Origin of the sequence: Confluentibacter citreus (assembly GCF_002807055.1) — a bacterium.
Classification (GTDB): Bacteria; Bacteroidota; Bacteroidia; order Flavobacteriales; family Flavobacteriaceae; genus Confluentibacter; species Confluentibacter citreus.
This window is the reverse complement of record NZ_NIXN01000009.1, coordinates 1-221,546: the sequence shown is the minus strand read 5'-3', so window position 1 is coordinate 221,546 and position 221,546 is coordinate 1. Positions and strand designations below refer to the sequence as shown.

Genomic DNA, 221,546 nt, shown 5'->3' with positions numbered 1-221,546 from the left:
TCACCATAGGCGACACCGTTCGAGTTGACGGCCTTCCCAAAGCCCCAGTCGTCTATGACATTGGAAAACGAAAGCTCCCCCTCGTTCCTGAACGCATAGTTCTGAAGCTTATTTGAGGGTATAACATCTAAAAGCTGGTTGATGCCCATATCGCGAATTGAATCTTGTTCAGTATCAAGAAAACTACCAAAATCTTGATTGGCTATTTCCCTTTTGATACCGTTGGTCACAAAGATGTCCTTGAGCCCATCGTTGTCAAAGTCGGCAATCAGTGGTGCCCAGCTCCAATCGGTCTTGGAAATGCCCGAAAACTGTGCCACATCGCTAAAGGAGCCATTGCCGTTGTTAAGGTTAAGGATGTTGGACATATAGGCATAATGGAATCCTGAATTTACCATATTCCAAAAACCATTGGTATCCATACTTGGCATGTTTTGTTTCCCTCTAAGGTGGTCTTCAGCGGACATATCCAGAACAAGCAGGTCGGGCAAAAGATCGTTGTTGACATCGGCATAATCCGAACCCATGCTACTAAAAGATGTATGCTTCATCCTTTCTTTAACTTGATTTGTAAAGGTGCCGTTCTTATTGTTGATGTAGAGCATATCAGGGGTAATAAAATCGTTGGCAACGAACACGTCCAGCCAACCATCGTTGTTGTAATCGCCTATGGAGGCACTCAAGCTAAACTCTTTGTTAATGATACCGCTTTCCAAGGTAACATCGGTGAACTTCGTGCCATCGTTCCTGTAGAGGTGATCCGATGTTTGGGGTATCAGATTATTGTCTCTCCTTATATTTTGAAGATTATCCGAATTTAAAAAATCATATCTATGGTTAATAAGGAACATGTCCAGGTCGCCATCATTGTCATAGTCAAAAAAGTAGGATTGGATCGAGAAACCATCATCGTCCAGTCCCCATTTTTGGGCCTCTTCCCTAAATGTCCCATCCTTTTGGTTGACGAATAACTTGTTCCGCCTAAGATTATTACTCTCAAGAGAAGCAGACTTACATACATAGATATCCATCCATCCATCGTTGTTGATGTCTATCATATTGACCCCCGTGGTCCAGCCCCCCATGTCCCCAACACCTGCCTTCTCGGTAACGTCCTCAAACTCAAAATCACCTTTGTTCAGGTACAGCTTGTTGGACTGCTGGTTGGAGGTAAGATAGATGTCCTGGAGCCCATCGTTGTTAATATCACCTATCGCAACGCCCCCTCCATTATAGGCATAATAATATTTCAAAACATTAAAATCGGCAGTCTCCTCTACGGTATTGTTGAAATCGATGTTTGTCAGTTCACTGTCCATCAAGGAGAAAAGCGTATTGGCCGTGGTCTCCTTCTTCTTTCTGACACTATCATCTTTGCAGGAATACGAGAGAATCAAAAGACATGCAAAAATTTGTATTTTGGATATGTTCATATTAGTTCTAGGTTCAGTACAACCGTCTTATAAATATCTTATTGATAGGTGGTGTGGTTGGTTTCCAAATGTAAAAAAAATGGAATGGTTACACAAAATATTTTACGAAACTTAATTTCACTAATGCTATTTATAGTTTCTAATAAAATATTATGACATTCTACTAAAATACTAATTTTTAGAACTTAAAAGAATTGAATAATTAATAAAAAAAACCGAACTTCGTTTTTCTTAAAATTTACTTAAAAATGAAAAAAATCATTTTCTATCTATTCGCAATCAGCTTTTTATTAGCAATCGCATCTTGCCAAAACACTTTCGGTCAAAACGATTGGGAAAACCCAGAAATGTTCCAACAAAATAGAGAAAAAGCACGTGCTACTTTTTATGCTTATTCAACATTAGACAAAGCCTTACTTGACAATCCAGAAGATGAAAACTTTATTAAATGCTTAAACGGGAAATGGAAATTTAACTTCACTGACCATTCGGACAAAGGCATCCCTGACTTCCAGAATGTTGGTTTTGATGATAGTACATGGGATGAAATTCCTGTTCCTGGAAATTGGGAAATGTATGGCTATGGATATCCTCATTATACTAATGTTGTCTATCCTTTTGAGAAGAATCCACCATTTATAAAAGATTCCCAAAACTCAGTAGGTTCTTATATCACTCATTTCGAGGTTGACGAAAACTGGTTAAACCGGGAAGTTTATATTCAATTAGGATCTGTAAAATCGGGGTATTACCTATGGATAAATGGAAACAAAGTGGGGTATAATCAGGACTCTAAGCTCCCTGCGGAATTCAATATCACACCTTATTTAAAAAAGGGCACTAATAAATTGGCGGTAAAAGTCTTTAAATTTACCGATGGCAGTTATTTGGAAGATCAAGATTTTTGGAGATTATCGGGCATTCAGCGTGATGTTTACCTATTTGCAAGACCAAAAACCCATATAAGTGATTTTTTTGCCAAAGCACTATTGGATGCCAATTATGAAAATGGTGAATTTGCTTTAGAAGCGGAAATTAAAAACACATCGTCTAAAAAAATATCCGATTTAAAACTGCAATACCAGATTCTGGATGCTGAAGGAAAACACGTTCTATCAAACGAAAATACATTCAGCATTAAAGATTCAACTGTAAACAAATTAAGCTTTTCTGGGAAAATCCCTAAAGTGAATACATGGTCTGCTGAAAATCCATATTTATATACGTTAGTATTAAACCTAGCTGACGGCAAAGGAAAGACCATTGAAGCCACTTCCATAAAAATAGGGTTTAGAACCACCGAGATTAAGGGTGGTCAGTTATTGGTAAATGGCAAACCTATTTTTCTAAAAGGCGTTAACCGCCATGAGCATGACCCAGATCATGGGCATGTTATTGACGAGGAAGACATGCTGGCAGATATAAAAATGATGAAACTGAACAACATTAACGCCGTTCGCACAAGCCACTATCCCAATGATCCACTTTGGTATAAACTTTGCGACCAATATGGTTTGTATATATATGATGAAGCCAATGTAGAATCGCACGGCATGGGTTATAATCCAAAACAGACGTTGGCAAATAAGCCAGAATGGAAGGCAGCCCATGTGGAGCGGATTATAAACATGGTTGAACGAGATAAAAACCATCCATCCATAATTGTATGGAGCATGGGCAATGAAGCTGGAACCGGACCAAATTTTTTAGAGGCTTATAAAGCCATTCATGCTCGTGATACAAACCGCCCCGTACACTATGAACGTGCTGAAAAAGAAACAGACATTACAGAACGTCACACCGATATTATAGGAAATATGTACGCCTCAATTGACTGGATAACGAAAAGTTGGGTTGGAAGCGATGCGGAACGTCCATTTATATGGTGCGAATACTCCCATGCTATGGGTAATAGCTCTGGTAACTTTAAGGAATATTGGGATTTGGTTCGTGGCAACAGACAAATACAAGGTGGTTTTATTTGGGATTGGATGGATCAAGGGCTTACGAAATACGCAGAAGATGGCACGAAGTTCTGGGCTTATGGAGGACATTTTGAACCAGAAGGCGTTTACACGGATGGCAATTTCTGTTTTAATGGTTTAGTAAACGCAGACCTAACACCACACCCAGGTTTGTTTGAAGTGAAAAAAGTCTATCAAAACATCCATTTTAAAGATTTAAAAATTTCTGATGGAACAATTACCATTTTGAATGAACAGTTTTTCGCGAATTTAGATACTTATTTGGTTCGTTGGGACTTAATGGAAGATGGCAAAGCCATTCAAACAGGCACCTTTAAACCAATAGATGTTTCGCCTCAAACCGAAAAGACATTTAGTCTTGACATAAAAAATTTCAATCCTGAAAAAGGTCGGGAGTATTTTTTAAATATATACGCATTGCAAGATGAAGACACTAAAATGATTCCTTTGGGACATGAAGTTGCTTCAGAGCAGTTAACTTTAGCAACTTTTGAAAAAATCGCGGTTAAACCGGTGGAGTCAAACACCGTAAGTATTAAAGATGGCCCTGATAATATTATAATTACTGGTAATAATTTCTCTGCTACTGTTTCCAAGAAAACAGGAGCCATTACCTCCTACAAATTAAATACCACCGAATTGATTAATGACCCATTGGTTCCTACGTTTTGGCGTGCCCCAACGGATAATGATTTTGGTAATAGAATGCAAATACGATGTGAAGTCTGGAAAGAGGCCATCAATAACGCCACTTTAGAAAGCATAAATCACAATATAGTTTCCCCATCTGAATTAACCGTTAACACGAAATTAAAATTGCCAACGGTGGAAGGCACCATAAATATGATTTACAACATTAATGGCAATGGTGACATTAAAGTGGATTATACTTTTAAATACAATGCGGACTTGCCAGAAATCCCACGTATCGGTGTGGTGTTTAGAATGCCCAAAGAATTTGACAATCTAGAGTATTATGGCCGAGGTCCTTGGGAAAACTACATAGACAGGAACACGGCTGCCTTTGTGGGTCTCTATCAATCTAAAGTGGCTGATCAATACTATGTTTATGGCAGGCCACAAGAAAACGGACATAAAACGGATACAAGATGGCTTAGCCTGACCAATCCATCTGGATTGGGTTTTAAGATTGAAGCAAATGGTAAACCCATTGAATTTAACACTTTGCATAACAGTACCGCGGATTTTGATGAAGGAAAGGTAAAGACTTTGAGAACTCCAATTGATATTAAGGAAAGGGATTTTGTTGAGGTTCATATAGACCATAAAATGATGGGCGTTGGTGGCGATGATAGTTGGGGAGCTAAACCACATAAACCTTATATATTCTATACAGATAAAGCTTATAATTATAGTTTTACTATACGGCCTGAATTATAATAACGATAACTTTATTTGTTAGAATTAAAATATTCAAATTAGTTTATTGCTTCCTATAATTAACTTACAATGAAGATGTAGTCAAAAAACCACGTAATCCTAATCCCTAATTAAAGGCATCGTAGTACAACGAAGTAAGCCACCTTGTTTACCAATTTCTGCATAAGGGACTTCTTCAACAACAAAGCCTTCTTTGCGAAGCCACGTATTTAATCTGGTAAAGTTTTTTTCAGAAATAATAACGTCTTCAGAAACGGAGAAAATATTACTGTTCATGTTATACATTTCGTCTTGGGTAATTTCAAATATGTTTTCTTTTCCAAAAAAATCAACCAACCATTGGTATTCGCGTTCTATTAAAAAACCCGCTTTATAGATAATAGCTTTTCCTTTTCCTATGGGTTGAAAACAGCAATCTAAATGCAAGGCATTTTCCCTAGGATTTGTATTCGATTTTTGCAGCTCGAAAGCCTTTACCGTTTTTTCTGGAAATAATTCCTGTATGGCAATTACGGCATCCATATTGGTTCTTGCTGTAATGAAATCGGCATAGTCTTCTCCAGAATATGTCCCCATGAAAATATAATCGTCACACAGTATGACATCACCGCCTTCTACATGGCATTCTTTTGGCAAAACAATTCTGTTACTTCTATCTACTTGATTCCAAACATAACGTATGGCTTCAATTTCACGTCCTCTATTGGGCAAAATATTGGCCCTTATTATTTTATTTTCAATAACAAAAGCGATGTCTCGTGAAAATATTTGGTTACAGTCTTCAATAATATTGGGTCTATAAACCTGTACACCATGTTTTTTTAAAACTGTTTCAACGGCATCCATTTCAAGAATCATATCTTCTTCTTTTGGATAGGTTCCAGCCAACACACTTTCAATACTTTTGGGGTCGTAACAATCCTCAACTTTTGGCACAGGGCCATTGCTTTTGGCAGTTCCTAAAATGACTGACCGTAATCTTGACGTTTCGTTTTTTACATTAAGTTCTAGCATGACGTAAATATAAAAAAGCCCCACAAGTAAACTTATGAAGCTTTGGTAATTTATTTTAATGATGTGTTATCTATTTTCTAATGGAACAAATGATCTTAGTGTTGCTCCAGTATACACTTGTCTTGGTCTGCCTATTGGCTCTTTGTTTAAACGCATTTCGCGCCATTGAGCTATCCAGCCCGGCAAACGACCTAAAGCAAACATAACCGTAAACATATCGGTTGGAATGCCCATACCTCTATAAATAATCCCTGAATAGAAATCTACATTAGGATATAATTTTCTATCTACAAAATATGAATCCTCCAATGCTTCTTTCTCAAGACCTTTCGCGATGTCTAAAATGGGATCTTCAATTCCTAGATTACCCAATACTTCATCTGCTGCCTTTTTAATGATTTTAGCTCGGGGGTCGAAATTTTTATAAACACGGTGACCAAAACCCATTAATCTGAACGGATCATCTTTGTCTTTTGCTTTAGCCATGTACTTTTTAGTATCACCACCATCATTTTTAATAGCCTCCAGCATTTCCAACACGGCTTGGTTAGCACCACCATGAAGCGGTCCCCAAAGTGCAGATATTCCGGCAGATAATGATGCAAATAATCCTGCATGGGAAGAACCAACGATTCTAACCGTTGATGTAGAACAGTTTTGTTCGTGATCTGCATGTAGAATTAAAAGCTTATCCAAAGCATCCACCAAAATTTTGTTTTGGATATAATTGCCATTAGGTTGTCTGAACATCATTTTTAAGATATTTTCAACGTATCCTAAGGAATCGTCACCATAATCTAAGGGTAATCCCAGTTTTTTACGGTAGGTCCATGCTACTAACACAGGAAATTTACCCATAATTTTAACAATGGCCCTATACATATCAGCCTCAGAATTCACATTAACCGAGGTTGGATTAAATGCTGTTAAGGCACTGGTTAACGAAGATATGACGCCCATTGGATGAGCCGTTTTTGGAAAAGCGTCCACTATTTTTTTTACATCTTCATCCACAACAGCTTGAGCTTTAATATCGTTATGGAATTTATCATTTTGCTCTTTTGTAGGCAATTCTCCAAAAATCAAAAGATAGGCAACTTCTAAAAAGTCGGCTTTCTCAGCTAATTCTTCTATCGAGTAACCTCTGTATCTTAAAATGCCCTTTTCACCATCTAAAAAAGTAATTCCGCTTTCGCAAGAACCTGTGTTCTTAAATCCAGGATCTATAGTAATCACACCTTCTGATTCGCTTCTGAAATTAGAAATATCTATCGCTAATTCATTCTCTGTTCCTTCTATAACTGGAAGGTCTATTTTTTTTCCGTTGACTTCTATGCTAGCAGTATGTGCCATGTTATATTGTTAATGTTTAATATTTATTTTGATTTGCTAATTTACAAAATATCTCAGGATTAATAAAGCTTATCTACACTAGGATTGATCAATTATTATATTATTATTAATGATGAATAAAAAAAGGCGATTATTAAAAAATAATCGCCTTTTTGATACTATTTATAAGTAATATTACTTAATTTTAAATGCTTTTTCTTGAGGAAAATAAGCAGTTTCACCTAATTCTTCCTCAATTCGAAGTAATTGGTTGTATTTTGCCATACGGTCACTTCTTGAAGCAGAACCTGTTTTAATTTGACCACAATTTAAAGCTACCGCTAAATCTGCAATCGTATTATCTTCAGTTTCTCCAGAACGGTGAGACATAACAGAAGTATAGCCCGCGTTTTTAGCCATATTCACTGCTGCAATTGTTTCTGTCAATGAGCCAATTTGGTTTACCTTAACAAGTATAGAATTGGCAATGCCTTCTTCAATACCACGTGATAAACGTTGTACATTCGTTACAAACAAATCATCCCCTACTAATTGTACTTTTTTACCAATTTTATCAGTTAATAATTTCCATCCTTCCCAATCGTTTTCGTCCATACCATCTTCAATTGAGATGATTGGATATTTTGCTGTTAATTCAGCCAAATATTCAGCCTGTTCCGCAGATGTTCTTACTTTACCTTTATCTCCTTCGAATTTAGTGTAATCGTATTTTCCATTTACATAGAATTCTGCTGAAGCACAATCTAATGCAATCATAATATCACCACCAAACGTATATCCTGCTTTCTCAACTGCTAATTTAATAGAATCTAAAGCATCTTCAGTTCCACCAGCTAAGTTAGGAGCAAAACCTCCTTCATCACCAACCGCAGTACTTAAACCTCTATCGTGTAATACTTTTTTAAGATTGTGGAAAATCTCAGTACCCATTTGCATAGCATGTGTAAAGCTTTTAGCTTTTACAGGCATAATCATAAATTCTTGAAATGCGATAGGCGCATCACTATGGGAACCACCATTGATGATATTCATCATTGGCACAGGAAGCGTGTTTGCAGACACGCCACCCACATATCTATACAATGGCATGTTTAACTCTGCTGCTGCTGCTTTAGCAACGGCTAGAGAAACACCCAAAATAGCGTTAGCTCCTAATTTTGATTTATTTGGAGTTCCATCTAAATCAATCATGATTTTATCAATCAAATTTTGTTCGAAAACTGATACTCCCAATAATTCTTGAGCAATAATTGAGTTTACATTATCAACCGCTTTTAAAACACCCTTACCCATATAAGCCTTTCCTCCGTCACGTAGCTCTACGGCTTCATGCTCTCCTGTTGACGCTCCTGAAGGCACTGCTGCTCTTCCTAAAACATCATTTTCTGTAACTACATCAACCTCTACAGTTGGGTTTCCTCTTGAATCAAGGATTTGTCTTGCGTGTATATTTATTATTGCACTCATAATTGGTTATTTTTAAACTTTTTTAATATGTCAAATTTACGGTTAAATCCCCTGAAATTAATGATGTTTTCAAAGAATTTATTAAAAATATGCCTACAACGTTTTAGTAACTCTAATACTAATTGTATACATATTTAGAGATTTATTTTTTTATATTTTCCATGAATTGATCAAACAAATAAGAAGCATCGTGTGGTCCCGGACTTGCTTCTGGATGGTATTGCACCGAAAAGCAATTTTTGGATTTCATAGCTAAGCCAGCAACTGTATGATCATTTAAATGCACGTGGGTTACCTCTAAATCCGGATGAGCTTCTGCTTCCTCTCTATTAACAGCAAAACCATGGTTTTGGGACGTTATTTCACCTTTACCAGTTCTTAGGTTTTTAACAGGATGATTAATGCCTCTATGTCCATGATGCATTTTATAGGTTGAGACTCCATTTGCCAAGGCTATAATTTGGTGACCTAAACATATCCCAAACAAAGGCAAGTCGCGTTTGATTATTTCTTTCGCCAAGGTTTGAGCATCTATTAAAGGTTCTGGATCTCCAGGGCCGTTAGATAGAAAATAACCATCTGGTTTAAATGCTTCTAAATCTTCAAATTTCGCATTGTATGGAAACACTTTTATATAGGCATCTCTTTTTGCGATGTTTCGAAGTATGTTTTTCTTAATACCAATATCTAATGCCGCCACTTTGTAGGTTGCATTTATATTACCAAAATAATAAGGTTCTTTAGTTGATACTTTTGAAGCCAACTCTAAACCATTCATATCTGGAACATCGGCCAATTGTTTCTTTAATCCTTCGATATTATCTACGTCAGTAGAAATAACAGCATTCATGGCACCATTATCCCGAATGTAACTTACCAAGGCTCTCGTATCTACATCAGATATAGCTAACAGGTTATTTTTATCTAAAAATGATTCTAATGAACCATCCGAATCTATTCTTGAATATTCGTAACTAAAATTTTTGCAAATAAGCCCCGCTATTTTTATGGAATCTGACTCAATTTCTTCATCATTTACTCCATAATTTCCAATGTGTGCATTGGTAGTAACCATTAATTGCCCATAATAAGATGGATCGGTAAAAATTTCCTGATACCCAGTCATGCCCGTATTGAAACACACTTCTCCAAATGCGGATCCTTGTTTATTTCCAACTGCTTTACCGTAAAAAATAGTACCATCTGCGAGAAGAATGATGGCTTTTTGTCGTTTTTGATATTTCATCTGTTAGCCTCTGTTTTTTTAAAATTTTCATACGTTACCACCAAACAATATTTGTTTATGTGCATTATATTATAAGTTTTGGGTGGTTTCATTCCTAAAAAAGTTTTACAAAATTGCATAAAAAAAAGGATAAACTAAAATAGTTTATCCTTTATATTTTAAATGTTTTTAACATCTATTCCTCTTCTTCTTTTGATGCTTTAGTGTCAACAACTGGAGCAGCAGCAGGTTTAGCACCACCTCTTCTACTTCTTCTAGTTGTTTTCTTTTCTGGCTTACCAGCGTTATAGATTTCGTTGTAATCTACAAGCTCAATCATAGCCATATCTGCATTATCACCTAAACGATTACCAAGTTTAATAATTCTTGTATAACCTCCTGGTCTATCACCAACTTTAGCAGCAACATCTCTAAATAATTCTGCTACAGCTTCTTTTTGTCTCAATCTACTAAAAACAATACGTCTATTGTGCGTAGTATCTTCTTTAGATTTAGTAATCATTGGCTCAACAAACAGCTTTAAAGCTTTTGCTTTTGCAACCGTTGTGTTTATACGTTTGTGCTCAATTAAAGAACAAGCCATATTAGCCAACATTGATTTTCTGTGAGCAGTTTGTCTGCCTAAGTGGTTTATTTTTTTTCCGTGTCTCATGACATTTGTTTTATCATCTTGCTACCAAACTCGACTGTCGAGGAGCAAAATATGATTAATTAATCTTTATCTAATTTGTATTTACTTAAATCCATTCCGAAGTTTAAACCTTTAATATGAACAAGTTCTTCAAGTTCTGTTAAAGATTTTTTACCAAAGTTTCTGAATTTCATTAAGTCGTTTTTATTGAAAGATACTAAATCTCCCAAAGTATCAACTTCTGCTGCTTTTAAACAGTTAAGAGCACGAACAGATAAATCCATATCGATTAACTTCGTTTTAAGCAACTGTCTCATGTGAAGAGATTCTTCATCATAAGTTTCAGTTTGTGCAATTTCATCAGCTTCTAATGTAATACGCTCATCAGAGAATAACATAAAGTGGTGAATTAATGTTTTAGCAGCTTCCGTTAAAGCATCTTGAGGTGTTATAGAACCATCTGTAATGATTTCAAAAACCAGTTTTTCGTAATCGGTTTTTTGTTCAACACGATAGTTTTCAATACTATACTTTACATTTTTTATTGGTGTATAGATAGAATCCGTAAAGATAGTACCAATTGGTGCAGCAGCTTTTTTGTTTTCTTCCGCAGGTACGTAACCTCTACCTTTTTCTATAGTGATTTCCATGTTAAAGTTCACCTTAGGATCTAAATTACAGATTACTAATTCTGTATTCAATACTTGAAATCCTGAAATAAATTTTTGGAAATCTCCTGCTAATATTTGTTCTTGACCAGAAATTGATATAGAAATAGATTCGTTATCAATATCTTCAATTTGTCTTTTAAAACGAACTTGTTTTAGGTTTAATATGATTTCTGTAACATCTTCAACTACTCCTGAAATTGCTGAAAACTCATGATCTACACCTTCAATTCTAACTGATGTAATGGCGAATCCTTCTAAAGAAGAAAGTAAAACTCTTCTTAATGCGTTACCTACCGTTAATCCATATCCAGGTTCTAAAGGGCGAAATTCGAATTTGCCTTCAAAATCTGTTGAATCAATCATGATTACTTTATCGGGCTTCTGAAAATTAAATACTGCCATGTTTTTCTTCGTTTTAATTGTTATTTAGTTGCGCGGATTATAAGTTTGAAGAAGTACAAATAAACCCTTTGGCTAAATACCAATGTTATTAATTTATTATTTAGAATATAATTCGACGATGAATTGTTCGTTTATGTTTTCTGGAATTTGAATTCTTGCAGGAACAGAAACATAAGTTCCTTGCTTAGTGTCGTTATTCCAAGTAATCCATTCGTATACTTGACTTGAGTTAGATAAAGATTTATCGATGGCCTCAAGTGATTTTGATTTTTCTCTTACAGCAACAACATCTCCTGCATGTAATTGGTAAGAAGGTATATTTACCAATTCACCATTTACGGTAATGTGTCTGTGAGATACCAATTGTCTTGCACCACTTCTAGAAGGAGCTATTCCCATTCTAAAAACCACATTGTCCAATCTAGATTCACAAAGTTGTAATAAAACTTCACCTGTGATACCTTGAGCTGCTCTAGCTTTTTTAAACATATTTCTGAATTGACGCTCTAATACACCATACGTATATTTAGCTTTTTGCTTTTCTTGCAATTGAATTGCATATTCAGATTTTTTTCCACGACGCTTGTTTGCACCGTGTTGACCTGGAGGATAATTTCTTTTTTCAAAAGATTTATCTTCTCCAAAAATAGCTTCACCAAATTTACGTGCTATTTTAGTTTTAGGACCAGTATATCTTGCCATTTTAAATTGTTTTTTAAGAGTGATTATGAATTAAGGTCTTAATCTTATCCTTCGATAATCGTTGATCTCTTGTTGATACTTGTTTTTATTTTTTCAGTTTGCAAATTTACATATAAAATTAATATCAACTGCATTAAAACAATTGATATTAATTTTATTTATGGTATTGAATATAAACTATACTCTTCTACGTTTTGGAGGTCTACAACCATTGTGTGGTAACGGAGTAACATCAATAATTTCTGTCACTTCAATACCTGCATTGTGGATAGAACGAATAGCAGACTCTCTACCGTTTCCTGGACCTTTAACGTATACTTTTACTTTCTTTAAACCAGCTTCTTGCGCTACTGCTGCTGCATCTTCTGCCGCTAATTGTGCTGCGTAAGGCGTGTTTTTTTTAGATCCTTTAAATCCCATTTTACCAGCAGAAGACCATGCGATAACGTCTCCTTTTTTGTTGGTAAGTGAAATAATGATGTTATTGAATGATGCATTAACATGTGCTTCACCAACAGAATCAACAATAACTTTACGTTTTTTTGTACTTGCTTTTGCCATATTTTCTAGTTTTCAGTTGTTAGTTGATAGTCGCTAGAATCCTAAACCTTTATAATTTCAAACAGATTCCTTCCAACGTCTAATACTAAAGACTAAATATTAATTAATTATTTAGTTGCTTTTTTCTTGTTAGCAACTGTTTTTCTTCTTCCTTTTCTTGTTCTGGAATTGTTTTTTGTACGTTGACCTCTTAAAGGAAGACCCGATCTATGACGGATTCCTCTATAACATCCAATATCCATTAAACGCTTGATGTTTAATTGAGTTTCAGAACGTAATTCACCTTCAATAGTAAAGGCAGATACCGCGTCACGAATGTTTCCAATCTGATCGTCATTCCAATCTTGGACTTTCGTACTCTCGTCTACTTTAGCTGTTGCTAAAATCTCTTGGGCTCTACTTTTACCTATTCCGTAGATATAAGTTAAAGCGATAACTCCTCTTTTGTTTTTTGGTATGTCTACACCTGCAATTCTTGCCATAATTACCCTTGTCTTTGTTTGAATCTAGGATTCTTTTTGTTTATTACGTAAAGTCTACCTTTTCTGCGCACTATTTTACAATCGGCGCTTCTTTTTTTAACTGATGCTCTTACTTTCATCGCTGATATTTATTTTTTTTAACTCTCAGATGCAACTTTTGGTTTCATCGTATCTGTATATTATTAGTACCTGTAAGTTATACGAGCCTTAGATAAATCGTAAGGGCTCATTTCTAATTTCACTTTGTCTCCTGGCAATAATTTAATGTAATGCATACGCATCTTACCAGAAATATGCGCAGTCACTATGTGACCATTTTCTAATTCAACACGGAACATCGCATTTGATAATGCTTCTATAATAGTTCCATCTTGCTCAATTGCTGATTGTTTTGCCATAGTAAAATTAAGCTAATGCTTTTCTGTTTTTACCTGTTTTCATCAAGCCATCATAGTGTCTATTTAACAAATAAGAATTTACTTGTTGCATAGTATCTATTGCTACACCAACCAAAATAATCAATGAAGTACCTCCAAAAAATAACGCCCATCCTTGTTGAACTCCCATAAGCTTAACTATAAATGCTGGAAAAACAGCTAAAAATGCTAAGAAAATGGAACCTGGCAAGGTTATCTGAGACATAATTTTATCAAGATATTCTGAAGTTTCAGTACCTGGTCGAATTCCAGGAATAAAACCACCACTACGTTTTAAATCGTCTGCCATTTTATTTGTTGGAACCGTAATTGCTGTATAAAAATATGTAAATATTATAATCAGAATAGCAAATGTAATGTTGTAAGCTAATCCAAACATATCGGAATAGTTAGTTTGTAACCAACCTCCAACAGCGCTTTCCTTAAGAAACGATGATCCTCCAATCAATCCAGGCACAAACATAATGGCCTGTGCGAATATGATAGGCATAACTCCAGAGGCATTCAATTTTAATGGAATATATTGTCTTGAGCCTGCCATAACATTTTTCTCATAACTTCCAGTAGCTGTTCTTCTAGCGTACTGAACTGCTATCCTTCTAACAGCCATTACAAGCATGATTGCGGCTAATATGACAGCAAACCAAATAACAAGTTCTATTAGTACCATCATTAAACCACCGTTCCCACCACCTTCTAGTCTAGAAGCATAGTTTTGGATAAATGATGCTGGCATTGTTGCAATGATACCCACCATAATCAATAGAGAAATACCGTTACCAATACCTTTATCAGTAATTTTTTCCCCCAGCCACATTGCAAAAATACATCCTGTTACCAAAATGGTCACTGATGAAAAATAAAATGAAAAGCCTGTACCTAATAAAAAAGCACTTTGAGGAATTCCCAATGCTGGTAAACTAGCTAAATAACCTGGTGCTTGTAACAAACAGATACCAATCGTTAACCAACGGGTAATTTGATTTATCTTCTTTTGACCACTAGCGCCTTCTTTTTGTAGTTTCTGTAAATATGGTATTGCTATTCCCATTAACTGTACCACAATAGAAGCAGAAATGTAAGGCATAATACCTAATGCAAATATCGAAGCATTTGCAAAAGCACCACCTGTAAAGGCATTAAGCAACCCTAATAAACCACCATCTGTACTATCTGCTAGCCCTCCTAATTGAGCAGCATCAATACCTGGTAGAACTACTTGAGCTCCAAAACGGTAGACTAATAACAGACCAAGGGTAACCATGATTCTGTTTCTTAGTTCTTCTATTTTCCAAACATTCTTTATTGATTCTATAAATTTCATACGTGTAGTTAAATCTTATAAAGTTACGGCTTCTCCTCCTGCAGCTTCAATAGCAGCTTTTGCTGAAGCAGTAAATTTATGAGCAGAGACTTTTAATTTAGCTTTCAACTCTCCCCTTCCTAATACTTTAACTAGATCATTTTTTCCAGCTAATCTGTTAGAGAACAAAACGTCAAAATCTACAGTATCTTTAATCTTTTTATCATCAACCAATTGTTGCAAGGTATCTAAATTGATTCCTTGGTACTCAACACGGTTAATATTTGTAAAACCAAATTTAGGCACACGTCTTTGAAGTGGCATTTGTCCACCTTCAAAACCTACTTTCTTAGCGTAACCAGAACGGGATTTAGCTCCTTTGTGACCTTTTGTTGCAGTACCACCTTTTCCAGAACCTTGTCCTCTACCTATTCTTTTACCTTGATTTTTAACTGAACCTTCTGCAGGTTTTAAATTACTTAAATCCATTTTCAGTATTTATTATTATTTAATTTCTTCAACAGAAACTAAGTGATTTAATTTGTTTACCATACCAAGTACACTTGGTGAGGCTTCATGCTCTACAACTTGACCAATTTTTCTAAGACCTAAAGATTCTAATATTCTTTTTTGTCTTAGCGGACGATTGATTGCACTTTTTACCTTTGTTACTCTAATTTTTGCCATCTTAATCGTTATTAACCGTTAAAAACTTTTTCAAGTGAAATACCTCTATCTCTAGCTATAACGCTAGCATCTCTTAATTGTAGTAAAGCATCAAAAGTTGCTTTCACCACATTGTGAGGGTTTGAAGAACCTTGGGATTTTGATAATACATCATGAACTCCAACTGCTTCAAGAACTGTTCTTACAGCTCCACCAGCAATTACACCGGTACCAGCAGCAGCAGGAATAATATTAACTCTTGCTCCACCAAATTTACCTTTTTGCTCATGCGGTAATGATTTCCCTTTTAAAGGAATTCTAACAAGATTTTTCTTAGCATCTTCAACAGCTTTTGCAATAGCACTAGCTACGTCTTTAGACTTTCCTAAACCTTGACCTACAACACCAGCCTCATCACCAACCACAACGATTGCTGAAAAACCAAATGCTCTACCTCCTTTAGTTACTTTCGTAACTCTTTGTACACCAACTAAACGATCTTTAAGATCTAATCCACCTGGTTTTACTAACTCTGCGCTTTTGTATTTACGATACATAATTTCTTAGAATTTAAGTCCTGCTTCTCTAGCTCCATCAGCTAACGATTTTACTCTACCATGATATAAATAGCCACCTCTATCGAAAGAAATAGTTTCTATACCTGCCTTTAAAGCTTTTTCAGCAAGAGCTTTACCTACTAATGCAGCTGCTTCTGTTTTATTAACTTTAACTGTATTAATATCTTTATCTCTTGAAGATGCAGCACTGATAGTTTTACCAGATACATCATCTACTATTTGAGCATAAATCTCATTATTACTTCTAAAAACAGATAATCTTGGTCTAGCCTCTGTACCAGAAACTATTTTACGAATCCTGTTTTTAATTCTTATTCTTCTTTTGTGTTTTGTTAATGCCATAACTAAATTATTAAGCTGATTTACCTGCTTTTCTTCTCAATACCTCGCCTACAAACTTAATTCCTTTTCCTTTGTATGGTTCTGGTCTTCTAAAATCACGGATTTTTCCAGCTACTTGACCAACAAGTTGTTTATCAAACGATGTTAGTTTTATTATTGGATTTTTTCCTTTTTCTGAAACTGTTTCAACAACAACTTCTGGAGCTATTTCTAGAACAATATTATGGGAAAAGCCTAAGGCCAAATCCAATTTTTGTCCTTGGTTTGATGCTCTATAACCTACACCAACCAATTCTAATTGTTTAGTCCATCCTTGAGAAACACCATTAATCATATTAAGCATTAACGATCTATATAAACCATGCTTTGCTTTTTGATCTTTTGTATCAGAAGAACGTGTTACTAAAACATTACCATCTTCAACTTTAATATCTACAGAATCGTATTTTTGGGTTAATTCTCCCAATTTTCCTTTTACTGTAACTATTCCGTCTTTTATATCAACTGTAACGCCTTGAGGAATTACTACTGGGTTATTACCTATTCTTGACATGTCTTATCTTTTTAGTAAACGTAACATATTACTTCACCACCTACGTTTTCTTGTTTTGCTTGCTTACCTGTCATTACTCCATGAGAAGTAGAAACAATGGCAATACCAAGACCATTAAGAATTCTAGGTAGTTCTTTTGAACTAGCATATTTACGTAAACCTGGTTTACTTATTCTTTCAATCTTTTTAATTACAGGCTCTTTGGTTTCTTTATTGTACTTAAGTGCAATTTTGATAGTGCCTTGTACAGTTGAGTCATCAAACTTGTAACTTAAAATATATCCTTGTTCGAATAATATTTTTGTGATGTCTTTTTTCAAGTTAGATGCAGGTATCTCAACCACTCTGTGGTTGGCACGGATCGCATTTCTAACTCTTGTAAGATAATCCGCTATTGGATCTGTATACATATTTATTAATTTGCGGTATTGGTTTTCAAAAAAACATTTTTTTGAACCTTACACCAGTTAAAACTCTTTTTACCAGCTGGCTTTAGTTACACCAGGTATTAAACCTTGGTTAGCCATTTCTCTAAATGTTACACGAGAAAGACCAAATGTCCTCATGTATCCTCTAGGTCTACCTGTTAATTTACAACGGTTATGTTGACGGATAGGAGATGCATTTTTTGGTAACTTTTGTAATGCTTCATAATCTCCAGCTTCTTTTAAAGCTTTACGTTTAGCTGCATATTTAGCTACTGTTTTAGATCTCTTTACCTCACGGGCTTTCATTGATTCTTTAGCCATAACTTAGTTCTTTTGAAAAGGTAATCCTAATTCGGTTAATAATGATTTTGCTTCTTTATCAGTCTCTGCAGAAGTTACAAATGTAATATCCATACCTGAGATTTTGTTCACTTTATCAATGTTTATCTCTGGGAATATAATTTGTTCGGTAATTCCTAAATTGTAATTACCTCTTCCATCAAATCCTGTTGCTTTTATACCGTTAAAATCCCTTACACGTGGTAAAGCAGATGTTACTAAACGGTCTAAAAACTCATACATTCTTTCTCCACGTAAAGTTACTTTTGCCCCAATTGGCATACCTTTACGTAATTTAAAAGATGCAACGTCTTTCTTAGATATAGTTGCCACTGGTTTTTGTCCAGTGATGCTTGCCAACTCCTCTAGTGCGTAGTCAATTAGTTTTTTATCTGCTACCGCAGCACCAACACCTTTAGATATTACTATCTTTTCAAGTTTAGGTACTTGCATCACATTTTTATAACCAAATTCGGTTGTAAGAGCAGCAATTACTTTGCTTTTATACTCTTCTTTAAGTCTAGGTGAATATGCCATAACTATATTACTTCATTAGATTTTTTTGAAAATCTTACTTTCTTATCGCCTTCTACTCTATATCCAACTCTAGTTGTTTCTCCTTTTGAAGTCAACAATGATAAGTTTGATATATGAATAGCAGCTTCTTTCTCTACGATTCCACCTTGAGGGTTTTTAGCACTTGGTTTCGTATGTTTCTTAACCAAGTTAACACCTTCAACGATGGCTTTGTTCTTATCTATTAATACTTTTTGTACTTTACCTTCAGATCCTTTGTGATCTCCAGCAATGACTTTTACAGTATCTCCCGATTTTATTTTAAGCTTTGTCATCTTATAAATTCATTAAAGCACTTCAGGTGCCAATGATACAATTTTCATGAATTGTTTATCACGAAGTTCTCTAGCAACAGGACCAAATACACGAGTACCTCTCATCTCTCCTTGAGCGTTTAAAAGCACACATGCGTTGTCGTCGAATCTAATATAAGATCCGTCTGGTCTTCTTACTTCTTTTACAGTACGAACTACTACTGCTGTAGAAACAGCACCTTTTTTAATGTTACCATTAGGTGTTGCATCTTTTATGGAAACCACTATTTTGTCTCCAACAGAAGCGTATCTTCTTTTAGTACCACCTAGAACACGTATTGTTAATACTTCTTTTGCTCCAGTGTTATCTGCGACTTTAAGTCTTGATTCTTGTTGTACCATAATTACTTAGCTCTTTCAATTATTTCAACTAATCTCCAACATTTAGATTTACTTAAAGGTCTTGTTTCCATGATCTTTACTGTATCTCCAATATTACAATCGTTTGTTTCGTCGTGTGCAACATATTTTTTTGTTTTTAACACGAACTTACCATACATAGGGTGTTTTACTTTTTTTACTTCAGCAACTACAATTGATTTTTGCATTTTGTTGCTAGTAACTACTCCTATACGTTCTTTTCTTAAGTTTCTTGTTTCCATCTTTCAGCAGAATTATTGTAATTCTCTTTTAGTTAATTCTGTCGCAATTCTAGCCACGGTACGTCTGATACCACGTAACTGGATTGGATTTTCTAAAGGAGATATTGCATGAGCCAATTTTAGGTCTGAATAACTCTTTTTTGTTTCACTAAGTTTCTCTTGTAACTCAGCTACGGATAATTCTTTAATCTCTGATTGTTTCATAATATCAAATAAATTATGCTTCGTAATCTCTAGCGATTAAAAACTTAGTTTTAACTGGTAGTTTTTGTGCTGCTAAACGTAACGCTTCTTTAGCGATATCTAGTGGCACACCTCCCACTTCAAATAGTATTCTACCTGGTTTTACAACAGCTACCCAATATTCAACGGCACCTTTACCTTTACCCATACGTACTTCAAGAGGTTTCTTTGTAATTGGCTTGTCTGGAAATATTTTAATCCAAAGTTGCCCTTCTCTTTTCATGTAACGTGTAGCGGCAATACGTGCAGCTTCTATTTGACGTGATGTTAAAAAACTTGAATCGATCGATTTTATACCAAAAGTACCGTTTGAAAGTTGATGCCCTCTTTGAGAGATCCCCTTCATACGTCCTGTTTGCATTTTACGAAATTTTGTTCTTTTAGGCTGTAACATTTTTCTTTTCTTTATAAAAAATTACTTTCTACGACGAGGTTTAGCAGCTCCTTTTTCAGGACGTTCTGAACCACTATTTGAGCCTCCACTTTTTCCTTGCTTTTTGGACATTCCAACAAGTGGAGAAAGTTCTCTTTTACCGTATACTTCACCTTTCATGATCCATACTTTAACACCTAATCTACCATAAGTAGTATGTGCTTCAACTAAAGCATAGTCAATATCGGCTCTAAAGGTTGATAAAGGAATACGTCCTTCTTTGTAGTGCTCAGATCGTGCCATTTCAGCACCATTTAAACGTCCACTAATTTGAACTTTAATCCCTTCAGCATTCATTCGCATTGTAGCAGCAATAGCCATTTTTATAGCACGTCTGTATGAAATTCTATTTTCAATTTGACGAGCGATGCTTGATCCTACTAAAAATGCATCTAGTTCAGGTCTCTTAATTTCAAAGATGTTAATCTGAACTTCTTTTCCTGTAATTTTTTTAAGCTCTTCTTTTAACTTGTCTACCTCTTGGCCCGCTTTCCCGATAATGATACCTGGACGAGCTGTTGTGATAGTAACGGTTACAAGTTTTAGAGTTCTTTCAATAATTACTCTGGAAACACTAGCTTTAGATAAACGTACATGTACGTATTTTCTAATTTTATCGTCTTCGGCAAGCTTATCTCCATAATCATTACCTCCGTACCAGTTAGACTCCCATCCTCTGATAATTCCTAAGCGATTTCCGATTGGATTTGTTTTTTGTCCCATACTTCTATCTTAGCTTTGTGTGTTATTGTTAGCTCCAACTACTAATGTAACGTGGTTAGAACGTTTTCTAATTCTGTGTGCGCGACCTTGAGGTGCTGGACGTAACCTTTTTAACATGGCTCCACCATCAACTCTAATCTCTTTTACAATTAATTCTGCATCTTCAATGCTTGCAGCTTCGTTTTTAGATTGCCAGTTTGCAATTGCAGACAATAACAATTTCTCTAACTTACCTGAAGCTTCTTTTTGATTGAATTTCAAAATACTAAGCGCTTTTTCTACGCGTTCACCTCTTACTAAATCGGCTACTAAACGCATTTTTCTTGGTGATGTAGGACAGTTATTAAGTTTAGCAAAAGCAACTTGCTTTTTATCTTCCTTAATAGCGTCTGCCATTTGTTTTTTACGACTTCCCATTGCTTACTATTTTTTACCTTTATTTTTAGCACCTGCATGACCTCTAAATGATCTTGTTGGTGAAAATTCTCCTAATTTATGACCTACCATATTTTCAGTAACATATACTGGTACAAATTGACGGCCATTGTGTACTGCGATTGTTTGTCCAACAAAATCTGGAGTTATCATACTGGCTCTTGACCAAGTTTTAATAACCGTTTTTTTGCTAGTTTCAACATTTACAGCTACTTTTTTCTCTAGTTTATAATGAACGTAAGGTCCTTTTTTTAGTGATCTTGCCATGTCTTATTTCTTTCTACGTTCTACAATATATTTATTACTTGCATTCTTCTTAGAACGAGTTCTATATCCTTTAGCTGGAATACCTTTTCTAGAACGTGGATGTCCTCCTGATGATTTTCCTTCACCACCTCCCATTGGGTGATCTACAGGATTCATTACTACGGCTCTAGTACGTGGTCTTCTTCCTAACCATCTTGTTCTACCTGCTTTACCAGACACTAACAATTGATGATCTGAATTAGATACAACGCCTACAGTTGCTAAACAATTTACAAGCACTAATCTTGTTTCACCAGAAGGTAATTTAATAGTAGCAAATTTACCATCTCTTGCCATTAGTTGAGCAAAGGCTCCAGCACTACGAGCCATAATAGCTCCTTGTCCCGGTCTAAGTTCAACACAAGAAATAATAGTTCCTAATGGAATTTGACTTAAAGGCATTGCATTTCCGATTTCTGGAGCGATTCCTTCTTGTCCTGACACTACAGTTTGACCAACTTGTAACCCATTTTGAGCAACAATATATCTTTTCTCGCCATCTTGATAATTCAATAATGCGATGAAAGCTGTTCTGTTTGGATCGTATTCTATTGATTTAACTTCCGCTGGAATTCCAGTTTTGTTTCTTTTAAAATCAATAATACGATACTTTCTTTTATGACCACCACCTACATAACGCATGGTCATTTTTCCTTGACTGTTTCTACCACCAGACTTTTTATGCGGAGCAATTAAACTTTTCTCCGGCTTATCAGTAGTTATGGCGTCAAATCCATTTACTACTCTAAATCGCTGTCCTGGTGTGATTGGTTTTAATTTTCTTACTGACATTTTTGTCTAATTACATGTTACTGTATAAATCAATCACTTCACCTTCCGCCAGTTGTACAAGTGCTTTTTTAACAGCATTTGTTTTACCATGTTGAATACCTGTTTTTGTAAAACGGGTTCTTCTATCTGGACGGACATTCATTGTACGAACTTTTTCAACAGAAACACCATAAGCAGCCTCAACCGCTTTTTTTATTTCTATCTTGTTCGCCTTAGTATTCACTTCGAAAGTATAGCAGTTTCTTAACTCGCTATTAGCTGTCGCTTTTTCTGTGATTATAGGTTTAATTAAGATATTCATGGTTTCTATTTACTTAAATTTGATTCAATTCCTTCTAAAGCTCCTTCTAAAAACACTATTTGATTTGCATTCAAAATTTTATAAGTGTTTAATTCTGAGTTAGTTATAACCTCTGAGCTTTTTAAATTGCGCGATGACAAATATACATTATTATTTGACCCACCCAACACAAAGAGAGATTTTTTGTTTTCTATGTTTAGAGCCTTTAAAATAGCTGTGAAATTCTTAGTTTTTACAGTATCAAATTCAAAGTCCTCCATCACAAAAATAGACTGCTCACCAGCTTTTATACTTAATGCAGATTTACGCGCTAAACGCTTTACATTCTTATTAAGTTTGAAGCTATAATTTCTTGGTCTAGGACCAAACATACGACCACCACCTTTAAAAACTCCAGACTTAATACTACCTGCTCTGGCAGTACCTGTTCCTTTTTGTTTTTTAATCTTGCGAGTACTTCCAGAAATCTCAGCTCTTTCTTTCGATTTGTGAGTTCCTTGTCTTTGGTTTGCTAAATATTGTTTAACATCCAAATAAACTGCATGATTATTAGGCTCTATAGCAAATACATCTTTAGAAAGGTCTGCCTTTCTACCTGTATCTTTTCCGTTTATATCTAAAACTGCTACTTTCATTATTTTCTAATAATTACATAAGAATTTTTATGTCCTGGCACACAACCTTTAACAACCAATAGGTTCTTATCAGCAACTACCTTTAAAACTCTTAAATTTTCAACTTTTACAGAATCTCCACCCATTCTACCTGCCATACGAATTCCTTTAAAAACTCTAGCAGGATATGAAGCAGCTCCAACAGAACCAGGGGCTCTTAAACGATTATGCTGACCGTGAGTAGCTTGACCTACACCCGCAAAGCCATGACGTTTAACAACGCCTTGAAATCCTTTTCCTTTTGATATACCAGAGATGTCAACAAATTCACCTTCAGCAAAATGTTCAACTGTGATAGCATCACCTAATTTGTACTCCTTATCAAAACCTTTGAATTCAACGATCTTGCGTTTTACAGAAGTCCCTGCTTTTTTAGCATGACCTAAGTCAGCTTTAGTAGCGCTTTTTTCTGTCGCGTCATCGAAACCAAGTTGAACAGCTTTGTAGCCATCCACTTCTTCGGTTCTGACTTGGGTAACGATACATGGTCCAGCTTCGATTACTGTACATGGAATGTTTTTTCCATTTTCATCGAAGATGCTGGTCATACCGATTTTTTTTCCAATTAACCCAGACATAATTTATTATTTATTTGTTATTACTATTTGTTATTAAAAATTCAAGGTTGAAAATACATTTCAACCTTGAATTGTATTTTACCGTTTTTCCCTAACCATCGTTAAGGACATGTTGTTATTGTTACCTAAACTTTAATCTCTACTTCAACTCCACTTGGCAATTCAAGTTTCATCAAAGCGTCAATTGTTTTTGAAGACGAAGAATAGATATCAAGTAATCTCTTGTATGAGCTTAATTGAAATTGCTCTCTTGCCTTTTTATTTACGTGCGGAGAACGTAATACAGTGAAAATTTTCTTGTGTGTTGGTAATGGAATTGGCCCGGTTACAACAGCACCTGTACTTTTTACTGTTTTTACAATCTTGTCAGCAGACTTGTCTACTAAATTGTGATCGTAAGACTTTAATTTTATTCTGATTTTTTGACTCATTTTCTTAAATTTTAAGCTTCTACGCCTTTAGCTGCTTTAATAACTGCTTCAGATATACTTGAAGGAGTTTCAGCATAATGTGAAAATTCCATAGTTGATGTTGCACGACCAGATGATAATGTTCTTAATGTTGTAACATAACCAAACATTTCAGATAATGGCACAGTTGCTTTTACTGTTTTTGCTCCAGCTCTGTCACCCATATCATTAACTTGTCCGCGACGTCTATTCAAATCGCCAACAATATCACCCATATTTTCTTCTGGAGTAATTACCTCAAGTTTCATGATTGGCTCCATGATTACGGCTTTTGCAGCTTTTGCAGCAGCTTTAAATCCTAACTTAGCTGCCAATTCAAATGATAATGCATCCGAATCCACATCATGGTAAGAACCATCAAGCAACGTTACTTTCATAGCATCTACTTCGTATCCAGCTAATGGGCCATTTACCATAGCCAATCTGAATCCTTTTTCAATGGAAGGCACATATTCTTTAGGAACGTTACCACCTTTGATTTCAGAAACAAACTCTAAACCAGTTTTCCCTTCATCAGCAGGTCCTAGTGTAAATACAATATCAGCAAATTTACCACGTCCACCAGATTGTTTTTTGTAAACTTCTCTGTGTTGTGCAACTTTAGTAATAGCTTCTTTATATTCAACTTGTGGCGCTCCTTGATTTACTTCCACTTTAAATTCGCGACGTAAACGATCAACGATAATATCTAAGTGAAGCTCACCCATCCCAGAAATAATAGTTTGTCCAGAAGCCTCATCTGTACGCACAGTAAAAGTAGGATCTTCTTCTGCTAATTTAGCCAAAGACATACCTAATTTATCAACGTCAGCTTTTGTTTTAGGCTCCACGGCTATACCAATTACTGGATCAGGGAAATTCATACTTTCTAAAACAATTGGATGTTTTTCTGCAGAAAGTGTATCACCTGTTTTTATATCTTTAAAACCAACTGCCGCTCCAATATCACCTGCTTCAATAAAATCGATAGCATTTTGTTTATTGGCATGCATTTGGTAAATTCTAGAAATACGTTCTTTATTGCCTGAACGGTTATTCAATACATAAGAACCTGCATCTAAACGACCAGAATAGGCACGGAAGAATGCTAAACGACCTACGTAAGGATCTGTAGCAATTTTAAATGCTAAAGCCGCGAATGGCTCATTAACGCTAGGCTTACGTATTTCTTCTTTATCAGTATCAGGATTTACTCCTATGATTCCTTCCTTATCCATTGGAGAAGGCAGGTAACGGCATACAGCGTCTAACAAGAACTGCACTCCTTTATTTTTAAATGAAGAACCACAAATCATTGGTATGATTGACATATCCATCACAGCAGCTCTAAGCGCAGCATGCACTTCGTCTTCTGTAATAGAATCTTCATCCTCCATATATTTTTCAAGCAAATTTTCATCATAAGCAGCAACTTCTTCAATAAGTTTACCACGAAGTAATTTTGCTTCAGCTTTAAGATCTTCTGGAATTTCGATAACATCAAAAGTTGACCCTTGAGTTTCATCATGCCAAACAATAGCTCTGTTCTTAACTAAGTCTACAACACCTTTAAAATCTATTTCATCACCAATGTTCAAAACGATTGGCACTGCATTAGATTTCAACATGTCTTTTACTTGTTGACAAACTTCCATAAAATTAGCACCTTGACGGTCCATTTTATTTACGAAACCAATACGTGGCACTTTATAGTTATCGGCTAATCTCCAGTTAGTTTCTGATTGTGGCTCAACACCATCAACTGCACTAAATAAGAAAACTAATCCATCAAGTACACGTAAAGAACGATTTACTTCAACCGTAAAATCAACGTGACCAGGGGTATCAATAATATTAAAATGATAAGACATGGAATCAGCCGTTGGCTCACCATTTTCTCTTGGGAAAACCCACTCACAAGTTGTAGCAGCAGATGTGATGGTAATACCACGTTCTTGCTCTTGCTCCATCCAGTCCATAGTTGCAGCACCATCATGTACCTCACCTATTTTGTGTGAAACTCCTGTGTAATAAAGAATACGCTCTGTAGTCGTGGTTTTACCAGCATCAATGTGCGCAGCAATACCTATATTTCTTGTATATTTTAAATCTCTTGCCATGTCCTATTAAAATCTAAAGTGAGAGAATGCTTTGTTAGCTTCTGCCATTTTATGAGTATCTACTCTTTTCTTAACAGCAGCACCCTCTTCTTTAGCCGCAGCTAAAATTTCTGAAGCTAAGCGCTGTGCCATGGATTTCTCGTTTCTTTTACGTGAATAGCTGATAAGCCATTTCATAGCTGTAGAAACTTTACGATCTGGTCTAATTTGCATTGGTATTTGAAATGTAGCACCACCAACACGACGACTACGTACTTCTACGTGAGGCATTACGTTTGATAGAGCATCTTTCCAAGTGTCTAACGCTGTTTTCTCTGCATCTCCTTTTTTAGCTTCTACAATGTCAATAGCATCATAAAATACTTTAAAGGCAACAGATTTCTTACCATCCCACATCATCATGTTAACGAAACGTGTCACTAACTGATCATTAAATCGTGGATCTGGCAAAAGCGGTCTTTTTTTCGCTTGTCTTTTTCTCATGTCTTCTTGTTAAAAGTTTTAATTACTTTTTCTTACCTTTTGCTGGAGCAGCAGCTACTTGCCCTGGTTTTGGACGTTTTGCTCCATACTTCGATCTACGTTGTGTTCTACCTGCAACACCAGCTGTGTCTAAAGCGCCACGAACGATATGATACCTAACTCCTGGTAAGTCTTTTACTCTTCCACCTCTAACCAATACTATCGAGTGCTCTTGTAGATTGTGTCCTTCACCTGGGATGTATGCATTCACTTCATTACCATTTGTTAACCTTACCCTTGCTACTTTACGCATTGCAGAGTTAGGTTTTTTAGGTGTTGTAGTGTAAACACGCGTACAAACCCCACGTCTTTGTGGACACGAATCTAAAGCAGCCGATTTACTCTTCTTGGTTATTTTGGCTCTTCCTATTCGTACTAATTGTGAAATTGTTGGCATATATATTCTATATAAATTTTAAAATCCTCATTTAAGAGGGCTGCAAAGGTAGAAATAAAAATGTATTTTTCAAATGTTAAAAGATTAATTTTCAATAGATTTTAAAAATAATATTCTCCACTATATTATAAGTGTTGTTTTTCTGTTAGATTTACATATTAATATATCTGATTTCTATCGTGAAGAGATTCCACTTTTTACTCCTTATTATATATATACTTTTTTCATCAAAGGGTTTTAGCCAAAATTTAAGATTAAATATCAGTGGGGATTCAGATATTGAAAATCAAGTGATTGATTCTTTAAATTACACAAAAACACATCAGGATTACCTATCTATATCATCTGAATTGGACTCCATTCAAAAAACACTTTTAAAGATTGGTTATATTGAAAACAAATTGGGAGCTATCACTAAAATAAACGACTCCACATTCTCGGCTAAAATTCATTTTAAAAAAAAATACCATACCATATATATATATTACGATAAAAATTTAGTTGATAAGTCTCTACTCAACTTAGTGTCAAATCGTGTAAATGATTCATGCTTTGTTTTACCCATTAAAGAGGTTGAAGACAAATTAAACTTCATCAATTCTAAAATAACATCGGCAGGGTTACCTTTTTCAAAATTACAATTGTCGGATATTGAAGTGAGGGATAATGACTTAAAAGCCCATTTATTAATTGGATCGGATACAAAAAAGAGAATCATAAACGATATCATTATAAGAGGTTATGAAAAATTCCCACTTTCTTATCTAAAACATTATCTAAAGATAAAACGCAATCAAATTTTCGATCTCAATAAAATTAAAAGCAAAACCGAACAGCTTAACGATTTAAGATTTGCAAGTCAAATTAAATCTCCTGAAGTTTTATTCTCTAAAGATTCGACCACTTTATATATATATTTGGAGAAATCAAAAAGCAATTCATTTGATGGTTTTTTAGGATTCGGCACTAATGAAGACACAAACCAATTACAATTTGATGGATATTTAAATTTAAACTTGACCAATAACCTAAACTATGGTGAATCTTTTAGGCTTTTGTATAAAAGCGATGAAAATGACCAAAAAACATTTCAAACGGACCTTACGCTTCCTTATCTTTTCTCTTCTCCCATTGGTTTAGATTTGCAATTATATATATTTAAAAGAGATTCGTCGTTTACAACCGTAAACCAATTTGCCAAATTACATTATCAAATAAATTCAAAGCATAAAATTTACTCCGGCATTACATCAACGCAATCAAATAATTTATTAAACAACAACACTTCAAACTTAATCACGGATTTTGATGCAAGTTATTTCACATCAGCCTATGAATATATTAATCCACAATCTTATAATGTATTATTCCCTGTAAATACTTCTGTTTACTTAGAAACAAATTTTGGCAAAAGAAAAACATCTACTTTAATAGAAGACCAAACCCAATTAGGCCTTAACAGCTTTAAAATTTTCAATTTCAATAACCGAAATAGTGTTTTTATAAAAATAGATACCAAGACATTGATATCTGACACTTATTTTGAAAACGAATTATTACGTTTTGGGGGCATTAATTCCATAAGAGGTTTTGAAGAAAATAGTTTACTTGCGGATTCTTTTGGTGTTTTAAATTCTGAATATAGATTTCAAATTAATAATGCCATGTATATACATACCATCACCGATGTTGCCTATTTTGAAAATAAAATAACAAATACCCAAGAGAAACTTTTTGGCTATGGCTTTGGCTTTGGAATACTCACAAATTCTGGGCTATTAAAACTCAATTATGCCAATGGTAAAAGTGAAAATCAAAAATTTAAATTATCGAATTCCAAAATTCACATCAGCCTAACCGCTAATTTTTAGTAAAAACATTATTGAATTCTCAGAGATTTTAAAAAAACATTGAAATTTTAACTCCAATTTATTGTTTTATTAACTTTAATTTAAGATTTTTGACATGACTAATTCAAATATTTATAAAATGAAAACAAAGTTTAGTGGAATTCTAACGCTATTACTAGCGTTTGTCGTGCAACTAACGTTCGCACAAGAAAAGACAGTCTCAGGAACGATAATTGATGGTAGCGGTTTACCAATACCTGGGGCGACCGTCTTAGTAAAAGGCACTTCTACAGGTACCGCCTCAGATTTCGATGGTAATTATTCAATTAGAGCTACCCAAGGTGCTACTTTGGTTTTTAGCTTTGTTGGTTATGTTACTCAAGAAGTTACTGTAGGTGCATCCAACTCAATTAATGTAACTCTTAGTGAAGACGTACAATCTCTAGAAGAAGTATTAATTGTGGGTTATGGCACCTCAACAAAACAATCATTTACAGGTACCGCAACCACAATAGATGCCGAAAATATTGAGTTGAAAAATTACTCAAATATTTCACAATCTTTAGCAGGGGAAGCCGCAGGTGTAACAGTAATTAACACTTCTGGCCAACCAGGAAACACTTCTACAATTCGTATTCGTGGATTTGGTTCGGTTAATGGAAATAGAGACCCTCTTTATGTTATTGACGGGGTACCTTATTCAGGCAGTCTTAATGCTATAAACCCATCTGATATAAAAAGCACCACCATCCTTAAAGATGCAACAGCAACTGCTATTTACGGTTCTAGAGGAGCAAATGGTGTAATTTTAATTACTACAAAATCAGGAACGTCTTCAGAAAGCTATGTTGAAGTTGATGTTAAAACAGGAACAAACGTACAGTTACTTCCTAGATATCAGGTTATTACTTCTCCTGAAGAATCTATTGCTTTGGTGTGGGACGCTAAAGTTAACCGCCAACGATTAACTGGCGACCCAAACCCTATAAACACAGTAAACAATACATTGTTCACTAGTATTTTGGCACCGGGCTATAACATGTGGAACGTAGCCAATGGAGCCGAATTAATTGACCCTGTAACTGGCCAAGTTAGACCAGGTGTTACTAGAAGATATACTCCAGAAAGCTACGAAGACCTTTCTTTTAATACAGCCTATAGAACTGAGGCAAATGTAAGAATGGGTGGCGGTGATGATAAATCTAAATACTTTATCTCGGGTGGTTACCTAAATGATGATGGATACGCTATCAACACAGGATATAAAAGATATACTACGCGTTTAAACATCAATTCAAATGTAAAAGAGTGGTTAAACGTAGGTGCAAATTTAAGTTATACGTATTCTGAAAGTATAAATAATGGACAAACTGATGGTGCAGAAAACCTTTTTGAATTTGCTGATAAAATGAACCCTTTCTATCCAGTTTTTTTAAGAGACAATAATGGCCAATTAGTTCCAGATCCTATTTTTGGCGGGAACCAATATGATTATGGTTCTAACTCTGGTTTTAGGGATAGACCCAATTCTAACAATTTGAATCCTATTGCATCTGCCTTGTACGATTTTAATGGTAATGATAGAAATGAAGTTGTAACTAGTTTTAATTTGGGTATTGATATTACTGAAGGCTTGACTTTTGAGTCTATTTATGGAGCCCAATATTCAAACAATATATTTAAATCTGTAGGTAATCAATTTTATGGTGTAGCAACTGCTAATGAAGGTGATTTATTTCAAAGTACTACAGAAAGAATAACAACGAATTTTTTACAGTTATTACGTTATAAAAAAGAATTTGGAAAACATAGTGTAGAAATTTTGGCTGCACATGAAAGCAATAAATACGATCAATCTTTCGCTACTGCATTTAAGTCAAAAGCTATTATCCCTGGTGGTAAAGAATTAGATAATTATATTGTTAATTTACAACAACCTACAGGTAGAACTGAAGCTAGAACATTAGAGTCTTATTTTAGTCAACTAAATTATGATTTTGATGATAAATATTACCTTACAGCATCTGTTCGTAGAGACGGGTCTTCAAGATTTGCAAATAACAAATGGGATACCTTCTATTCTATAGGTGGTGCATGGATTCTGTCAAATGAAAGTTTTTTAAATGACAATAACCTTTTAACTTTCTTGAAACTTAAAGGTTCATATGGTAGAACAGGTGATGATGCTGGTGTTGATATTTATAGTGGGATTAATACTTTTGGAGTTACTAATGTAGGTGGCAGATTTGCTGTGGCGCCAGAACTTTTTGCAAATCCCGATTTAACTTGGGAAACGGCTAATCAATATCAAGTTGGGGTAGAATTTTCTCTAGGCACCTTCCTTGATGCAACAGTGGACTACTATATTAAAGATACCGAAAATTTAATATTTAATAGAAGAATATCCCCTTCTTCAGGTGTTGCAACCCTTACGGTTAACGATGGGGTTCTTAGAAATAGTGGTCTTGAAGTTGATTTGGTTGCTCATCTTGTTAAAACTGCTGATTTTAAATTGGATCTAACTGTAAACGGTGCAATGTATAACAATGAGATTAAAACAATGCCAATAGACCCTCAAACTGGGGCTCCTGCAGCCCATAATATAGTAGGGTTATACGGATATTCCCAAGGTAGATCCATATATGATTTTTACATTAGAGAATATGCTGGTGTAGACCCAGCCGATGGTTATCCTATGTGGTTTAGATATTTTGACGATGTGAACAGTAATGGTATTTTTGATGCTGGTGATACTACAATTACCTCGTTAACGCCTTATCTAGCCACCAATCCTGACGCTAACGTAGCTAAAGCAACTACAAAGACTTATGCCAACTCAACACAAGTATTCGTTAATAAAAGTGGTATCCCCGATGTTGCTGGTGCATTCAGATTAAATGCAACATTCCATAATTTCAGTCTTTCTACTCAGTTTGCTTATTCCATAGGCGGATGGGCTTATGATAGCCAATATGCAGAATTAATGCATGATAATAACGGTGGAATTACTGCGACAAATAGTCATATTGACATTCGCAAAAGATGGCAACAACCTGGCGACATAACATCTGTGCCTTTGAGTGCTGATAGAGTGATACCAAATGTTAACTCTTCATCCACTCGTTTTATAACTAAAACTGATTTCTTGGCTTTAAACAATGTCGTTCTAGGTTATAACTTCCCAGAAGAAACTCTTGATAGAATTGGAATGTCTGGGCTTAATCTATATGTCTCTGGAGATAATTTATATTTTACAGGAGCTAGAAAAGGTTTTAATCCTACAACTAGTGAGGATGGAGGTTCTGACAGAGGGGTTTATGCTCCTTTAACAACTTTCACACTTGGAGTTAGAGCTAAATTTTAAAAAAAAAAGAATATGAAAAATAATTTAAAAAATTTAATTAAAATCACATGCTTGGCGTTACTAATGGTAAGTTGTGGTGAAGATTTCCTGGTTGAGGAACCAACTGGGAACATAATCAATTCTGATCAATTATCTGATGCAATAGCTTTAAACCCTGCTATAGGTGAAGCTACCGTAACAGGTATTTATGCTACCATGTTTACTACCGAAACTGGTGGTACTACATCCCAACAGGATTTTGGACAAAAAGGATATGATATCTATGGCGATATGCTTAGTAGTGATATGGCACTATCTACCAGTACTTATGGCTGGTACCGTGCTAGAATTACCGAAATGCAAGCTGGTACAGATTTTACACAACCAGAAAATTATCAACCTTGGCGTTATTATTATAGAATTATAAATCTAGCAAATTTAGTTATAGAAAGTCTTGGTGGTAATGATGTTGTTCCTGAAACAGATGAAAACAAATATACTATGGGTCAGGCTTTTGCAATGAGAGCTCATTCTTATTTTTACTTAACGCAATACTTCATTAATGACGTTGAAGCATCATGGAATGCTGAAACATTACCAATTTATGTAGTTCCTGGTTTTGCTGGTAATCCTAAGTCACCAACCAGTGAAGTTTATGCGCTTATGGAGGATGATTTAACCAAGGCAATCACGCTTTTGGATGGATTTGTTCGTTCTTCTAAAACTTCAGTAGATATATCAATTGCTCAAACCATTTTGGGTTATGTTTTAGCATCAAGAAGAGATAGATGGCTGGATGTAGTGACCGTAACTAATGCAGCTTTGGCTAATACTACAGCGATACCTATGTTAACAGATGCTTCTATAAATGGAATTAGAGGAGGCTTCAATCATGTTGATTCACAAGGTTGGATGTGGGGTGTTGACTTGAATGCAGATATTGGATTAGGTTTGGTTTCTTGGTGGGGGCAAATAGATGCATATTCTTATAGTTATGCCGCCGTAGGTGACAATAAAGCTATGGATGCAGGACTTTACAATAGTATGCCTGCAGATGACGTACGTAGATTACAATTTAATAATAATCCTGCCTCAGCAAGACATTTACAGCCTCTAAATAAATTTTATGATTCAGATAAAGTTATTTTTGGTACTTCACAAATTGTGAAAGCAGATTATATTTACATGCGATATGAAGAACCATTATTATTAAATATTGAGGCACTTGCTAGGTCTGGACAAGAAGGCTTAGCGAGAACCGCTTTATTTAATTTTGTATCTACCCGAGTTACGGATGCTTCATTTGTGAATGCTTTAAGTGGTCAGGCATTAATAGATGAAATATACAAGCAAACACGCTTAGAGTTCTGGGGTGAAGGCAAGAGTTATTTAGCCATGAAACGAAACAAAGCTACCATAGTTAGAGGTACAAATCACTTATCTTTTGTAGGAGTACCTATTCCATTTAATGATGAACGACTAACTTTTGAAATTCCATTACAAGAAATTCAAGATAATAATAACATATCTACTCAAAATTAATTTTTGAGCAGGTTATTTTGATGTATTTACGTTAAAACTACAAATTATGAGAAAAATACTTAATATTACATTTATAATATTTTCAATTTTCCTATTTCAAAACTGTGAAGAGGAAACTGAAGCTGTACCATTAGATTATATAACATTTGCGAAAAGCACATATTCGACGGGTGTTGATCCAGGGGGTGCTGCCACATTTGATATTACTGTTTATACTGCCAACATTACTTCTTCTGATAGGAACTATAATGTTATTGTTGCTCCTAACTCTAATGCAGCTGCAGGATCTTATACAGTACCAAGTTCTGTAACTATTCCGTCAGGATCTAATGAAGGTATATTAACAATAGCCTTAACCGACACCAATTTGGGTATTGGGGTTAACAACCTGATTCTTAATTTTGAAAAAGGTGCAAATTATTTTATTGGTGCATCAACAACTTTATCTTACATACAAAACTGTACAGAAGTAACCGGATCTCTAGATATAGTATTTGATGGTTATGGTAGTGAGTGTACTTGGGAAATAATTGATGCCCTAGGTGGTGTTGTAGCTTCTGGAGGGCCTTACACCGATGGGCAAGCATCTACTTCTCCGAGTATTACTTTATGTTCTGGAAGAGAATATACCTTTACTATTTATGATAGCTTTGGTGATGGTTTAAGTTTTCCTGCTAACGGAAGTTATGTCTTAACCATTGGCGGTGAAGTTAAAGCATCTGGCGGTGGTGATTATGGTGCTGAAGAATCAACAGATTTTGACACTAATTAAAAAAAGTATTTTATAACACTAAAAAAGAGGTTGCAATAGCAACCTCTTTTTTTATACCTTTACCCCATGCAAGAACAAACACTAATTTTTGGAATACGCGCCGTTATTGAAGCGGTAAATGCAGGAGAGACCATAGATAAAGTATTCCTTCAAAAGGGATTGAAAGGTGATTTATTTGGTGAATTAGAAGCAGTTTTAAGACACCATTCCATCAATTCCTCATACGTTCCCATTGAAAAATTAAATAGACTTACAAAAGGGAATCACCAAGGAGCTGTTGCTCAAATATCCCCTATTGAATTTCATGATCTGGAAGCGTTAATGATGACTGTCATGGAGTCTGGAAAAACACCTTTATTTTTATTATTGGACCAATTAAGTGATGTTCGAAATTTTGGAGCCATTATCCGAACCGCAGAATGTACCGGTGTAAATGGCATCATTATTCAAAAAAAAGGTGGTGCTCCCGTAAATGGTGATACTATTAAAACAAGTGCTGGTGCTGTTTTTAAAATTCCTATTTGCAAAGTTGATCATATAAAAGATGCTGTTTATTATATGCAAGCATCGGGTATTAAAGTTATTGCCGCTACAGAAAAAACAGATAGCACATTATATGATATATCATTTATAGAACCATGCGCTATTATTATGGGTTCGGAAGATAGAGGTATTAACCCTTCCATTCTAAAAGTTGTAGATGCTAAAGCCAAACTGCCATTGTTAGGTGAAATTGAATCTTTAAATGTCTCTGTGGCTTGTGGGGCTTTTTTATATGAAGTGGTTAGGCAAAGACTTGGTTAGATTATTTGACTATTTGGATTGTTAGAGGCTTAAAGTTTTTCCAGAATTGAACATTATTCTTTATTTTCTTTGAATGTATAGTTTACAGTAGGTTGCTCCTGCTCTGTATCTGGTTGAATATGCTCTATGAAATTTCCGTTGTTATCAAAATGCTTTAAAAAAGGATCATCATCTGCATTGTAGTCATCTTGTTCCCATGCATATTTTTTTGGTTTAACAATTTTCCTCTTAAAAAATAAAGCAAATAAAAAGCCCGTGAGAAGTCCTGATAAATGTCCTTCCCAAGAAACACCTTCTTCAATAGGAAATGTATACCAAATCATACTTCCGTAAAGAAAAACAACCAATAAAGATAGGGCCACCAAGCGATAATACTTTGAAAAAATGCCTTTAAAAAAAGTAAAACTCACCAACACATAAACTAATCCACTAGCACCAATGTGATAGGATGGCCTGCCAATACACCAAGTGAAAAACCCAGACATAAGAATTCCGAATATAATAACCTTCCAAGCTATGGGTCTGTAGAAATAAAACAATGCCATCGACAAAACAAACAACGGAATACTATTATGGTAAATATGCAAAATGCTCCCATGAACAAACGGACTTAAAAGAATGCCTCTTAATCCTTTTATAGTTTGTGGATAAATACCATAATTTGAGAAATTAAAACCAAAACGCACTTCAAACCAAAATACCATCCATATAAATAGCAAAAAAAGTAACGGATACAATATGACTCCGGTAGAAAATTTAAAATGTTCATTCTGATTCATAATTTAAAGATAACAAATAGTTAACCAAATTTTTATTGATGCTAAATTGGCAGATATAGGAATGAGGGATTGGGCAGACCAAAAAAAGAAAAACTTAATGGCGCAAGGAATCCTTTTTGCAAAGGAATTAATTAATTTTACATTTATGAATGAACCTTTAGCCGAACGTTTAAGACCAAAAACTTTAGATGATTATGTGAGCCAAACGCACTTAGTTGGCAAACATGGTGCTTTAACGCAACACATTAAACAAGGTTTAATTCCGTCCATGATATTTTGGGGACCTCCCGGAACAGGCAAAACAACGCTTGCCAATATTATTGCCAATGAATCTGGCAGACCATTTTACACATTAAGTGCCATAAATTCTGGTGTGAAGGACATTCGGGATGTTATTGATAAAGCCAAACAAAGTGGTGGTTTGTTTACTACCAAAAACCCAATTTTGTTTATTGATGAAATCCATAGGTTTAGCAAATCGCAACAAGATTCCTTACTGCAAGCCGTTGAAAAAGGTTGGATAACATTAATTGGAGCCACTACAGAAAATCCGAGTTTCGAGGTTATTCCTGCACTTTTATCACGTTGTCAAGTGTATATTTTAAATGCTTTTGAAAAAAACGATTTAGAGACGCTTTTAAAGCGTGCTATTGAACAGGACTACTATTTGTCTAAAAAAAATATAAAACTCCAAGAAACCGCATCCCTTTTAAGACTTTCTGGCGGCGATGCCAGAAAACTGTTGAATATTTTTGAATTAATAGTGAATTCTGAAGAATCTGAAAACATTGTAATAACAGATGTACTGGTCTTGGAAAAAGTTCAAAATAATACGGTTAGATACGATAAAACAGGTGAGCAACATTACGATATTATTTCGGCGTTTATAAAATCCATTCGCGGCAGCGACCCAAATGCTGCAGTCTATTGGTTGGCCCGTATGATAGAAGGTGGTGAGGATGTGAAATTTATTGCTAGAAGACTACTTATTCTTGCGAGTGAAGATATAGGAAATGCCAATCCAACAGCGCTAGTTATTGCCAACAATACATTTCAAGCAGTCTCCATTATTGGGTATCCAGAGTCTAGGATTATATTGAGCCAATGTGCTACCTATTTGGCTTGTTCACCCAAAAGTAATGCAGCGTATATTGCTATTGGTAAAGCACAACAATTGGTTAAAGAAACGGGAGATTTATCTGTTCCGTTGGAAATTAGGAATGCCCCGACCAAATTAATGAAAGAATTAGGGTATGGTGAAAATTACCAGTACGCCCACAATTATGAGAATAATTTTGCCAATCAGGAATTTCTACCAGATGAGATAAAAAACACCAAATTATATGACCCTGGAAATAACTCCAGAGAAAATGCTGATCGCAATTTTTTAAAACAGCGATGGAAAAATAAGTATGGGTATTAGTTAGTTGTTGAGTTGATTGTTTCTTCACGACTTAACAACAAACAACTCAACAACTAACTTATTAAAATTTAATATTCAGGACGTCTTGTTTTAAAACATTATTTTCATAATACTCCATAATCCAATTGTCATCTTTTTTATATAAAGTGGCATTTTTTCCTTCTACCATAAAAACGTTTTCCAAAGACGTATTCTTTATTTTATATACAACTTTTGGGGAACTATCCACCAATTGAAAACCATTATCTATGGCCTGAGCATATAAAACACCTGAAACATTATCACTTGCAGAAATAACTTTTGAAACTTCACCCATAGGCACACTAGGTTTAGGTGTCTCGCTTATAACTACCTTAGTTTCCTTTTCTTGCTTAAGGTTTTCTATTTCGGCTTTTAACTGTGCAATCTCTTTTACAACCTCTGTTTGGTTATTATTATCTTTAGTAACAGGTTGAGAAACTTTATTATTAGGAACATACTTGTAGTTTATCGTTTCCAATTCCTTAAAAGCATTTCTTAACGCCTGGCTGTAAGCTCTATCAAAATCTTTCTCTCTACTCTCTCCTACTTTTGTTGTATATACAGTTAATCCTTCACAATTATTTAATTCTAATTGAAACTTAGTTTTAAACATGCTTGAATCTTTTAAAAGGTCCGCATTTAACGCTAAACACTTATCAGCGTTTAAATCATCTGGATAACCCTCACCTTCCATAAAGGCTTGAAAACCATATTTATTGAATAAAAATACTGTTAATGAATTTAATTTAAATTGATCATTGTCTTTTAAAAAAGTATACCTTTTAGGAATAATAACATATTTATAATTGTTAAGATTTGACTGGGAAAATACACTTGTAACTAGGAAGTAGACAACAAGCAACGATGCAAATTTAGTTTTCATTTTTATTAAATATATAGTTATACCCTAGTTTGTAAATATACACTTTGTGTTGTATTTATATTTTATGAAATTAAAAAAATTGTGATGAATTAGCTATAAATAGTTTTTTATCTCTATTAAATTATTAACCTTCTTGATATGAGCATCCACAGGCTTCTGGAATTCATCAAAAAAAATAACGTCCATTCCTATGTTTAAAGCTCCTACAATGTCGGCTTCATAGCCATCGCCAATCATGATGCTTTTAGATATGCTTGTATTTGCTTTTTCAATAGCATAATGAAAAATTTGTGGATGTGGTTTTTTTACACCAATATCTTCACCGTTGGTAATTGTTTTGAAGTAATGCAAAATATTGGACTTTGTTAATTTTTTAGATTGAACTTCTTCAAAACCATTGGATAAAATATGTAGGTTATAGCTTTTATACAAATATTCTAAAATGGTAATGGCATCCTCATATAAGTAATTATTATCTGTGAGATAGGTTATATAATCGGTTGACAGCTTTTGAATAAGCTCCTTTTCAATTATATGATTTAATGCTGAAAATGTATCGTTTAACCTTCCAAAACGCAATACATCTTTATCAATTTTTTCGTCTCTGTAAAGTTTCCAGTATTGTAAATTAATGGCTTTGTAATGAACCAAAAAATCGTCTAAATCAATTTCTATCTGATTGATTTTAAAAATTTTATCAAAAGCTAAAGCCGAATTTTTATCAAAATCCCATAAGGTGTGGTCCAAATCAAAGAACACATCGGTAATACCTTTAATCTTCATCAGTAGAATCTAAAATAATATTAAACAATTCCTTAAATCCTTTCCATTTATCCATATCGCTGAATGTATAATTATGAAACACGGGGACAAACTCACCATTTACTTTTTTTATTTCAGAGATAATATCATTCAACACTATCTTTTTATCTAAAAGCGATTGGGTTTTTAAAAGCGAGTAGTCCATTAAATGGTATGAATACACTTTTAACGGTGTCTGTACCTCATAATCTAAGTCATAAAACAAAAAAGGCGTGCAAGATCCTGCCCTAAAACCAATGTGGTTTACATAACCCATGGTATAATCTTCCTGTATTTCCAAATCTATTAGATTTCTATAAGATTCAGGTAAATTAAGTTTTGAAAAAGATTGTCTGGTTGCCACTAAGGCCGTATTTATAATGGCTTCCATTTGTAGTTTCTCCTTCTTTAAAATAGAAACATCCTCAGTTGAAAAAAAGGATGTTTTCAACCCTACTTTGCAATAATCTGCAACTTGCTTAATTAATGAAATAAACTTTTTTTTATTAACACTAATACCTTTATCATAGGTTGAATAAGCACCAATTAAAAAGAAGAATAAAAATGTATGTTTGGTTTGTTTTTGTTTATTTAGAATGTATTTAAAGGTATCAAAAGGATCGTGCATCAATCCGAAAAGTACCATAAACCTGGCATATAATCCCTTAAAATTAAATTTAAAAACATCCTTTAAGGCGCCGCCTACAGTTCGCATAATCCCTTTTAACCTATAAAGATATGCCGAGGGAACATCTATAATAGGCTTTATACTATATGTTTTAATAGGGAATTGAAATTCTGGAAAAAAATTTTGCAAGGCATCTTTAAATTTGTATGCCCAAATGTCTACAATGGGTTGGTGCAAAAAATCATGTTTATATGCAACGCTTTCGGTTGCTAAAAACCGACCGTATTCATCCTGCACATGTGGCAGATACTCTTCATATCGCGATAACAAATAAAATGAGGAAGCAAAAATATCATACGGCAGGACGCCTTTTTCTCCATTAAAAAAAAAGCCTTTTGTTGTGCCCCATGTATAAACATGAAAATCTATGTCCGACAGTCCTTGTTCAAATAAAATATCATGGCTTTTTATAAAAAACTCATTCCCAAGAGGTTGTTTTGTATAGGACATTTTTAAACTATCGTGCGCAATAAATTCTTCAATAGTAGTGGTAAAAGAAACATCTATGCCAAGAACCCTTGTGCAAATATGTTTAAAAATATATTTTACCCTAGGCGTTATTTTATGTGTGTAAACTAATAACATTTAAAACTAAAATTGTTAGTACCAAAAGTACATAACTTAATTATCAATAAAATATGGAACGGCTTTTTGTTTTTAAAAAAGGAACCTAAATTAGGCTTTCATCAGCAAAACTAAAGTATGCTTTTTCGGTGATAATTAAATGATCCAAAACCTTAATATCTAAACTATCTGATGCGGTTTTTAATTTATTTGTTAATTGTTTATCGGCTTCGCTAGGCTTTAATGTCCCCGATGGATGATTATGCGCCAATATCAATCCTGTAGCACCAACTTCTAAAGCATTTTTAAGTACTAAACGAACATCAACTAGCGTACCTGTTATGCCGCCTTTGCTCAGTTGCTTTTTATGGATGACTTTATTGGAGTTATTTAAAAAAATAATCCAGAATTCTTCATGTTCCAATTCACCAATAATGGGCTGCATCAATTCAAAAACAGAATTGCTAGAACTTATTTTTTTCTTTTCTAAAGCTTCTTCGCCTCTTCTTCTTCTACCCAATTCCAAAGCTGCAGCGATGGTTATGGCCTTAGCTTCCCCAATGCCTTTAAACTCCATTAATTGTGCGATGGATAATTTTCCCAGCTCACTCAAATTATTACCAACACTTGCAAAAATACGTTTACATAAAGCCACAGCACTTTCCTCCCTATTGCCAGAGCCAATTAAAATCGCCAATAACTCAGCATCACTTAATGTGGCTTTACCTTTATAAAGGAGTTTTTCTCTTGGTTGATCGTCTTGGCTCCAATTTTTTATGGAAAACGAAGTTGGTCTTTCTTGCATCTAACTAGCCTAAATTAAAGTTGTATATTAACACTTATAAAACTACAAATTTTAAAGTATATTCTTTCATCCAACTTATTTTAATTTAACATTTATCAAAGCATAAATAATGTATTTTTATAAAAGAACAATCTAAGATAAAAACTATTACATATGAACCCATTAAAAAAAGAAGACATAAGTCAAGAAGTTTTTGATTTATACGATTATTATGCTCATAATAAAATTAACCGCAGCCAATTTGTTGAAAAACTATCTCTTTATGCTATAGGTGGTTTAACTGTTTCTTCCCTTTTAAGCTTTTTAACGCCTAATTACCTTGATAATTTGATGGTAAAACCAGATGATCCCAATTTAGATTCTGGGTATATTACCTATCAATCACCAAAAGGAGGCGGCCCTATCAAAGGTCTTTTATCAAAACCAGATGGCATAAAAGGTAAATTGCCGGGTATTATTGTGGTACACGAAAATAGAGGATTAAACCCGTATATAGAAGATGTTGGAAGACGAGCCGCTTTAGATGGCTTTATTTCTTTAGCTCCTGATGCCTTATCACCGTTGGGAGGTTACCCCGGAAATGATGACGCAGGAAGGGAAATGCAAAGTAAACGAGACCGTAATGAGATGCTTGAAGATTTTATCGCTGCTTTTGATTATTTAAAAAACCATGAAAACTGTGATGGTAATATTGGTGTGGTAGGCTTTTGTTTTGGCGGCTGGATTGCCAATATGATGGCTGTAAAAGTACCAACACTAAAAGCGGCCGTGCCTTTTTATGGCGGACAACCAACTGCTGAAGAAGCAGCTCAAGTTAAAGCACCTTTATTGTTGCAATATGCAGAATTAGACACTAGAGTTAATGCGGGTTGGCCAGCTTATGAAGAGGTTTTAAAAGCAAATAATGTTGAATACACAGTACATTTTTATCCAAACGTAAACCACGGATTTCATAATAACTCAACTCCACGATTTGACAAAGAGGCAGCAGATTTGGCTTGGAGTAGAACGATTGCATTTTTTAAGGAGAAACTTAAATAAATCTAGTTATAATATTATCTTTTTTAATTAAAACCAACTAAACCAAATAATGAAAAAAACAACACTTCTTCTTTTTATCCCATTAATTCTATTAAGTAGTAAACTCCTTTCTCAAAATAAAGACATTTATCAAATAAAAACCTATTTGATGAACACCGAGCAACAAATGGAAACTACCGAAAACTTCCTAAAAGACGCTTATTTACCTGCTTTAAAAAGATTAGGCATAAAACCTGTTGGTGTTTTTAAACCTAAGACGATAGAGTCTGATTCCATCAAGAAAATGATGGTTTTAATTCCGTTTTCATCATTGGAGCAGTTCTCTGGTTTGGATAACCAATTATCAAATGACAACGTTTATTTAACCGCTGGAGCTCATTACTTAAACGCACCTTTTAATGAAAAACCTTATTTACGCATAGAATCTACCCTATTACAAGCGTTCTCTGAGCATCCTCATGTAACTCCAACACCGTTGACCGGCCCAAGAGATGAACGGGTTTATGAATTAAGAAGCTATGAAGCTTCCACAGAAGCCATTCTAAAAAATAAAATTGAAATGTTCAATAAAGGAGGCGAAGTCAAACTATTTGGTAGCCTTAATTTTAATGCCGTTTTTTATGGCGAAGTCATTTCGGGCAACAACATGCCAAACTTGATGTACATGACGACATTCTCTAATCAAACAAGTCGCGACGAACTATGGAAAGTATTCTTTTCTTCTCCAGAGTGGAAAGTATTAAGTGCCAAGACTGAATACAAAAACAATGTTTCGAAAGCAGATATTATGTTCTTTACTCCAACTGAATATTCAGATTACTAATTACAGCTTAAACTAATAATGAAAAAATTTGTAACCCTCCTGTTTTTAATTAGTGCTTTCACACTAAATGCACAGCAATACCCAGAAGTAACCATTTCTGGTTCCCAAATAAGAAAACTAACATCCAATATTGTTTCTGGACAAGAATATGAACTACACATTATGCTGCCTTCAGGTTATGAAAATAGCACCAAAAAGTACCCTGTTATTTATTTAATGGATTCCCAATGGGATTTTTCGCTGGTAACTGCTATTTATGGACAGCAATATTATGATGGTTTTATTCCGGAAGCCATTATAGTAGGCGTTACGTGGGGAGGAGAAAATCCGAATCCAAATATGCTTCGATCAAGGGATTACATACCAACAAACGCCACTGGGGGAGCCGATTTGTTTTTAGATTTTATGAAAACTGAACTATTCCCTTTTATTGAAAGCAATTACAAAGTAGATAATAGCCATAGAACCTTAATGGGCTGTTCTTTAGGAGGGTTGTTTACTTTATACGCGTTATTCACGCATACCGATATGTTTACGGGTTACGTAGCGGCAAGCCCCGCTTTGGGTGGGGACAATGGTATTTTAAGTGGTTTTGAAAAAGCATTTTCAGAAAAACAATCTGATAAACCTACAAGTGTTTATATGACCGTTGGTGATGTGGAAAGTGGCAAATCTAATTTTGAAGCATTTGCTGACAAGATGAAGAGCAGACAGTATAAAAATGTTAGGTTACATTCTAAAGTGTTAGAAAACACAGGCCATTCAGGAACAAAAAGTGAAACTTATTCTAGAGGCTTACAATATGTCTTTGAAAGAAATCAATTAAAATTAAGTGATGCTATTTTGAATAAATATGTGGGAATGTATCAATTAGGCGACGGTAAAGCGGAAATAAAGAATGAAAATAATGAATTGAGATTATATGCTCATGGTTCTAGCATGCCACTTTTAGCGAATTCAGAAACCCATTTTTATTCGACTTCTCAGTTCTTTAATATTCACTTTAAAGAAACTAATAACGCCGTTGAAGGTTTTGATTTAATAACTTACGGAGGGACTCAAACATTAAATAAGGTTAAGTGAATGGTTGTCATTCCTGCGTAGGCAGGAATCTGTTTTTTGAACCGCTTTATCGCTCTCAAAAAAGAGTAAAATCAGCACAAAAAAAATTGGCAACTAAAACAACATTATAATTCCCAAACTGGATGCCTGCCTAAGCAGACATGACAAAACAAAATCACTCAATCAACCCTTTAACCTCATCAAAATTAAGGCCACCATAATTACCAGAACTCATTAACAATAACGCTTTATTATTGAAGTCTTGGGAGAATAAAAATTGTTTAAAATCGTCTGGATTGGTATAAATAATTAAATCGTCACGTTCAAAAGCATTTGCTATTTGCTCGTGGGTGACTTCTTTAAGCTTTTTAATTTCAACAGCATGAGGTGAGTAAAACACCACCGCAACATCGGCAGCATCAAGTGCCCCTTTATATTCTTTTAAAAATTCGGCATTTAAACTGCTATAGGTATGTAATTCCAAACACGCCACCAACGTTCTATTGCTGTATTGTTCTTTTACTGCTTTGGTAGTAGCTTCTACTTTACTTGGTGAATGTGCAAAATCTTTATAGGCGACACTTGTTTTACTTTCAGCGATTTTTTCCAGACGTTTGCTAGCTCCTTTAAAGCTTGCAATGGCTTCATAAAAATCATCTTCATCAATGCCCATATGCTGGCAAATCCATTTGGCTCCAGCAAGATTGTTTAAATTGTGTTTTCCAAAAACCTCAATCGGCAATGGTCCTTCAGGAGTTTCTAATAGTGTTTGTCCGTTTTCCACGGTATAGTTTGGGGTTTTGTATGGTAATTTCCGAATGGTATTCACACTAACCTCCACCACACGTTTTACTTCAGGGTCTTCTTCATTATAGGTAATACTGCCTCCACTAACTATAGAATCTATAAAAATTCGAAACTGTTCCACATAATTATCATAAGTTGGAAATACATTAATATGATCCCAAGCAATACCGCTCAACAAGGCTATATTGGGTTTGTACAAATGAAATTTTGGACGTCTATCAATTGGTGAACTTAAATATTCATCACCTTCAAGAACCATAAAATCATTTTCTTCTGTCAGTTTCACCATCACATCAAACCCTTCCAATTGGGCACCTACCATGTAATCCACATCTTTATCATGGTAATGCATCACGTGAAGAATCATAGAGGTAATCGTGGTTTTTCCGTGGCTTCCGCCTATAACCACTCGGGTTTTATTTTTGGATTGTTCATATAAAAATTCAGGATAACTGTAAATTTTCAAGCCTAATTCTTGGGCTTTCAGCAACTCGGGGTTATCTGCCTTGGCGTGCATCCCCAACACAATAGCATCAATAGTTGAATTGATTTTTTCTGGATACCAACCATAGGTTTCTGGCAATAGCCCTTTGGCGTTTAATCTGGATTTTGAAGGTTCAAAAATTTCATCGTCGCTTCCTGTAACTTGGTATCCTTTATTATGTAGTGCGATTGCTAAATTGTGCATGGCAGAACCACCAATAGCTATAAAATGTACGTTCATGTATCTATTTTGAATGACTCAAATATACTTTTTTGCGAGGTAGTTTCAAAGGTTTACAGCGGTAAAGTTTCAAAGACACAAAGGCTCAAAGTTTCAGAGTTTCAGAGATACAAAATAACTGAAACTGAAACTTTAAACTGTGACTAACTACAGCTTCAATATCTTCTGCTTCTCTTCGTTGAAGGGTTTCATTTTCGGATATTCAGAAATAGCCAAATCAATGTGTTTCAAAGCTTCTCTTTTATCCTTTTTAAGCAAATAAATTTGTGCCAAACGGTAGTATGCCCATGCTTTTGGCACACCATCATTAGGAGAATAATTTTCTATGTAGGTAATTAAACATTGTTCTCCTTTATGCAATTCAATATTATATTCCGCAGCCACCTTACCTATTTGATAGTGAAGTGCATTACGCTTGTGTTTACTTTTGGCTTCCTCTAGATTATTAAGAGCTTTTTCTGGTTGCTTTTGTTTTTCGTAGAACGTTGTTAATTTATCGTAGCACCATAATGAGCCACCTTCCTTAATGGCCAATTTATAATATTTTTCAGCCAAATTTGGTTCATTATCAGTTTCGTAAATATAGCCTTTTGCTAAATAACCATCCACTTTAGATAAGTTATAAAGTTCATCAGCATACCTAAGTGCCTTGTCTTGACTACCTCCTATAAGTCCAGGTATTTGCATATAAAATTCAACCAAGGCCCAACGTGTATTGGTATGCTTAGGGTCTAATTCAGCAGCTTTTAAAAAGGCTTCCTTAATATCGCCCACCATTCCTAATGCCTCAATTTTATTAACAGCCAAGGCTTTCATACCCATGGCGCCACCATATTTATATTGATATTCAGCATTATTTTTTTGGTAACCTACAAGCTGTTTATAAACGGAAATCGCTTCATCCCACTTTTTTTGATAGCCATAAGCATCTCCCAATAATTCCTTGACTTGCATGTCTTGTGGATTTTTTTTGAGATAATTATATGCTGTATGCTCCGCTTCGATATATTGCTTTTTACTGAGCAGTTTTGTAATGCTATCTTTTGTCGTTTGGCTAAACGCTAGAACAGGTAGAAATAAGAGTAGGTATAAATATTTTTTCATGGGCAAACATTTTAATCATTCGTCGTTTAAATCTTTATAAGATAAATTTAATCATATTTATCAGTGCAATTTAAGGCTTTAATTTATTAAAAATTATTAATGAAATGATAAATTTGATTCAGCTACTTCACTGTTAAAATAGCTATCTTCACTCATCCAACAATAACTTTGCCACGTTTATTGTTTTTTGGAATAACTTTTGAAAGTAACTTGTAGCAAAATTGAAATATGAAGACATATACAACTTTATTAATGATCATGCTTTTCGCTAATTTTCTGCAAGCACAAACACCAAATTATGAGAATTTATGGAACCAAGTTGAAAAATTTGAAATAGATGGCTTACCTAAATCAGCTTTAAAAATAGTTGAAGACATTGCAAAACAAGCAACAAAAGACAAGAATGATCCGCAACTTATAAAAACCATGTTTTACAAAAGCAAGTTTGCCTTGGTTTTAGAAGAAGATGCCCAATTAAAAATCATAAACGATTTTAAGAAACAAATTGACATTAGCACATTCCCATCAAAAAATATATTAGAAAGTTTACTCGCCAACATGTACTGGCAATATTTTAACCAAAACCGTTGGCAATTTTATAATAGAACCAAAACGGAAGAAAAAGTAAATGCTGAAGACTTTAGAACATGGGATTTACAAACCCTATTCAATGAAATACATCTACACTATCAAAACTCGTTACAAAACGGATCGATGCTTCAATTGGAGCCTTTAGAAAATTATGATGCGATTTTAAATCTTCAAAAAAATTCTAAAATTTACCGACCAACTTTATTCGATTTTTTAAATCATGAAGCGTTGAATTTTTACAAAACCAATGAAACCAACATCACCAAACCTGCTTATAAATTTGAAATTGATAATCCACAGTTTTTAGGGGAGGCTTCAACATTTTCGAATATAAAATTGACGTCTAAAGATTCAACATCTTTACAGTTACATGCTCTAAAAATTTATCAAGACCTCATTCAATTCCATTTAAAGGATAAAGAACCTTTCGCTTTCGCGGATGTGAATATTGAACGTTTAAAATTCGTGAATGAATATGGCACTTTTAGTGATAAGGAAACTCTTTTATTGCAAGCGCTTACAACTGAAAAAGACAAACTGAAAGAACACGAAGTTTCTGCTTTATACAATTTTGAAATCGCTTCCATATATTACCAACAAAGTCAACAATATCAATTAAAAACAAACGAAGACAACCGTTGGAAAGCAAAAGAAGCCATGGCTATTTGCAATGCCGTGATTGAAAAATTCCCAAAAAGCAAAGCTGCGGAAAAATGTGCCATTTTAAAACAACAAATCGAGCAACAAGCCTTAGATATTACTACAGAGAATTTTTTACCAATTCAACAACATGCGCGTTTGTTGGTTAGTTATAAAAATTTGGACACGCTTCAGTTTAAAATATTCAAACTATCACAAAACCAATTAGAACAATTTAATAAAGTTTACCAGAAAGAAGAGCAGCTGACTTTCATTAAAAAACTAGCTGTTTTTAACCAATGGGAAAGTAAACTTAGGAACGAGAATGACTATCAAAATCATTCCACCGAAATCGCCATCCCCAAACTTAATAACGGCACGTACTTAATCTTTGCTTCAACAAAAAATGATGATGAAACATTTGCTTTTTCTACCATTCAAGTTACCAATTTAGCCTTGGTTGAAACTGAAACTGAAGACCATAAAATCTTTCAAGTTATTGATAGAAATAATGGAAAACCGATTGTGGATGCTGATGTAGAATTGAGTTTTACTGAAAATAACAATAGAAGCATCCAAAAAGAAAATTTTAAAACAAACTTGTTTGGCGAAATCAACATTGAGAAAACCAAATACCGTTATAGAAATCTGAATGCAAAAGTTAAGTTTGGCAGCGACACCGCTTATTTTGGAGATTATTATGTAAGTCAACATTATAAAAGAGAAAAAGCGGAAACTGAATTCAAAGCCTTTTTGTTTACCGACAGAAGCATCTACCGCCCAGGGCAAACCGTTTATTTTAAAGCTATTGCGATAAAAACGAATCCGAATGGTGGAAAATCGGAAGTGGTAGCAAACGAACCAGTTTCTGCTATATTGTATGATGTCAATGGTGATGAAATTAGAAAACTAGAATTTAAAACCAATGAATTTGGTTCCGTTTCTGGTGAATTTATACTACCAAATTCTGGATTAAATGGCGAAAATTACATCGAATTCGATGGTGATGAAGAAGATTTCTTTTTGGAACATTATTTCTCCGTTGAAGAATACAAACGCCCTAAGTTCGAAACCAAATTCAATCCTGTTACTGAAAGCTATAAAGTCAATGATTCCGTTACAGTAAAAGGAACAGCTTTGGCTTACGCTGGAAGTAACATTACCGATGCCAAAGTAGTGTATCGTGTGCATAGAAAAGTGGAATATCCACGTTGGTATTTTTGGTCAAGACCTTGGTTTGATAGTGAACCTCAAGAAATCACGTATGGTGAAAGCACCACCAATGAAAAAGGTGAATTTGAAATTATCTTTAAAGCCATTCCCGACCCAAGTGTGGACAAAACTAGTTTGCCTATTTTCAATTATGAAATTACGGCGGATGTCACCGATTTAAATGGTGAAACCCGAAGTGCCACAACAATTGTTAACGTTGGATACCATGCCTTGGTAGCAACTATGACTATTGCTGATAAATTAGATAAAAACGAAAAAGACGAAAAAATCAATATCGATACCAAAAATCTAAATGGTGAATTCGTGCCAGCAACGGGTATTGTTAAAATATACAAATTACTGGCACCGAAGTCCGTTTTAAGAACTAGACCTTGGCCGGCTCCAGATTATCAAGATTTTTCAGAAGAAGCTTTTAAAAATCTGTTTCCACACGATGCTTATAAAGATGAACATGACTCCAATAATTGGGAAAAAGGCGATTTGGTTTTTGAAAAATCCTTTGATACCAATACATCTAAGGAACTTGAATTAGGAAATGTTAAAAAATGGGGATCTGGGCAATACCTCATCACTTTGGAAAGTAAAGATAAATTTGATCAGTTGGTTAAAGATGAAATAAAAACTATATTGTATAGTGATGATGACAAAACGGTGGCGGATAATCAATTGCTCAGCATCACCACCAATAAACCGACTTACAAAGTTGGGGAAACTGCTTTGGTGACGTTTGCTTCTGCTGCTCCTGATTTAAAAGTCACAGTTTCTATTGAAAAAAACAATAAAATTGTTCAAACTCAAATCATTTCATTAAATAATAACAAAAAGACGATTTCCATTCCTGTTAATTCAGAAGATGTCAGAGGATTTGTCATTAATTACAGTTTCGCTGCTTTCAATGGTTTTCAATCGGGTGTAGTAGGTATTATGGTGCCTTACCCTAAAACGGATTTAGATATTGAAACCACCACATTCCGTGATAAATTACAACCCGGAACCGATGAAACTTGGAGTTTTAAAATTAAAGGGCCTCAAGGTGACAAAGTATCTGCGGAATTATTAGCAAGCATGTATGATGCGTCTTTGGACCAGTTCAAGCCGCATAGTTGGATTTTTAATTTTATTGACAGAAATTTTTATTATTCCAAAAATCGCAATGCATACCAGAGTTTTGGAACAAAAAATTTCAGGGTTTACAATAAACCATTTGCAAATACAAATTATCCTCAGCAATACTTTGACCAATTAAATTGGTTTGGATTCAGTTTCAATTTTAATAAAAGTCGACATGATAATTATATTAAATCTTTAAGACTTAAAACTGAATCGAAATATGATGATTCTATAAAAAAAGGATTTGTGTCAGGAACTGTTTTTGATGACAGCGGAAACCCATTACCCGGTGTTACTGTTTTAATAAAAGGAACTTCAATAGGAGTTGCAACAGACTTTGATGGAAACTTTTTAATACAGGCAAATACTGGTGATAAATTAGTAATTAGTTATGTAGGTTATATTACAAGGGAAATTAATATTGCTAATAACAATAGTTTGAGTATTTCTTTAGCTGAAGATAGTAATCATTTGGACGAAGTAGTAGTCACTGGTTATGCAGCCATGAGAAAAGCCTCCTTAACAGGTAGTGTTGTTTCTGTAGTAACAGAACAACTAGATGCTGAAGATGAGATGGACATGAAATCAAAGACAGAAGCCATTGAAAATACCACAAAAAAACCAAATTTCGACAACATTCAAATCCGTAAAAACCTTCAAGAAACAGCGTTTTTCTTTCCGCAGTTACAAACCGATAAAGATGGAAATGTGAGTTTCAGTTTCACCACACCAGAAGCCTTAACCCAATGGAAACTGCAATTATTGGCGCATACCAAAACCTTGGAAAGTGCTACCAAAACCTTAACAACCGTTACCCAAAAAGAATTGATGGTCATCCCCAACACACCTCGTTTTTTACGTCAAGGTGATCAAATAAGCATCAGTACAAAAATCGCTAATCTAACTGACAAACAACTTTCTGGACAAGCCGTTTTAATTTTGACAGATGCTATTTCTGGAAAAGACATAACCGCTAACTTGCTCAGTCCGACCCTGGAGCCCGTGTTTAGCGGAGTCGAAACAGGGGAGTTAGAGGGGGCTTCTTTTATTGTTCCTTCTAAAGGCAACACGCAAATCACTTGGAATTTAACCATCCCTGACGATGTTGATGCCGTTCAATATAAAATCATAGCGAAATCAGACGCTTTTAGCGATGGCGAACAAAACGCCTTGCCCGTATTATCAAATAGACTATTGGTTACTGAAACGTTGCCTATGTGGATTCGTAGTAACGAAACCAGAACGTTTACATTAGACAAGCTTAAAACTAGCACCTCAACAACGCTAAAAAACCACAAGTTAACTTTGGAAATCACTTCCAATCCAGCGTGGTATGCCGTACAAGCCTTGCCTTATTTAATGGAATATCCGTATGATTGTAACGAGCAAACCTTCTCGCGTTATTATGCGAATGCTTTGGCGAGTCATATTGCGAATTCAAACCATAGAATTCAGGAAGTGTTTAATCAATGGGGGTCTCAAGATGTGCTGATGAGTAATCTTGAAAAGAATGAAGAATTAAAATCCATTCTTATTCAAGAAACACCTTGGTTACGTGATGCTCAAAGTGAAACCGAACAGAAAAAACGCATCGCTTTGTTATTTGATTTGAATAAAATGAATAACGAATTGCAATCGGCTATGCGTAAATTGGAGAACAATCAACTATCAAATGGAGCTTGGGCATGGTTTAATGGCGGACGAGAAAACAGATACATTACCCAACACATTATTACCGGTTTTGGACATTTGAATAAACTTGGTGTCACCCTGAGCGCAGTCGAAGGGTCCTCTTCTGAATCAAAAATGCTTGAAAAAGCCATCAAATATCTAGATTCTGAATTCATTCAAGAATATAAAGATATTCGGAAATATGATGCTAAAGTCGATTTAAACAAAGATCATTTAAGCTACACGCAACTGCATTATTTATATATGCGAAGCTTCTTTCCAGATGTTAAAAAATCTAAAGAAGTCGAAGATATTACCAAATATTACCAAACGCAAATGCAAAAATATTGGTTGATTCGTTCCTTGTACGCCAAAGGATTGATGGCGTTGGTTTCAGAACGATTGAATGACAAATCAACCTCCGCTAAAATTTTAAAATCGTTGAAAGAAACCAGTATTACTTCAGAAGAATTGGGCATGTATTGGAAAGAAAACACCGCTTCTTGGTATTGGTATCAAGCGCCGATTGAAACGCAAGCGTTACTAATTGAAGCGTTTGCTGAAATTGAAAATGATACAAAAACCATTGATAATCTTAAAATCTGGTTACTAAAAAATAAACAGACCAATCAATGGAAAACGACCAAAGCAACTACCGAAGCTGTGTATGCCTTGTTACTTCAAGGTAACGATTGGTTATCGGTGACCGATGCAGTTGACGTGGTTTTGGGCGGACAAAAAATTGAACCTTCTAAACTCGAAGATGTTAAAATAGAAGCTGGAACAGGATATTATAAAACATCTTGGAGTTCTTCTGAAATTAAACCAGAAATGGCGGAAGTAAAACTGACCAAAAAAGGTGAAGGCATTGCTTGGGGCGGTTTATATTGGCAATATTTTGAAGATTTAGACAAAATAACTTCGTCAGAAACACCGCTTAAATTGAAGAAAAAACTGTTCCTTAAAAAGAATACGGATATGGGCGAGCAAATTTCTGAAATTACAGAAAAAACTAATCTTAAAGTTGGTGATTTGGTTCGTGTTCGCATTGAATTGCAAAGCGATAGAGCTATGGAATTTATCCATATGAAAGACATGCGCGCCGCTGGATTAGAACCTATAAATGTGATTTCCCAATACAAATGGCAAGACGGATTAGGCTATTATGAAAGCACAAAAGATGCGTCCACAAACTTCTTTTTTGATTATTTACCAAAAGGCATTTTTATATTTGAATACGATTTAAGAGTCAATAATGCGGGCAATATGAGCAATGGCATTACCACCATTCAAAGTATGTATGCGCCAGAATTTAGTAGTCATAGTGAAGGTGTGCGTTTGTTGGTTAAATAGTTTTTTTAAAAGAGGCTTAAAAGCCTCTTTTTTTTATGATTAACTTTGCTTTGATAAAATGGGTAGTCAAACATTTGATAACAAAGAAAAAATTGGAAAAAACATCCTTTTTAAAGACAGCTTACACCAACTTGACTAATGAAAATTTAGACAATTTAATTTACTACTTAAAAAAAATTAGTGGCAAACCTTTAACTGTAAAATGTAAAAGACAAAATGCTTTCAAAATCTTATGGCATGATAAAGAAACTAAATTATTAGCAAGATGTCACGTCCAAAATGCAGCAGAATATTTAGATTTCATTAAAGAGAATATTAAAACAGAACAGTTGAAGACTGTTGTAGCAGACATATCTGATTATGTCCAATTTCTTGATTCAAATGAAGACACATCATTTATATTAATAAGTACAAATACCCAAGCTTCCGCTGTGCAATTTGACAATGCAAAAAGATTGTTTTACAATCACCAAATTAGAGAACAGTATCAAAATAATTACTCTACTGACCTTTTGACTCTTTATTCAATTAGATTATCTTTAGAGAGTAGAGTTAGAGGACTTTTAGGAATTGATTACGCAAAATCTAGTGGAAAAAATATTGGATTATCAACTCTAATAAAAATTTCGAAAGGATTAAAATCCGTGCAATACTCAACTGAAACCGATTGGATAGAAATAGAATGGGTTAATAATTGGCTAAACCACCATATGCATAGACATATAAGACCTTATCCTTGGATTATCCATCAAGCCTTAGAGGTTTTAAAACCTTTTGTAGACCCAAAAAAGCCATTAATAAATTCAGACAGAACTATTTATTCTTTCTATAGTGCAACATATGTTATTGATGAAAATATATTAAAAAATGAGATTGAGTTAAATTTAAAAGAATTATTTCCTGAAGTACAAATTAGATGGTTGAACAAAAGAGAAATATTAAAAAATAAATAATGCTAATCTTAGCTAAAACCAAAAGGACTAAAACCCCATTGCAAAAAAACCACCTGCATATCTTTTTACTACTATCGCTAATAGCGTTACATATCTCTTGCGCTGCAAAAAAAAACATAGTCGCAAATGAAATCATCATTGAAGCACTCCCTCCAAAACTTATTTTTTTAAATTATACTATTTCTCAAGATGCTAATGGAGACAAACATATTCAGTTTGTAAACAAAATTATTACCGACGGTAAACTAAAAAACAATACCGAAGCATATTTTAAAACGGGTGCTGTGGGCGACTTAAAATGCAGTCAACTAGATAAAGATTCCTTAGAAATTAAAACGGTCATTATAGAAAACCCTTTATCGAAAATAATGGAATACGTTAATGATTCTCTTATCTTTGAAAGCAAAAAAATAGAACTAAAAAGCGCTCCGCTATCATTAAGGTTAGCGCTTCATGACAAAACAAAGTACATAACCATTAGCCACATCATAGATTCGTTGCAAAATAGTCGCCCATTAATCACCACCAAGTTGGATTGAAAATGAAACATAGTCTACTCATCGTTTTATTTTTTAGTTTACAATTTACATACGCTCAAGTTTTTGATGTGGAAGCCATTAAAATTTCCGGTGATGATGACAAACGTATCAATTTGGTTATTTTAAGCGAAGGCTACCAGGCAAGTGAATTGCCTCAATTTAAAACCGATGCTATTAACTTCAGCAATGCGATGTTCAACCAATCGCCTTTTAAAGAATATGCCAATTATTTTAATGTCTATATTATAAAAGTGCCTTCTAATGAAAGTGGCGCAGACCATCCTGGAACTGCCACAAATGTTACGGAGCCAGCGTCCCCAATACGCAATGTGGATACCTATTTTAATGCTACTTACGATTCCTTTGGAAATCACAGGTTACTTTATTATGAAATTGATGGTTTTAGCTCCAATAACACACAAGCTAAAATAATGAATGTGTTAGCAACGAATTTCCCAACCTACGACCAAGCATTAATTTTAGTTAATTCACTTGAATATGGTGGCAGCGGTGGCAGATTTCCGATGGCTTCAAAAGGTGTTAGCAATGGTATTAATTCAACTGAAATTGCCATTCATGAATTAGGTCATTCATTATTTAATTTAAAAGATGAATATTATGCAGCAGGTTATGAAGGTGAGGCTATTAATATGACACAACAAAACAACCCTAGCTTAGTAAAATGGAAAAATTGGATAAATACCAATAATGTAAATATTTATCCATTTGGAAGTTCTGGAATCGCTGCTACTTGGTACAGACCTCATCAAAACTGTAAAATGCGCTACCTAGGCGTGTCTTTTTGTTCCGTTTGCAAAGAAGGCATGGTTGAAAAAATACATTCTATGGTGTCACCAATCGATTCTTTTACCCCTGATTCAAATTCAATAAATAACCCATCATTTCCCATTGATTTTCAATTGGATTTGATACATCCTATTCCAAATACTTTAGAAAATACATGGACATTAAATGCTTCTGAATTTGCTGTTAATACAGATGCTATTTCCATTTTAGAAACGGATTTAAATACTGGAACGAATACGTTAACTGTTGCCGTAACCGATGCTACAACACTTTTAAGAGTTGATAATCACGATTCATTTCATGTTTCAACTGTTACTTGGAGCATTGATAATTCATCTTTAGGCATTGATGATATAACTAGTGAGATTAATAATTTCAACATTTCCTTATATCCTAACCCATCCAATAGCTTTATAACCATTAAAGCTGAAAACACTTTGAGCGTAGATTTAAAAGTTGATTTAATAAATCTGGAAGGCAAAAAAGTAAAAACAGTTACCATTTCTAATTACGAACCTCAAGAAATAGACATTAGTTATTTAAGTCAAGGTATTTACATCGTAAACTTCTACGCCAACAATGTGTTGATTGCCAATAAAAAAGTGGTTAAAAACTAATCGAAATTTTGTTAACTAACTTGGAGGCATCGTAGGTCTTACTTCAATTTTACTTGGTAACGTTCTTGGGTTCATTTTAATTAAATCAACGACCAAGTCACCTATATCTTCTTTTTGGATTTTCCATGCATCATTTTCATCTGGCGTATGTCCGTTAAAGTGGGTCGCCACAGATCCGGGCATGATGGTACTGACTTTAATATCGTATTTACGTAAATCGAGCATAACAGCTTGCGTAAATCCTGTAACGCCAAATTTACTGGCATTATAAGCCGACCCTTTCGCAAAGAAATTGGTACCAGCCAAACTTGAAATAGAAATAAAATACCCTTTAGATTTTTTCAAGGCTTCCACACTCGATTTTATAGAATAAAATACGCCTGTAAGGTTGGTATCTATCGTTTCTTGCCATTGCTCAAGTGTCATATCTTCTATACTAACAAAATGTGCCAAACCTGCATTGGCAACAACGATATCGAGTTGATTAAAGTGTTTTAAAACCGTTTTAACGGCATGTTGATGACTTTCAAAATCCCTTACATCCGCAAGAATACCTATCGCCTTGGCTCCTGTTTTGGAATTGGAATTAAGCTGATTGGCTACTTGTTCTGCAGACGATGCGCTTCTACTGGTGATGGCTACATGAACGCCTTCTTTCATTAAAGATTCTGCTACACCGTAACCGATGCCTTTAGTACCTCCTGTTATTAGAGCGACTTTATTTTGTATTGAATTCATTAAATGTTGCTTTTTGTAAAGCTACAAAATGAAAAATCAATAGGAGCATTTTATATGTTATGATAATTATAAAATTATGGCTGTGGCGGATATTGTGCCAATACTTTTTCAGTAACTGCCTTTAATTGTGCTTCCCGTTTTTCTGGTGTTGCATTGGGCGTAAAAACAGATTCACTGACGGCTTCCCAAAAAAGACCTTTACCTTTTTCATCAACAAAATCAATAATAATCTGGCGATTCACGTTGGATTGACCAATCGGCAACCCTATGGAAACACCACCTCCCATGTTGCCGCCACCTCCACCTAGGCCTACACCAACATTATTACGTTGCACCTCTTTGTATTCACTGCTTTTTATATCAATCAAAAAATCGGGGTTTTCAGAAATCGTAAATCCTTTTTCTTTCATTTTTAAATCAATGGCATCCAATAGGCGTTTGGTATCCAATTCACTCAAACCCGTTTCCATATCGCCATAATATTGATAGGTTTTGTATTTGGTAAAATCCGTGCCTCTTTCATAATCGTAATTCACACGAATGGGCGCACAAGACATCATTAACAATGTCATTCCAATTAATAAGTATCGTTTCATTTGGAGTAATTTTTTATTAAAGTTAATCAAAAATTATTCCATGGACATAAAGCTATTGATTAAATATTTTGAACTGCATTTTAATATCAGTACATTTATTAATCATAAAAATCATAGCAATTTGAAACCATTCTCTTGTATTTTAAATATCACTTTCTTCTTTTTTTCTTTAGTATTAGTATCTCAAAGCAATAGACCTCAAGAACCAAAAGAACCATTTGATTATACTTCCGAAGATATCTCTTTTATTAACTATACTGCGGATAGCATTCCATTAGCAGGCACGCTTACATTACCAAAAAACATAAAAAATCCACCAGTTGCTATTTTAATTTCTGGTTCTGGAGCACAGAATAGAAATGAAGAGTTATTGGGACATAAGCCTTTTTTAGTTATAGCTGATTATTTAACGAAAAATGGCATCGCTGTTTTACGTTATGATGACAGAGGTGTCGGGGAATCTAAGGGAGATTTTAAAACGGCAACTACGTTTGATTTTGCTACAGATGTTGAAGCTGCCATTCATTATTTAGAATCCAGAAATGATGTTAATACTGCAAAAATAGGATTGATTGGACATAGTGAAGGCGGATTAATTTCACCTATGGTGGCTTCCAGAAATAAAGATATTGCTTTCATTGTATTACTTGCAGGACCAGGAGTCAATGGAGCCGACATTCTAACAACCCAAGCAAGAAAAGCTGGAGAATTAGCGGGAACACCAGAAGGCTTTTTAGATGAAAACGAAAAATTAGCAAGCATGATATATGATATCATTAGAACTAATACTGATGAAGAACTAATAAAAACTAAAATCACTAAAGCCCTTAATGATTATAAAACAAACAATCCCATGTCTGTGCTTGCGCCTTACATAACGCCTGTTATGATTGAACAACAATTAGGCATTTTGAAATCGGAATGGCTTTGTAATTTCATTAGAATAGAGCCAAAAGATTATTTAGAAAAAACAAAATGCCCAGTATTGGCTTTAAATGGCAGCAAAGATTTTCAGGTGATCCCTGATATTAATTTGGAAGGCATTAAAAATGGCTTAGAAAAAGCAGGAAATAAAGATGTCACCATAAAAGAATTAGATGGCCTCAATCATTTATTTCAAACTGCTGAAACAGGCAGCATGCAAGAATACAGTAAAATTGAAGAAACCTTCTCTCCTATGGCTCTTGAAATCATTAAAAATTGGATTTTGGAACGGTTTTAACCATTCAGCATCTTCCACAAAACATCTTTAAGTTGCGTAATACCTTGTTGTGCCACTGAAGAAATAAACAGGAATGGAATCGGCAATTCATTATCCAATTCTTCTTTAAGTTCTGTTTTTAACTCGTCGTCCAACATATCGCATTTTGAAATAGCAATTAGGCGATCTTTATCCAACATTTCTGGATTATACCTACGAAGCTCATCCAACAGAATATCATATTGTTTTTTAATATCCTTGGCATCCGCTGGGATTAAAAACAATAAAATAGAGTTCCGTTCAATATGTCTTAAAAAATAATGCCCTAAGCCTTTACCTTCTGCAGCGCCTTCAATAATTCCGGGAATATCGGCCATAACGAAGGTTTGAAAATCACGATATTCAACAATCCCCAAATTAGGTTTTAAGGTGGTGAATTCGTAATCGGCTATTTTTGGCTTTGCAGAGGTAATAACAGATAACAAGGTTGACTTTCCAGCATTTGGAAAACCTACCAAACCCACATCTGCCAATACTTTTAATTCAAGCGTGATATGCTTTTCTTCGTGTGGCATACCGGGTTGCGCATACCTTGGCGTTTGATTGGTGGATGTTCTAAAATTCCAGTTACCAAGTCCTCCCTTACCACCTTCGGCAATAATTTTTTCTTCACCATGTTCGGTGATTTCAAAAATAATATCATCGGTTTCGGTATCTCTCACTACGGTTCCTAAAGGAACGTCTACATAAAAATCCTCGCCATCAGCACCTGTACTTCTACTTTTCCCTCCATGCTCACCATGACCTGCCCGAATATGCTTTTTAAACTTCAGATGTAATAAGGTCCAAAGATTTGAATTCCCACGAAGGATCACATGACCACCACGACCACCATCACCACCATCTGGACCACCTTTTTCAATAAATTTTTCGCGGTGTAAATGCGCAGAACCTTTGCCTCCATTTCCAGAAGTCACAAACATCTTTACATAATCAACAAAATTTCCTTCAGTCATAAAAAAGTTAAAAATTAAAAGTTAAAAGTTAAAAGTGTCTCTCTTTACTTTTAATCTCTTTGTCATTCCCGAGAAAGGGAAAACTTATTTTGTAGTTCTAAATAATTAAGATTCCTTCCCGATAGCTATCGGGATTCGCAAAAACGACAAATTAAAGATTGTCGATAACTTTACTTAAACGAACCGTAATATCCTCCACGCTCCCTACGCCATCAACGCCAAAATATTTATTTTGAGCCGAATAATAATCTTTTAAAATGGCTGTTTTATTGTAATATTCAGCGATACGGTTTCTTATGATAGCTTCATCGGCATCATCAGCTCTTCCACTTGTTTTTCCTCTTCCAACCAAACGTTCTACCAAAATCTCATCATCCACTTCTAAGGCAACCATGGCACTGATTGATGAATCTTTACTTTCCAATAAGGTATCCAAGGCTTCAGCTTGGGCATTGGTACGCGGAAATCCATCAAAAATAAAACCATTTGCAGAGGCATTTTTTTCAACTTCGGCTTCAAGCATATCAATGGTAACTTGGTCAGGAACCAACTCGCCTTTATCCATATAAGATTTGGCCAACATCCCCAAAGCAGTTTCATTTTTAATATTAAACCTAAAAACGTCGCCAGTAGAGATGTGTACTAAGTTATATTTTGTCTTTAAAAATTCTGCCTGCGTTCCTTTTCCAGCTCCTGGAGGGCCAAATAATACTAAATTTGTCATGAATTGTGTTTCTTTTATTTGATATATTTCTGGTAAATTTCTTCCTAATCCGTCATAATCCAAACCATAGCCAACTATAAATTTGTTTGGAATTTTCATGCCTATATAATGTATTTTAAAATCCTTTTTGTAGGCTTCTGGCTTGTGAAAAAGCGTGGCGATTTTAAGCGATTTTACCTTTTCATTTTTAAAAATCCTATGAATCTCTGCCAAGGTATTTCCCGTATCAATAATATCTTCTAAAACAACTACGGTACGCCCTGCTAAATTCTGGGTAATGCCTATTAAACGTTGAATATCTTCAGTAGATCTAACACCTTCATAAGAAGCCAGTTTTATAAAAGTAACCTCACAAGGTTTTGGATATTTTTTAACAAAATCGCTGACAAACATAAACGACCCATTTAATATCCCAACAAATACCGGAATGTCGTCTCCTGTATCTTTAGAAATCTTATCAACCATATTACTTATGGCGTTTTGAATTTCTTCCGAAGAAATAAATGGCTTAAACTGTTTGTTGTGAAGATTTATCACCTGTTTTGAATTTTTAAAGAGGCAAAGATAATCAATAGATTAACGAATACGCATTTTTTGATTTACGATTTAGGATATTAAATGTATTTTTGCATATCCTTTTGGATAGTTTCAATAAAAATAATGTATGAACTATTTTTCTTCGAATTTTAAACTTGGTATTCTTGGTGGTGGACAATTAGGAAAAATGCTGCTTTACGATACCAGGAAATTTGACATTTACACCTGTGTTTTAGAAGCAAACAATGATGCCCCTTGCAAGATGGCGTGTAATGAATTTCATTTAGGCGATTTGATGAATTACGATGCTGTTTACAATTTTGGAAAACAAGTTGATGTGCTAACGATTGAAATTGAAAACGTGAATGTTGATGCACTTGAAGCCTTAGAAAAAGAAGGTATAAAAGTATATCCAGCATCAAACACCTTACGAACCATTCAAAATAAAGCGACACAAAAATTATTTTACGTAGATAATGATTTGCCTACGGCACCATTTTCGCGATTTGCTTTTACTTCTGAAATTACAGAAGCCATTGAACGTGAAAGTTTATTATTCCCTTTTGTTTGGAAATGTGCCCAATTTGGATATGATGGCACGGGCGTAAAAATTGTAAGATCCATGACCGATTTAGAAAACCTACCAAGTGTGGAATGCATTACTGAAACATTAGTGCCTTTTAAAAATGAATTGGCCGTTATTGTTGCTCGTAATGCCTCTGGAGATACAAAAACATATCCTGTGGTAGAAATGGAATTCCATCCAGAAGCCAACCAAGTAGAATATGTGATTTGTCCTGCTCGGATTTCTGAAGACGTTGCAAAAAAAGCAACGGATATTGCTTTAAAAACATCGCTAGCTTTTAATCATGTTGGTTTATTAGCGGTGGAAATGTTTCAAACCCTCGATGACCAAATTTTAATAAATGAAGTCGCACCAAGACCTCACAATTCAGGACATCACACCATAGAATCCAGCTATACATCTCAATTTGAACAACATATACGTGCCATTTTAAATTTGCCTTTAGGAAGAACCGATAGTAAAGTTGGAGGCGTTATGGTAAATTTAGTGGGTGCCGAAGGGTATACGGGAGATGTTGTTTATGAGCATATTGAAACCATCATGAAAATGGATGGCGTAACGCCACATATTTATGGCAAAAAACAAACCCGTCCGTTTAGAAAAATGGGACATGTAACCATTGTAAATGAAAACTTGGATGAAGCAAGAAAAATAGCGGAACAAGTTAAAAATACTATTAAAGTAATAAGCGAATAAATCGCAAAAACAAGAACCAAATTCCAATTATTTCAAATTAATGCGAAAGTTGGTATTCGGAATTTTAAATTTGGAATTTTATGAATAAAGTAGGAGTAATCATGGGAAGCAAAAGCGATTTGCCAGTGATGCAAGACGCGATTGATATTTTAAAAGATTTTAATATTGATGTGGAAGTTGATATTGTTTCGGCTCACAGAACACCTGAAAAATTATTTGACTATGGCAAAAATGCACACACAAGAGGCTTTTCGGTTATTATTGCTGGTGCAGGTGGTGCAGCCCATTTGCCAGGCATGATTGCATCCTTATCACCGCTTCCTGTTATTGGTGTGCCCATAAAAAGCAGTAATTCCATTGATGGCTGGGATTCTGTACTTTCCATTCTTCAAATGCCTGGTGGTGTGCCTGTGGCGACTGTGGCTTTGAATGGCGCTAAAAATGCAGGTATTTTAGCCGCCCAAATTTTGGGGACCTCCAATCCAGATATTTTAAACAAAGTGATTGATTATAAAAACGGACTAAAAGAAGCCGTGAATGTATCGGCTAAAGGCTTAAAATAAAAAACCCCGAATAATTAAATTCGAGGTTTACTATCAAGTAATTATTTGAGTTAGTCACTCTTTAAAAACTAATTTAGACTACAAAAATATAAAAAATTTATTATGCATACATAATAAATTTTATTTTTTAACACACTTTTTATCGAAATGGAAAATATATTATTAAAAAATTACCAAACTCTATATAATACAGCTCCTTTTTCAAAGATTAGTAATAAAGACTTTCTTCCAGCCTTTAAAAAAGCCATTGAAAATGCTAAAATTGAAATTGATGGGATTGTAAATACTCCTGAACATCCAACTTTTGAAAATACTATTGTAGCTTTAGAATTTTCGGGTGAGCAATTGGATAGAATTTCCAGTATTTTCTTTAATTTGAATTCTGCCGAAACCAATGATGAAATACAAAAAATAGCCCAAGACGTATCACCACTTTTATCGGAATTCGGTAATGATATTACTTTAAATGAAGCGCTCTTTAAACGCGTAAAATCCGTTTACGATTCAAAAGACACATTGAATTTAACAACCGAACAACAAACACTTCTCGATAAAAAATATAAAAGTTTTTCAAGAAACGGCGCTAATTTACCTGAGGACAAGAAAGATAAATTACGCGAGATTGACAAAAAATTAAGTCAGTTAAAACTAAAATTCGGTGAAAATGTTTTAGCAGAAACCAATAAATTTGAAATGCTAATAATGAATGAAGCTGATTTATCTGGTTTACCTGAAGGTACCATTGAAGCTGCCAAGCAATTGGCAGAATCTAAAGAAAAAGAAGGCTGGCTATTCACTTTAGATTATCCAAGCTACATTCCTTTCGTAACCTATGCCGATAATAGAGAACTTCGTAAAAAAATAACCATTGCTGCTGGCAAAAAAGGATTTCATAATGACGATTTAGATAATCAAAATATTGTTTTACAAATTGCAACATTAAGGCATGAACGTGCCAATCTATTAGGCTACAAAACCCACGCTCATTTTGTGTTGGAAGAACGTATGGCTAAAACGCCTGAAAAAGTTAAGAATTTTTTAAATGAGCTACTTGTTAAAGCAAAACCAGCTGCTGAAAAAGAGTTTAAAAATCTACAAGATTTTGCCAAAGAATTGGATGGTATTGAACCATTTGAAAAATGGGATGGCACTTATTATTCTGAAAAATTAAAACAAAAACTATTCAGCCTTGATGACGAACAATTGAAGCCTTATTTCAAACTAGAAAACGTTATAAACGGTGCTTTTACTGTTGCTAATAAATTATTCGATTTACATTTTGAAGAAATTCACACCATAGACAAATATCATGAAGATGTTTTAACCTATAAAGTGGCAAACAGCAACAATGAGTTTATTGCCATTTTTTATGCTGATTTTTTCCCCAGAGCAGGAAAACGAAATGGCGCATGGATGACTTCTTATAAACCACAATATGTGAAAAATGGCCAACAAGAAAGGCCACATATTTCCATTGTTTGCAACTTTACTAAACCTACAAAAAGCAAACCGTCACTCTTAACCTTTAATGAAGTGACAACTCTGTTCCATGAATTTGGCCACGCTTTACATGGTATGTTGGCCAACACCACCTACCCGAGTTTATCTGGCACGAGTGTGTATTGGGATTTTGTTGAATTACCAAGTCAGGTTATGGAAAATTGGTGTTACGAAAAAGATGCTTTGGAGTTATTTGCCAGGCATTATGAAACTGGCGAAGTCATCCCCATGGATTTAGTTGAAAAAATAAAAGAATCAGCTACCTTTTTACAAGGGATGCAAACCTTACGTCAAATAAGTTTCGGATTATTGGATATGAGTTGGCACGGTGGCGAAACGCCTGAGGAAATTATATCCGTAAAGGAATTTGAGAACAATGCCTTTGCTGGCACACAATTGTTTCCAGATGTTGCTGAAAATTGTATGAGTACCTCATTTTCCCATATTTTTCAAGGTGGTTATTCATCTGGCTATTACAGTTACAAATGGGCAGAAGTGTTAGATGCTGATGCTTTTGAATACTTCAAAGAATCAGGCATATTTAACAAAGATATCGCAACAAAATTTAAAGACCATGTATTATCCCAAGGTGGCACAGAAGACCCTATGGTGCTGTACAAACGTTTTAGAGGACAAGAACCAAAACCTGAGGCGTTGTTGAAACGGGCGGGATTGATTTAGATTGTTAGATAATTAGATTCCTTAGATTGTTAGACTAATTGGATTGTTAGAATATTTTAGATAACAAGAATCTAAATTTTTACCTTATTTTTGATTACCAAAAATTGCAATGCAATGCCTGAACATCAATTAAATCCGAATAAATGGATTGATTTATATTCCGATTACCTATTCAATTACACAATTACACGTGTAAGCGATAGGGATATGGCGCAGGATTTGGTGCAAGACACCTTTTTGGCTGGTTTGAAATCCATGAAGAATTTTAAAGGTGAGGCCAGTGAACGCACTTGGCTTATTTCCATTTTAAAAAGAAAAATCATAGACCACTACCGAAAAATAAATTCAAACAAAGGAAAAGCTGAAGTTAGAATCACCTATAATGATGATGAAAGCGAAGGCGATTGGCTTGAAGAACGTGTTGCAGACCCCTTTGATAAAACGGCCGAAGACCTCATGCAGAATAGCGAACTGGGTGATGCCATTTTTGATTGCCTGAGTAAATTACCCGAAAAACAAGCCGAAGTTTTTAGAATGAAAACCATTGAAGGCTATGAAACCGAGGATATTTGTAAAGAATTGAACATCAATGCGTCTAATCTTTGGGTTATAATTCACCGTGCTAGAACTGCCATGGCAAGTTGTTTGGAAAAAAATTGGTTTTAATTATGAGTAAAAAAATGAAAATTATGGTTCCTTGTGATGAAGCCCATCATGTTTGCGATAAATCCCAATATAAAGAAAGCTCTATTTGGGAAAGAATGAAGCTCTACATGCATTTAATCTTTTGTAAGGCTTGTAGAAAATATTCAAAAAACAATAAAAAGTTGTCCACCACGATTCATAAAGCTAAAGTAGAATGTTTGGATAAAAAGTGCAAAGAAGCTATGAGATTAGAATTTGAAAAAGCTTTGAAAGATCAGTTAAAATAATCCAAAAAAAACAGCATTATCAGCCATAAGATTGGTAATCCTTCTACAAAAAAAGAGCTATAGTACATCCCCTGATTCTTTTTAGAAACAATTACAAACAACATCGTTATTAAAGCCATCGCAAATAAAACAATCAGGTAATTTATTGTGACTTTATTTTTAAAAAATTCTAAAAAACAAAAACACATCAAAAGTAATGCTCCGATAATTTTAGTCCACCTCACACCTATTTTCTGCGGAATGGTGGCCAACTTTAAACTATCATATTGCAAATCCCTTATTTCAAAAGGCAACATTAAAACGATAATAAAAAGGAACCGTTGAATCCCAGTTATTACAACATCAACATTTATAGGATAATCATTATTTATTAAAGGTAGAAAAACGGTAACACCACTCCAAACCAAAGCAATAAGATACACTTTTAAACCACTTATACGCCTTAAATTATAATGATTATCTATAAAAAATCGTTTTGGCAAAAAAGGGATGGCGTAAAAGAACGTTACAAGTGCGAACCCTACAATACAAAGCAAACTCAGAGTATTTAATTTCAGTGTATAATAACACAACATCAAAAAACTAAAAAACGAAAATACTTGAATGGCTTTTAATGATCTTGCCAATCTTCTGTGGTGAAATTTGGCTATCCCAAAATACTTTACAAAATTATAGCCGGTTATGGATGAAAAAAAGACAAAATACAGCACATCTGCATCACAAGGAATATCGTATTCCATTAGTGTAATCCATGTCAGTGAAAAAACAGATAATGCCACATGTATACTGCTATTTATGTAAAAATCAAAAAGCTTTTTTAATATGGTCATCTTACAAAAATAAGTAAAGTGTTAATAACGTTTTCAATTGGTTAAAAACTTTCATTTTAAGCACTGAAAAAGGCATCATTAATTGCGTAATTTTGCGCCTTAATTCTATCAATTTATATGAATACAAACGCTTTTGCCCTGCGTCATATTGGTCCGAATGAAAATGACCAAATCCAAATGTTGAAAACCATTGGAGTAGACTCATTAGACCAACTCATAAATGAAACCGTTCCAAGTGATATACGATTAAAAAAAGCGTTGCGTTTAGATGCTCCCATGACCGAACACGAATATTTGCTTCATATTCATGAATTATCTAAAAAAAATAAAGCATACAAAACTTATATCGGTTTGGGCTATCATCCAACTATTTTGCCGGCGGTTATTCAAAGAAATATTTTAGAAAACCCAGGTTGGTACACGGCTTATACACCTTATCAAGCTGAAATTGCACAAGGAAGATTAGAAGCCTTGCTTAATTTCCAAACCATGATTACCGATTTAACAGGCATGGAAATAGCCAATGCATCGTTGCTTGATGAGAGCACTGCTGCTGCCGAAGCCATGAGCTTGTTGTTCGCTGTTCGTGAACGTGAGCAAAAAAAAGCGGGGGTTAATAAGTTTTTTGTTTCAGAAAATATATTGCCACAAACGCTTTCGTTACTTGAAACCAGAGCCATTCCGATTGGCATAAAACTGATTGTTGGTAACGAGTCTACTTTTGATTTTTCTTCGGAATTTTTTGGTGCTATTTTGCAATATCCTGGCAAAGACGGACAAGTTACAGACATAAAAACCTTTATAACTAAAGCCCAAAATGCTCAAATTAAAGTCGCTGTAGCTGCCGATATTTTAAGTCTAATAAAACTGGAAGCGCCAGGGAAATTCGGAGCGGATGTGGTTTTGGGAACCACGCAACGTTTTGGAATTCCGATGGGTTATGGCGGCCCACATGCTGCGTATTTTGCAACTAAAGATGCCTATAAACGCGATTTGCCTGGACGCATTATTGGGGTTACAAAAGATGTTGATGGTAATAGGGCGTTGCGTATGGCACTGCAAACAAGAGAGCAACATATTAAGCGTGACAAAGCCACTTCTAATATATGTACAGCGCAAGTGTTGTTGGCGGTTATGGCGAGTATGTATGCGGTTTATCATGGTCCGAAAGGCTTGAAATTTATTGCGGACAAAATTCATAACAAAGCAACCACTTTGGCAAATGCTTTGGAAAAATTAGGTTACAATCAAATTAACACGTCTTATTTCGATACGCTTCAAATAAAAACCAATGCTAAAAAAATAAAAAAGGTCGCTAAAGAAAAAAAGGTGAATCTTTATTATCCTGATAGTGAAACGGTCACTATTTCAATAAATGAAACGACAGCCATTAGAGATATTAATTATCTGATTTCAGTCTTTGCTGAAGCTGCCAAAAAAGAAACAATCGTGATTTCATCTATCACAGAATCCAATAATATTGCTGAATCATTACAACGTCAATCAAATTATTTAACGCTAGATGTCTTTAACACCTATCATTCTGAAACAGAATTGATGCGTTATATAAAGTCGTTAGAGCGTAAAGATTTATCTTTAAACCATTCCATGATTTCATTAGGCTCTTGCACCATGAAATTAAATGCTGCTTCAGAAATGCTGCCTCTAAGCTGGTTTAAATGGACCAATATTCACCCATTTGCGCCATCAAAACAAGCGCAAGGCTATTTAACGGTTTTAAAAGAATTGGAAGAACAACTAACCGAAATTACTGGTTTTGCTGCCACATCGTTACAACCAAATTCTGGTGCACAAGGTGAGTTTGCAGGATTGATGGTCATCAAAGCCTATCACGAATCAAGAGGGGACCATCATAGAAATATATGTTTAATCCCATCGTCTGCCCATGGAACCAATCCAGCGAGTGCCGTGATGGCAGGCATGCAGGTGGTGGTAACAAAATCGACTCCAGAAGGCAATATAGATATTGATGACTTACGTGAAAAAGCGGAACTTCATAAAGATAATTTATCATGTTTGATGGTTACTTACCCATCTACACATGGGGTTTACGAGTCGGGCATAAAAGATATTACCAAAATCATTCACAATAATGGCGGCCAAGTGTATATGGACGGTGCCAATATGAATGCGCAAGTCGGATTAACAAATCCCGGAAATATTGGTGCAGATGTTTGTCATTTAAACCTACATAAAACGTTTGCCATTCCTCATGGCGGCGGCGGCCCAGGTGTTGGACCTATTTGTGTAGCCAAACAATTAGCCCCCTTTTTACCGGGCAATCCTGTTAAAAAAGTCGGAGGCGAAAAAGCTATTACGGCGATTTCAGCAGCACCTTTTGGATCGGCTTTAGCGTGTTTAATTTCTTATGGGTATATAAAAATGTTGGGGGCAGAAGGTTTAACACAGGCAACTAAAATTGCCATATTAAATGCTAATTACATCAAACGCCGATTGGAAGGTTATTTTGATACCTTATATTCTGGTGAAAACGGACGCGCTGCCCATGAAATGATAGTTGATTGTAGAGCTTTTAAAGCCAACGGTATTGAAGTGACAGATATTGCCAAACGCTTGATGGACTATGGATTCCATGCGCCAACCGTATCGTTTCCTGTCGCTGGCACATTAATGATTGAACCTACTGAAAGCGAAAGTAAAGCTGAAATTGACAGATTTTGTGATGCCATGATCTCCATTAGAAAAGAAATCGATAACGCTTCTAAAGACGATGACAATAATGTGCTTAAAAATGCGCCACATACTTTAGAGATGCTAACGGCTAATGAATGGTATTATCCATATTCACGTGACACAGCGGCCTATCCTTTAGACTATGTAAAAAATAATAAATTTTGGCCGAGTGTAAGACGTGTAGATGATGCTTATGGAGACCGCAATTTAATCTGTACCTGTGCCCCCATTGAGGCTTATATGGAAGCTTAAAACGGACTTTGAACATCGTAAAATAAAATGGGATTGCATTTACTTTAAATCAAAAGAAACTATCTTAGAGCAACAATAAATTATTTCAGCCAAATTCTCTTTTATGAATATCAAAATCACCGGAACTGGGAGCTATATTCCAGACATCATCGAGAAAAACGAAAATTTCCAAAACCATGAATTCTTAAATAGTGACGGTTCATCAATAAATCATTCCAATGATATTATTATTGAAAAGTTTAAGGCCATAACTGGTATAAAGGAAAGACGTTATGCGAAACCCCATTTGAATGCATCAGACATGGCTTTTTTTGCTGCTGAACGTGCCATAGTAGATTCTAAGGTGAATGCGGAAGCGTTGGATTATATTATCGTAGCTCATAATTATGGTGATGTTAGAAATGATTCCCACCAAAGTGATACCGTGCCAAGTATCGCTTCTAGAGTAAAACATCTATTGGGAATTAAAAATCCTAAATGTGTTGGATATGATATTTTATTCGGTTGTCCAGGATGGGTAGAAGCCGTAATCCATGCAAGCGCTTTTATTAAAGCAGGTATGGCTAAAAAATGTTTGGTTATCGGGTCTGAAACCTTATCTAGAATTCTTGACCCGCATGATAGAGATTCCATGATTTATAGTGATGGCGCGGGTGCCGTTGTAATAGAATCCACCAATCTGGAAGGTGGTATCCTTGCTCATGAAACTGCTACCTATGCATTTGATGAAGCCCACTATATTTATTTTGGGGAAACCAATAATCAAGAATCAAAAAGCAAAAGACGTTATATAAAAATGTATGGTAGAAAAATTTACGAATTCGCCATTACAAACGTTCCTGCCGCTATGAAATCCTGTTTGGATGCTAGTGGTGTTGATATTAAAGATCTTAAAAAAATACTGATTCATCAAGCTAATGAAAAAATGGACGAAGCTATCGTGCAGCGTTTTTTCAAATTATACAACATGGACATGCCAAAAGGCATCATGCCTATGACCATAACCGAGCTGGGCAATTCCAGCGTAGCAACAATTCCTACTTTATTTGATCGCATTTTAAAAGGCGAACTCGAAAATCAATCTATTAGTAGAGGTGATGTTATTATGTTTGCAAGTGTGGGAGCTGGCATGAATATTAATGCTATTGTTTATAAGGTTTAATGAATCTATCAAGCCAATAATTTAAGCTGTAAACCCACTTCATTTTATAAGTTATAAAAATAATGATACATGTATTTAAACCTACTTTTATCAATAGGTTTAAAATTGTATTTGAGTTTTCGGGCAGTATATAACAAAGAACAAACACCACACTAACCATTCCAATAAGTTTTAAATAGTCTTTATCGAATGGCAGAATTCCAAATTTCTTATAAATAAAAATTAATTTAGAACAGTTAAAGCTTATCAAAGCGATTAAAGACGCATACGCCACGCCTATAATTCCCAGATTGGTTTGCGTTAAAAAGAACAGGTTTAAAAATATGTTTAGTATAGACAGAATAAGTATCGCTATGATATTGAATCTGTAATACTTTGAATAAGAAATGATTTCAGAATTAAAGCCGGTGGACATATTAAAGAGCACATTGAAACCGAGCAGTATTATTATTGGAATGGAATCGACCAACTTATCATACGTAGGCAACATTTTAAAAAACGAATCAATTCCCAAAACAACATCCGTATATAAAATGGCACCAATAAAAAACAATAGTTTAGCCGTTTCTATATATTTTTTTCCTAATTCAACAATACCATCATTCTTTAAATAAGCTGAAATTTTAGGGGCATAAATGGCAAACATCCCTGTAGCTGGAATGGCTAATGAGGTTGCTAACGCTACTCCAATATTAAACGTTCCGTTGGCTTCAAAAGATAAAAACTCTGGAATCATAAAAGCATCTATCCTAAAAGCGAAAAGTGCACCAAAACTTCCTAAAAAACTATAAAAACTGTATTTATAATATTCCTTTTTGGGTACTTCACTAAAAAGCGATTTAAAATTGTAGCCACTATGTAATTTATAATGCCTAAACACATACATGGCCATTAGTAGAAGCAATATAAAATAAGAACCAATAAAGGCGATTAAGGCGCTTATTTTATCTAAATGCTCAGAAATTAAAAGCAGAAATATAATAGGCAAGCTGAGCTTCGGAATTATTTTCTCATAAAAAGTAGGTATTTCCAATTTCTCGATATTGGTAGCCTGCCTTTTAAATAATTCAACAAAAGCCAAGGAAAACGCTAGAGGAAATGCATAAAATACATATTTATAATTTTCCCAATCAACAAATGTTTTACCAAACAAAAGAATTGCCAAAATCGCCAAACTTAAACCCAAAATAGTAACAATACCATACTTAAAAAGCTGATTTTTATTTTGCTCTGTGAGTGCTGGATAAAAATGAATGAGCGCTTGGGCACCACCCAAAACCATTATGGGGAAAAGCATTTGCGCCATGCTATCAACATACCTAACCACGCCAAGAAATTCCTTGTCATAAGGGTAAATAAATACTGTAGAAATTACGCCTATAGCTGCACCAACATAATTAATGATGGTGAACCAAAAGACTTGTTTATGTGTTCTATTCCCTTTCAAATATTGGTTTTGAATGACTTACAATAATCTAATTTGTTATTTATTTTTAATACTTTCAAAAGTAAAGGTTTCCAATAAAACTAAACGCATTTTATAATTACTTTGAATACTTTATAATGTAAAAACATTTTAAATATGAAATTGATTTACCTACTCAATGTCTGCTTATTTAATATATTTGAAATAAATATAACGAATGTACCAGAACAGTTATCCAGATAAACGCTATAAACATACCATTAACTTCTTAAAAAAGCACATTTCCAATACTGAAACTATTTTAGATTTAGGTGTTGAAAATCCGTTTACAAAAGTGATGCAAGAACATGGTTATAAAGTTAATAATACTTTGGGGGAGGATTTGGATATCGATACGTCTGCCATAAAAAATTCTGATGCCCAAGTGGTTACGGCTTTTGAGATTTTCGAACATTTACTGTCACCATTCACCGTTTTAAAATCTATTAAAGCTGATAAATTAGTGGCAAGTGTTCCTCTTAAATTATGGTTTTCGTCTGCCTATAGAAGCAAAACTGATATGCTTGACAGGCATTATCATGAGTTTGAAGATTGGCAATTTGATTGGCTATTGGAAAAAACAGGATGGAAAATTATCGCCAGTGAAAAATGGACCAACCCAACTAAAAAACTGGGCATCAGACCGATTTTAAGGTTTTTTACGCCTAGATATTACATCGTTTATGCTGAAAAAATTAAACATTAAAATACCTTTCATTTTTTGAATTTTTACATCATCATACCCGCTCACAACGAAGAAAGTTCAATTGGTTTAACCCTCGATTCTTTGGTCAATCAAACATTAAAACCAAAACGTCTTGTGGTGGTCAATGATAATTCTACGGATGACACCCAAGATATTGTAGAAGCTTATCGTACTAAACATTCATGGATTGAATTAATTAATTCTAAATCCACGAACGAACATTTACCGGGTTCAAAAATCATCAATGCGTTTTATACAGGATATGCTGTTTTAGATACCGATTATGATATCATTTGTAAGTTTGATGCTGATTTAATTTTTCCGAATAATTATTTAGAACAACTTTCCATGCATTTTGGCAACAATGACAAATTGGGTATGGCTGCTGGATTTTGCTATATAGAAAAAAATGGACATTGGATTTTAGAAAACTTAACCAGAAAAGATCATATTCGTGGTGCTTTAAAAGCCTATAAAAAAGAATGTTTTCTACAAATTGGAAAATTAAAACCCTCTATGGGTTGGGATACGGTGGACGAACTGCTAGCCAAATATTATGGTTGGGAACTTTTAACTGACGAGTCTTTACAAGTAAAACACTTAAAACCTACTGGAATAAGCTATAACAAAGCCTCAAAATATTTGCAGGGTGAAGCCATGTACAAAATGCGGTATGGTTTTATAATTACCTTCATTTCAGCTATGAAACTAGCTTATAAAAAACGACGGTTTGATTTATTTAAGGATTATATGGTTGGTTATTTTGAAGCGAAAAAAAATAATACAGACTTTTTAGTTACGGAAGAAGAAGGCAAATTTATTAGAAATTTACGTTGGAAAGGGATGTTGAATAAAATGAAGTAACTCATTTATCTCACCTCTTGAGGAGGACAATCCATAACCTTGAACCCAAAACCTAGAACCTAGAACCTAGAGAACCCTAATTAAAACTCCAATCTTTATAATTACTAGACGCTTCCAATTTATTTTCCAAACTATCTTCCAATTCTGGAAAAAAATCAATGCCTGTTAATGCTTCAATAGAATCGACCGAAACCACAAATTCATATAATGGTTTGTTGGATGCTTCATGGGGCACTAAAAAACCAATCATTTTGGTTTCTCCTGTATTAGTATCAATCAACACCTTATAAAACTGTTTCGGCACGGCAACTTGTTCATCACCAATCGTTTTCATTTGTCCTTTTAAAACACCGCCTGTAACTACAAAAACACCATCATATTTACTTGCCCAATACCGTACTTTTTGCTCTAACCGATTCCAAATTCCAGAATTAAAATCATTTCGTTGCGGACTAATATTACTGGTTAAAAAGGTTTCATCATGGGCAGACTGATTGTAATTCCTATCGCCTGCGGGACATAAATGTCCGCGGTCATAACCCGAATTTTTATAATTTCTCCAATCGGCTGCACCAGTTTTTACAGCTTTATCAATTTCAAAATAAGGACGCTTAAAATTAGTATTGGAAAGATGTTCTTTCTTTAATTCGTATGCTACCCATTCGGCTTGCTCGTGTGGTTCACTATATGACAAAGAGTAGCCTTGATGATGAATTATTTGTCCTGTTGTACTTGTTGGAAGGAAATATTCGTTAGTATCACTTTTAGGTTTTTTGCCAGAATCAACCAATACGGCTTTCTCTTCATCATTTAAAAAATGTTCGTAACTATATATGCTTAAAACAAGGGCAATAGCAATTAAGGAATATAATGTCTTCTTGCTCAATTTATTCTAAAACAAATTCTAAGGGTTTACCTGTTGACGCATTTGGGAAGCTTATTCCTAAAAGTGCTGACATGGTTGGAGCAATATCGGTTATCTCCGTTTTTTGAAGTGTCTCACCATGCTTAATGCCTTTACCAAAAAACAAAAGCGGTACGTGGGTGTCGTAATTAAAAGAGGAACCATGTGTAGATCCTTTTTCGCTATAAGAAATGACGGAAGGATCTAAAACAAAAACAACATCCCCTGATCTTTTTTGATTATAACCCATTTGCAATAACGATTCAATACCACTTGAAAATACAGAGTTCGTTAAACTTGAGCCCGTATATGCTTTATCAATATGCTTGTAAGTTATAATTTCATTAACAATAACTTGTTGCACATCTTCTAGTATTAAATTCATTTCTAAAAGTTTAATTCTATTCAAAAATATCTGATTGTTAGAAATGTTTTCTATCAAATCTGAAGCACCAAATTTAGAGACCAAAAATTGGCTGATTTTCTTCCTAAACCCACTATTATCAAAATAGCCCGCAGGAATTCTATTGCTCTGCAAATAAGCTGGAACCTCAACAGCCGCATGGTCTGCGGTTAGAAATACTGTGTATTCATTTTTACCAACATTCGTATCTAAATAATTGAACAAACGCTCTAAATCTTTATCTAAACGGATGTAAGTATCTTGTATCTCCTTTGAGTTCACCCCAAAATTATGTCCTATATAATCTGGCGTGGAGTAACTTATAGTCAAAACATCTGTGAAATTATCTTTCCCCAATTGCTCACCTTCCATGGCTGCAAGAGCAAAATCGGTTGTGATGTCATTCCCATAAGGCGATAATTTGATAATTTCGAAATTGCCATTATTTGCCCTTAAAGATTCCAGATCATACGGAAAGGTAGCAGTTTCCTTTCCTTTATAACCTTCTTCAAAGTTGTTCAAATCGCTACCGCTTTCGGTATAGGTATTAATATCATATAAGGTGTTCCATTCTTTAAAATAAGTTGCAACCGATTTCTTATCATTAAAATCCGCAACCCATTTTGGTAACTCATTCATATAAAATGTACTTGTAATCCAGTTCCCTTCATCTTTTCCATGAAACCAATACGCTGCGTTTGCGGTATGACCTGCAGGTAAAATAGATCCTCTATCTTTTAAAGCTATACCAATAGTTTTTCCACGCATTTGAGTAAACAGTCTGTTTTCATCTGTAAAAGAGGTGGTTTTCATTCTATGAGGGGACATTTTCCCTGCTTTATCAGTCGTACCAATTGATTCTACCGTGTCATCCCCCGCACAATACACAGATTTTCTCTGTTCTTTATCATACCAATCATTTCCTATAATACCGTGATATTTTGGTGTTGTGCCAGTATAAACCGATGCATGACCAGGACCGGTATAGGTTGGCACGTAATTAAAATGGTTATTTTTACAGTTGAATCCGTCACCTATCATACGTTTAAAACCACCCTCACCATATTTACTGTAAAAACGAGTTAAATAATCATAACGCATTTGGTCCACAACAATACCAACCACCAATTTCGGATTTGATGTAGTCGTTTCTACGACTTTAGAAGCGTTATTTTGAGCTTTGCAAGACAGGCTCACAACAAAAACAACTATCAGGTATAAAATGTTTTTCATATGGCAATATTTATTGTTTTTTTAGGTCATATGCTATCGCCTTATCTTCATTGGTGTTTTTTTGCAAAAACTTGGTGTTAGTGGCGATTTCATATCTACTTATTATTCGATTGTCAAAAATACAGTTTTAAAAATATCTTAATTTAAAATTAAGGTTAAATACCTCTAACTTTTTTTTACTTTAGCACTATTAAATTTTGATATGTTATACCTACACAATATTGGCGCTTATTTTTTAATGATTGCCGAAATGTTTCGAAAACCCACCAAATGGGGCGTTATGAAACAATTGATTTTAAAAGATATAGATGATTTAATCATTGGCTCTTTAGGCATTGTTGCCTTTATATCCTTTTTTGTTGGCGGTGTGGTTGCCATTCAAACAGCATTAAATATTAGCAATCCTTTAATTCCTAAAAACCTCGTTGGATTTGCGACACGGCAATCCATAGTTCTAGAATTTGGACCAACATTCATATCCATAATCATGGCGGGAAAAGTAGGCTCGTTCATCACCTCTAGTATTGGTACTATGCGCGTTACAGAGCAAATTGATGCTCTTGAAGTCATGGGCATCAATTCTTTGAACTACCTCGTATTTCCAAAATTCATTTCCTTACTGCTATACCCTTTTGTGATTTCCATCGCTATGTTTTTAGGAATTTTAGGTGGTATGGTTGCCAGTGTTTATGGTGGCTTTAGTACTGCTGAAGACTATATTGCAGGCATCCAGTTAGATTTTAATCCTTTTCACGTTACCTATGCCTTTATTAAAACCGCTGTTTTTGCTTTTATTTTAGCAACTATTCCATCCTTTCATGGTTTTTATATGAAAGGCGGCGCCCTTGAAGTTGGTAAGGCCAGTACCACATCGTTTGTTTGGACCAGTGTTGTTATTATTCTTTTAAATTATTTACTAACCCAAATGTTGTTGAGCTAATGATAGAGGTTAAAGATTTACATAAATCATTTGGTGGCGTAGAAGTTTTAAAAGGCATTAGCACCACTTTTGAAAAAGGAAAAACCAATCTTATTATTGGGCAAAGTGGCTCGGGTAAAACGGTTTTTATAAAATGCTTATTAGGTCTTTTTTCTTATGAACAGGGATGTATTTCTTATGACGGCAAAATATTTTCTGAATTAACGGAAGACCAAAAACGTGATTTAAGAGGTGAAATTGGCATGGTATTTCAAGGTAGTGCCCTATTTGATTCTTTGACCATTGCCCAAAATGTCATGTTTCCTTTAAAAATGTTTACCAAGCAAAACAAAAGTGAAATGGAAGATAGGGTGGATTTTGTTTTAAAACGTGTCAACTTGATTGATGCCCATCATAAAATGCCCAGTGAGGCTTCAGGTGGCATGCAAAAACGTGTTGCCATTGCGCGCGCTATTGTAAACAATCCTAAATATTTATTTTGTGATGAACCGAACTCGGGTCTTGATCCAAAAACAGCTATCATCATTGATAATCTGATTAAGGAAATTACAGATGAATACGATATTACAACTGTTATTAATTCCCACGACATGAATTCGGTTATGGAAATCGGTGAAAAAATCGTCTTTTTAAAAGATGGACTAAAAGCTTGGGAAGGCTCTAAAGAGACCATATTTAAAACCGATAACGAAGTGGTTACCGATTTTGTATATTCTTCGGAATTGATGAAAAAAGTACGCCAAATGTATATTGAAGAAAAACAGTGATTAATATAGGCGCTTAACCACCATCGTATCTAAAGACAAACGTTGTTTTAGCCATTTTTCCAATTTCTGCTTTTCATTCAAAATAGCGGCTTCTTTCTCTAAAGATTTATTCCATTTTACCTCAAAAACAGGAATGGTATCCGTTTTTTTGAAATTGGTTTTTATTTCTATAGCATAGGAAAACTGTTCTATATTGGTGTAATTAATTTTCACTTCTTTTGCAATATCATCAAAAGGGATTTGGTTACGCTCATACTTTGACAACTGCTTTAACTTCGCTTCAAGAAATGTGATTTTTTGGGTTTGGGATAATAAATCCAATGAATCTCTTGACCGCAACTCTTCCATATATTTAAAATTATCGAAATTTCTAGATCTGTGTTGATTAAACACCAATTGGGTATTTTTCAAGGCACGGTAATCACTCATTCTTTCTTTTAGAAGTTCTATAGCAGTATCTGGAATATCATCAAGACCAAAAGTATTTAGCTCTATCGTTGTTTTACTATCTGTATAATCATAAATAGCATTTTTTTTAATATATTCAGAATGAGGCAATCCCGTTAATTCATTATTTACAAACGCTTTTGCGTCTTTCATGAAGTTGCTCTCCTGCAATACACTTATAAACGTCCAAATAGCAGGAATCATAACTACAATAGCCAATAATGAAGCCATTCTCGCAATTCGTTTCCGCTTTGCAGAATTAACATACTTAAGCATTGGAAAGCGTAATACTTTTAAAATGATGAAAGTCGCAAGACCAATAAAAATGGTATTAATCGCAAACAAATACATGGCACCACCAAAATATTGCCAATTACCTTTAGCTAAACCATAGCCTGCCGTGCATAAAGGGGGCATCAAAGCAGTGGCTATAGCTACTCCAAAAATAGCAGACGCAATTGTTCCTCTTTTAGTTTTAGCAATAATGAGAGCCGAACCACCAAAAAATGCAATAAGCACATCGCGAATATCTGGTTTCACACGCCCTAAAAGTTCTGATGTATCTTCACTTAATGGAAAAAAATAAAAAAATAAAAATGCTGTTAACAAACTAAGACCTATCATAATCCCTAGATTGATGAGCGATCGTTTTAAAGTGTCGATATCATTAATGGCTATAGATAATCCAACTCCCAAAATGGGTCCCATTAGTGGCGATATTAACATAGCACCAATAACAACGGCGGTAGAGTTCGCATTTAAACCAATGGAAGCCACAAATATGGAACATATTAAAATCCAAGCCGTGGCACCTTTAAAAGGAATGTCATTTTTTATGGCTTGTATCGTGGCATCTATATCTGTATCCTCTCTAAAATCCAATAATTCTCTAAGAAAATTATTGATACTTAAAAATAACCCCTGAGCTTCTTTTTTTACATTTCTTTTAGATTGCTCAACTGATGCCTGCTTAATGACTTCTTCGTCAGAAATATTGGGTTTGTTATCTTCCATTTAATTTTTTTTAACCTCCTTACATGAACGTTGGAATAAATTCAATTTTTATCCATGCTCTGCTCCAAAAACATCCTTTACTTTTTGTAGCACTTTTTTAATATCCTGTTCTTTAGATTTCGGATAAATAAGCAATACATCTTCTTTATCTACAATGATATAATCGTTTAAGCCATCAACAACCACAATCTTATCCTTTTTGGCTCGAATCATATTTCCAGAGGCATCTTCTGCTAATGTTCTGGCATTTACCACAGCATTTCCAGCAGTGTCTTTATCCAACTTATCATATAAACTTCCCCAAGTTCCTAAATCGTTCCAATCAAATTCAGCTCCAATCACATACACGTTGGTTGATTTTTCCATAATGGCATAATCTACCGAAATATTTTCAGCATTGGGATAATTCCGTAGAATAAATTCGTCCTCACCATCGGTGTTATAGGCATGCATACCGTTTTCAAAAAGACCGTACAAACTCGGTTGTTTTATTTTAAAAGCTTCCACCACACTTGTAACACTCCACATAAAAATACCAGCATTCCAAAGAAAATTCCCTTGCGCAATAAATGATTTAGCGGTTGCATAATCTGGTTTTTCTCTAAACTGATTCACGGATTTTATGGTATCAGACGTGTTTTTATCAAACTCAATATACCCAAAACCTGTGTTTGGAAACGTTGGCTGAATACCAAGCGTCACAAGCGCATCATTTTTTGAACAAAAATCGAAAGCTTGTTGTACATTTTTTGAAAACGTTATTTCGTCTTCAATCCAATGGTCGCTTGGTGCCACAATCATCACTGCATCTGGATTTTCTTTTTGAATTTTTAATGAGGCATACAAAATACAAGGTGCCGTATTTCTCATGGCAGGTTCTAAAACCACTTGGCGCTGGGTAACTTCAGGAAGTTGCTCCAATACCAAATTGTTGTACTTTTCATTGGTTAAAATGAATATGTTTTCTTTCGGAATTAAATGCGCCAACCGATGAAATGTTTTTTGAATAAGCGTATCGCCAGTCCCTAACATATCATGAAACTGCTTTGGAAAGTTTTCTGTACTTACAGGCCAAAATCTAGATCCTACTCCACCTGCCATTAATATAGCATAATAATTTTTGTTCATTTTGAATGTATTCTCATCCCTAATAATTAAGAATGTGTTAATGTATTTTATTTGATTTCTAATTTATAAAGTCACTAGTTCTACTTCCGCATTCGGATTGAAAAGATACAACTTTCCTGTTTTAATCTCCAAACACTCGTAACGTTTTACCCGCAATGGTCCCATTTTAAAAATCTTACCATTGTATAGTTTGAAGAAGGTTCCAAACGGTACATCAAAAATATAGGTTTTATTATTAGGTTGGTCGTACTGTTTTAATGCCAATGCCAATTTAGCATCGGTATCACTTGTCGCTTTTGGGTTTTTAAAATGTTTTGCCAATAAGGGTAATAACGCTGACGGAAAAATATCTGGATTTAAAAATGGCAACATTAAATGTTGGAAGGTGCGCTTCCAGTCTACCCCATGAGGTTTTATAAATTTTCCGTAGGTTTTATAAGCTTCAAAATGGGCAATTTCGTGAATAAGGGTGATTAAAAATCGGTAATGATTTAAATTGGAATTCACCGTGATTTGGTGTTTTCCGTTCGGCAACCGCCTATAATCCCCATGACGTGTTTTACGCTCATTCTTAACGGTAACCGTTAAATTTTCATGCTTTAAAAGTTCTAAAACAGGGTTTATGGCTTTTATGGGTATAAAATCTTGAAGCGTGTTTTGCATGGCGCAAAAATACAATTATTCTGTTAGCATGAAAGCGTGGGTTTGTGCTAAAAATAGCATTTAAAATAGAAGAAATTTTAAAAATACATTTATATTTAGTTCTGTAACCCGTCTAAACTAAATACCATGACTAAAAAAGAAATAGCCACATCGTTTTTAAAATTAGCAGGTTCTGGAAAGGTTCAGGAAGCCTATGACCAATTTGTAGCGATCGATTTCATACACCATAACCAGTATTTTAAAGGCGACAGGGCATCGTTAAAGGCGGCTATGGAAGATGCCCATGAAACTGAACCAAATACATTTATAGATATAAAAAATTGTTACCAAGATGGCGATACGGTGATAACACATTCGCATGTTGGTAAAGAAGCCATGGATATAACGGTTGTTCATATTTTTAGATTTGAAAATGACAAAATCGTTGAGCTTTGGGATTTAGGACAAGTCATCGACAAAGACTCGCCTAATGAAAATGGCGCTTTTTGAAATTTAATCGTATTGTCACTTCGAGTTTTTTTTGTTTAGCAAAGTGGAACAAAAAATGTATCGAGGAGCCATATACCAAATGTTCTCGATACACAATAGCTCATGCCTCGCTATTGCACTCGAACTGACAGGCTAACTAAAAACACAATTAACAACCTGGATATCACTTCGAGTGATTTTCGAAACATAAGAAAATTTTATCGAGAAGCTCATTTACCAAAGTTCTCATTGGAAAATGTACAATAGATTAATTGTTTAGTGTTAATAAAAGAAGTTTCATTTTTATTATACCATCTATAGTTTTAACTTTGCAACAATAAGGGGTGCTTGTTTTTTAAACAGGCTGAGATGATACCCAAGAGTTTTTCAACTCGGTACCTGATCTGGGTAATGCCAGCGTAGGGATTTTATGGAATAGCGTTTGTCTATCTCCATTTACGGCTCATCTCCCCATTACATTCGTTTAAAAATAAAGACAATGATGGCCGATTTATTTTCACCAATTATCATCTTACAATGGCTGGGTACGGGCTTTGGCATCACACAAGTCCTTCTGGCTCGAAAAAATAATATCCATAACTATCTATTTGGTATTATTGCCATTCTTATTGGGATGTGGGTGCTTTACGACTCCAAACTGTATGCCGATATCCTACTCCACCTCTACTACTTAACCATGAGCATTTACGGATGGTTTTATTGGAAGTTTGGCAAGCAAAAAAAGGAAGTTCCTATTAGTTATGCCAGTTTTCAAGAACACTTAAAAGCCATAGGCATTGTTATTAGCTGTTTTATTATTATGGTGTATTGGTTATCGCAACACACGAATTCCGATGTGCCTTATTGGGATGCCACCACCACCGCTTTTGCTTGGGCTGGTATGTGGCTTATGGCACGACGCAAGATGGAAAATTGGATCTATTTAAACATCAGCAACATCATTTCCATCCCATTATTAGTTTATAAAGAACTTTATATCTACGCCGGTTTAACGGTATTCTTATTTGCAGTAGCCATCTCGGGATATTTTAAATGGCGACAAATTATATTACATGAATCAAGACATACATACACCACCATTTAGCTTAAACCTCTTGGAAGCCTCCGAATTCTCAACCGAAACCTTGCAATGGATTGCCGATAGAAACCTATGGAATTTATGGGTTCCTAAAGCCTATAACGGTTTGGAATCATCACTTACCAAAGGTTTAAAAACACTGCAAGCACTTGCTAAAACGGACGGCAGCTTGGGTTGGACAGTCACCCTTTGCAGTGGCGCGAACTATTTTATTGGTAATTTACAACCCGAAACGGCCAACCATATTTTCTTAAACACCAAGGAAACGGTATGCTTTGGTGGCAGTGGTGGTGTTTTTGGCATTGCCGAACAACAAGGTGATCATTATATTATTTCCGGGGAGTGGCATTACGCTACGGGTGCGCCTTACCTCAGCCATTTTACATTGAATGCGAAGATCATGGCTGATGGCAACCCTGTGTTGCATGCTGATGGCACCCCGTTGGTATATTCGTTTGTCATTCCCAAAAAAGACGTTAGCATTATTGAAGACTGGGACACAATGGGTTTAAAAGCGACGGCTACGCATTCGTTTAAGGTTTATGCGGTAGTGGTGTCTTCAAAACAGGCGTTTGTTTACAATCGGTTTTATTTGCCACAACCCATTTTTAAAATACCGTTTATGGTGTTTGCAGACTTAACCCTTTGGGTAAATTATTTAGGCATGGCAGAGCATTTTTTATATGAAGCCGCTAAAATTTTAGAGGCGAAATCATTAGAACCGTTTTATTTAATCCTATCTAAAACCAATAAACGGCTTTATAAATTTGCAGAACGTATTGAACAGCTTACCACCAGCGACACAACAATTCCAGAAGCCTATATTCAAACCATTCATAAAACCGCCTCTGCTTCGGTAAAAAACATGTCTCAAGCTATTTTAAAAATATACCCGCTATTGGGTATAAAAGCATGTAGTCAGTCGCATCCATTAAATAATATTTTTAGGGATTATTTTACGGCAACACAGCACCATATTTTTTCTAGGAGGTAGAGGGTTGTTTGATCGAATATAAAATTGAGTGATTATTTATTACTTCCGTTCTTGTTGGCTGTAGTCATTTAACTTCTTTTGTACATTTTGGACATTGTTCTCCTATTACAATTCCCGAAATTAAACTATTTTCAATTTTAGGCCAACAAGAAGAGCATAAATGCTTATTACATGAAGGACAAGTCCTCAATTGATTATAGGGAATTAAACTAATTATACTATGATCATACTCATGTTTTCCACATTCATCACATTTGTCGTTATAACTTGATGAGAATAATTCGCTAGTAGTTCCAATGTTAATAGACCCAGTAGTTCCCAAATTTAGTGATGAGCCAAAATTGCCAAAATCATCTAGTCTAATTTTACCATCTTCGATAAAAAAGTTACTTGAACCATAATTCATTGATTTTCTTTTTAAATCATTAATTTCTTCATTCAAGTTTTTAACTTCATTTTCTAATTTTGAACGTTCTCTCTTCTTGGATGCTTGAGTTTTACTTAATTTTTCATTTGATTCTTTTAATTTATCTTCAAGTTCTTCAATTTTTTTATTTATTTCCGGGAAATCTTTGGTTACATTGATTTTCTTTAAAGCCTTTTGCTGTTCTTCTTCGCTTAAACCGTCTAATATTTTATTTAATGCATCAATAACAGTTTCGAATCGCATGCTCTTTATAAGAAAAACTTCTGCAAGTTCATTTAACATTTTTTTCTGCATTTTAGTCTTTACGTCTGTAACATCTTCAAATTCCATAATCCATGGAATTGGTTTCTTTGTTTTAACTTCTGCTACAAATTCTAGAGCTTCAAAATCAATATTTTTAGGTAATGTTGGAGTTAAAACACTTTTTATTCTTTCTCGAAGTTTAGCACTATCCTTTTCTTTGATTTTTTCATTGTTTAATACAGTTCTATAAGATTGATAATAAGCCATAAGTTCCTTTCTTATAAAGACTAACATTCTTTTTTTTGCTTTATGTGCAAAAATGTATTCAGCATGAGTAGGAGATAATTTTCTATTTTCAAAAATCTCTTTAAAATTGGGCCAATCAAGTGGCTCACCATATCTTCCATCGATAATTAAAGACATTACAAAAGAATGTTCTAACGCAGGCAAGCAAGATTCCCAAGGTTCAAATTTAGGTGAGCTATCAGGGAAACCTTCTGCTGAACTTAAAACAGGCTTATAACCAGATTCTTCTAAAAACCTAGCTAGTTCTGCTCGAAGGTCTTTTAAATTGTAATCCGTTGAACTTATAAAAATTGGGAAGGTATATTCACTTGATGCATTCATTTTTTATTTTTTAATTACGGCCAATAATTGAATACATACAATCGCCTATATCCAAATTAAATATTCACGAATATAATAAATATTCACTTACAAAATTAAGTGTGTTTTATATAATAAATAACTAGGTTTTGTTCGAGACTTGTTCGACAATCCTTCGGGAATCCTTCGTCCAAACCCCCTATTTTACGAACAAACGACGAACCATCCTCGAAGGATTGTCGAAGAAACGTGTTGTTTTGTGCATGTCGTCGGTATTTCTTCTTATTGAATTATACACGTCATTACGAGAAGGCACGACGACGTAATCTCATGATTATTTGTTCTAACTTAACTAAACGATAAATAGATTGCTTCGTACCTCGCAAAGACGGAGATTGCTTTATACCTTACCGGAAGAATTAAAAACTTTGTGCTATGTGATTTGTATAGACTATTGAAAAAGATTTATAAATGTAAATGAGGTTTTTGAAAAAAGAACTGTTTTATTTGATTGTAAAAAATTTCAATTATATTCGTTTAATGTATAATATTAAACATTAATAAAGCCTCATTAGGTATTATCTGAAAAACAACATTAGACAAAAAAATACTAATTTTTACGGGCAAATAAAAAGAAATGGATAATAATCAGAGAAAGCAAATAATTGAAAACGCAAAAACATTTTTTAGAAATGAAATCGTTCAAAGTCATATAGACGGGGCTTGCAAACGAGCGAGTAAATTGTCTGAATACAATGTAAATCCATTTCTATTCAAATATCTAGCAAACTTCTTAACAGGTAATGACGACTCAGAAAGTATTGCCAGAGCTTTGGTGCTTCCAAGAATTTTAGGTTCTTCTATTAATACATCCTTTGGCATGAAAATTCAAAGCCTAATAAGCTTTCTATTTCAGGGATTAGGTTCTACAACACAAGGAATTGATATTGAATTTATAGATGCTATTGATGGAAGAAAAAAATATTGCCAGTTAAAAGCAGGTCCGAATACCATAAACCATGATGATGTTACAACTATAATCAATCATTTTAATGGTGTTCGCGCTCTAGCTAGAACGAATAATCTGAATGTTGGAATAGATGATATGATTGTTTGCGTTGTATATGGAGAGGAAACAGAACTTAGTTCGCATTACAAAAGAATTGGAAACACTTATCCTGTCATCATCGGAAAAGATTTTTGGCACAGACTCACAGGGAAAGATGATTTTTACTATGAATTAATTGATGCCATTGGTGAAGTTGCACTAGAGGTTGACGCCAGCAAGGTAGTAGAGCAAACAATTAAGACATTAGCAATAGAAATTGAGCAAAAATACAAGTAGTTTATTATTCTCGGCTATTTTGATAAGTTGTAATAACTATTCAAAAACTTAATTATAGAATAACCAACTTCTTTACCCAAATTCACGGGAACGGCATTACCTATTTGTTTGTATTGTTGTGCAATGGAACCTTCAAATTTCCAATCATCTGGAAACGTTTGAATTCTTGCATATTCCCGAACCGTAAACGGTCGTGTTTCTTCGGGATGACATCTTTCTGTTTGCTTTTGTGCTGGACTGCAAGTGAGTGTCAAGCAAGGTTCATCCCAACCGATTCTTCTAGCAATACCTGTTTTTCCACCACCAAGGTGAAAACTACCTCCCATAAATTCTTTTTGAATATCTAAAGGCAAATCTCTCCAATAACCTTTTTGGGGGACTAATTTTAAAACATCTATCTTGCTTTTTGGGTATTTAGAGCCTTCTGATTTTGGAACATCACTATCAAATAAATCTCCCTTTTTTAGAGCGTCTTTTAAATTGTAAATCTTTTTATATGGTTTCGGATATTCATATGTCAAATCAATGTCTTTTCTAATGCCCACTAAAATCAATCGCTCTCTTTTTTGAGGAACATTAAAATTAATAGCCTTTAGAACTTGAACCGGAACAACATTATAACCTATTTCATCTAAAATAGAAATCATGCCTTGAAGCGTTTTACCGTTTTCGTGACTCAATAACCCTCGAACATTTTCACCAATGCAAATGGGAGGGTTTACTTCTTTCACAACCCTCGCAAATTCATAAAACAACGTTCCTCTGGCATCCGCTAATCCCAATTTCTTTCCAGCATAACTAAATGCTTGACAAGGAAATCCGCCAGTCACAACATCCACTTTGTTTTCATATTCACTAAAACTAAACGATTTAATATCGCCTTCTAATACATTCCAATTTGGACGATTGTTTCTTAAAGTTTGGCAAGCCCATTTATCGATTTCATTTAAAGCAACACATTTTAAGCCTGCTTTTTCCATCCCTACGGCTAAACCTCCTGCCCCTGCAAAAAGCTCTAAAACAGTATATTCATTATGAGGCTCAACATAATTAGAAACGGTTTCTTGAATGTCGTCATCCAGAAAATCAGCAAATAAGGTATCAATATCCGATTTTCTATAAACTCTATAATTACTCATTGGCTCGCGAACAGCGGTTAATTTACCCTCTTTATCCCATCGCCTCAAAGTTTCTTTGCTTTTACCGATGTATTCAGCAGTTTCTGAGAGCGTCATATATTCATTCATAACCAAATTGCTTAACCTTACACAATGGTTACAAATTTAAAAGAAAAAACGAGATAAACAAGCCAATAAAAAAGTATATGAAAAAAAATTATTCAAACCTAATCGCCTTAACTGGCGATATTTTAGTAATAATATAAGAAGGCACCAAAAGCATCAATAAACACAATACTAAAGTACCAATATTTAAGCCTAAGATATAGGCAAAGTTAATATATACTGGGGCTTCGGTGACGTAATACACGCTAGGATCTAGCGGAAAGAGTTTAAAGTATTTTTGAGCAAACAGCAGGCCGAGGCCTAATAGATTCCCCCAAAACAAACCGAGCATGATTAAATATGATGCGTTGTATAAAAATAGCTTCCGGATGCTCCAATTGTTACTGCCCAGGGCTTTTAAAATACCAATCATTTGCGTGCGCTCTAAAATCAGCACCAGCAAAGCGGTGATCATGTTAATGCCAGCCACCAAAATCATGATACCTATAATGCCGTAAATGTTTTTATCGAATATTTTAATCCATTCAAAAATGGAATAATAACTTTCGCTGATGGTTTTGGCATCAAGCGTTGAGGGAATGGCTTTAAAAATTTCAATGCCTTTATTGTCAAGGTCGTTGTAATTGGTTATAAATATTTCAAAATTCCCGACTTGGTCGTCTTCCCAATTATTAATACGTTGTAAATGACGAATATCGCCAATAACATAGGTAGCATCAAAATCTTGAAAACCAGAATTGTAAATACCAACTATTTTATACGTAATAATGTTTGGCAGTTTCTCGGGATCTTCTTTCTTGAAAAACATCTGGAAGGTATCACCCATCTTAAAACCCAGTCGGTTAGCAATGTATTGTGACATTAATACGTCTTCGTTACGCTTTTGGGTATAATCTGGTACACGGCCTTCAATTAAAAAATCTTTAAAATAGCTCCAATCATAATCGCCGCCCACGCCTTTTAACACAAGACCTTCAAAATCGGTTTCAGTACGAATCACACCAAATTTGGTTGCCACGGCTTGAATATGCCTTACCCCTTCAACGGACTTGAATTCTGGATAAAAATCTTGCTTTGTAGAAATAGGAAAGACACTTTCTTGCGAATTATTGCTATCGTAATTGGTTATGGTAACATGTCCGTTAAACGCCACGACTTTATCACGTATTTTTTGCTGTAAACCAATGCCTGTGGCAATAGCCACCATCATCACCACAATACCAATTGCAATTGCTGCGATACCAATTTTTATTATTGGTGCCGAAATACTACTTTTATACGCTTTATTGCCAATAATGCGTTTAGCTATAAAAAACTCGTAATTCAAATTTAGATATGTGGTTTAATGTTCTCAAAAATACAGTTTTCCCGATAACTATCGGAATTGTTTTAATACTTATTTCTTGTGGGAACACGACGAAGACGGGAGACGATAGACAAAAGACTATAGACCCAAGATCCAAGACCCAAGATCCAAGACCCATAATAACCGGTGCCAACCAGACCGAAACATACATATCTCTACTTCAAGGAAAACGTATTGGTATCGTTGCAAATCCAACGAGTGTGGTATTTAAATCAAATGGTAAGAACTATACGCATTTGGTGGATTCGTTGTTGGCGTTAAACATTAAAATTTCTAAAGTGTTTTCTCCTGAACATGGTTTTCGTGGAACTGCAGATGCTGGCGAACTTGTTAATGATAGTAAGGATGCCAAAACAGGATTATCCATTGTGTCGCTTCATGGCGAACACAGAAAACCAAAATCGGAAGACTTATCCAATGTAGACATCATGGTTTTTGACTTGCAAGATGTCGGCGTTCGTTTTTACACCTATATTTCTACCCTGCATTACGTTATGGAAGCTTGTGCCGAAGCGAATATCCCTTTGATTATTTTAGACCGGCCCAATCCGAATGGCAGTTATGTTGATGGCCCCACTTTAGAGATTGAAAACCAAAGTTTTTTAGGGATGCACCCAATTCCGTTAGTACATGGCATGACTATTGGTGAATATGCAAAAATGATTAATGGTGAAAAATGGTTAAAAAATGGTGTGCAATGCCAAATTACCGTGATTCCCGTTAAAAATTACAACCACAACATGTCATACAGTTTACCGATTAGGCCTTCGCCAAACCTTCCAAACGATCAATCCATAAGATTATACCCGAGTCTTGGTTTGTTTGAAGGCACCACCATCAATGCAGGTCGTGGCACCGAGTTTCAATTCCAGAGGTATGGTGCGCCGTTTTTGAATAAATCTGTATTTACATTCACATATACGCCAGTCGAAAATTTTGGTGCTAAAAACCCAAAGCATAAAGGTATACTTTGTTATGGTGAAGATTTAAAAAATGATAAAACAACAAATGAAGTCAGCTTAAAATGGCTCATAAAAGCCTATAACAATGCCTCTGATAAATCGAAAGTTTTTAACACTGCTAATTTCACAACACATGCTGGTACGGCCAAACTTCAAAAGCAAATTGAAGCAGGTTTAACTGAGGAACAAATTAAAGCTACTTGGCAACAAGGACTTGAAACTTTTAAAAATACACGTAAAAAATATTTAATTTATAATTAATGAAGCGAATTATTGCCTCTCTAATGTTACTATTAACCTCTTTAGGCTTTAGTCAACATATTGATAATCCTACGCAACAAAAAGTAAGTATCGCCAGAAAAAAGGCTAAAAAATTTTTAAAAAGCCAACACGTTCCCGGCATGGCGATTTCGGTTTCCAAAGGCGGAGAGATTATTTGGTCGGAAGGATTTGGGTATGGTAAACGAAAACCAACAGTCCCAATAAACCCAAGTTTGACCTTGTTTAGAATTGCTAGTATTTCTAAAACCATAACGGCCGTGATGCTTGCTAAATTGGCTGAAGATAAGATGATTGATTTAGACACCAGCATTTACAAGTATTTACCTGATTATCCGAAAAAAGAATATGACTTTACAGCTAGACAATTAGGCGGGCATTTGGCTGGTATTAGGCATACTACTGATGATGAATTCAAATTAAATAAACGAATGACCATTACCGAAGGGTTGGAGATTTTTAAGAACGATCCCCTTTTATTTGAACCTTCCACCAGTTTTCATTATAACTCTTTGGGTTATGTGTTACTAAGCGAAGTGATGCAAAAAGCAACGAATAAGGACTTTTATGCGATGGTAAGGGATTCCATTTTAATTCCTTTAAAAATGGACAATACCACTATGGATGCCTCAAATGCTATCCCACCCAACACCACTAATTTTTACAGAACAAAGCGTATTTTATCCAATCCAGTTGCCAACGAATATAAAATAGCCGGTGGTGGTTTTTTATCAACTTCAGAAGATATTGTAAGGTTTGGGCATGAACTTATTTCGCCAACGCTTATTTCCAAAGAATCACTTGCACAACTGGTAACGTCGCAACGATTAAAAAATGGCAACCTAACGGGCTATGGCATTGGTTTTTCGGTAGGAAAAACGGAACACAATACCCCTAAATATTTTCACACTGGTGGCGGTGTTGGTGCTTCCAGTATTTTAATGATTTTCCCTGAAGAAGATGTGGTTATCACGGTTTTAACCAACAAATCCGGTATTAGTATGGATTCATTTGGAAAAGAGTTGGAAGCTGTTTTTGTTGATGAAAACTGATAGAAGACTGAAACTGAGACAGAGACTGAAAATTAAAATCGTTTGTCAGTTCGATTTTCTGTCAGACTGAGCGCAGTCGAAGTCAGTAAATCAAATTGTAGTTAAGTTAGCTTCTCGATACAAATTTGCTCCGTCATACTTCGCAAATCCACTCGAAGTGACAGAATACTGAGACTGAAAACTAAAGTTTAATACGTCGTTTCATCTCCTCAACAATATTAAAAGCTGCTGGGCAAATAGCCACATTTTTTAGAGTAAGATTTGAGATTTGTTGAAACTTTTTTCTGTCGGTATGCGGAAATTCTTGGCAAGCTTTTGGTCGGACGTCATAGATAGAACAATAATTATCCGCTCCCAAAAACGTACAAGGGACACTTTGCAACACGTAATCGTTGTCTTCATCAATGCGTAAATACTGAGTGATAAACTGCTGTGGTTTTAGTTTAAAATACTTGGCAATGCGCTCAATATCCTTATCAGTAAATAAAGGCCCTGTGGTTTTGCAACAATTGGCACATTGCAAACAATCTGTCCTTTTAAACTCAGCTTCGTGCAATTCTTCCATGACGTAATCCAAATTCTTTGGCGGCTTATTTTTTAGCTTCTCAAAGAATTTTTTGCTTTCGTTATGTTTATCTTTGGCAAGTTTTGGAAGATTATTGATGGTGTTTTGCATGGTGTAAAAATAATAAAGTTCTCGATACATCCCGATAAAAATTGGGACACTCGAACTGACAGGCTAACTAAAAACACCATTAACAACTCAAATGTCACTTCGAGTGATTTTCGAAGTATGAGAAATTTGTATGGAGAAGTTAGGATGGAAGTAATCCTTTAAGATTGGAATGATAAATAAAAAGATTTCCGTCTTCACGGAAATGGAAAAAAATAATATTTTGATGAAAGACCTATTTGGACGTGCTTTATTAGATTACCAAAACGGACATTATACCGAAGACCTTATCACGTCCACCAATATTTCTGAGGAAGATGATTTGCCACTTCCCTATCTGTTTCGGGATTTTAAAGACATGCCCAAACTAGAAAAAAAAGCATTGCAATTGGCTAAAGGTTCTGTTTTGGATGTGGGCTGCGGCGCAGGAAACCATAGCTTGTATTTACAGAAAAAAGGCTTTAATGTCAAAGCCGTTGATATTTCAAAAGGTGCTATTGAAGTTGCTAAACTTCGAGGTCTTAACAATATAGAAGTCAAAAATATTTTAGATGAAACCGAAACATTCGATACTATTTTGTTGTTGATGAATGGTACAGGCATCTTTCAAGAACTGTCTCAAGTGTCTAAATATCTAACTCATTTAAAAAGTCTGCTAAAACCTAACGGACAGATTTTAATCGATTCTTCAGATATTAAATATATGTACGAAGATGAAGATGGCGGTTTTTGGATGGATGCGCATTCTAATTATTATGGTGAACTCGATTATTATTTAAGCTACAAAGGTGAGGAAGAAACGCCTATGAAATGGTTGTATTTAGATTTTGATACTTTAAAACTGGCTTGTGATACCGTTAGTTTGAAATGTGAATTGGTATTGGAGGGTGGGCATTTTGATTATTTGGCTAGGTTGGTTTGAGTTTATAATGACCAATTATTTTAAACTTAAACAAACAATCCTCTAAAACTTGCCCTCCACCAATATTGTGAACAATCAAATATCTTTTTCCATCGTTTGATTTCTTATTGACTACAATTCCAATATGTGTTATGGTTCCTCCTAAATTCCAACAAACAATATCTCCAGGCATATAATCTTTAGCGCTATTAGTTATTGGTTTAGTAGCCCCTTTACGTTCAAAATAAGTCATTAAATTTGGAACTCGTCTATGATCTATATTCTTATCTGGTGTTTTCAACCCCCATATCTTGGGATACAACTTGAAATGGGCTTTCATATCTTCATGAACTTCTTTTTGTAAATCAATACCCAATTTCCTATAAGCTCTAATTATAACGTCTGTGCAAACGCCTTTATCACTTGGAACATCTCCATTAGGATAATTAATCGAAAAATAACTAGGGTCATAAACTACTTTATGTTTAGTTAATTCTAAAGCAGCATCTGAAAGATTTAATGTTTGAATTACTTCCTGTGAAATACAAAAATTAAAACAGAGAAATAAAATGATAAAGAATATCTTTTTCATTTAAACAATGAATTTCAATTGATGAGATTCCTGCTTTCGCGGGAATTATAAGATATCAATAAGACCCGGAAACAAGTTCCGGGTGAGCCAAGCGTCAAAAATCAAACTTATAAGTCGCCCCAGCTAAAAACTGAATACTCTGTACCGGGAAATTTTGCCAACGTTGGTACCCTTGATTCGCTAAGTTATTGCCTTTGGCAAATACCGATAATTGATCGTTAATGTGATACCCAATATGCGCATTGGCATCAAAATAACTATCTAAAGTTACCGTAAATGGTGAAGCTACCGTGAAACCATCATTTAAATACAGTTGGTCTTTACGTTCGCCAATGTAAAATAAATTAGCTCCAGCATACCACTTATCGCTTATTTGATAATCTAAAAATACTGAGCCTTTAAAATCCGGTAAATTCCATGCCTCAGCTTGTGTATCGGACGAATAATCAAAATATTCTGCCTTCATGCCTAAGGTAAAGTTTCTATTGACATCTACATTAATTTCACCAGCCACACTATAGGTTTTTACATCGTCATAAACAATGCCAAAGGAGTTTCCGTAAGAATAATCTTGAGCGCTATTGGATGTTATCTCATTATTTCTGAATAAGGCCTTATTTCTATCTGAAATGTATCTACCATTAAAGTTATAACTCACATGACTGGACACTTTTCCTTTCAACCCCACAAACGCATTGTACAATTGATCGGTTGGCTGAATATATAAGGTTGGAGACACAAAGGGGTTTTCACTCGCAAAACCATAATAAGAATTTTGAATTAAATCCCCTTGAATACCACCATAAGCAATTAAAATATCGTTAACCAAACGATATGTTGCGGTTATATTTGGATAGATAAATATTTTGTTGTCACTACCTTGGGTGTCATTCAAATAAAAAACTGAAGCTCCTAAATTAATGGTTAAATCATCTTGTTTCATTTCATAAGCAGATGATAATCCCACAAAAAAGTTGCCATATTTTAATGCTTCATTTAGTTCATATCTCCTATCAAAATCACCTCCTAAATAATCGAACTTTAAAACCGTGGCCAATTCTTCATCGCCATTAATAGGGATATCTGCTTTTATTTGCGCCGTAAACCTATTTTCGCCAGAACCTCGGTTATCTCCAAAGCGTCTAAAAAACACATTCGCGGAATTTATGTAGGTATCATGAAATGAAATATCACTACCTAAATGCGCTCCAAAAAAGGAATGGCCTACAAAAATTTGGTCGGTTTCAGCTTCATCCAATTGAAATTCCGGAACACCATACCAATTATAGTTTTGGTGCTGAGCTCCAGCCTCTATATTCCAAGATAAATCCCTTAAATGTGACCCGTAATTTAAATTAAGCTTTGAATTTGAAAAGTTGTCATCAAACACTAAATTTTCAATGCCACCTTGCGACGAATGATGACTGATATAACCCCCAAAGCTTTCCGTTCTACTCAACGCATGGCTTACATATACCTCACCCAAAATGGTGGTATAGGTACCTACACCCAACGTTGCATAATTATCAAATATTTTTTCGGGAGCTTTTTGTTCTACAACGGCCGCTTTTCCTTTAGCAGGCGTAAAGGTTGATGCCACTGGAATTGAAAAAATATTATACTTTATTTCCTTTTTTTTAGTGGTGGCATCATCGTCTAAATTTGGGGTTTCCTTTACCTTAAATGCATCCGATATGGAAGGTGTATAAGGCCTTACAACATCTATAACCCCTGTTCTGATGGTGTCTTTTTCTCTATCTTGAGCAAATGATACCGATATATTTAATGTTACTACTAGTAATATGATATTTTTTATGTGCTGACGCATATTTTTTTATTTACGATTTATGATTTACGATATTGACTCCCGTTTCACGATTCACGACTAACAAAACTAATTGCCTTGTGGTTGAACCGATGAATTTGTTTTGGACTCTTCAGCTTTTATTTTGCTTAACTCTGTTTTGGCTTCGGCAACCACATCAGTAAACTCTGGGAAATTCTGAATAACGCTTTCTAAAATATAGGTGGCTTGGAACGCATCTTTTAATGCATAAAAATTCTTAGCCATAAGCACCAATCCTTTGGCACTGTAATATTTATATCCTGAAAAATCTTTAGCCAATCTTTGAACCGCAGTATTGGATGCTTCAAAGTTGCCTTCTTTGTTTTTAAAGTAGGCATTGTAATAAAGCGCTTCGGCTGCTGTTTCTCCAGTTGCTACGTCTTCCACCTTAGCAAAAGCTGCTTTTGCTTTCGTTTCATCATTCATTTTAATGGCAGAACGTGCAATAATAACATGGGCATCGCTCTTGATTTTATTATCGATTTTTGAATTTTCCAATACTTTTTCAGCATAAGAAATGGCATCGGTATATTTTTCTAGTTGGTATTGCGCCTTCATCAAATTGGATTGGGCAAATACCACGTTTTGAGGCAAATTTGCCTCCGTTTCCAATCTTTTTAATAGCGGAATGGCGGCATTCCAATTTTTGGCTTCCAAATAATGTTGTGACAAACGCGCTAAGGCTTCTTCCGTAAATTCACTTCGTGATGCCTCGGCAACAAATTTATAATGCGGGGCGGCATTGTCTGTCAACCCTTGCTTATAATACATTTGAGCTATATAAAAATGCGCTTGTAAGGCATGGAGACCGTTAGGGAATTGTGTTAGATAACCATTAAATTGTTTAATGGCTTTATCGGTATTGTTATCCAAATACTGTTTTTCGGCCGCCTCATACGTCGCGTTATCTAAATCGGCGTCCGTAACATTCACAAAATCCAAGGTTTTAGCCCAGGCCGCATATTCATCCACACGTCCCATATCAATATAAATAAGTCTGGCCGTAGATACCGCTTGAACCGCTTCGGGAGTTCCGGCAAAATCGGTTGCTACTTTTTTAAACTTCGTTAAAGCTTGTTCGTTATTACTTCCATTATAGTATACCAAGCCTTGACGTAATAATGATTTTGGTACAAACGAACTCATACGGTATTCTTCGTTTAAGCGATCATACATAGTCATCGCTTTTTCTGTTTGATTGGCTTTTACATAAGAATTGCCCAATTCATACATGGCATCATCGCGAAGTTTGGAGTTTGGATATTTTGAAATAAATTGTTCCAGTTCCGATATTTTTTTTGAATCGTTACCGCCATAACCTGCACTAATGGCTTTTTGAAAAAATGGATAATCGGAATCCATCTCGTTTAACTTGATAGCGTTTTCATAAGCTCTTGCAGCATCATTATAATCACTGGACACAAAATAGGTATCTCCCAAACGTAAATACGCATCATTCAATCTTACCTTATCATCTTTTCTTTTATTGATGAATTGATTGAAATGTTGACTTGCTTGCGGATAATTTTTTAGCTTAAAGTAGGTATAAGCTAAATTGTAATCAATGTTTGTGTTTTCTGGAGTTGATGAGGCTGATGCTTGCTGAGAAAATTGCTTAAAGCCCACCAAAGCTTCATCATAATTATTTAAATTATAATCCGTTTCAGCTTTCCAAAAGGTTGCTCTAGCCGTGTAATTATTATCCCTTGGTTCTTTTAAAGATTTATCAAAAAGCGATTTAGCTTCCAAATAATTGCCCTCATTATATACCTCTAATCCTCTATAAAAAGCCACTTTTTGTAAAGCCACTTTGTTTTCAAAACTATTTTTTCCTTCCAAAAGTTTAAGGGCTTCGGTATAATTTTTAGACGTGATGTAAGAATCGATTAAAAGTGTTTCAATCTCTTCCCTATAAGTGGTTTTTGGATATTTGTTTAAATACTCAGCCAAAACTTGCGGAGCAGATTGATATGGATTACCAATTTCATAACTAATTTTAGCATAATTTAACCACGCATCTTCTTGAATTTTTAAATCGAAAGTCATTTGCGATGCATTTCTAAACGCATTTAAAGCTTCTTGTTTTTTATTGAGTTTAATATAACTTTCACCTAAGTGATAATAAGCGTTTTGGGCAGTAGCATCGTTACCTCCAACTATTTTATTGAATTCTGAAATAGCACTATCATAATCGCCTTGTTTGTAATGGGCATACCCTAATTGGTAAAAATCAATATTGTTCCACTTCCCATTTTTGCCTTTATACGCTTTTAAATAAGGAATGGCTGCGGCATATTCATTTAAGTTGAAATAACTTTCACCAATAATTTTTGAAAGTTCGGACACTTCACTTTGGTCCCCTTTAGCCAACTGTTCTTTAGCTAATTTAATTGCTTCCTCAAATTTCCCGAGCTTGAAATTTAAATCCGCTTGATAATAAGAGAGCTTTTCTTTGTAACGTTCTTGGTCGCCCACTTGTTCAAAGTATTGATTGGCCTGTTCGTAATCATCTCCTTCATAAGCCATAAATCCAATATAATATTTGGCTTGCGAACCATATTCTTGAGAGTTTTCAACTTTGCCCAAATATTCTTTGGCCGCTTTATATTGCTTTGCTGAAAACGCAGAATATCCATAATTAAAATTGAATTTTTCCATTTCTTTTCTACTCAAGGCATCCTCATCAACCTTATCATACCATTTTAAGGCATGTGGAAATTTTCCATTAACAAAATAATAATCGGCAACATCTACAAAAGCCGTATTTCGTTTGGTACTTGTGGGATAATCTTCTACAAAATCTTCAACCAATCTATCAGCATTTTGTTGATTTAAACGCACTGCACAATTGGCTATATAATAGGCACAATCTGATTTTAAAACGTCTTCTTTAGCTGTTTTTTGAATGGTGGCAAATAACGATTGTGATGCTAAATATTGCTGATTGTTATATAACGTTAATGCTTTTTGGAAATCTACCAAATCACTGGTATATGTTGCAGATTGCTGTGCTATAACCTGATAGCAAAAAGTGAGAGCAACCACGAGGGAAATACTATTATTTTTTGTCATTGACAATTCGTTTTTATTTTGAAATCAAAGATAATTTAATATAAAACCTATAACGTAACAATTGTGTTAGAATTATAAACCGACTTATTAAAAACGAAAAAAATCAATATTTAGATGAATAAACCGTTAATAATTTAAGTGCTAACAATTGCTTACTCTAAACTTTTCACTTTTAACTTTCAACTTTTAACTTTTAAATAATACATTTACAACACGATTAAAAAATCCATTCATTTTATGCCAAACCCTATTCTACAATTAAAAAATGCATCTATATATCAAGGTGATAGCCTAGTTCTTTCTAATGTTAATGTTGAAATTAATAAAGGGGATTTTGTTTACTTGATAGGCAAAACAGGATCTGGCAAAAGTAGTTTTATGAAAACCCTTTATGGTGATTTATCTTTAACTGAAGGGGAAGGTCATATTGTGGAATACGATTTAAAAACTCTAAAAGAAGATGATATCCCCTTTTTAAGACGAAAACTTGGAGTCGTTTTTCAGGACTTTAAATTACTGACCGATAGAACCATCAACGAAAATTTACTATTTGTTCTAAAGGCCACCGGTTGGAAAGACCAAACCCAAATGAATACGCGCGTAGAAGAAGTTTTGGCTAAAGTTGATATGAAGACCAAAGGCTTTAAATATCCGCACGAACTTTCTGGTGGTGAGCAACAACGTATCGCTATTGCCAGAGCGTTACTTAATAATCCAGAACTTATTTTAGCTGATGAGCCTACAGGTAATTTAGATCCGCAAACCAGCATTGAAGTTATGGAAGTGTTACAAGAAATAAACAAAAACGGCAATACCATACTGATGGCCACACACGATTATGCGTTGTTATTAAAATATCCTAGCAAAACATTGAAATGCGACGACAACCAAGTTTATGAGGTTGTGCAAAGGAAGGGTTAAATATAGTAGACATTGAAAAACTAAATATGGTTAGGTTGCTACAGTAATTTTTAATATTGTTTAAAAACCCATATTTTTAAAGTCAAATTATCTATCCACATTATCGTAAGACATATATCGAATAGGATATTATTTTCAATTAAAAACCCTAATATAATGCCTTTCTTCTCAGTAGTAATTCCATTATATAATAAAGAAACTTTTATTGAAGATACCATTAAAAGTGTTTTGAATCAATCTTTTCAAGATTTTGAAATTGTTATTGTTGATGATGGAAGTACAGATGATAGTCATAAAATGGCATCATCATTTAAATCTGAGAAAATAAAATTATTAAAGCAAACTAATCAAGGCGTTTCAATAGCTAGAAATAACGGAATCGATTATGCAAACTCCAATTATATAGCATTGCTTGATGCTGATGATCTATGGCATAACCATCATCTCATTGAATTAAAAAAACAAATTGATATATTTCCAAACGCTGGGTTATTTTGCAATAATTACGAAATTTTTCATAAAGAAAATTTTAGTAGCATGGCTAAATTTAATTTTGATTACAAAAATGATTGCTTACTAGTAGAAGATTATTTTAAAGCAAGCATAATAAATACTGTTGCGTTAACATCTGCTGTTGCGTTTTCAAAAGAAAAATTTAAAATTTTAGGAGGATTTAAACCCAATTTAAAAACCGGTCAGGATTCAGATTTATGGGTTCGATTTGCCCTTCATTACAAAGTGAGTTTTAATCCAGTGATTACCATGTCATACAAAGCATATATTGATGACAGTTTGTCCAAAAGTGAGTTTAATAGTATCCGTTATGATTTTATTAATAATTATTTAAAAGAAGAAATTGGCAATCCATCCCTAAAATTATATTTAGATGTGAACCGATATGCATTGGCTATAAGAAGTAGAATAAATGATGAAAAACACCTTTATTTAAAACTTAAAAACGAAATTGATTTTAACAATTTAAATTCTAAACAGAAAATACTCATAAGACTTCCAAAAGGAGTAATTAAATTTATTAAAAAATTTCATGTTTTTTTAATTTCAAATAACTTTTATTTTAGTTCCTATTCATGAAAAGATGTCCTTAATCTAAAGGATTTTCTCTTTCCAACTTCTTATAAATTGTAATGCCAGATAATCCTTTATTATACTTATCTAGTATTTGACTATATGAAATCATGCTCTTTCTTAAGAGAAAAAAAATAAACTTAATTAACAATAAATAACTTAAATTTTTATAATCATGATAGTAAAGTGCCGCTTGTGCTTTTACAAAATCATCGCCCGCTATATTATCAGTTGATCTTTCGAATGAGTGTTTTACTATTGTATCATTTTGATAATAAACTTGAAGTTTTTTATTTATCATTTCTTTTAAAAACAAGTATTCTTCACCACAAGTAAAATAAGACCCTAGTCCAAAAAAAGTATTAAAAGAGATTTTATTAATTATCTCATTCCTTTTAAAAGCTATTTCTATTGAGGAAGCATCTATAATATCTTTTTTATTAATTAATCTTTTACTCTTTAATGGGTAATTTTTATAATCCTTACCGGTAAACGTTCCTATTCTAAAACGAATGGCAGATGCGTGTTTTAATGCTGAAAAAGAGCTTATTATAATTTTATCAAAATCCAACACATACTCCACGTCATCATCTGCTATCAAACAAATGTCACCAATCGCATTTACAATTGCTAAGTTTCTACTTTTTGTAAGTCCTAAATCGAAACTATTAATTACCCTTATATTTTTAAAATCAGACTTTAAAAGCTTTTTGGGTGTAGTTTGATTAATTATTAAAATTTGGTAATCCTTAAAATTATTATTACCAAAAATTTTATTTAGAAAAGCAAGATCTTCTCTATTCATGGTACTTATAAGAATTTCCAAAATCATATAGTGGCTTTGCTTATATTTTAAAAATAACATTTTAACTTTATTTGCTAAATTTACCTAACAATTACAAGTATTATATTTATCATGAGCAAAAATCTAACAAATCCATTAATAAATAATGACTGAACTTTCAGTTTTGTTAATGGCCTTTAATAGCGAAGACTATATTGAGGATGCTTTAAAATCGATTTTAAAACAGAAATGTTCTTATAATTTTGAAATAATTGTTGGTGATGATTGCTCCACAGACAAAACTTTTGAAATCCTGAATAATTATGCAATTAAATATCCAAATTTATTCAATATAAAAACAAATACGTCTCAATTAGGCATTTTAAAAAATTTTAAAGCAACATTAGATAGGTGTAATGGTAACTTCGTTTTCAATTTTGATGCCGATGATGTTATTAAAAGTGATGTTGCATTCCAAAAAATAATAGATATTTTAAAGCATAATCCTAATTTGGGCTTTATAGATTCTGGTTACGATAAATTGTTAAATGATGGCAAAACTATTGTAGAGTTTGACAATAAAGAAAATATTTTAGTTTCTAATGAAGAGTATAAAGAACGTTTGTTATTAGGGAAAGTGATACCTATTGGCGTATGTTTTAATAGAGAATCATTGTATAAATATGTAGATTTTGATTATTACATAAAAGAAAACATTACTATTGAAGATTACCCTATTTTAGTAGATATGGTAATGCATTGTGATTTTGATAGAATTAACGAATCATTGCATATTTACAGAATTCATCCCTCTTCTTATTCTCATAAAAATTGTTTCGAAAGAATTTATTTTCTTAGAAATCAAATGCAAAAATTATTCCTTTATTTCAGCTCAAAATATAATTTTTCAGAAAAACTTAAGGAAATCTATTTAAAAAATCATTATAAATCGGTATTAGCAGACGCTGGAAATTACGAAAAAAAAACAGAAGGAAAAGCAGCTTTCAAGGCAATAAAAAACAAAAAAATATTAGATATAATCCATTATCTAGCTAGTCAATACCCTTGGATAAGAAATGTTATAAGACTAAGAAAAAAACTTTATTTAAAACTTTTAAAATAATTAAAGTCCCTAATATAATCTTCTTCTAAAAATACATCCGATGCTATTACTAAGCAAACTGCACCAGATGAAAAATTATCCAACTCACGCCAAATCATATTAGGAATTAACAATCCTACATTTGGCTTATTAAGTGTTATTGTCTTTTTTTCTCCATAAACATCAGTTAATGTAACATCAAAACTACCACTCAACGCTATTAAACATTCTTGCTGTTCATAATGTGCATGTCCTCCTCTGTAGGCTCCACTAGGAACATCATATAAATAATAGACTCTTTTAATTGTATAAGGCAATATGTCCTTTTCAACAAAGGAAAGATTTCCTCTAACATCTTTAATTTTTGGAATGTCTATTATCTTTATCCTATTTAACCCCAAAACACAATTATAAATCATAAAACTATTTTTATTTCTTCAAGATATTTTTTAAAAAATCTTTTAAACCCACATAACCATTTAGCTTGATTATTGCAAAAATAATTGAAAAAGATGCAAGTATAGTCATTAAACTAAATTTTAAAGCTAGGTATTCAATTTGCAATAAGTATATCATTGCCAAACATTGGAAAACACATATTAAAAAAAGTTTATTAAACTTTACATCGAAAAGAAACTGATACTTTATAAAAACAACAAACTTTACAATTAAAAAGTCTAATATATGGTAAATCAAGTAGCCCAATCCTAACCCCGTTAATCCATATAAATCATATCCAATAACTACTGAAATAAACAATATCACATTAGAAATCAATTCAGTAACAAAGTATAACTTAGAATTTCCTTTGGCAATAATAACAAAACCCATTGGCCACGAAGCAGCTTTAAATAAAATTGATAAAACCCCATAAGTTATCATTCCTAAAATCGGCAAAAATTCTTTAGAATATATTAAAGTAACTATAAAGGGTCTAAAAACTAAAAAAATAATTATAAGTGGCGTCAATAATAATATAGACATTGATGCTTGTTGATTTACCATCTTTTTAATTAATGTGTTGTCTTTTGATACCTCTGCAAGTCTTGGGAAAAAATCTTTACTTATGGCATTAAAAAAAATAGCAACGTAAGAATGAATCAACATTATTCCAGAATTATACAATCCAACCTCATTGATTCCTCCTTCTTTGGTTATGAATATTTGAATTGCATAGACCACAAAATGTGAGGTCAAACTTGCTAAACTTAAAACAAACCCAAGCCTTATAAGATTTTTACTGCTACTAATTAACTCATTTATGGGAAGATTTACTTTTTTAATTTCTAACTTATTAATATAATATTTTGAAAGTAAAAACCCAATGATTGCCGTTATTGATATAACCCAAGGGATCCCCTTTTCTCCAATCAAATAATAAATAATAGTAGTGGGCATTAAACTAAAGAAACTTGCTAAAACTGTAATTTTAGCCAACTCTTTTAAAGATTTTAATCCTTGTAATACTGCCAGATTACCAATGGTTAATTGATTGAATAATATGGCAATTGAAATTATAACAAAAAACAAACTATAATTTTTATTACCAAAAGCTATTAAACTTAGCCAAGGAGACATAATTAAAACTATCATGGCAGCAATAATACCCGTAATCCATGTAAATTGAATAGTAGCTGTTACTATTTTAGGTAATTTATCCTTTTCTGGATTATTATTAACAGATGCTATTTCCTTTACAGCACTAATATCTAAACCACATCTAGTTAAAGTCAATATAATATTAAGTGTAGAAGTCAATATCCCAAAAACCCCCATGCCAGAAACACCTATTAGTAGAGCTGCAACTTTAGATTTAGCCAAGGATATCAAAATACTAAAAATTTGTACCCCTCCAAACAATGAAGTGGTCTTAATAATTTGTCTATATGAATCTTTATCAGCTTCCAATTACTATTTAAAATTAGACAACAAACTGACAATTATATCAATCTCATCTGCTTCCAATGATTGATTTAGAGGGATGCTTAAAACCTCATCATGCAACTTATTAGTTATTGGTAAATCTAATTCATTCAATTCGCTGTATGCCTTTTGAAGATGAATTGGGATTGGATAGTGAATTAATGTTTCAACACCATTTTTGAACAAATATTCTTTTAGCCTATTTCTGCTTTTACTTCTTATTACAAAAAGATGAAATACATGTTGTTTTATATCTTTACACTCTGGCAATATAATCTGATTTGAATTAATATTGTTAAGATAAAAAGTGGCTATCCTTCTTCTCTTTTCATTAATAAAATCGAGTTGCTTTAATTTTACAAGTAAAAATGCTGCCTGCAATTCATCTAATCTGCAATTATATCCTTTTATGTCATTTGTATCTGATGTTTTCTTGCCATAATTTCTAAGTTTAAATATAACATCTGCTAAATTAGAATTGTTAGTGGTTATTGCTCCTGCATCTCCCAAAGCCCCTAAATTTTTGGTTGGATAAAAACTAAATGCTGCTGCATCTGAAACATTTCCGGCTTTTCTACCATCTAAAAAAACGGCTCCATGTGCTTGAGCCGCATCTTCAATTAAAATTAAACCATGAGCCTCACAAAACCTTTCTAATTCAATTACTTTATATAGCTGACCATACAAGTGAACTCCCAAAATCGCTTTTGTTTTAGAGGTTAAAACAGATTCTAACTTGAATACATCTATGTTATAAGTATTAACATCTGGCTCTACCAAAACGGGTTTTAATTTAGCACTACTTATAGATAAAATAGATGCAATATAGGTATTTGAAGGCACAATAATTTCGTCTCCCTCATTTAAAACCCCAATAGTTTTATAAGCTTCAAAAATTAAACGCAAGGCATCTAACCCATTACTTACTCCGATACAATATTTTGCACCACAATAATTAGCAAATTCCACTTCAAAATTTGAAACTTGATCTCCAAGAATAAACCTACCAGATTTTAAAAAAATATCAAACGCCTCCTTTAATTCACTATCAAATTCAGCATTTATTTTTTTTAAATCTAAAAAGTTTATCATTTCAAAATATAATTGAAAAGTTTCTGATTTACAGAATCATGTAAATATTAATTGCTAAAAGCCATTTAATAAATGACCTCCCTCTCTAATCCTCTTTATTCGTATCCACCCTAAAAATAGAGCTTCCAAATATTAATAAAACAATGGCATAATATACTAAATAACTAACAAAATGACCTATAACAGCACCTTTAGCTCCGTATATATCAACGAAATAAATACTTGTAAGATATAACATAACCAAAAAGAAAATCTCGGTTACTAAATAATGCCAAAACATCTTTTTTGCTAAAAACTGATACACAATTACCATAGATAAAACCTTAAGAAGATCGCCTAACAACTGCCATAAAAACAAACCTCCTACGGGTTCAAATTCTTTTGAAAATATAAATGCTACGATGTACGATCTAAATAAATATATAACAAACAACCCAATAATAAATGAGGGCATTACTGCTTTATAAAAACTCCAAACTTCTTTCCGGAATTCTTTTATGTTATCAATCTCAGAAAACCTAGGCAACATGTATACGGCCATTAAAGAGGTAACAAGCATTAAATAATATTTAGAAATACGTGTCATAGCCTCCCAAAAGCCCGCATCTTTATAGCCAACATTTTCTATAATATACGATCGAATTACCAATGTAACAAGAGGAAGAATAACAACTGAAAACAATGCCATGACGGAATAAGGCCCCATATTTCTTAAAAAAGTCCAACTAACTTGCTTCACCTGTATTAATGGCGCCAAACTTCTTCTATTTATTATTCCTACCAAAGTGATTAAAAATATAATGGATTCTGCAATGACCACAGATATTAAGGCGCCATCTATCCTATTTTGATAAATTAAAAGAACGGCTATCGATACCCCTAAAATCTGTCCGATAATATTTATAATGATGAGGATTTTATATTTTGAAAATCCATTCATTATAGAAAAGGAAAACATATTCAAAGAATAAAAGGGAAGGACGATAGCAAAAATTTTAATGATGTACCCATAATTATTGTAGGTTGGAAAAATGATATCATTGATTGAATCAGCTTTAAAATAGCAAAAGAATGACACTATAATAGTGGAAATAAATCCGAAATAAAAAACTGTTGAAAGTGTTTTACTTAGGTTATGCAAATCATCTTTAAAATTTGAAACGTATTTAACAACTCCATTATAAAAACCAAGAGTTGCGATAGCTTGCGCTGACCCAACAAAATTTCGCAAATTACCTATTAATGCCAAACCTTCAGCGCCAATAAAAATAGCTATGGCTTTTGAAGTTAATATGCCCGCGATTATCCTGGTAATTACAGAAGCAGTTTTTAATGAAGTAATCTTTATTAAAACATTATCGTTAATATAATCTATTAATTTTTTCAATTAATAACAATTTACTTTTGGTTGATGGTTTTGTCATTTTAATACCAAACAAAAAAACAATGAGCTTAGATTAAAATAGTTAAGAGAAATCAAATATACAAAATCAAGTAACGTATTACATGAGGTATTTGTAATTGTTAAAATTGTTTTAAAATTATAAATAGTTATACCATATTTTTATTTCACAAGTAATACAGATTACTATAAATGGTTATGATGGCAATAATAAAGGACTTACATATAGATTGAAGAAAATAGCTTAAAAAAAAACAGTAAATACCTAAGGGCATTTACTGTTTTTAATACTTTATCATTAATAGGGTAATAAAACAATAGCAATGGTTAGAATAATCAATCCATTCTGCGGTTTCAACTACCGAAATTTTACATGCCTTTGTTACGTTTTCTATCTACTTCGCTTAAATAAATCTTACGTAATCTAATATGGTTAGGAGTTACTTCTACGTACTCGTCTTTTTGTATATATTCCAAAGCTTCTTCCAAAGAAAACTTAATGGCTGGTACAATCTTAGCTTTATCGTCTGCTCCAGATGAGCGCACGTTACTTAACTTTTTGGTTTTAGTAACGTTAACGGCCATATCATCACCGCGTGAATTCTCTCCAATAACTTGGCCTTCATAAATATCTTCTCCCGGATCAATAAAAAACTTACCTCGTTCTTGTAATTTATCAATGGAATATGGAATGGCCTGACCTTTTTCCATAGAAACCAAAGAGCCGTTTTGACGTTCTGGAATGCCCCCTTTTAACGGTTGGTATTCTTTAAAACGATGTGCCATAATAGCTTCTCCAGCCGTAGCTGTTAATAATTGGTTACGTAAACCTATAATTCCTCTGGAAGGCATTAAAAACTGACAAACCATACGTTCGCCTTTTGCTTCCATACTAGTCATTTCCCCTTTACGTAAGCTCACCATTTCAATCGCTTTTCCTGATACCGCTTCTGGTAAATCAATCGTCATTTCTTCTACCGGTTCACATTTAACACCATCGATTTCTTTAATGATTACTTGTGGCTGACCAATTTGAAGTTCATAACCTTCACGTCTCATGGTTTCAATTAAAACAGATAAGTGTAATACACCGCGTCCATAAACCATAAATTTATCCGCACTATCAGTTTCTTCAACCCTAAGAGCTAAGTTTTTCTCCAACTCTTTTTTCAAGCGGTCTTTAATATGTCGGGAGGTTACAAACTTTCCATCTTTTCCGAAGAAAGGTGAATCGTTAATAGTAAACAACATGCTCATGGTTGGCTCATCGATAGCGATGGTTTTCAATCCTTGAGGATTTTCGAAATCGGCAACCGTATCACCAATTTCAAAACCTTCCAAACCAACAAGTGCACAAATATCCCCTGTTTGAACTTCATCTACTTTTTTACGGCCTAAACCTTCAAAAATATGAACTTCTTTAATTTTTGATTTTACAATACTGCCATCCCTTTTTACCAAAGAAATATTTTGTCCTGTTTTTAAACCACCACGCGTTAAACGTCCGATGGCGATACGACCTGTAAATGATGAGAAATCCAGAGATGTGATTAACATTTGGGTTGTACCTTCTTCAATTTTTGGCGCTGGAATATGACTAATAACCATATCTAGCAAAGGCTCAATATTAGTTGTTTGGTTTCTCCAATCATCACTCATCCAATTATTTTTTGCCGAACCGTAAACCGTTGGAAAATCCAATTGCCATTCTTCCGCACCCAATTCAAACATTAAATCGAACACTTTTTCATGCACCTCTTCTGGCGTACAGTTTTCTTTATCAACTTTATTAATAACCACACAAGGTTTCAAACCTAAATCTATCGCTTTTTGCAACACAAAACGTGTTTGTGGCATAGGGCCTTCAAAAGCATCTACCAACAACAAAACACCATCTGCCATATTAAGTACACGCTCAACTTCACCACCAAAATCGGCGTGACCAGGGGTATCTATAATATTAATCTTGGTTTCTTTATAAATCACCGAAACGTTTTTTGAAGTAATCGTGATACCTCTTTCGCGCTCTAAATCGTTGTTATCCAGAATTAAATCGCCAGTATTTTCGTTTTCACGGAATAACTGACAATGGTACATAATTTTATCAACCAACGTGGTTTTACCGTGGTCAACGTGTGCAATAATTGCAATGTTTTTAATATTAGCCATACTGATGCCTTATTTTAAGCGTGCAAAGGTAACCATAATAATTTAATTTATATTACAATAATTTTATTTTGGAAAATCCTAATTAATACGATATTCTCCTACTAAAAAGAAGATTTTTTATTGTAATTTAGTAATATCCCAATATATTTTATCCTCCTATATATCAACATATTAGTTTAAAAACCACACATTAATAAGCTTACTTCTACTTATAAATAAATTTAACCTTAATAATATAAAATATAAGACTTCATTTTACATAGTATTTTAAAAATATTTCAAGATAAACAGCAAACAATTAGGTTTTCATTTCAAATATTACATAAAAAATCAGTACATGACATTTGTCATTTTAATATAAGATTGGTGTATCTACCTTTGAAGGGCAATAAATAAAAAACAAAAGATTTCCGATAACAAAATGTAATAATAAAAACATAAATAATTTAAAAATGAAAAATATTAAAATCATTCAGGAGTTGCACGATTTAGGAATTACTGGATATCATGAGGTATCTTACAACCCCTCATACGAAGAATTATTTCAAGCCGAAATATCTCATAAACGAAAAGGCTATGAAAAAGGTGCCTTAACTGATACGGGTAGCATTGCTGTTAAAACTGGTGTTTTTACAGGTCGCTCACCTAAAGACAGGTATATTGTAAAAGATGAGATTACTAAAGACACTATTTGTTGGGATAAAGAATATGGCATTAGCACTCCAAATTACCCAACAACCAAAGCCGTTTGGGATGATTTAAAAGCCTTAACATTAGAACAACTTTCAACATCCCCTAAACTGTATGTTGTTGATGCCTTTTGTGGTACAAATGCTGATACTAGACTAAAAGTTCGTTTCGTCATGGAAGTTGCTTGGCAAGCACACTTTGTTACAAATATGTTTATTAGACCATCCATTTATGAATTGGAAAACTTTGGTAAACCAGATTTTATTGTAATGAACGCATCAAAAGCAACAAACCCAAACTGGAAAGAACATGGTTTAAACTCTGAAAATTATGTATTATTTAATTTGACCGAAAAAATTCAAATTATTGGAGGTACTTGGTATGGTGGCGAAATGAAAAAAGGGATGTTTGCTATGATGAACTACTACCTACCATTAAAAGGCATGGCTTCTATGCACTGTTCTGCAAACGTAGGCGAAGATGGTGATGTTGCCGTTTTCTTCGGACTTTCAGGCACCGGAAAAACAACTTTATCTGCCGATCCAAAACGTTATTTAATTGGTGATGACGAACATGGTTGGGATGACAATGGCGTTTTTAATTATGAAGGTGGTTGTTATGCAAAAGTAATTGACTTAAGTGAAAACAATGAGCCAGACATTTGGAGAGCTATCAAAAGAGATGCTTTATTAGAAAATGTGATTGTTGACGAGTATGGTGAAATCAATTATTATGACCATTCTATTACTGAAAACTCAAGAGTTTCTTACCCAATTTACCATATTAGCAAAATTGTATTACCATCGAAAGCTGGACATGCTAGCAAAATTATTTACCTTTCAGCTGATGCCTTTGGTGTATTGCCACCAGTATCCGTATTAACTGATGATCAAGCAGCGTACCATTTTTTATGTGGATATACTTCTAAATTAGCGGGAACAGAACGTGGAATTACGGCTCCAGAGCCATCATTCTCTCCAGCTTTTGGTGAAGCATTCTTAACATTACACCCAACAATGTATTCTAAAACATTAATTGGAAAAATGAAAGAACACAATGCTAAAGCATATTTAGTAAACACTGGTTGGAATGGTACTGGAAAACGCATTTCTTTAAAAAACACAAGAGCTATTATAGATGCTATTATAAATGGTGATATTGACAAAGCAGAATACAAAACAATTCCATATTTGAATTTAACATTTCCAACAGCATTGCCAAATGTAAGTGAAGGTATACTTGACCCAAGATTTACTTACGCAAAAGAAGATTTATGGACTGAAAAAGCTAAGGATTTAGCCACTCGTTACATTAAATACTTCGAACAATATACAAACGATGACGAGGGAAAACGTTTAGTTAAATCTGGACCATCATTAGTTGAAGAAACAGTCTTGTTTAGCCCAAACTAAATCCAGACACACTACCTAGCCATTTGCATTATGTGATTTTAAGTTTAAAAATTACATAATGCAAATGGTTTTTTTGAATTTAGTTATTATTAATATAAACCCTAAACCAATTTAGCAATTCCTTTAGATGTTTTTACAATCGAATAAAATTTGTTCCTAGTAAGTGCATTAATAGTATCTTTGTACCCTTAAATTTCATGAAAACAGTAAGCTTATGAATCTTCAAGACGTACCAAAACTGAACCATATAAATGCCAATAACTTCTTTTTGCTTTGTGGCCCTTGTGCCATTGAAGGTGAAGACATGGCTTTAAGAATTGCCGAAAAAGTTGTGACCATTACCAATAAATTGGAAATACCTTATGTTTTTAAAGGCAGTTTTAAAAAAGCGAATCGTAGTAGAGTGGATAGTTTTACAGGAATTGGAGACGAAAAAGCCTTGAAAATTTTAAAAAAGGTATCCGATACATTTGGCATACCTACGGTAACAGATATTCATGAAATTTCTGATGCACATTTGGCTGCTCAATATGTTGATGTGCTTCAAATCCCTGCGTTTTTGGTACGCCAAACCGATTTGCTTGTAGCTGCAGCTGAAACTGGTAAAGTGGTCAATTTAAAAAAAGGACAATTTATGAGTCCGGAAGCCATGAAACATGCTGTACAAAAAGTTAAGGATTCTGGCAATGAAAAGGCATGGATTACCGATAGAGGTACCATGTTTGGCTATCAAGATATGATTGTGGATTTTCGTGGCATACCAACCATGCGCCAATATGCTCCAACTATTCTAGATGTGACGCATTCTTTGCAACAACCCAATCAATCGAGTGGTGTTACGGGTGGCAGACCAGATATGATTGAGACTATTGCCCGTGCCGGCATTGTAAATAATGTGGATGGCTTGTTTATTGAAACCCATTTCGATCCGGCCAATGCTAAAAGTGATGGTGCCAATATGCTACATTTAGATCTTTTGGAAAAATTATTAACTAATTTGGTAGCCATTAGAAAAACCGTAAATAGCCTTGGTTAAATAAACCATGCTTTTTTACTTCTTACTAATAAAGCAGATGCTTCATGCAATAATTCAACGAAATTATCATGATCTAAATCTTCTAAGGTTTTCAATTGGATAGAACGTACTTGCTTCCGTTTGTTATCATTCTTTAAAATAGGAAACTGTTTTTCCAATAATATGCCTTGCACAAAAGTGACATCTACATGGTTGGTTCCTTTTAAAACATTCAAATAAATCATCGGCTTTTTATGGCAATTATAAAACGGTATTTTATAACTGTAGCGTTCCTCAACTTCTGGAAGCGTATTTAAAATAATGCTTCTTACATAAAGCATAATGGATTGGTATGGCTCTTTTTGATTAAGAAAATAGTGCTCTACGGGTTTCACGGTAAAACGTTGTTTAAATTATTGTGCTTAAAAAAGCATAGCTACAAAACTATTGCTTAACATCCAAATAAGCCCATCTATTTTAAAAAAACAATCTTTCTAAATTTTACGGGCATCAAAATAATATGTTAAATTTTCTTACTTTTATATTTTTTTGACTACATTGAAGGCTTTAATCATCAATCTAAACTATTTATTATGAAAACATTACATGTACCAACCACCGCACTATTATTAATCTTGCTATTGGTTTCCTGCCAAAAAGAAAAAGAAGATTTAGGATTGGATATTGGGGAACTTCATATCTCCAAAACATTTCCAAAACCAGGAGATTCGCTAAAATTAAGTTATTCCCTTGAACAAAATTCTGTAGAGGATGACAATGAATTTGAATCGCTTTTCTATTATCTAGTGGATGGAAATATGTATCCAGAAGACATTAACCTAAAAAAAACAGATAACGGAAACTGGGTAGGTTACATTAAAATACCAGATTCTGCAAAAGCATTAGCCTTTAATTTTAAATCTGGAGAAACCTATTACAACAATAAAAATAACGGTTACACAGTCTTGCTTTATGATGAAAGCCAAAAGCAAATTCCCGGAAGCAATGCTAGCTTAGGGAATTATTTTTTAAGATACGGTGATGCCCATGGTATTAAGGTAGATAAGCAAAAAACACTTTCATTATTAAAAACAGATATTAATAATTATCCAGAAGTAAAAGAAAAACTTGGTTTGGCCTATTTAAATGAGCTACATACACAAGATAAGGTTTCTGGAAAAATAATAATCAACGAAGAAATAGACAGCCTTGAAAGCAAAACAGAACTCACCGAAAAAGAGTATTCCAAACTCATCAATTTATACCATATACTTAAAGAAAGGGAAAAAGCCGATTCCATCAATGACATTGTTGCCACAAAATTTCCTAATGGTAATGCAGCGAAAAATAAATTCATGAATTTGTTTTTCCAAGAAAAAGATTTAAATAAGAAGATATCTGTATTTGAAGAATTTTCGGCAAAAGCAAAAAGTAAAAATGATATAAACATAAAAGATTATATGGCTAGAGAAATTGCTAATCAATCCTTAAAAGATAAGGATTATGAAAGCTTTTTTAAATATTCCAAACTAATAACAAATGAATCTAGTTTGGCTAGCATGTACAATAGTATAGCTTGGAACATGGCGCTTAAAGATGAGAATTTAGATTTTGCATCAGAAATCTCAAAAAAATCACTTGACTTAGTAAAAAAAGGTGAAAAAAGTACTTTTGTAACCGAAAGCCAGCATAAAAAAAACACAGAATCAAGTTACTTCATGTATGCAGATACTTATGCTTTCATATTAGACAAGCAAGGTAAAACTGAGGAAGCCATAGCATACCAAAAACCAGTAGCATACTCAATAAAAAAAGGCAAGGCAGATAAAGATGGCGTTATTGAAAGATACATTGAATTTATGACCAAAAACGAACAGTTTGAAGCTATTGAAAAAGAAGCTGCACAATTCATAAAAGATGGCAACGGTAATCAAAAAACAAAACAATACCTAAAACAAGCCTATGTCGTCAATAAAGGCTCTGACGAAGGTTTTTATGATTATTTAAATAATCTTGAAGCTATTTCAGAAGAAACTTTTACAGCTGAGCTGAGAAAAAAAGTAATTGATGAGGAAGCACCTGAATTTACAATGAAAAATCTTAATAACGAAGAAGTTTCATTAGCAAGCTTGAAAGGTAAAACTGTGATATTAGATTTTTGGGCAACTTGGTGTGGCCCCTGTATACAATCTTTCCCAGCCATGCAAGCCGCTGTAAATAAATATAAAGACAACCCAGACGTTGTGTTTTTATTTATAGACACTTTAGAAAATGGTACAGAAGATGAAATAAATAAAAACGTTGTTAAATTTATTAAAGACAATAAATATTCATTTAATGTTTTGTTTGATTATAAATTATCACAAGATGGAAATGATTATAAAATGGTTAAGGATTATAATGTTAATGGCATTCCCACAAAATTTATTATAGGACCAGATGGTAAAATAAAATTCAAATCTGTTGGTTTTGGAGGAAGTATTGATGGCTTAGTTTCCGAATTGGATCAAATGATTAAATTTAGCCAATCTTTTGAACCTTTGAAATCTTAATATTTTATCCTTACTAAAAGTATATTTAAAAAAGCAATCTAAACGGATTGCTTTTTTATTATAAAATAAATTATTTTATTTCAATTAAATTTATTTACTTTGTATTTCAAAGTACTTTATAATGGAATCAAAAGATTATTTAAAAGACCTCAGCGAGATTAAAGATTTAATGAACAAATCGTCCCGCTTTATTTCATTGAGTGGTTTATCGGGGATATTAGCAGGAACTTATGCTATCATTGGAGCAGCTATTGCCTATTGGTTAGTATCCACTTCCAACAGAGACTATTTAATACTTGATGGCTACATATTTAGACTTTGTGTGTTGATTTTGATTTTAGTCGCTTTTCTAAGCATTGTGACAGGCATTTATTTAACCACAAAAAAAGCAAAGAAAAATGGAGCAAAAATTTGGGATTCTACATCCAAACGGTTAATTATTAATTTCTTAATTCCGTTAGTCGTTGGCGGTCTTTACATATTAATAATTTTAGACCAACAAAAATATGGCCAAGCTGGAGCCTTAATGCTTATATTTTATGGTTTGGCTTTGGTGAACGCTTCAAAATACAGCATTGGCGACATTAGATATTTAGGTTATATTGAAATAATTTTAGGTTTAATTGCTGCTATGTTTCCGGGATATGGCTTTTGGTTTTGGGTTATAGGCTTTGGACTTATGCACATTATTTATGGCACTTGGATGCATTTAAAGTATGATGTTAATTAGAAAATGGTTTCTAGAAATAATTTGAGGTAATTGAACAAATAAACGCATCCACAATTAAACATTCATTTTGAGCATCATAAACAACATAAATAAAGTATTCGATCACCGTATTAGATTAGGCATTATGTCTATTTTAATGGTGAACGAGTACGCCGATTTTAATATGCTAAAAGAATTACTGGAAGCCACAGATGGCAATTTGGCAAGCCACACCAAAGCATTGGAAACTGCCAACTATATAAAAGTAGAAAAACAATTTATTGGCAGAAAACCAAATACGCGTTATAGTACCACCCAATTGGGTGAATTGGAATTTAAAAAACATCTAGACGCCCTCGAAAAAATAATCAATAAACACTAAGTTTCCTGCCTTCGCAGGAAATCGAAGATTCGACGAAGTCAATTACAAAAAGAAACTTAAATTTTTTTAATCTTTTACTTTGTATTTCAAAGTACTTTAAAATCACAAACATGGAAAACACAAACACACCACAGCAAAGCAAATTTGGAAATTGGCTAAAAACATCTATCACGGCAAGAATGCTGATGGTAGGCTTTTTAATTATTATTTTATTAATTCCTTTAGCGTTTATAGGGGAACTTATCCGTGAACGTTCTTTAAGAAAAGAAACCGCATTAAATGAAATAAATCAACAATGGGGCAATGAATTACTTATTTATGGGCCTATTCTGGAAATTCCATACAAAACCTTCAAAGAGAAAACGGTTACCGATATAACCACTAAAAGCGTTTACAACGAAACCATTGAAAACATTGAGTATGCTTATTTCTTTCCGGAGAACTTAAAAATAAATTCAAACATCAATCCCGAAGAAAAGAAACGAGGTATTTATGGAACTGCCGTTTATAACAGCACCATAAAAATTAATGGAGCCTTTAGCACCCCCGATTTTAATAATCTTGAAATAGATTCAAAACATATTATTTGGGATAAAGTGAAATTAATTATTCAATCTTCCAATGTTAAGGGCGTTTATGGTGCCGAGGTTTCATTTCAAAACAAAAACTACCCCATAACATCTAAATACAATAAATCGAAAATTAACAATCCACTACAGTTAACATTACATACCCTGGAGACCAAAAATCTTAACAACATCGATGCTTCTAAACTTGATAATATGTCTTTTAACATCAATTTAAAAATTAAAGGAAGTGAACAAATACGTTTTATACCCGTTGGAAAAACTACGGAAGCCGAAATAACCTCCAATTGGAAAACAGCTAACTTTATTGGGGAATTTTTGCCTTACAATGACGATAAAATAAATGAAAATGGTTTTAATGCCAAATGGAAAATTCTTGAACTTAACAGGCCATTTTCCCAAGAATATAAAAACGTCATCCCCGATTTAACCGAATTTGCTTCCGGTGTCAATTTTATGATTCCGGTGGACGAATACCAAAAAAGCGAGCGTTCTGCCAAATATGGTTTTCTGGTAATAGCATTAACATTTTTAATTTTCTTTTTAATCCAAACATTAAGCAAGATAGATATCCACCCATTTCAATATTTAATGATTGGACTGGCACTCACCATGTTTTACACGCTGTTGGTTTCCATATCGGAGCATAGTAACTTTTTAAAAGCCTATTTAATAGCGGGTACTTCAGTAATCGTTCTTATAACTTTATATTCAAAATCAATTTTAAAAACGCTTAAGTTCCCTGTATTTATAGGGCTTTCATTAACAGCTTTATACACTTTTATTTATGTTATTATTCAGTTGGAAAACTATGCACTTATTGTGGGTAGCATTGGTCTGTTTTTAATCTTGGCCATTGTCATGTACGTATCCAGAAAAATAGATTGGAATAACGGTTAATGTATTGGTTAGTGATGTGTTCGCCTCACTCCCATCACTTTATTTGAAAAGAGTGAGGTTTGACACTAATTTTAAAATACAAACTAACGTAATAATACTATGCTTCTAAAATTCAACAAAACATACATCCTTCTTTTCATTTCAATATTAGTTATTGAAGTTCTGATAGCAACATTCTTAATTGACGGTTTTATAAGATACACCTTTGGTGATTATTTAGTTGTCATTCTACTCTACTGCTTTTTGAAAAGTTTTATAAACGCGAGTTCTTTTTATATTGCTATTTCTGTATTATTATTTGCCTATGGTATAGAATTTTTACAATTGATAAATCTGCTCGAGATACTAAGCTTAGACAACAATCATTTAGCAAAACTCATTTTAGGAAGCACATTTCACATATCAGATTTGGTTGCTTACACCTTAGGAATACTAACCGTTTTAATTATTGAATATAAAATTTACAAATTATGGATTACTTAAAGGAATTATTATTTAACAGGTTTAAAACGTTCTCATTGGTTAGTTTATCCATGCTCTTGAGCGTTGTACTATTGATGATTCGAATGAAACTAACCCATTCATTCTTTTTCTTGTTCTTAATTTGGAATTTATTTTTAGCAGTCATTCCCTTTGCCATTACAAGCTATTTAATAAGCATTCCCAAACTCAATAAATATGGTTTGCTTTTATGGTTTAGTTTATGGCTGCTTTTTTTACCAAATGCCCCATATATAATTACCGATTTGTTGCATTTAAAGATTAGTTCCAATCACTTTTTATGGTTAGATATCTTAGTTGTGACATCTTTTGCACTAAACGGATTATTAATGTTCTTTCTTTCCCTTTCAGATATGAAAGAGATATTGGGTAGAACTATCATTAAAAAACACTTAAACCTTCTTTATGTTTTTATTCTTTTTCTATGCGGATTCGGTGTTTATTTGGGTAGGTTTTTAAGATATAATTCTTGGGAAATTATTCATAACCCCATAATTTTATTAAATGATATCCTAAATATTATGTTGCAACCAGATATAAACTCTGAGGCTTGGTTATTTACATTCATCTTCGGAAGTTTTTTAAATGTTGGTTACTGGATTTTCAAACAACTTTTTGCAAATCCCTCTAAATAGTTTTACTGACAAAATAGCATTGGAATAATTTTTGTTGTATTTGTACTAATACAGCAAATTCTGAAAGTTTTTGGTATCTTTGCTGCCCGCGTTAAGGGTTGAAGCGGCATCCTTTTGCTTTTTGCAAAAGATATAGCGTAAAACCTGACCCCGAAAGGGAACGCCATTATTACTATTTCATTAAGGGGTCGACTGGTTTTGACAGCGAGATTAATTGAATTGTAAGCACGTCGTGTAATGACTTTGAAACACGTAAAAGACTAGGTCAAAATTTAAACGGCGAGAATAACTACGCTTTAGCTGCTTAATCTGAATAAAGTAAGATAAGCCTCGGCACACTAGGTGTGCAAGCTAAATGTCTCCTGAAAGCCTTGGTTAACGGCGTTCTTTTGTGAGGCATCGTAAAAGTTAACATAGATTGTGTGGAGCTTTGACACACTTTCGAAATTAAAAAGCTAAGTTATAAATAGGTTGTCTTTAACCAGTTTATAATCGAAAAAACAAGAAAAGAATAAACGTGTAGAAAGCCTTTTGGTTACTTGTTTGGACGAGAGTTCGATTCTCTCCGACTCCACTTATAAATACCAATTTAACCTAAAACAACCGCTGTAAATCAAAATTTACAGCGGTTGTTTTTTTAATTATATAAATAAAGTTATATCACAAGAAAAAAAATTCAAGCCTCAATCACCAGGATTGCTACCTTCCTCTTTATCCACATTTAACTGTAATTTGTTTTTTCCAAAATCCAATGTCCGAATTGGGAATGGAATGTTGATTCCTTCTTTATCAAAATGACTTTTGATAAGTTTGATGGCTTTATGTTTTGCCTCATATTCTTGTTTTGTACTCACTAAATCAACCCAAAAACGTGTTATGAAATTTATAGAACTGTCACCAAATTCCGTAAAGAAAAACTCAACGGCCTCTCCTTTTTGCTGATCAAAATTCTCGGAAATGATACGCAAAACTAAATCTTCAACTTTTTGCAAATTACTTTCATAAGCTATACCACAACTTACAGTAATCCTGCTACGGTCACTTAAAGAATAGTTAGTAAAACTATTATCAATAAATTTTGAATTGGGAATAATAACATAATTATTATCAGGTCTTCTCAAAACCACGTTTCGAAGGCTAATTTCTGAAACGAAACCGCTAGTATCATTAGTCTCAATAAAATCATTAATCCTAATATTGTCCATAAATGATAATACTATGCCTCCAAACGTATTACTTAAAGTACCCTGAAGCGCTAAACCAATAGCAAGGCCTACTACTCCAGCACCAGCAAGGACGCTTGTTAAAACCTTGTTTAGATCCAATACCCCCAAAGCGACAAAGAATCCAATTAATAAGACTGAAATAAAAACAATTTTCGCAATAATATCTTGAATGGATTTCTGACCGATTTTAGTCAAAAGAAATTTTTGTAACACATTTCGAACGCCCTTAGCGATAAAATAGAATGCAACAATAACTATAAGTGCCAGAACAAAATTTGGTAATTTTAATATGATGGCATCTAGCCATCCATCAAGCTTATCCCATAATTTACTAATGGTATTTTCTATAGAAAATCTATCTTTCATCTGTTTATATTTATTTTGTCATTAAAACTAAAATAGGTTTTTTTTTGTGAAAGAGTCAATAATTTTGAATCTAATCGGTATTAAATTATATATTAAGTTTAGATAGGGCTATTTAATCTTTACAGCAGTAAATCAATTCATTGGATGAGATTTTCCATAATTGAAACCCTTATTTCTATTCTACAATATTGTTATATACCGTTATATAATCCTCGACCATTTTTTCTTTACTAAAGTTTTTATCAGCCCATATTCTGCAATAAGAACGGTTAATTTGCTTTGTTTTAGATATTGCTTCAACCGCTTCATCAATTGAATGTACAAGGAAGCCCGTTTTTTCATGTAAAATAAGTTCACTCATGGAGCCTTTTTTAAATGCAATTACAGGGGTTCCGCAAAACATAGATTCAGCGACGCTCAAGCCAAAAGGTTCTGAAAAGTTTATGGGGTGCAACAATGCAAAAGCTTCCCCTAATAGTTTGTCCCTTTTCTCGGGACCAGAACTTCCCGCATAAATAATATCGTCATCATTCAGAAAAGGGGCCACTTTTTCATTGAAGTATGTTTGATCCTGTATAATCCCTGATATAATTAGCTTCATTTGTGCCTTTTTTGCTATTTGTATAGCCTCCCAGGTTCCTTTGTCATGGTGTATCCTTCCAAAATAGAGCAAATAATCCCCCGGAACTTCATTCAATGTAAACAGGTTTTTATCAATACCATTGTAAACGGTAGCAGCATAGTTTAATTCTGGGCTGCGGTCTGAATTGCTAATTGAAACATAATGGGTATTGTGGTTATATTTTTTAAACACCTGTATAATCTTTGGCGATGAAAATCCGTGAATGGTTGTAATCATGGGCGTTTTTATCAGTCCAGAATACGTCAATGGCAAGAAATCGAAATTGTTATGAATAATATCAAATTTGCCTGCCTGTTCCATCAAATGGGCAATATGCAAACACTCTGCAATTTTCGGGTCTGTTTCTTTATCTTCTTCGTAGCCCATTTGTACGACACCATCAAGCTTGGCTTGTGTTAATGAATCTTTAGTTGCAAACAAGGTTACATCATGCCCTTTTGCAACAAGCCCTTCGGCAATATTTGATGCTACCTGTTCCCAAGGGCCATAGTGTCTGGGAGGGGTGCGCCATGCGACGGGTGAGAGTAGGGCAATTTTCATATTTTATTGATGTTTATTATTGGTTAAACACAAATCGACAAGTTCATCTTTTTGGGAGTAAACTTCCGTACATTTTTAAAAAATGATTAAATGTGGTCTTCGAAATTGTTTTGTTTTTTGAGAACTTGTTATTTGTCAAATACAATGTAACCAAATTTTCACTGCTTCTCGAATTAAAAAACATATATTATCAATTTCGCGTTTGTATTCTCTATTCCTTAATTGTATAATTTTTAATGATGAATGTATAAGAAGCTTAACCGTTCTTTTTTTATATTTATAAAAACAAACTCCCTTTCAAGGCTTTTATCTTTATATGAAATCATTCAAACATAAAATCACCTTTAAAGTTTTAATAGGCTATATCATTCTTGGGATTTTAGCCACTATTTCAGGAACCTTAGTACTTTCTGAAATAAGAACATTTACCGAACTGCAACAACAAGATATTTCAGACCGAAACAACATTGTAAAAGTAGGCAGCCTTATTGCCGATATTTACAAAAACGAGAGTTTAGCAAGAGCTGCCATTGAGTTGAATTCCACGACGCAGTTTAACGAGTACGTTAGTGAAAACAAAGAATTATTATTAAAAATCGATTCCCTCAACGCTATTTCCAACAATAGTTCCCAAGAAGTTATTTTAGACAGCATTAAATTGTTTATCAATGAAAAACTTAAAAACATAACCGATTTAAAAGATCTAAAACTTAATGACAATTCGGATGCATCCATAAACACGGCCATCAATAAATTAAGTTCCATTGATGCACTTTTAGGAAAAGTCACCATTGGAGATCTTGTGGAAAACCCAGAACAGTTAAATAATGAAACACGTGGAAAATTTGAGGAGTATGTTAAAATCCTAAACAAATACAATCCTTTGGATTCCATTAATAATATTGGTCAGAAACAGATTGATTCTGTTATATCCATTTCCAAAAACATGTTAAGGGAAGCGCAAAATGAAGCTAACAAACAACGGATATCACTACAAAATAAAGAACGCGAACTTATTGAAAATGATTTGACGATTTCCAGAAAATTACGGGAATTGTTGAACAATTTAGAAAGAGACATTATTTTTTACACCAATAACATTAATAAACAACGGGAAAAAACACTCAACCAAAGCAAGCAAATCATTCTGTATGCCGCCATAATTAGTTTTATTATCATTATTATTTTTTCAATCATTATTTTAAATGATTTTTGGAAAAATCAACGCTATCGTAAGCAGTTGGAACTGGCAAACAAAAAAACATCGTCACTTTTAAAAAGCAGGGAACAACTCATCTCCATGGTCAGTCATGACTTAAGAACGCCGTTAAGTACCATTACGGGTTATGGCGAATTATTACAAAAAACCATACACAGTACCAAAGAAGCAAATTATGTAGAACACATACGGAATGCTTCAACATATATGGGACAATTGGTTGATGATCTTTTAGAGTTTTCAAAACTTGAAAACAACAACATAGCTATTGAATCGATTCCTTTCGACGTGGAAAACCTTATCAACGAAATCATTATTAATGCTAAAAATATTTCACAGGATAAACCCTTAAACTTTATTGTAAAACATAATAACCCCTTAAACAACCCCATTATTAGTGATCCATTTAGGATGAAACAAATTTTATATAATTTAGTTACAAATGCCTGTAAATTCACTAATGAAGGAACTATAACTATTGAAAGCCTTATAAAGAATGAAAACAATAAGACCATCTTACAAATTTCTGTAAGCGACACTGGAATAGGCATCAGTAAGGATCAACAAAAAAATATTTTCAAAGCTTTTACACAAGTTAGCGATGCTAAAGAAAATAATCAGAATGGATTTGGTCTAGGATTAACCATATCTAAAAAACTTGCAGAATTATTAGGTGGCACCCTAACTTTAGAGAGCGAATTGGGTAAAGGAAGTACCTTTTTTTTAAAAATCCCCACAAAATTATCCGACAAACCATTAGCAATAAAAAACCCCATTGAAGCTGAAACCGGTTTTAAATTAAAAGCCCTAGTGGTTGAAGACGATGCGTCCATACGACTACTTCTTATTGATCTATTAAAGCAATATGGTATTGAATCTTATGTATTCGGAAATGCCCAAAAAGCATTGGATGCTATTCCCGACATTCATTATGATTTGGTTTTAACCGATATTCAACTTCCAAAAATGAATGGTATCCATTTTATGGAAATTCTTAAAAAACATGGTACATACAATAACCAACCCATCATTGCCATGACTGGAAGATCCAATTTGCCTATAGAAGATTATCTCAATAGTGGTTTTTCAGCAGTATTGATTAAGCCATTTAACACTCCCAAACTCGAACATATATTAAAACAATTTTTTGGTTCAAGCTTCAAAAAAGTTAATAGAGAACCCTTAAGAAGCGAAGAAAAAAGCACAAATGGTTTCAGCGTAATATCTTTAGGGTCTTTTTTTAATAATGATATAGCTCCAATAAAAAAAACATTAGTTGTTTTTTTGGAAGACACTAAAAAAAACGTGTTATTGTTAAAGCAAGCTAAAGAAGATAATGATATACCTACCATTAATAATACTACCCATAAAATGCTTAGTATGTTTAAACTATTGGAAGTAAAAACAGTTATTCCATTTCTTGAAATGTTTGAAACCAGTAAAACAATAGATGATAAACATTTTATTGACTTTGAAAATGCTTTAAATGACTTTATAACATCTTTGGAAGTCCATATTAACTAAGACTGTATTCTTTAATTTTATTATATAGTGTTTTTCTGGTAATGTTTAACAACTCGGCCGCTTTGGTTTTATTATTACCTACTTCTTGCAAAGCGCTTATAATGAGCTCTTTTTCATTTTCTTTGGCAGAAAATTTGTTGGGTGTAATACTATTTTTGTTTGAGTGAACCAATTCGTCTGGCAAGACATGCTTATGTATAACGTCTGTTTGCGTTAATAAGGTCGCCCTTTTGATAATATTGGATAGTTCCCGTAAATTTCCAGGCCAATTGTAACTTTGAAAAAGGGTCAATACATCTTTTGAAAATCCTACAATGGATTTGTTTAGCTGTTTATTGGCTTTTTCCAAAAAGAAATCGGCATACAATATCAAATCGTCATTTCTATCTTTTAAATTGGGCACTTTTATAGAAAACTCATTTAAACGGTGGTATAAGTCTTCACGAAAATCCCCTTTATCTACAGCATGTAATAAATCTTCATTAGTTGCCGTAATCAATCGTATGTCAACAAAAACCTCATCATTACTTCCTATGGGCTTCACTTTTCTTTCCTGTAATGCCCGTAACAATTGCACTTGATTTTCATAAGTTAGATTACCTACTTCATCTAAAAAAAGTGTACCTCCATTAGCCGCCTCAAAATGCCCAATTTTATCATCTATAGCGCCTGTGAATGACCCTTTTTTATGTCCGAAAAATTCGCTCGAAGCTATTTCTTTTGGAATTGCTCCACAATCAACCGCAATAAACGGTTTATCTTTTCTTAAACTTTTTAAATGAATATTTTTAGCTACCACTTCCTTTCCTGTACCACTCTCGCCAGTAATTAAGACGGACATATCTGTTGGCGCCACTAAATGAATGTATTCTTTCAGGGTTTTTGAAGCGGCACTAATGCCTTCAACAAAATCAGCACTTGCATGGCTATGATCTTTTTTAGAACTAACTTTAGAAATAACCATGTCAGTTTTCTTAACATCCAAAGCGTTGCTAATAACTTCTAGAACTTCATCTGGATTGAAAGGTTTTGAAATATAGTCGAACGCGCCCTGCTTCATTGCCTGTACCGCAGTAGACACCTCGGCATAACTGGTCATTAAAACCACAGGAATATCTTTCTTGCTGTTTTTGATTTCCTTTAACAGGCTAATACCGTCACCATCGGGAAGTCGTAAATCGGTAAAAACCAAATCATACGTTTGCTTCTTTAATAGTGTGAGGGCATTTTTGATATTATAACTTAAATCGACTTCATATTTATGGCGTTCGAGAAAATGTTTTAACATTTCCGAAAACGTCACATCATCTTCTATCAAAAGGATATTTTTCATAAGATTGAGGAGCTTCTTACAAAAATATTAAGATAAGATGACTTATATGTTTAAAAAAACATAAAAAAAGGACGTTTTTAATTAAAAACGCCCTTTTTACAAAAAACTGAGTTAATGGATATGCTCTTCGATACTAGTATTATTCTAATGTACTAGAGGTATCATCTTTCTTTTTTGCTTTTTTAATAGCTGATTCTTCTAACCAATTGCCATCTTTATCTGCATATACAGTACTAGAGCTTCCATCAATTGTAAGTTCTAGTTTGTATTGCTCGCTAGCATTTACATAAGCTTTGGCAATAGTAGCTGTTGCAAAATCATTTTTTACAGCACTTGTAACTGCTTCAGGTAATTGATCTACCGCTACTTCATTGAATTCCGCATTCATTACAATGCTAGTAGATTCCATTGGTAAATTGTTGTTAGGTAATGCAAATGTTGAAAATCCACCTGCCAAAATTGCTACTGTTAAGATTAATTTTTTCATGATTTTTATTGTTTAAGTTTATATTATTTATTTACAATTAGAATAAAGAAATAAACATGCCATGAATGGAATTGAAACAAACAAAACTTTCAATGTTCTGTTTATCAGTTATTTGGTATATTTTTAGCAATTTACTTTATAAAAAGATAATGTGTAAAATTGTGTAATTTAAGAAAGCGTTGGGTAAAGTTTACACGGTTTTAGTTGGATTGGAAAACATAGTGGCCCTAATAAAGACTATCAAAACTTAACATTAAAATGAATTAGCTCAAAAGTCCATAAATTTAGTGTAGTTAATGAAGAAGACCTTATATTTGTAATTATAAAGATAAAAACTGAAAATGCCATTTTTATCTTCAAAGGCTAGTGTTTTTAAGTCTATAATTTCTCAAATGGATGATAGGCTACGAGCTGCCACAGAAAAACCTTCAAATGAAAATTAATATTTTATAAAATATAATGAGCTCTAGATTTATTCATGACAACTTTTTATTAGAAAATAAGTATGCCGAAGAACTTTACCATAACTATTCAAAAAACCTTCCAATTATAGATTACCATAATCACCTACCGCCCCAACAAATTGCTGAGGATAAAACCTTTGAAAATATTACTGATGTTTGGATAAACGGTGACCATTACAAATGGCGCGCCATGCGTACTTTAGGTATTAAGGAAGAATTTATCACTGGAACCGCTTCGGATAAAGATAAATTTTTGAGTTGGGCAAAAACAGTACCTTATACCATGCGTAATCCATTATATCATTGGACGCATTTAGAGCTAGCTCGATATTTTGATATTTACGATTTACTAAACGAAAATTCCGCAGAAAAAATATATCAAACAACATTTGAAAAACTCCACTCTGGAGATTATACATGTCGGCAATTACTAAAAAAAGCAAATGTTGAATTTGTTTGCACCACAGAAGATCCTACAGATAATTTACAATACCATCAACAATTGGCTAAAAGTGATTTTTCAGTCAAAGTTAGTACCGCTTTTAGGCCAGACAAAGCCATCTTAATTTCTAACGATGGCTATAATGATTATATTAATTCCCTAGAAAATGTTGTGGGCACTTCTATTAATAATTATTCCGATTTATGTGATGCCTTAAAGAACAGAATCGACTTTTTCCATAAAAATGGTTGTAGAATTTGCGACCACGGATTGAGCCATTTGTATTATGAAAACTTTACGGAAAATGAAATTAATACCATATTCGAAAAGAAACGAGAAAATAAAGAGATAAGTAACGAAGAAGCTTCTAAATTCCAAAGTGCCATTTTATTGTTTTTATGTGAAACATATCATGAATATGGTTGGATTCAGCAATTTCATATAGGCGCACTAAGAAATAACAATACGCGTATGCACCGCATTTTAGGACCAGATACAGGTTGGGATTCTATTGGCGATTATCCGCAAGCTCAAAAATTGTCTGCCTTTTTGAATGCTTTGGATAGTAAAAATAAATTGTGTAAAACCATTATTTACAACTTAAATCCAGCCGATAATGAAGTCATGGCAACCATGATAGGCAACTTCAATGATGGTAGTGTAAAAGGCAAAGTACAGTGGGGCTCTGGTTGGTGGTTTTTAGATCAAAAAGATGGTATGACTAGGCAATTAAACACGCTTTCCAGTATGGGATTAATAAGCTGTTTTATAGGTATGTTAACCGATTCCCGTAGTTTTTTATCGTTTCCTAGGCACGAATATTTTAGACGCATACTTTGCAATCTTCTAGGTGAGGAAATAAAGAAAGGGGAATTACCAAATGATATGGAATGGATAGGCAAGTTGGTTTCAGATATTAGTTACCATAATGCAAAACAGTACTTAGAGTTATAAATTTTCAGAGTCACCAACAAACAACCAAGATAAATTAAATGATTATGAATGATACCAAAAAGACAGGAACTTACCGTTACCGCATTTTAGCATTATTGTTTGCCGCAACTTCAATTAACTACTTTGACCGAAGTTTAATGGGGGTTATGTCGCCCGATTTAATCGAATGGTTTGGATGGACAAAACAAGACTATTCATTAATAATAATGTCTTTTCAAACGGCATATGCCATTGGCTTACTGAGCATGGGAGGTTTAATAGACCGTTTGGGAACAAAAAAAGGATATATTGTATCTATTGGTATCTGGAGTGTTTTCGGAATGTTACATGCTGCCGTAGGCAAAAGTTATAGTTTTATAGGGTTTGTGCTAGCACGTTTCGGATTGGGCTATGGCGAATCAGGTAATTTTCCTGCTGCCATAAAAACCACTGCGGAATGGTTTCCAAAAAAAGATCGAGCGTTTGCAACGGGCATTTTTAATGCTGCCACAAGTGTTGGCGCCATTGCAGCGCCATTTGTTATTGCTGCTATTGTATATTGGTCTGGTGGTGAAAGAGGTGTGGGAGATTTGGTAAATTGGCAAATTCCATTTTTAATTACAGGGGTATTAAGTGCTATATGGGTATTTTTTTGGTGGAAAACCTATCAAAAACCCGAAGGGCATCCTAAGGTGTCTCCTGAAGAAATGGCATATATAAACAGTGATTCGGTCATGGAGAATCAAGAAAAGATTGCTTGGGCACGTGTACTCCCGAAAAAAGAAACGTGGGCGTTTGCTTTAGCTAAGGTAACTGATGCCGTTTGGTGGTTTTACTTATTCTGGGGCGCCATTTTCCTTGCTGATAAGTTTGAGGTTGATATTAAAAATATGGGATTACCGTTTCTCGTCATTTATCTTTTAGCTGATGTTGGAAGTATTTTTGGCGGATGGCTTTCTGGAGCCTTTATTAGAAAAGGCTGGTCTATTAACAAGGCAAGAAAAATAACCTTGCTTATTTGTGCCTTAATTATTTTGCCAGTTGCATTTGTTGCCATTACTGATAATAAGTGGCTAGCCATTTGCTTGATTGGATTGGGCGCTGCTGGACATCAAGCTTGGTCTGCAAATATATTTACTTTGGTATCAGATGTATTTCCTAAAAAAGCAACAGCCTCAGTAGTAGGTATTGGTGGTATGGTAGGAGCGGTATCAGGAATTATAAGTAGTTTTATTTTAGGTTCTGTATTGGATAATGCAGGTAATACTGGTTTCTTTTGGGCTTTTTTAGTAGCAGGATCTAGTTATCTAATAATACTTGGATTTGTGCATTTGTTAATGCCGAAAATGACACCTTTAGATGAAAATTTAAAATCAGTTTATAGTTTAGATTAAAGATTGTAGCGTATAAATGAAAAAATTAAATAGAAAAAATGTTGGTTTGGAAACGAAGCTTCCAATAAAGATAGTACAATTCGGTGAAGGAAATTTTTTAAGGGCCTTTGTTGGATATGCGTTCCAAGAACTAAATAAAGTAACAGATTTTAATGCAGGCATTGCCGTGGTGCAACCCATAGACAAAGGTTTGGTAACTATGCTAAACGATCAAGATGGTTTGTACACCTTATTTATGAAAGGCGTTAAAAAAGGCGAGGAAATTCAAGATATAGAGCTTATTTCCAATATTGTAAAAGCTGTTGACCCGTATGCCAATTTTAATGATTATTTAAGTTTGGCGAAAGAAGCCTCATTGGAATTCATTATATCAAATACAACAGAAGCTGGTATTGCCTATGTGAGTACCGATACTCCAAAAATGCAACCGCCAAGTTCGTTTCCTGCTAAATTAACCCTGCTTTTAAACGAACGTTTTAAGTATTTTAATGGTGATGCCAATAAAGGTTTAACCATCATACCTTGCGAACTTATCAACCATAATTCCGAAACTTTAAAAGAGATTATTTTAAAATATGTAGCGGATTGGAATTTAGGAAACGATTTTAAAACATGGTTATTGGAAAACAATGCGTTTCATAGCACATTGGTGGACAGAATTGTACCTGGATACCCAAAAGATGAGATTGAAAATTACAACAGCCAATTAGATTATCAAGATAATTTAATCGTAGCTGCTGAAGCATTTTTCCTTTGGGTTATTGAAGGTGGTGACGATTTAAAAGCAAAATTGCCGTTTAGCAAAACCGATTTAGATGTGAAGATTGTTGATGATATGCAACCTTACCGAACCAGAAAAGTTCGGATTTTAAATGGCGCTCATACGGCTATGGTACCTTTTTCCATTCTTTACGGAAATAAAACCGTAAAGCAATCTGTTGATAATGCCTTCACTGGCGAGCTTATAAATAAAGCTGTTTTTAATGAAATTATTGATACTTTGGATATGGATAAAGCAGAACTAAATAGTTTTGCTGATGAAGTGTTCGATCGTTTTAGAAATCCATTCATCATCCATAACTTATCGAGTATTGCATTAAACTCCATATCTAAGTTTACGGTTAGGGTATTGCCAAGTTTATTGGGATATGTAAAAATCCATAAAAAGACACCAACCAACTTAACTTTTGCTTTTGCGGCCTTAATCCGTTTTTACAAAGGCACTTGGAACGGAGAAACCTTGTCAGTTCAGGATAATGATGATATTGTTGCTACATTTACAGAAATTTGGAAATCCAATGATTATTCAGAAATCTCGAAAAACGCATTGAGTATTAAAGATTATTGGGGAGAAGATTTAACAAAGATTGACGGTATTACCGAAGCCATTGCCCTAGCCTTGAAAGAGATTGACACCAATGGCATTGAAGCAGGATATAATAATTACAGTAAAAAGTTCTAAATTTTATTAAAGAACTATAATATATTTAAACATGCAAAAAAAACTCATAAAAGTCCATCCTACTGATAATGTAGCCGTAGCACTGGTAAATTTGAAAGCAGGTGATATTGTATCTTTTGAAGGAGAGGAAATTAATATATTATCTCACACTAAAGCTAAGCACAAAATCGCCTTGGAAACTTTTGAAACTGGAGCTAGGATCATTATGTATGGCGTTTTAGTTGGCAGTGCCAATAATACTATTCAAAAAGGGGACCTATTAACTACCGAAAATGTTAAGCACCAAAGTGAAAAGGTATATGGTAGAACCGAAACATTTAGTTGGACACCACCAAATGTTGATAAATGGAAAGACAAAACCTTTTTGGGCTACCATAGGGAAGATGGCCAAGTAGGAACCGAAAATGTGTGGTTGTTTTTTCCATTGGTTTTTTGTGAAAATAGAAATATCGAAATTTTAAAAGATGTTTTTGAAAAAGAACTTTTAAAACAAAAAGCAAATCCTTATCAAATGTTGCTTCGTTCCTTGGTGAATAATGGAGGCGAAGAGGCTTTAGTTAGTAATGATTCTGTAAATGTATTTGATAATATTGACGTAAAATTTGTGACACATCCGGGTGGTTGTGGAGCGATTAGGCAGGATTCTGAAAGCTTAGCGAAACTATTGGCAGGCTATGTAAATAATCCAAATGTAGCTGGTGCAACAGTTTTGAGTTTAGGTTGCCAAAATCTTCAGATAAATACTTTTAAAAATGCCTTGGATGCTATCAATCCAAACCTAAATAAACCTGTTCTTATTTTTGAGCAGCAACAAATGGGAACCATTGATAATATGTTAACCACAGTTGTAAAAGAGTCTTTTGAAGCCATTAGAAAAGCTAATAATGCAAAGCGAGAGCCAGCACCATTATCGAAATTAAAAGTTGGTTTGGAGTGTGGAGGTTCAGATGGTTTTTCAGGCATATCAGCTAACCCAACACTAGGAGCGGTTTCAGATATGTTAGCCGCTTTAAACGGTACCGCTATTTTATCGGAATTTCCAGAATTATGTGGCGTTGAACAAGAATTGGTAAACAGATGTGTTCATGATAAAGACGGTGAAAAGTTTTTAAAATTGATGAAAGCTTACGAAAAAACCGTTGTTGATGCTGGTTCCGGATTTGATATGAATCCGTCTCCCGGAAATATAAAAGATGGCTTGATTACCGATGCCATGAAATCGGCCGGAGCTGCCAAAAAAGGCGGTACCTCACCTGTACAAGATGTTTTAGATTATGGTGAATATATCACGAAACCAGGACTTAATTTATTATGTACACCAGGAAATGATGTGGAAAGCACCACAGCAATGGTAGGTGCTGGGGCGAACGTGGTACTGTTTACTACTGGTTTGGGCACGCCAACGGGAAATCCTATTGCACCGATTATTAAAGTGTCTTCAAATACGGAGCTTGCAGAAAAAATGCCAGATATTATTGATATAGAAACTGGTGCCGTTATCCGTGGTGAAAAAACCATAGAAGAAATGGCAGATGACATGCTCGAATTTATTATAGATGTCGCAAGCGGAAAAATACAAACCAAAGCTAAACTATTAAATCAGAATGATTTTATTCCTTGGCGCAGAGGGGTATCGCTATAATGCACTACAAATTATATTAAAACGGAAAAGCTCAGATTAAATCTAAGCTTTTCCGTTTAACAAAATTATAGTTCCTCTTACTTTCTAACAGACTTTATAATATCCAAAGCATTTTTAACATCCTGCTCTAACTTAGCATAATCTTTATTGGCTATGATGTCTTTTGATATTAATTGAGATCCCATCCCCACACAGGTGACACCCGCATCAAACCATCCTTTTAGATTGTCTTTGGTTGGAGACACACCTCCTGTAGGCATAATGCTCGTCCATGGTTGAGGTCCTTTAACACCTTTTACAAAATTTGGTCCGTATAAATCCCCTGGAAATAATTTTACTATTTCGCAACCTAATTCTTCAGCTTTAGCAATTTCGGTTACAGAGCCACAGCCTGGAGACCATAACACTTTTCTTCTATTACAAACAATAGCAATATCTTCCCTCAATACAGGAGTTACAACAAAATTTGCTCCTAGTGCCATATATAATGAGGCCGCTGCTGCATCGGTAACAGAACCAACTCCCATAATCATTCCGGGAAGTTCTTTAATCGCATATTTTGTTAATTCGCCAAAAACTTCATGAGCAAAATCACCCCGAGCAGTAAACTCCATTAATCTCGCACCACCATCATAACAGGCTTTTAATACGTTTTTGCTTAATTCTAAATCACTATGGAAAAATAAAGGAATCATCCCTGTTTCTTTCATAGCTAGTGCTACTTCTATTCTTGAAAATTGTGCCATTTTTATATGTTTATTCGTTTAATCGTTGATTTGTTGAACTGTGTAAACGATTAAACAATTACACAATTCAACAAATAAACTAATCTATCTCGCTACTCTACCTGAGGCATCGCCACCCATTAGTTTTGTGACTTCTTCTACAGTTACCAAATTGGCGTCACCTTTAATAGTGTGCTTTAAACAAGATGCTGCCACTGCAAAATCCAAGGCATTTTGGTCGTTGTCCGGATAAGTTAACAACCCATATATCAATCCGCCCATAAAACTATCTCCACCACCTACTCTATCAACGATATCGGTAATTTGATACTGACGGGTTTCATACATTTTTTTACCATCGTATAAAACACCTGCCCATGTGTTGTGAGATGCAGAAATAGAACCTCTTAACGTCGTAATGACTTTTTTAGCTCTTGGGAATTTTTTCATCATTTGTTGGCAAACAGATAAAAAAGCTTCTGCTTTTACATCATGTCCGTGTGTTTGTACATCCAAGCCTTCTGGTTTAATTCCGAAGTGCATTTCAGCATCTTCTTCATTTCCTAAAATGACATCACAGTACGAAGTCAATTCAGTCATAATAGCTTCACGATCGCCACCATATTTCCAAAGTTTTGCTCTGTAATTTAAATCCGTTGAAATGGTAATTCCTAATTTACTGGCTACTTTAACCGCTTCTAAACAAGCATCAGCCGAACTTTGTGAAATAGCTGGTGTAATACCTGTCCAATGAAACCATTCAACACCTTTAAATACCTCATTCCAATTAACCATACCTGGTTGGATTTCGGACATCGCCGAATGTGATCTGTCGTAAACGACTTTACTTCCTCTAGATACTGCTCCAGTTTCCAAAAAGTAAATCCCTAAACGCTCGCCACCCCAAACAATTTTATCGACACCAACACCTCTTTTACGCATTTCCATCATAGCACATTGACCAATATCATTTTTTGGCAATCGTGTTACGAAATCTACTGAAATACCATAATTGGCTAATGAAACTGCTACATTAGATTCTCCTCCACCGTAAACAACCTCAAAATTGTCCGCTTGAGAAAATCTTAAAAATCCTTGGGGAGCTAATCTTAGCATGATTTCTCCAAATGTTACAACTCTACTCATTTAATAAATTTATTAATTATTGTATTTGGTTAATCGTTTGAACATGTTTTAAAAAATTACTTTCAAAAATATATACTTCAAAACAAAATATTTCAAATATAGATTTTTAAAGGATAATCCTAAATAAAAACGGCATGTTAACAAAAAAGATTATTTTTGTTCAAACGTTGAAACAAATATATACAAAAATTGGCTACCAAAAAAAAAACGACCATAAAAGATATTGCTAATGTATTGGGCATTACACCTTCGGCGGTTTCAAAAGCACTAAGCAACCATCCCCGAATAAGTGATAAAACCAAGACAGCCGTTTTACAAATAGCCCAAAACTTAAACTACCAACCCAACCATTTGGCCTCTGCTTTAAGAAAAGGCAAAAGCAATTTGGTTGGCGTTATTATTCCGAAAGCCAACAGCCATTTTTTCTCTTCCATCATAGAAAAAATTGAAGAGGTTTTAAATGAAAAAGGCTATAACGTTATCATAGCGCAATCAAACGAATCCTATAAAAAAGAATGTAAAAGTATTGACGCTTTATTATACACGCAAGTAGATGGCATTATTGCTTCCATGGCGAATGAAACCGTTAAATTGGATTATTATGAGAAAATTAAATCCAAAGGTATTCCCCTAATTTTATTTGATAGGGGTGAAAATGATTTGAATGTGGATTATGTTGGCATTGACGATTATTTGAGTAGTCATTTAGTGATTGAACATCTGGTTGAACAAGGTTGTAAAAGAATAGCCCATATTGCTGGTTTTAGCCATACAAGAATCTACAAAAACAGGATTAGGGGTTATAGAGATGCCTTAGAAAAATTTGGATTACCCATAGAAGAATCACTAATTATAGAAAGCAATTTACGTATTGAAGATGGCAGACGCATTATGAACCAGCTTTTAGGGCTTAAAAATAGACCTGATGCCGTATATGCTGCAGGAGATTATGCAGCCTTAGGAGCGCTTCAAGTGTTACAGGAAAACCATATAAATGTTCCTGAAGATATCGCTTTGGTAGGTTTTACTAACGAGCCTTTTACCTCTTTAGTTACGCCGTCCATCACGTCTGTTGAACAGCATAGCGAACAAATTGGTAAAGTAGCTGCGGAAACACTTTTAATGAGATTAGATTCCCCAAACGAAAAGGTGTCATTAAATAAATTAATTCTTCCAGCAGAACTTATCATTAGATCCTCATCTAAAAAGTTAGCCTAAAAACAGATAATTTCTTTTTAATTAAGCATTTAATAATACTCATAAAACACAAAAACCATCGCTTTACTAAAAGTGTTAATAAATATCCATCAAGTTAAAAAAATGCCTAATTTAGGCTTGTCAAAAATTTTAAAAAAATCAGTATTGATTTCAACCAAAATGACATTTATGAAAAAATATATACCGCTTTTTTTTGTGCTATTTAGTTTTCTAGGATACTCCCAAAATGATGAAAGTAGAACGTATGCTTTTGATCCCATTGTTTCACTTGACGTTCCTAATACCTTTTATGAATCGGATACGCTTGTTGATGGCGTGAAAATCCATCAAATAAGATTCAAAACAAATACCTATGATTTTATTGCTCAAAAAGTGCTTTTTCAAGATGAAAACCAAAAAGAAAGCCTTTCAAGATTACCATACGATTATGCAAGTTTAATTGATGAATACAATCGTGTTATTGCTAGAATGAGATATAGGGTTCCTTATTATTTAAAGACCACAACACTTGTTAAAAAAGAAGGTTTTACGGGTTACAACCTAAAATTTGCTAACGATCAAGAGACGCCTACATATGAAGCTGAATTTTATTTATTGAATAAAAATTTATATACATTTTTCTATGCAAGCGATACACATTTTGATAAAGACGTTGTTGCTGAACTTTTTAATTCAATTAAAATAAACACGAATCAAGATATCAGTCAGTATTTAGGTAAACCGCCAAAATATAGAATAGGCTATGTTATTGCAACTTATTTTTTCTTGAGTTTAATGCTAGTAGGATTTATAATTTATTTAATAAAAATTTACAGAAAAAAAACTGGTAAAACAGATTTTTTAAAGGAATAAAAGCCTTAATTATACATAAAAAAAGCAGCCCCTAAAAATAAATTTTTAGGGGCTGCTTTTTTTATACTATGCTTTTTTAACCAGCTTGTTGTTTTTTCATTTTATCAACTTTCATCTGGTTCAATTCTTCTTCCAAAAGATCTGTTTTGTTTTTCTTAGTTAGCTCTAATTGTTGCAATTCCATCCTAATTTCCGCACTTCTTTTTAAAGACTTGTTTAAGGTTTCATCTCTGAGCTCCTTTTTAATCAAGCTCTCTTTTTTTCTTGCTTCTTCAAGTTCAGCTTGCTCAATTTTTAACTGCTTTTCTTTTCTTTTTTCCAAAACATCGGGAATATATGAGTATCCATAAATACTTATAAATAATAAAGCCAATATTGCTAATATCAAATAACCGTGTTCCATAAAAATTTAGAATTAATAATTAAATTTAAAATTAAAGGATAATTACTCTTGAACTGAATAATAAAATAAAAGTATATAAAAAGAAAATATAAATAAAAATAACAAGTTGAACCGCTTAAAAAAAAGATAAAATAAAAAAAACAAGAAAAAATCTCGAATAATTCAAAAACAAGTAAAAGAAAATGCGGTTAGGATTAAGAATTAAAGCGTATGCGCTTTTTGATAATTTGTAGTAGTAATTTAGTTTTCAAGTTCTAAACCTTCATGTTTCCATTTTGAAAAACCGCCGTTTAAATCATAAATTTTAATAAATCCTATTTCAATCATTTTTTCGGCACATTTCGCACTTCGTTTACCAGAATTGCAATAAAGATACACCGGTTTTTCTTTGTCTAATTTATTGATATCATCAAAAAATGTAGGTGAAAAAAAATTGATGTTTTGAGCCCCTTTAATGTGGCCTTTATTATATTCTTCTTGAGTTCTAACATCAATTAATTGAACATTGTCAGCTTCCAAGAAACTTTGCATTTCTTCTGGAGTGATGACAGTGATTTTTGAACTTTCAGCTTCTTTACAACTCGAAAAAGCTATAAGAAGTAATAAATATAAGTAGGGTAGTTTCTTCATTTGGCTTAAGTTAGTCTATATCAACAATATCTCCAGTCCATTGCAGCATACCTCCTTCAAGGTTATAGGCATTTCCAAATCCTAATTGCTCCATGATTTGACAAGCTTGTCCGCTTCTGTTGCCAGACCGACAATACACATAATAATTTTTGCTTTTATCTAAAGCTTCCAATTCATTTATAAAATCTTGTCCTCTATAAAAATCAATATGAATGGCATTAGGAACAATACCTTCTGATACCTCGGCATCCGTTCTAACATCAAGAATCACTGCATTATCATCACTCGCCAATTGTTCTGCCCATTCCTCTTGAGATAAATCTTCTATCATAATTTGAAATTAAATAATTACAAACTTAATATTTCTAATTTGAATATGAACGAAAAAAAATCTGAAGTGTTATAAACTTCAGATTTTTCTCTGTTTTTTTTCGATGAACTAAACTTTAATGGTACATCCAATAGCCTTAGTTTCTTTTTCAGGAACTTCATTCCCTTTAAGCAAGGCATTTACGGCATTCTCTACATATTTGGTCTTTACTGCTGAAGCATCTTGATAATTATCATCAATGGCGCCAATATATTTTACAACATGTCCTTTAGCTGTTTTTTGTAAAATAAATACATGTGGCGTTTTGGTTGCACCATATTTAGGGTAAATATTTTGGCCATCGTCCATTAAATAAGGAAAGGTAAACCCTTTTTCTTTTGCTCTCTTTTTCATGGCTTCCATACTATCACCAGGTTGCACATCTGGATTGTTAGGCATAATGGCAATGACTGGATAACCTAAAGAAGCATATTTATTATTAAGCGCTATGATTCTATCCTCATAACCCACAGCATACGGACAGGTGTTACAGGTAAAAGTAACTATAAAGCCTTTGGCATCTTTATAATTGGATAGAGAAACCATTTTTCCATCAACATTCATCAATTTAAAGTCTTCGGCAACATCGCCCACTTTATAACCGTCTGCTACTGCTATTTTATTAACAGTAAAAGCACTCATAACTACCACGAGTGTTACTAATGATAAAATTTTGATTGTTTTCATAGGTAAATATTTATTGTTTTTTAAAAATTAAGCTTATTTTAAAAATTGTTTTAATTCTGTTTCTAAAGACTCATAGGTAAATGATTGTTCATAAAACTTACTTGTATCGTTTTTATAAATGATGGTTGCAGGAATGGAGCCTGACCATTTTTCATTCACTTTGGGAATCCAAGTATTCATGTCTACATCATTTAATGCAACTACTTTGGATTTTATATTTTTGTCTTTAATAAAAGGTTTTAACTTGGACTCGTAAAGGTGTGGAAAATCCAAGCTCACAAAAAGCACTTCAACATTATCTTCTTTATATTCCTGATTCAACTTTTCAAAATAAGGCATTTCCTTTACGCAAGGGGCACACCAAGTTGCCCAAAAATTAACAACATATACCTTATCATCTTTTTTTTGTAAAAATTTTTGAAATCCATTAAAATCGTATACTTCAAGATCTGTATTTGCAACTTCAATCATGTTTTCTTCTCCTGCTTTAACAACATTTGAAGCGTCATTAGCTTTTTTATCATTACAAGAAGAAACAATAAGTGCTAATACCAAGAACATTATAATTCTCATTAATTTATATTTTTAATAAATCCATAGCTATAAATTTAGATAATACTAAACGTGTCTGTGATTGTTTAACAAAATTTTATAATTATATAAATATTTTAAAACTAATTATATACATTTGTATATACAACAGTTCGAGATGCATATTGAATCCATCTTAAAAATAAGTTCAGATTTATCATTATCTAAAAAAGCCATAATTAATGTATTATATACTTATGGCCTAGTAAATAAAACACTAAACGACGCTCTTAAACCTTTTGATATATCCATACAGCAATTTAATGTGCTTAGAATTTTACGTGGGCAGCATGAAAAACCGATTAGTTTAGAAACGATACAAGAACTCATGATAAACAAAATGAGCAATACCACAAGGTTGATTGATAAGCTTGTTATAAAAAAATATGTCAAAAAGACTATTAATAAAACCAATCGCAGAAAAATAGATATTACCATTACCCAAGAAGGATTAAAACTACTAGATATCGTAGACGCAATAATTGATAATACAGAAAAAAAAATCATCAGCTCTTTAACAGATGAAGAAACACAAGAACTGATTCGATTATTAGGCAAGGTAAGATTAATAGCAAACTAACTCTCTCTATCCCTGATGATCAGCATAAACTACCATATAACTTATGGTAGTTTTTTGTTTAAAAAAACACGTGAAAGTATTGTGTAATTATATTTTCATTTCTATATTTGACACAGTTAAAACAATACAATGAATATAATTTTAAATAATACTTGGTGGTGGTGCTTTAGAAACTTAAATTTCGTGAAGTAAAACCTAGTATATTTAAAACTTAAAATATCAAAAAGGCTTGTCATTCACGACAGGCCTTTTTTTATGAAACTATTTATGATGATGACATTTAATTTACATACGTATCACAAAAAAATATTAACCGATACCATTACACCAGTTACGGTTTACTATAAAATAAGGGATAAATACCCAAACAGCATCCTTTTGGAAAGTGGCGATTATCATGTAAGCCAAAAAAACTTCTCCTACATCTGTTTTAATCCTATTGCATCCATCAAAGTTGAAAACGAAATAATAACACAAACGTTCCCTGACGGAAGCACAACGGCAACCATTATAGATGATACCATCAATTTGGCTAATGAAATCCATCAATTCACAAAACGTTTTGAGGTTGATACAGAAGAAAATTTCAAGTTTATTAACAATGGCATTTTCGGTTACACCGCTTATGATGCCGTGAGGTATTTTGAAGATGTTGCTATTACCAAAAAAGAAAATTCCATTACCATTCCTGATGTGTATTATGCTGTTTATCAAAATATTATAGCCATAAACCATTTTAAAAACGAAGCGTATATTTTTGCACATTGTTTTAATGCCGAAAACAATATTCATGAAATAGACGAACTGATTAACATTCAAAATTTTCCTTCTTATAAGTTTTCACCGTCAGGTAACATCACCTCCAATCTAACCGATGATGATTATAAAACCCATGTAGAACTTGCCCAAAAACATTGCGCGAGAGGCGATGTATTTCAATTGGTATTATCAAAAAGTTTTACCCAAGAATTTAAAGGTGACGAGTTTAATGTGTATCGAGCTTTAAGGAGTATCAATCCGTCTCCCTATCTATTTTATTTCGATTATGGTAATTTTAAAATTTTTGGAAGTTCGCCTGAAGCCCAACTCATTGTCAGTGATGGCAAGGCCGAAATACATCCTATTGCTGGCACGTTTAAACGTACGGGTGACGACGTAAAAGATGCCGAACTGGCCGAAGCCCTTAAAAAAGACAGTAAAGAAAATGCAGAACATGTCATGTTGGTAGATTTGGCTAGAAATGATTTAAGTCGCCATGGTAGCCACGTCACCGTGGATAGGTATCGCGAAGTTCAATTTTTTTCGCATGTCATTCATTTGGTGAGTAAGGTTACTGGACAAAAACATCCTGAAACATCCACCATGCAAGTAGTTGCCGATACATTCCCTGCGGGAACATTAAGTGGCGCGCCCAAGCACAGAGCTATGCAACTGATTGAACAATACGAAAAAACAAGTCGCGGATTTTATGGCGGTGCTATTGGCTTTATGGATTTTAACGGCAATTTTAATCATGCCATTATGATTAGGACTTTTTTAAGTAAAGACCATAAATTACATTGGCAAGCTGGTGCCGGATTGGTTTCAAAGTCCAATCCAGAACACGAATTGCAAGAAGTTTACAATAAATTAGGTGCGCTAACAAAAGCTATTAAATTAGCGGAAGACATTTAAATATACTGTCATTCCTGCGGACGCAGGAATCCATTATAAATTGGAATATAAATTAAATAGATTCCTGCTTTCGCAGGAAGAACAAAATATGAAAATACTAGTTATAGATAATTACGATAGTTTCACTTACAATCTGGTGCATTATTTAGAAGATCTAGATTGTGAGGTTACCGTGTTGAGGAACGATAAATTAACCTTGGAAGATGTGGAACCATTTGATAAAATCGTGTTGTCACCAGGCCCTGGTATTCCAGATGAAGCGGGTTTATTAAAGCCCATCATTAAAAAATATGCCCCCACAAAAAGCATTTTGGGTGTTTGCTTAGGGCAACAAGCCATTGGGGAGGTTTTTGGTGGTTCGCTGATAAATTTAGAAGACGTCTATCATGGTGTGGCGACTAAAGTCACCATTACCGTGGATGATGAATCGTTATTTAACGGACTTGAAAAAGACATTGAAGTGGGACGTTACCATTCTTGGGTGGTGGATGCCAATTTACCAGACAGTTTAGAAGCGACCTCATTTGATGCCAACGGACAAGTCATGTCCTTGCGCCATAAAACCTATGATGTACGAGGTGTGCAATACCATCCTGAATCGGTGTTAACGCCGCATGGGAAGCAGATTTTGAGGAATTGGATTGATGGTTAGATGTTAGATAATAGATGTTAGACAATAGACAATAGACAATAGACAATAGACAATAGACAAAAGTAAATAGACTATGGATATAAGATATGAATCAATGAGTAACGCAGGAATCCCTTATAAACTAAAGTTGAATTAAATTTAGATTCCTGCCGTCGCAGGAATGACAAAAATGAAGCAGATACTTAATAGATTAATCAACCACGAAACCTTAGAAAGCGAAGAGGCGAAACAGATTTTGGTAAACATTTCCAACCAAATGTACAACCCAAGTCAAATTGCGTCCTTCCTAACGGTTTTTATGGTACGCAGCATCACCCTTGAAGAGCTCAAAGGCTTTAGAAATGCCCTATTGGAACTTTGTATCCCTATTGATTTAAAGGACTTCAATGCAATTGATTTATGTGGTACGGGTGGCGATGGCAAAGACACGTTCAATATTTCAACATTGGCATCATTTGTGACTGCTGGTGCGGGTGTGCATGTGGCTAAGCATGGTAATTACGGCGTGTCATCTGCCTGTGGTTCGTCAAACGTTATGGAATTCTTAGGCATTAAATTCTCGAATGATGAAGATTTTTTAAAACGTTCCATGGACAAAGCAGGCATTTGCGTATTGCACGCGCCGTTGTTTCATCCTGCCATGAAACATGTCGCACCCATTCGTCGGGAATTGGGCGTAAAAACGTTTTTCAACATGTTGGGTCCCGTAGTAAATCCATCATTTCCAAGAAATCAAATGGTGGGGGTTTTTAATTTAGAATTGCTACGGCTATATGGTTATTTATATCAGAATACTGATAAAAATTATAGCATCGTGCATGCCTTAGATGGTTATGATGAAATATCTTTGACAGGAAAAACAAAGGTGATTTCCAACGACAGTGAAACATTATTTTCACCAGAAGATTTGGGACTTCCACAAATAAAACAAGACGCTATTTATGGTGGCAACACTATTGAAGATTCCGCAAAAATCTTTATGGAGGTCATTCAAGGAAAAGGCACTGAAGCACAAAACAATGTGGTGTGTGCCAATGCTGGTTTAGCGATCGCCACCGTGAAACAGATTAGTCACAAACAAGGTTTTGAACTAGCTAAAGAGTCGTTACTTTCTGGAAAAGCCAAAACAAGTTTAGAGACATTAATTGCATTGAGTAAATGAATATATTAGATAACATAGTCGCTGATAAGCGCCAAGAAGTCGATTTAAAGAAATCATTGATTCCAATATCCCAATTGGAACAATCCATTTTATTTGAACGGAAAACGACCTCTTTAGCTCATACATTAAGAAACAGCACCTCAGGCATTATTGCAGAACATAAAAGACGGTCACCTTCAAAATCGACCATCAATCAGCATTTAAACGTACAGGATGTCGCCAAAGGTTACGAACATGCTGGCGTATGTGGCATGTCTGTTTTAACGGACTTAAAATACTTTGGTGGCGCTTTAGACGATTTATTATTAGCCAGAGCGAGTTGTAACCTACCTTTGTTAAGAAAAGAGTTTATCATTGACGAATACCAAATATTGGAAGCCAAAGCTTATGGTGCCGATGTTATTTTGTTGATTGCGGCGATTTTAACCAGAGCGGAAATCAAACAATATTCAGAGTTTGCCAAGAGTTTCCATTTGGATGTGTTGTTGGAAGTCCATAACGAAGAAGAATTACATAAATCCATCATGCCAAGTTTGGATATGTTGGGCGTCAACAATAGAAACTTAAAAACCTTTGAAGTCAGTTTAGACATTAGTAAAACTCTAAGTGAGATGATTCCAAATGAGTTTGTAAAAGTGTCTGAAAGTGGCATCAGCAATATTGAAGCCATTAAAGAATTACAGCCTTTTGGTTTCCAAGGCTTTTTAATTGGGGAGAACTTTATGAAAACGGCTGATCCTGGGGAAAGTGCTAGAGAGTTTATTAAAAGCCTCCTCTAACGCCTCCAAAGGAGGAGAACCTATTATAAATTGAACTAAAAACAAAAAGATTCCCACCTTCGCGGGAATAAGAAAATATGAAGCTTAAAGTTTGTGGTATGAAATACCAAGAGAATATAGAACACGTTGCAGCATTGCAACCAGATTATCTTGGCTTTATTTTTCACGAAAAATCCATAAGACATTTCGGTGAAAACCATATGCCCCAGATACCTCATACCATAAAAAAAACAGGGGTTTTTGTGGATGCCGAACTGCAAGATGTCATTGATAAAATAAACTTTTATCATTTGCATGCGGCTCAATTACACGGACATGAATCACCTGAATATTGTGAAAAATTAAAAACATATAACATTGAAATCATCAAAGCATTTTCAATGGATGCTAATTTCAATTTTGATGATTTAAAACCATATGAAACAGTTTGTGATTACTTTTTATTCGACACTAAAGGCAAATTACCTGGGGGCAACGGATACACGTTTGACTGGACAATTTTAAATAAGTATCCTTCCAAAAAACCGTTTTTTTTAAGTGGTGGTATTGGTTTAAACGAGGTTGAAAACCTTTTGTCATTCCTAGAAAAGCCAGAATCCAAATACTGTTACGCCATCGATGTGAACAGTAAATTTGAAATAGAAGCAGGATTAAAAGATATTGAAAAATTAAAGGAGTTTAAACATAACGTCATTACGAGGAATCCCGATAGCTATCGGGAGACGAAGTAATCTCATTAAAAGAAACAGTTTGTCATTCCTGCGCCGGCAGGAATCCATTATAAATTGAACATGCCGGAAAAATGGTATGGTAAGGAAAAGTTCTCGATACAAAATTCTAAAAAAAGAATTTTACTCGAACTGACAAAAACAAATTAAAGATTGTCATTCCTGCGCAGGCAGGAATCCATTATAAAATTGAACTAAAAACAAAAAAATTCCCACCTTCGTGGGAATAGAAATAATATGAACTACAACGTAAACGAAAAAGGCTATTATGGCGTATTTGGAGGGGCATTCATTCCAGAAATGCTCTACCCCAATGTAGAAGAACTGCGCCAAAAATATTTAGACGTGATGGCTGAACCCGACTTTAAAAAGGAGTTCAACCAATTGCTTAAGGATTATGTGGGTCGACCATCCCCACTCTATTTTGCCAAGCGACTATCCAAAAAATATAATACCAAAATCTACTTAAAGCGTGAAGATTTAAACCATACGGGTGCGCATAAAATCAACAACACCATTGGTCAGATTCTCATGGCGCAACGCCTTGGGAAAACCAGAATCATTGCCGAAACAGGCGCGGGTCAACATGGTGTTGCCACAGCTACGGTTTGTGCGTTGATGGGATTGGAATGTATTGTGTACATGGGTGAAATTGATATTGCCCGTCAAGCCCCCAATGTGGCACGTATGAAGATGCTAGGTGCTAAAGTGGTGCCTGCTTTATCAGGTAGCAGAACGCTTAAAGATGCCACCAACGAGGCCATTCGCGATTGGATCAATAACCCGATAAACACGCATTATATTATTGGATCGGCTATTGGCCCACATCCCTATCCAGATATGGTGACACGGTTTCAATCGGTCATTTCCGAAGAAATAAAATGGCAGTTAAAAGAACAGGAAGGCAGGGAAAACCCCGATTATGTGGTGGCTTGTATTGGCGGTGGCAGTAATGCCGCTGGTACGTATTACCACTTTTTACATGAACCTGACGTAAAGATTATCGCTGTGGAAGCTGCAGGGTTGGGCGTGAATTCCGGTGAGAGTGCCGCAACCTCTATTTTAGGAAAAGAAGGTATCATTCATGGTTGCAAAACCCTGTTGATGCAAACTACGGACGGACAAATCACTGAGCCATATTCTATTTCCGCAGGATTGGATTATCCCGGTGTTGGCCCCATGCATGCGCATTTAGCAAAAACAGGGCGAGCCGAATTTATGGCCATCACCGATGATGAAGCCATGACCGCTGGTTTGGAATTATGCCAATTGGAAGGCATCATCCCTGCCATTGAAAGTTCCCATGCGCTTGCCATTTTTGAGCAACGAACCTTTAAACCAGACGAAGTTGTTGTGGTGAGTTTATCGGGACGGGGGGATAAGGATTTGGATACTTATATAAAATATTTTAAACTGTAACGTCATTCCGAACGCAGTGAAGGCATCTTTTCAAAAGATTGCCACGTCACTTCGTTCCTCGCAATGACGAAAACAACATAATTATGAATCGTATACAAACAAAACTACAAGAAGACAAAAAACTTCTATCCATATATTTTACAGCAGGGTATCCCCATTTGAACGATACCGTAACCATCATTCAAGACCTAGAAAAAAGTGGCGTGGATATGATTGAAATCGGCTTACCGTTTAGCGATCCCTTAGCCGATGGTCCCACCATTCAAGCCAGCTCCACCCAAGCTTTGAAAAACGGTATGACGACTGAAGTGCTTTTCAATCAATTGAAAGACATCCGTAAGTCGGTTAACATTCCGTTAATCATCATGGGCTATTTTAACCCCATACTTCAATATGGTGTTGAGGCGTTTTGCAAAAAATGCCAAGAGGTTGGTATTGATGGCTTGATTATCCCCGATTTACCTGTAGATGTATATCACGATGATTATAAAAGCACGTTTGAAACATACGGCTTAATCAATGTGTTTTTAATCACACCACAAACATCTGACGACCGTATTCATTTTATTGATTCCGTGTCAAACGGCTTTATTTACATGGTAAGCAGTGCTAGCGTTACGGGCAGTCAGTCTGGGTTTGGCGTTGAGAATACCACCTATTTTGAACGCATTGCGAATATGAATCTTAAAAACCCACAAATTATTGGGTTTGGTATTTCAGACCATAAAACATTTACACAAGCTACAGAATATGCCAAAGGTGCCATTATTGGTAGTGCTTTTATAAAGTTTTTAAGTGATACCTCCGTAAACGCCATTCACGAATTTGTAAAAGCCATTAAAAACTAATGCCCTTAAACATAGTTTTAATCGAACCCGAAATCCCCAACAACACCGGCAATATTGGCAGGTTGGCCTTGGCTTCAGGTTCTCATTTACACCTTGTAAAACCGTTCGGGTTTCAAATAGACGATACCAGGTTAAAACGTGCAGGGTTGGACTATTGGCAACATGTTACCATCACTTATTACGAGGGCGTGGACGACTTTTTCAACATCCACAAAGACAAAACCATGGTGTTTTTGTCTAGCCACGGCCATAAAACCCATTGGGACATCCCTTTTGAAGACAATCTATTTTTAGTTTTTGGAAAAGAATCCGTAGGATTGCCAAAAACACTTACCGAAAAACATGCCGAAAGCCTTTATAAAATACCCTTGTACAGCAGCCACGTAAGAAGCTTAAATCTAGCGAATGCGGTTGGTATTGTGGTGTATGAAGGGTTGAGACAATTGAGATAAAACAAATTTTAAATAATGGTATTTTACTATTATTCGGCTATAATTATTTACCTTAAAAGCATGATTATTAACATCTATTTTCAAGTTTTAAGATACATTTAAGACCATTCCGCCATTAATTCCTTAACTTAGAGTATTAACCTTAAAAATAGAAATCATGGGAATTATAGAAGATAAAAAGAAATTTAAAACAACAAAAGAACAGACAACCCCAACAAATCCGAATGGGAAAACAAGTCCGAAAACAAATAAGTTTGATATTGATGAAAAAACCATCAAAAAGCAACAAAACAAGGGTTAATATACCCAACAGTTAGTAATACTCAACAGTTAGTATTTAAATTAAGAATAGCATTTATGTTAAGATAAATGCTATTTTTTTGTTTACATCATATCCATTCCGACATATAAAAAAACAGAAAAAGAATTGTTAATTGGTCTTTCAAGGCCTAAATTTGATCATGTTTTCTTATAAAGAATTTTCAACATCCACGGAACTCAGCGAATATATTGAATGCTATTGGGTCCTAAAAGGCTATGTAGATGCAGAAAATAATCTACAGGAAGTGCTGGTACCTGGCGGACGGTCGGAAATGATTTTTACCAATTCATCCGTGTTGTGGTATGGCGCCCATAAGAATGCCGTTCCGCTTCACTTTTCCAGTCCCCTATTACTCGGCCAAAGAAAAGTTGCTACATACTTAGGACTTACTGGCAACATTCATCTTTTTGGAGTTCGCTTTAAAATTTGTTCCTTACCCCTTTTCACAAAGCTTCCTGCCTGTTTACATTCCAATAACATCACACCATTATCAGAGATATTTGATGTAATTAACATTCCCAACGTAGAAGACTTGCCCCATATTGATGAAACCAACAATGTCAATGGTATTGAAAAATGGCTTAAGGACATCCTTACCAATCCGCCTAAAGAGTGGTTTGTATTGAAAGATTTTATCAATCGGTTTTCTGTTGAAGAAGACACGAATGACCAGATTAAAAAATTATCTGAAGAAAACCAATGGAACTATAAAAAAACCGAACGTCTCTTTTTAAAATATACCGGATTTTCACCCAGAACATTTATTAAGCTCTTACGATTTAGAAATACCATGGAATCGCTAGGCTCTAAACCCCAGAGTTTCACCAAAGCGGCATTGGATCTCGGATTTTACGACCAGTCCCATTTTATAAGGGAGTTTCAAAATTATACAGGCAAAAACCCTTCGTCTTTTTATAACAATCCCCCGGAAATGGCAAGCTTACTTTATAAAATTTCAAAGTAAGTGCGTACTTTTTATGTCTATTACATACAATTTCCGCGTAAACATTATTTATAATTTTGTTCATTATAAATAGATATTTAAGAAGCTATATGAAACTAAAAATAATGGCAGCCATCCTAGTATCAAGTGTATGTTGGTATTTATCAAACGGATTACATGGCGACTATTGGTTTCTTTTATGGATTGCTCCCGTGCCTATCCTTCTCTTGTCGTTTAAGATGTCGGCTAAAAACAGCTTCTTGATGGGGTTCTTGACTTATTTTTTGGGAAGGCTTTGTTGGTTCAGTTGGTTGGCAGATGTTGTTTCTTTAGTTCCTACCATCATTTTTTTAGTCATCTTATCTTTAATTTTCGCTTTCATAATAATCGGGACAAGGAGTGTCGTTATAAAAACCCATGCGTGGTATGCGGTTTTTGCATATCCTTTATTCTTTTGTTTATTTGAATGGTTGTTAATAACATTCTCACCGCATGGCACGGCTTTTAGTATCGCTTATTCCCAAATGAATGTGCTTCCCTTCATTCAAGTCGCTTCCATAACAGGTATTTTAGGAATCACTTTTTTGGTAAGCTTAGCACCTTCAGCTATAGCACTAGGTTGGCATTTTAGAAAGGAAAAAATAAAACTTTTATTATCTACAGGCACTCCATTATTATTACTTCTCTTCATATTGATATATGGTTTTTTTAGACTCAGCACCATTCCGGAATCCGATACCATTTCAGTGGGTATGGTGGTTCTGGATGAAAATACGCACTTCATGAATATTGAGGACGCAGAAAGCAACCTCCAACACACGAAGAATTATATACAGGAAATAGACAAACTTGCCGAACGTGGCGCGACCTTAATCGTACTTCCCGAAAGGGCATTCAACATACGCCCAGAAACAGACTCTGTTATTATGGGCATGCTACGCAGCAGTGCAAAAAAACACCACATTGGTATCGTGGCTGGATATACCAATTACCTTTCTGAAAAAGCTCATAATTCCGCTCTCGCCATAAACGAACAAGGTCAAGTAGTGACCAACTACCATAAAGCCAAGCTTATTATGGGCTTGGAAGATCAGTTTACTCCGGGTGACACTATTGGCATCCATACCTTTTTGGATCATCAAATGGGAACGGCGATTTGTAAAGACCTTGATTTTCCGGATTACATTAGCAGCTACGGCAAAAACAAGGTAGATTTTGTTTGCATTCCTGCATGGGATTTTGTGGTGGACGATTGGCTTCATTCACGAATGGCCATCCTTAGGGGTGTGGAAAACGGATTCTCGGAGGTCAGAACGGCAAGACTAGGAAGGCTCACCATCAGCGATCCGTATGGAAGAATACTTGCGGAAGCGAATGCTTCTCATGGAAAATTAACAACTTTAGTAGGTGACATGCCTATTAACAGTGTACCTACCTTTTACGCAACTTATGGGGATTGGTTTGGGACCCTCATACTACTCATGTCAGTAATTTTGCTCTTGAAAACAATCTTTAAAAGACAGCAAACAAAATAAAAATTCACTAACCCGTTGTGCATCTTGAATTAAATTTGTCAATTCGAGTAAACCAATGTTCTCGATACAAAATTCTTAAAAAAAGAATTTCACTCGAACTGACATTCAGTAAATGATAAAGATCCAAAATGCACAACGGATTTCACTATCTTTTTTGTTTCTTCAACATCTCCAAATACATCGCCTCCACCTTCGTTCTAGCCCAAGGTGTGCGCCTTAAAAACTGCAAGCTCGATTTTACCGAAGGTTTATCTGTAAAGCATTTAATTTTTATGTTATAGCCCATATATTCCCAACCATAATGCGCCACCAAATCATTGATGATTTGCTCTAAAGTAATGCCATGTAGTGGGTTGTTGGGTTGCGAACTCATAACGATTCTACCATTTTTTTAATTTTTACAGCCTTCTCAAAATGGTCCAAAGTATGTTCCTGAATCCACCACGTGGCTGCTTCCATTAATAACTCAGGTTGTTTGTTTTTATTTTCAAAAAAGGCATAAAAAGAGACACCAACGTTTTCTCCTTTTTCCTTTATTTTCTTATCACAAACTTCTAAAATCTTCGCTTTTAAAATGGGTGACATAACACTTAGTTTCTTCTATCGGTTCTGGAACGTTCGTTGTTCCTGTTTGGTCGTCTGGAATTATTGGATTTTTGCGTATTTGCGGGTTTCGGACTTGCATTATTATTTCTAGAACGGTTTCCTCCTTGGCGTTGCTCTCTTTTCTCAGGTTCGGTGGACGCATTCGGGTCGGGTTCAAAACCTGCTATCAGTTCAGAGGGGATTTTCATGCCGACCAGTTTTTCAATATCACGTAAAAAGGTGGTTTCATCAGGACTAACCAATGATATGGCTTCACCTACTGCTCCTGCCCTGCCCGTTCTACCAATTCGATGGACGTAATCCTCGGGAATGTTTGGGATTTCAAAGTTAATAACATGTGGTAACAACGGAATATCCAAACCACGTGCCGCAATATCGGTCGCAACTAACACACGTACGCTTCCTTTTTTGAATCCTTCCAAAGCTTTGGTGCGGGCTCCCTGGCTTTTATTACCATGTATGGCAGCCGTAGTAATGCCGGCTTTCACTAACTTTTCAGCCAGTTTATTGGCTCCATGTTTCGTGCGTCCGAACACCAATACCTGTTTCCAGTTCCCTTCAGAAATCAATTTAATGATCAAATCCGATTTCAAGTTTTTGGAAACGCGATATACTTTTTGGCTAATGGCATCCACCGTCGTGTTTTCTGGAGTCGCCTCCACTTGCACCGGGTGATTTAAAATACCATGTGCTAATTTCTTAATGTCTGCCGAAAACGTTGCCGAAAACATCAAGTTCTGACGTTTCTCTGGCATCATTTTTATAATACGTTCAATATCCCGTAAAAAACCCATATCTAGCATACGGTCGGCTTCATCCAATACCAAAATCTCCACACGTTTTAAGGATATGTGATTCTGATTGATTAAATCCAACAAACGTCCCGGGGTTGCCACCAACACATCAATGCCTTGGCGCATGGTTGCTATTTGGGGTTTTTGGTTAACGCCACCAAAAATAACGGCACTGCGTATGTTTACAAACTCACTGTATTCCTTTACGTTGGCATATACTTGGGCTGCCAACTCGCGGGTGGGCGTGAGTATCAAGGCACGAATGGGACTGTATTTCTCTTTCGGATTTTCAGATAACAAATGCAAAAGCGGCAAGGTAAACCCCGCTGTTTTTCCGGTACCTGTTTGTGCAGATGCCAAGATGTCTTTGCCTTGTAATATATGCGGAATGGCTTTTTGTTGTATGGGGCTAGGGGTTGTGTATCCCTTTTTGCTAATAGCTTTTAGCAAGGCTTGGGATAAGCCTAAATTGGTAAATGACATAGTTTGTTTTTTTGAAGCAAACACTATTTCATTTAGGTTACTCCTTTAATTTTGTGCAAATGTACAGTTTATTTTAGGATTTTGTGCAAATAGTTGGTTTTGTAAGGAACGTGGGTATAAACTTCGAATAACTATGTAGAAAGCATAGAAATACCAGTAAACGTTTACCAAGTTTATGACCTGATAAAAATCATGTGAAAAAGAAGACTTTTAAGGAGTTTGCAAAAAAGAATTAATTGTTTGGTTTATTTGTAAGAAAAGGCTAATATTGGTTTGCATGATGTCAAGCAAAAATGAATAAAGATACATACGGAACAAAAAATGTTAAAAGTAGCGCATATCCCGCCAAATTGACATTATAAGAAGAATAAACTAGTGCATATAAACAAGTTGTGCACAATAAGACTATGACAAGAAACATCAAGTTAATTTTGGGAATTTTGATAACTTCAATGTTATTTACTAATTGCTCATCTGATAAAAATGAGAATAGGAATATTCCTGTTGCATCTATTGCGGAAATTAAGTCTGTTCTTTCACCAACATCAGAGAATTTCACAATTCAAGCAAACGAAGAAACTGTATTAAAAGGTAAAAAAGGAACATCCATTTATATTCCTGCTAATGCTTTTCAATTCGAAGATGGAACAGAACCAAATGAACCTATTACAATTGAACTTAAAGAGTGTTTTAGTCTTACTGATATGATTTTTGAAAATCTACAAACTATTTCTGGAGATAGAATCCTAGAAACAAATGGAATGATATATGTTAATGCAGAAGTGAAGGGTAAAAGTCTTTTAGTAAAAAAAGGAAAAGCTTTTGTTGTTGGATTTCCAAAGAACGGATTGGATAAAGAAATGGATTTGTTCTATGAGTTAAAATTAAATGATAGCATAAAAACTTGGATTCCTGACTATAAATTCTTTGAAACAAAATCGACACAAGAAAGCATAGCCGAAATTGATAGTTTGGATATAACTGGAGTGGACATTGGATATGAAATTGAATATCCTATTGAAATGACAGATGACTTATACGATTATGGTTTTTGGTCTTCGGGTAGTACAGCAACTTTTTTTGATTTAAAGCTAAAAGGTAGTAACCAAACAATTATAGATTATATTGAGAATCCATCAAACGTAGATAGTATAGTCGCCTTAAAATTCAACAGAAACAACTGGACAGCTAGTTTTGATTTTAACATCAGTAAGGAAGGCATAATGTATAATTTCCGACCTGAAAGCCATTCTGAAAGAAAACAAAATGATGAAGCTTTAAAACTCGCAAAAGAATTTTTAAAATCTGCGCCTGCTTTTGATATCGAATCTTACGATAGAGAAGTAAAAAATGACTGGGATTATTATTTAAGCATTTCGGGTAGTCGTTTCATAAATTGGAATCGATTTAAACAAAAATTCAGAAATCAATATTCTAACCTGACAAATGAGGCTATTCAACAAATTGACCCAAATGTATTAGAATATTATATGTTTTCAGCCACAGAAATGGGATGGATAAATTGTGATAGGTTTTGGGAAATTGATGACAGCGAAAAAACAGATTTTATTGTTAAAACAAACAACCCAACTGAAACTAAAATTCAAATAGTATTTAAAGAAATCAAGAGCATAATGACTGGAACTTATGAAAACGGAAATTTAGTCTTTAAGAACATTCCAAAAGGAAAAGAGATAAAAGTTATTGGAATAAGTTATTCAAATGGAAAACCAACGCTTGCAGTTGGAGAATCAATGACGGATTCTAAAAATTTTGAACTTAACGATTTCAAAGAATTCACACTTGACCAATTGGAAACGGAATTGAATAAATTGAATTAAAAATTACTGTGCACAACACCGGCTATAGTTTATTGCTAAGTCGTTGCCGACTTACGAAAATCAATGTTTGATTTTCTATTCGGTTTTTATTTTCTAAATTAGGTACTTAATCACGCAACAAACCATAGCCAATCACGTTAGCTGCATACCTGAAAAAAATCCAGCAAAACTTCGTAAGTTGGATAAATGAAAAAAGTGAACAATGATTTTAATTAACCGACTAACCGATTATTTGTCTATAAAATTTAGAATTATGAGTAAATTAATTATTTTTCTGGTTACTATTTTTTTTATGATAAGTTGTTCCCAAAATTTGAAGCAAGAAACACTTATTACCGTAAAAGGCAAAATACCTGTTGAAGAAATGGGAATTAGCTTAATCCATGAGCATATATTGGTCGATTTTATTGGAGCTGACAGCACTGGATACCATCGTTGGGAAAAGTCGAAAGTAATTGAAAGGGCGCTTCCTTTTTTAATGGAAGCTAAACGAAAAGGTGTAAATACATTTTTTGAGTGTACCCCTGCATATTTAGGCCGCGATCCTTTATTACTTAAAGAACTTTCCGAAAAAACCGGAATAAATATTGTTACCAATACAGGTTATTATGGTGTAAGAGATAATAAATATATCCCTAAACACGCTTTTGACGAAACCTCTGAAGATATTGCTAAAGTTTGGATTGAGGAATTTAACAATGGAATTGAAGGCTCTGGTGTATTCCCAGGTTTTATAAAAATTGCAGTTGAAAGGAAAGACACCTTATCGCCAATGCATGTAAAAATTGTTAAAGCAGCAGCAATTACGCACAAAGCAACAGGATTGACCATTGTTTCACATACTGGCACCGATGGCCCGGCATTTACACAATTAGAAATTTTGAAAATCGAAGGAGTTTCCCCTGAAGCTTTCGTATGGACACATGCACAGGATGGCACTTTCGAAGGGTATATGAAAGCCGCAAAACAAGGAGCGTGGATTTCGTTAGATAATTTTAATAAAAACAATTTTGACAAACCTGGTGGAATCGATTGGTTTGTAGAACTTTTAACAAAATTGAAAAAAGAAAATATGCTTCATAAAATTTTAATATCCCATGATGCAGGTTGGTATGATCCAGGACAGGAAAATGGCGGAAATTATCGCAGCTATAATGATATTTTCGAATATCTAATCCCAACCTTAAAGAAACATGGGTTTAGTCAGGAGGATATTGATTTATTGCTTATTAAAAACCCACAGAGGGCCTATGCTGTAAATATCAAAAAAATGAAGTAGAGAAAACTTTGCATAAGCTAAGCCGTGCATCAAAAATACTGGTTTTAGCTAGTATAAGTTGGTTGCATAAAATAAGCGTTGACAGTAATGTAAGAACCGAAATTAATAGAATAAATGATAGATATTTTTTTAAAAGCAAAGCATTGGCAATTATTTATAGGAATATTTGGAATTCCATTCTTTTTTCAATTTTTTACATTGTTTAGTATGTTCATGCAAACTCAAACGGAATCGAATGCAAACACTGAAAATTTTATAGATATTTTTCAATTTTTTCCAATAATTATGCTTGTTTTTGTTGGAGTATTTTTTGGTTGGTTTTGGTCAATAGCAATCGGTCTTCAGAAAAACATTCCAAAGGAAATAAAAATGAAAGTGAATAAATTTAAAGTACTCTTTTTTATTCCTTTGATTTATATCTTTTTGATAATAACTTACATTAGTGTTATTTTTTATGGAATGGGAGTTAATGGATTCTCAAATAGCGGTTGGATTGTTGCCATTATTATACCTCTTCATTTATTCTCAATGTTTTGTATTTTCTATTCAATGTATTTTGTTGCGAAAACAATTAAAACCGCTGAATTACAAAGAAAAGTTGGATTCGGGGATTTTGCAGGGGAATTTTTCCTATTATGGTTTTATTTCATTGGAATTTGGATTATTCAACCAAAAGTGAATAAACTTTATGGAAAATAAAACACTACAGAAAACACCATAAATAAAAATTACTTGTTTGCAAACTTCCATAAATAATTAACCTATCCATAGCCTGATGTGCGAAGTTTGCAACTTTGCACCCAACAAATTCTCCTGAATTTCTGCTGCAAAAGCATGTTCCTAAACATTTTTTACGAGCGCAAACCTTAGTGCAAACGTTTGCGTAGATTTCTGAATCAAAACAGATAAAGCACTATCTTTTTGTCTATTTTTGAAAATAGTCTTCCATCAATATAAAAACGTCATCAAGCATGAAAAAAATAGTTGGTTTATTTATTACTCTGGCAAGTTTTACAACGTTTGCACAGCAACCTAAATTTGAGAACATTTATCCTTTCATCGAAAATACAGCGGTATTTGAAATGAACCAGACTGAAGGTCACACGGTTTGTATTCCTTTTAAATCGGTTGGCGACGCATTAAATCTTCAGAAATCGAAGTCAGAAAATGTGCTTTCATTGAATGGAAAGTGGAAATTCCATTTTGCCAATACGCCAGAAGGTACACCCAAAGACTTTTTTACATCCAATTTTAATGATAAGCAATGGTCTGAAATTACGGTTCCCTCCAACTGGGAAATGCAGGGTTTTGGCGATCCTTTGTTCCGAAATGTTGCACACCCATTTAAATCCAATCCGCCTTTTGTTCCGCGTGAATACAACCCGACTGGCTCATATCGCAAAATATTTACCATACCAGCAAATTGGAAAAACAACCGCATTTTTTTGCGCATGGAGAAAACCGCTTCGGCATCATTTGTCTGGATCAACGGACACGAAGTGGGCTACAATGAAGGTGCACAAGAACCTGCTGAATATGATGTTACCAGTTACCTGAAACCAGGAAAAAATACCATTGCTGTCAACGTCATTAAATATTCAGATGGTGTGTATCTAGAAAGTCAGGACTATTGGCGACTGGCTGGTATTTTCGATGATGTTTGGCTGTATGCAAAATCGGATGTCCATCTCTTCGACTGGTATGCCACTACCGACCTGGACGAAAACTATGAGAACGCAAAACTGAATGTGCAGATTACGGTAAACAACCAATCGAAAACCGATAAACAGAACTACAAGGTTAGAACCTCGCTGTTTAATTCAGACAATGTGTTGGTTCAGAACTTTACTTCTGATGCCGTTCAAATAACTGCTGATAATAAGCAAATTATTACTATGTCATCAGACGTATTAAATCCTAAAAAGTGGACCGCAGAAACGCCCAATCTCTATCGGTTAACCATGGAATTAATAAACAATGAAGGAAAAACCGAAGAAGTCATTACGGGTCGTATAGGTTTTAAAGAAACCGAAATCCGCAATCAGGTTTTCTACCTCAATGGCAAGGCGATAAAACTTAACGGCATCAATACGCACATGCAACACCCCACTTTGGGACATACCATGGACGAAGCCACCATCCGGAAAGATTTTGAACTGTTTAAACAATTCAACATCAATTGTGTACGCATATCACACTATCCACCTGTAAAACGTTATCTGGAACTGGCAGACGAATATGGATTCTATATTATTGACGAAGCAGGAGTTGAAGCACATGCTACAGAATCCCTTGGCAATAATCCAGACTGGGAACCCATGTACCGCGAGCGAGTTCGTAAAATGGTATTGCACGATAGAAATCATCCCTCCATTCTTTTTTGGAGCGCCGGGAACGAAAGTGGCGAAGGGAAAAATATTTGTAACGTGATTGATGAAGGACGGAAATACGATACGACGCGATATTGGATGTATGGCGGAAATGCTTTTGCGCATGACTGCGAAGAAATTATCGGGCCACGTTACCCAACACCTTTTGAACTCAAAAATCAGGTCGGGATGGTTCCTGAAAGTGTTGATTCGCGACCATCGTTTATGGACGAATACCTTTCGGTGGCCGGAAATGCTGGTGGTGGATTGGACGAATATTGGGATGTGATTTACCAGTATCCACGCATCATGGGCGGAGCCATCTGGGATTTCGTAAGTCCAGGTTTGCTTGAGCCAGTTCGCAAATTAACGGATGCTTCACCAAACAAAATCCAAACCCACATCATGGGACGCGCCAAACTTGTTGCCGGACACGATGGAAAAGGTATTGATTTGAATGGTCACGACCAATGGGTGGAAGTTTATCAGGATAAAAATATTGAAATCTCGGGTGATAAACTAACAGTTTCGCTTTGGATTTTTCCACGCGATTTAATGAAAATGGGCGGCACACTGCTTACCAAAGGAAACTATCAATTTGGTTTGCAGCAAAATGGTGACAAGTCGCTCGATTTCTACATCAATACTGCGAGAATTTACAATTCGAGAAAAACAGTCGTCAGTGCTGAATTACCCAGTGATTGGACACAAAAATGGCATCATGTGGCAGGTATTTATGACGGGAAAACCATCTCACTATATATTGACAATAAAAAGGTGGCTGAAGAACCGGTCACTGGGAACATTACCAATTTTCCTTTTCCTCTTAATGTGGGCAAGAATGCCGAGACACATGGCCAACATACCACCGATTATTTGTGCGATGCTATTATCGATCAGGTGGGTATTTTCCCAGAAGCCATAGAAATCAATGATTTATATGCATCAAAACCGGACTTGAAAAATCGTGCAGCTTTGTGGCTTGATTTTGAACAGGAGCAAAACCAAGGCGAATTTTTCAGCTATGGCATTGGCGCGCGTACATACGGAAGTATTTTTCCCGATCGGGTTCCACAGCCTGAAATGTGGCAAATAAAAAAGTCGGCTCAACCCATTTCTGTAACGTGGAGCCATGCCGAAAAAATGGAAATTGAAGTGCAAAACCGAAACTTTTTTATCAATACAAATGCCTTTGAAGCACGTTGGAATCTGGAGGAAAACGGCATTTCAATAGCTTCCGGAACATTGGAGGTTGATGTCGAACCGGAAACAAAGAAAATCTACGTGCTTCCTATAACAAAGCCTCAGCTAAAAGCCGGTGCAACCTATTTGGTAACCGTTAGTTTTCATTCGAAAGAAGCTACACAATGGGCGCCGAAGGGCTTTGAGCTGTATTGGGATCAATTGGAATTGCCATGGATTATTCCTGCCGAGGAAAAATTGGTACAGCAGCAGACCAATCCTTTAAAAATGACAGATAATGAGCAACATTTGGTTGTATCCGGAATAAATTTTGATTATACCTTTAATAAAGCCGATGGACAATTGTCCTCAATGAAATACATGGGTACAGAATTGCTGAAACAGGGAGCGCAACTCAATGTTTGGCGTGCGCCTGTGGCAAACGAACTGGACGACTGGACTGCTGGTTCAGCCAGAACGCAAGGCTACGGAACGATGGTTGCTGCTTCATGGTATTCTATCGGTCTGGATAATATGAAGTCAAAACTGGAATCATTTCGGGTTGAAAATAAAGATGAAAACGTCATTGTTAGTATTCGCGACATTGCTCTTTTTGGAAATTCAGGCAGGGCAGGCTTCGATAATGAGATGATTTATACAATTTCGCCCGACGGCGACATTAGTTTACAGCACACGATTAATCCGCATGGAAGAATGCCCACGATGTTGCCACGCATCGGAACCAAATGGGTTTTCGATGACCAAATGCAACATGTAGAATGGTTTGGACGTGGACCGGAGGAGAATTACCCCGACCGCAAAACTGGGTATCGTATTGGGCTTTATCAGTCGACAGTTGATGCGATGTTTGTACCGTATTTGATTCCTCAGGATACTGGCTTGCGAACTGACAACCACTATGTGCGACTGACAAATGCTGAAGGCATCGGAATTGAGTTTTCGGCAGATAAACCATTCAATTTTAATGCTTATAATTACAGTACCGAAAATTTGTCAAAGGCAAAATACAATTATCAATTGATCAAATCGGATGGTGTCACATTCAATTTTGACTACCAAACTACCGGGGTAGGATGCACAGCCATTGGGGTGCTTAATGAATATCAAGTCATTCCTCAAGCCATACAGTTCACAAGTTCCATAAAACCATTTAAAATCAATAAGTAAGCCTAATGAATAACTGTCTATAACAGTATAATAAATATGAGTGGCCAAATTGAAGGATTAATTATAAAAGCATATTCGGCTTTTAACTCTCGGGACATTGATTCCGCACTTTCAACATTTCACTCCGAAGTAGAATGGCCAAAAGCATTTGAAGGTGGATATGTGAGCGGACACAAAGAAGTCAGAAAATATTGGGCAAGACAATGGACGGAAATAAACCCTAATGTTGAACCAATTGGATTTATTGAACGACCAAATGGCACATTTGAGGTATCGGTTTCACAAAAAGTAAAAGACTTGAAAGGAAATTTAATATTTGATGGAATCGTAAAGCATATTATTACCATTCAAGACGATTTATTTCGAAGAATGGATATTGAACTTGAATAGAATAAAAAAGTACGAACGCGCAATAAAGAACTGAGCTAAAAACAACTTAAGCCGTGTATAAAAAATTGGTTACACGCCTGCAAGCTCCCATAAATAAATAACCAATCCATAGTTCATAAACCATTTTTTTATCACTTTTGTAATGATGCAAAAAATAGATATTAGAACCGTAGATGTGATTCAATATTTGCAACCTTTACGAGAAGGTGGCTCGTTGCCTGCTATTGTAAAAGCAGACGACGGGTTTTTGTATGTGTTAAAATTTAGAGGTGCTGGGCAAGGCAAAATGGCATTGATTGCAGAATTTATGGGTGGCGAATTGGCAAGGGCCATTGGCTTAAAAGTGCCCGAATTGGTATTTATGAATCTGGATGAATCGTTTAGCAAGACCCAACCCGATGAAGAAATACAGGACTTGCTTAAATTTAGTGTCGGTTTAAATCTGGGCTTGCATTTTTTATCGAGTGCCATCACCTTCGATCCTTTAGTGACTACTGTTGATGGTATGACGGCTTCAAAAATAGTACTGTTGGATAGCCTTATCAGCAATATTGACCGTACCGATAAAAACACCAATTTATTATATTGGAACAAGGAATTATGGGTGATTGATAATGGGGCTAGTTTTTATTTTCATCATAACTGGCCGCAATGGAGAGACCACCTTTCTAGAACCTTCCCACTTATTAAAGACCATGTGCTTTTAAAAAGAGCCGACCAATTGCCCGAGGCAGCCGTTGAGATTAAACGCTTGCTGACAGAGGACATTATTAGGGATATTGTTTCATCCATTCCAGAAGATTGGTTGCAAAGTGAGTCTGAAATTATGGATCCGAACAACATAAGAGCCGCCTATATGGAATACATGACGACCAAACTTTCCAACATCGATTTACTAGTTAAAGAAGCCGCCGATGCCAGATAAATTCACATTTAAATATGCCATTATTAGACTGGTGCCTAAAGTGGAACGCGAGGAGTTCTTTAATGTGGGCGTCATCCTATTTTGCAAACGAAAAAAGTTTTTAGACCTCAAGTACCACATCAGTGAGGAGAAATTAAAAGCGTTCTCTTCTGAAATGGAATTAGACGTAATAAATGACTATTTAAATGCTTGGAAGCTCATTTGCAAAGGCGATGCCTCTGGCGGGAAAATAGGTGCCTTAGAATTATCCGAACGGTTTGGATGGCTCACAGCTTGTAGAAGTACCATCATTCAAAGTTCTAAAACCTATTCGGGATTGGATAGTGACCCTCAAAAAGCCTTAGAGGATATATTTAATAGGCATGTTTTGTAAGGAATATCATTAATTAGCATGAGTGAAACTGGAAACGTCATTCTCTGGGCAGCCCTTATTCAGGGGTTACTTTTAGCATGGCTTTACATCTTTTCAAAAAAACACCGAAGCTTGGCTAATTCGCTATTGGGTCTTTTTTTGATAAGCATCATTCTAGAGGCACTTACTACAATTCTTCCCTTCAATTTTATTGGTACGTATTCCATAGGCACGTATTTTTCACTGCCCGAAGTAAAGCTATTCATCCCTTTATTCTTTCTACATTACGTACTCGAAAAAATAGGCCGTGCCAACAAGTATCAACGCTTTTTAAAATACCATTACATCTTGGCGGGTGCTATCGCATTGATTACGGTAGTTAACTTATACCTACATTTTGTTCAAACTACTACCATAATAGGTGTTTTTGGATTTTCCAATATCGAAACCTTCCATTTGGCACAACAGCTTTATGCTTTTGGGATGATCATATGCGCCTTTGCAATCGCCATCAAGGAAACCTTAGCCTATAGAAAATTGGCAAGGGATGAATACTCCGATTTTAAAATGCTTCAAATAAACTGGTTGTGGCAATTTATATTCATGTTACTCCCGGCCACTGTACTTTGGGGTGTGGAAATAGTACGCATCCTCTTTATTGGCCCGAGCGACACTAATTTTGTGTCCATCATATGGGGATTGGTAGCAATCTTCTTGTATTTTTTGAGCTATAAAGCGTATCTGCACCAAAATTTATTCGAAAAATTTCCAGATAGCACGTTACAAGTGCCTTCAGAAAAAACGCTGGAATCCGAAAATCATAAATGTGACAAAAAGCAAAGCGAAATGATTCAACAATTTATGCGCGAAAAAGAATTGTTCTTAAATGAAGACCTGACGCTGCACCATTTTGCAAACGCCATTAACATGTCGCCACGATTGATTTCAACGTGTATTAATAAAAATTTCGGAAACAACTTTAATGAATGGGTGAACGGCTTTAGGGTAGAAAAGGCCATTGAACTCCTTAAAGACGATGTGAAAAACCAATGGTCTATTGAGGGCATTGGCACCGCAGCAGGTTTTAAATCGCGTTCTACCATGTATGCTGCTTTTCAGAAAAAAATGGGTCACTCGCCCGGACATTACCGAACTAGTTAGTGTCCTGAATGATGTAAACACTCTTTCTACTTGTCCTGATTTCGGTATCTGGTACAACCATCATTTTATACAATCCCCCTGCTCTTGTAATTTTGTGGCATGCAATCAAAACTTTATAAAAACTACACATGAAAAATTTAATGTATTTGCCAATAGCCATATGCCTTTTTTTAGTTTCCTGTCAAGAGCATGATGCCATTTTTGGTTCGGGCAGAGCTGTTACAGAAACACGAGCCGTGAACAACTTTACAAAAGTGAAAAGCGAAGGTGTCTTTGATGTTACCATAACCCAAGGCTTAGAGCAGTCGGTAGAAATTACGGCGGACGACAATATTATTGGGCTTGTAAAAACCTCGGTCGTCAATAATGAATTACGGCTATCCCTAAAAAATGACGGTTACCATAATGTCACCCTTAAAGCCCGAATTACCATACCACACCTGAACGGTCTTACAAATTCTGGAACAGGCAACATGGACGTAAGTGGGGTTTCAGAAAATGGGGCTTTTAAAGTGGTGAACTCTGGAACGGGCGACATAAGGATAACAGGGAATGCGAATAGTCTCTCGATTTATAATGAGGGCACAGGAAGCTTTCAAGGTTTCGATTTTATAGTTAAAGATGCTGATATAGAAAATATTGGTGCAGGACTTATTGAAGTCAATTGTTCCGAAAGTCTAAAAGTAGCTATTGAAGGCAGCGGAAAAGCATTTTACAAAGGCCATCCATCATTACAAGTGGACATTAAGGGGTCTGGCAGTGTTGTAAATGCTAATTAGCTCAAACACCTTACTTGAATCCTCACATAATCACGATAGTTTTCGACCTTCACAAACCATTTGTTGTAAAGTGACTTTTGTAATACCTCAATACATTAAAAATATTAACCCAAACATTAAACATCGATTGGTATTCATCAGGTTATGCTTAACTTTATAATCTTATGACATTGTAATGACAGAGCTACTTAATCTTGACTATTATAACTACTACCTATTAGCTGCAGGCATTATTACATTGCTAGCCGCCGTGATTCCGAATGTTTTTCATAAAAAATGGCTAACACCACCCATTATTTACCTTTTAATAGGCATTGTTATTGCTTTTTCGGGAAGTGATTATACCGACTTTGACATTATGATGCACTCAAACACCATAAGGCGTGTGTCTGAATTTGTCGTCATTGTTGCGTTGACCAATGCAGGTTTAAAAATTGAAAAACCGTTTTCATGGCAGACTTGGAAATACTCATTTAGATTATTGGTGATTACCATGCCGCTTACCATTGTGGGCGCGGCTTATGTAAGCTGGGGGTTTCTCGGTCTTGCTCCAGCAGCAGCCGTGCTATTTGGTGCTCTTATTGCTCCCACCGATCCTGTATTGGCATCCGACCTGCAAACTAGCAGCCCAAGTAAAAAAGATTTGTCGAAGATTCGTCTGGGACTGACTTCCGAAGCAGGATTGAATGATGGATTGGCCTTCCCATTTACCTACTTTGCCATTTACCTTGCGGCCAATGGCCTTGATTACAGCCAATGGATTGGGGAATGGTTTCTTATTGAAGTAGTATACAAGATTGTTGTTGGTTGCGTCATAGGATTTCTTGCAGGATGGGCTTTGTATAAGCTGATATTTAACATTACATCTGAAAACCATCACTCCAAAATAAGCCGCGGCATTCTATCTTTATCACTAACACTTTTGCCATACGGACTAACGGAATTGTTAGGCGGGTACGGATTTATTGCGGTGTTTATTGCGGCTTGCGTCTTTAGCAATAGGGAAGACAAAGTAAAACATATGGACAGTCTCCACGATTTTACTGAGGAAATAGAGCGCATTTTTGTTGCCTTCATGTTTATAATTGTAGGCGTTTATGTGTCCGCTACTTTTAATGAGCTATTGGATTTTACAACACTAGTGACCGCATTGATTGTGCTGCTTGTTATTAGACCCATTAGTGGATGGATGGCGTTGTATAAAACCGATTTATCGTCATTTGAAAAATTTGCATTATCATTCTACGGCATCCGTGGTGTGGGTTCCATATTCTACTTAATGTATGCCTTTGGACAAACTAACTTTCCAAATGCATACGAACTGATTCACGTAACAACGGTCGTCATTGTGCTGTCGGTGCTTATCCATGGTTTTTCGGCAGCTTTGTTGAAAAAAAAGCTAAGCTGATTTTGGCGATGTTGTTACCAACATATTATATGTGCAAATTATAGTCATACAACTATTCTAGCTCGAACATCTTACTTGTGTAATCTTTAGAATCCAAAAAACTTTGTGACAAGACCACAAGCAGATAAAATTACTTGCAATTTTCCGAGAATCATACCATAAAACCTAAACTTTTGTATATTTGAGAAAGCTTAAAAATGACCACGAAGGAAATCATATTAAAAACACTTAAATCGAATAAGCCAAAGCTTACCAAACTTGGTATTCGACATGTGGGTTTATTTGGTTCATATATACGCAATGAACAATCAAGTGATAGTGATATAGATTTATTGATTGATTTTGAACCTGAAAAAGAGAACTTCGATAATTTAATGGCGGCTTATGATTTATTTGAAAGTATTTTCAAAAACGAAAAGATTGAGATTGTAACAAAAAATGGCTTAAGCCCCTATATTGGACCTAGAATCTTAAATGAAGTTGAATATGTCTAAAGAACCAAAAGAGTTTCTTAGGCACATTCAAGATGAATGTTTGTATTTGATTTTGATTAGCAAAAATCTAGATTTCAATTCGTTTTTAGATGACGAAACTTTAAAACGTGCGGTTGTCAGAAGCTTAGAAATTATTGGAGAAGCAACAAAAAAAATCCCTACTGATTTTAAGGTTAGTCATAATTCCATTCAATGGAAAAATATGGCTGGAATGCGAGATCGACTCATTCACGATTACATGGGAGTTAACTATTCCATAGTTTGGGATGTCATCAAAAACAAAATTCCCGAACTCAATAATCAAATCAGTCAAGTTTTATCAAAAGAATAAAAAACGATGAAACACCTATAAAAATAACATTCACTCACGAGTATGATTATTCAGGGTGTTGCATCTGACAGAAATTTAAAATAATATAAACAGATGAAAGTATTATTTATTGGTGGTACTGGCAATATCAGTTCCGCATGTTCTGAATTAGCCATTTCCAGAGGTATTGATTTATATCACTTAAACAGAGGAAAAACATCTAAAATAAGACCGATTGAAGGTGTAAAAACCATCATTGCAGATATTAGAAATGTGGAGCAAACCAAAAAAGCCATAGAAAACCACCATTTTGATGCGGTGGTGGATTGGATTGCTTTTGAGCCAGAGCACATTAAAAATGATATTGACTTATTTTCAGGTAAAACTAACCAGTTTGTTTTTATCAGTTCGGCTTCCATTTACCAAACACCTCCAGAAAAACTTCCAGTAACCGAAGACACGATTTTAGATAATCCGTTTTGGGAATATTCCAGAAATAAAATTACTTGCGAAAACCTGTTGCGGGACGCCTACAAAAAAACAGGATTTCCTTACACCATTGTTCGTCCGTCACACACTTACGATAAAACCAGCATTCCCATAACGGGTGGCTACACCACCTTGCACCGAATGAAACAAGACTTGCCCGTGATTGTTCATGGTGATGGCGCGTCTATTTGGACGCTAACTAACCATAAAGATTTTGCAGTTGGACTTGTGGGTCTTTTAGGAAACCCAAACGCCATAAATGAAGCCTTCCACATTACAAATGATGAGAAGTTAACTTGGAACCAAATTTATTATCTGTTTGCCAAAGAATTGGGTATTAAACCAAGATTAGTTCATGTACCATCAAAAATAATAGCCACTTATAATAAAGAGATTGGTGATGGTTTATTAGGCGATAAAACCCATAGCATGATTTTTGACAATACCAAAATTAAAAGCGTCGTGCCTGATTTTAATCCAAAAATTCCTTTTAGCGAAGGCGTTAAGGACATAGTAAAATGGTATGAAGCCGATGCATCTCGTCAAACATTTGATAAAGAATTTAATGATTTAACGGAACGGATTTTAGGAGATTATAAGTGGTTGTAAATCGGTTATATTATTTGTTCTCGATACAAAACACCTCGTTCCTCGGCATTTCACTCGAACTGTCAGGCTACTATAAACATAATTAACTAGATGTCACTTCGTGGTTTTTGTGGAGTAGAACGGAACAAAAAATGGTTCTCGATACAAAATACTCCGTGCCTCCGTATATTACTCGAACTGACATTAGTTCATGTTTAGAAAAACTCACGGTATTGCATCACCCTAAAATCGAAAGCTGTAAACTTTGGATTGTTCTGTTTAAGTTGTTTAAATAAAGGCATGCTCCCAATAGCTCTGTTTGCAGAACCTGATGACGATGTTAAGGAAACCGTATTTAGGGTTCTTTCATTAAAAGCAGATTGCTTCGTTTTGCTCGCAATGACAGGTAGATTGAATTGGTGAATTCTTGGAATCTCATCAGATACCAACTTCAATGTAATCCCATAATGTTTAATATGCTTTCTAAAGAAATATTCGGGACCGTTTTTGCTATTGCCGCCAGTAAATAACAAAGTATTTACATTTGGAAACTCTTGTAAATAACCAATGAGGTTACGGAGTTGAATATTTTGCATCCCTAAATCCGATGCATCTATTTTTTCCCGTTCGCAGCTTTCCACAATATCGCAAATACCAATATTGTGATTGATTAAAAAATCTTTACGCTGTGTTACGGCTTCTTCTGAATTATCATATCTTAAATTAAGATTATGGATCTTATCAATAAATAACCAAAGGGAATTATAACAACTGCCATAGCAAAAATCGACATCCTTTTCTAATAAATCACCAGTTGAAAATCGTGGCGGCGGCAAGGTGCCCACGATTAATTTTGTAGTAGTTTCGTTTATAAATGGCTTATAGGGATGCTGGTGTTTGAACATACATTTAAAAATTGGATTCCTTGCCGATAGCTATCGGGATTAGCAGGAATGACAGTCTAAATTAAACAGATTACAAAAACTTATGATTTGTTTAAAAATTTTATTTTTTGTATTTTATCATTTCAAAAATGATTTATTATGGGAAAAGGTGATAAAAAAACAAAACGTGGCAAAATATACCAAGGTACTTTTGGAACTAGAAGACCCCGAATCAAGAAAAAACGCTCAGCTGAAAACAAAATTGATATTGATAATAAAGCCCGTGTTAAATAAACTAGAGACTATTTTTTAGCTTTTCAACCTCAACAATGGTGGTTCTGTAAATCCGTTGATTTTGCTTGGTCATATTTTGGGACTCCATATAAATGTCGTCTAAAATGGTTTTGGCTTCTTCAGTTTTATTCCTATTCAATAAAAACTTTGCTAGAATAAAACGTTCATCATAAAATGAGTATCGGATGTCAATTTGTTTCAAATTGGCTTCAGCCTTCTCGAGTCTGCCTAATTTTTCCAAGGCCAATCCATAAAAAAATTGTGATTTGGATTTCAGGAATTCCGAACTATCCTTAATATTTTCCGCATACAAAATGACGTTATCATAAGCTTCAACATTAAAATAACATTCTATAAGTTGCTTGGTGGCATATAAATCGTTTTGTAAGTTATCGTTTAACGCATCTAAATAATGTGGAATGGCATTTTTAAAATCCCCATTTTCTAAATAGGCGTCCGCTAAATTAACACGGTTTTGGTAGGTTTCGGAAAACTTAAGTTTCTTTTCCAAATCCTTTATTCTTTTAGTTGGATTGATGATGGATACTATATTATCCTGAATTTTATTGGCATCCCGCTTATTATAAACTTGGGTTATTAAATAGATTATTGAGCCAATGAGCGGTAGGAATAAAATAGCAAACACCCAATAATAGGGATTTCTATTCTTGAATAAATGATAAATACAATACGCTTGTAGGGCTATGATAAAGTAATAATACATTAAAAACCATTTTTACAATGATACAAAATAAGTATCACCTAATGAATACTAATTCGGTTTCGGTTGACATGGGTTCGCTAAACTGATAGCCTTCGTAATTAAAGCCTCTAATATCATCTAAGGTTTTGGCATTGGTATCAATAATATAACGCGTCATATAACCTCTCGCTAGTTTGGCAAAGGTCATGATCATTTTATATTCCCCATTTTTAAAGTCTTTGAAACTACAAGTCACCACAGGCACTTTTAACAATTTGGTGTTTATGGCTTTAAAATATTCGTTACTAGCAAGATTTAAAAATAATTCGTCCTTATCCAATTCATCATTAAGAGCTTTTGTAATGGTTTTGTTCCAAAATTCATATAGGTTTTTGTTTTTACCAACGGGAAAAGTGGTGCCCATTTCCAAACGGTACGGTTGAATCAAATCCGTGGGTTTTAACAAGCCGTACAAACCGGAGATAATACGTACGGTATTATTTAAAGTCTCGTATTTTTCTTCGGGGATGCTATAGGCATCGAGTCCGCGATACACATCACCACTAAATGCATAAATGGCTGGTCTGGCATTATCGGTTGTGAAAGGCAATTGCCATTGCTGATTACGTTCATAATTCAATTGTCCCAACGCATCAGAAATGCTCATAAGCTTAGATAAACTTTTAGCGGATTTCTTTTTAAGGAGTTTATTGATACGCTCTGAATCCTTTAAAAATCGAGCTTCCGTAACACTGTTATTTGGCAATTTACTTTCAAAATCCAGAGACTTTGCTGGGGATAATACTAATTTCATTAGATAATTTATTGTTTTTAGGGAATCTGACGAAATGCCTTGTTATTAAAATCCATTTGTTTGGAATCTTAAATTGAACCGCATTGATCAGACAATTTTATTGTTTCAGCTATTTTAATTAAAGTATTTCAAATCTACAATTACTATCCCACTTTTTAAAATGCAAACCAACACTTATTTGTAATGGAAGCATAAATTGTATTGATGATTTAAATACTAAATTTTGTGATAAAAAATAGTTAACTTCGTTTTTACAACTAAAACCAATATCAATAAAATGAGAACATTACGCACTTTATTAGTACTCACCGTTGTATCAACATCCACTCTTAACACCCATGCACAAACTATGACAGAAGACCAGAAAAAATCAGAAAAAACATTTATTACACATGCCGACGAAGCCTTAGCACTGATGACAAAAGAAGCATTAAACATGGATATAAAAGGCGTGGGTATCGTTTGTTATATCCCTGGAAATGAAACCAAATCTTGGATATCTAAAATGATTGTCGTAAAAACCACTGGCACACAAAAGCAAAACTTCATAGCGGTAGCCCACTCTAAAGCTGCTGAAATGGCAGAAACACTCATTAATAGTGGCAGTAACATCAGAGAACCAAAAATGGGAGAGTTTGGATATATTGGTGGTGTCATTAAAAAAATAGATTCCGGTTATTTATTAGCCACTTTTTCGGGAGCTACCGGAGAACAAGATGTAGAAGTTTCCACAAAAGTATTGGATTGGTTTATTACTAAATTCCAATAAACCAAAAAGACACTTTCCCATAAATCATAATAAACTAGGAATACAACAAAACCATACTAATCATTAATATTTTCTATACTCCATTTTTTTTAACATATAAATCGGAAAAGAAAAATTTACGCAATCGGTTGTTTCATTTGAAAAAAAATCTATTTTTGATAAAATAAAACATATTTCGATTAATATAGTACATATTTTATAACAGAATTGTTAAATTAAAAAAGAAGGTAGTAAGCGTTTTTTGATTTCTGATGCTTATGTCTTTATAAAGATTTGAATGCGTAAATTCATTTCTATTACCAAATATCAACTAACTAAAACCACCATTTATGAAAAATGTCTTAAAGGAACTCATCACAAAAAACAAAGAGGAAGAAAAAATCTACACAACCTCCAGACAGGCAGAAATTGATAATCCCAAAACAGGTGATGATAGAAGAACCTTTCTAAAAAAAACAGCTTTGGGCGGTATGGCATTAACAAGCCTTGTGGGTTTATCCATGGAAGACACCCTAGCGCAAACCACCTCTAAAGTCAATCGGTTTTCTGCGCCTTCAGATTTAAAAATAACCGATATGCGCTATGCCCTCACCAATGTTATGGGAGGAACCGCCATCATTAGAATAGACACCAACCAAGGGATTTATGGTTTGGGAGAAGTGAGGGATGCTGCCGATGTACGCTATGCCCTGTTCTTAAAAAGCCGTATTCTGGGTGAAAACCCATGCAACGTTGAAAAAATATTCAAGACCATCAAACAATTCGGTGGTCCTGCAAGACAAGCGGGCGGTGTGTGCGCTGTTGAAATGGCCTTGTGGGATTTATGCGGAAAAGCCTATAATGTACCTGCGTGGCAATTGTTAGGTGGCCGTTATCGTGATAAAATCAGGTTGTATGCCGATACGCCTGAAGCCAGTTCGCCTGAAGAACAGAAAAAACTGATTGAATTCCGAATGAAAGACCAAGGCTATACCTGGTTAAAAATGGATGTGTCCGTTACCGAACTCAAAGGAAAACCAGGAACCGTAGTGAATGGAAAATTCTGGGAAGACGCAAGGGGCAATTTAGCACAATGGGGTGACCAAGAAAATATGATGTCGTATGCCAACACCATGCACCCATTTACACAAATACAGATTACCGAAAAAGGTTTGGAAGAATTGGCTAGTATTGTAGAAAACGTCCGTAACATGGTTGGCTATGAAGTACCGATTTCCACAGACCACTATGGCCATTTCGATTTAAATAATGGGATCCGTTTAGCGAAAGCCTTGGATAAATACCGATTGGCTTGGTTTGAAGATATGGTGCCTTGGCAATACACAGAACAATGGAAAACCATTACCACAGCTATTGATACACCAACTACCACTGGTGAGGATATTTATTTATTAAAAGATTTTAAACCGTTGATCCATGAACGTGCGGTGGATATTGTCCATCCAGACCTAGCCTCTTCTGGCGGCTTATTGGAAACCAAACGCATCGGCGATTATGCAGAAGAATTTGGTATTGCCATGGCATTGCATCAAGCCGGTACGCCCGTATCGTTTATGGCGAGTGTGCATTGCGCGGCGGCTACACAAAATTTCTTGGCTCAGGAACACCATTCTGTGGATATTCCTTGGTGGGAAAGTTTGGTTAAAATGACCGATGGCGGAAAAATGATTGAAAACGGCTATGCCAGAGTGCCACTTACCGCTCCAGGTTTGGGCATCGAATTAAATGAAGACGTATTGAAAGAGCATTTACACCCAAGAGATAAAAGTTATTTTAAATCTACCGATGAATGGAACGAAAGACGCTCGCACGATAGAACTTACAGTTAATCACCAAATAAAATAATTACAGATGAGAAAAATAATTTTAGCGACCTTAGGCCTGTTTACGTTTTACAACATACAGGCTCAAGAAGTTACTGCGACTCCAGAATATATTAAAATGCTCACCTCAAAATGGACTGGTGAGCGTTTGGAAGATGGTCGACCCAAAGTGTCTGATGCCGTTTTACAGCGATTAAAGAAAATCCGCATTGAAGAAGCTTGGGGATTTTTAAGAAATAAAGGGTTCCACAACCAACACGAAGGCAATTGGCAAATCATCCATCCCAACGATGTGATGACAGGGCGCGTGCTTACTACGCAATATATGCCGTTGCGTCCCGACTATCAGCAAGTGATAAAAAAACAAGGTGGTTTGGAAAAACGCGATACTATTGGTGGCAGCAATTCATGGCCCATTGAAATATTAAAACCGGGCGATGTGTATGTCGCCGATGGTTACGGACGCATTGTAGATGGCACCTTGATTGGTTCTAACCTAGGGAATGCCATTTATGCCAATTCCAAAAACGGGGTTGTTTTTGATGGAGGCATTCGTGATTTGGGTGGCTTGTTAGATATTGAAGGCTTTAACGGTTGGTACCGTGGCGAAGACCCCTCGTATTTGCAACAGGAAATGTTGACTTCCATTAATATGCCCATCCGTATTGGCAGAACTACGGTGTTGCCAGGCGATGTGGTATTGGCAAACCGTCATGGTACTATTTTCATCCCCGCCCATTTGGTGGATGAATTGGTGATTTCCTCAGAATTTGTGGCTTTACAAGACGAATTTGGTTTTCAACGCTTACGTGAAAAAAAATACTTAGCTGGACAAATTGATAGCCAATGGACCCAAGACATTAAGGATGATTTTAAAGATTGGCTACAAAAATACCCAGACAATAAATTACCCATGACGCGCCAAGAGTTGAATGATTATATAAAGGCTAGAAAATTTTAGTTGATAATAAGTAATTTCGTCATTGCGAAGCTTTTGAAAAAAAGTGGTGGCAATCTCACACAAAGAGACTGCTTCGTTCCTCGCAGTGACGGATTTTTTTATTAGAAACTAACTAAATTAAAACATTTAGATTAAAATAATCCTATTCCTTCAACTTCTGATATTTCGAATAGGTTCGTCATTTTTTAATACATTTAGCATATCTTCTGGAATATCAGAATTAAATTACATAATCTGTTATCTTTCCAACATGCTCCAAAACAACTTCAAAATCATATTCTAATTATATTTTTTCATTAAGCTCACAATAGCTCCCGAGAGAAAACACACAATTCCCCATATAATTTTGTTATATTTCAAGTCCATATTTTAAGCAAACGAATATCTTAAGATGACCATTTCAACCTTATATAAAAAAATAACACCCTTTGTAAAGCCTTACCGAACTATGATTGTGGCCACCTTGGCACTCACTTTTGTAGGGTCTTTTGCAGCACAAGTAAATGCCTTGGTGCTTAAGTATACCGTAGATTCCATAAGTGATTTAATGGTTGCTGGAGAACCGCTTTCAAAAGGGTTTTATTTACTCGGCATTATTACGCTCATACTCCTTACCAAAGAATTAGTGCACTCGATAGTGCAATTCGGACAAAAGTTTTATGGTGAAAAACTCCGCATTTTTATTACCCGTGATATTTCACAAACCATCGTGGAACGCATCCTGACCTATCGCATGGAGTTTTATACGTCTAACGACAATGAAAGCGGCAAACTACAAACGCGTATTGATTTAGGAATCAGCAGCTTAACACGATTGGTGCAAAACTTTTTTATCGATATTTTACCCTTGTTCGCCAATGCGCTTGTGGCGTTAGCGTTGATGTTTTACGCTAATTTTTATGTGGGTTTGGTGAGTTTGTGTATCATTCCCATTTATTTTTATATCAGTCAGTTGCAAGCCAATAAACTCAGCGGTTTTAGGAGACGCATGCGTACGTATAGGGAAACCAAAAATAACAGTATTCTGAGTTTGATTGATTCCATCACCGTTATCAAATCGTTTGTACGGGAATCTTTGGAAGCGAAACGGCATCAAGACATCCAATTTGAAATGACCGAAAATCAATTGGCAACCAGAAAAACCAGTTTCATATTTGAAAGCATTAAAAGTTTTATAGAACAAATTGGGGTGGTGTTTATCATTATTCTCACTGCCTATTTTGTATTAAATGGGTCGATGACCATTGGCGCCATTATGTTTCATATCCTTCTTTTCAATAATGTATCAGCACCTATCAGACAATTGCACCGAATTTATGACGAGGTAAATGATGCGTTGATTTATTCGGAAGGCTTTTTTGATATTCTGGAATCGGAACATCAAAAAGAAACAAGCGGTACTTACAAACCTAACCACATTAAAGGCTTAATAGAAGTGATTGATGTGGATTTTGTATATCCGAACGGCACACAAGCCCTCACCAATGTCAATTTTACTATTAAACCGAATGAAACGTCGGCTTTAGTGGGTTTAAGTGGTGCAGGAAAAAGCACCATCATCAATTTATTGGATAAATTTTACCAACCGACTAACGGACGGATTTTACTGGATGGTATCGATTTGAAAAATTATGATACGGATTTTTTGAGAAAAAACATCGGCTTGGTTTTGCAAAAGAATCATATTTTCAAAGGCACTATTTATGAAAACATTTCTTATGGAAATCCGAATGCTACTGAATCTGACATCATTGACGCTTCAAAGAAAGCCTATATTCACGAACAAATTATAGGATTGCCAAATGGCTATCAATCGGATGCCCATTTGCTTTCGGGCGGACAACAACAACGCATTGCCATTGCGAGATTGTTTTTGAAAAATCCACCCATCATATTTTTAGATGAACCAACTGCAAGTCTGGATGCCATCGCCACGCAACAAATAAAGAAATCTTTGGATGCCATAAAAAAAGACAGAACGGTCATCATCATTTCGCACAGCATTTCCCAAATCATTGATGCGTCAAATATTGTGGTTTTGGAAAAAGGAAAAAGTGTAGAAGTCGGTACACACGAAAATTTGTATAAGTTGGAAGGCACCTATTTTAAAATATTCACGGCTATGGTAAATAGTTTGAATATTGAGAAGATTACGCAAACTATAGACTAATGAAGCAGTTGAATTGATACCTGCGAAGTATTACTCCTCTAACTCCTGATATTTAGAATAAGTTCGCCATTTTTCAATGCATAGTTGCATGTCTTCTGGAATTTCAGAATTAAAGCGCATAAACTCCCCTGTTTTGGGATGCACAAATCCTAAGGTTTTGGCGTGTAATGCTTGCCGTGGCAAGATTTTAAAACAGTTATCTACAAACTGCTTGTATTTTGTAAATGTTGTGCCTTTTAAAATGAGGTCACCACCATAGCGTTCGTCGTTAAACAAGGTGTGTCCAATGTGTTTCATGTGTACGCGTATTTGGTGGGTACGTCCCGTTTCCAATTTACACGACACTAAAGTGACATAACCCAAACGTTCCAATACTTTATAATGGGTGACGGCGGGCTTGCCTTTATCATCTGCATCATCGCCTAAATAAACGGTGTTTTGCAATCTATTTTTAGGGTGTCTACCAATATGCCCTTCAACGGTACCTTCTTCTTCTTCCATGTTTCCCCAAACCAAAGCAACATACTCGCGTTCGCTGGTTTTTTCGGCAAATTGTAATGCCAAGTGCGCCATGGCCTGTTCTGTTTTGGCAATTACCAACAGACCGCTCGTGTCTTTATCAATTCTATGAACCAATCCGGGACGGTCGCTGGAATTATTTGGCAAATTGTCAAACCTGAAAATCAAGGCATTTATTAAGGTTCCAGAATAATTGCCATGTCCAGGATGCACCACCATACCCGCTGGTTTATTCACGACCAAAAGCTCATCATCTTCATAAACCACATCAATAGGTATATTTTCGCCTACCAATAAATTTTCATGGGGTGGATGCGTAAACAAGACCCTAATCGCATCATAAGGTTTTACTTTGTAATTGGATTTTACAGGGACATCATTAACGAAAATACTGCCGTTTTTGGCACCCGCCTGAATTTTATTTCGAGTCGCATTTTCAATACGATTCATTAAATATTTATCGATTCGCAGTGGACTCTGTCCCTTATCAACCGTAAAGGCATAATGTTCATAAAGATCACTTTCTTCATCAATGAATTCTGGCGTATAGTCTTCCATGTAATATCGTAACTGGGATTAACCAGAGGCATTTTATTTCTTTAAATAATTTTAGTCTAAATCTGCTGGAATATTATCTTCGGCATCGATTGGCGCTAAACTATCCTGTTCACTAGACATACCGGGACGATTACCGTTACCAAGTACTAAATCTATTTTAGACATTTTAGGAAGTCGGGTGTCGGCATGGATTTCCTTTCCTTTATGAAGCATTTTTAAAACAACATCTTTACCAATATTGTCAACATAAGTTCTATTTCCCAATTGAAACCCTACAGCTTCCAGGGTTGGCAAAGCTTGTCTTAATGTTTTCTCGGTTAAATCTGGCACCAACATTTTTCTGTACCCCGACGGGTTAAGCGTGATGTATATTTTTCTATTTTCCTTTACTTTGGTTCCTGCGGCAGGATCTTGTTCTATCACCGAAAACTTAGGATAATCTGGATTGTAATTTGCAGAATCTTGAATTTGCATCACCAAATTATTGTTGTTCAGTTCTATTTCTGCAACACTTATGGATTTACCTGCAAGATCTGGTACAGTCTCGAATTCGCCGTGATTGGTCGAAATATTTAACCACTTCATTAAAAGAAAAGTAAGTATAATAACGGCAACAACAGCTATTGCTAATTGTTTTAAAAATGTTTTACTGGACAGAAATTTAATAACGCTCATGACTTGAAAATATTTAACAAAACTAAACAAATTATATGATTCAAAAATCCGATTCGTTCAATTTTCGGTTTTGTGTTTACGTTTATCCAAAATAAAAAGGTTTCTGTTTCTTGTAATTATTTCATCTGCCTTGATTCCTTTTAGAAAAAATAAATGATATTTTTACAAAACGGTTAAAACTAATTATTTATTTAAAAATTGACATGAAATGAGCATAACTAAAACTCGATGCAACAACCAATGAAGATATGCGACCCGAGCGATAGCGAACAGGCGAAGCAATTGCATATGACCAAAAAAACAATAAATATTTACATATGAAAAAGAACATTGCCATCATTATGGGTGGCTACTCCAGCGAATATAAAATCTCTTTGATAAGCGGAAACGTGGTCTATGAAACTTTAAACGCCTCAAAATACAATGTGTATCGTGTTCATATTTTCAAGGACAAATGGGTGTATGTTGATGACAATGAAACTGAATTTCCTATTGATAAAAATGATTTTTCGGTTATCATAAACGGTCAAAAAACAACGTTTGATTGTGTGTTTAATGCCATACATGGTTCACCTGGTGAAGATGGCCACATGCAAGGGTACTTTAAATTGCTGAACATCCCACAAACGGCTTGTGATATGCACCAAGCCTCCATCACTTTTAATAAACGTGATTGCCTAAGTGTTTTAAAACCTTATGGCATAAAAACGGCAGAATCTTACTATATAAATCTGGGCGATGTTATTGATGAAAATGCCATTATCAAAAAAGTTGGGTTGCCTTGTTTTGTGAAAGCCAATAAAGCGGGCAGTAGTTTTGGCGTGAGTAAAGTGTATAAAAAAGAGGAGTTGCAACAAGCTATAGCTGTATCGTTTAAGGAAGATGATGAAATTATCATTGAATCGTTTTTAGATGGCAAAGAAGTTTCTGTTGGTGTTATCACCTATAAAGGAGCCACTAAAGTATTGCCCATTACAGAGATTGTGAGCGAAAATGATTTTTTTGATTATGAAGCTAAATATCAAGGAAAATCCCAAGAAATAACACCTGCCAGATTAACCAAAGAGGAAGAAGATAAAGTAAACAAAATAGCCAAGCAAGTGTATGAAGCCTTGAAAATGAAAGGCTTCTCTAGAAGTGAATATATATTTAAAAATGGTGAACCGCATTTATTGGAAGTCAACACGATTCCGGGTCTGACCAAAGAAAGCATTTTACCGCAACAAGCCAAAGCTGCCGGTATTAGTTTAGCCGAATTGTTTGATAATGCTATTGAGGAGGCTTTGAAATAATTAATTATATTTGAGTATCTTTAAATAAACTGTCATTCCGCAATTAATGCGGAATCCATTAGAAATTAAAAAGATTCCTGCCTTCGCAGGAATGACAAAAAATGAAACGAGCCATATTTCCAGGGTCTTTTGACCCCATTACGCTAGGGCACTACGATATTATTAAACGTGGTATAGAATTGTTTGATGAAGTTATTGTCTCCATCGGAATTAATTCTGAAAAAAAATACATGTTCTCTTTAGAAGAGCGTAAAAAATTCATTGAAGATGCTTTTAAAAACGAACCGAGGGTAAAAGTGATGACCTACGAGGGTTTAACGGTGCAGTTTTGTAAAGAAATTAAAGTACCATTTATTTTACGTGGCCTTAGAAATCCCGCAGATTTTGAATTTGAAAAAGCAATAGCACATACCAACAGAAAACTTTCTAAGATTGAAACCGTATTTTTATTAACGGCCGCCAGCACATCCTATATAAGCTCTAGCATTGTGAGGGATGTTATTAAAAATAATGGGGATTATACGGTGCTTGTTCCTGAAAGTGTGAGGATGAAGTGAATTTTGGGTACTAGGTGTTAGGTTTTGGCTATTGGGACTGGGGTTGTTAGTTATGGCATCTTCTATCTATTGTCTATCATCTTAAGTCTATTATCTTTTTCTTTTATCTATCGTCTCCTATCTATAGTCTATCGTCTTTAATCTATTATCTTATCTAGACTATACGTGAATAACTATTAAAACTATAGATCCATTCAAGTGCTAAATCCCTTTCTTGAAACAACTCAATATTCCAATTATTTTTTTCATTTATTTTTATCAATGTTTGGGTTGACATTAAGGCACCATTAGTAGTAACCACTACCGCTATAAGGTGAATTTCCTTTAAATTACAAATTGTTTTTTGAGCCTCAAATGTATAGGAATAGCAATGTTTTTTATTGATTATTAGAGAAAAGGGAGCTGATAAATTATTGAGCAAAAAATCATGATATTCATCTACCATAATTTCATCCATAATGGTGCCTTCATCAATAATAACTTCAGCTAAATTTTTTTCAAGTAGTAAAATGGTAGCAAACGACAGTCTATAACTCTTCATATAAATATTTTATGTTTGAGAGAATTACAAAAAAAAATCGCAAACAGTTTTAATTAAATAAAACTGCGGTGCAATTTGTTCAATATTATAGACAATTTACTGACTAAAAATAACAGTTTTTTTAATAAAAACGTATAATTAGACTATATTTTTTGAGCAATTTTTAGAATTTAAGTTAAAACATTAAGAATCATATCAATAACTTAATATTTGCGTAAGAATTTTTAAGCGCTTCTTTTACTTGTTCTGGATTTAGCCAGGCTACTTTAGTGATACCTTCAAATTCTTGGGCATACAAATCGCCGGAAAAACTGGTTTTCATCTCAAACCAGTAGGTTATTTTTATTTTGTACCGTCCGTTTCGTTTAAAAATATGATAAGTCGTTTCTAAAGGTTTTATAATTTCCAATCCGGCAACACCTGTTTCTTCCATAACCTCACGTATAGCGGTTTCTTCAATACTTTCAACGCCTTCAATTTTACCTTTTGGCAAATCCCATTTATCATTTCTATAAATAAACAAAACATCACCTTTATCATTATATACCTTGCCACCACCAGCAATTACATTTGGCAGTTTTTTTAAGAATTTTTTTAGCAATTTATCCTCATTTTTATGAATAAATCGTACTTCTTGCAAGTCTGTTGCCATAAGCTCTCTAACAACCTTATTTAACTTAACGAATTTAAGGTCAAAATTTTTAAAGTACGTTTCCGGTTCTTCAATAGTGGTTAAAATAATGGGCTTATCATTAACAAAAACTTTATACATGTTTTGTATTTAACAAATTCAACTTTTGTAAAAATATCATTTTTCATTTCAAATCAACGAAACTTAAAAAATTATTTTGTTCATAACTTACTTCTAGGTGAAATTAAATTTATGTGTATTTTTGAACCTATGATTTTTAACAAAGAAATAGCCCGAAAAACAGCTGAGGTATTATTGCAGATTAATGCCATAAAACTTAGCCCTAAAAAGCCTTTTACTTGGGCTTCAGGATGGAAATCTCCTATATATTGTGATAATCGAATCATATTATCGTTTCCTACCATAAGAAATTATATTCGTGAAACGATGAGCCATCAAATTGAAAAACAATATGGCAAGCCTGATGTTATTGCCGGTGTTGCTACGGGCGCTATTGGCATTGGCATGCTGGTTGCAGAATATATGGGATTGCCGTTTATTTACGTTAGGCCGGAAGCTAAAGGCCACGGAAGACAGAACCAGATTGAAGGGTTTATTGAAAAAGGACAAAATGTTGTGGTTGTTGAAGATTTAATCAGCACTGGAAAAAGTAGTTTAAATGCCGTTATGGCTTTAAAAGAAGCTAAAATTAATGTAAAAGGCATGGTGGCCATTTTTACTTATGGATTTGATGTTGCTGAAGAAAATTTTAAAAAAGAAAACGTCAACCTTTATACATTAAGTAATTACGAAAATTTGCTTGAGCAGGCTTTGGCAACCAATTATATTTCTGAAAAGGAGTTAAAAACCTTATCAGAATGGAATGCCAACCCGAGTGAATGGAACATAAAATAATATAAAGATGTTTGGTGTTTAGTTATAAAGTCATTTGGCAGAAAACAATTTCAGTCAACTTAACAGCTTAACAACAAACAAATAACAGCTTAACAACATCATGAATTTAGAATCGCCTAAAGTTAGTATTGAAAAATCATCAGAAGATGTTTTCAACTTTTTATCCGACATTAAAAATTTTGAATCCCTAATGCCAGAAAGCATTAGTAAATTTGAAGTTTTAAGCGATGATACTTTTTTGTTCGCTCTAAAAGGAATGCCCGAAATAATCCTTAAAAAGAAAGACGTGATTCCTCCAAATAAAATTGTTCTTGGTGCCGCTGGCGGAAAATTGGATTTTTCATTAACAGCGAATATTGATACTGTTTCTGAAACGTCAAGCGATGTTCAATTGCACTTTAGTGGCGATTTTAACCCTATGATGTCCATGATGATAAAAGGTCCCATTGGAAAATTTATTGAAACACTAGCCACAAGCATTCCAAAGGCTATTTAATACATAAGCGTAATATCTTTTAAATCGAATTCTTTTATAACATCATCTTCAAGAAGCACCTGAAGATTTCCAAATAAAGTCACATTTTTAATATATCCAGAGAATATGAACCCTTCGCTATCTTTAAACGTGGAGGGTTTATCTTTCCTGAAAAGATACATTTCATAATCCGTTTTCAAAGTGCCATAATCTCCTCTCTTTAAAATCTTAAAGTAATGCTTTAAATTTTTTATGGTTTCAACTAAAACTTCTTCTAAATCAAATACATTACCTGTTATCAATTTTAAAGAGGATGCTTTAGGCAAATGATCAAATTCGGTTTGATTCACATTCAATCCAATACCAATAATGGTATTACTTAGACTGTTTTGTTTTATGACATTTTCTATTAGTATACCACAAATTTTTTTGTCTTCTGACAAAATGTCGTTAGGCCATTTAATAGTTAACTTAGTTATAGAAAAACTTTGCAATGTTTTTAATATCGCTAAAGATGTAACCATGCTTATTAAAAAAGGGTATTCCACATGGAACTTGGAAGTATCTTTAAACACACTAAACATGAGGTTTTTTGAATTTTCCGAACTCCAAACAGTACCCATTTGTCCTCTTCCATGTGTTTGGTGTTTAGCCGTAACTATGGTATAATCTTCTAGATTTTCTTCGCTACTTAACCTTCGCATATAGCTATTTGTAGAATCGATGGCATTAAGTTTGATTATACGCATTCAGAAGTTATTTTATTGAGATAAAATCTTATGATTATTTTAAAGCATAAAGAACTAAAAAAATAATAACTTTGCACAAATTAAATATAATTAATGGCGAAAAAAAATGTAAGCGCAGACCAATTAATATCTGCAATAATAAGTGGTATTGAAGACGTTAAGGGCAAGGAAATAAATATTTTAGACTTAAGAGATATTGAAAATACGGTTTGTGACTATTTTGTAATTTGCGAAGGTACTTCAAACACGCAAGTGAACGCTATAGTAAACTCCATTCAGAAAAAAGTAAGCAAAGAACTCAAAGACCACCCATGGCATGTTGAAGGTGCAGATAATGCCGAATGGGTTTTAATAGATTATGTAAATATTGCTGTGCATGTTTTCCAAAAACATATTAGGGAGTATTATGATATTGAAGGACTTTGGGGCGATGCAAAATCAACAGTAATAAAAACCAGTTACTAAATAATTCATGGCAAACGAAAAGAAAAACATAAAAGAAAACAAACCTAAATTCAATCCTTATTGGATTTATGGTATTGCATTGGCCATTTTTATTGGCTTTCAAATATTTAACAGTAGTGGTTATGAAGACGGAAGCATAACCAACCCTACCGAATTTTTTAAATTTGTTGAAAACGGTGATGTTGATAAAGTTGAGATTGTAAACCGAAGACTTGCCAAAGTGTATCTTACCAAAGAAGCTGAAGAACAGGAAATCCATAAAAAATCCAAACCTAATACACTTTTGCCTACTGCAACCAAACTTCCTAATTATAAGTTTGAATTTGGAGAACTTGAGATTTTTCAAAATAAATTAAATAAAGTTATTGAGGACAATAATCTTAATCTAGAGCCAGTATATATTACAGAAGAAAATCATTTAACCGATTTCCTTTTAGGCTTATTGCCATTCATACTTTTAATTGGGGTATGGATTTTTATCATGCGACGTATGTCTGGTGGTGCTGGCGGGGGTGCTGGCGGACAGATTTTTAATATCGGAAAATCCAAAGCAAAACTTTTTGACCAAAACACAGAAGTAAAAACTACTTTTAAGGATGTTGCTGGACTTGAAGGCGCTAAAGAAGAAGTTCAAGAAATTGTAGACTTTCTTAGGTTTCCAGAAAAATACACCACACTTGGTGGAAAAATCCCAAAAGGCGCTTTACTTGTTGGCCCTCCAGGAACAGGAAAAACCCTATTGGCAAGAGCCGTAGCAGGTGAAGCTAAAGTACCGTTCTTCTCATTATCTGGTTCAGATTTTGTGGAAATGTTTGTAGGTGTAGGAGCTTCTAGAGTTCGAGATTTATTTAAACAAGCCAAAGAAAAATCACCATCCATTATTTTTATTGATGAAATTGATGCTATTGGTCGTGCTAGAGGGAAAAATGCCATGTCTGGCAGTAATGATGAACGTGAAAACACACTGAATCAGTTATTAACTGAAATGGATGGTTTTGGAACAAACACCAATGTTATTGTTCTTGCAGCAACCAATAGAGCTGATATTTTAGATAAAGCCTTAATGCGCGCTGGTCGTTTTGACAGACAAATTTTTGTTGATTTACCGGATATTAGAGAGCGAAAAGAAATTTTCGAAGTTCATTTAAGACCTCTTAAAAAAGAAAAAGATTTAGACTTGGATTTTTTATCTAGACAAACCCCAGGATTCTCTGGAGCAGATATTGCAAATGTTTGTAACGAAGCTGCATTAATTGCCGCTAGAAATGGCAAAAAATTTGTAGATAAACAAGATTTTCTAGATGCTGTTGACAGAATTATTGGTGGTTTAGAAAAGAAAAATAAAATCATTACCCCCAGCGAAAAAAGAGCTGTTGCCTATCATGAAGCTGGACATGCTACCGTTAGCTGGATGTTAGAGCATGCGGCGCCATTGGTAAAAGTAACCATTGTGCCACGTGGACGTTCTTTAGGTGCTGCTTGGTATTTACCAGAAGAACGCTTAATTGTGCATCCAGAACAAATGTTGGATGAAATGTGCGCTGCCCTTGGTGGACGTGCTGCTGAAAAAGTGATGTTCGATAAAATATCAACTGGTGCTTTAAGTGATTTGGAAAAAGTCACAAAACAAGCCAGAGCCATGGTAACCATTTATGGCTTAAGCGATAAAGTTGGGAATTTAACCTATTATGATTCTTCTGGACAAAACGAATATGGTTTTACAAAACCTTACAGCGAAAAAACCGCCGAATTAATTGATAAAGAGATTTCAGATATTATTGAAAACCAATATAGACGTGCTATAAATTTACTCGAGGTAAATAAGGATAAACTCATACAATTGGCGGAAGTTCTTCTTGAAAAAGAAGTGATTTTTAAAGATAATCTTGAGAAAATATTTGGAAGTCGCCCTTTTGTAGTTGAAGACAGAGAAGGTCCAACTAAATAATTCTAAATATTTGTTAACGTTTTAGTAAAAATCTTAAATTAATCGTATGGTTAATTTAAGATTTTTTATATTTGATGAAGCCCAATATAATTGAGTTAATAGCAATAATCTGAATGAGTCTTTTTAAAAAATTTTTTGGTTCAAAATCTGATCAAACAGAAAGCGAGTTAAAAGCCAATCAAAGAGGCAAGTATATGCCCGAAATCAAACTCCCCATTGATGAAAAGTTTACCATAAACTTTAAAGCCAATGGAGGCAAGTTTCTATATTGTGATAGTTTAGATGAAGTTTTTGAAAACTTATATAACATTATAGAAGAAAATAAGTGGGAAGAAAAGAAAGTGCTCATTCTTGATAAAAATTTAAAGGACAAATTTAAAGATACTAATTTAGAAGCTACAAATTCCATAAACGAAGCCTTCATATTCCTAACAACTTGTGAAAACTTAATAGCAAATGATGGCTCTTTACTAATTAGTTCTAACCAAATTTTTGAAAAAAAACTTCCTGAACTCCCCTTAAACTTTATTGTATTTGCAACTACTAGCCAAATTACTGAAAATATAGGCGAAGGCTTAAGAGGCATAAAATCTAAAAACAAACAACGAATTCCTACCAACATAACAACCATAAAGCACTTTAAATCCAGTATTGATGAAAAAGATTTTTTAAGCTATGGTAGTAGTTCTAAAAACTTATATTTATTGCTTTTAGAAGATCTATAAAAGCAAACATAATCTCTGAATGAAAGAAATAATAATACGTTCCTTTTCTGGTTTGCTTTACATTTTGCTCTTATTGATTTCCTTTAAGTTTCAACTGGCATTAATTATAGTATTATTTGTTTTTGGCATCATTTGCCTGATAGAATTCAATAAACTCATTCAACTTAAAAGCCGCGTTCCTTACATCATTTTTATCATTCTTTATGCCATTTTTGGTTATTGGAAATTGTCTTCAAATTCAAGAGGATTGGATGAGTCAACCCAAATTTTAACAGTCTTGAGTATTTTTGTGAATCTCTTTTTAATAAAGGATTTATTTTCAGAAAAAACCATTCCACTCTTTAGTTCAAAACGATTTATTTTAACCACTTTCTATATATCCAGTGCTTTTGTTTTTTTGATTTTAATTGCACATTTCCATGATGAATACCACCCTTACATATTGTTAGGTGCCTTTATATTAGTTTGGACAAACGACACTTTTGCTTTCTTAATTGGGAAAAAATTTGGAAAGCAAAAGCTTTTTGAAAAAATTTCACCAAAAAAAACCGTTGAAGGATTTTTAGGAGGTCTATTTTTTTCATGCATTGCAAGTTATTTTATTGCTACCTTTACACAAACTTTAAGCTTTACAAGCTGGCTTGTTTTAAGTATTATTGTTAGTGTTTTTGGAACCTTGGGAGATTTAATAGAATCCAAGTTTAAGCGACAGGCAAATGTTAAAGACAGTGGCGCCATTATGCCGGGCCATGGCGGTTTGCTTGACCGTTTAGATAGTATTATTTTTGCGGCTCCATTTATATATTTATTTTTAAGAATTTTACTGTATGTTTCATAAAGAAGGATATAAAATCATATTAGCAACATTCGCTTTTGTTATTATATCAATTTTATTAGTAGATAAATTTATCACAATCCATTGGCTTCTGACTACCCTTACGATTGTTTTATTAGGTTTTTTAGTATTAATACTTCAATTCTTTAGAAACCCAAAACGGCATACCTCTTTAAATGATAACCAAGTGGTTTCACCTGTAGATGGCAAAGTAGTCGTTATTGAAGAAGTATTTGAAAATGAATTTTTTAAGGATAAACGTTTGCAGGTGAGTGTATTTATGTCGCCCATAAATGTTCATGTAACTCGGCATCCCATAAGTGGCACTGTCATTTATAGCAAATACCACCCCGGAAAATATCTAGTGGCATGGCATCCTAAAGCCAGTGAAGAAAATGAACGTACCACGGTTGTTGTTGAAAACAACACCTACGGTAAAATATTATATAGGCAAATAGCGGGCGCTTTGGCTAAACGTATAGTAAACTATTGTAAAATAGATGATGTTGTATCACAAGGTTCAGACTCTGGTTTTATTAAATTTGGATCGAGAGTGGATCTGTTCTTACCAATAAATACCAATATAAAGGTAACATTAAATCAAAAAGTTCGCGGAGGTGAAAGTATTATTGCTGAATTATGAGTGATAAAGATTTAGATATATTGTTTAACGAAGCTGTGGAAAGGGTGAATGCTCATACAGAGCCATTCCCCGCAGATACATTGCTAAAGCTTTATGCTTATTATAAAAAAGCCACTAATAATTTTAGCCAGCCTAAAAGTAAAAAACCCATTATAAATGCGTTTAAAATAAATGCGTTATTCCAAGCGAAAGACATTAGTGAAGATGAAGCTAAACAGAGCTACATAGACTTGGTAAACAATTATTTTCTTTATAGAAAATAATTATTGATAATCACTCTTCAAATGACCAAAATAGCAGTCATCATTCCAGCTTATAACGAAGCAGGTTCTATAGCAAATGTTATTCATGACATTCCTAGAGTAGTTAAAAATATAATTGTTGTAAATAACAACTCAACAGATGAAACCGAAAATAATGCCATAAAAGCGGGAGCAACTGTTTTAACTGAAACCAGAAAAGGCTATGGTCATGCTTGTTTAAAAGGAATTTATTATCTTGCAAATGAACAAGAAAAGCCCGATATTGTTGTGTTTCTTGATGGTGATTACAGTGATTATCCCGAAGAACTTATAAAAATTATTGAACCCATTTTAAATAATAATATAGATTTTGTTGTAGGTGCACGTTCTAAAGAATTAAGAGAAGAAGGTTCTTTGACCCCTCAACAAATTTTTGGCAACTGGTTGGCAACTTTTTTAATGAAACACCTATTTGGGTCGAAATTTACAGACCTTGGCCCTTTTAGGGCTATTAAATATGATGCCTTGTTAGGACTTAATATGCAAGACAAAACCTATGGTTGGACCGTAGAAATGCAATTAAAAGCTTTGAAACAAAAATTAAGTTACACAGAAGTTCCTGTAAAATATAGACGTAGAATTGGGGTCTCAAAAGTTTCAGGAACCATAAAAGGTAGTATATTTGCAGGCATAAAAATACTAAGTTGGATTTTTAAATACAGTTTTAAATAATGATTGTCGAAACCATAATTATTGTTGTTTACACCATATCGCTTTTGCTTATCTTCCTGTATGCGGTAGCTCAATTAAATTTATTATTCAACTACCTTACTTCAAAAAGAAAAAAGACGGATTGTGAGTTTTTTGACTTTGCTAATCCAGATGAAATTCCATTCATAACCATCCAACTTCCTGTTTACAATGAAATGTATGTTATGGAACGGTTATTAGATAACATTGCTAAAATTGATTATCCCCACGATAAACTAGAGATTCAAGTATTAGATGATTCAACCGATGAAACTGTAGAAACAACTCGAAAACATATTGAAAGTTTAAGTGTAAACGGATTAGATATTAAACATATTACCAGAACAGACAGAAGCGGTTTTAAAGCGGGTGCATTAAAAGAAGGGCTTAAAATTGCAAAAGGTGAATATATTGCCATTTTTGATGCCGACTTTCTTCCTCACGAAAATTGGTTAAAACGTACCATTCCTTATTTTAAGGATAAAACCATAGGTGTTGTACAAACACGTTGGTCACATATTAACAGAAATTATTCCATTCTTACAAAAATTCAAGCGTTTGCATTGGATGCCCATTTCACATTAGAACAAGTAGGCAGAAACAGTAAAGGTCATTTTATCAATTTTAATGGAACTGCAGGAGTATGGAGAAAATCGTGCATTATAGATGCCGGAAATTGGGAAGGGGATACACTAACAGAAGATTTAGATTTAAGTTATAGAGCCCAATTAAAAAATTGGAAATTTAAATACCTAGAAGATGTTGAAACACCTGCTGAATTACCAGTAGTAATTAGTGCTGCGAGATCTCAGCAATTTAGATGGAACAAAGGAGGTGCCGAAAACTTTAAAAAAATGTCTTTACGTGTTATAAAAAGTAAAAACATTCCTTTTAAAACTAAAGTACACGGCTTGCTGCATTTGTTAAACAGCACCATGTTTTTGAACATTTTAATAGTTGCGGTATTAAGTATTCCAATGCTTTACATTAAAAATCAGTACGAGCACTTAAAACCATATTTTTACGTCATGAGCTTTTTTGTATTAAGTTCTGTTATATTCTTTATTTGCTACTGGATTATGTACAAAAGAATGTATGGCGCCGGCATTAAAAATTTCATCAGTTACATTGCTATGTTTTTTGTGTTTTTTACCATTGCCATGGGATTTTCACTTCATAATTCGATAGCGGTTTTAGAAGGTCATTTTGGCAAAAAGAGTGAATTTGTACGCACTCCTAAATTTAATATAAGTACTATCAAGGATAGTTGGAAGAATAATAAATATATAAAAAAAACAATATCTCTTCATGTTGTTTTTGAAGGCTTGTTAATGTTATATTTTGCCTTTGGCATGTATAGTGCCTTTATTGTAGGCAATCAAGGAGGCGATTTTGGGTTGTTCCCATTTCACTTAATGTTATTCTTAGGTTTTGGGTATGTATTTATCCAATCGATAACATCTAAAGTTTAGTATAAAAAGCATCGGATAATTTAAAAAACTATTCGATGCTTTTTTCTTAAAATCTAATGGTGCTATTAATGAACCATATTAAAATCTACACCCCTATTTTTGTTATTTCTAAATCTGTATGTTAGGTTGAAGTTAATAAGATAATCAGCAAAAGCAGCATCTCCCTGTGTAAACACACCTGTTTCAGATGTACGTTTTTTATCTAAAAAGCTTTGAGTTCTGTTTCTTTCAAGAGCTATTGGAACATTAAGACTCAATGATAAATTATTTGTGCTGTAATTTATTCCTGGATCAATTGATATAGCGTAGCCTGGCCTTCTATAACCGTCGCTACTTCCTATTAAATCGGATGATGGAATACCTTCAATTCTCCCCCCTAAATAAAAATTAACACCTTTAATATTTGGAGCATATAATGCCCCCAATTGTGCTGCAAATTGATCGGGTACAGAAAATTCGTTAGTTGTACTTCCTCTGGTTAACACCCCATTGGTCACTTCTGGATTAAATAAATAGAAGAGGGATGTTGTAAGTGTAAAACTGTGTGATAGCATATAATATCCTTGAAAATCAAGATTAAATCCGACACCACCATCACCCAATTGAATGGATTGATCCACAACGCTTTCTATATCTTGGTCTCTATTAGGGCCTTGATTATAAAATGTATCCATATAACTATAATCACCAGTTGGCAATTTAATACCCGCACCAACAGCAAAGTTATAAGGCTTTAAATTATCATTGATGAGCCAATAACCAACACCTAACCTCATATCGGATAATCCACTTGATCGTGTAATATGTCTTTCACCTAAACCATTTGGAGGATTTCCACCATGCTCATACATGGACGACCTAACATGGGATGCAAAAGGGAGCAATATCGTAGCATACAATCTATTTGTAACGGCATAATTAAAACTAATATCAACGAAATAAGAATCATTGATAACCTGTGTTCCATTGGCAACCCTATTGGTTTCTTCATGGGTGCCTCTAAAATGCCTAAAAGACTGAAAATATCTAAAATTTGTTCCAACTGCGAAATCCCCTTTAACTAGAACTCCCTCTTCGCCCATTAAGCTATTGCTCGATGAGAAGCCGCGAATGGCAACACAGCCTTGAGCGTTTACTTTGCATAATCCAAAAATTAGAAAAAGAATACCTATTAAAGATATCTTTTTTAAGAGTTTTAATATTTTCACAATTTTAGATGTTTATTTAATGAGATGTTCGTAGTGTAATCATCGATAGGATATATAAATAACAAAGCGCTTATAATGACTATGTTTTTAACGATATATTGCCCAACCAATGTTAATACAAAAGGTGCTTTGGCAAAGGACACTTCAGGAAAAAACAATACAGGAATAAAAGTTAATATTAGATGAATGATAGCAACGCTAACTACTGTTTTAAGCTTAAAATTCAATAATAAGCACAAACCAATACCAACTTCAATAACAGCAAGCATTAAAATACTTATGTTCTCAGAAATTAACCCAAAGGTTAAAAATGTTATGGTATGCTTTGCGAGGCCGTCAGCTGGACTTAATTCTGGGAAAAACTTTAATAATCCAAACCACACATATACAATACCGATACTAATAGCAAGCAATCTGCCCCTATTAATAGTCAATAAAATTCGTGTCATGTTAATATCTTATTGGTTTAATAGGGCGATATTCTTATCTTCTTCCCCTATTAATTCAAGATATTTTTTATAATTATTGCGAGCCACTTTTCTTCCTAATTCCAAACCTTCAATATTATCTGCTTGGATATGATAACCACCCATAACCCTTGATATACCTGCCATTTCACCAGCTTCAGTAAATGTTGGGAATTTTAGAGTAACCGGAGCTCCTAAATTATTTGGTTCCGTCATGCTACCAGGAATTAATTCTACTTCAGATCCAAACGTATCGTCACCTTTAAAAAGTTTTAATGCTTCGGCACAACCCCCGCTTATGGTACTATGTCCGGATACATAACTTGGGAATGGCGGACATAAAAACACATCTGGAGAATAGGGACGCCAATCTTCACCCTTCATAGTCATCATACCTTTATCTGGGCCTCCCCAACCTGTGATCTCTTGATCTTTATAATAATGATGAACCAACGCATAAGGTCTGGCAGAATCATAAAACATTTTAGCATCCCAACACGCTATAAAGCCATCCATTGCAACAGATTCTACTAAAAAATACATTTTAACATCCTCATCAATGGTATGATTATCTCTTTTTGAAACTTCTTGCGAAAACTTAAGCCAATGCCCCGCTTGTTGAACTGACTTTGGGCCATCTCTCATAAACTCTACCAAGGCTTTATTTTCTGGAGTCAAATTTGCTTGTAATTCTACAACCTCTTTAACTTCTTTAGCCATTTGTTCTGAACCTACCATAGGTGGAGGCCCTGGACGAAATTGATCTGCCGTATTTAATAAAAGTGGTTTTACTTTTGGCCAAAATGGGGTTAAACACCCTGGGGCAAATTGTCCGCCATTACCATCAGAAAAATATTTTGGTTGCCATTTATCAATGTCAATATTATTATCAGCATCATTTACAGGCTTATAGTTAGTATAATCAAAATAAAGTTGTCCATTAGAACCTTCAACATCGCCATATTGGTTAGAACCATCATGCAACCTTGCATCAATAACCATTTTTGCAGCTAGATTACCAATACCTTCAGGTGTATTAGGATCTAACGATTTATTATTGGGATCTAAACCCAATTCTTTCATTTTATTGCTAAACATTAAACTGTCCGAATAAAAATATTCACTTAAAGCTCTATATGCTGCATAACTCACAGCTATTTCTTTATTTTTTAATGTCCTTTCATTTTCTGGTCGGCGCTCTATATCTTTTAAATAAAGGGGACTCGCTTTATCATCAAAACGTGTCCAAGCATCAAACATAGACGTAAATATTAAACCTAAATACCTGGATGTAATAGTAGGTCTAGGCCTGAATTTGTCAGTATCATTTGCCGTCCCTTCAAGAGCGATAAATGCCCACTGATAAGCAATATTATCTTCTCCTTTGGGCTCGCCTTCAATAGGTTTTTGATTTTCTACAAGAGATGTAGATTCTTTTTGTGAAGTTTTACAGCTTAAAACTGCTAATATTAAAATAGCAGCAATAACTGGAAATGTTAGTTTTAGTTTCATTTAGTTGTAGTTTAGTAATCAATATTAAACTTTAATTCAGAACAAAACCAATTTTTTATACGAATTAAGTATATTGCTTGACGAAATATGTAATTTACTGGATGAATTATGAAATGCCTCATTGTTGATGACGACCCTTTAATTTGTGATTTGATTGAACATTTTTGTGGTAAAATTGATGACATAACGAGCGTTACTACAGCAACTTCTGGATTTGAATGTATCAATCTTATTAATGGCCATGCTTTTGATTTGATTTTTTTAGACTTTAATCTACCTGATTTAACTGCCAAAGACATATTAGATATTATGAGTCCGAATCCGGCTGTCATCATGATAACTTCCAATCAAGCTTTTGGAGCCGAATCTTATAATTATAACCAGATTGTAGATTTTTTGGTGAAGCCCATAGATTTTCCACGTTTCTTTAAGGCCTTTCAAAAAGCTAAAAATTATGTTTCCAAACAAAAGGAAAAGGAATCTAGATTGTTTATAAAAGATGGAAATAAGCTGGTTAAAATTGAATTAAGTGAAGTCATTTATTTTAAGTCTGAAGCAAATTACATCTCAGTTGTTCTTCATGACAAAAAAATATTGACATTAATGACCCTAAAAGACTTAGAGTCTAAACTTCCAGAATTTTTCCTGCGTGTTCACCGTTCTTATATTGTGAATTTGAACAAGATAGATTTTATAAATAATAACGTAATCGAAATGGGTAAAGATTACATTCCTGTAAGCCAGAGTTATGAAAAAGAATTGCTAACAAAAATCAATCTTTTAAATTAATTTGAATTTCAACCCTAATACAACACAAATAATAAGCAAACGCATCATGTATATTTTCTAAATCTTCAATAGTTATATCCTTTACTTTTTGTGGCAAAACTTCAAAAAGTGACGCTAATTTTAAATTATTTATATGAGCTATTAATTTATGCAAAATAGCCTCCCATTCATTTTCATCTTTGTTTCTAAAAACAGTATCGATTCGTTTTATGTAGGTTTCAAATTCTTCTTCAAGAAGTTTTAATACTTTATTTATCTTGGTGGAATTATGATCATAATTACTGTAAATGTTCGAAAAATCCGGAACTGAATATTCATTACTTCCTAATAGTTTGAATACGATATCTTTTAAATAATCAATGTTAAATGGTTTTTGAAAATACAACGCACTTATTTGCGACATTACTTCTGGTTCTGTGGCTGAAACCAATATAATAGGACAAGTTACTTTTTTAGTTGAAATCCAATCAAGAAGCTTAGCCGATAGATTTTCGTTTTCCAGCATTAAATCACTGATGATAATATCTGGTTTATTCTGGTGAATGTTTTCGTTAACTAAATTCCATTTATTTAATTGAATCAGTTCGATTTTATTGACATCAAAAATATATGATATTAATTCTAAAGTAGATAAGTCGTCTTCAATATGAAGTATTTTATATTCCCTTTTTAATTTTGGATATACAATTAGTTTATCAGCCATTTTTGTTTCTGTTTTTAAAGCAGAAATCACAGGAACTTTAACGCAGAATTCCGAGCCTTTGCCTTTTTCTGATACCGCCTTTAGAGTGCCACCAAACAAGATGGTCAATTGTTTTACAATTGATAGGCCCAATCCATAGCTTCCATATCTTCCAGATAAATCATCTTTTTCCCTAAAAAACCGATCGTTTATTCTATCTATGTTTTCAGGAAGTATGCCTATACCTGAATCCGTTACTCTTATTTCCAATAAGGATGCTTCCTCATTAATCAGTTTCGCCGAAAGATTAATAGTGCCTTCTTGGGTATATTTAATTGCGTTTACGACCAAGTTTATTACAATTTGCGACAATCTTAAAGCGTCCGTTAAAAAAGATTGATTCTTTAGCTTTTCATCAATGTTCAAAGTAAATGTCAATCCTTTCTGAATGGCCTCATATTGATATGTTGCGTAAATATCTTTTAAAAGGTCTTCAATACTAGTGGATTCGTGAGTAATGTATACTTTGCCTTCTGTTAGTTTTTTATGGTCCAATACATCATAAACTAATCCAGCAAGACTGTTTGAGGTTCTTTCTAAAGTATTAATAATGGGCAGTTGGGCTTCGCTCGGAGCGTTTTTATGCAATAATTTGGTGAGTCCTAAAATGGCATTCAGTGGTGTTCGCATTTCGTGGCTCATATTTTGCAAAAATTCATCACGTTGGTTTCTTGCTTCTTTTTCTTTTTCAAGCGAAGTTTGCAATGCAGAGACCTGCGAATCTATTTTGGCTTTCATTTTATTAAAAGTCGATGCCAAAGCACCAATTTCATCTTTTCTATTTATAGGAAGTTCTATGGAATTATCAATTCCCTTATCATAATTGCTAATAGCTTCTGTAATTTTATTGATTTTTTTAGAGAAAAATCTAACAAAAAACCATGAAATAAGAATTGAAAGCAAACAAACACCAAGCAATGTTTGTATACTGTTTTTCCGAACAAGTGACGCACTTTCCATAAGCACATTATCTTCAATTGCAGACACCAAATACAAAGTTCTCAAGCCTTGAAAATAAGTTAATTCTTTAATGTAACTAAGTACATCCCCTTTCGCTTTTTCATTTAATTGGTTAAAACCATTCTTTAAAATGGAGTTTGGCTTCAAATCAAAATCATCATAAAAATTAAAATTGTTTTTTGTTTGTACACCAAATCGCTGCGCTTTTACGGGTGAATATAAATACTGTCCGTTGTGGTCTATTAAGTAAAGTTTGAATTCATTGCCAGATATTTTACTTAAAGTCCCAAACAGTTTTGTTAAATCTATATTGATAATAACAATTCCTATAACAGTATTATTGGCATCAAAAATGGGGCTTGCCGCTCGTAATGTTGGTATGTGAGGCTCGCTAATAACGCCATATTCCTCATTCAAATTTATTTCAGAAAAATAAAAATCCCCTTTATTCATTTTTATGGCTTCCTTAAAATATTCTTGGCTGCCCTTTTCTTGTAGATTATTAGAAATAATGACTTGCTGATTTATTTTATCCAATCGAATGATTTCCTTCCCATTATTTTCAACACCTATCAATCGAATTTGAAAATAAGATTCTTTATTTTTAAGCGTGACCTTAAACAGTTCATGAACATCTTCGGTTGTCTTATTGGAATTTTCAGCGATGTAGTTTTTAAGAGTTGGACTATTGGATATTACAGCAATATCGTTTGAAACCTCATTCAATAAGGCATAGAAAGATTGTTCTGCCAACTCTGATGTATGCATAATACGCTCCTTAGAGTAATCAACAATAACCCGAGAGGCATTATTAAAAACCAAATATCCCGAAAGGAGAATGGAAACTATAATTAACCCCGTAAAAAATAAGGCGAAACGGGTCACTATAGAATGTCTAATCTTCATTTAAATAGTTATTTAGACTGATAATTGTAATGTAAGTTTTAAAAATCATGTTAAAGTAAAGATATTTTAGGAAAATATGTTAAGCAAACTAATAATTGCCAAGCGAACATGATTTTATACTTCCATTTTATAGTTTCACCAACATCATTTTAATTAAAAAACACCCCATTTTACATGGCAATTTTTCACATTATCAGTATCTTTATAAATGAAATTTTTACCACTAAATGACAAACTACAAAGCAAAAAACAGACTCTCCGCTCAAGCTTATATTGATGGTGTTTTAAGTGGAAATCGGGTTATTCTGTCTAGAGCTATTACCATTATAGAAAGCAATTTAGAAAGCGACAAATTACTTGCCAAAGATATTATTCAAGCTATCTTACCAGCCTCTGGGAATTCCATACGGATTGGTGTAACAGGTGTTCCTGGCGTGGGTAAAAGCACTTTTATTGAAGTGTTTGGAAAACACATCATTGATCAAGGTCATAAAGTGGCCATTCTCTCCATCGACCCAAGCAGCCAACGCTCTAAAGGCAGCATTTTAGGTGACAAAACACGTATGGAAGCTTTAAGCAATTTAGAAAATGCTTACATACGTCCGTCAGCTTCTGGTGACACACTGGGCGGCGTTGCCAATAAAACTGCCGAAAGCATGTTGCTTTGCGAAGCTGCGGGTTATGATGTTGTTTTAATTGAAACTGTTGGTGTGGGACAATCTGAAACCGCGGTTCATGGGATGACCGATTTTTTCCTCCTTTTAATGTTGGCTGGTGCAGGCGACGAGCTTCAAGGCATTAAAAAAGGCATCATGGAAATGGCAGATATGGTAGTCATTAACAAAGCGGATGGCGATAATGTTAAGCAAAGTGAATTAGCGCGTTTACAATACCAAAATGCGTTGCATATTTTTCCGCAATCAGAATCGGGCTGGATGCCTGTGGTCTCCACAGCCTCATCTACAAAAAATATTGGTGTTGATGTTGTTTGGGATGAGATTAAAAAATACACCGAATTGGTTCGTGAAAATGGGTATTTTGATAAAAACAGAAACCATCAAAAAATTCGTTGGATGTACAACAATATTAATGAAGCATTAAAACACCTTTTTTATGGTTCAAAAGATATCGCAAACCAACTTTCTGATTTAGAAAAACAAATCATCTCTTCGGAAATATCCCCCGTAAAAGCGGCACAAGATATTATTGAAACATTTAAAAAATCTTTCGAATAAAAGATTTGAAAGTAAATAAAATGATATTTGAACATTATTTTGACAAACAATTTGAGCTAAGATATTTTGAAATGAATAGGTTAGGCTTGGCAACATCTACCATTATTTTGGCATTATTAGAAGAAACTGCCGCCGACCATTCTTATTCAATAAATCATAGTTTATTTGACCTTAATAAAAAAAATGTTGGATGGGTATTAGTGTCTGGTATTTTGCAAATAGATCGCTATCCTGGTTACAAAGAAAGAATCACTATTCGGACTTGGTTATCAAGTTATTCCACTATTAAAGGTTATCGAGAGAATATTATTTTTGATGAACAGCACAACATCATAGGTCGCGCTAAAGGTTTGTGGGTTTTCTTCGATATTGAAAAAAGAAAACCAATTCCTATTCTTAATGACATTAAAGAAAAATGGCCCTATTACAGCGAAGAATCCATTGTGAAAGACATAAAGAAAAAAATAGAAACTACTAACGTTGCAAGCCATATAAAAAAATTCAAAGTCAATAGGTATGATACCGACATGAACAAACATGTGAATAACATTCGGTATTTACAGTGGGTCATTGAATCCATGCCTGAAGATATTGTAGATAATTATTCCTTACATATTATAGATGGTCGGTTTATTGCGGAAGCGAAATACGGTGACAGCATTATCTCTTTAACAAATGACATGAAGGATCATTCTTTTATGCATACCATAAAAATTGAAGGGAGTGATACAATTTGTGGCAATGCCAAAACATATTGGAGAAAAAATTAAAAAAACCTTTTAAAATCTTTTGCATTTGTTAGGGGCACAGAATCAAATAATCTTTTAAGTTATTTAATTATAAACATGTTTTGGAACAAGCTTCATGAGATGGCTTCTTTCCTCGCCATGACGTTAACAATACTTTCAACTAGCCATATCACAAACAATAAAAAACCCTGTTATGAAAATACACAACAGGGCTTTTAAGTTGAACGTGTTAAGCTATTAATCTTGTTCTAAGTATTTTTCCATAATGGATATAGCAGCTTTGGAGATAACAGTTCCAGGGCCAAAAATGGCAGCCACTTTACGTTCCAATAAATAATTATAATCTTGTTCTGGTATCACCCCTCCAGCAAATACCATAATATCTGGTCTTCCCAATTTTTCCAATTCTTCAATTAATTGCGGAATCAAGGTTTTATGTCCGGCAGCCAAACTAGAAGCTCCCACAAAATGCACATCGTTCTCAATGGCTTGTTTTGCGACTTCCTCGGGTGTTTGAAATAAGGGACCCATATCGACATCGAAACCTAAATCGGCAAAACTGGAAGCAACTACTTTTGCGCCTCTATCGTGCCCATCTTGTCCCATTTTTGCAACCATGACTCTTGGACGACGTCCTTCAATTTCTGCAAATTTATCGGCCATTTGTTGTGCTTTCACAAATGTTTGATCGTTGTTTACTTCTTTGCTATACACGCCACTTATTAATTTAGTATCTGCTTTATGACGACCAAAATGAACTTCTAAAGCATCGGATATTTCCCCTAAAGTTGCAAAATTTTCGGCAGCTTCAACAGCTAATTCCAATAAATTACCTTTACCTGTTTCGGCACAGTCTGTTAATGCCTTTAAATTAGCATCTACAACAGCTTGGTTTCTATTAGCTCTTAGTTTTTTTAATCGCTCTATTTGGGACAATCTTACAGTTGAATTATCAACTTCTAAAATCTCGATATTCGATTTTTCATTGGTTCTGAATTTATTTACTCCCACTAAAATATCCTGTCCAGAATCCAAACGTGCTTGTTTACGTGCCGAAGCTTCTTCAATACGCATTTTAGGAACACCGGTTTCAATGGCTTTTGCCATACCCCCCAATGCTTCTACTTCTTCAATTAATGTCCAAGCTTTTTTGGCGATTTCCTGAGTTAAATATTCCACATAATAAGAGCCAGCCCAAGGATCAACGGACTTCGTAATCTGTGTTTCCTCCTGAATATAAATTTGCGTATTACGCGCAATCCTTGCAGAAAAATCGGTCGGCAATGCAATGGCTTCATCCAACGCATTGGTGTGCAATGATTGTGTTCCGCCCAACCCAGCAGCCATGGCTTCAATACAAGTTCTGGCCACATTATTAAAAGGATCTTGTTCACTTAAACTCCACCCAGAGGTTTGACTATGGGTACGTAATGCCATGGATTTTGGGTTTTGAGGATTGAATTGTTTTATGATTTTTGCCCAAAGCATACGTGCTGCACGCATTTTTGCAATTTCCATAAAATGGTTCATTCCTACTGCCCAGAAAAATGACAATCTAGGTGCAAATTCATCGATTTTTAAACCTGATTCCAATCCGCGTCTGATATATTCCATACCATCGGCCAAGGTGTATGCCAACTCAATATCGGCAGTCGCTCCAGCCTCTTGCATGTGGTAGCCACTGATGGAGATGGAGTTGAACTTAGGCATGTATTTGGTGGTGTATTCAAAAATATCACCAATAATTTTCATGGATGGTAATGGCGGGTAGATATAGGTGTTACGAACCATAAATTCCTTCAAAATATCATTTTGAATCGTACCACTTAAGTGGTCTAACGACACGCCTTGTTTCTTAGCTGCTGCAATGTAAAACGCCATAATTGGCAAAACGGCACCGTTCATGGTCATGGAAACCGACATTTTATCTAACGGAATTTGGTCGAATAAAATCTCCATATCCAAAATAGAATCGATGGCAACACCTGCTTTTCCAACATCGCCCGTCACACGTGGGTGATCGGAATCGTAACCTCTGTGCGTTGCTAAATCGAATGCAACGGATAATCCTTTTTGACCCGCCGCAAGGTTTCTTCTATAAAATGCATTGGACTCTTCAGCCGTTGAAAAACCTGCATATTGGCGAATCGTCCAAGGCTGAGATACATACATGGTGCTGTAAGGTCCCCGTGTAAATGGAGGCAAGCCTGCGACAAAATTTAGATGCTCCGCTTCTTCAATATCTGCTTTCGAAAAATGTGTTTTTACAGGAATGCCCTCGGGTGTATTCCAAATATCTTGATGATCTGAAAAGGTTGACTGTTGTTTTGTAACAGTCTGTAATTTTAGATCTGAAAAATCACGTCTCATAACTGTAATGATTTAATGTTTTTTTGAACTTTTTCCTGAACACCTGAAATGGTGTATATCACATCCGATTTTAAATGAATGCATCCATCCAAACCTGCTGCGGTTAATGTGCTCATGATATCCACAGGATTTCCTGCTAATAAAAGTACTTTATCTGCATTAATATCCCTAAAGGTTTCTACAAATAATAAAGCACTTTCAGTATAATCTGGGTCTGAACTGCAAATAACAACCACATCTGATTCTGTTAAGGCACTACGTCCAGCAGCTTGTTTAGCACTGTCATAACTTTTTTCCTGCCAAACTTCAAACCCGGAAACGCCCATAAAATCATAAGAAAAAGCAGCCCTAGCTTTGCGCATGGTTAGATTGCCGAAACTTACGAGTTCAACCCTAGGTCGTTTTCCTGTGTCTTCAACAATTTGTTCCGTAACTTTTCTTATCGCTTCAATTTCCAAAGACGCTCTTCTAGGAATCAATACTTTAGAACTGACGTTAGCTCCAGCCGAAAGCACTTTGGATGACACTGTTTCCATAAGGTTTGGGTATTTATTAACCCCAACCATAGGTAATCGCCTTTGACTTATTAATTTTATTTTCTCTTGACGTATTTGGGCGATTTGTTGCTGAATCAATTCACTTTCAAAAGCCTTATAAAATCCGCCCTGCGCTTCAATAACTTTAAAAAGTTCTAAAGCCTTTTCTGCTATTTTGGTGCTGACTTCTTCAATATAATACGACCCATCTACAGGGTTTGCCACTTTACCAAAATAAGATTCCTCCTTTAAAATAGTGGTAATGTTTCCAGCAATTCTCGTTGAAAAATCGGATGGATTATTAAACTCTTTATCGTAAGCATCAATTAAAACACCATCAACATTTCCTAAGATGGCTGACATGGCCTCGGTAGTAGCGCGTAATAAATTAGTATGTGCATCGGTAACCGATTTACTCCAAACTGATGTTTTTGCCGTTAATGTGTGTTTAAAATTTGAAATCCCATATGTTCTAGCAATCTCGTGCAACAAGCTATTAAAAGCTCTAAACTTGCCAATCTCAATAAAATATTCTGAACCTATCGCTAATTCTATATGAAGATTATTAAAAATACTTTCTATATCAATATCCCTTTCCAAACAATGTTCTATCACATAAATCAAGGAATTTAAAGTGTAAGCCACTTCTTGAACCTGATTGGATCCTGAATCTAAATACGCTGTACCAGAAATGGTTATGGCCTTAAAATTTGGGTACTCTTTTGATAAATTTACCAAATGCTTCAGCGTTTCGAATTGAAGCATATTGTAATGTCCAGTGGTAACATATTCAGGCATGATTCCCAAATCAAAATAACCCCTTAGGTTTTTATTATTAGTGACGTTCTGATCTGAAAAATCAAAGAAATCTTTCACAAAACCAATAGCGTTTTCGCTTAAAATAAATGACACCGCTACCTCGTTGATATTAATTTTACTTAAAAGTTTTGTAACAGATACATTTTCTTTTAAATCGAAAACAAGGCCCGTAACACCTTCCTTAACAGCTTTTAGAGCTTGTTTATTTCCGCTTTCCGCGGATAAAACAGGAATAACTCTGTAATTAACCAAAACCCGTGCGTTTTCGCCAGTGTTTGTAAGATACGCTGGTGCATCTTCCGCACTATAAAAAGGTTGAAAATCTATACCATTTAGGTGTTTCCAGACCAATTTTCTGTTAAAATCCTCACCTTTCAAATCTATGTTCACTTTGTCCATCCATTGCTGTTTGGTAACAGGTTTGAAGTCTGAAAAAAGTGTATTCTTATTAGTTTCCATAACGATGTATATTAAACTATATTAATGTCTCAGACGATAATACTACTTCCGAATCTCTCGAAAATAGCAATATCCAATGCTTCTCTATGATCTGGATGCGCAATATCCCTTAACGATTCTGCACGTTGTTTTAAGGTTTTTCCGAATAATTCGGCTACTCCATATTCTGTGACAACAAATCTGGCATGGGCTCGGGTTGTAACAACTCCAGCACCTACTTTTAATGTTGGCACAATTTTAGAAACACCTTTTAATGTAGTGGAAGTTACAGCTATAATTGGTTTTCCACCTTTAGATAAGGCAGCACCTCGCATAAAATCCATTTGACCTCCTACTCCAGAAAACATTCTTGTACCAATAGAATCGGCGCAAACCTGGCCTGTAACATCTATTTCTATAGCGGAATTGATGGCTGTTACTTTCGGATTTTGACGAATGATAGAAGTATCATTAACATACGCAATATCCATCATTTCAATTTCGGCATTATCATCCATAAAATCGTATAATCGTCTGGTTCCCATAGCAAATCCTGAGACTATTTTATAGGGATTTACCTTTTTTTGAGAACCATTTACAATGCCTTTTTCAACTAAATCTACAACACCTTCAGAAAACATTTCTGTATGAACCCCTAAATTTTTATGGTTCATTAAATACGATAGAACGGCATTGGGAATACCACCAATACCCATTTGCAGCGTGGCGCCATCATCAATAATCGCAGCAATATTTTTACCAATCGCTTTTTCTTCTTCAGAAGGCGCTACGAATTTCATTTCATAAATATCCTCATCAACCTCAACGCAAGCATCAAAATGTTTAATGTGCACAATGGCATCACCAAACGTACGTGGCATCTTAGGATTAATCTGCGCGATCACTCTCTTTCCTTGTTCTATACCCGATATGACAATGTCAACCGACACACCTAAAGAACAAAATCCGTGTTTATCTGGAGGTGACACATTCACTAAAACAACATCCAAATCCATATATCCTTCACGGAATAAACTAGGGATGTCACTTAAAAAAATAGGAATGTAATCTGCCGTATCGCCAATCATTTTTCTGATATTTCCTCCAATAAAAAAGGCACTGGTATGAAAACTATCTCTTAATTCTGGAGCTGTGTATCCACATTCCCCTTCGGTATGTAGATGTACTATTTTTACACCTCTTAACTCTGAAGCCCTTGCTACCATAGCTCTGATAAGCGTTTGTGGCGTTGCAGAACCCCCTTGAATTAATACTCTATTTCCTGATTTTATCAATTTCACAGCGTCATCTGCTGTCATTTTATTTGGTAAGTTCATTATTTCTAAACTTTAAAATTTATCTTTTCTTTAACCTATATTATATAACTATCCTAAAAAGCTTAAAATGATACCTGCCGCAATGGCCGAACCAATAACGCCGGCAACATTTGGTGCCATAGCATGCATTAGTAAGTAGTTATGTGGGTCTGCCTTGAGACCTTCAGCATGTACAACTCTTGCACTATCTGGCACTGCAGACACACCTGCTGCACCAATAAGCGGATTAATTTTATCATCGCCTTTAAGGAATAGATTCATGAATTTTGCAAAAAGCAATCCACCTGCCGTTGCTATAACAAATGATATAGCTCCCAAACCAAATATCATCATAGAATCTTTAGTGATAAAAATATCGGCTTGTGTGGATGCCCCAACGGTAACACCTAAAATAATAGTAACAATGTCAATTAATTTAGTACGGGCAGTTTCAGCAAGACGTTCTGTTCTGCCAGATTCCTTTAATAAGTTTCCAAAGAATAACATCCCTAACAATGGCAAGGCACTTGGTGATATAAAGGTGGTTAGCAATAAAGCTACTATAGGGAAAATCATTTTCTCCTTTTGAGATACTGCTCTAGGGGGTTTCATTCGTATTAATCGCTCCTTTTTGGAAGTCAACAATCTCATGATTGGTGGTTGAATAACAGGCACCAATGCCATATACGAATAGGCAGCAATAGCTATGGGCCCTATTAAATTTTTAACGGTAGTACCATCTGCCAAAACATTAATGCCATTAGCCAATTTGGAAGATAGGAAGATAGCTGTTGGTCCATCGGCACCACCAATAATACCAATAGCACCAGCTTCCGGAAGGTTAAAACCTAAGTAAAGAGCTCCCAAAAATGTTGCAAATACACCGATTTGTGCCGCAGCCCCTAGGAGCATTAATTTAGGATTTGCGATAAGCGATGAGAAATCGGTCATAGCACCAATACCTAAAAATATAAGTGGCGGATAAATCCCTTTTACCACTCCGAAATAAAGGTAGTTTAGTACCGATCCTTCTTCATAAATTCCTGTTTGGTATCCTGCGACAAATGGGATATTACCAAGCATAACACCTACGCCGATAGGAATTAAAAGGAGCGGTTCATAATCAAACTTAATGCCTAGATATATAAAAATAATACCTATTAAAATCATTATGATATGTCCCGATTGCGCATTTGCAAACCCTGTGAAATGATAAAATTGCTTCATCCCATCAAAAGCCTCATCTACAAACGTTTTTTCAACCGTAGTATCTACTTGAGAAACCGAAGCCGACACAGTTGTATCTGTAGCATTTGAGCTAAATCCTAACAAGGGTTTTATAAAAATCAGCAGTGATAGAACTCCAAATATTAATATTACTTTTTTCATTGTCTTTTGTTTTGTCATTTCGAAGTATAAAAATGAATCCTTTAGAATGATTTCATTTTATTCGGAATGATATTACTGTTTACTCTAATTCTATCATGACTTCTCCTTGTAACACTTGCTGTCCGACAACCACATTGATAGCCGAAACAACACCTGATTTTTCTGAAGCAATACTATTCTCCATTTTCATGGCTTCAAGGACCAATAATAAATCGTTTTCTTTTACCGTATCGCCTACTTTTACATTGATAGACAATATAACTCCTGGAATGGGTGCTATGATTTTAGCCCTTGATGGAACCGTATTTATCTTCACTGGTTCAATAGCAGCATTGGCTGGTTTTCGAACCAATGTTGGTGTTTTCACCTTTTTTATTTCTTCCTTCATTTTTACAGAATAGGAAGTTCCATTAACCTCTAATTCTATCATATTATTTTCATGCGAAAGAATCTTGACTCCGTAATTATTTTCGTTTATCCTGAATGTGAAATTTTTCATGGTTTTATTTATAAGATTTAAATATTCTTAATCTAAAATCTATTGCTATAAGCACTATATATCTTAGAACTCCAAGGAGAATATAATTTTCTAGCTTGTTTTATGGTTAATATGGCATTTTCTTCATCATGCTGTTCATCTAGATACATATGAATAGCCACAGAAATGGCCGCCGCTATTTCTCCTGTAAAATCCTGATTAACTTTAGGGGAAATATCTTTGACTTTTTTATCTCTTCCTTTGGTTATTATTTTATAGATATAAAGCATAATTGGCAAACCGTATTTAAAAAATACCGTTAGAAGAATCAATCCACTAAAAACAATTAATAACCCTGTAATCAGTATGATGTATCCTTCAACTATGGGATCTGTATATAATAGTATACGTGTCATTATAATGGGATATTAGAGTGTTTTTTAGGTGGATTCACCTCTTTTTTATTAGCCAATAATTCTAAGGCTCTAATGATTCTGAACCTTGTGTTTCTTGGTTCGATAACATCATCGATAAAGCCATATTTAGCAGCCACATAAGGGTTGGCAAACTTGGCGTTATATTCATTTTCTTTTTCTTCGATGTAATGAAGTTTTTCTACTTCATCTACAATTTTACTGATGTTTGAACCTTCCAAAACTTCTACAGCTCCTTTGGCTCCCATAACTGCTATTTCTGCCGTTGGCCAAGCATAGTTTAAGTCACCGCGTAATTGTTTACAGCTCATAACATCATGGGCACCTCCATACGATTTACGAAGTGTAATTGTTACTTTTGGAACGGTTGCTTCACCATAAGCGAACAGTAATTTCGCGCCATGTAAAATAATGCCTCCATATTCTTGTCCTGTACCAGGTAAGAATCCTGGAACATCTACCAAGGTTACCAAGGGGATGTTAAACGCATCACAAAAACGAACAAATCTGGCAGCTTTTCTTGATGATTCGCTATCTAAAACGCCAGCATAATATTTTGGTTGATTGGCAACGATACCAACTGAACGCCCATTAAAACGAGCAAAACCTACCACAATGTTACGAGCATAATTTCTGTGAACTTCTAAAAATTCGCCATTATCTGTAATGGTTGAAATCACATCAATCATATCATATGCCTGATTTGAATTTTCTGGAATGATGGCATTCAATGAATCTTCTAATCTATCAATGGGATCTGAAGTTGCTATGATTGGCGGCTCCTCTAAATTATTTGATGGTAAATAGCTTAATAATTTTCTAATAAGCAATAAATTTTCTTCATCGTTATCTGCCAAAAAATGGGATACACCCGATTTAGTGGAATGAATATGGGCACCTCCCAATTGTTCTGCGGTTACTACTTCGCCTGTAACAGCTTGCACCACTTTGGGACCTGTAACAAACATATAACTTGTTTTGTCTGTCATAATCGTGAAATCCGTTAAAGCCGGAGAATACACAGCACCACCGGCACAAGGCCCTAAAATGGAAGAAATTTGGGGAATGACCCCAGATGCCATGATATTTCTTTGGAAAATTTCGGCATAACCAGCAAGTGAACGAACGCCTTCCTGGATTCTCGCCCCACCACTATCGTTAAGTCCGATTACGGGCACACCAATTTTCATAGCCATATCCATGACTTTACATATTTTTAAAGCATAGGTTTCTGAAAGTGATCCCCCAAATACCGTGAAATCTTGGGAGAACACATAAACAATTCTACCATCAATAGTACCATGTCCTGTAACCACACCATCCGATAGATAAATTTCTTTATCCAATCCAAAGGATTTTGTTCTGTGAGTCACAAACATGTCAAACTCTTCAAAACTATCGTCGTCTAAAAGAATGTTTATTCTTTCTCGAGCAGTTAGCTTTCCTTTAGCATGTTGGGAATCGATACGTTTTATTCCGCCGCCCAATTTAGCTTTTACTCTTTTTTCAATGAGTTCGTTAATTTTATCTTGATTTGCCATTTGTATATTATTTGCTTATCTATTCTTTTCAATGTTTTACTCTTTTGAGCATAATTCCGTAAGTACGCCTAGTGTGGATTTTGGATGTAAAAACCCAATGTTCAATCCCTCTGCCCCTTTTCTAGACACCTTATCAATGAGGGTTACACCCCTTTCTTCTGCTAGTTTCAAAGCATCGGTTGCATTTTTAACAGCAAATGCAATATGATGAATCCCTGGACCCTTTTTCTCTATAAACTTGCCAATGGGCCCGTAAGGCGATGTGCTTTCAAGCAATTCAATTTTTGTATTACCTACCAAAAAAAAGGCTGTCTTCACTTTCTGATCAACAACCTCTTCAATAGAATAGCATGTCATGCCTAAGACATCTTCATAATATTTAATAGATTCCTCTAGATTTTCAACGGCGATTCCTATGTGTTCAATGTGGGAAATATTCATGATATTAATTTTTAAATTAAATTTTATCATTAGATAGTATGTCAAAATTAAAGTAAGGAAGCCTCCTAAATCATGACAGAAGTCATGTATTACATAATATTTCCAATTAATTCAAACTACAACGTTTTAGTAGCATTTATTTTGATTCCCGTTTTCACGGGAATGACAATTTCAACGGAAACCCGACGCTAAGCGTCGAGAAATTCTTTTCGATTAAATTATGCCAAGCAAATAATCTTATATTTGAAAATGCCATTAAATAGTTCCTTTTTTAAACTCTATAAAGCACCTTTACTCTTGGTGGTAGCTAGTTTTTTATTCTATGGATCTTTTGCCTACTATTTAGAGAGAAGTGACTTTACAAAACTCATAATGCTTTACGCAGCGTTGTTTTTTTTGTTTTATAAGCTTGTTACCATATTTAAACATCACATTGGATTTTTAACCTGGATGGCGTTTGGGTTTAGATGTGTCTTTATTCTGGCTATACCCAACCTATCACAAGATTTCTATAGGTTTATATGGGATGGGAGATTAATCGTTGAAGGGATAAATCCTTATATCCATACAGTGGACTCGTTTATTCAAAAAAGCGAATTTCCCGTTTTGCAAGCTCAAGAACTATATCGTGGTATGGGAGAGTTAAACGGAAGTCATTTTTCAAATTATCCTCCCATCAATCAACTTTGCTTTGCTTTTGCAGCCTTATTTGCTGGAAAGAGTGTTTTAGGGTCAGTTATAATATTACGGTTGATAATTATTTGTGCTGATTTTGGAACCCTTTATTTTGGAAAAAAACTATTGGAAAAATTACAATTACCTCTTCACAATATTTTCTGGTATATATTAAACCCATTTATTATTATAGAATTAACTGGTAATCTTCATTTTGAAGGGGTTATGATTTTCTTTTTGGTATGGAGCTTATATTTGCTGCATAAGGGCAAATGGCTGTTTGCTGCTTTTATATTAGGACTTTCAATTTCGGTAAAATTGATTCCTTTAGTATTTCTACCCTTGTTTTATCAGTGGTTTGCTAAACGAAATATGATTTCGAATATAAATAAGAAATTGGATTTTAATAGTGAGTTTGCTTTGTCGTTGCCTCCTCACAATGACGATAGAAAATGGATTTCTAATTTTAATAAACTGACAAAACTGCTTTATTTTTATCTTGTAATAGGCATGACTACACTCTTGTTTTTTGTCCCATTTTATTTTTCAGGATTGATAGACAACTATTCGAAAACCATAGGCTTATGGTTTCATCAATTTGAATTTAATGCCAGTTTATATTATATCGCAAGGGAGATAGGCTACTTATTTAGAGGTTACAACGAAATTTCCACTATTGGAAAAGTGACACCAGTTATTGTTGTTTTATTTGTTTTAATGTTGACCTTTCTAAGAAAAAATAAGACAATGGTTCAGCTAATTACCTCGATGCTTTTGGTTTTGTCCTTTTATTACTTTACAGCAACAACGGTACATCCTTGGTATATAGCAACGCTTTTAGCCTTATCCATTTTTACAAAATACAAATTTCCTTTAGTGTGGAGCTTTGTTATTGTACTTAGTTATTTAGCATACAGTAACCCCAATAACACAGAAAATTTATGGATAATTGCTGTAGAATATTTAATCGTTTATAGTGTGCTTTTTTATGAAATATTCATAAAAAAAGCCACCATAAAGGCAGCTTGATTTAAAATTTATAATAAGTCACCTAGAACTTAAAAACATCTGATGGATTTTTGAAGCTTTTGAATTCTAGCATATAATCATTTGGGTCATTTACAAAAAAGGAGGTATGCTCCCCTAGATTGTCTTTTAAAAATGTGGTTTTATCAACCAACTCCAAATCTTGTTCTTTTAGCTTTGTGTAAACCTCATTCCATGCGTCTAAATCAATGACCACTCCAAAGTGAAATGATGGCAAAATTTTACCTTCAAAAACATAATTAGGACTGCTGAAGTTAAATTTTTCTGCTTTAATAAATGTTATTTGGTGGCCAAATAAATTGATGTCCACCCAACCAAGTGTCGATCTTCCTATGGAAGCTCCTATGCTTGTATAAAATTTCTTGGTATCCCTGACGCTAAGGCAAGGCAAGGACATATGAAATGATGTAACCATAAATCTTAATATTTAAAGTGGTTTTAAACTTTCTATTCTATAAATCAAAAAACCTTCATCGCCATCATCAAACACTTCTACAAAAGATATCCTAAATTCTTTCCCAACCAGAGATGAATCATTTTTTAAATCAAATTATTTTAAAACACGAGGATGTACTTCTTCAAAAACCATATCCTCACCATTATCAAACAAAAACGTATAATAACCGTTTTCGTAAGACTTAAAAACAGCTGTTTCCATTTTACTGAAAAATGATTTAATCTAAATCGTCGTCTTCGTCATCATCTTCATCAATCGGCTCATCTCCGTAGTCTTCATCATCATCTTCACCATCTGAATCATCAACATCATCAACATCATCTGCTTTTTTCACTACCTCATCTTCATCATCATCTTCTACTTCAATACCAATTTCTGGATCTTGAATTGCATCTGGATCATCAGTCGCAAAATCGCCATAATCATCTTCATCATAATTCTCCATGGTTATGGCTAATTTTTTACTAACCTTAACTAAATACTTAGTGTCTTTGGTCGTTACTTCCACAGCCTCAATGATCTCATTACTAGCATTCCTAAATGATATAATTTGATCTTCATCATAACCATCGGGATATTTTTCAACCAATAAAGCCAAAATCTCAGGGGTTAGCTTTTTAAAGTCTACAATAACTCGTTTTAAATTTTCGTTTCTGTTTTTCATTTTTTCAAAAGTTTCAATATAGCATTTTTTTTACATACCCAAAAGGTAAGCAAATATTAAAGGTGCCACAATAGTTGCATCGCTTTCTATTATAAATTTAGGGGTGGTAATATCAAGTTTCCCCCATGTAATTTTTTCATTTGGAACAGCACCAGAATACGAGCCGTAACTTGTTGTTGAGTCGCTGATTTGGCAAAAATAACTCCAAAAAGGGATGTCGTGCATTTCCATATCTTGGTAAAGCATTGGCACAACACATATTGGAAAATCGCCAGCAATACCGCCTCCAATTTGAAAGAAGCCGACACCTTTTCCTGTTGAATTTTTTGGATACCAATCCGCTAACCACATCATATATTCTATACCACCCTTCGTCGTTGTTGCCTTAAATTCTCCTTTAATACAATAAGAAGCAAAAATATTTCCCATTGTACTGTCTTCCCATCCTGGCACTATAATAGGTAAGTTTTTTTCAGCCGCAGCAATCATCCAAGAGTCTTTTGGGTCAATTTCATAATACTGTTCCAAAACACCCGAATTCAACATTTGGTACATAAACTCATGTGGGAAATAACGTTCCCCAGATTTATCTGCTTTATTCCAAATATTATATAAATGTGATTGTAATCTTCTAAATGCTTCTTCCTCAGGAATACAAGTATCGGTAACGCGATTATAATGATTTTCCAATAAATCCCATTCTTCTTGCGGTGATAAATCCCTGTAATTAGGCACACGCTTATATGAATTGTGCGCTACTAAATTCATAATATCTTCTTCAAGATTGGCACCTGTACAAGATATAATGTGAATTTTATCTTGACGGATCATTTCTGCTAACGACTTACCTAACTCTGCTGTACTCATAGCACCTGCCAAGGTCACCATCATTTTTCCACCTTCCAGCAAATGCGTTTCATAACCTTTTGCGGCATCAACCAAAGCGGCAGCATTAAAATGTAAATAATGATGTTCTATGAATTGTGATATCGGGCCTTTAGTAGTCATCGTCTTCTTCAAATTTAGAATTACTGTTTTTGTTTACAAATGAATTATCAAAGGAATTATCGTAGCTATCTCCTGCATCTTCATTTTGAAATTTGTAACTAATCATTTTATTATAAAGTCTTGCCACCAAAGCATCAGACGCCTTATTATTTTGGTTAGGACAAAATTCCATAATATCAAAACCTACAACATTTTTTTCAGCAAAAACCTGTTTTAGAAAATCCAATGTTTCATACCAAAACAAGCCTCCAGGTTCTGGATGCCCACTATTTGGCATGATGGAAATATCTAAAGCTGATACATCAAATGTAATAAAAACATTCTCGGTCATTTGGTCGATGGCACTGTCCATCCACGTATCATCAACAGCCATTTCATGAGCAAAATATGTTTTTTCTTCATCCATGAATGTTTTTTCAATAACATCCATAGAACGAATGCCAACTTGAATTAAGTTGGTTGTTTGGCTGGCTTCGTACGCTGCGCAAGCACTATTAAATGAAGATCCTTTGTAGGTTTTATTTAGATTGGCATGAGCATCCAAATGCAAAACTGTTAGATTGTTGAAAGTTTCATTAAACGCACGTATGGTTCCTATAGACACCGCGTGATCACCTCCAAAAATAGTTACAAACTTATTTCTTTTGATATATTTTTTTGTGGTTTCATGTACTGCTTTCACCATAGCTTCTGGAGAGCTATTCTCTTTAACAGCCTCTGCTAAATAGATACCTTGTTTATAAACTTCAGTAGCTGTTTCAATATCATAAAGCCCTATATTTTCTGAAGCCTCTAAAAATGCTTCCGGACCTTTGTTTGCAGCATTATCCGATGTACCTGTTCCCTCATAAGGAACTGGTATTAATACTACTTTTGCGCTTTCTAATTTTGCGAATTCTTCTGGAATTCCCGCGTAGGTTTTAATTTTCATTGCTAATTATTTTAATTTATTGGCTAATTGTATCTTGCCATTAACAGATGTCGCTAATACGTTAGTTTCATCAGTTTGGCTAACATCATAACCTAAAATTTTAAGTAAGTCTTCACTTTTTTGTTGTTCACTAAATAATTCTGTAGTTAAATTGCCGTCTTCGTCCCTATCAATCAAAATATGTTTTGGCGATGGAATTAAACAGTGTTGCAAGCCACCAAAACCACCTATGGTTTCTTGATAAGCCCCCGTGTTAAAAAAACCAATATACAAAGGTTTTTCTCTATTATATTTTGGTAAATAAATAGCGTTCATATGTTGTTCACTATTATAATAATCATCACTATCACAAGTTAAACCACCTAATAAAACCCGCTCGTAACTATCGTTCCATCTATTGACTGGCAGCATCACAAAACGCTTATTAATAGCCCATGTATCTGGCAACGTCGTAATAAAAGAGGAATTAATCATGTTCCACTTTTCCCTATCATTTTGTTGCTTTTGGTACAACACCTCATAAATGGCACCGCCACTTTCACCAACTGTAAAACTTCCAAACTCCGTAAAAATATTTGGCACTTCCACTTCTTCTTCCTCGCAAACCAACTTTATTTGGTTGATGATTTCATCAACCATGTATTGATAATCAAAATCGAATGCCAAAGAGTTTTTAATGGGAAATCCGCCGCCAATATTCAAACTGTCCAATGTTGGGCAAATACGTTTCAAACTGGTGTACACCTTTAAACATTTCAATAATTCGTTCCAGTAATAGGCATTATCCCTAATTCCTGTATTGATAAAGAAGTGAAGCATTTTAAGCTTTACCCTTTTATTTTCTTTTATCTGTGCTCTATAAAAAGGCACGATATTTTTATATCCAATACCTAAACGCGAGGTATAAAACTCGAATTTTGGTTCTTCTTCCGAAGCAATTCGAATGCCTATGTTAAAGCGTCCTTTAATCTCTTTTGAAAGTAAATCAATTTCTTCGTAATTATCGATAATAGGAATGCAGTTTTTATGACCTCCGTTTATTAGTTTAGCAATGTTTGTAACATATTGCGCTCTTTTAAATCCATTACTGATCACATACGTTTTATCTGTAATTTTTCCTTCTTTCTTAAGATTCTGAACAATATCAATATCAAAGGCAGATGATGTTTCTATGTGGATATCATTTTTTAAAGCTTCATTTAAAACGTGTTTAAAATGAGAACTTTTTGTACAGTAGCAATAATTATACTTCCCCTTGTAATGATGCTTTTTTAAGGCACTGGCAAACCACGATTTTGCTCTGTTTATATTGTTTGAGATTTGTGGCAAATAGGTAAACTTTAACGGCGTTCCGTAATCTTCTACCAACTGCATTAAGTCTATGCCGTGAAATTGTAAATTTTTATCTTCTAGTTTGAATTCTTCTTGTGGAAAATAAAATGATTGATTTATTAGATCTATATACTTAGTATTCATCCGTTTTTTCGATATGATAGATTTATATTAATTTTTTAAAGTTATGAAACATATGTTTCTAATCAAATAATATTTTCTATATATCAAATTTGTATTTGACTTTGGGTCGTAGGAATAAAGGCGTATTTATGTTGGCTACCAACAATAGGATATACGGAAGTTAGCTTTAAATTTCGGTTACTTTTCCTGTAAGCAGCCTTTGAAAATAACTTCTTAATTTCCAAAAGCCCGAAGATACAAACACGTTTCAATTTGTTCAGCATTTACTTTACAAATGAAACACATTTTTTTTTATTTTTTTAAAAAAAATGTTATTTTTTATCATCATGAATTAAAGCATTTTAAACGTATTTAACTCTTGCTCACTTAGGTGTTTCCAATGACCGCGAGGCAAGTCTTTTTTGGTAAGATGTCCAATAGCAACACAATCTAAACTCACAATCTCATATTTTAAGTAATCAAATATGGATCGTATAATGGTATTACCTGTATTTTTTATTTTTAAGCCGATTTCATTTTTAGAAGCACCGTCTATATAACTAATTTCTTCAACCGCTATCAATTTTCCTTCAATTTTAAAACCAGTTTGAATTTTTTTTAAGTCTTCTAACTTTAAATTTTTATCAAGTTCGATATGAAATAATCTAGCAATCCCATTTTTGGAATTTGTAAATTTCTCCACAATAGCATCATCATTGGTAAACAATAACAAACCTAATGAATTCCTGCCCAAACGACCGATGGGTTTTATACGCGATGTTGTAGCATTGGCAACCAAATCCATTACGGTTCTTCCTTTTCCTTCACTGGTTGTAGTAGCAAATCCTTTGGGTTTATTAAGTAACACATAGGCTTTTTTTTCTGGATTTACGCGGGCTCCATCATATCTAACCTCATCATCAAGCTTTACCTTATAACCCATTTCGGTTACTACTTTCCCGTTTACAGATACCAAACCAGTAGCAATGTGTACATCAGCATCACGTCTGGAACAAATACCAGAATTGGCAATATATTTATTTAAACGAATTTCATTTGGGTTGGATTTATGGGCCGATGTAGCTTTTGTTGAGCTAGATGGTTTTGTGAATCCTCCCTGATTTTTCAAAGGTGCATTGCCTCTTGAATAACTGTTTTTGCGACTAGATTCACCTCCTCTTCCTGAACTTTTCTCATTGCCTTTATCTCCTTGATGCCTACTCATAACGTAATTATTTTTTGCAAAGATATGTTTAAATTTATGATTGACGATTTTTGAATTGATGATTTGTTAATTGAAGAAAAATACATCTTATATATGTTTTAAAATCAAATTAACATCTATCAATAAAATACTGAAAATACCTGAAAGAATAATTAATTTTAAGATGTTATGAAGTATCAAATAATGAATTTTAGTTTTAGATTTCCATACCAATAACATAAAAAACAGTAAAAAAATAAAGCTTAAATAAAAGTAAATATACATGCGGCCGACTTCAAATTTGTATACCAAAAGATATATGGGGACTAACGTCAAGCATGTTAAAATAGTGAGCATTATTTTTGATGCTTTTTCACCATAAACAATTGGGATTGTTTTATAATCAAGTGCCAAATCGCCTTTTAGGTTTTCTAAATCCTTGGTTAACTCTCTCATGGAAATGATTAAAAACAAGAACATGGCATGCACGAAAATAACAGTTTCAAAATTTTTGTAGTAAATGAATATGACAAAAAAGGGCGTGATTGTTAAAATAGCCGATGTGATATTACCTATAAAAGGCAGTTTTTTTAACTTGTGTGAATAAAACCAAATCCCGAAAATATATGCCGAAAAGAAAATCACGGCATTAAAGGATACATAGCTTGCCATAACCACAGCCATAAAATTCAATACAAAATAGAATGATAATTTGGTATTTTGGCTCACCAATCGGTCAATCATGGATTTTTGCGGTCTATTAATCAAATCCTTTTCTGAATCGTAGAAATTATTGATGATATAACCACCCGCTATGGTGGCAGCCGATGCCAAAACCAACATTAATAAATTTACATCAAAAATAACTTGACGCACGGGCTTACCATGTGCAAAAATATAAATAGATGTGATGTATTGGGCTATGACAACAACAAGTATGTTGTAGCCTCTTACCACAGAAAACATACTGAAAAATTTAAGTAGAATATGTTTCTGTCTTCGGCTTAGCATAAAAAAAATTAAATATACCCTTGAGATGAACCCAAAATGACAGAAGTTTAGAAGTTGTAAACCACCTCTAATTTATAATCTTTAAGGGCTTGTTTAGCTTTATCGATATCTTCAGTAAAACCAAGTATATAACCGCCTCCGCCAGAACCACAAAGCTTTAAATAGTAGTCATTGGTCTTAATACCTTTTTCCCAAAGCTCATGAAATTCCTGCGGAATCATAGGCTTAAAATGGTTAAGAACCACTTTTGATAATCGTTTTGTATTTTTAAACAACGATTTTATATCGCCATTTAAAAAATCATCTACACAGGCATCCGTATGCTTTATAAATTGGTCTTTTAGCATGTTACGGAATCCTTCCTGTTTCATGTTTTCCATAAAAATACTTACCATGGGGGCTGTTTCCCCAATAATGCCACTGTCTAATAAAAACACGGCATTTTTGCCTTCACTTTTTTGCGAAGGAATCCCTGTAGCTTCAATATTATCTTGGGAATTAATAAGTATAGGAATGCTTAAATAACTATTTAAAGGATCCAAGCCAGAAGATTTTCCATGGAAAAAAGATTCCATAGCCGAAAAAATGGCTTTAAGTGTCAACAATTTTTCACGAGTTAGATTCTCTAAAACCGTAATCTTATTTTGGGCATATTTATCATAAATAGCGGCAACCAAAGCACCACTGCTACCAACGCCATAACCTTGTGGAATGGAGGAATCAAAATACATACCTTTAGTAACATCTTGCTTGAGTTGCTCAATATCGAATTGCACTAACCCAGAATCCATGCTCTCTAAGTAACTAACAAAACGTTTTAAACTTTCATTAGATTTTACGGCAATTTCTGAAGGATGCTCATCTACTTTTAAGGCTCCATTATAAAAATTATAAGGAATGGATAATCCTTTGGAATCCTTAATGATGCCATATTCTCCAAAGAGTAAAATTTTTGAGTAAAATAAAGGTCCCTTCATAAATTAATTAGTAATGAGCAATGAATAATTAACGATTATTTTTGTTTGATGCTTTTCAGTTTTAATAATTCTTTAATATCTATCTGAATACTAAGATACTCCGAATTATTTAAACAACCTGTTTCTTTTAATAAATCTGCTTGCAAAGATATAACATTTGATTTTGCTATATTATCTTTATTAATTAACAATTAACACTTATCCATTATTAATTATTAATCGAAATTACTACTTGCTTAGCCCCAAAACCAATTTTATCGACAATATAATGTGCATTCTCGATATACGCAACTAACTCATTATTAATAAATTCAAGAATCGGTGCACTTTCATTTTCTGGATAGAGCACATGTACATTGGCGCCGGCATCTAAAGTAAATCCAATATGGAGTCCGGTTGCTTTTCTAAACGCCCATATTTTATTGATGATTTCAAGTGTATTGGGTTTCATTAGGATAAAATATGGCATGCTCGTCATCATCATCGCATGCAATGTTAAGGCTTCACTTTCTACCAATTCTATAAACGCATTTAAGTTTCCAGACTCTAAAATACCCATTAATGCATTTAGATTATTATGGGCTTGTTTGAAGCGCTCTTGCGCAAATGGATGGTTGTACATTAAATTATGACCAACGGTGCTACTAACCTGCTTTTCTCCTTTATCAACTAGCAGAATAGTATCTTGGTAATTCTTGAAATTTTTATGGATTTTATACGGATATTTTATGCCAAATAAATCATTACTCCCCGCAATGTTTTCATGTTTTCCCCAAACAACCAAATCGCCTTCAATGCTTCTACAGGCACTTCCAGAGCCTAATCTTGCTAGGAAAGATGCTTTTTTGTTGAAGTAATTTTCATCTATGTTGTCAATCAACTGTTTTTCCAAACTCATTAGGCACAATGCCAAAGCGCTCATTCCCGAAGCCGAAGACGCAATCCCTGAACTATGCGGAAACGTATTGGTCGTTTCAATTTTAAAATGGTAATCCTTTAAGAAAGGTAAATAAAGCTCTATCCGTTTGAAAAACGTTTCTATTTTTGGTTTAAAATCGTCTTTCTTTTCTCCATCTAAAAACACTTCAAAAGAGAATTCTTTATCATTTTCTTTCTTTGAAAAATACAAGGTTGTTATGGTTTTGCAATCCGTCAACGTAAAACTTATGGATGGATTTTCAGGTATTTGGCCTTTCTTTTTCCCCCAATATTTTACCAACGCAATGTTACTCGGCGACTCCCAAGTCACTTTACCACTTTCAAGAGTTTTCGCAATGTCCCGATAATTATCGGGATTTGGAATAAATTGGTGTTCGGTCATTTAATCAATTTCTGCTGACAAAGATAATAACTTTAGCATTGTGTTGTAATTTCTAGATGTTCCAATCACTTTTAACTTTCGCTCAAACGTATTCATGTTGAATTTTGATTGTCCATAACCTGTTGAACAATAAAAATACAGCGCATCTTTTTTGATGATGATCTCCTCATTTTCATAAGCTATTTGTAGAGCATCGCTAACCAATTGGGCGTCGGGAATTTTATTTAACATAACAAAAAAGCTATGCTCTTTTTTATCTTTTGGAAACGGACAATCATTTAAAATGGTTTGCAATTCGTCTGGTGTTTTCACAATCACGGAAACTTCAAATCCGAAATAACCCAAAATACTCTTTTTAATGGTTTCTTCTAATTGGGTAGCTTTTTCTGAAGATTGAAAAATAACGTTACCACTTTGTATGTAGGTTTGAACCTGCGTAAGTCCCGATGTTGTGAGTAATTCACGTAATGTTGCCATGGGCACTTTTTTATGTCCGCCCACGTTAATACCCCGTAAAAGTGCGATGTATGTTTTCATTTTTTTTTGCCACGAATTACACTAATTTGCACAAATTTTAATAATTCTAAAAAAAATAACACAAATTTTATCTGCCTTTAGCAGATTCGTGGAATATTATAACATCCAAATTTGTGTTTTTCGTGACCCAAGCAACAACGATCAGGCAAAGCAAATTCGTGGCTGATTTTTTATTTCTGAAACTGGTGCCTTAAAAACACACCCCTTAATCCCCTCTTATTGTAGGGGAGACTTATCGTGACATTGATTGAGCAGCAAGGTAAGCACTAGTCCATGCATTTTGGAAATTAAAACCTCCTGTAACGGCATCAATATTCAAGACTTCACCAGCAAAGTATAACTGCGGAACCAATTTACTTTCAAAAGTCTTAAAATTAACTTCTTTAAGTTCAACACCGCCCGCCGTTACAAACTCTTCCTTAAACGTGCTTTTTCCATCCACATTAAAAATGGCTTGCGTTAATTGCGATGCTAAGGTTTCCAATTGGTCTTTATTTAAATCTGCCCAACGGGTTTCATGATCCATTTTAGAAGCCAACACCAGTTTTTGCCAAAGCCGTTTGGGCACATCAAATTGAGCGGATTTATACACTGTTTTTTTAGCTAACTCTAGCTTCAATTCTTTTAAAATATCCAAACAATCTTCAAAAGAGGTGTTTATAAAATTAATAACTATTTTAAATTTATAATCCCGTTTTGCCAATTCCAAAGCACCAAAAGCCGATAGTTTTAATATGGCTGGTGCGCTCATGCCCCAATGGGTGATGAGTAAGGGGCCGCTACTTTCTAAAGCACTATCAGCCACTTTAACCAAAACGTTATTTACCACCACACCTGGAATATCTTGAATACGCTCATCTTTAATATTGAAGGTGAATAAGGATGGCACCGGACTGGAAATGGTATGTCCTAAATCTTCCAAAAGCTTCCATATTTTTGGGTTGTTTCCTGTGGCTATCAATACTTTTTTGGATGTAAATACCCCTTGATTGGTGTCAACAACAAATGCCTCAGATTCTTTTTGAATGGATTTTACCGCGTGATTCATTAAAACCGCCACCTTATGTTTTTTGGCCTCATTTAAAAAACAATCAATGATGGTTTGTGAGGAATCGGTTGTGGGGAACATGCGTCCGTCATCTTCTATTTTTAAAGCAACGCCACGTTTTTCGAACCAGTCTATGGTATCGCCCGTCATGAATTGATGAAACGGTCCTAATAATTCCTTTTCCCCTCTAGGATAATTCAACACCAATTCCTGTGGAATAAACTCGGCGTGCGTCACGTTACACCTGCCACCGCCAGACACTTTTACTTTGGTCAGCACCTCTTTGCCGCGCTCTAAAATGGCCACTTTAAGCTTGGGGTTTTGCTCTGCGATGTTAATAGCAGCAAAAAACCCGGCAGCGCCACCGCCAATGATGAGCACGTCTTTTTCTGTCATAATCTATCTGGAAAATCAGAAATAATACCATCTACCTCATAAGATTTGATACGCTTGATAGGTTTTAAGTTATTGACCGTCCATGTAAAGACTTTAAAATCTTCTTTTAAATTGGCAACAATTTCTTCGGTTAACATGGTATAATCGGGGTGAATGGAATAGGCATTTATGGTTTTTGCGAAATTAACGGCTTCTTCCAAATTGGTATCGGTAAGCACGCCTAAAGGAATTTTTTTATTGACTTTATAGACCGTTTCCAATAAATTGTATTGAAAACTGGACACAATAATATTACTATAATCCCACCCTTTTTTTTCAATATAAAAATCGATGAGTCGGCTCGCTTCTTTAGGAGTATCTTGACCTTTTAATTCGATGTTCAGCAAGCATTTATTGTTTACAAACGCCATCACTTCAGATAAAGTTGGAATTTGGCAATGCCCCTTCACTTCTACTTTTTTCAATTGTTTTAAAGTGAATTTTGAAATTTCACCCGACGTATTCGTCATTCTATCTAAGGTGAAATCATGAAAAACCACTAGCTCGCCAGACGCACATCGGTGCACATCAATCTCAATACCATCCACTCCCAATTGCAATGCTTTTTTAATGGATTCTAAGGTGTTTTCTGAAAGATGCCCTTTGGCGCCACGATGTCCTATTTTTTTCATTATTTTATATATATTGTCTGGTTTGGTAAGATAGAATAGGCATAGGATCTGGTTGTTTGGTATTAACACATTCAAAATATGCGTATTTCATTTGGTAAAAATACGAATATCGTAAGATGTTTTTAGTAGCATTTTTATTACATTGATATAATTTTTTAATTTGTAAAAATTATCTTATATTTGATATTATAATAAACCCGAAATGAGGAACAAAAAGCCCTATTATCCCGAAATATTTAATGAATAATGAATATATTTACCCACATATAGCCA

The 221,546-nt window shown here is 34.5% G+C and carries 212 protein-coding genes, 1 other RNA gene and 1 riboswitch; of the genes, 98 read left to right on the top strand and 115 right to left on the bottom strand.

Annotated elements, in window-relative coordinates:
* Positions 1 to 1,433 (bottom strand): FG-GAP repeat domain-containing protein (locus CDH49_RS14970; RefSeq protein ID WP_162296725.1); only part of this gene is annotated, 1,433 nt, incomplete at its 3' end.
* A gap of 248 nt (positions 1,434 to 1,681) precedes the next feature.
* Here CDH49_RS14970 and CDH49_RS14965 point away from each other — a divergent pair.
* Entirely contained in the window at positions 1,682 to 4,819 is a 3,138-nt protein-coding gene (locus CDH49_RS14965) for a glycoside hydrolase family 2 TIM barrel-domain containing protein (protein ID WP_100616330.1), read from the top strand.
* Between the two features lie 99 nt (positions 4,820 to 4,918).
* Here the strand turns inward: CDH49_RS14965 and CDH49_RS14960 are convergent, their stop codons facing one another.
* From CDH49_RS14960 to rpsL, 36 genes are all read right to left on the bottom strand, one after another.
* Complete coding sequence (locus CDH49_RS14960) at positions 4,919 to 5,833, bottom strand: dimethylarginine dimethylaminohydrolase family protein (RefSeq protein ID WP_100616329.1); 915 nt, start codon at positions 5,831 to 5,833, stop codon at positions 4,919 to 4,921.
* A 66-nt stretch (positions 5,834 to 5,899) separates the two neighbouring features.
* Positions 5,900 to 7,186 (bottom strand): citrate synthase, encoded by a 1,287-nt coding sequence (locus CDH49_RS14955; protein ID WP_100616328.1) that lies wholly within the window; start codon positions 7,184 to 7,186, stop codon positions 5,900 to 5,902.
* Between the two features lie 174 nt (positions 7,187 to 7,360).
* Positions 7,361 to 8,653: a phosphopyruvate hydratase gene (gene eno, locus CDH49_RS14950; protein WP_100616327.1), complete on the bottom strand. Its 1,293-nt coding sequence runs from the start codon at positions 8,651 to 8,653 to the stop codon at positions 7,361 to 7,363.
* A gap of 142 nt (positions 8,654 to 8,795) precedes the next feature.
* A complete protein-coding gene (gene carA, locus CDH49_RS14945) occupies positions 8,796 to 9,899 on the bottom strand; it encodes a glutamine-hydrolyzing carbamoyl-phosphate synthase small subunit (protein WP_100616326.1) in 1,104 nt (367 codons plus the stop codon).
* A gap of 175 nt (positions 9,900 to 10,074) precedes the next feature.
* Positions 10,075 to 10,551, bottom strand: coding sequence for a 50S ribosomal protein L17 (gene rplQ, locus CDH49_RS14940; protein WP_100610612.1), 477 nt, complete (start codon positions 10,549 to 10,551; stop codon positions 10,075 to 10,077).
* A 59-nt stretch (positions 10,552 to 10,610) separates the two neighbouring features.
* Complete coding sequence (locus tag CDH49_RS14935; RefSeq protein ID WP_100610613.1) at positions 10,611 to 11,603, bottom strand: DNA-directed RNA polymerase subunit alpha; 993 nt, start codon at positions 11,601 to 11,603, stop codon at positions 10,611 to 10,613.
* A 96-nt stretch (positions 11,604 to 11,699) separates the two neighbouring features.
* Entirely contained in the window at positions 11,700 to 12,305 is a 606-nt protein-coding gene (gene rpsD / locus CDH49_RS14930; RefSeq protein WP_100616325.1) for a 30S ribosomal protein S4, read from the bottom strand.
* A 177-nt stretch (positions 12,306 to 12,482) separates the two neighbouring features.
* On the bottom strand, positions 12,483 to 12,866 hold the full coding sequence (gene rpsK, locus CDH49_RS14925) for a 30S ribosomal protein S11 (protein ID WP_100610615.1): 384 nt from the start codon (positions 12,864 to 12,866) through the stop codon (positions 12,483 to 12,485).
* Between the two features lie 107 nt (positions 12,867 to 12,973).
* Entirely contained in the window at positions 12,974 to 13,348 is a 375-nt protein-coding gene (gene rpsM / locus CDH49_RS14920) for a 30S ribosomal protein S13 (protein WP_100616324.1), read from the bottom strand.
* A gap of 2 nt (positions 13,349 to 13,350) precedes the next feature.
* Positions 13,351 to 13,467 (bottom strand): type B 50S ribosomal protein L36, encoded by a 117-nt coding sequence (gene ykgO, locus CDH49_RS14915; RefSeq protein WP_013305171.1) that lies wholly within the window; start codon positions 13,465 to 13,467, stop codon positions 13,351 to 13,353.
* A gap of 63 nt (positions 13,468 to 13,530) precedes the next feature.
* Complete coding sequence (gene infA, locus CDH49_RS14910) at positions 13,531 to 13,746, bottom strand: translation initiation factor IF-1 (RefSeq protein WP_091390524.1); 216 nt, start codon at positions 13,744 to 13,746, stop codon at positions 13,531 to 13,533.
* Between the two features lie 7 nt (positions 13,747 to 13,753).
* Positions 13,754 to 15,109: a preprotein translocase subunit SecY gene (gene secY, locus CDH49_RS14905; protein WP_100616323.1), complete on the bottom strand. Its 1,356-nt coding sequence runs from the start codon at positions 15,107 to 15,109 to the stop codon at positions 13,754 to 13,756.
* Positions 15,110 to 15,124: 15 nt separating this feature from the next.
* On the bottom strand, positions 15,125 to 15,577 hold the full coding sequence (gene rplO / locus CDH49_RS14900; protein WP_100616322.1) for a 50S ribosomal protein L15: 453 nt from the start codon (positions 15,575 to 15,577) through the stop codon (positions 15,125 to 15,127).
* A gap of 15 nt (positions 15,578 to 15,592) precedes the next feature.
* Positions 15,593 to 15,775, bottom strand: coding sequence for a 50S ribosomal protein L30 (rpmD, locus tag CDH49_RS14895; protein ID WP_100616321.1), 183 nt, complete (start codon positions 15,773 to 15,775; stop codon positions 15,593 to 15,595).
* Between the two features lie 11 nt (positions 15,776 to 15,786).
* Positions 15,787 to 16,311 (bottom strand): 30S ribosomal protein S5, encoded by a 525-nt coding sequence (gene rpsE / locus CDH49_RS14890; RefSeq protein WP_100610620.1) that lies wholly within the window; start codon positions 16,309 to 16,311, stop codon positions 15,787 to 15,789.
* A 6-nt stretch (positions 16,312 to 16,317) separates the two neighbouring features.
* A complete protein-coding gene (gene rplR, locus CDH49_RS14885; protein ID WP_100616320.1) occupies positions 16,318 to 16,674 on the bottom strand; it encodes a 50S ribosomal protein L18 in 357 nt (118 codons plus the stop codon).
* 10 nt (positions 16,675 to 16,684) lie between these two features.
* The gene (gene rplF, locus CDH49_RS14880; protein ID WP_100616319.1) at positions 16,685 to 17,227 is read right to left on the bottom strand and encodes a 50S ribosomal protein L6; all 543 of its coding nucleotides are present in this window, start codon (positions 17,225 to 17,227) and stop codon (positions 16,685 to 16,687) included.
* A gap of 11 nt (positions 17,228 to 17,238) precedes the next feature.
* Positions 17,239 to 17,637 (bottom strand): 30S ribosomal protein S8, encoded by a 399-nt coding sequence (rpsH, locus tag CDH49_RS14875; protein WP_100616318.1) that lies wholly within the window; start codon positions 17,635 to 17,637, stop codon positions 17,239 to 17,241.
* A gap of 69 nt (positions 17,638 to 17,706) precedes the next feature.
* Complete coding sequence (rpsN, locus tag CDH49_RS14870; RefSeq protein WP_100616317.1) at positions 17,707 to 17,976, bottom strand: 30S ribosomal protein S14; 270 nt, start codon at positions 17,974 to 17,976, stop codon at positions 17,707 to 17,709.
* Between the two features lie 3 nt (positions 17,977 to 17,979).
* Complete coding sequence (gene rplE / locus CDH49_RS14865) at positions 17,980 to 18,531, bottom strand: 50S ribosomal protein L5 (protein ID WP_100616316.1); 552 nt, start codon at positions 18,529 to 18,531, stop codon at positions 17,980 to 17,982.
* A gap of 2 nt (positions 18,532 to 18,533) precedes the next feature.
* Positions 18,534 to 18,845: a 50S ribosomal protein L24 gene (gene rplX / locus CDH49_RS14860; protein WP_100610626.1), complete on the bottom strand. Its 312-nt coding sequence runs from the start codon at positions 18,843 to 18,845 to the stop codon at positions 18,534 to 18,536.
* Positions 18,846 to 18,857: 12 nt separating this feature from the next.
* Complete coding sequence (gene rplN / locus CDH49_RS14855) at positions 18,858 to 19,226, bottom strand: 50S ribosomal protein L14 (RefSeq protein ID WP_100610627.1); 369 nt, start codon at positions 19,224 to 19,226, stop codon at positions 18,858 to 18,860.
* A 2-nt stretch (positions 19,227 to 19,228) separates the two neighbouring features.
* Complete coding sequence (gene rpsQ / locus CDH49_RS14850; RefSeq protein WP_072399584.1) at positions 19,229 to 19,486, bottom strand: 30S ribosomal protein S17; 258 nt, start codon at positions 19,484 to 19,486, stop codon at positions 19,229 to 19,231.
* Between the two features lie 12 nt (positions 19,487 to 19,498).
* Positions 19,499 to 19,690 (bottom strand): 50S ribosomal protein L29, encoded by a 192-nt coding sequence (rpmC, locus tag CDH49_RS14845; protein WP_100610628.1) that lies wholly within the window; start codon positions 19,688 to 19,690, stop codon positions 19,499 to 19,501.
* 13 nt (positions 19,691 to 19,703) lie between these two features.
* Positions 19,704 to 20,123 (bottom strand): 50S ribosomal protein L16, encoded by a 420-nt coding sequence (gene rplP / locus CDH49_RS14840; protein WP_100610629.1) that lies wholly within the window; start codon positions 20,121 to 20,123, stop codon positions 19,704 to 19,706.
* A gap of 21 nt (positions 20,124 to 20,144) precedes the next feature.
* Positions 20,145 to 20,885, bottom strand: coding sequence for a 30S ribosomal protein S3 (rpsC, locus tag CDH49_RS14835; RefSeq protein WP_100616315.1), 741 nt, complete (start codon positions 20,883 to 20,885; stop codon positions 20,145 to 20,147).
* A gap of 9 nt (positions 20,886 to 20,894) precedes the next feature.
* A complete protein-coding gene (gene rplV, locus CDH49_RS14830; protein ID WP_100610631.1) occupies positions 20,895 to 21,302 on the bottom strand; it encodes a 50S ribosomal protein L22 in 408 nt (135 codons plus the stop codon).
* A 6-nt stretch (positions 21,303 to 21,308) separates the two neighbouring features.
* Positions 21,309 to 21,587 carry a 30S ribosomal protein S19 gene (rpsS, locus tag CDH49_RS14825; protein ID WP_100616314.1) on the bottom strand — a complete coding sequence of 93 codons (279 nt, stop codon included), beginning with the start codon at positions 21,585 to 21,587 and terminating at the stop codon, positions 21,309 to 21,311.
* Positions 21,588 to 21,590: 3 nt separating this feature from the next.
* Complete coding sequence (gene rplB / locus CDH49_RS14820; RefSeq protein WP_100610633.1) at positions 21,591 to 22,418, bottom strand: 50S ribosomal protein L2; 828 nt, start codon at positions 22,416 to 22,418, stop codon at positions 21,591 to 21,593.
* Positions 22,419 to 22,428: 10 nt separating this feature from the next.
* A complete protein-coding gene (rplW, locus tag CDH49_RS14815) occupies positions 22,429 to 22,719 on the bottom strand; it encodes a 50S ribosomal protein L23 (RefSeq protein ID WP_100610634.1) in 291 nt (96 codons plus the stop codon).
* Between the two features lie 5 nt (positions 22,720 to 22,724).
* Positions 22,725 to 23,354: a 50S ribosomal protein L4 gene (gene rplD, locus CDH49_RS14810; RefSeq protein WP_100616313.1), complete on the bottom strand. Its 630-nt coding sequence runs from the start codon at positions 23,352 to 23,354 to the stop codon at positions 22,725 to 22,727.
* Complete coding sequence (gene rplC / locus CDH49_RS14805) at positions 23,354 to 23,971, bottom strand: 50S ribosomal protein L3 (RefSeq protein ID WP_100616312.1); 618 nt, start codon at positions 23,969 to 23,971, stop codon at positions 23,354 to 23,356. Before rplC ends, rplD begins: the two co-directional genes overlap by 1 nt.
* A gap of 125 nt (positions 23,972 to 24,096) precedes the next feature.
* Entirely contained in the window at positions 24,097 to 24,402 is a 306-nt protein-coding gene (gene rpsJ / locus CDH49_RS14800) for a 30S ribosomal protein S10 (protein WP_100610637.1), read from the bottom strand.
* Between the two features lie 11 nt (positions 24,403 to 24,413).
* On the bottom strand, positions 24,414 to 26,540 hold the full coding sequence (gene fusA, locus CDH49_RS14795; protein WP_100616311.1) for an elongation factor G: 2,127 nt from the start codon (positions 26,538 to 26,540) through the stop codon (positions 24,414 to 24,416).
* Positions 26,541 to 26,546: 6 nt separating this feature from the next.
* Entirely contained in the window at positions 26,547 to 27,023 is a 477-nt protein-coding gene (gene rpsG / locus CDH49_RS14790) for a 30S ribosomal protein S7 (protein ID WP_100616310.1), read from the bottom strand.
* Positions 27,024 to 27,045: 22 nt separating this feature from the next.
* Entirely contained in the window at positions 27,046 to 27,459 is a 414-nt protein-coding gene (gene rpsL, locus CDH49_RS14785; protein ID WP_100616309.1) for a 30S ribosomal protein S12, read from the bottom strand.
* Positions 27,460 to 27,638: 179 nt separating this feature from the next.
* Here rpsL and CDH49_RS14780 point away from each other — a divergent pair, with 179 nt between their 5' ends.
* The 5 genes from CDH49_RS14780 (at position 27,639) to rlmB (ending at position 35,770) form a co-directional block, all read left to right on the top strand.
* Positions 27,639 to 29,330, top strand: coding sequence for a POTRA domain-containing protein (locus CDH49_RS14780; protein ID WP_100616308.1), 1,692 nt, complete (start codon positions 27,639 to 27,641; stop codon positions 29,328 to 29,330).
* A 118-nt stretch (positions 29,331 to 29,448) separates the two neighbouring features.
* Positions 29,449 to 32,673 carry a SusC/RagA family TonB-linked outer membrane protein gene (locus CDH49_RS14775; protein WP_100616307.1) on the top strand — a complete coding sequence of 1,075 codons (3,225 nt, stop codon included), beginning with the start codon at positions 29,449 to 29,451 and terminating at the stop codon, positions 32,671 to 32,673.
* Between the two features lie 12 nt (positions 32,674 to 32,685).
* The gene (locus CDH49_RS14770; protein ID WP_100616306.1) at positions 32,686 to 34,194 is read left to right on the top strand and encodes a RagB/SusD family nutrient uptake outer membrane protein; all 1,509 of its coding nucleotides are present in this window, start codon (positions 32,686 to 32,688) and stop codon (positions 34,192 to 34,194) included.
* 46 nt (positions 34,195 to 34,240) lie between these two features.
* Positions 34,241 to 34,966: a DUF1735 domain-containing protein gene (locus CDH49_RS14765; RefSeq protein ID WP_100616305.1), complete on the top strand. Its 726-nt coding sequence runs from the start codon at positions 34,241 to 34,243 to the stop codon at positions 34,964 to 34,966.
* A gap of 66 nt (positions 34,967 to 35,032) precedes the next feature.
* Positions 35,033 to 35,770 (top strand): 23S rRNA (guanosine(2251)-2'-O)-methyltransferase RlmB, encoded by a 738-nt coding sequence (gene rlmB / locus CDH49_RS14760; RefSeq protein WP_100616304.1) that lies wholly within the window; start codon positions 35,033 to 35,035, stop codon positions 35,768 to 35,770.
* Between the two features lie 53 nt (positions 35,771 to 35,823).
* On the opposite strand, the gene CDH49_RS14755 is transcribed toward rlmB, so the two are convergent.
* A complete protein-coding gene (locus tag CDH49_RS14755; RefSeq protein ID WP_100616303.1) occupies positions 35,824 to 36,549 on the bottom strand; it encodes a rhomboid family intramembrane serine protease in 726 nt (241 codons plus the stop codon).
* 145 nt (positions 36,550 to 36,694) lie between these two features.
* Here CDH49_RS14755 and CDH49_RS14750 point away from each other — a divergent pair, with 145 nt between their 5' ends.
* On the top strand, positions 36,695 to 37,972 hold the full coding sequence (locus tag CDH49_RS14750; protein ID WP_100616341.1) for a replication-associated recombination protein A: 1,278 nt from the start codon (positions 36,695 to 36,697) through the stop codon (positions 37,970 to 37,972).
* A gap of 61 nt (positions 37,973 to 38,033) precedes the next feature.
* On the opposite strand, the gene CDH49_RS14745 is transcribed toward CDH49_RS14750, so the two are convergent.
* From CDH49_RS14745 to radC, 4 genes are all read right to left on the bottom strand, one after another.
* Positions 38,034 to 38,876 (bottom strand): hypothetical protein, encoded by an 843-nt coding sequence (locus CDH49_RS14745; RefSeq protein WP_100616302.1) that lies wholly within the window; start codon positions 38,874 to 38,876, stop codon positions 38,034 to 38,036.
* A 93-nt stretch (positions 38,877 to 38,969) separates the two neighbouring features.
* Positions 38,970 to 39,659 carry a YjjG family noncanonical pyrimidine nucleotidase gene (locus CDH49_RS14740; protein WP_100616301.1) on the bottom strand — a complete coding sequence of 230 codons (690 nt, stop codon included), beginning with the start codon at positions 39,657 to 39,659 and terminating at the stop codon, positions 38,970 to 38,972.
* A complete protein-coding gene (locus CDH49_RS14735) occupies positions 39,649 to 40,950 on the bottom strand; it encodes a polysaccharide deacetylase family protein (protein WP_100616300.1) in 1,302 nt (433 codons plus the stop codon). Before CDH49_RS14735 ends, CDH49_RS14740 begins: the two co-directional genes overlap by 11 nt.
* A gap of 85 nt (positions 40,951 to 41,035) precedes the next feature.
* Positions 41,036 to 41,734, bottom strand: coding sequence for a RadC family protein (gene radC / locus CDH49_RS14730; protein WP_100616299.1), 699 nt, complete (start codon positions 41,732 to 41,734; stop codon positions 41,036 to 41,038).
* Between the two features lie 153 nt (positions 41,735 to 41,887).
* Here radC and CDH49_RS14725 point away from each other — a divergent pair, with 153 nt between their 5' ends.
* From CDH49_RS14725 to CDH49_RS14715, 3 genes are read left to right on the top strand one after another with little or no spacing between them, the layout of a single operon-like run.
* Positions 41,888 to 42,775, top strand: coding sequence for a dienelactone hydrolase family protein (locus tag CDH49_RS14725; RefSeq protein WP_100616298.1), 888 nt, complete (start codon positions 41,888 to 41,890; stop codon positions 42,773 to 42,775).
* 49 nt (positions 42,776 to 42,824) lie between these two features.
* Positions 42,825 to 43,598 carry an NIPSNAP family protein gene (locus CDH49_RS14720; protein WP_100616297.1) on the top strand — a complete coding sequence of 258 codons (774 nt, stop codon included), beginning with the start codon at positions 42,825 to 42,827 and terminating at the stop codon, positions 43,596 to 43,598.
* Positions 43,599 to 43,616: 18 nt separating this feature from the next.
* Entirely contained in the window at positions 43,617 to 44,681 is a 1,065-nt protein-coding gene (locus CDH49_RS14715; RefSeq protein WP_100616296.1) for an alpha/beta hydrolase, read from the top strand.
* A 154-nt stretch (positions 44,682 to 44,835) separates the two neighbouring features.
* Here CDH49_RS14715 and CDH49_RS14710 read toward each other — a convergent pair whose 3' ends face one another.
* On the bottom strand, positions 44,836 to 46,191 hold the full coding sequence (locus tag CDH49_RS14710) for a UDP-N-acetylmuramate--L-alanine ligase (RefSeq protein WP_100616295.1): 1,356 nt from the start codon (positions 46,189 to 46,191) through the stop codon (positions 44,836 to 44,838).
* Between the two features lie 147 nt (positions 46,192 to 46,338).
* The gene (locus CDH49_RS14705) at positions 46,339 to 47,295 is read right to left on the bottom strand and encodes a tetratricopeptide repeat protein (RefSeq protein WP_100616294.1); all 957 of its coding nucleotides are present in this window, start codon (positions 47,293 to 47,295) and stop codon (positions 46,339 to 46,341) included.
* A 228-nt stretch (positions 47,296 to 47,523) separates the two neighbouring features.
* On the opposite strand from CDH49_RS14705, the gene CDH49_RS14700 reads away from it, so the two are divergent.
* From CDH49_RS14700 to CDH49_RS14685, 4 genes are all read left to right on the top strand, one after another.
* Positions 47,524 to 53,892, top strand: coding sequence for an alpha-2-macroglobulin family protein (locus CDH49_RS14700; RefSeq protein WP_239970677.1), 6,369 nt, complete (start codon positions 47,524 to 47,526; stop codon positions 53,890 to 53,892).
* Positions 53,893 to 53,984: 92 nt separating this feature from the next.
* Complete coding sequence (locus tag CDH49_RS14695) at positions 53,985 to 54,845, top strand: hypothetical protein (RefSeq protein ID WP_162296724.1); 861 nt, start codon at positions 53,985 to 53,987, stop codon at positions 54,843 to 54,845.
* Positions 54,845 to 55,384, top strand: a complete 540-nt coding sequence (locus CDH49_RS14690; protein WP_100616292.1) for a hypothetical protein — start codon at positions 54,845 to 54,847, stop codon at positions 55,382 to 55,384. The genes CDH49_RS14695 and CDH49_RS14690 overlap by 1 nt, the downstream gene beginning before the upstream one ends.
* A 2-nt stretch (positions 55,385 to 55,386) precedes the next feature.
* The gene (locus CDH49_RS14685; protein ID WP_100616339.1) at positions 55,387 to 56,808 is read left to right on the top strand and encodes a T9SS type A sorting domain-containing protein; all 1,422 of its coding nucleotides are present in this window, start codon (positions 55,387 to 55,389) and stop codon (positions 56,806 to 56,808) included.
* 15 nt (positions 56,809 to 56,823) lie between these two features.
* Here the strand turns inward: CDH49_RS14685 and CDH49_RS14680 are convergent, their stop codons facing one another.
* Both CDH49_RS14680 and CDH49_RS14675 read right to left on the bottom strand, forming a co-directional pair.
* A complete protein-coding gene (locus CDH49_RS14680) occupies positions 56,824 to 57,546 on the bottom strand; it encodes an SDR family oxidoreductase (protein WP_193434743.1) in 723 nt (240 codons plus the stop codon).
* A 74-nt stretch (positions 57,547 to 57,620) separates the two neighbouring features.
* On the bottom strand, positions 57,621 to 58,142 hold the full coding sequence (locus CDH49_RS14675) for a DUF4136 domain-containing protein (protein WP_100616291.1): 522 nt from the start codon (positions 58,140 to 58,142) through the stop codon (positions 57,621 to 57,623).
* 40 nt (positions 58,143 to 58,182) lie between these two features.
* On the opposite strand from CDH49_RS14675, the gene CDH49_RS14670 reads away from it, so the two are divergent.
* Positions 58,183 to 59,364, top strand: a complete 1,182-nt coding sequence (locus CDH49_RS14670; RefSeq protein ID WP_157805331.1) for an alpha/beta hydrolase family protein — start codon at positions 58,183 to 58,185, stop codon at positions 59,362 to 59,364.
* Here the strand turns inward: CDH49_RS14670 and obgE are convergent.
* A complete protein-coding gene (gene obgE, locus CDH49_RS14665) occupies positions 59,361 to 60,359 on the bottom strand; it encodes a GTPase ObgE (protein WP_100616289.1) in 999 nt (332 codons plus the stop codon). The two genes, CDH49_RS14670 and obgE, sit on opposite strands and share 4 nt — an antisense overlap.
* Before the next feature lie 151 nt (positions 60,360 to 60,510).
* The gene (locus CDH49_RS14660) at positions 60,511 to 61,620 is read right to left on the bottom strand and encodes an adenylate kinase (RefSeq protein ID WP_100616288.1); all 1,110 of its coding nucleotides are present in this window, start codon (positions 61,618 to 61,620) and stop codon (positions 60,511 to 60,513) included.
* 127 nt (positions 61,621 to 61,747) lie between these two features.
* On the opposite strand from CDH49_RS14660, the gene CDH49_RS14655 reads away from it, so the two are divergent.
* The 5 genes from CDH49_RS14655 (at position 61,748) to CDH49_RS14635 (ending at position 66,578) form a co-directional block, all read left to right on the top strand.
* On the top strand, positions 61,748 to 62,902 hold the full coding sequence (locus tag CDH49_RS14655) for a 5-(carboxyamino)imidazole ribonucleotide synthase (protein WP_100616287.1): 1,155 nt from the start codon (positions 61,748 to 61,750) through the stop codon (positions 62,900 to 62,902).
* A gap of 80 nt (positions 62,903 to 62,982) precedes the next feature.
* Complete coding sequence (gene purE, locus CDH49_RS14650; protein WP_100616286.1) at positions 62,983 to 63,465, top strand: 5-(carboxyamino)imidazole ribonucleotide mutase; 483 nt, start codon at positions 62,983 to 62,985, stop codon at positions 63,463 to 63,465.
* Positions 63,466 to 63,612: 147 nt separating this feature from the next.
* Positions 63,613 to 65,646 (top strand): M3 family metallopeptidase, encoded by a 2,034-nt coding sequence (locus tag CDH49_RS14645; RefSeq protein ID WP_100616285.1) that lies wholly within the window; start codon positions 63,613 to 63,615, stop codon positions 65,644 to 65,646.
* A gap of 114 nt (positions 65,647 to 65,760) precedes the next feature.
* Entirely contained in the window at positions 65,761 to 66,312 is a 552-nt protein-coding gene (locus CDH49_RS14640; protein ID WP_100616284.1) for a sigma-70 family RNA polymerase sigma factor, read from the top strand.
* A 2-nt stretch (positions 66,313 to 66,314) separates the two neighbouring features.
* Positions 66,315 to 66,578, top strand: coding sequence for a hypothetical protein (locus CDH49_RS14635; protein WP_239970676.1), 264 nt, complete (start codon positions 66,315 to 66,317; stop codon positions 66,576 to 66,578).
* Here CDH49_RS14635 and CDH49_RS14630 read toward each other — a convergent pair.
* Positions 66,566 to 67,408, bottom strand: a complete 843-nt coding sequence (locus tag CDH49_RS14630) for a UbiA prenyltransferase family protein (RefSeq protein WP_100616283.1) — start codon at positions 67,406 to 67,408, stop codon at positions 66,566 to 66,568. The two genes, CDH49_RS14635 and CDH49_RS14630, sit on opposite strands and share 13 nt — an antisense overlap.
* 117 nt (positions 67,409 to 67,525) lie before the next feature.
* Between CDH49_RS14630 and gcvP the strand changes: the two genes are divergently transcribed.
* Positions 67,526 to 70,375 carry an aminomethyl-transferring glycine dehydrogenase gene (gene gcvP / locus CDH49_RS14625; RefSeq protein ID WP_100616282.1) on the top strand — a complete coding sequence of 950 codons (2,850 nt, stop codon included), beginning with the start codon at positions 67,526 to 67,528 and terminating at the stop codon, positions 70,373 to 70,375.
* A 103-nt stretch (positions 70,376 to 70,478) separates the two neighbouring features.
* Positions 70,479 to 71,537 (top strand): 3-oxoacyl-ACP synthase III family protein, encoded by a 1,059-nt coding sequence (locus CDH49_RS14620; RefSeq protein WP_100616281.1) that lies wholly within the window; start codon positions 70,479 to 70,481, stop codon positions 71,535 to 71,537.
* Here CDH49_RS14620 and CDH49_RS14615 read toward each other — a convergent pair.
* On the bottom strand, positions 71,518 to 72,984 hold the full coding sequence (locus tag CDH49_RS14615; protein WP_100616280.1) for a lipopolysaccharide biosynthesis protein: 1,467 nt from the start codon (positions 72,982 to 72,984) through the stop codon (positions 71,518 to 71,520). The two genes, CDH49_RS14620 and CDH49_RS14615, sit on opposite strands and share 20 nt — an antisense overlap.
* Positions 72,985 to 73,180: 196 nt before the next feature.
* Here CDH49_RS14615 and CDH49_RS14610 point away from each other — a divergent pair, with 196 nt between their 5' ends.
* Both CDH49_RS14610 and CDH49_RS14605 read left to right on the top strand, forming a co-directional pair.
* Positions 73,181 to 73,708 (top strand): methyltransferase domain-containing protein, encoded by a 528-nt coding sequence (locus tag CDH49_RS14610; protein WP_100616279.1) that lies wholly within the window; start codon positions 73,181 to 73,183, stop codon positions 73,706 to 73,708.
* Positions 73,709 to 73,723: 15 nt separating this feature from the next.
* Positions 73,724 to 74,572 carry a glycosyltransferase family 2 protein gene (locus CDH49_RS14605; RefSeq protein ID WP_100616278.1) on the top strand — a complete coding sequence of 283 codons (849 nt, stop codon included), beginning with the start codon at positions 73,724 to 73,726 and terminating at the stop codon, positions 74,570 to 74,572.
* A gap of 76 nt (positions 74,573 to 74,648) precedes the next feature.
* Here CDH49_RS14605 and CDH49_RS14600 read toward each other — a convergent pair whose 3' ends face one another.
* Together CDH49_RS14600 and pafA are read right to left on the bottom strand one after the other, a co-directional pair.
* Positions 74,649 to 75,458 (bottom strand): DNA/RNA non-specific endonuclease, encoded by an 810-nt coding sequence (locus CDH49_RS14600; RefSeq protein WP_100616277.1) that lies wholly within the window; start codon positions 75,456 to 75,458, stop codon positions 74,649 to 74,651.
* 1 nt (position 75,459) lies between these two features.
* On the bottom strand, positions 75,460 to 77,112 hold the full coding sequence (gene pafA / locus CDH49_RS14595; RefSeq protein ID WP_100616276.1) for an alkaline phosphatase PafA: 1,653 nt from the start codon (positions 77,110 to 77,112) through the stop codon (positions 75,460 to 75,462).
* A 202-nt stretch (positions 77,113 to 77,314) separates the two neighbouring features.
* Here pafA and CDH49_RS14590 point away from each other — a divergent pair, with 202 nt between their 5' ends.
* Together CDH49_RS14590 and CDH49_RS14585 are read left to right on the top strand one after the other, a co-directional pair.
* Positions 77,315 to 78,052, top strand: a complete 738-nt coding sequence (locus CDH49_RS14590; protein WP_100616275.1) for an MlaE family ABC transporter permease — start codon at positions 77,315 to 77,317, stop codon at positions 78,050 to 78,052.
* The gene (locus tag CDH49_RS14585) at positions 78,052 to 78,819 is read left to right on the top strand and encodes an ABC transporter ATP-binding protein (protein WP_100616274.1); all 768 of its coding nucleotides are present in this window, start codon (positions 78,052 to 78,054) and stop codon (positions 78,817 to 78,819) included. Before CDH49_RS14590 ends, CDH49_RS14585 begins: the two co-directional genes overlap by 1 nt.
* On the opposite strand, the gene CDH49_RS14580 is transcribed toward CDH49_RS14585, so the two are convergent.
* From CDH49_RS14580 to CDH49_RS14570, 3 genes are all read right to left on the bottom strand, one after another.
* Positions 78,820 to 80,280 carry a DUF389 domain-containing protein gene (locus CDH49_RS14580; RefSeq protein ID WP_100616273.1) on the bottom strand — a complete coding sequence of 487 codons (1,461 nt, stop codon included), beginning with the start codon at positions 80,278 to 80,280 and terminating at the stop codon, positions 78,820 to 78,822. It lies immediately after the preceding gene.
* 48 nt (positions 80,281 to 80,328) lie between these two features.
* Positions 80,329 to 81,408 carry a mannose-1-phosphate guanylyltransferase gene (locus CDH49_RS14575; protein WP_100616272.1) on the bottom strand — a complete coding sequence of 360 codons (1,080 nt, stop codon included), beginning with the start codon at positions 81,406 to 81,408 and terminating at the stop codon, positions 80,329 to 80,331.
* Between the two features lie 63 nt (positions 81,409 to 81,471).
* Positions 81,472 to 82,071 carry a SprT-like domain-containing protein gene (locus tag CDH49_RS14570; RefSeq protein ID WP_100616271.1) on the bottom strand — a complete coding sequence of 200 codons (600 nt, stop codon included), beginning with the start codon at positions 82,069 to 82,071 and terminating at the stop codon, positions 81,472 to 81,474.
* A gap of 126 nt (positions 82,072 to 82,197) precedes the next feature.
* Here CDH49_RS14570 and CDH49_RS14565 point away from each other — a divergent pair, with 126 nt between their 5' ends.
* The 3 genes from CDH49_RS14565 to CDH49_RS14555 all read left to right on the top strand — a co-directional run bounded on the left by CDH49_RS14565 (position 82,198) and on the right by CDH49_RS14555 (position 84,632).
* Entirely contained in the window at positions 82,198 to 82,560 is a 363-nt protein-coding gene (locus CDH49_RS14565) for a nuclear transport factor 2 family protein (protein ID WP_100616270.1), read from the top strand.
* 309 nt (positions 82,561 to 82,869) lie between these two features.
* Positions 82,870 to 82,982, top strand: a riboswitch (TPP riboswitch).
* Positions 82,983 to 83,038: 56 nt separating this feature from the next.
* Positions 83,039 to 83,644 (top strand): nicotinamide riboside transporter PnuC, encoded by a 606-nt coding sequence (gene pnuC, locus CDH49_RS14560; protein ID WP_100616269.1) that lies wholly within the window; start codon positions 83,039 to 83,041, stop codon positions 83,642 to 83,644.
* Positions 83,613 to 84,632 (top strand): acyl-CoA dehydrogenase family protein, encoded by a 1,020-nt coding sequence (locus tag CDH49_RS14555; protein WP_100616268.1) that lies wholly within the window; start codon positions 83,613 to 83,615, stop codon positions 84,630 to 84,632. Before pnuC ends, CDH49_RS14555 begins: the two co-directional genes overlap by 32 nt.
* Before the next feature lie 64 nt (positions 84,633 to 84,696).
* On the opposite strand, the gene CDH49_RS14550 is transcribed toward CDH49_RS14555, so the two are convergent.
* Complete coding sequence (locus CDH49_RS14550) at positions 84,697 to 85,929, bottom strand: DUF4062 domain-containing protein (RefSeq protein WP_100616267.1); 1,233 nt, start codon at positions 85,927 to 85,929, stop codon at positions 84,697 to 84,699.
* A 616-nt stretch (positions 85,930 to 86,545) separates the two neighbouring features.
* Here CDH49_RS14550 and CDH49_RS14545 point away from each other — a divergent pair.
* Positions 86,546 to 87,253: a PmeII family type II restriction endonuclease gene (locus tag CDH49_RS14545; RefSeq protein WP_100616266.1), complete on the top strand. Its 708-nt coding sequence runs from the start codon at positions 86,546 to 86,548 to the stop codon at positions 87,251 to 87,253.
* A 14-nt stretch (positions 87,254 to 87,267) separates the two neighbouring features.
* Here the strand turns inward: CDH49_RS14545 and dcm are convergent, their stop codons facing one another.
* Both dcm and CDH49_RS14535 read right to left on the bottom strand, forming a co-directional pair.
* Positions 87,268 to 88,500, bottom strand: coding sequence for a DNA (cytosine-5-)-methyltransferase (dcm, locus tag CDH49_RS14540; RefSeq protein WP_100616265.1), 1,233 nt, complete (start codon positions 88,498 to 88,500; stop codon positions 87,268 to 87,270).
* Positions 88,501 to 88,588: 88 nt separating this feature from the next.
* On the bottom strand, positions 88,589 to 89,824 hold the full coding sequence (locus tag CDH49_RS14535) for an ABC transporter permease (protein ID WP_100616264.1): 1,236 nt from the start codon (positions 89,822 to 89,824) through the stop codon (positions 88,589 to 88,591).
* An 8-nt stretch (positions 89,825 to 89,832) separates the two neighbouring features.
* On the opposite strand from CDH49_RS14535, the gene CDH49_RS14530 reads away from it, so the two are divergent.
* Positions 89,833 to 91,086, top strand: coding sequence for an exo-beta-N-acetylmuramidase NamZ family protein (locus CDH49_RS14530; RefSeq protein ID WP_100616263.1), 1,254 nt, complete (start codon positions 89,833 to 89,835; stop codon positions 91,084 to 91,086).
* On the top strand, positions 91,086 to 92,156 hold the full coding sequence (locus CDH49_RS14525) for a serine hydrolase domain-containing protein (RefSeq protein ID WP_100616262.1): 1,071 nt from the start codon (positions 91,086 to 91,088) through the stop codon (positions 92,154 to 92,156). The genes CDH49_RS14530 and CDH49_RS14525 overlap by 1 nt, the downstream gene beginning before the upstream one ends.
* A gap of 181 nt (positions 92,157 to 92,337) precedes the next feature.
* Here the strand turns inward: CDH49_RS14525 and CDH49_RS14520 are convergent, their stop codons facing one another.
* Positions 92,338 to 92,832: a YkgJ family cysteine cluster protein gene (locus CDH49_RS14520; RefSeq protein ID WP_100616261.1), complete on the bottom strand. Its 495-nt coding sequence runs from the start codon at positions 92,830 to 92,832 to the stop codon at positions 92,338 to 92,340.
* Between the two features lie 223 nt (positions 92,833 to 93,055).
* Here CDH49_RS14520 and CDH49_RS14515 point away from each other — a divergent pair, with 223 nt between their 5' ends.
* A complete protein-coding gene (locus CDH49_RS14515; protein WP_100616336.1) occupies positions 93,056 to 93,751 on the top strand; it encodes a class I SAM-dependent methyltransferase in 696 nt (231 codons plus the stop codon).
* Here the strand turns inward: CDH49_RS14515 and CDH49_RS14510 are convergent.
* The 3 genes from CDH49_RS14510 to CDH49_RS14500 form a co-directional block, all read right to left on the bottom strand.
* Positions 93,738 to 94,322, bottom strand: a complete 585-nt coding sequence (locus CDH49_RS14510) for a DUF1287 domain-containing protein (RefSeq protein WP_100616260.1) — start codon at positions 94,320 to 94,322, stop codon at positions 93,738 to 93,740. The two genes, CDH49_RS14515 and CDH49_RS14510, sit on opposite strands and share 14 nt — an antisense overlap.
* A 94-nt stretch (positions 94,323 to 94,416) precedes the next feature.
* Positions 94,417 to 96,150, bottom strand: a complete 1,734-nt coding sequence (locus CDH49_RS14505; RefSeq protein ID WP_100616259.1) for a TonB-dependent receptor — start codon at positions 96,148 to 96,150, stop codon at positions 94,417 to 94,419.
* 66 nt (positions 96,151 to 96,216) lie between these two features.
* A complete protein-coding gene (locus CDH49_RS14500; RefSeq protein WP_100616258.1) occupies positions 96,217 to 99,240 on the bottom strand; it encodes a tetratricopeptide repeat protein in 3,024 nt (1,007 codons plus the stop codon).
* Positions 99,241 to 99,477: 237 nt separating this feature from the next.
* Between CDH49_RS14500 and CDH49_RS14495 the strand changes: the two genes are divergently transcribed.
* Both CDH49_RS14495 and CDH49_RS14490 read left to right on the top strand, forming a co-directional pair.
* The gene (locus CDH49_RS14495) at positions 99,478 to 100,161 is read left to right on the top strand and encodes a cell division ATP-binding protein FtsE (protein ID WP_100616257.1); all 684 of its coding nucleotides are present in this window, start codon (positions 99,478 to 99,480) and stop codon (positions 100,159 to 100,161) included.
* 156 nt (positions 100,162 to 100,317) lie between these two features.
* Entirely contained in the window at positions 100,318 to 101,253 is a 936-nt protein-coding gene (locus CDH49_RS14490) for a glycosyltransferase family 2 protein (RefSeq protein WP_100616256.1), read from the top strand.
* A 10-nt stretch (positions 101,254 to 101,263) separates the two neighbouring features.
* On the opposite strand, the gene CDH49_RS14485 is transcribed toward CDH49_RS14490, so the two are convergent.
* Positions 101,264 to 102,052 carry a glycosyltransferase family 2 protein gene (locus CDH49_RS14485; protein ID WP_157805330.1) on the bottom strand — a complete coding sequence of 263 codons (789 nt, stop codon included), beginning with the start codon at positions 102,050 to 102,052 and terminating at the stop codon, positions 101,264 to 101,266.
* Positions 102,053 to 102,197: 145 nt separating this feature from the next.
* On the opposite strand from CDH49_RS14485, the gene CDH49_RS14480 reads away from it, so the two are divergent.
* The gene (locus CDH49_RS14480) at positions 102,198 to 103,154 is read left to right on the top strand and encodes a glycosyltransferase family 2 protein (RefSeq protein ID WP_100616254.1); all 957 of its coding nucleotides are present in this window, start codon (positions 102,198 to 102,200) and stop codon (positions 103,152 to 103,154) included.
* Here CDH49_RS14480 and CDH49_RS14475 read toward each other — a convergent pair.
* The 5 genes from CDH49_RS14475 to typA all read right to left on the bottom strand — a co-directional run bounded on the left by CDH49_RS14475 (position 103,133) and on the right by typA (position 109,719).
* Entirely contained in the window at positions 103,133 to 103,552 is a 420-nt protein-coding gene (locus CDH49_RS14475) for a sugar 3,4-ketoisomerase (RefSeq protein ID WP_100616253.1), read from the bottom strand. The genes CDH49_RS14480 and CDH49_RS14475 overlap by 22 nt on opposite strands.
* 10 nt (positions 103,553 to 103,562) lie before the next feature.
* On the bottom strand, positions 103,563 to 105,041 hold the full coding sequence (locus CDH49_RS14470) for an oligosaccharide flippase family protein (protein ID WP_100616252.1): 1,479 nt from the start codon (positions 105,039 to 105,041) through the stop codon (positions 103,563 to 103,565).
* A gap of 3 nt (positions 105,042 to 105,044) precedes the next feature.
* Positions 105,045 to 106,148 (bottom strand): DegT/DnrJ/EryC1/StrS family aminotransferase, encoded by a 1,104-nt coding sequence (locus CDH49_RS14465; RefSeq protein ID WP_100616251.1) that lies wholly within the window; start codon positions 106,146 to 106,148, stop codon positions 105,045 to 105,047.
* An 85-nt stretch (positions 106,149 to 106,233) separates the two neighbouring features.
* Positions 106,234 to 107,535, bottom strand: a complete 1,302-nt coding sequence (locus CDH49_RS14460) for an O-antigen translocase (protein ID WP_100616250.1) — start codon at positions 107,533 to 107,535, stop codon at positions 106,234 to 106,236.
* Between the two features lie 384 nt (positions 107,536 to 107,919).
* Positions 107,920 to 109,719, bottom strand: a complete 1,800-nt coding sequence (typA, locus tag CDH49_RS14455; RefSeq protein ID WP_100616249.1) for a translational GTPase TypA — start codon at positions 109,717 to 109,719, stop codon at positions 107,920 to 107,922.
* A 452-nt stretch (positions 109,720 to 110,171) separates the two neighbouring features.
* Here typA and pckA point away from each other — a divergent pair, with 452 nt between their 5' ends.
* Positions 110,172 to 111,821, top strand: coding sequence for a phosphoenolpyruvate carboxykinase (ATP) (gene pckA, locus CDH49_RS14450; RefSeq protein WP_100616248.1), 1,650 nt, complete (start codon positions 110,172 to 110,174; stop codon positions 111,819 to 111,821).
* Positions 111,822 to 112,035: 214 nt separating this feature from the next.
* A complete protein-coding gene (gene kdsA, locus CDH49_RS14445; RefSeq protein WP_100616247.1) occupies positions 112,036 to 112,857 on the top strand; it encodes a 3-deoxy-8-phosphooctulonate synthase in 822 nt (273 codons plus the stop codon).
* On the opposite strand, the gene CDH49_RS14440 is transcribed toward kdsA, so the two are convergent.
* A complete protein-coding gene (locus tag CDH49_RS14440; protein ID WP_100616246.1) occupies positions 112,854 to 113,231 on the bottom strand; it encodes a DUF1801 domain-containing protein in 378 nt (125 codons plus the stop codon). The genes kdsA and CDH49_RS14440 overlap by 4 nt on opposite strands.
* A 198-nt stretch (positions 113,232 to 113,429) precedes the next feature.
* On the opposite strand from CDH49_RS14440, the gene CDH49_RS14435 reads away from it, so the two are divergent.
* The 7 genes from CDH49_RS14435 to ssrA all read left to right on the top strand — a co-directional run bounded on the left by CDH49_RS14435 (position 113,430) and on the right by ssrA (position 119,679).
* Complete coding sequence (locus tag CDH49_RS14435; RefSeq protein WP_100616245.1) at positions 113,430 to 115,388, top strand: TlpA family protein disulfide reductase; 1,959 nt, start codon at positions 113,430 to 113,432, stop codon at positions 115,386 to 115,388.
* 121 nt (positions 115,389 to 115,509) lie between these two features.
* Positions 115,510 to 116,118 (top strand): preprotein translocase subunit SecE, encoded by a 609-nt coding sequence (locus CDH49_RS14430; protein ID WP_100616244.1) that lies wholly within the window; start codon positions 115,510 to 115,512, stop codon positions 116,116 to 116,118.
* Positions 116,119 to 116,185: 67 nt separating this feature from the next.
* Positions 116,186 to 116,479, top strand: coding sequence for a winged helix-turn-helix domain-containing protein (locus CDH49_RS14425; RefSeq protein ID WP_100616243.1), 294 nt, complete (start codon positions 116,186 to 116,188; stop codon positions 116,477 to 116,479).
* Between the two features lie 110 nt (positions 116,480 to 116,589).
* Positions 116,590 to 117,966 (top strand): cell envelope integrity protein CreD, encoded by a 1,377-nt coding sequence (gene creD, locus CDH49_RS14420; RefSeq protein ID WP_100616242.1) that lies wholly within the window; start codon positions 116,590 to 116,592, stop codon positions 117,964 to 117,966.
* A 99-nt stretch (positions 117,967 to 118,065) separates the two neighbouring features.
* The gene (locus CDH49_RS14415) at positions 118,066 to 118,449 is read left to right on the top strand and encodes a ribosomal maturation YjgA family protein (protein WP_100616241.1); all 384 of its coding nucleotides are present in this window, start codon (positions 118,066 to 118,068) and stop codon (positions 118,447 to 118,449) included.
* Entirely contained in the window at positions 118,437 to 119,102 is a 666-nt protein-coding gene (locus tag CDH49_RS14410) for a DUF1361 domain-containing protein (RefSeq protein ID WP_100616240.1), read from the top strand. The genes CDH49_RS14415 and CDH49_RS14410 overlap by 13 nt, the downstream gene beginning before the upstream one ends.
* Positions 119,103 to 119,286: 184 nt before the next feature.
* Positions 119,287 to 119,679, top strand: a transfer-messenger RNA (tmRNA) gene (gene ssrA / locus CDH49_RS14405).
* Positions 119,680 to 119,785: 106 nt separating this feature from the next.
* Here ssrA and CDH49_RS14400 read toward each other — a convergent pair.
* Positions 119,786 to 120,694 carry a mechanosensitive ion channel family protein gene (locus tag CDH49_RS14400; protein WP_100616239.1) on the bottom strand — a complete coding sequence of 303 codons (909 nt, stop codon included), beginning with the start codon at positions 120,692 to 120,694 and terminating at the stop codon, positions 119,786 to 119,788.
* Positions 120,695 to 120,869: 175 nt separating this feature from the next.
* The gene (locus tag CDH49_RS14395) at positions 120,870 to 121,877 is read right to left on the bottom strand and encodes a glycosyltransferase family 4 protein (protein WP_100616238.1); all 1,008 of its coding nucleotides are present in this window, start codon (positions 121,875 to 121,877) and stop codon (positions 120,870 to 120,872) included.
* A 316-nt stretch (positions 121,878 to 122,193) separates the two neighbouring features.
* On the opposite strand from CDH49_RS14395, the gene CDH49_RS14390 reads away from it, so the two are divergent.
* On the top strand, positions 122,194 to 124,620 hold the full coding sequence (locus CDH49_RS14390; protein WP_100616237.1) for an ATP-binding protein: 2,427 nt from the start codon (positions 122,194 to 122,196) through the stop codon (positions 124,618 to 124,620).
* On the opposite strand, the gene CDH49_RS14385 is transcribed toward CDH49_RS14390, so the two are convergent.
* On the bottom strand, positions 124,613 to 125,953 hold the full coding sequence (locus CDH49_RS14385; protein ID WP_100616236.1) for a sigma-54-dependent transcriptional regulator: 1,341 nt from the start codon (positions 125,951 to 125,953) through the stop codon (positions 124,613 to 124,615). The two genes, CDH49_RS14390 and CDH49_RS14385, sit on opposite strands and share 8 nt — an antisense overlap.
* A 139-nt stretch (positions 125,954 to 126,092) precedes the next feature.
* On the bottom strand, positions 126,093 to 126,440 hold the full coding sequence (locus CDH49_RS14380; RefSeq protein WP_100616235.1) for a hypothetical protein: 348 nt from the start codon (positions 126,438 to 126,440) through the stop codon (positions 126,093 to 126,095).
* Positions 126,441 to 126,899: 459 nt separating this feature from the next.
* Between CDH49_RS14380 and uxaC the strand changes: the two genes are divergently transcribed.
* Genes uxaC through CDH49_RS14360 form a run of 4 tightly spaced genes read left to right on the top strand, consistent with a single transcriptional unit; the run spans position 126,900 to position 132,777 of the window.
* A complete protein-coding gene (gene uxaC / locus CDH49_RS14375; protein ID WP_100616234.1) occupies positions 126,900 to 128,300 on the top strand; it encodes a glucuronate isomerase in 1,401 nt (466 codons plus the stop codon).
* 44 nt (positions 128,301 to 128,344) lie between these two features.
* Positions 128,345 to 129,673: an MFS transporter gene (locus tag CDH49_RS14370; protein ID WP_204524832.1), complete on the top strand. Its 1,329-nt coding sequence runs from the start codon at positions 128,345 to 128,347 to the stop codon at positions 129,671 to 129,673.
* Positions 129,674 to 129,689: 16 nt separating this feature from the next.
* Positions 129,690 to 131,135: a tagaturonate reductase gene (locus CDH49_RS14365; RefSeq protein WP_100616232.1), complete on the top strand. Its 1,446-nt coding sequence runs from the start codon at positions 129,690 to 129,692 to the stop codon at positions 131,133 to 131,135.
* 31 nt (positions 131,136 to 131,166) lie between these two features.
* Positions 131,167 to 132,777, top strand: coding sequence for a UxaA family hydrolase (locus CDH49_RS14360; RefSeq protein WP_100616231.1), 1,611 nt, complete (start codon positions 131,167 to 131,169; stop codon positions 132,775 to 132,777).
* A gap of 77 nt (positions 132,778 to 132,854) precedes the next feature.
* On the opposite strand, the gene CDH49_RS14355 is transcribed toward CDH49_RS14360, so the two are convergent.
* Positions 132,855 to 133,523: a bifunctional 4-hydroxy-2-oxoglutarate aldolase/2-dehydro-3-deoxy-phosphogluconate aldolase gene (locus tag CDH49_RS14355; protein WP_100616230.1), complete on the bottom strand. Its 669-nt coding sequence runs from the start codon at positions 133,521 to 133,523 to the stop codon at positions 132,855 to 132,857.
* An 84-nt stretch (positions 133,524 to 133,607) separates the two neighbouring features.
* Positions 133,608 to 134,648, bottom strand: coding sequence for a sugar kinase (locus CDH49_RS14350; protein ID WP_100616229.1), 1,041 nt, complete (start codon positions 134,646 to 134,648; stop codon positions 133,608 to 133,610).
* 189 nt (positions 134,649 to 134,837) lie between these two features.
* Here CDH49_RS14350 and CDH49_RS14345 point away from each other — a divergent pair, with 189 nt between their 5' ends.
* Together CDH49_RS14345 and CDH49_RS14340 are read left to right on the top strand one after the other, a co-directional pair.
* A complete protein-coding gene (locus tag CDH49_RS14345; protein WP_100616228.1) occupies positions 134,838 to 135,866 on the top strand; it encodes a LacI family DNA-binding transcriptional regulator in 1,029 nt (342 codons plus the stop codon).
* A gap of 168 nt (positions 135,867 to 136,034) precedes the next feature.
* Entirely contained in the window at positions 136,035 to 136,718 is a 684-nt protein-coding gene (locus CDH49_RS14340; protein WP_157805329.1) for a hypothetical protein, read from the top strand.
* 76 nt (positions 136,719 to 136,794) lie between these two features.
* Here CDH49_RS14340 and CDH49_RS14335 read toward each other — a convergent pair whose 3' ends face one another.
* The 5 genes from CDH49_RS14335 to CDH49_RS14315 form a co-directional block, all read right to left on the bottom strand.
* Entirely contained in the window at positions 136,795 to 137,121 is a 327-nt protein-coding gene (locus CDH49_RS14335) for a hypothetical protein (protein ID WP_100616226.1), read from the bottom strand.
* Positions 137,122 to 137,361: 240 nt separating this feature from the next.
* Positions 137,362 to 137,751: a rhodanese-like domain-containing protein gene (locus CDH49_RS14330; protein WP_100616225.1), complete on the bottom strand. Its 390-nt coding sequence runs from the start codon at positions 137,749 to 137,751 to the stop codon at positions 137,362 to 137,364.
* Positions 137,752 to 137,761: 10 nt separating this feature from the next.
* Positions 137,762 to 138,082 carry a rhodanese-like domain-containing protein gene (locus CDH49_RS14325; protein ID WP_100616224.1) on the bottom strand — a complete coding sequence of 107 codons (321 nt, stop codon included), beginning with the start codon at positions 138,080 to 138,082 and terminating at the stop codon, positions 137,762 to 137,764.
* Positions 138,083 to 138,190: 108 nt separating this feature from the next.
* Complete coding sequence (locus CDH49_RS14320; protein WP_100616223.1) at positions 138,191 to 138,808, bottom strand: thioredoxin family protein; 618 nt, start codon at positions 138,806 to 138,808, stop codon at positions 138,191 to 138,193.
* A gap of 33 nt (positions 138,809 to 138,841) precedes the next feature.
* Positions 138,842 to 139,381 (bottom strand): TlpA disulfide reductase family protein, encoded by a 540-nt coding sequence (locus CDH49_RS14315; protein WP_100616222.1) that lies wholly within the window; start codon positions 139,379 to 139,381, stop codon positions 138,842 to 138,844.
* A 136-nt stretch (positions 139,382 to 139,517) separates the two neighbouring features.
* Here CDH49_RS14315 and CDH49_RS14310 point away from each other — a divergent pair, with 136 nt between their 5' ends.
* The 12 genes from CDH49_RS14310 (at position 139,518) to CDH49_RS14260 (ending at position 150,493) form a co-directional block, all read left to right on the top strand.
* Positions 139,518 to 139,979 (top strand): MarR family winged helix-turn-helix transcriptional regulator, encoded by a 462-nt coding sequence (locus CDH49_RS14310; protein ID WP_100616221.1) that lies wholly within the window; start codon positions 139,518 to 139,520, stop codon positions 139,977 to 139,979.
* Positions 139,980 to 140,249: 270 nt separating this feature from the next.
* Positions 140,250 to 141,653 (top strand): anthranilate synthase component I family protein, encoded by a 1,404-nt coding sequence (locus tag CDH49_RS14305; protein WP_100616220.1) that lies wholly within the window; start codon positions 140,250 to 140,252, stop codon positions 141,651 to 141,653.
* A gap of 88 nt (positions 141,654 to 141,741) precedes the next feature.
* Positions 141,742 to 142,305, top strand: a complete 564-nt coding sequence (locus CDH49_RS14300) for an anthranilate synthase component II (RefSeq protein WP_100616219.1) — start codon at positions 141,742 to 141,744, stop codon at positions 142,303 to 142,305.
* A 169-nt stretch (positions 142,306 to 142,474) separates the two neighbouring features.
* The gene (trpD, locus tag CDH49_RS14295) at positions 142,475 to 143,467 is read left to right on the top strand and encodes an anthranilate phosphoribosyltransferase (RefSeq protein WP_100616335.1); all 993 of its coding nucleotides are present in this window, start codon (positions 142,475 to 142,477) and stop codon (positions 143,465 to 143,467) included.
* Positions 143,464 to 144,246: an indole-3-glycerol phosphate synthase TrpC gene (gene trpC / locus CDH49_RS14290; protein WP_100616218.1), complete on the top strand. Its 783-nt coding sequence runs from the start codon at positions 143,464 to 143,466 to the stop codon at positions 144,244 to 144,246. The genes trpD and trpC overlap by 4 nt, the downstream gene beginning before the upstream one ends.
* 77 nt (positions 144,247 to 144,323) lie before the next feature.
* Positions 144,324 to 144,977, top strand: a complete 654-nt coding sequence (locus tag CDH49_RS14285; RefSeq protein ID WP_100616217.1) for a phosphoribosylanthranilate isomerase — start codon at positions 144,324 to 144,326, stop codon at positions 144,975 to 144,977.
* A gap of 234 nt (positions 144,978 to 145,211) precedes the next feature.
* Positions 145,212 to 146,393, top strand: coding sequence for a tryptophan synthase subunit beta (gene trpB, locus CDH49_RS14280; protein ID WP_100616216.1), 1,182 nt, complete (start codon positions 145,212 to 145,214; stop codon positions 146,391 to 146,393).
* Between the two features lie 83 nt (positions 146,394 to 146,476).
* Positions 146,477 to 147,241 (top strand): tryptophan synthase subunit alpha, encoded by a 765-nt coding sequence (gene trpA, locus CDH49_RS14275; RefSeq protein ID WP_100616215.1) that lies wholly within the window; start codon positions 146,477 to 146,479, stop codon positions 147,239 to 147,241.
* On the top strand, positions 147,241 to 147,693 hold the full coding sequence (locus CDH49_RS14270) for a tRNA (cytidine(34)-2'-O)-methyltransferase (protein WP_100616214.1): 453 nt from the start codon (positions 147,241 to 147,243) through the stop codon (positions 147,691 to 147,693). The genes trpA and CDH49_RS14270 overlap by 1 nt, the downstream gene beginning before the upstream one ends.
* A 157-nt stretch (positions 147,694 to 147,850) precedes the next feature.
* Positions 147,851 to 147,994, top strand: a complete 144-nt coding sequence (locus CDH49_RS15765; RefSeq protein WP_193434742.1) for a hypothetical protein — start codon at positions 147,851 to 147,853, stop codon at positions 147,992 to 147,994.
* Between the two features lie 160 nt (positions 147,995 to 148,154).
* Positions 148,155 to 148,979: a helix-turn-helix domain-containing protein gene (locus CDH49_RS14265; protein WP_100616213.1), complete on the top strand. Its 825-nt coding sequence runs from the start codon at positions 148,155 to 148,157 to the stop codon at positions 148,977 to 148,979.
* A gap of 104 nt (positions 148,980 to 149,083) precedes the next feature.
* Positions 149,084 to 150,493, top strand: a complete 1,410-nt coding sequence (locus CDH49_RS14260) for an apolipoprotein N-acyltransferase (protein WP_157805328.1) — start codon at positions 149,084 to 149,086, stop codon at positions 150,491 to 150,493.
* Between the two features lie 145 nt (positions 150,494 to 150,638).
* Here the strand turns inward: CDH49_RS14260 and CDH49_RS14255 are convergent, their stop codons facing one another.
* From CDH49_RS14255 to CDH49_RS14245, 3 genes are read right to left on the bottom strand one after another with little or no spacing between them, the layout of a single operon-like run.
* A complete protein-coding gene (locus CDH49_RS14255) occupies positions 150,639 to 150,866 on the bottom strand; it encodes a VF530 family protein (protein WP_100616211.1) in 228 nt (75 codons plus the stop codon).
* Positions 150,863 to 151,078 carry a DUF6500 family protein gene (locus CDH49_RS14250; protein WP_100616210.1) on the bottom strand — a complete coding sequence of 72 codons (216 nt, stop codon included), beginning with the start codon at positions 151,076 to 151,078 and terminating at the stop codon, positions 150,863 to 150,865. The genes CDH49_RS14255 and CDH49_RS14250 overlap by 4 nt, the downstream gene beginning before the upstream one ends.
* 5 nt (positions 151,079 to 151,083) lie before the next feature.
* Positions 151,084 to 152,376, bottom strand: coding sequence for a DEAD/DEAH box helicase (locus CDH49_RS14245; protein ID WP_100616334.1), 1,293 nt, complete (start codon positions 152,374 to 152,376; stop codon positions 151,084 to 151,086).
* A gap of 452 nt (positions 152,377 to 152,828) precedes the next feature.
* Here CDH49_RS14245 and CDH49_RS14240 point away from each other — a divergent pair, with 452 nt between their 5' ends.
* The 13 genes from CDH49_RS14240 to CDH49_RS14180 all read left to right on the top strand — a co-directional run bounded on the left by CDH49_RS14240 (position 152,829) and on the right by CDH49_RS14180 (position 167,152).
* Entirely contained in the window at positions 152,829 to 154,217 is a 1,389-nt protein-coding gene (locus CDH49_RS14240) for a hypothetical protein (RefSeq protein ID WP_100616209.1), read from the top strand.
* Between the two features lie 253 nt (positions 154,218 to 154,470).
* Positions 154,471 to 155,496 (top strand): phosphotriesterase family protein, encoded by a 1,026-nt coding sequence (locus tag CDH49_RS14235; RefSeq protein WP_100616208.1) that lies wholly within the window; start codon positions 154,471 to 154,473, stop codon positions 155,494 to 155,496.
* A gap of 114 nt (positions 155,497 to 155,610) precedes the next feature.
* The gene (locus tag CDH49_RS14230; RefSeq protein WP_100616207.1) at positions 155,611 to 156,195 is read left to right on the top strand and encodes a hypothetical protein; all 585 of its coding nucleotides are present in this window, start codon (positions 155,611 to 155,613) and stop codon (positions 156,193 to 156,195) included.
* Between the two features lie 272 nt (positions 156,196 to 156,467).
* Positions 156,468 to 160,235: a beta-galactosidase small subunit-related protein gene (locus tag CDH49_RS14225; protein ID WP_100616206.1), complete on the top strand. Its 3,768-nt coding sequence runs from the start codon at positions 156,468 to 156,470 to the stop codon at positions 160,233 to 160,235.
* Between the two features lie 36 nt (positions 160,236 to 160,271).
* Positions 160,272 to 160,625: a nuclear transport factor 2 family protein gene (locus tag CDH49_RS14220; protein ID WP_100616205.1), complete on the top strand. Its 354-nt coding sequence runs from the start codon at positions 160,272 to 160,274 to the stop codon at positions 160,623 to 160,625.
* Between the two features lie 145 nt (positions 160,626 to 160,770).
* Positions 160,771 to 161,550 carry a HipA family kinase gene (locus tag CDH49_RS14215; protein WP_100616333.1) on the top strand — a complete coding sequence of 260 codons (780 nt, stop codon included), beginning with the start codon at positions 160,771 to 160,773 and terminating at the stop codon, positions 161,548 to 161,550.
* Positions 161,540 to 161,923, top strand: a complete 384-nt coding sequence (locus CDH49_RS14210) for a DUF3037 domain-containing protein (RefSeq protein WP_100616204.1) — start codon at positions 161,540 to 161,542, stop codon at positions 161,921 to 161,923. Before CDH49_RS14215 ends, CDH49_RS14210 begins: the two co-directional genes overlap by 11 nt.
* A gap of 18 nt (positions 161,924 to 161,941) precedes the next feature.
* Positions 161,942 to 163,063, top strand: coding sequence for a helix-turn-helix domain-containing protein (locus tag CDH49_RS14205; protein WP_100616203.1), 1,122 nt, complete (start codon positions 161,942 to 161,944; stop codon positions 163,061 to 163,063).
* A gap of 128 nt (positions 163,064 to 163,191) precedes the next feature.
* The gene (locus CDH49_RS14200; RefSeq protein WP_100616202.1) at positions 163,192 to 163,842 is read left to right on the top strand and encodes a head GIN domain-containing protein; all 651 of its coding nucleotides are present in this window, start codon (positions 163,192 to 163,194) and stop codon (positions 163,840 to 163,842) included.
* Between the two features lie 175 nt (positions 163,843 to 164,017).
* A complete protein-coding gene (locus CDH49_RS14195; RefSeq protein WP_100616201.1) occupies positions 164,018 to 165,250 on the top strand; it encodes a cation:proton antiporter in 1,233 nt (410 codons plus the stop codon).
* Positions 165,251 to 165,447: 197 nt separating this feature from the next.
* On the top strand, positions 165,448 to 165,744 hold the full coding sequence (locus CDH49_RS14190; protein ID WP_100616200.1) for a nucleotidyltransferase family protein: 297 nt from the start codon (positions 165,448 to 165,450) through the stop codon (positions 165,742 to 165,744).
* Entirely contained in the window at positions 165,737 to 166,075 is a 339-nt protein-coding gene (locus CDH49_RS14185) for a HepT-like ribonuclease domain-containing protein (protein ID WP_100616199.1), read from the top strand. Before CDH49_RS14190 ends, CDH49_RS14185 begins: the two co-directional genes overlap by 8 nt.
* Positions 166,076 to 166,168: 93 nt before the next feature.
* Entirely contained in the window at positions 166,169 to 167,152 is a 984-nt protein-coding gene (locus tag CDH49_RS14180) for an NAD-dependent epimerase/dehydratase family protein (RefSeq protein WP_100616198.1), read from the top strand.
* A gap of 194 nt (positions 167,153 to 167,346) precedes the next feature.
* Here CDH49_RS14180 and CDH49_RS14175 read toward each other — a convergent pair whose 3' ends face one another.
* Positions 167,347 to 168,036 carry a uracil-DNA glycosylase family protein gene (locus tag CDH49_RS14175; RefSeq protein WP_100616197.1) on the bottom strand — a complete coding sequence of 230 codons (690 nt, stop codon included), beginning with the start codon at positions 168,034 to 168,036 and terminating at the stop codon, positions 167,347 to 167,349.
* A gap of 138 nt (positions 168,037 to 168,174) precedes the next feature.
* On the opposite strand from CDH49_RS14175, the gene CDH49_RS14170 reads away from it, so the two are divergent.
* Positions 168,175 to 168,309 carry a 30S ribosomal protein THX gene (locus tag CDH49_RS14170; protein WP_100616196.1) on the top strand — a complete coding sequence of 45 codons (135 nt, stop codon included), beginning with the start codon at positions 168,175 to 168,177 and terminating at the stop codon, positions 168,307 to 168,309.
* 1 nt (position 168,310) lies between these two features.
* Here CDH49_RS14170 and CDH49_RS14165 read toward each other — a convergent pair whose 3' ends face one another.
* The gene (locus CDH49_RS14165) at positions 168,311 to 169,033 is read right to left on the bottom strand and encodes a hypothetical protein (protein ID WP_100616195.1); all 723 of its coding nucleotides are present in this window, start codon (positions 169,031 to 169,033) and stop codon (positions 168,311 to 168,313) included.
* A 34-nt stretch (positions 169,034 to 169,067) separates the two neighbouring features.
* Positions 169,068 to 169,826: a peroxide stress protein YaaA gene (gene yaaA / locus CDH49_RS14160; RefSeq protein WP_100616194.1), complete on the bottom strand. Its 759-nt coding sequence runs from the start codon at positions 169,824 to 169,826 to the stop codon at positions 169,068 to 169,070.
* 277 nt (positions 169,827 to 170,103) lie between these two features.
* On the opposite strand from yaaA, the gene CDH49_RS14155 reads away from it, so the two are divergent.
* From CDH49_RS14155 to CDH49_RS14140, 4 genes are all read left to right on the top strand, one after another.
* Positions 170,104 to 170,595 carry a hypothetical protein gene (locus CDH49_RS14155; protein WP_100616193.1) on the top strand — a complete coding sequence of 164 codons (492 nt, stop codon included), beginning with the start codon at positions 170,104 to 170,106 and terminating at the stop codon, positions 170,593 to 170,595.
* Between the two features lie 329 nt (positions 170,596 to 170,924).
* The gene (locus tag CDH49_RS14150; RefSeq protein WP_100616192.1) at positions 170,925 to 172,424 is read left to right on the top strand and encodes a mandelate racemase/muconate lactonizing enzyme family protein; all 1,500 of its coding nucleotides are present in this window, start codon (positions 170,925 to 170,927) and stop codon (positions 172,422 to 172,424) included.
* A 22-nt stretch (positions 172,425 to 172,446) separates the two neighbouring features.
* Complete coding sequence (locus tag CDH49_RS14145) at positions 172,447 to 173,379, top strand: RraA family protein (RefSeq protein WP_100616191.1); 933 nt, start codon at positions 172,447 to 172,449, stop codon at positions 173,377 to 173,379.
* Positions 173,380 to 173,770: 391 nt separating this feature from the next.
* On the top strand, positions 173,771 to 175,549 hold the full coding sequence (locus CDH49_RS14140) for an ABC transporter ATP-binding protein (RefSeq protein ID WP_100616190.1): 1,779 nt from the start codon (positions 173,771 to 173,773) through the stop codon (positions 175,547 to 175,549).
* 30 nt (positions 175,550 to 175,579) lie between these two features.
* On the opposite strand, the gene CDH49_RS14135 is transcribed toward CDH49_RS14140, so the two are convergent.
* Both CDH49_RS14135 and CDH49_RS14130 read right to left on the bottom strand, forming a co-directional pair.
* Positions 175,580 to 176,626 (bottom strand): RluA family pseudouridine synthase, encoded by a 1,047-nt coding sequence (locus CDH49_RS14135; RefSeq protein ID WP_100616189.1) that lies wholly within the window; start codon positions 176,624 to 176,626, stop codon positions 175,580 to 175,582.
* A 51-nt stretch (positions 176,627 to 176,677) separates the two neighbouring features.
* Positions 176,678 to 177,301: a PASTA domain-containing protein gene (locus CDH49_RS14130; protein WP_100616188.1), complete on the bottom strand. Its 624-nt coding sequence runs from the start codon at positions 177,299 to 177,301 to the stop codon at positions 176,678 to 176,680.
* A gap of 317 nt (positions 177,302 to 177,618) precedes the next feature.
* On the opposite strand from CDH49_RS14130, the gene CDH49_RS14125 reads away from it, so the two are divergent.
* Positions 177,619 to 178,593: a D-alanine--D-alanine ligase gene (locus CDH49_RS14125; protein ID WP_100616187.1), complete on the top strand. Its 975-nt coding sequence runs from the start codon at positions 177,619 to 177,621 to the stop codon at positions 178,591 to 178,593.
* A 101-nt stretch (positions 178,594 to 178,694) separates the two neighbouring features.
* A complete protein-coding gene (gene coaD / locus CDH49_RS14120) occupies positions 178,695 to 179,150 on the top strand; it encodes a pantetheine-phosphate adenylyltransferase (RefSeq protein ID WP_100616186.1) in 456 nt (151 codons plus the stop codon).
* A gap of 154 nt (positions 179,151 to 179,304) precedes the next feature.
* Here the strand turns inward: coaD and CDH49_RS14115 are convergent, their stop codons facing one another.
* Positions 179,305 to 179,691 carry a hypothetical protein gene (locus CDH49_RS14115; protein WP_100616185.1) on the bottom strand — a complete coding sequence of 129 codons (387 nt, stop codon included), beginning with the start codon at positions 179,689 to 179,691 and terminating at the stop codon, positions 179,305 to 179,307.
* Positions 179,692 to 179,881: 190 nt separating this feature from the next.
* Positions 179,882 to 180,463 carry an NUDIX hydrolase gene (locus CDH49_RS14110; protein ID WP_100616184.1) on the bottom strand — a complete coding sequence of 194 codons (582 nt, stop codon included), beginning with the start codon at positions 180,461 to 180,463 and terminating at the stop codon, positions 179,882 to 179,884.
* Positions 180,464 to 180,592: 129 nt separating this feature from the next.
* On the opposite strand from CDH49_RS14110, the gene pyrE reads away from it, so the two are divergent.
* Both pyrE and CDH49_RS14100 read left to right on the top strand, forming a co-directional pair.
* Positions 180,593 to 181,237 carry an orotate phosphoribosyltransferase gene (gene pyrE, locus CDH49_RS14105; RefSeq protein WP_100616332.1) on the top strand — a complete coding sequence of 215 codons (645 nt, stop codon included), beginning with the start codon at positions 180,593 to 180,595 and terminating at the stop codon, positions 181,235 to 181,237.
* Positions 181,238 to 181,337: 100 nt separating this feature from the next.
* Positions 181,338 to 181,733: an orotate phosphoribosyltransferase gene (locus CDH49_RS14100; protein WP_100616183.1), complete on the top strand. Its 396-nt coding sequence runs from the start codon at positions 181,338 to 181,340 to the stop codon at positions 181,731 to 181,733.
* Here CDH49_RS14100 and CDH49_RS14095 read toward each other — a convergent pair.
* Complete coding sequence (locus tag CDH49_RS14095) at positions 181,730 to 182,461, bottom strand: biotin--[acetyl-CoA-carboxylase] ligase (RefSeq protein WP_100616182.1); 732 nt, start codon at positions 182,459 to 182,461, stop codon at positions 181,730 to 181,732. The two genes, CDH49_RS14100 and CDH49_RS14095, sit on opposite strands and share 4 nt — an antisense overlap.
* A gap of 93 nt (positions 182,462 to 182,554) precedes the next feature.
* Between CDH49_RS14095 and rsfS the strand changes: the two genes are divergently transcribed.
* From rsfS to CDH49_RS14055, 8 genes are all read left to right on the top strand, one after another.
* On the top strand, positions 182,555 to 182,926 hold the full coding sequence (gene rsfS, locus CDH49_RS14090) for a ribosome silencing factor (protein ID WP_100616181.1): 372 nt from the start codon (positions 182,555 to 182,557) through the stop codon (positions 182,924 to 182,926).
* A gap of 7 nt (positions 182,927 to 182,933) precedes the next feature.
* A complete protein-coding gene (ftsH, locus tag CDH49_RS14085) occupies positions 182,934 to 184,874 on the top strand; it encodes an ATP-dependent zinc metalloprotease FtsH (RefSeq protein ID WP_100616180.1) in 1,941 nt (646 codons plus the stop codon).
* Positions 184,875 to 184,987: 113 nt separating this feature from the next.
* On the top strand, positions 184,988 to 185,599 hold the full coding sequence (locus CDH49_RS14080) for an LUD domain-containing protein (RefSeq protein WP_100616179.1): 612 nt from the start codon (positions 184,988 to 184,990) through the stop codon (positions 185,597 to 185,599).
* A gap of 19 nt (positions 185,600 to 185,618) precedes the next feature.
* Positions 185,619 to 186,437 (top strand): phosphatidate cytidylyltransferase, encoded by an 819-nt coding sequence (locus CDH49_RS14075; RefSeq protein ID WP_100616178.1) that lies wholly within the window; start codon positions 185,619 to 185,621, stop codon positions 186,435 to 186,437.
* Entirely contained in the window at positions 186,427 to 187,077 is a 651-nt protein-coding gene (locus CDH49_RS14070; protein ID WP_100616177.1) for a phosphatidylserine decarboxylase family protein, read from the top strand. The genes CDH49_RS14075 and CDH49_RS14070 overlap by 11 nt, the downstream gene beginning before the upstream one ends.
* Positions 187,074 to 187,340: an acyl-CoA-binding protein gene (locus tag CDH49_RS14065; protein ID WP_100616176.1), complete on the top strand. Its 267-nt coding sequence runs from the start codon at positions 187,074 to 187,076 to the stop codon at positions 187,338 to 187,340. The genes CDH49_RS14070 and CDH49_RS14065 overlap by 4 nt, the downstream gene beginning before the upstream one ends.
* 21 nt (positions 187,341 to 187,361) lie before the next feature.
* Positions 187,362 to 188,051, top strand: a complete 690-nt coding sequence (locus tag CDH49_RS14060) for a glycosyltransferase family 2 protein (RefSeq protein ID WP_100616175.1) — start codon at positions 187,362 to 187,364, stop codon at positions 188,049 to 188,051.
* On the top strand, positions 188,051 to 189,541 hold the full coding sequence (locus CDH49_RS14055; RefSeq protein ID WP_100616174.1) for a cellulose synthase family protein: 1,491 nt from the start codon (positions 188,051 to 188,053) through the stop codon (positions 189,539 to 189,541). Before CDH49_RS14060 ends, CDH49_RS14055 begins: the two co-directional genes overlap by 1 nt.
* Positions 189,542 to 189,606: 65 nt before the next feature.
* Here CDH49_RS14055 and CDH49_RS14050 read toward each other — a convergent pair whose 3' ends face one another.
* From CDH49_RS14050 to CDH49_RS14040, 3 genes are read right to left on the bottom strand one after another with little or no spacing between them, the layout of a single operon-like run.
* Positions 189,607 to 190,749 carry a transporter gene (locus CDH49_RS14050; RefSeq protein WP_239970675.1) on the bottom strand — a complete coding sequence of 381 codons (1,143 nt, stop codon included), beginning with the start codon at positions 190,747 to 190,749 and terminating at the stop codon, positions 189,607 to 189,609.
* The gene (locus tag CDH49_RS14045) at positions 190,746 to 191,198 is read right to left on the bottom strand and encodes a doxx family protein (RefSeq protein WP_193434741.1); all 453 of its coding nucleotides are present in this window, start codon (positions 191,196 to 191,198) and stop codon (positions 190,746 to 190,748) included. The genes CDH49_RS14050 and CDH49_RS14045 overlap by 4 nt, the downstream gene beginning before the upstream one ends.
* A 9-nt stretch (positions 191,199 to 191,207) precedes the next feature.
* Entirely contained in the window at positions 191,208 to 192,728 is a 1,521-nt protein-coding gene (locus CDH49_RS14040) for a vanadium-dependent haloperoxidase (RefSeq protein ID WP_100616172.1), read from the bottom strand.
* Between the two features lie 108 nt (positions 192,729 to 192,836).
* Here CDH49_RS14040 and CDH49_RS14035 point away from each other — a divergent pair, with 108 nt between their 5' ends.
* Positions 192,837 to 193,517, top strand: a complete 681-nt coding sequence (locus CDH49_RS14035; protein ID WP_100616171.1) for a LytR/AlgR family response regulator transcription factor — start codon at positions 192,837 to 192,839, stop codon at positions 193,515 to 193,517.
* Here CDH49_RS14035 and CDH49_RS14030 read toward each other — a convergent pair.
* Positions 193,501 to 196,125 (bottom strand): sensor histidine kinase, encoded by a 2,625-nt coding sequence (locus tag CDH49_RS14030; protein WP_100616170.1) that lies wholly within the window; start codon positions 196,123 to 196,125, stop codon positions 193,501 to 193,503. The genes CDH49_RS14035 and CDH49_RS14030 overlap by 17 nt on opposite strands.
* Positions 196,126 to 196,352: 227 nt before the next feature.
* Between CDH49_RS14030 and meaB the strand changes: the two genes are divergently transcribed.
* Complete coding sequence (meaB, locus tag CDH49_RS14025) at positions 196,353 to 197,360, top strand: methylmalonyl Co-A mutase-associated GTPase MeaB (protein WP_100616169.1); 1,008 nt, start codon at positions 196,353 to 196,355, stop codon at positions 197,358 to 197,360.
* 20 nt (positions 197,361 to 197,380) lie between these two features.
* Entirely contained in the window at positions 197,381 to 198,130 is a 750-nt protein-coding gene (locus CDH49_RS14020) for an acyl-[acyl-carrier-protein] thioesterase (RefSeq protein WP_100616168.1), read from the top strand.
* Positions 198,131 to 198,346: 216 nt separating this feature from the next.
* On the opposite strand, the gene scpA is transcribed toward CDH49_RS14020, so the two are convergent.
* From scpA to mce, 8 genes are all read right to left on the bottom strand, one after another.
* Positions 198,347 to 200,479: a methylmalonyl-CoA mutase gene (gene scpA, locus CDH49_RS14015; protein WP_100616167.1), complete on the bottom strand. Its 2,133-nt coding sequence runs from the start codon at positions 200,477 to 200,479 to the stop codon at positions 198,347 to 198,349.
* On the bottom strand, positions 200,476 to 202,293 hold the full coding sequence (locus CDH49_RS14010) for a methylmalonyl-CoA mutase family protein (RefSeq protein WP_100616166.1): 1,818 nt from the start codon (positions 202,291 to 202,293) through the stop codon (positions 200,476 to 200,478). Before CDH49_RS14010 ends, scpA begins: the two co-directional genes overlap by 4 nt.
* A 29-nt stretch (positions 202,294 to 202,322) precedes the next feature.
* A complete protein-coding gene (locus tag CDH49_RS14005) occupies positions 202,323 to 203,609 on the bottom strand; it encodes an acetyl-CoA hydrolase/transferase family protein (RefSeq protein WP_100616165.1) in 1,287 nt (428 codons plus the stop codon).
* Between the two features lie 48 nt (positions 203,610 to 203,657).
* The gene (locus CDH49_RS14000) at positions 203,658 to 204,977 is read right to left on the bottom strand and encodes a sodium ion-translocating decarboxylase subunit beta (protein ID WP_100616164.1); all 1,320 of its coding nucleotides are present in this window, start codon (positions 204,975 to 204,977) and stop codon (positions 203,658 to 203,660) included.
* Positions 204,978 to 205,056: 79 nt separating this feature from the next.
* Positions 205,057 to 205,476 (bottom strand): biotin/lipoyl-containing protein, encoded by a 420-nt coding sequence (locus CDH49_RS13995; RefSeq protein ID WP_100616163.1) that lies wholly within the window; start codon positions 205,474 to 205,476, stop codon positions 205,057 to 205,059.
* Between the two features lie 32 nt (positions 205,477 to 205,508).
* A complete protein-coding gene (locus tag CDH49_RS13990; RefSeq protein ID WP_100616162.1) occupies positions 205,509 to 205,871 on the bottom strand; it encodes an OadG family protein in 363 nt (120 codons plus the stop codon).
* The gene (locus CDH49_RS13985) at positions 205,871 to 207,430 is read right to left on the bottom strand and encodes an acyl-CoA carboxylase subunit beta (protein WP_100616161.1); all 1,560 of its coding nucleotides are present in this window, start codon (positions 207,428 to 207,430) and stop codon (positions 205,871 to 205,873) included. The genes CDH49_RS13990 and CDH49_RS13985 overlap by 1 nt, the downstream gene beginning before the upstream one ends.
* A gap of 36 nt (positions 207,431 to 207,466) precedes the next feature.
* The gene (gene mce / locus CDH49_RS13980) at positions 207,467 to 207,871 is read right to left on the bottom strand and encodes a methylmalonyl-CoA epimerase (RefSeq protein ID WP_100616331.1); all 405 of its coding nucleotides are present in this window, start codon (positions 207,869 to 207,871) and stop codon (positions 207,467 to 207,469) included.
* Positions 207,872 to 208,120: 249 nt separating this feature from the next.
* On the opposite strand from mce, the gene CDH49_RS13975 reads away from it, so the two are divergent.
* Complete coding sequence (locus CDH49_RS13975; protein ID WP_100616160.1) at positions 208,121 to 209,575, top strand: mannosyltransferase; 1,455 nt, start codon at positions 208,121 to 208,123, stop codon at positions 209,573 to 209,575.
* Between the two features lie 22 nt (positions 209,576 to 209,597).
* Here the strand turns inward: CDH49_RS13975 and CDH49_RS13970 are convergent, their stop codons facing one another.
* The 12 genes from CDH49_RS13970 to CDH49_RS13910 all read right to left on the bottom strand — a co-directional run bounded on the left by CDH49_RS13970 (position 209,598) and on the right by CDH49_RS13910 (position 221,273).
* On the bottom strand, positions 209,598 to 210,008 hold the full coding sequence (locus tag CDH49_RS13970) for a VOC family protein (protein ID WP_100616159.1): 411 nt from the start codon (positions 210,006 to 210,008) through the stop codon (positions 209,598 to 209,600).
* A 259-nt stretch (positions 210,009 to 210,267) separates the two neighbouring features.
* The gene (locus CDH49_RS13960) at positions 210,268 to 210,714 is read right to left on the bottom strand and encodes a hypothetical protein (protein WP_100616158.1); all 447 of its coding nucleotides are present in this window, start codon (positions 210,712 to 210,714) and stop codon (positions 210,268 to 210,270) included.
* Between the two features lie 30 nt (positions 210,715 to 210,744).
* Complete coding sequence (locus CDH49_RS13955) at positions 210,745 to 211,722, bottom strand: deoxyhypusine synthase family protein (RefSeq protein WP_100616157.1); 978 nt, start codon at positions 211,720 to 211,722, stop codon at positions 210,745 to 210,747.
* Entirely contained in the window at positions 211,712 to 212,653 is a 942-nt protein-coding gene (gene speB / locus CDH49_RS13950) for an agmatinase (protein WP_100616156.1), read from the bottom strand. Before speB ends, CDH49_RS13955 begins: the two co-directional genes overlap by 11 nt.
* 6 nt (positions 212,654 to 212,659) lie before the next feature.
* Entirely contained in the window at positions 212,660 to 214,129 is a 1,470-nt protein-coding gene (locus CDH49_RS13945) for a type III PLP-dependent enzyme domain-containing protein (protein WP_239970674.1), read from the bottom strand.
* Positions 214,130 to 214,460: 331 nt separating this feature from the next.
* Positions 214,461 to 215,333: a pseudouridine synthase gene (locus CDH49_RS13940; protein ID WP_100616155.1), complete on the bottom strand. Its 873-nt coding sequence runs from the start codon at positions 215,331 to 215,333 to the stop codon at positions 214,461 to 214,463.
* A gap of 87 nt (positions 215,334 to 215,420) precedes the next feature.
* Positions 215,421 to 216,323 carry a geranylgeranylglycerol-phosphate geranylgeranyltransferase gene (locus CDH49_RS13935; RefSeq protein WP_100616154.1) on the bottom strand — a complete coding sequence of 301 codons (903 nt, stop codon included), beginning with the start codon at positions 216,321 to 216,323 and terminating at the stop codon, positions 215,421 to 215,423.
* Positions 216,324 to 216,370: 47 nt separating this feature from the next.
* The gene (locus CDH49_RS13930; RefSeq protein ID WP_100616153.1) at positions 216,371 to 217,300 is read right to left on the bottom strand and encodes a mevalonate kinase family protein; all 930 of its coding nucleotides are present in this window, start codon (positions 217,298 to 217,300) and stop codon (positions 216,371 to 216,373) included.
* Between the two features lie 208 nt (positions 217,301 to 217,508).
* Entirely contained in the window at positions 217,509 to 218,621 is a 1,113-nt protein-coding gene (locus tag CDH49_RS13925) for a diphosphomevalonate/mevalonate 3,5-bisphosphate decarboxylase family protein (RefSeq protein WP_100616152.1), read from the bottom strand.
* A complete protein-coding gene (locus CDH49_RS13920; RefSeq protein WP_100616151.1) occupies positions 218,622 to 219,158 on the bottom strand; it encodes a DUF1697 domain-containing protein in 537 nt (178 codons plus the stop codon). It abuts the gene before it with no gap.
* Positions 219,159 to 219,390: 232 nt separating this feature from the next.
* Positions 219,391 to 220,602: a BaiN/RdsA family NAD(P)/FAD-dependent oxidoreductase gene (locus tag CDH49_RS13915; protein WP_100616150.1), complete on the bottom strand. Its 1,212-nt coding sequence runs from the start codon at positions 220,600 to 220,602 to the stop codon at positions 219,391 to 219,393.
* Positions 220,599 to 221,273, bottom strand: a complete 675-nt coding sequence (locus CDH49_RS13910; RefSeq protein WP_100616149.1) for a glycerophosphodiester phosphodiesterase — start codon at positions 221,271 to 221,273, stop codon at positions 220,599 to 220,601. Before CDH49_RS13910 ends, CDH49_RS13915 begins: the two co-directional genes overlap by 4 nt.
* Positions 221,274 to 221,546 lie beyond the last annotated feature (273 nt).

What these genes read in the sequence shown, in the direction of transcription:
- CDH49_RS14285 (WP_100616217.1), top strand. Translation starts at nt 144,324, where the DNA reads ATGAAGCTTAAAGTTTGTGGTATGAAATACCAAGAGAATATAGAACAC.
- rsfS (WP_100616181.1), top strand. Translation starts at nt 182,555, where the DNA reads ATGGCGAAAAAAAATGTAAGCGCAGACCAATTAATATCTGCAATAATA.
- CDH49_RS14100 (WP_100616183.1), top strand. Translation starts at nt 181,338, where the DNA reads ATGAATTTAGAATCGCCTAAAGTTAGTATTGAAAAATCATCAGAAGAT.
- rplC (WP_100616312.1), bottom strand. Translation starts at nt 23,971, where the DNA reads ATGTCTGGGTTAATTGGAAAAAAAATCGGTATGACCAGCATCTTCGAT.
- CDH49_RS14385 (WP_100616236.1), bottom strand. Translation starts at nt 125,953, where the DNA reads ATGAAAAATATCCTTTTGATAGAAGATGATGTGACGTTTTCGGAAATG.
- CDH49_RS14065 (WP_100616176.1), top strand. Translation starts at nt 187,074, where the DNA reads ATGAGTGATAAAGATTTAGATATATTGTTTAACGAAGCTGTGGAAAGG.
- trpC (WP_100616218.1), top strand. Translation starts at nt 143,464, where the DNA reads ATGAATATATTAGATAACATAGTCGCTGATAAGCGCCAAGAAGTCGAT.
- scpA (WP_100616167.1), bottom strand. Translation starts at nt 200,479, where the DNA reads ATGAGACGTGATTTTTCAGATCTAAAATTACAGACTGTTACAAAACAA.
- CDH49_RS14095 (WP_100616182.1), bottom strand. Translation starts at nt 182,461, where the DNA reads ATGCGTATAATCAAACTTAATGCCATCGATTCTACAAATAGCTATATG.
- mce (WP_100616331.1), bottom strand. Translation starts at nt 207,871, where the DNA reads ATGAATATTTCCCACATTGAACACATAGGAATCGCCGTTGAAAATCTA.
- CDH49_RS14355 (WP_100616230.1), bottom strand. Translation starts at nt 133,523, where the DNA reads ATGGCACAATTTTCAAGAATAGAAGTAGCACTAGCTATGAAAGAAACA.
- CDH49_RS14030 (WP_100616170.1), bottom strand. Translation starts at nt 196,125, where the DNA reads ATGAAGATTAGACATTCTATAGTGACCCGTTTCGCCTTATTTTTTACG.
- CDH49_RS14040 (WP_100616172.1), bottom strand. Translation starts at nt 192,728, where the DNA reads ATGAAACTAAAACTAACATTTCCAGTTATTGCTGCTATTTTAATATTA.
- rpsH (WP_100616318.1), bottom strand. Translation starts at nt 17,637, where the DNA reads ATGTATACAGATCCAATAGCGGATTATCTTACAAGAGTTAGAAATGCG.
- CDH49_RS14155 (WP_100616193.1), top strand. Translation starts at nt 170,104, where the DNA reads ATGAGAACATTACGCACTTTATTAGTACTCACCGTTGTATCAACATCC.
- coaD (WP_100616186.1), top strand. Translation starts at nt 178,695, where the DNA reads ATGAAACGAGCCATATTTCCAGGGTCTTTTGACCCCATTACGCTAGGG.
- dcm (WP_100616265.1), bottom strand. Translation starts at nt 88,500, where the DNA reads ATGAATGAATATATGACGCTCTCAGAAACTGCTGAATACATCGGTAAA.
- CDH49_RS14500 (WP_100616258.1), bottom strand. Translation starts at nt 99,240, where the DNA reads ATGACAAAAAATAATAGTATTTCCCTCGTGGTTGCTCTCACTTTTTGC.
- rpsN (WP_100616317.1), bottom strand. Translation starts at nt 17,976, where the DNA reads ATGGCTAAAGAATCAATGAAAGCCCGTGAGGTAAAGAGATCTAAAACA.
- rplN (WP_100610627.1), bottom strand. Translation starts at nt 19,226, where the DNA reads ATGGTACAACAAGAATCAAGACTTAAAGTCGCAGATAACACTGGAGCA.
- CDH49_RS14585 (WP_100616274.1), top strand. Translation starts at nt 78,052, where the DNA reads ATGATAGAGGTTAAAGATTTACATAAATCATTTGGTGGCGTAGAAGTT.
- CDH49_RS13920 (WP_100616151.1), bottom strand. Translation starts at nt 219,158, where the DNA reads ATGAAAACATACATCGCACTTTTACGGGGTATTAACGTGGGCGGACAT.
- CDH49_RS14675 (WP_100616291.1), bottom strand. Translation starts at nt 58,142, where the DNA reads ATGAAACGATACTTATTAATTGGAATGACATTGTTAATGATGTCTTGT.
- CDH49_RS14380 (WP_100616235.1), bottom strand. Translation starts at nt 126,440, where the DNA reads ATGAAAAAATTAATCTTAACAGTAGCAATTTTGGCAGGTGGATTTTCA.
- CDH49_RS14765 (WP_100616305.1), top strand. Translation starts at nt 34,241, where the DNA reads ATGAGAAAAATACTTAATATTACATTTATAATATTTTCAATTTTCCTA.
- CDH49_RS14150 (WP_100616192.1), top strand. Translation starts at nt 170,925, where the DNA reads ATGAAAAATGTCTTAAAGGAACTCATCACAAAAAACAAAGAGGAAGAA.
- CDH49_RS14035 (WP_100616171.1), top strand. Translation starts at nt 192,837, where the DNA reads ATGAAATGCCTCATTGTTGATGACGACCCTTTAATTTGTGATTTGATT.
- CDH49_RS14655 (WP_100616287.1), top strand. Translation starts at nt 61,748, where the DNA reads ATGAACTATTTTTCTTCGAATTTTAAACTTGGTATTCTTGGTGGTGGA.
- CDH49_RS14750 (WP_100616341.1), top strand. Translation starts at nt 36,695, where the DNA reads ATGAATGAACCTTTAGCCGAACGTTTAAGACCAAAAACTTTAGATGAT.
- rplE (WP_100616316.1), bottom strand. Translation starts at nt 18,531, where the DNA reads ATGGCATATTCACCTAGACTTAAAGAAGAGTATAAAAGCAAAGTAATT.
- CDH49_RS13975 (WP_100616160.1), top strand. Translation starts at nt 208,121, where the DNA reads ATGCCATTAAATAGTTCCTTTTTTAAACTCTATAAAGCACCTTTACTC.
- yaaA (WP_100616194.1), bottom strand. Translation starts at nt 169,826, where the DNA reads ATGAAATTAGTATTATCCCCAGCAAAGTCTCTGGATTTTGAAAGTAAA.
- rpsG (WP_100616310.1), bottom strand. Translation starts at nt 27,023, where the DNA reads ATGAGAAAAAGACAAGCGAAAAAAAGACCGCTTTTGCCAGATCCACGA.
- CDH49_RS14715 (WP_100616296.1), top strand. Translation starts at nt 43,617, where the DNA reads ATGAAAAAATTTGTAACCCTCCTGTTTTTAATTAGTGCTTTCACACTA.
- pafA (WP_100616276.1), bottom strand. Translation starts at nt 77,112, where the DNA reads ATGAAAAACATTTTATACCTGATAGTTGTTTTTGTTGTGAGCCTGTCT.
- CDH49_RS14400 (WP_100616239.1), bottom strand. Translation starts at nt 120,694, where the DNA reads ATGAAAGATAGATTTTCTATAGAAAATACCATTAGTAAATTATGGGAT.
- CDH49_RS14745 (WP_100616302.1), bottom strand. Translation starts at nt 38,876, where the DNA reads ATGAAAACTAAATTTGCATCGTTGCTTGTTGTCTACTTCCTAGTTACA.
- CDH49_RS13955 (WP_100616157.1), bottom strand. Translation starts at nt 211,722, where the DNA reads ATGACTACTAAAGGCCCGATATCACAATTCATAGAACATCATTATTTA.
- CDH49_RS14265 (WP_100616213.1), top strand. Translation starts at nt 148,155, where the DNA reads ATGTTTTCTTATAAAGAATTTTCAACATCCACGGAACTCAGCGAATAT.
- CDH49_RS14410 (WP_100616240.1), top strand. Translation starts at nt 118,437, where the DNA reads ATGGATTACTTAAAGGAATTATTATTTAACAGGTTTAAAACGTTCTCA.
- CDH49_RS14435 (WP_100616245.1), top strand. Translation starts at nt 113,430, where the DNA reads ATGAAAACATTACATGTACCAACCACCGCACTATTATTAATCTTGCTA.
- rplV (WP_100610631.1), bottom strand. Translation starts at nt 21,302, where the DNA reads ATGGGAAGTCGTAAAAAACAAATGGCAGACGCTATTAAGGAAGATAAA.
- CDH49_RS14510 (WP_100616260.1), bottom strand. Translation starts at nt 94,322, where the DNA reads ATGAAAAAGATATTCTTTATCATTTTATTTCTCTGTTTTAATTTTTGT.
- CDH49_RS14710 (WP_100616295.1), bottom strand. Translation starts at nt 46,191, where the DNA reads ATGAACGTACATTTTATAGCTATTGGTGGTTCTGCCATGCACAATTTA.
- CDH49_RS14620 (WP_100616281.1), top strand. Translation starts at nt 70,479, where the DNA reads ATGAATATCAAAATCACCGGAACTGGGAGCTATATTCCAGACATCATC.
- CDH49_RS14130 (WP_100616188.1), bottom strand. Translation starts at nt 177,301, where the DNA reads ATGAGCGTTATTAAATTTCTGTCCAGTAAAACATTTTTAAAACAATTA.
- CDH49_RS14475 (WP_100616253.1), bottom strand. Translation starts at nt 103,552, where the DNA reads ATGATTTATAATTGTGTTTTGGGGTTAAATAGGATAAAGATAATAGAC.
- CDH49_RS14525 (WP_100616262.1), top strand. Translation starts at nt 91,086, where the DNA reads ATGAAGCGAATTATTGCCTCTCTAATGTTACTATTAACCTCTTTAGGC.
- CDH49_RS14430 (WP_100616244.1), top strand. Translation starts at nt 115,510, where the DNA reads ATGGAATCAAAAGATTATTTAAAAGACCTCAGCGAGATTAAAGATTTA.
- infA (WP_091390524.1), bottom strand. Translation starts at nt 13,746, where the DNA reads ATGGCAAAACAATCAGCAATTGAGCAAGATGGAACTATTATAGAAGCA.
- typA (WP_100616249.1), bottom strand. Translation starts at nt 109,719, where the DNA reads ATGGCTAATATTAAAAACATTGCAATTATTGCACACGTTGACCACGGT.
- CDH49_RS14340 (WP_157805329.1), top strand. Translation starts at nt 136,035, where the DNA reads ATGAAAAAATATATACCGCTTTTTTTTGTGCTATTTAGTTTTCTAGGA.
- CDH49_RS14555 (WP_100616268.1), top strand. Translation starts at nt 83,613, where the DNA reads ATGAATCAAGACATACATACACCACCATTTAGCTTAAACCTCTTGGAA.
- CDH49_RS14360 (WP_100616231.1), top strand. Translation starts at nt 131,167, where the DNA reads ATGCAAAAAAAACTCATAAAAGTCCATCCTACTGATAATGTAGCCGTA.
- CDH49_RS14010 (WP_100616166.1), bottom strand. Translation starts at nt 202,293, where the DNA reads ATGGAAACTAATAAGAATACACTTTTTTCAGACTTCAAACCTGTTACC.
- obgE (WP_100616289.1), bottom strand. Translation starts at nt 60,359, where the DNA reads ATGACTGAAGGAAATTTTGTTGATTATGTAAAGATGTTTGTGACTTCT.
- CDH49_RS14205 (WP_100616203.1), top strand. Translation starts at nt 161,942, where the DNA reads ATGAGTGAAACTGGAAACGTCATTCTCTGGGCAGCCCTTATTCAGGGG.
- CDH49_RS14965 (WP_100616330.1), top strand. Translation starts at nt 1,682, where the DNA reads ATGAAAAAAATCATTTTCTATCTATTCGCAATCAGCTTTTTATTAGCA.
- CDH49_RS14565 (WP_100616270.1), top strand. Translation starts at nt 82,198, where the DNA reads ATGACTAAAAAAGAAATAGCCACATCGTTTTTAAAATTAGCAGGTTCT.
- rpsS (WP_100616314.1), bottom strand. Translation starts at nt 21,587, where the DNA reads ATGGCAAGATCACTAAAAAAAGGACCTTACGTTCATTATAAACTAGAG.
- rplD (WP_100616313.1), bottom strand. Translation starts at nt 23,354, where the DNA reads ATGAAAGTAGCAGTTTTAGATATAAACGGAAAAGATACAGGTAGAAAG.
- rplX (WP_100610626.1), bottom strand. Translation starts at nt 18,845, where the DNA reads ATGACAAAGCTTAAAATAAAATCGGGAGATACTGTAAAAGTCATTGCT.
- rplB (WP_100610633.1), bottom strand. Translation starts at nt 22,418, where the DNA reads ATGTCAGTAAGAAAATTAAAACCAATCACACCAGGACAGCGATTTAGA.
- CDH49_RS14685 (WP_100616339.1), top strand. Translation starts at nt 55,387, where the DNA reads ATGAAACATAGTCTACTCATCGTTTTATTTTTTAGTTTACAATTTACA.
- CDH49_RS14755 (WP_100616303.1), bottom strand. Translation starts at nt 36,549, where the DNA reads ATGAATCAGAATGAACATTTTAAATTTTCTACCGGAGTCATATTGTAT.
- trpD (WP_100616335.1), top strand. Translation starts at nt 142,475, where the DNA reads ATGAAGCAGATACTTAATAGATTAATCAACCACGAAACCTTAGAAAGC.
- rplO (WP_100616322.1), bottom strand. Translation starts at nt 15,577, where the DNA reads ATGGATTTAAGTAATTTAAAACCTGCAGAAGGTTCAGTTAAAAATCAA.
- CDH49_RS14215 (WP_100616333.1), top strand. Translation starts at nt 160,771, where the DNA reads ATGCAAAAAATAGATATTAGAACCGTAGATGTGATTCAATATTTGCAA.
- CDH49_RS14235 (WP_100616208.1), top strand. Translation starts at nt 154,471, where the DNA reads ATGAGTAAATTAATTATTTTTCTGGTTACTATTTTTTTTATGATAAGT.
- rpsD (WP_100616325.1), bottom strand. Translation starts at nt 12,305, where the DNA reads ATGGCAAGATATACTGGTCCTAAAACTAAAATAGCACGTAAATTTGGT.
- CDH49_RS14320 (WP_100616223.1), bottom strand. Translation starts at nt 138,808, where the DNA reads ATGAAAACAATCAAAATTTTATCATTAGTAACACTCGTGGTAGTTATG.
- kdsA (WP_100616247.1), top strand. Translation starts at nt 112,036, where the DNA reads ATGAATCTTCAAGACGTACCAAAACTGAACCATATAAATGCCAATAAC.
- CDH49_RS14530 (WP_100616263.1), top strand. Translation starts at nt 89,833, where the DNA reads ATGTGGTTTAATGTTCTCAAAAATACAGTTTTCCCGATAACTATCGGA.
- CDH49_RS14935 (WP_100610613.1), bottom strand. Translation starts at nt 11,603, where the DNA reads ATGGCAGTATTTAATTTTCAGAAGCCCGATAAAGTAATCATGATTGAT.
- CDH49_RS14305 (WP_100616220.1), top strand. Translation starts at nt 140,250, where the DNA reads ATGATGACATTTAATTTACATACGTATCACAAAAAAATATTAACCGAT.
- CDH49_RS14955 (WP_100616328.1), bottom strand. Translation starts at nt 7,186, where the DNA reads ATGGCACATACTGCTAGCATAGAAGTCAACGGAAAAAAAATAGACCTT.
- CDH49_RS14330 (WP_100616225.1), bottom strand. Translation starts at nt 137,751, where the DNA reads ATGAAGAAACTACCCTACTTATATTTATTACTTCTTATAGCTTTTTCG.
- CDH49_RS14480 (WP_100616254.1), top strand. Translation starts at nt 102,198, where the DNA reads ATGACTGAACTTTCAGTTTTGTTAATGGCCTTTAATAGCGAAGACTAT.
- CDH49_RS13910 (WP_100616149.1), bottom strand. Translation starts at nt 221,273, where the DNA reads ATGAAAAAAATAGGACATCGTGGCGCCAAAGGGCATCTTTCAGAAAAC.
- CDH49_RS14590 (WP_100616275.1), top strand. Translation starts at nt 77,315, where the DNA reads ATGTTATACCTACACAATATTGGCGCTTATTTTTTAATGATTGCCGAA.
- CDH49_RS14700 (WP_239970677.1), top strand. Translation starts at nt 47,524, where the DNA reads ATGAAGACATATACAACTTTATTAATGATCATGCTTTTCGCTAATTTT.
- CDH49_RS14350 (WP_100616229.1), bottom strand. Translation starts at nt 134,648, where the DNA reads ATGAGTAGAGTTGTAACATTTGGAGAAATCATGCTAAGATTAGCTCCC.
- CDH49_RS14310 (WP_100616221.1), top strand. Translation starts at nt 139,518, where the DNA reads ATGCATATTGAATCCATCTTAAAAATAAGTTCAGATTTATCATTATCT.
- CDH49_RS13915 (WP_100616150.1), bottom strand. Translation starts at nt 220,602, where the DNA reads ATGACAGAAAAAGACGTGCTCATCATTGGCGGTGGCGCTGCCGGGTTT.
- CDH49_RS14505 (WP_100616259.1), bottom strand. Translation starts at nt 96,150, where the DNA reads ATGCGTCAGCACATAAAAAATATCATATTACTAGTAGTAACATTAAAT.
- CDH49_RS14140 (WP_100616190.1), top strand. Translation starts at nt 173,771, where the DNA reads ATGACCATTTCAACCTTATATAAAAAAATAACACCCTTTGTAAAGCCT.
- rpmC (WP_100610628.1), bottom strand. Translation starts at nt 19,690, where the DNA reads ATGAAACAATCAGAGATTAAAGAATTATCCGTAGCTGAGTTACAAGAG.
- CDH49_RS14060 (WP_100616175.1), top strand. Translation starts at nt 187,362, where the DNA reads ATGACCAAAATAGCAGTCATCATTCCAGCTTATAACGAAGCAGGTTCT.
- meaB (WP_100616169.1), top strand. Translation starts at nt 196,353, where the DNA reads ATGACAAACTACAAAGCAAAAAACAGACTCTCCGCTCAAGCTTATATT.
- CDH49_RS14000 (WP_100616164.1), bottom strand. Translation starts at nt 204,977, where the DNA reads ATGAAAAAAGTAATATTAATATTTGGAGTTCTATCACTGCTGATTTTT.
- CDH49_RS14080 (WP_100616179.1), top strand. Translation starts at nt 184,988, where the DNA reads ATGAGTCTTTTTAAAAAATTTTTTGGTTCAAAATCTGATCAAACAGAA.
- creD (WP_100616242.1), top strand. Translation starts at nt 116,590, where the DNA reads ATGGAAAACACAAACACACCACAGCAAAGCAAATTTGGAAATTGGCTA.
- pyrE (WP_100616332.1), top strand. Translation starts at nt 180,593, where the DNA reads ATGATTTTTAACAAAGAAATAGCCCGAAAAACAGCTGAGGTATTATTG.
- pckA (WP_100616248.1), top strand. Translation starts at nt 110,172, where the DNA reads ATGAAAAATATTAAAATCATTCAGGAGTTGCACGATTTAGGAATTACT.
- CDH49_RS14640 (WP_100616284.1), top strand. Translation starts at nt 65,761, where the DNA reads ATGCCTGAACATCAATTAAATCCGAATAAATGGATTGATTTATATTCC.
- rplQ (WP_100610612.1), bottom strand. Translation starts at nt 10,551, where the DNA reads ATGAGACACGGAAAAAAAATAAACCACTTAGGCAGACAAACTGCTCAC.
- CDH49_RS14315 (WP_100616222.1), bottom strand. Translation starts at nt 139,381, where the DNA reads ATGAGAATTATAATGTTCTTGGTATTAGCACTTATTGTTTCTTCTTGT.
- CDH49_RS14735 (WP_100616300.1), bottom strand. Translation starts at nt 40,950, where the DNA reads ATGTTATTAGTTTACACACATAAAATAACGCCTAGGGTAAAATATATT.
- rplW (WP_100610634.1), bottom strand. Translation starts at nt 22,719, where the DNA reads ATGAATATCTTAATTAAACCTATAATCACAGAAAAAGCGACAGCTAAT.
- CDH49_RS14520 (WP_100616261.1), bottom strand. Translation starts at nt 92,832, where the DNA reads ATGCAAAACACCATCAATAATCTTCCAAAACTTGCCAAAGATAAACAT.
- CDH49_RS14240 (WP_100616209.1), top strand. Translation starts at nt 152,829, where the DNA reads ATGTTATTTACTAATTGCTCATCTGATAAAAATGAGAATAGGAATATT.
- CDH49_RS14005 (WP_100616165.1), bottom strand. Translation starts at nt 203,609, where the DNA reads ATGAACTTACCAAATAAAATGACAGCAGATGACGCTGTGAAATTGATA.
- CDH49_RS13945 (WP_239970674.1), bottom strand. Translation starts at nt 214,129, where the DNA reads ATGAATACTAAGTATATAGATCTAATAAATCAATCATTTTATTTTCCA.
- CDH49_RS14645 (WP_100616285.1), top strand. Translation starts at nt 63,613, where the DNA reads ATGGAAAATATATTATTAAAAAATTACCAAACTCTATATAATACAGCT.
- ykgO (WP_013305171.1), bottom strand. Translation starts at nt 13,467, where the DNA reads ATGAAAGTAAGAGCATCAGTTAAAAAAAGAAGCGCCGATTGTAAAATA.
- rpsE (WP_100610620.1), bottom strand. Translation starts at nt 16,311, where the DNA reads ATGTATCGTAAATACAAAAGCGCAGAGTTAGTAAAACCAGGTGGATTA.
- CDH49_RS14075 (WP_100616178.1), top strand. Translation starts at nt 185,619, where the DNA reads ATGAAAGAAATAATAATACGTTCCTTTTCTGGTTTGCTTTACATTTTG.
- CDH49_RS14365 (WP_100616232.1), top strand. Translation starts at nt 129,690, where the DNA reads ATGAAAAAATTAAATAGAAAAAATGTTGGTTTGGAAACGAAGCTTCCA.
- CDH49_RS15765 (WP_193434742.1), top strand. Translation starts at nt 147,851, where the DNA reads ATGGGAATTATAGAAGATAAAAAGAAATTTAAAACAACAAAAGAACAG.
- CDH49_RS14545 (WP_100616266.1), top strand. Translation starts at nt 86,546, where the DNA reads ATGGATAATAATCAGAGAAAGCAAATAATTGAAAACGCAAAAACATTT.
- eno (WP_100616327.1), bottom strand. Translation starts at nt 8,653, where the DNA reads ATGAGTGCAATAATAAATATACACGCAAGACAAATCCTTGATTCAAGA.
- CDH49_RS14230 (WP_100616207.1), top strand. Translation starts at nt 155,611, where the DNA reads ATGATAGATATTTTTTTAAAAGCAAAGCATTGGCAATTATTTATAGGA.
- CDH49_RS14325 (WP_100616224.1), bottom strand. Translation starts at nt 138,082, where the DNA reads ATGATAGAAGATTTATCTCAAGAGGAATGGGCAGAACAATTGGCGAGT.
- fusA (WP_100616311.1), bottom strand. Translation starts at nt 26,540, where the DNA reads ATGGCAAGAGATTTAAAATATACAAGAAATATAGGTATTGCTGCGCAC.
- CDH49_RS14180 (WP_100616198.1), top strand. Translation starts at nt 166,169, where the DNA reads ATGAAAGTATTATTTATTGGTGGTACTGGCAATATCAGTTCCGCATGT.
- CDH49_RS14415 (WP_100616241.1), top strand. Translation starts at nt 118,066, where the DNA reads ATGCTTCTAAAATTCAACAAAACATACATCCTTCTTTTCATTTCAATA.
- CDH49_RS14190 (WP_100616200.1), top strand. Translation starts at nt 165,448, where the DNA reads ATGACCACGAAGGAAATCATATTAAAAACACTTAAATCGAATAAGCCA.
- CDH49_RS14185 (WP_100616199.1), top strand. Translation starts at nt 165,737, where the DNA reads ATGTCTAAAGAACCAAAAGAGTTTCTTAGGCACATTCAAGATGAATGT.
- ftsH (WP_100616180.1), top strand. Translation starts at nt 182,934, where the DNA reads ATGGCAAACGAAAAGAAAAACATAAAAGAAAACAAACCTAAATTCAAT.
- CDH49_RS14390 (WP_100616237.1), top strand. Translation starts at nt 122,194, where the DNA reads ATGAAATCATTCAAACATAAAATCACCTTTAAAGTTTTAATAGGCTAT.
- rplP (WP_100610629.1), bottom strand. Translation starts at nt 20,123, where the DNA reads ATGTTACAGCCTAAAAGAACAAAATTTCGTAAAATGCAAACAGGACGT.
- rpsJ (WP_100610637.1), bottom strand. Translation starts at nt 24,402, where the DNA reads ATGAGTCAAAAAATCAGAATAAAATTAAAGTCTTACGATCACAATTTA.
- CDH49_RS14370 (WP_204524832.1), top strand. Translation starts at nt 128,345, where the DNA reads ATGAATGATACCAAAAAGACAGGAACTTACCGTTACCGCATTTTAGCA.
- CDH49_RS13940 (WP_100616155.1), bottom strand. Translation starts at nt 215,333, where the DNA reads ATGAGTAGGCATCAAGGAGATAAAGGCAATGAGAAAAGTTCAGGAAGA.
- CDH49_RS14170 (WP_100616196.1), top strand. Translation starts at nt 168,175, where the DNA reads ATGGGAAAAGGTGATAAAAAAACAAAACGTGGCAAAATATACCAAGGT.
- radC (WP_100616299.1), bottom strand. Translation starts at nt 41,734, where the DNA reads ATGCAAGAAAGACCAACTTCGTTTTCCATAAAAAATTGGAGCCAAGAC.
- CDH49_RS14055 (WP_100616174.1), top strand. Translation starts at nt 188,051, where the DNA reads ATGATTGTCGAAACCATAATTATTGTTGTTTACACCATATCGCTTTTG.
- CDH49_RS14115 (WP_100616185.1), bottom strand. Translation starts at nt 179,691, where the DNA reads ATGAAGAGTTATAGACTGTCGTTTGCTACCATTTTACTACTTGAAAAA.
- CDH49_RS14135 (WP_100616189.1), bottom strand. Translation starts at nt 176,626, where the DNA reads ATGGAAGACTATACGCCAGAATTCATTGATGAAGAAAGTGATCTTTAT.
- CDH49_RS14165 (WP_100616195.1), bottom strand. Translation starts at nt 169,033, where the DNA reads ATGTATTATTACTTTATCATAGCCCTACAAGCGTATTGTATTTATCAT.
- CDH49_RS13970 (WP_100616159.1), bottom strand. Translation starts at nt 210,008, where the DNA reads ATGGTTACATCATTTCATATGTCCTTGCCTTGCCTTAGCGTCAGGGAT.
- rpsC (WP_100616315.1), bottom strand. Translation starts at nt 20,885, where the DNA reads ATGGGACAAAAAACAAATCCAATCGGAAATCGCTTAGGAATTATCAGA.
- CDH49_RS14225 (WP_100616206.1), top strand. Translation starts at nt 156,468, where the DNA reads ATGAAAAAAATAGTTGGTTTATTTATTACTCTGGCAAGTTTTACAACG.
- CDH49_RS14260 (WP_157805328.1), top strand. Translation starts at nt 149,084, where the DNA reads ATGGCAGCCATCCTAGTATCAAGTGTATGTTGGTATTTATCAAACGGA.
- rplR (WP_100616320.1), bottom strand. Translation starts at nt 16,674, where the DNA reads ATGGCATTAACAAAACACAAAAGAAGAATAAGAATTAAAAACAGGATT.
- CDH49_RS14635 (WP_239970676.1), top strand. Translation starts at nt 66,315, where the DNA reads ATGAGTAAAAAAATGAAAATTATGGTTCCTTGTGATGAAGCCCATCAT.
- CDH49_RS13995 (WP_100616163.1), bottom strand. Translation starts at nt 205,476, where the DNA reads ATGAAAAATTTCACATTCAGGATAAACGAAAATAATTACGGAGTCAAG.
- CDH49_RS14720 (WP_100616297.1), top strand. Translation starts at nt 42,825, where the DNA reads ATGAAAAAAACAACACTTCTTCTTTTTATCCCATTAATTCTATTAAGT.
- secY (WP_100616323.1), bottom strand. Translation starts at nt 15,109, where the DNA reads ATGAAATTTATAGAATCAATAAAGAATGTTTGGAAAATAGAAGAACTA.
- CDH49_RS14210 (WP_100616204.1), top strand. Translation starts at nt 161,540, where the DNA reads ATGCCAGATAAATTCACATTTAAATATGCCATTATTAGACTGGTGCCT.
- CDH49_RS14575 (WP_100616272.1), bottom strand. Translation starts at nt 81,408, where the DNA reads ATGAACAAAAATTATTATGCTATATTAATGGCAGGTGGAGTAGGATCT.
- uxaC (WP_100616234.1), top strand. Translation starts at nt 126,900, where the DNA reads ATGAGCTCTAGATTTATTCATGACAACTTTTTATTAGAAAATAAGTAT.
- CDH49_RS14485 (WP_157805330.1), bottom strand. Translation starts at nt 102,052, where the DNA reads ATGAATAGAGAAGATCTTGCTTTTCTAAATAAAATTTTTGGTAATAAT.
- CDH49_RS14070 (WP_100616177.1), top strand. Translation starts at nt 186,427, where the DNA reads ATGTTTCATAAAGAAGGATATAAAATCATATTAGCAACATTCGCTTTT.
- CDH49_RS14610 (WP_100616279.1), top strand. Translation starts at nt 73,181, where the DNA reads ATGTACCAGAACAGTTATCCAGATAAACGCTATAAACATACCATTAAC.
- CDH49_RS13925 (WP_100616152.1), bottom strand. Translation starts at nt 218,621, where the DNA reads ATGACCGAACACCAATTTATTCCAAATCCCGATAATTATCGGGACATT.
- trpB (WP_100616216.1), top strand. Translation starts at nt 145,212, where the DNA reads ATGAACTACAACGTAAACGAAAAAGGCTATTATGGCGTATTTGGAGGG.
- CDH49_RS14195 (WP_100616201.1), top strand. Translation starts at nt 164,018, where the DNA reads ATGACAGAGCTACTTAATCTTGACTATTATAACTACTACCTATTAGCT.
- pnuC (WP_100616269.1), top strand. Translation starts at nt 83,039, where the DNA reads ATGATGGCCGATTTATTTTCACCAATTATCATCTTACAATGGCTGGGT.
- CDH49_RS14465 (WP_100616251.1), bottom strand. Translation starts at nt 106,148, where the DNA reads ATGATAAACTTTTTAGATTTAAAAAAAATAAATGCTGAATTTGATAGT.
- CDH49_RS14175 (WP_100616197.1), bottom strand. Translation starts at nt 168,036, where the DNA reads ATGTTCAAACACCAGCATCCCTATAAGCCATTTATAAACGAAACTACT.
- CDH49_RS14705 (WP_100616294.1), bottom strand. Translation starts at nt 47,295, where the DNA reads ATGAAAAAATATTTATACCTACTCTTATTTCTACCTGTTCTAGCGTTT.
- rlmB (WP_100616304.1), top strand. Translation starts at nt 35,033, where the DNA reads ATGCAAGAACAAACACTAATTTTTGGAATACGCGCCGTTATTGAAGCG.
- rplF (WP_100616319.1), bottom strand. Translation starts at nt 17,227, where the DNA reads ATGTCAAGAATAGGTAATAACCCAGTAGTAATTCCTCAAGGCGTTACA.
- CDH49_RS13990 (WP_100616162.1), bottom strand. Translation starts at nt 205,871, where the DNA reads ATGACACGTATACTATTATATACAGATCCCATAGTTGAAGGATACATC.
- CDH49_RS14490 (WP_100616256.1), top strand. Translation starts at nt 100,318, where the DNA reads ATGCCTTTCTTCTCAGTAGTAATTCCATTATATAATAAAGAAACTTTT.
- CDH49_RS14580 (WP_100616273.1), bottom strand. Translation starts at nt 80,280, where the DNA reads ATGGAAGATAACAAACCCAATATTTCTGACGAAGAAGTCATTAAGCAG.
- CDH49_RS14200 (WP_100616202.1), top strand. Translation starts at nt 163,192, where the DNA reads ATGAAAAATTTAATGTATTTGCCAATAGCCATATGCCTTTTTTTAGTT.
- CDH49_RS14020 (WP_100616168.1), top strand. Translation starts at nt 197,381, where the DNA reads ATGATATTTGAACATTATTTTGACAAACAATTTGAGCTAAGATATTTT.
- CDH49_RS14725 (WP_100616298.1), top strand. Translation starts at nt 41,888, where the DNA reads ATGAACCCATTAAAAAAAGAAGACATAAGTCAAGAAGTTTTTGATTTA.
- CDH49_RS14110 (WP_100616184.1), bottom strand. Translation starts at nt 180,463, where the DNA reads ATGTATAAAGTTTTTGTTAATGATAAGCCCATTATTTTAACCACTATT.
- CDH49_RS14495 (WP_100616257.1), top strand. Translation starts at nt 99,478, where the DNA reads ATGCCAAACCCTATTCTACAATTAAAAAATGCATCTATATATCAAGGT.
- CDH49_RS13935 (WP_100616154.1), bottom strand. Translation starts at nt 216,323, where the DNA reads ATGCTAAGCCGAAGACAGAAACATATTCTACTTAAATTTTTCAGTATG.
- CDH49_RS14770 (WP_100616306.1), top strand. Translation starts at nt 32,686, where the DNA reads ATGAAAAATAATTTAAAAAATTTAATTAAAATCACATGCTTGGCGTTA.
- CDH49_RS14245 (WP_100616334.1), bottom strand. Translation starts at nt 152,376, where the DNA reads ATGTCATTTACCAATTTAGGCTTATCCCAAGCCTTGCTAAAAGCTATT.
- CDH49_RS13930 (WP_100616153.1), bottom strand. Translation starts at nt 217,300, where the DNA reads ATGAAGGGACCTTTATTTTACTCAAAAATTTTACTCTTTGGAGAATAT.
- speB (WP_100616156.1), bottom strand. Translation starts at nt 212,653, where the DNA reads ATGAAAATTAAAACCTACGCGGGAATTCCAGAAGAATTCGCAAAATTA.
- CDH49_RS14335 (WP_100616226.1), bottom strand. Translation starts at nt 137,121, where the DNA reads ATGGAACACGGTTATTTGATATTAGCAATATTGGCTTTATTATTTATA.
- trpA (WP_100616215.1), top strand. Translation starts at nt 146,477, where the DNA reads ATGAATCGTATACAAACAAAACTACAAGAAGACAAAAAACTTCTATCC.
- CDH49_RS14250 (WP_100616210.1), bottom strand. Translation starts at nt 151,078, where the DNA reads ATGTCACCCATTTTAAAAGCGAAGATTTTAGAAGTTTGTGATAAGAAA.
- rpmD (WP_100616321.1), bottom strand. Translation starts at nt 15,775, where the DNA reads ATGGCAAAAATTAGAGTAACAAAGGTAAAAAGTGCAATCAATCGTCCG.
- rpsK (WP_100610615.1), bottom strand. Translation starts at nt 12,866, where the DNA reads ATGGCAAAAGCAAGTACAAAAAAACGTAAAGTTATTGTTGATTCTGTT.
- CDH49_RS14270 (WP_100616214.1), top strand. Translation starts at nt 147,241, where the DNA reads ATGCCCTTAAACATAGTTTTAATCGAACCCGAAATCCCCAACAACACC.
- CDH49_RS14515 (WP_100616336.1), top strand. Translation starts at nt 93,056, where the DNA reads ATGAAAGACCTATTTGGACGTGCTTTATTAGATTACCAAAACGGACAT.
- CDH49_RS14300 (WP_100616219.1), top strand. Translation starts at nt 141,742, where the DNA reads ATGAAAATACTAGTTATAGATAATTACGATAGTTTCACTTACAATCTG.
- rpsL (WP_100616309.1), bottom strand. Translation starts at nt 27,459, where the DNA reads ATGCCAACAATTTCACAATTAGTACGAATAGGAAGAGCCAAAATAACC.
- CDH49_RS14740 (WP_100616301.1), bottom strand. Translation starts at nt 39,659, where the DNA reads ATGAAGATTAAAGGTATTACCGATGTGTTCTTTGATTTGGACCACACC.
- CDH49_RS14630 (WP_100616283.1), bottom strand. Translation starts at nt 67,408, where the DNA reads ATGACCATATTAAAAAAGCTTTTTGATTTTTACATAAATAGCAGTATA.
- CDH49_RS14145 (WP_100616191.1), top strand. Translation starts at nt 172,447, where the DNA reads ATGAGAAAAATAATTTTAGCGACCTTAGGCCTGTTTACGTTTTACAAC.
- CDH49_RS14570 (WP_100616271.1), bottom strand. Translation starts at nt 82,071, where the DNA reads ATGCAAAACACGCTTCAAGATTTTATACCCATAAAAGCCATAAACCCT.
- CDH49_RS14775 (WP_100616307.1), top strand. Translation starts at nt 29,449, where the DNA reads ATGAAAACAAAGTTTAGTGGAATTCTAACGCTATTACTAGCGTTTGTC.
- rpsQ (WP_072399584.1), bottom strand. Translation starts at nt 19,486, where the DNA reads ATGGAAACAAGAAACTTAAGAAAAGAACGTATAGGAGTAGTTACTAGC.
- purE (WP_100616286.1), top strand. Translation starts at nt 62,983, where the DNA reads ATGAATAAAGTAGGAGTAATCATGGGAAGCAAAAGCGATTTGCCAGTG.
- rpsM (WP_100616324.1), bottom strand. Translation starts at nt 13,348, where the DNA reads ATGGCAAGAATTGCAGGTGTAGACATACCAAAAAACAAAAGAGGAGTT.
- carA (WP_100616326.1), bottom strand. Translation starts at nt 9,899, where the DNA reads ATGAAATATCAAAAACGACAAAAAGCCATCATTCTTCTCGCAGATGGT.
- CDH49_RS14255 (WP_100616211.1), bottom strand. Translation starts at nt 150,866, where the DNA reads ATGAGTTCGCAACCCAACAACCCACTACATGGCATTACTTTAGAGCAA.
- CDH49_RS14395 (WP_100616238.1), bottom strand. Translation starts at nt 121,877, where the DNA reads ATGAAAATTGCCCTACTCTCACCCGTCGCATGGCGCACCCCTCCCAGA.
- CDH49_RS14550 (WP_100616267.1), bottom strand. Translation starts at nt 85,929, where the DNA reads ATGAATGCATCAAGTGAATATACCTTCCCAATTTTTATAAGTTCAACG.
- CDH49_RS14045 (WP_193434741.1), bottom strand. Translation starts at nt 191,198, where the DNA reads ATGACACGAATTTTATTGACTATTAATAGGGGCAGATTGCTTGCTATT.
- CDH49_RS13985 (WP_100616161.1), bottom strand. Translation starts at nt 207,430, where the DNA reads ATGGCAAATCAAGATAAAATTAACGAACTCATTGAAAAAAGAGTAAAA.
- CDH49_RS14125 (WP_100616187.1), top strand. Translation starts at nt 177,619, where the DNA reads ATGAAAAAGAACATTGCCATCATTATGGGTGGCTACTCCAGCGAATAT.
- CDH49_RS14220 (WP_100616205.1), top strand. Translation starts at nt 160,272, where the DNA reads ATGAGTGGCCAAATTGAAGGATTAATTATAAAAGCATATTCGGCTTTT.
- CDH49_RS14960 (WP_100616329.1), bottom strand. Translation starts at nt 5,833, where the DNA reads ATGCTAGAACTTAATGTAAAAAACGAAACGTCAAGATTACGGTCAGTC.
- CDH49_RS14690 (WP_100616292.1), top strand. Translation starts at nt 54,845, where the DNA reads ATGCTAATCTTAGCTAAAACCAAAAGGACTAAAACCCCATTGCAAAAA.
- CDH49_RS14670 (WP_157805331.1), top strand. Translation starts at nt 58,183, where the DNA reads ATGGACATAAAGCTATTGATTAAATATTTTGAACTGCATTTTAATATC.
- CDH49_RS14680 (WP_193434743.1), bottom strand. Translation starts at nt 57,546, where the DNA reads ATGAATTCAATACAAAATAAAGTCGCTCTAATAACAGGAGGTACTAAA.
- gcvP (WP_100616282.1), top strand. Translation starts at nt 67,526, where the DNA reads ATGAATACAAACGCTTTTGCCCTGCGTCATATTGGTCCGAATGAAAAT.
- CDH49_RS13960 (WP_100616158.1), bottom strand. Translation starts at nt 210,714, where the DNA reads ATGAAAAACAGAAACGAAAATTTAAAACGAGTTATTGTAGACTTTAAA.